Below are 226,115 nucleotides of genomic sequence, written 5' to 3'. Positions count from 1 at the left end.
TAGAAGACCAAGGGAAAAATTGAACTTTTCAACACCAAAGCAGGAGTTTTACAAATATTATGCGTAATATTGCACTTGCTGGTTGACTCTTTACGCAGAGTCATAACAGGTAGTGAGAGTAAAACTGCAAGAAAATTAAACCAAGGAATAAGAACGAACCATAAAGGGAAAACTTATCCGGTAAAAGATCCTAGATTCACTGAGTGATATGAGAAACTTTATTGCTATAATTATAATACTTACAATTTGCTGCTGTAAGACAAATAGCTCCATGGAAGAAGATACAGAAGTTGTATTTTCTCCGGGGTTAGTGGAATATAATCTCTTAAATACGGAGATAGTAGATTCTATTAAGAAGCCTGATAGTACGAATGAAATACCATCAAGTGATTATTTCTTTCTGTCTGCTCTTTTTTCCGACCTAAAGATAGAGGCAACAAATGATGCAAAGCCTCCATTCATTTTTATCAAATTTAATTCTATCCAATATATACTTGGGAAAAACAGAGTGATTGAAACCGAAAATAAAAAATTTATTATATCTGAATTTGATGATTACAAAATAAAATGTATAATACACTTTTACAACTTTATTGACAAAGAAAGTTTAGAACTCCTACCGGAAATAAAACGGTTCGGCATGCCTGCCGATTACCAATTCATCCCATCAGTTCCTCACAAGCCTACCAGGCCGTTTGTGAAGATAGTTCTTCAAGAACAATCGTGTACAACAAATAAAGAATTGCTGCAATAATCTTGAAAAGAAAATGAAAAAAAATACACGTAAATATCTTGTGACATTACCACTATTCATTTTACTTTTATTATGGTTCAATGACCTTTCGTCATATAGCAGAAGAATTGGCAATACTGGTTTCTATCTTGTTGAAACAATGGCCATGTCAAAAGATGGCAAACCGTTAGCGGGTTTGTATTATAAAACTACACCATCAGGATACAAAGGTGTGGAAATGCCGGGATTTCCAAAAGCTATTTTATGGAATGACAAGTATCTCATTTCTAAAAATTATGATGGAAACAATTCTGCTTTTTTCTGCTATGTTATAATCAATCAAGATAGTGTCAATGCATCAGATGGAAATATTGAAAACATCCGTGTTTTTATAACGGAAACCGATTATTACACTTATTTACAACAAATAGGATTATCAGAATCGAATATGAATCAAACAGATAATCATATAGCATGGTGGGAGGTGATCCTTTAAGAATTATAACCGTGTGGACTATAACCTAACCTGTTGTGGAATTAAGGTTACTAAATTTTATTGGCATAGTTTCACATTGGCAATTACGCCTTTGTACATATTTTCATTAAGCTATTGGATGAAAATAAATATATGTCTACACGCCCGACGAAGGGAAATACTTCACTAATTTTAACGGCGAAAAAAATAATAAACGCATATACAAAATGAAGAGAGCAAAGATTATAACAGCAATAGCCATCGGATTGATTCTGGCGGGCTGTATCTCCAGACAACAAGACAGTTCATTGGACGTAATGAATAAAATAGACTCATCTGTCATTAAACCTTCGCTAAAAGAGATTATTTACAAATATATCAAGCACCATCCTGACTATAAGAGTTATACGATAGTTACTGATGTCGCTTTGACAGATCCGCTCTCTGATGAACCATATTGTTATTTTATAATTTCACCAAGTTATCAATATGACGGGGAGTATAAAGAGTTCAACATAAAATGCCCGGCAAGTTATTTCAAATTTGACAACAAGATAGTTTTCATCGCCAGTAAGGCAGATGAACTGACCGCGCACCAAGAACGGTTAAAGACTTATAATAGTTATACCGATAGCATGACAACTGAGAAATATATAAATGCGTGTTGGCTCATTAGAATCCAAAAGAACATTGGCTCTTCGGAAATTGTCAGTACCAATGTTAAAAACTTTATTGGAATAAAGCAATTAAAAAGTGCCAAGTTTAAGGCTCCTATCTCTGACAAGCACAAAAGTTGATGGGCAGAAACAAATGCGAGATATATGATCTGTCCCCATCCGACATAGAACATGAAAGCTAGCCGTATGATGATATTCTAAAACTGCATGCTCTGCTGAAAAAACAAAAGGAGCAGTTATTACAAACACGAAACTACGAACAAAAACGCCATCTGGATATATATGTAAAAAGAGTCCAAAACAAACGCGCTTATTATAAAGCATTGAGAGAAGGAGATATTTTATATCCCCAACGAGGTGTGGAGGACGATCTGTCTTCACAACCGGGGTTGGACAACTTCGTATGTGAAGATGTTGCGGAAGAACTATTGCTAATACCGAGTAAAAAGCCATGAAAATGGAACGTATCAATAAAGTAAAGTTCTGAAGTTTCGCAAGTGAAGGATTACATGCATATACTAATGTAATTTTGGAATAAACCCAACGGAAGATTTCAAACAACACATCATTAAATTCTATGAACATTATAAATAAAAGTTTAGTGCAACAGATGATTATTCTATGTCATTATCATTGTTAATGCTATGCTTGGCTTTTCTTAATTGCACAGGGAAACAATCACAGTCATATTCATGCGACATCACGGTAGAGAAGATAAAAATAAGCGAGTGTGACACTTGTTATTATGTGTACGTGTTAGCAACCATTGGTGAGCCAAATGCTGACAGTGTGTATCTTCCACCTTATGTCGGGGAACATGGGGACAGATTAGATTGTCTGCCTTCATATATAAAAATGAAAATTCATAAGAAGGAAATCAATTTCAACAAGACACTTGGATTCGGTTTTATCCCAAAACAGGACAAAAGGAAAAAGTTACTGCTTCTATGGCAACAGGTAAGCAAAAATTATCTCCCCGTGGATAGCTTCAAAAAGATTTTCCAAAGGCAACTCTCTCTTATGATTTGGAAAAAGACTCTAACAAGTTTTATAAGAATCGAATTCTGTTTTACAGAAAGTATGGTGGCTTTGAAAGAAACGAGCGTGAAGTTATTTCACGTTACCGGCTGCCTGCTGACAGCAGTACTTTCAACTTTGTTGATATCATTCACCTCAAACGCGCTGCAAAATCTCGGAATCTGATAGTCATGATGCGCAATATCGACCCATGGTGGGACTATACATATTCTTGCGCCACGGAAGAAGAGTCAATGCCCTTTTATTAAGAACATAACTGTCACTTTTCCTTTCATGCTGTCATATTTTCTTTCATCTGTAATACCTTGACAATCATCCTCTTGTGGAGAAAATGACAGCATGACAGGAGAAAAACAGAAAAACAAATTTCGTGTATCCTCAACGAATCCTGCAACTGTTTTTGCTAAAGTTGAAAGACAAGGTGAAGTTACCGGACAGCAATCATTTGAATTACCAAGTAGATTTTATACAAACATAGAAGATTTGTATAAAGAGTAGCGGAAGACGGAGGAGTAAAAAGACAACAGCTTATAATGGAATTTGCTGATAGAAGTCCGTCCTTTTCAAGGCGCATTCTATCAGCAAATTCGACTAACACTCGCGATGCAACGCGCATCGCTGCTTCTATCTCCCCAACCAGACTTCGGGATTGAGCTTGGCCGTCTCCTTACGGAGTTGGAATTGCAGGATGTTGTCGCTGCCCACGGTGCCCAATCCTTGGCGGGTGCTCACTTTCTGGCCTCTATGCACACTGACGGATTTCAGGTTGGCATAAACGGAGATGTAGACACCATGGCGCACCATCACCACCCAAGAGCCTCCGAAACCTAACACGGCGCTCACCTCACCGTCGTAGATGGCTCGGGCACTTGCCCCGGCACTGCCGAGAATGTTGATGCCCTTATTGTCGAGTGTGACACCGGGCAGCCCCTCCACCGAATGTTGGCCGAAATGGCTCACTACACGATAGCTTCCCGTGATGGGCATGGGCAACCGGCCACGATTGGCCTCAAAGCCGTTGTTCATCATACGGTCTACCGTGGTCAGCGTGGCAGCCTCATGGGCTTCTTCCCTGGCCTCGGCAATGGCAGCCTCATTACGCTTTTTCTCCGCTTCCGCCTTGCGCTCGGTAGCCACACGGGCAGCTTCGGCTTCGCGGGCGGCCTGTTCGGCTCTTGCCCGCCTTTCGGCAGCACTGCGAGCCGCAGCTTCCGCAGCCTCCCGTTTGCGCGCCTCGGCAGCGGCAGCCTGCGCTTTGCGGGCCTCTTCAGCAGCCTTGGCCGCAGCCTCGGCCTCAGCCTTCAATCGGGCTTCGCGCTCTTTGGCCTCTTGGATGCGACGGGCATTTTCTCTTGCAGCAGCTTCGGCCGCGGCCTTGCGGCGTGCCAACTCTTCGGCACGCTTCTTGGCAGCAGCCTCAGCAGCGGCCTTGCGACGGGCCTCAGCAGCGGCACGCGCACGTGCCTTGGCTACCTCTTCGGCAATGAGCCGGTCGATCTGTGCATTGAGTGCAGCGTCTTTCTGGCGTTGCTGGGCTATGATGCTCTGAATGGTGCGCTGTTGTTTCTGCAAGCCCTGCACCACATTCTGCTGCTCGGCCTTCTTGTTTTCAAGGTTTGACTTCTCTTGTCTACCTTTATATAATAAAGAGTTCTTGGCACCCTTCACCCGTTTCAGTTCTTCGTGCTTGCCAGTCACCTGCGACTGCTTGGCCTTCACCAGTTCGCCTTGTGCCTTCTGATAGCCGGCATACTGGCGAATGAAACGCATCCGGCGATACATCTGGGCGAAATTGTCGGCACTGAACACAAACATCAACCTTTCCTGTACCGAATGGTGGCGCGACATGTAGCGCAGCGAACGGATATATTTGGCCTTGCGATCTTCAAGTTGCTGCTCGAGGGTTTGGAGCTGGCTTTTCAAAATACCGATGTTCCCATTGATGTGTACGATGTCCCGCTGTATGCCCTCAATGCTCTTCTGACTTTGGTCTATCTCAGAATTGATGACAAGCAAGTCCTGCAACCGCTTCTTCACATCCTCTTGATTGGCCCTGAGTGCTTGCTCCTGTTCCTTGATTTTCTTCTGGATGGCAGCCCGTTGCCCTTCCAGTCCACGGATGGAAGAATTGGAATAGCGAGGACGATTGCGGGTGGTGGAGGCCTGCTGCTTGGAGGCGGGAGTCGATTGCCGGTTGCCGGAAGTCTTCGTTCTGGCGGTTGCAGCCCGTTGAGGCTTAGCCTCCGTACCTTTACGCTTACCGGAAGCTGGAGTGGAAGTCTTTTTGCGAACAGGAGTCTGTGTCGTTCGTGCTTTCTCCCTATGCTTGGAATTCTTTTTCTGCGCAAAGGGAGTAAGGACGAATGAGAGAACGAGGAGCGTGGTGAGTAGTCTTTTCATTTACATTTTCATCAATTTACCCAATACGTCTTTCGGAGCCACTTTCTTGTATTTTGCCGACACTTGTGTCTGTGCCTCCCAATTGGCATCGGTCGTCACTTCGTCCATTTCGAGGGTGACGGTGGCCTGTTTGTTTTCCCGGGTGGCCGTGGTGGCCAAGCGGAACTGCTGATAGGCGGGGAACATCTTGACGCCCACGCTCTTGAAGTTGCCATAGTCCCAATCAAGCGTAGACCTGCCATACTGCGAACTGTCATACGTGATATGGGCCTTCTCTATCCGACCGGACACACGGTTGGCCTCCCATCTGTAAAGCATCTTGCCGTTACGGTAGCTCACGGGCAATGTCTGCGCCATGGAAGTCAGATCCACCTCAAACTTTTTCAGGTCTGACTCGGCCACCTTCTGATTACCCGGCAACAGCAGCTGGTTCCAGAAAAGCGCTTGGAGGGAATAGAACGTGATGCCCTGCTGTTGCAGGAAATCCACCTCCGAGTAGCCGGCCTTGATATATTCCTTGTGCAAACGGTCTACCACAAGCACATAGTCGGGCGTGAACTCAAGCCGTCCCACCTCCGTACCCAGTAAAGGGATGAAAAGTTGAATGCGAATCACCTCATCCTTGCGCATGTGAAGGGAGCCCGGCACCGTGACATCCTTGTCACCAGCCTGCAGACTGAACGACATGCTTCCAACAATGTTCTTGGCATAAATCTGGTTGTCGGAAACTTTTTGTACGAAAGACAAAGCGGTGGTAACAGGCTGTTGGGAAATCACGGCCGACGATTGGGACAGGTTACCCCCGTCTTTCACCACAGCCTTTTTGCCGGCACACGAAGCCAGCCCTATCAGCGCACAGAGTGCAACGGTCTTTATGATTGTTCTTTTCATTCTTTGATATATTTCTTTTGTTTGATTTTCTTAGGCAGCACGGCACTTTTACTTCCGGCCTTCAACGCCTTTTCCCAATATTCGAGTGCTTGAGGCATGTCGCCCCGCATGGCACTGATGTCACCTGCATGTTCGTAGTAGACATCGGAGACATCGGTGGAGTCGAGGTTCTGGAAGGCCTGATCGATATAGATTTTCGCCTCCTCATAACGGCCCTCCATGAAGAGAATCCAAGCGTAGGTGTCAAGATAGGTCGCATTTTTAGGTTCGGCCTTGATAGTCTTATAGCTCATCTGCTCGGCTTTCGGGAGTTCCTGATTGCGCACACTCAGATAGTAGGCATAGTTGTTGAGGCAAGCTATGTTGTCGTTCTTCCACTGGAGGCAACTGTCGTAGGCAGCAAAAGCCTCCTCAGTACGTCCCTTTTGATTAAGAATGTCGCCCATCAACGCATAGAAATCAGACACAAACTCCGGATTGCTGTTGCTCTTGATTTGCGAAACACCCCTGCGAAAAGCGTCAAGTGCAGCATCGGTCTGCTCTTTCTGGTAATAGGCCATGCCCATAAAGTAATAGAATGCCATTTCGTCGGGATTGTATTGCTGGGCCGGACGGCACATCGCGATAACCCCATCATAGTTTTTCTTGGCCCAAAGTGCCTGTATCAACTGCAAACGGGCACCGGCATTGTCGGGAGCTATATCAAGCACATGCCGGAAAGCCTGCATAACAGAATCCTCGGGCATCTTCTTAAGTGACATGTAGGCGGCTTTCAGCTCTGCCATGTCGGCATTGGACTGCGGCAAAGCCAAAACGCGGTTGAACACGGCCAGCACCTCGGTGGAATCGCCCCCGGAGGTCTCGTTCTTGTGAATGAGTTGTCGCATGAGCGTGGTCTTAGTGGCCATCTCGGTCTTGGGATTGAGGAGCATACGGTCGAGCAACCGGTCGGCAAGCCCCTCCTGCCCGATGGCATTGTAATAGTCGTAGAGTGACGACTGGGCGTAGGCATTTTCCGGTTCTTCCTTCAACACTCCCATAAAGTATTTATAAGCCTCCTTCTGCCTTTCGTTCTGCATGAGCCAGTTGCCGAGCATCACCTGATAGTTCAAGTCGAGCGGATGATTGTCCACAAGCGACTTGAGTGCACGGTAGGCTGCTTTCTTGTCGCCTGCCATGTCATACACCTGCATCTTGGCCAGCGTGAGCTGTTCGCTCTCCCCCTGAGCCGTTTCCAAGCGGTTGAGCGTCTCTATCACCTTCGCAGGCTGCTTCTGTTGCTGGTAGAGTTGGCTGAGCATCTGCAAGACTTCTGTGTTGTCGTGGTTGTGGGCATAAAGATTTTCGTAGGCCTCTATCGCTTTGGGATAGTTGCCGGACCCAATGTAGTGTTGTGCCACACGCTCCATGTAGGCGGTGTTGTCGGGATTCAACTCGGCGGCCTTGAGCAGATAGGCCAACGCCGTGGAATCGTTTTTCATCGAAGAATAGTACATGGCCAGATAATAATACACTTCCGCAGCCTTCGGATCAATGTTCCGGGCATGCTGAAAGAGATCGAAGGCAGCGTCATGCCGGCCCGCACTCAACTGCCGTGCTGCTTCCAAAAAGAAGTAGTCAAACCGCCTACGAGCATCAACCGACAAACTGTCTTGCTCTGTCTTTACAGGCACAACGCCTCTCTTATGCCGCCCCGAAGAAGGCAATGCCAAGGTCAAAATCGGCACTAACAAGCACAGGATAACGATATATTGCACCTTTATCTTCAACACGATGTTTTTCCTTTCTGTTCCCATTTTTCATTTCATGCCCGTATGCCCGTAGCCTCCGGCTCCGCGCTCGGTCTCATCGAGTCCATCAACAGCGATGAGTTCACCCTGTTCGTGACGAGCTATAACCATTTGGGCAATACGCTCACCGTCGTTAACCACAAATTCGTCAGTGGAGAAATTCACGAGCAGCACCATCACTTCCCCACGATAGTCGGCATCCACCGTGCCCGGCGTGTTGAGCACAGTGACGCCATGCTTCAAGGCCAAGCCGCTGCGCGGACGCACTTGGCCCTCATAACCTGCCGGAAGGGCAATGTACAGCCCCGTCGGGATGAGCCGCCGCTCCATCGGACGAAGCGTTACGGGAGCCGAGAGATTGGCCCTCAAATCCATACCGGCACTCTGCGCCGTGGCATAAGTAGGCAAGGGATGATGGCCTTTATTGACTACCTTTATCTGAATCATGACAGTTGGCTTTCTATTATAAATAATGTGCAAAAATAATCATTTCCAATCACATAAGTGAATATTTCATTGGAAAAAGGGCTGTTTTTAGCCAATTTTAATTACTTTTGCCCTATGAAATGGCAACAACTGATATCCAACATGCGTCTCGGACAGGAGCACCGCCACCCGTTGAGACACGACGACCGCTCTGAATTCAAGCGCGACTACGACCGTCTCATCTTCTCCGCGCCGTTCCGCAGACTCCAAAACAAGACCCAAGTGTTCCCGCTCCCGGGCTCCATCTTCGTACACAACAGGCTCACCCATAGCTTGGAGGTGGCCAGTGTGGGCATGTCGCTCGGTACCGACGTGGCCCGAAAACTCAAGACACTCCATCCCGAACTCACGGGAACGCTCTTCGAAGAGATTGGCACCATCGTGTCGGCGGCTTGTCTGGCCCACGACTTGGGAAATCCACCATTTGGGCACTCCGGCGAAAAGGCCATACAGACATTCTTCACCGAGGGCGAGGGCAACTATCTGCACCAACAGCTGAGTCCGGAGTTCTGGGATGATCTCACCCACTTCGAGGGCAACGCCAACGCATTCCGCCTGCTCACCCACCGCTTTAAGGGCCGTCGTGAGGGTGGATTCGTCATGACCTACTCCATGTTGGCCAGTATCGTGAAATATCCGTTCGCCAGCAGTCTGGCCGGCAGTCACGGAAAATTCGGCTTCTTCGTATCGGAGACAGAGAGCTACCAAAAGATTGCCAACGAACTGGGCATCACCCGTAAATCGGGGAAGGGCGAACCGCTCTGCTATGCCCGCCATCCGCTGGTGTATCTTGTGGAAGCTGCCGACGACATCTGCTACGAAATCATGGACATCGAGGATGCCCACAAGCTCAAAATCCTGTCGTTTGAAGAAACGAAAGAACTGCTTTTGGGATTTTTCGACGACGGGGAGAAGGACGAGATATGCCGGCGCATGGAAGAAGAACATGTGACCGACCTCAACGAGCGGGTGGTCTATATGCGGGCTTGTGCCATTGGCAAACTTGAACATGACTGCGTGGATGTTTTCGTGGCACACGAGCAGGATATCCTCGACGGCACCTTCGAGAAGAGTCTGATAAAGCATCTGCCCCAACGGGAGCTTGATGCATATAAACGCTGCGCGGAAATTTCTCGGCAAAAGATTTATCTCAGCAAACCCGTCCTTGACATCGAACTGTCGGGTTACAAAATCATGGAAACGCTGATGAGTGTCTTTATCGAAGCTGCCGTAAACCCCGAACGATTCCACAGCCAACAGCTCATACGGCGCGTAAGCAGCCAGTACGACATTTCCGGAGACCAACAGGAAACGCGCATTATGGCTGTCATCGACTACATCAGCGGCATGACCGACATCTACGCGCTTGACATCTATCAGAAAATCAACGGCATCAGTCTGCCAATCGTATAAACCACCCTCCCTATCACACTTCGCCGCCCGGCTTGTCTCGCTGAGACAAGCCGGGCGGCGTTTTCATTTTCCAACCTTTATCGGTTGATATGGATCCGCAAACCCATGTTGAGGCTGAAGTTGGCAGGGCGTTCCTTATAGATATTCTCCACACCGCTCCCGTTATTAAAGTGGTAGCTTACGCCGGGTTCTACGTAGGCACCGATCTCTCCACCTATCCTGTATTCCACTCCGACAGCCGCCCTGACAGAAAATTGCGGCCTCCCCTCCTTCACGCTACCAGTGGAGACTCCGGCATCATTATCGCCTTTTGCACTTCTGCCAAGTTCCCCTTTGACCAGCTTTTCCACTTCTCCTCCTGCAACTGCATAGAGATTAAGCCCTTTGGTTTTCAACACACTGTAGCTCACGGCAACGGGCACGCCCACATAGTGCAGCCGCTGTTCGGCCACGCTCGCTTCTGCCTCCTTGACATAGGAAAACTTAGAAGAAAGATAGCTATAAGTCACTCCTGCTTGAACGCCCCACCGCCCATCGATGCTGTATCTTACCGATACTCCAAACTTGACCGGCTGACGATGTTTGGTCTCAGTTCTCACCTCGTCGGAACCCGTAATATTCTTCCGCGTATTGCCCCCAGAAAACTCTCTGTCATAGTCGCCTATCGGTTCTGCCGAGGCCAACAAGATGCCTTGGGCACCATTGGAAGTCCCTACAGAACCACCATAAGCAGTGCTGATACAGAACCTCGAACCTCCGGTTTCTCCTCCAAATCTTCTCCGATTTTCTTCCGGCTCCGCCCATTCGCGGGGCTTTCTCGTATCCGTTCCGGGCTTCGTCGCGCTGTTGGTTTTCGGAGTAGCACTGTCATTTCCCCTTTTTCCGCCTTCAGTTTCCGTCCGTCCATCCGGAGAGATGGCCACCTGTGTTCCCTCACCAGCATTAGGACCCGCGACGGCAACTCTCTTTTCCGACCTTTCCGGTTCACCTTTGCGGGCTACAAACGAGGCAAGAAGCCTGCCCGAAGACACCACTGGGAGTTGCAAAGTGTGGTCTTCCGTCTGCCCACTCTTAAAGGAATGACCGGCAGACTCCGCCCCACCACTTTCACTCGGTTGCCTTGCAAGCTGATGGGTGTCGGGCTGTTGTTGCTCCAACAGCTGCCACAAGCACACTCCACAGACCAGAACGGCAGCCACCGATGCGGCCCGCCGGCCCCACATCGGAATCGTCTTTGCCTTTTGCCGTTGCGCGGACAGGGGGGCAATGCCCCGGCGCTTCATCTCCGCCTTCACATCGTCAAGAAGGCCTTCCGGCGCCTTTGCTCCGCCCCCATCCAGTATCCGGGCGCGCAACTTGTCGAGCCATGGTTCTTTCATCGCCGTTCCTCCCATATTTGTTGTTCTTTTATCATTTTGGCAAGCATGTTTTTAGCCTTGTGAAATTGTGATGCCGAGGTGTCGGCCTTAATATTAAGAAGCTGTGCTATCTCCTTATGGCTTTTCCCTTCAATCGCAAACAGATTGAACACAGCCCTGTAGCCCGATGGCAATCTAAGTATCAGCTCTGTTATCTGCGAGACAGACAAGCTGTCCACTTCAGGCTCCTCCTCATGCAAAGCGGGCGGTTCAACCTCCCAATCCACCCACATTGAGGCCTCATTGTCTCTCAGAAAATGGAGTGCCTCGTTGATGGCGACCCTCGTCACCCACGCTTTCAGCGAACCTTTGCCTCTATACTCAAACGTGGCAATCTTCGTGAAAATCTTGATGAAACACTCCTGCAAGACATCATGCAAATCTTCTTTGTTCTGGACATACCTTGAGCATACTCCTGCCAGATAATCAGCATATTCGCTGTAGAGTTCATCCATTGCACGAGCGTCACCCTTGCCAAAAAGACCGATCAACCGTTGCTCTCTGTTGTCTCCAAACAAATTCATCTATACCGCTGCCCGCTATTCACCGCATCATTTTCGTGTGCGATACTTGAACTTTACACTCTTCTCTCCGCTGAAAGACCGCCATTTCAGGGTCAGGTAGACCTCCTTGCCTCCCGTGTCGGGCAAGTCACTCAAGCGGAAAGCGATAAGGCCATCCTGCACTCTGTTTTTGAAATCGCCCGCAGCATTGTGGTACAGCCTCACCTCGTATGGCTTGTCGGTTTTGACCAGATTGACAATGTGCGTCCTCATGCCACCGAAATAGGTTCTGAAGCGCAGCGTCAGATAGCCGTCTTCCACGACCGTTGTCCAATCTCTCACAATTTCGACAGGATCGGTGCCGTAGGTGGCATCGTTTTTGTCGCCAAGATTCGGAGCCATAGCCTTCGTCCGGATAGAGTCTATCCAGTTGACATAGGCACTCTTGGAGTAATGCCCCGACTGCCCTTCACCTATCTTGAAATTGGCCAGGGCCCTCACCTCCTTATTGCCGTAGGGAGAGGTCTTCATGTTGGTGGGAAGAATGGTCGTGGAGTCGTCCAGCTGCATGAAGAATGTGCCGTCGGTGGGATTGGTCTTCAGTGTGACCAGAGCATTGGGATAGTTGACTGCATTGTCGTCATCGTCGTCCAAACAAGACTGAAAACTCATCGTGGCCAGCATCGTGGCCATCACCATGAAAATCATTTTAACCCGTTTCATACGCTTTGATATTTTAGTTTCTATACATTAAATACAGCAGTTGCCAAAATCTTGCCTGCCGGATGGGACTATTATGCGGACCAAGGCCAAAAAACCGCAAAATGCCCTAAAAGGAGAAGTCCGGTTCCTCGGGCCGTATGGTCGAAAAACCGGACACACCTGCGGCCCAGGAAATCCGCACCCGGACTTCCCTACACAGGGCCGGGATTCAGGGTTATTTCACTGTGACTGTGATGATGCCGGCAGTCTTGTTCTTGTCGATCACGGTGACGGTGGTGCTTCCGGCCTTTACGCCTTTGACAGTCACTTTGGCATCTTTCACACTGACAGTGGCTATCTTGCTGTCTTTCACCGTGGCGGTGTAGGGCGCAGTGCCCGACTTAACCATCACCACCTCCTCTTTGCCGATGCCCACTGTGACAGTCATCTTGTCAAAAGACAAAGGAGCTACGACCGTGAAGGGGATGCTCCCCATCTGCTTGTTCTTGTCGGTCACCATGATGGTGCCCTTGCCGGCCTTCACACCGGTGACGGTCATCATGTTTTTATCGACCTTGACGGTGGCCAGTTTATCGTCGCTCGACTTTGCCGTGAAGGGCTGTGTGCCGGAAGTAATCTTGACGGTAGCAGTTGCTCCCTGAGCCACTTCCACCTTGGCGGCACTGAATCGCAGTCCGGGATTGTTGTCGTCATCCTTACTGCAAGAAGCCAACACTACTGAACCAAGGCAGCAGGCTGCCAACACCATTGATTTAAAAACATTTTTAGTTTCCATTGTCATTGTCTTTTAATTGTTTAAATTATGCTTATTAACTCGAAAATCTATATCAATTTGCATATTAAATACACCAACAACGAAATCTTGCCTACGAAAAGCAGAAAATATGTTAAAGCCGTTTCGTTTCCCGATTGCAACACATCCCGCCTCGCGACAGGCTGTCCGGGGAGTGGTGCAAAGCCACTGCACGGCCCGCGCATGGCTCTCGCACCACTCGTGCATGGGCTCTGCACGGATGGTGCAAGGGCCATGCACCAATTCAACACTACCCAAACGGCCGCCCGGAGGAGTCTCCAAGCGGCCGCAGAACCTTTGAAAAGGCAGGACAGGTCAAGCCAAAGCAGCTTTCATGTCGGCTACGGCGAGCAACGAATGGCCCAAACCGGTGAGCGACGGGGAATACAACCGGCCGAATGTCAAACGGCAAAATTACGCTTACTTATTACTACTACGGCTGTCTCTTTACCGCCTCTTCAATTACCCCTTCAGCCTCTTCAATTACCCCTTCAACCCTTTATCAGTCCTTTACCGCATGATTTTCCTTTAAAAACTTGTGTGATTTAGAAAATATATGTATCTTTGCACCCGTCTTCACATAGACGCCACGCCCAGATGGCGGAATCGGTAGACGCGCTGGTCTCAAACACCAGTGGAGCAATCCATCCCGGTTCGAGCCCGGGTCTGGGTACCACAAATCTCTTGTAAATCGTTGATTTACAAGAGATTTTTCTTTTTTAGTATGTACTAAAAGTGTACTTTCTAACAAAACTATTGGAAAGGTGTACTTTTATAGTATTTCACCTCTTAGATTTATATTTAATTAACGACAGCTCTTCCCTTTTATTCTGTTTATTTCCCTTTCTTGGCTTTTTCTCCAATGAATACCCTATCTTTGTAAACAGTACCCACCATAGAGAATTGCAAAATGGAAAATGACAATCTAAAGATACAGCTTGACAGTATTCAACGAATATTAAGCTATTGCATTACCCAGACCTACAATGTGCTCATTGGAAATATTCTGAGGAAGAAGAGTTGCATCAACAATATACAGTTCCAAGAGATTTTACAAAAAGAATATATCCGAATAACCGAAGAACTATCTTCCATTTATCTGAATTATCCTGCCCTTTCGTGTGTGGAAGAATCTTATAACGAAAATAGTTTCTTATGGGATAGCACTTTCTATGAATCATTGAACAAAGAGCAAAAGGGGAAGTATTCTAACTTTGATTTGGTAACGTTCGATTATAGTAAGTATGTTGAGAATCACACTTTGTACGATGAAGTCCTTCCGATGTTTTCATCGCTCATTGATGCAATTCTTTATGAACGTTATGCAAATTATCTAAAATGTGAGATTGAAAAGATAGAAATAAGCGAAATCAAGAATTCTTTTCAACGCCATTCTACAATTGTCTATGATGACATCGAGCCAAGTCAGCTAAAAGAAAAACCTGTGATTGTTGGCAATGAAATCAATCCTTTCAAATCTGATTTTTCGGAAGAACAGATTGAAATACTAACTGATTGCATCAATGAAGTTAAACTTTTTACGACCAGTGTTTCACCAAAGATTACTAAAAGTTTATTTGATTGTAATCTGAAAGGAGTACTAAAATCAAACAATAACCGACTACTTGCGTATCTCATGCAAAGTCTTAATCTTCGGGGATACGTAACTAATGAATGGCAGTCTACCATTGCACGCAGTAAACTCATATTGGGAAAAACCAAAGACACACCATTAACACGAACTGACCTTTCCACTGCAACAGATCAAATCAACATGAAGCAGCCGAAAGGATGGGAAATCATAGATAAATACATCAAACAACTGAAAAAAGATTGAGCATAGGTTGATACGTCAAACATTGCTCAATGCCAGTTCCTTTTATCGTTTCTAATTTTGCCCTCGTTAACAGCAACGAGGGTGCGCACCCTCTATCGTTTTACCTAACAAATAAAAAATATGGAAAAGACCATAGAGGAACGAGTTTACGAACTCGAACAACTTCTCTTTACAAACAAAAATGTGCTTAGCTTTGATGAAGCAAGCAAGTTTCTCAATCTATCAAAGAGTTATCTTTACAAGCTCACATCGGGCAATCTGATTCCTCATTATAAGCCACAAGGTAAGATGCTTTATTTTGAGAAAGCAGAACTCGAAGCATGGCTGCGTCAAAATCCTATCAAGACTTCTGCGCAAATAGCCCAAGAAGCACAGAGATATATCATGGGTAGCAAACCTTTAATGCAGAAGTAAGGCTATGGAAAACGAGAATTTCATTCGTGTTGGCACAACCTTGTATAAGATTGTAAACCAACCTCGCATTAATGGTGGCTTTGTCAAGAAGCGTATTGTGTGGAACAATGAGACACTACGGCAGGACTATGGAAAAGATTTCATTGCCACAGTCCCAAAGTACGATGGTTTCTGTACTGTTCCTAATCATGTGGATTATCAGCCTGTGATTGATAAATTCCTGAATCTCTATGAACCGATAGGACACCAACCAAAAGAAGGAGAGTTCCCACACATTGAATCCCTGATAAGGCATATATTCGGGGAACAATACGAGTTGGGTATAGACTACTTGCAGTTGCTCTACCTCCAACCCGTGCAGAAACTCCCCATCCTCCTGATGGTGTCAGAAGAACGCAATACAGGCAAGAGCACGTTCCTTAATTTTCTCAAAGCCGTATTCCAGAACAATGTAACTTTCAACACCAATGAGGATTTTCGCAGTCAGTTCAATGCGGATTGGGCAGGTAAGCTGCTTATTGTGGTGGACGAGGTTCTGCTCAATCGCAGGGAAGACAGTGAACGACTGAAAAACCTCAGCACAACACTTTCCTATAAGGTGGAAGCTAAGGGCAAAGACCGAGACGAAATCTCCTTCTTTGCCAAGTTCGTGCTGTGTTCCAATAACGAGTTACTCCCAGTCATCATCGACGTGGGAGAAACCCGATATTGGGTAAGGAAGATAGAACGTCTTAAAAGCGATGATACCGACTTTCTGCAAAAGCTGAAAGCCGAAATTCCTGCCTTTCTCTATTTTCTGCAACACCGAGCTCTGTCCACCCATAAGGAAAGCCGTATGTGGTTTGCGCCCAAACTGACCTTTACACCAGCCTTGCAGCGCATCATCCGCAGTAACCGAAACAAGTTGGAACTTGAAATGTCCGAATTGTGTCTTGACATTATGGAAATGAATAACGTTGAGGAAGTCTCTTTCTGCATCAATGACATGATGCCGCTTTTGAGTAATACGCAATGCAAGTACGACAAAGGGCAGATAAGGAGGATTGTGCAGGACATCTGGAAACTCACACCTGTGTCTAATACGCTGACCTACACCACCTACCAACTCAGTTACAACGCTCCGCAGTATTATTCTCCTATCCGAAGGACCGGCAGGTTCTATACTATTACCAAGGAGCAGCTTAAGGGTCTCTAAACAATTTTATATCCATTATTTTGATGAAATGATGAATAGACCATATAAAGTATTCAGTACAAGTTGTTTACGTTCTAATCTTTTGCTCATCATGGATACTCTGCTGATGAAAAAAGAAAAGGATTGTGTTTTTCTTTTCGGCAGTAACTCCATTTTGTTGAGTAGTACGATGAGGGTGCGATGAGTGCAAAACCATCTGATAACCATATAGATAAAATCAAATTCATCAATTCATCAATTTTTTCATCACTTTAACTTCCTACAATCATGAATATAAAGGAAATCAAACAAATTAAGTTGCAGGACTTTCTTGCAGCAATGGGCTGTAAACCCGTAAAACAATATGGTGTCAACCTCATGTACCTTTCTCCATTAAGGACGGAGAAACACGCATCATTCAAGGTAAATACAGAAATCAATCAATGGTATGATTTCGGTATTGGCAGGGGTGGCAATATCATCGCCCTTGCAGAGTTGCTCTACAATTCCTCTGATGTATCTTATCTCATTCGTCAGATTGAGCGTAATGCACCAAGCAGCGTGTCTTTCAGTCTGCCCACAATCAAGCCAATCACACCGCAGAATTCCTTTGAGCATCTTCAAGTGCTTCCTCTCATTCATCCAGCCCTTATCAAATATCTTGAGGAAAGGTGTATTGATGTTGAGACGGCAAGAACCATGTGTAAGGAGCTACACTTTGACACAAGGGGCAAGCATTACTTTGGTATTGGTTGCCCCAATACTGCAGGTGGTTACGAAATACGTAATCCGTTCTTCAAAGGCTGCATTGCACCAAAAGACATCAGCCATTTCTATGCAGAAGAGCTGAAGAAAGTATGTTTTATTTTCGAGGGCTTCATGGACTTTCTTTCATTTATGACGCTCCGAAGAAAGGAGAATGATGGACTGAAACTGCAAGATTATTTGGTACTCAATTCTGTAACGAATATTCATAAGGCTGCAAAGAGATTATCACGCTATGATAGCGTTCAATGTTTCTTGGACAATGACGAAACAGGAAGAAATGCCTATCTGCAATTATCAAAGGAATTGGGAAAACCTGTTACGGATGCATCAACCTTATATAATGGCTACAAGGACTTGAACGAATATCTGTGTGCTGAATCCAAGCATCCAGAGAAAGCTGAAATAAAGAAATCCAAAGGGATTAAGCTGTGATTACAGGAATAGTTTGGCATAATCTGTTTTTCGGGGAGCAAGTTTATGTTTTGGGCATACCAAAACCACTTGCTCCACCTCCTGACACTCGGTGCAGAGGGCTATCCCGTTGGTCTCCATCAAAACAAATTAAAGAAACCAATATGACTAAATCAGAATACAACAAAGGTGGTCGCCCAACTAAAGGCGCAGCCGAAAAGAAGAAATACCGTATCACGGTGAAACTGAACACGCAGGATTACTATACGCTCAAAGGCAAAGCCAAAAGCGCAGGAGTAACCATGAGTGAGTTTGTAAGAAAAGTTCTTGAGGAAGGAAATGTCATTGAACGACTGACAGTAGAGCAAGCAGGTTTCATTCGCAAGCTGTGTGGAATGGCAAATAATCTCAATCAGTTGGCACATCGTGCCAATGCGGAAGGGTTTCATGTCATTGCTCCTTTCCATAAAACCATCATTGGCAAGATAGATGAAATATTAAATCTGATACGAAGATGATAGCCAAAATTATGAAAGGTTCGGGCTTCAAGGGTGTTATCAATTACATCCTTGACCCGAAGAAAGGAACAGAACTTATAGACAGTTCCGGAGTGAGAACAGACAGTATCAACCATATTGTTCAAAGTTTCATCGACCAAACAGAACTTAATCCACGAGTGGGTAAGGTTGTGGGGCATATCTCCCTAAGTTTCTCTGCACAAGACTCCCCAAGACTCAGCAATGAGTGGATAGTGAAAGTAGCTCGTGAGTACTTGGATAAGATGGGAATAAAAGATACGCAGTACATTATCGGTCGCCATTTCGATAAGGAGCACCCGCATGTGCATATTGCATTCAATCGGATAGACAATAACGGCAAGACGATCTCTGACCGTAACGACAGATTCAAAAGTGAGAAGATTTGCAAAGAACTGACCACCAAATATGGTTTATACTTTGCCGATGGTAAGGAGAAAGTCAAAGAGTATCGCTTGAAAGAACCTGATAAGACCAAGTATGAAATCTATCAGACGTTGAAAACAGAAATTACTCGGTGCAGGGAATGGAAAGACCTTCTTACTCATTTGAAAAAACAAGATATTGATGTCCGCTTCAAGTACAAAAGCAACTCACAGGAGGTGCAGGGTATCATCTTTGAAAAGAACGGTTATCATTTCAATGGCTCTAAAGTGGATAGGAGTTTCAGTTATTCCAAGATAGACTTTGCCCTGCAACAGAATAACAGGGAACACGAACAGCAGACACAAGGAATGATAAACCTCATATCCAATGTTGCAAGTGTTACGAGCGAAATTACCAACAACCTCATAGAAGGAGGATTGGATTTGTTTCAAACTCATGGTACTGTCCCTGCGGAGGTTTATAACACACTCGATAAAAAGAAGAAAAAGAAAAAACGTAAAATACATTTATAAGTATGGCCGATAATAATACATTTGTCCTCTTTGAGGAAATCAAAAATAAACTGGAGACAATTTACAGGGAGCTAAAGGAGTTGAAAGAAAAGGAGAATGGTTCTGTTTCCCTCCCTGTTCAATCTACACCAGCACAAAGTGATGAGCAGAAAGAACAAGAATTGCTCAAACAGTATGAGCAGCGAACAAAAGATGTGCTCAACGAGTACATTGGTGTGCAAGTGCGCATCAAAGACGAGGAAGCTAAGTCCATTGACAAATTGGTGGCAAACGTCCTGACCATGTTGCACGAGTGGCAGGAACAGAAAGAACAGCCAAAGCAACAAGAGCACATCCATAGACACAGTTTTGACATCAAGTCATCGAAAGTCTTTACTACCGTGGTGGCAGTGTCTGTCCTCTGTTTTGTTTCTTTGGTCGGTATTTTTTTCTTATGGCAAAGCAAACAGCAATACAAGGATGATGCCTTGAAATTTCGTATCATTAGAGTATGGCGAGGTTGCAGCCCTAAGGAAATCCTATGGCTTAACGATGTATTTGACATTCATCGCAATGAAAAGACAATCAAGCTAATCAAGGAGAAAGCCGATGGTTACGATATGGATTTGAAGCAAAAGGCAGATAGCTTGATGCAAAAGAAATAGAAATAATCCTATATGAAGCAAGCCCAACCTAAGTTCTCGTTTGGTTGGGCTTGTGCGCTGCATATTAGTCTATGATTTCCCAAAAGCCGCCTTTATTGGGACCGACACGGCGAAGGTATTTATCACGCATAGCTTCTATGTTACGAGATATAGAATTTTCACTGATTCCCACATGTTTGGAAAGTTCCGATTTAGAAATATATGGATTCTCTATTATTAGCTTGATGATAGAAATACGATTTTCTGTTAATTTTTCATTGAGAGCCACCGCTTTTTCTATCACCTTCTCTATCACCTCTTGATGAGTTTTTATCACCTTTTCTGTCACGTTGACATCCTTTTCTATCACCCTTTCTGTCACCTTCGGCACTATAATCTTCAGAATAAAATCATCAAGATGGAAAGATAGATGTGGTGTACCATTAGCTTCCAACTCCCTGCATACACGATCCACACCCTCTCCAAACTCTTTTACATAGTCGTATGCTTTTAAGAATTGAGCAATTTTCGGATTGCGTGAGAAGTGTGTATGTCGAATGTTAGAGGGCTTAACCGTTCCTGGCAATCTGCCCGGTGATTCAAATACCAAGCGATTATCAAACATCTTAATTTGGATTTCCGTACCCTTTATATTATAGGCACGGTGGCAACAAGCATTAACTACCATTTCTTGTATCACAAACTTTGGATAATCTCTATGGGTTACAAACTGCCCATGTTGTCCAAGGAATGTATGTTCCTCTACTTGGGTTTCAAGATAAGCTATCGTGGCTTTCACCTGATCAAGTATAGTTCCTTCAAATGTTACATCCTTAATTACGTTCATCTCTGCACCCACTCTCTCTTCTGTACCTTTATAACGGATAAAGCGAGTACGCCCACGAGGAAAGAACTTTTGAGGATATTTACCAAACAACAGAATACAAGCCACACTAACTTGCTCCTCTCCCTTTGCATTGGTTGTTATGAAGCTATTATTCTCATGTAGATATTGCTTGGCAGACTTGGTATAACCAATCAATTCTGTATATCTTTCGACAGCAGCCATATCAATATCATCAACCGTAGCATCATACACTGCCGTATCTTCGTAATAGCGCTCTCCCTTATCGTACATCAACTGTATGCGCTCTTCAAAAGACAGTTTTCTGCTTTTATCTCCAACACGCATAAAAGCTTCATCTGCCTGATTAGCATGTAATTCAGAACTTGCAGGTATATGCATCAATAAAATATGATTTTCGTTTCCATCTTTATCCGTGCATGGCAACAAGTCACTGGTAATGGGCACAGAAGGATTACAGAAGTCTAAGGGTACACGAAGTAACTCATTCAACCTTTCCGTATGCTGGTCAACTCCTTCTATCTTCCTTGTCTTGTCAGTCACACCGATAGCAATCTCACCACCGTCAGCATTTGCAAATGCAACGATTGGAATAGCCAATGCTTTGGGGTCGATTTGAATGCTCTTGCAATCAAATGTCTGATCTTCTTTATGAGTCCGTATTTCTTGTATCGTCATATATTTTTATTTTTGCTATTATGATAGACAACGAAAATCATACAACTATTAAAGCATAATCCTTATTTGAGAAAATGGGAGATCCTGCTTAAGTCAACATTCATCAATGTATTGACTATTTCACTGTAAGCCATTCCTAATTGAAGGCCAAACTTGCCAATGAAAACTTCTATATCATGTACTGTTTTCCTTCCACTGTTTCTCACCTTAAGTAGGGTAACTGCTGCATCAATCTTGGGTATTTCACCAAAAGTGGAGATACCTATAACATTCAGTACATTGATAGCTCTTACTGAAAGATTTAGATTTTGGACAGGAGTATTAAGTAATTCCGCAACATGGGAGTTGATATCTACAACTTGATTTCTAGTCTCTCTCAAACTTTCATCCTTTACTACGCTTCTTAATCGCTGTATTTCCTCTATATAGAGTTGAGCCTGTGCATGTAGTTGCGCATTGTCCTTACGTAATTGCTCATTCTTATGAACTTCATTTATAAGAATAGACTTAATTTCTTCCAGTATTTTCTTATATAGTTGTCGTATCCTTTCTTGTGTAAGATTATTCTTCTTGGTAACTTCACTTCTAGGAACCCCGTTAACAAGATCTTGTAAGATAGAATAGTTTCTTTGCTCTATTTTTTTTTCGAAGATTCCTATAATCTCAAGGAAAAGAGAAGACAAATACTTGTTTTCAGAAAAAATGTCGCTTTCATCTTTTCCATCTAAATAATCCTTAACATCTTCGTCTTCAGACAAAGGTAAATCATTAAGAGCACAAAATAAAATGGATTTGGATACAGGTTGCTGAACTATACTATCAAAACGAGACAAAAACTTGTCTTCTCTGACACTTGTGTTATCGTAGAGGATTGTTGTACCCAATGGCAACATGATTTCTGGTTCTTTGACACTTTCTATCAATCTGAAATCTGATACATTGTCTATTATATTGGATTCCTTATCTATTTGAATCAATACAATGCCATTGGCTATATGACAAAAACAATAGTCACCAACAGACAAGTTAAGTTCTTCGGAGTAAATTCTAAAATTATCGGTTTCAGGTAGGTATACCAGCTTTGGCATCCTGTTCATAAATGACTTTTCTATAGGAGTTTCAAAAACGATGTCAATATCTTCTTCTCTCGTTAATCGACAAAGAACTGTTAGATCCCAGTAGTCACGTGTACCCTCCAGAATAGCCAACGTGTCGTTTAGGAAGTCGGTAAGCCATTCTCCATTACAATCTGTCAGCAGGAGCGAAACAAGAGCTTTATCGCCTTTTGCCTTACTTCTCCCATATGGGGCACAAAGAATGGTGTCTGTATTTGGAAAGTGATAACTCCTAAAAGATTTTGTGTCAACATAACGGAAGTCTCGAAAGATAGAATTATCTTCCACCTCGCTATCGATATAAACCGTTTTTATAATATCTCCTTCATGGAGCATACAAATATCACCTTCCTTAAAAGGAAAGGTATATGTTCTCAGATTATCGCTTACCTTATTTATATAATAGACAACCATCGATTAAAAAAGCTTGTTTTCGGTGAAACCTTTTTGTACAACTTCAACGTGTGGCATTCGACTCTTAAACTCAGGATCGATGTTATAACATTGTTCCTTTACGATACCACGACGATGTATCGCTGGGTCAAGACAATATATCTTAAATTCTTCCTCATTTACATCTTCGGTACGCTGCCAGTGCGGGAATAGCAGTTTCATATAAGCTGTAGCAATACGCTTCACAGCTTTACTATCTCGCACATCGGCTTTTTCTTCAAATCGGACGAGTTGATCGAACAATAATCCATAGGTATTTTGTGTACGCATTGTATGAAGAATTTCAGAAAAGTATTCCACATTGATAGTCCATCCTTTGAAAATCATGCTTTTGTCTACTCGTGGAAGAATCCACCCTTCAATAAAGCAATGAAAGCGGTCGAGCAAAGCCGACTCACGGAAGTTCTCTGGCAGGTTGGTGAAATAAAAAGGTGACACAGGCATGTGTTGAGCAGATAAAGGAATGTTACCCATAAGCATCAAGCCACACTCTGAAGAAAATTCATTATTATCAATGGTTGTCTTTCCACTTTCCAAATATGATTTTAGAGCAGCTTGAATCTCAGCAGGTTCTTGGAAAACGATAGTCTGTATCTCATCGAATACTGTAAAGTCATGGTTTTTGATAATACCATTCTGCTGTTTCGTTTTGTCAAAAAACAACTTAGCACGTGTTACCTTGCCACCACTTACCAACCAGCCATACTTAGAAAGATTGCCAAATACATAGCTTTTCCCTGTTCCTTTTGGAGCCAATTCTATCACATTTAGACGTGGCTCTATAAAAATGAGTAATCGGGTAAGGAATTCTATTTTTTGGGTTAGTGATGTAAATCCATCAGGGTCATACTCCATAGCAGACAACAATACGTCAATCCATTCTAAAGTAGTGAAATAGTGGCGCGCCTCTGCTAGATAGGAGATGTCCACAGAACTATAAGGCTTGAATGGCTTATAATCTACCATTTGGATATGGTTTTTCTTGCCATCGGCGTCAGGCAGTAGACAAAGTTTGATAATACCCCATTTCTCACCTTCAACAAATTCTCCAGAGTTACGAGAATAGACATATTCTGGAATTAACCCCTCACGTTGCTTAATGCCATAATCAGGAATGGCAAATTGACGCTCATTCTTTACTATGTCAATGTACACTACAAAGCGAGCCAAAAGCATAACTTCTTCTCCACTTTGCAATCTATCTTTAACACTACCTTGTTTTGCTGGAATAACTTTATCTAAGAATTGAGAGAGTGCCATTCTATCAACCTCTCCAGTCTGAATGTTCAGATAGCGCTTCAGCAGGAAGTCCCTAACAAATGCAGGAAGGTTTCGTCCTGCAAAAAGACTACTTGTTGATGCAGGGTCTTTATAAATAGACATTGCCGAGAAATGCTGTCTTATCTTATTACATATTTCTTCTTTCATAAATATTCATTTATTAAAAGTCAAACGGGTCTTCTTCTTGAATGCCTGTTGTTACCTTAATCTTCATTGGACGAACAATTCCTCCGATATGAAGCGTAAAATCTAAAATATTGGCATTTAAGATTATATCATCTGTTTCATATGTATCACCACTCAGATGATGAACATTATATTTTACCCCACTATAAAGTACGTAAGGAACTTCAGCTGACGGCATATTCTTAATTTCAAATTGTATGCGTGGATTTGATCCACTTATTTCACAAGTGAGTAGATTGAATGACCAGTTAGTTGCCATAGGAGTACTTGAAATGATAAAAATGGGTACTAATACCTCTTCAGGCGTACAGCCACCATGGGCACCTTGTCCAGATGGAACTTTGGCACAAAGCGATTCATGCTTTAACGCACATAAAGTTTTATTATCCTCTAAACGGAAATAGCTACTATCCATAGTAGAATCCGCCTTTTCACGAATGGCAATACGTCCGTGATGATCGCTTTCAACACTAGGCATATTTTTACCCTTAAGCAATTGCGATAAATAGGTCAGACCATGATCAGAAATAATCGCAATCTTCTTACCTATATATTTCTGCAAAATTTCTTCAATGCTTCTTCGTATAACATCTATCTCTTTGATAATTGTAAATGGACTTATATTATCAGGGCGATGAGCCAAGGTGTCAAGATCTCCGGATTTCTCCAATTGAACTCCCTGAGGAAGAAGGCGCTGTAAATCTTTCTTATTTATTTCAGTCCTAGTAGGAAGAAGGGAACGGGCTATTCTTATTTCGTTGAGGAAAATCTGCTGGTCTTTTCTCTCTGCAATAATGCTTTTAATTAGAGGAATCCAGTCGATCCCCAATCCATCAATCCAATAAAAAACTTCAATGTCTCCACGGTTTTGTAGTAAGGTATAAGTAGAACAGAAAGAATTGTACCACACATCAAATGAAGACTCTGAGCCATTAAGTTTATTTATAAGTTGTTCGATTTCTGTTGTGTATCGATTAGTAATCTTAGCTTTTTTATATTGCTCAATGTATGGATTCACCCAGTCTGGTACTCCAGTTGCACCCCCAATACCTTCATTCATATAGGTATAAAGATCTGGGAAGAATGTAGCAATGTCCTTAGGCACAATAAAGCCTTGTGCCAACCAACTTACTGCTAGTTCTTTTTCTTTTTGTGTGATTCCCGTAAAATATCTTAAAGTGCCAGAATACCCCATCTTTGCAGGTAAAGTTTGTAAAGATTTTACCATCATATTTTCTGCAGCATCCGACAATTGAATATTCTTTTGGGCAGCATAGGTAAGGCAGTATTTTCGTACTTCCATTTCTGCATCAATTTCCGTTATATCCCCTGCTATTTTCTCTATCAGCTCATTTGTACCATAAGAAGAGGTGGCATTAAGGCATCTGCATAAATAACCTTCACCATTTGCTTTACTAATATAGAAACGTGTTAAAAGCCAACGATTGAATACATAAGGATTGTCAAACCATAGACGAATAAACTCCTTATATGTTTCTATGTTATTTATACTAAAGTATTGTTTAACATATTTGTCAAAATTGAAGCCATTACTAACATCAATACTCTCTGCTAATTTATTCCAATTATCCCCATCACTTTCTAATGGCTCAATAGCACCAAATTCAAGATTTAAACCTACAGTCAAAAATTGATATGCATTACTGCAAGCCTGATAAGAGAAGGCATTGTCTGGTTGTGCAAACCGAGCATTAGCAAATATAGCCTTTGATTTGCAAATTATTTGTGGAGATATTTGTTTCTTACTATCTTTCCATATATTCAACCATTCCCGGATATTGTTTACAATGGTATAATTAGCATTCAGACCACTTACACCGAAGTCTGTGTCTTTTGTAAGAATGAGCTTATATGTTAGGTCTTTAGTCTCTGATATCAATCTCCAAATATTGATTTGGCTGTCATTCTTGAAGGTATCCATTTTACCTTCAAGACCGACAAGTGGAATATAAACACGTTGGTGCTTTTCCTGAGCTTTTGGTGTTGCCTCAATTGCTTTAATAGTTTTTATCAAAGCATCAAAAGACTTTTTATCTTCATTGTCATAAAATCGTGCTAACTCAGAGAAAGGGGCAATCACACAGTCATTAGGACTTTTTCTCTTTATATGTTCAGCTATACGAGAGGCAAGTTCCACATGTGTAATGAGTAAGTCTGGATAATTGGAATCTATCCAATGATCAACACTTTCAACATGTATACCTTGTTCTGTTTGTAGGAAATCCACAAAGTCATAACAGTCTCGAAAATTATCAAATAGTACAAATCGTATTGGATATCTATCAAGCGTAAAAGCATCAATACCTTTCGCCTGTTTATCCTCCTCAATATATGTCTTGAGGGCATCCATTTCTCTGAACGGTTTCTTATACATATTTCAACAATATATCTATAACGAAACTATCTTCTTCGGTAATCATATTTTCAATAGCTTGACGCAGATCTTCACTATTGTTTATACGGTTGATAGCTTTATTACGCTTCTTTTTTAACTCTTCAGAATCAACCGCAGGTGTATCTACAGAAGAGTCATCTATAATAGTAGAAGGATTAGAAGTTGATGCGGGCTGAACTATAGGCGTAACTTTAGATATACGCCAATCTTTCAATTTGTCTTTCACTTCTTCCTCTGTCCATAGTCCAACTTCACTTTCCAAATGCTCGTGGAGATATTTTAGTGCTTCTTCCACTTCCTCGTCCATTACATTTACGTTGTCAATACTCTGCATATATATGACAAAGCCTTTATGGAAGTTGTTTGCAGATGGTATGAGTAAATTACCAAAGTCTGTTTTTAAAGTATCGTATCCGTTGATTGTATTTTCCAGCAAACTTGGATTTTTCATGCTTTCGGGATCACTCACTACACGCATAAGATTGTCTATGAATTCCTTTATTTCAGGAGAACATTCTTCGATATTTTTTAATGACCAAAGTGGATAGCCTTTCTCCTTACAATACACATGAAGTACAGCCCAACGAGCATCTTTCAGACTACTGATGTCAGAATAGCCCTTCAATTTATTCAAATTGAACATTCTAATAAGGCTTTTGCAAACTCGACCAGCTTCCTTACTCTCAAATATGAAATTCAATTTGTTGCTTGTCTTACCATTTTCCCATGCTTTGAATAATTCGACAACATCTTCTACAAGATGCTGAGCAGTACGCTGTTTCCCGTTAGTATCAAAGATTATATTGACATACTTGCGCATGGCGAAGGCTACCATTGCCATTGGTGCATAACTTTGGAAGAGTCCAAAAGGTGCTTCTGTCAAACCTATGAGCTTATCACCAAGGTTAAAGCTTTGATTCTTGCCAGTATGGCGACCACTGAGCCATTCATCCACATAGTCACAGACTTTCTTCAGTGGATGATTGGGCGAGATGGTATCCTTCCATTGTAAGTTATCGTCTACACAGTCTTGCAATAAGAACTCCACATGACGAGCGGGGCCTCCACACTTATCTATAATATCTTGCTTCGTATTATAACTTAACACCGCATCAACCGTGGCTTTCACAGATGCTTTTTTCCAATAAGTTGCACTAAATTTTGTTCGTATGGTTTCTAATGATTCAGGACCACTTGTGAAAATACTCGGCGCAATACTACCATTGATAGTGCTGGTCATTTTACTACCAACAATGGTCATACTGTCACCATTGAGATAGAACGTCACATTGTTGCCACGCATTTTATTAACCCATTGCTGTATCATTTCAGCGGCCTGCTTAGTGTAGGTCTGATACTGTTGCGGTAAGCCATGACTTTGTGCGCATTGTGCATTTGCCTGGTATTCAATAAAACGCTCATATTCTTTATCACCCATAATTGCCTCAATAACGACAAAAGAAATGGTAGTGAAGCGCTCATCCTTGCAATTTTTCTCTGCAATCTCTTTCAAAAGCAAAAGTTCTTGATTGTTGCGAGCTACCATAATAGCGAGAAAAACTTCATAGGGCTGCGTCTGTTTCTTTGCATTTGCGATTTGATTCATTAGGGTATACTCATTACCCTGTATGCCAAAAAAATGAAATGCATATGGGCGTGCCACTTGTGATAAATTTCGTGTAAAAATATTGGAGGCTGTACTACCGAACTTAATTACTTGATCAGTAAACAAGAAACTCGAAGTTTTTAATTCTTGTTTTATCTTTTGTATTTCATCTCCTGGCAGGGCTGTGAATAGAATGGAAAAATTGCCGTTTGGCTGGCGCTGAATAATGCTTTTATCATTAAAAAAATCAAGAATGGTGGGCAGATCGTCTTGTACCTTTGTTCCAGAGAAAAGATTATAGATATTCTCTTCACTAGGTGTAACAGTATCGTTGTTGGCTATATTGTTAAGAGCATTAAGTAATAGGATACCTTTGAAAACCTTCAAATAACAATCACCTTGACTTTCTACAGCTAAGTGGTGACTATTATATCTTTCAGTAACGGCACCAAATTTAGTACTATCGCTTTCAAAGAATTCTTGTACATAGTCCCATAGATAATCAGCTGTAATAGTTTGCTCTGCCTTATAGGCTTCGTCATCATCAAGGAACTCGTGCACGGCATCACTAGCCAGAAATTCAAATACACTTCTACTGCTGGATCCTGCTTCACGAGCATAATAAGTTGCAAGATTTGCTGTTGCTGGATGTAGTGGGAATAAATTTTTTATATTTTCTATCGTCTGTTCTGTATCAGTACTGGTGGTGCTGAACATCTCCAATAATTCTGGATGGATGTTAAAGAAACTATCCTGACGCATCATGTACAAGGTATAATTTACAATCTCAAACTTTTTCGACATAATTTTGAATGCCGAAACTGGTTCCATATTGTAGATTATATAGTGATAGCGTCCTTTGGTCTTTTCGCGTTCTTCTTCTTTAAGCGTATTTAGTGCAGAAGGATGAGATATAAACAAGAAGTAAGAGTCATTCTCTGCATTCATCATAGCCTCTGCAAGTTCCTGAAGTTGTACTAACAAACGGGTTCCTATGCTTGAGGTCATTACTTCAGTAAATTCATCCCAAATAATCAATAAACCATTGTAATCAGTTTTCTCTCGAAGGGCATTTTGCACCTCAAATATCCATTGCTTAAGATTATTGCTCTGTAAACGAATATCATAACCTCCTATACGCAAAGCTTGGCGTACACTTTCAAGCACATCTGTATCAGCGGCTCTCAGACGTTGCTTCAGCTTATTAGTATCAGGGGCTACACTTGCAAGCTGAGCACTCTGTTCAATAAGATTTTCCCAAAATTGTGGTTGATTCTCAACATGTTGAACATACATATCAAAGTCTGTCTGTACTGTGATATCAATCTTTGCTGCTGAAAGTGCACGTTTTATTTCACGTTGCATTTGGAGGGATAGGTCCTCCTCATGAGCAATGTTCTGATAGCCATACATATTTACGGGAAAAAGACGCTTCTTCTCTCGTAGTTGTAGTAGGCTGTTGCGCAAAATATCATACTTTTCTTTCTTATATTCATCCTCCACATATTCACGAATATCTTCTATGGGGTCACACAACAGATGATGAATGACAGCACCGGCATGGCTCTTTCCTGTACCGTATGTTCCAGCAATCCAGATCGACTTATGGTTATCTGCATCGTTGTTGCGTACGGCACTGATTACTTTTTGCAAAACTTCGTTAAACTGATCGTTAGCAATGAAAAATTTCCATTCTCCATTGCTCTCCTCCTTAATATTATAAGCGGGACGCATTTGTCTAAGCGTCACTATTTTACTATATGGCATACGTATATTATTTTAATTCTTTGATTGGTTCTATAAAGTAACTAATGATGGCTTCCTTTATCTCGTTTCTTGCGCCTTCGTCTTGTAAAAGCAGCCACAAATCATCATCTAAACTTGCATACTCTACATTCTCACGAAGGAATTTCGCTGAGGGGGTCTTAGGGTAATGGCTACCTATAAGATAATAGAATTCTTCTCCTTTCAAATAGTAGTAAGGATAAATAGGTGATGTCATAGGCTGTTGGCTATATTTCTTGAAGAAAGCTTTATAAGTATTAACCAGGGGTTCTGTCAATCTAATACGATTACCAATTATACTCCTATCTTTTATTCCGTATAAGATAGATAGCATGAAGATAGGTTTGGCAAGATTAGTCTTACCTTTACGCCTATAGACTATCATAGAACGGAGCAAATTTTTGTAATATTCAGTTTTTAAGTGAGAGACCATATCTACAAAACCAGTTGTTTGAGTATATCCATTGAGCTTAAATCTTCTCTTAGTGTAATGCTATCAAGACCCATATTTAATTCTGCTATAAGTACTCGATTTGAAGCAGAATTTAATTGGCGAAGCAATTTTGTAAACGTAAGCTTGGATATTGCAAATTCTTTCACAGGTCCTGTTTGACAGTCTTCAACATAGAAGTCTGAGATACGTAAAGATCTAATACCTTTAAAAGTAGCATACTTATATATAGAATAAGCAAGTGCCACTTCTGAAAGTCCTTCATGTCGTCCACGAAAATAATTCTTACCATCATGCGATTGTCCTTGGATAAGAAAATCACCAATTGGAGAATATTTAAATATTTGCATGAAGCCCCCTATGGCATAAGTTATAGTACTCTTCGTACCATCAAATTCATTCAAAGCTAACTCATCAAGTAGTGCTTTCGTGAATTGTTGATCTGGATTTATAGTGTTGATAAACCAATTTGTAAGAACAGAACTATATGCAAAATTTATCCAAATGAGTTCCCAAATTAAGTCAAGCTCATTTTCGCGATGCTTTGTACAAAAATCACCAAATGGTGTGAGATTTTTCTTTTGGTCAATCATTTCAGCATCTATCAGCCATGCTTTAAAACTCTGTTCTTGTTTGTTTCCCAAAGAATTGCTTGTCCAAAAACCATCTGGGTCAGAAAGAAATTCTTGTAGCCACTCACTATGGATTCCGAAAGTACCTATTTTCGAGATACCTCCACCTTTTGTATTTGTTGAAGTTGTCATAATTAAAGAATTTGCAACAATGCATCCTTGGTCATGAAATAACAGACATTTATGACAATGAATACATTTCGATTTATCAATTTTAATCTCAGGGTAAACAGAAAGTGCTCCAGTAGGGCATTCTACTTCACACCCTTCGCAGTTTATGCAGAAGGCACTTTTATAAATAATTCTTTTAATAAGTTGCACCAATTTAGGATTTTGCACCTCATGTAAGATGAATGTATAGTCATGTTCTGTGTTATACGTAATGTCAAAACGATAGACAGTCTTATCAAAGCGTAATTCTCCAAACTTTTTATTCCCCTCTCCCATTATATTATATTCACACAAAACAGGAAGCCAATGTTCTATGGTTTTCTGAGCATTGGAAACATTTGCTACAAATGTAGGAAACTGTTTTGGAAAGAGGACTTTTGTTTTTGAACCAATATCATTCCCACTTGCTCGCAACTTCCATTTATGTTCTTTGATGTATTCTTCTAAATTTGGGATATGACGTTGCTTTGATATGTTTACCAAGCGTGATAAGAAAGGTTTTAAATCTTGTTTATATCGTTTATTCACTATCATATCATCCCATGGAGAAGAGAATGGACAGATTAAACATCCCACCCTTGGTTTCCCAAATCGATAAGCCTCATTAAGGGGTAAATCGTGAGCAAAAAGGTAAAGAAAGATTTCTGTAGTATTCCAATTTAAGATCGGACGAGCATTGATTACGGTGTCATGCTTAACCCCTTTCCCTATACGCTCATAGTTACTTCTCATAACACTCTCTTCAGCTCTTACTCCTTCAAAAGCGAGGGCTTTAGCTTGCTTATTTGTCCCCTCTATTTTAAGGGAACGGTACAATGGTGCTGTTTTCATAATTGAACAACACCAACGATGCTTATCGCTTGGTGTTCCAATCTTATCCCAATAGTTCAGCACACTTTCATGGTTACGAGTTAGCGAGAACTTTAAGTCTGGGAAGAGTTTATGGTAATGGTCTTGCACCTGCTGATACAAATCTAACGATGGTGGCAATTCATATCCAGTATCTGAATAAATAACTTCAAACTCTGTGCTTGGTATTGCACGTGTGCAAAGGTCTAACACAACTTGAGAGTCTTTACCTCCAGAGAAAGAAGCAAGAAACTTATCAATCTTCGTAGTATGGAATACTTTTTTACCTTGTTTCTCTGCAGTATCAAGTGGCATAATCTCGAAACTATCACAATCTTCACGCACAATGGCCATCTTTTTTTTAATTTTGGATTCCATACGTTTTGCGAGAGCTTCATAGTCAAGTTGATTAGCAGCAACTTTGGCTACACTTTTCCGTGCCCCTGCATACTGAATGAATGTTTCGCGAATGAACTCTATAGCCTCACTCTCCAGCAAAAACATAAATTCAGCGTTGCGCTTCAACATCTTTTTTACATCAATGGGATTCAACTCAACATTATCCTTTCCTGGCTGGAAGATAATTGTAGCTGCATCGTAAACATTCGCACCTTTAGCCTCAAACATTAATTCACCTTGATACCAATATTGTTTGTTTATTGCCCACAACAGAGGTTCTTCTGTATGAGGATATTTCCATCCTAATTCGTTGAGCTTAAGCAAATCAAGTTCTTCCCAGAATACAGGGCGTGGAGATATGCCAAGTGTTCCATCCACAATGCGTGAATGGAGTAATACACCTCCAGTTTCTTTATCCCAGGTTATCTTATACATCGTTTTCTGTCCTCACTAATTCTGTCAGTTCTACATCTAGTAGTTTCGCTATTTTCAGATATGTCTCCATAGGCGGTTGACAAGCATTGGTACACCACTTAGATACTGTAGTAGGTGCACACCCTAGTTGTTCAGCCAACCATTTATTTGTCCTTTTCTTTTCTGCTAACACTACTTTTATGCGATTAATATCTTTGTCCATAATGGATAATAGCTTTGTTATAAGTACAAAGGTACACAATTTTCTTGAAGAAAATGCAAAATACGGCATTGTTTAGCCAATAATATCACTAAATCGGTGTTTTTCTCATTATATGTGCCTGATGATAATTAGAAAAGACTATGACTTGGAATTAACCATATAAATCAAGTGCCTATATTTTCAATTCTGGCAAACTATTTATCGCCTCCTCCTTCAACTTATCCACAGCACGGGTGTATTTCTCAGTGTGTTTCAATCCACTATGCCCTAAAAGGCTGGCGACGGTCTTGATGTTGGCTCCATTGTTTAGAATGTTCACTGCAAAAGAGTGGCGAGCACAATGCCAACTGATGTGTTTGTTAATGCCAGCACGTTTCACCCATCGCTTTACAGATTTGCAGCAACTCTCATACGAGGGAAGATTGAATATAGAAGAATCCAAATCATCAGGTGCTTCGCCTATCAATGATAGCAATCCGTTGTTCAGAGGAATAACTACACCACTATTTGCAGAATGTCCTTTGGTCTTGTTCTGTTCAAATTTCAAAAGGTGATTGGTGTAGTCAATGTTTTTATAGGTTAGATCTTTTACATCGCAGAAGCGCAAACCGCAATATAGACAGAGGATAAATGCCCGTCTGACATTTGGATTTTCATTATCATAATGGCATTGAATTAGTGATTGGATTTCATCCATAGACAACACATCTTTACGCAAAATCTGCTCATCCACCTTGCACACCACACCCTTGCAAGGGTCTTTCAGCATCACTTCGTGGTCGATTGCATATCGCACAACCTTCTTGAAACGCTGATAGATGCTCTTTGCTCCTTCGCCCACGCTTCGTGATTGCAGATACTCCACAAAGTATTCCATCATGTCCTTGGTTATCAAATCGGGCTTAATACTAAACTCATAGAGTGGATATTGCTCTTTAAGAAAATCCTTAAAACGATTCAAGGCAATCTTTATCATCCGCAAGTCTTTCTTCGTATAACTGTCTATGTACGCCTGATAATAGTCCAAGAAGTTGATATTTCTATCTTTCTTCAACCGATAACCAAGCATACTCTCCTTAAACTGTTGTTCACGCTCCGCACGGATTTTGGCAGCCAATTCAAGAGTTTCCTTGTTCTGTTGCCTTTCCGCAGGAGTACGGGGCTTAGCTATCAAGTACAACTGCAAGTTTTCTTTTCGCCTGTTGTGTTTGATGTGAACTTTGGGCTTACCCACCATTTTACCTGTTTCATACAAAACAGGATTACCATTATCATCCAAAACAGGCGTTTCTTCTCTACCAAGATAATACTCCAGATACAGACTTATTCGACCATCAGAAAGCACATTTTGCTCTAATTTCGGGTTTTCCTTTGCTTTATTTTCTAATTTTGCCATAATTGATAGTTATGTACCTGAATGAGTATAGAACCGAGTAAAATCATTAACTCATTTATTTTCAGATGTTTTCTTATTTTGCAAAGATACTAAAAAGTTCCGAATATCAAAGTGTACTAAAAGTGTACTATCTAACAAAAAAACAGGTGAAAATAGGTAAAATAGACAAATATAAGAAAATTATAAGTTATTGATTATCAGTTTAATATATTCTTTTGATTTCTCTTATTTTCACGGCATTGTACCGGGTCGGGTCTGGGTACGTAAAAAAGGGTTAAGCTGCTAACAAATAAGCACTTAACTCTTTTTCTTTTCAACATACTGACCAAAAGAAAAAAGTAAAAAGGCTCATATTTATAAAATATCTAATTGGGCTGATAAATAAGAACGGTGTATCTTGGTTTACATAATCCAAATAGGAAGGCGGCTACGCCCTGAATGTGGTTTTCCGAGGTGCCAAGACAGTTTTACAAATCGTCACAAAAAAGTTCGGAAAATGCTTGGCCCTTACATAAATTCTTCATATATTTGCAGCAACAGTTAATTGAATCTGACAATCTGATATATGAAGTATGTAGCGCTGCCCGAAGAAAAGGTGCGTCGTCTGTCGTTCTATTTGGCCATGGAAGAATATGTGGCTCGCCATGTGGACGAAGACGACAGTTTCTTTATGTGGCAGGTGGAGCCGAGCGTTATCTTCGGACGCAACCAGTTGATAGAAAACGAAGTGAATCTTGATTATTGTCGCGCAAACCATATAGCCACCTTCCGGAGGAAAAGCGGCGGCGGATGCGTGTATGCCGACATGAAGAACATCATGTTCTCATACATCACAAAGGAGGACAACGTGAGTCTCACTTTCAGCCGCTATATAAATATGGTGGTGGAGGTGCTTCACCGCTTGGGCGTAGACGCACGCGCCAGCGGCCGCAACGATATAATGATCGGCGACCGAAAGGTGAGTGGCTCGGCATTCTATCATCTGCCGGGGCGCAGCATTGTGCATAGCACCATGCTCTATGACACCGACATGCGCAACATGGTGGGGGCCATCACCCCCACCGACGAAAAGCTCATCAGTAAGGGTGTACAAAGCGTGCGCCAGCACATCGCCTTGCTCAAAGACCATCTGTCGCTTTCCATTGATGAATTCAAAGACTTTGTGCGCCATAATCTGTGCGACGGTGAAACGGTACTCACCGAGACCGACGTGACCGGCATCGAAGATATAGAGCGCGAATATCTCTCACAGAAATTCATCTACGGCAATAACCCGAAATACACCGTAGTGAAGAGACACCGGTTGGAAGGGGTAGGCGAGTTTGAGGTAAGGATGGAGCTCCACAACAACATCGTGAAGGACATCAACCTCATGGGCGACTATTTCATTACTGGCGATATGGACGGTCAGCTGCTCCGCCCGCTGCGGGGCCTTCGGCTTGAGCGAGAAGCTTTAGAGCAAGTCTTGCCCGAACGGCTTGATGAAGTGGTGATGAACTTGCGCCGAGACGACTTCATCGGCCTGTTGCTCTGCCCCTAACCTTTGCGGAATCAGCCATGCGATGCCCTTTTGCCTTTTGACAATCGTATTAAGCAATAACGAAAACCGACAAATATGGAAAACAAAAGAACCTGCCTTTACGACCGGCATGTGCAGCTGGGAGCCTTGATAGCTCCTTTCGGCGGCTTTGACATGCCCATACAGTATGCCGGCATTGTGGAAGAACACCAGGCTGTGCGCAACCACTGCGGAGCATTCGATGTGTCTCACATGGGCGAAGTCACCGTGCGTGGCAAGGATGCCGAGCGATACGTGAACCATATCTTCACCAACGACGTGACTGATGCTCCCACGGGCAAAATCTACTACGGCATGATGCTCTATCCTGACGGGGGGACGGTGGACGATCTGTTGGTCTACAAGATGGGGGCCGACGACTTCTTCATTGTCATCAATGCGGCCAACATCGACAAAGATGTGGCATGGATGCGCGAACACGCCGCCGATTTTGACATCGACTTGCAAGACCGCAGCGACTTCTACGGACAGTTGGCCGTGCAAGGGCCTGAGGCCGAACACGTGATGGAAGAAGTGCTGGGACTGCCTTGTAGCGAATTGGCTTTCTACACAGTGAAGACCATCGGAGACGCCATCGTGAGCCGCACGGGCTATACGGGCGAAGATGGCTTCGAAATATATGGTTCGCACGAGTTTATCCAAACACTGTGGGACAAACTCATGGCGGCCGGCATACAGCCTTGCGGACTGGGTTGCCGTGACACGCTGCGCTTCGAGGTGGGTCTGCCGCTCTATGGTGACGAGCTCTCAACAGAGATTTCACCCGTGATGGCTGGCTTGGGTATGTTCTGCAAACTCGACAAACCGGAGTTCATCGGCAAGGAAGCACTACTCCATCAGCGTGCCGAAGGGGTGGTGCGCAAGCTTGTGGGCATCGAACTCGCCGACCGTGCTGTGCCCCGCCACGGCTATGCGGTGATGAAAAACGGACGACAGATAGGTGAGGTGACCACGGGCTATCATACCATTTCTACTGACAAAAGTGTGTGCATGGCACTCGTCGATACCGAATTTGCCAAGCTTGACACGGAGGTGGAAGTGCAAATAAGAAAGAAGACTTATCCCGGACGGGTGGTAAAAAAGAAATTCTACGATAAGCATTATAAGAAGAGTTGACAAGTGAACTAGTAAACGAGTAGACAAGTTGTGTGTGAAATGAGTGGCATAAACCGGAAAACAACCTGTAATTTATGAAAAAAGGCAAGCAACTTGTCTATTAGACGACCTGTTAACTTGTCAACTCTGCTATCAACTTGTTTACTCGTTTACTTGTCTATTTATCAACTCAAACCAACATTAACTTAAACAACATTCTTGATTATGGCTAAATTTATAGAAGGACTCTATTACAGCGAGTCGCACGAATTTGTACGTGTGGAAGGAGATTATGGTTATGTAGGCATCACCGACTATGCCCAACAGGCTTTGGGCAACGTGGTCTATGTGGACATGCCGGATGTAGATGATGAGGTGGAAGCCGGAGACGACTTCGGTGCCGTAGAGAGTGTAAAGGCCGCCAGCGACCTTACTTCGCCCGTGAGCGGTACAGTGGTTGAGGTGAACGAGGCATTGGAAGAGGCTCCGGAACTCATCAATAAAGATGCCTTCGGCAACTGGATCATCAAGTTACAACTTTCCGACAAGACCGAGCTCGACGGGCTGATGGATGCCAAAGCCTACGAGGAGTTCTGTGCCGCTGCGCATTGATGTTGAGAAACCACTAAAGCTATGAGCCTATGAGCTACAAATATTTTCCACACACGGAGGAAGACATCAGGCAAATGGTGGCTAAAGTCGGCGTTGACTCGCTTGACGACCTCTATGCCGAGGTTCCCGAGGAGATTCGCTTCAAAGGAGACTACAACATACCTTCTGAGATGAGCGAGCCGGAAGTGCGCCGGCTGTTCGACACGCTGGGTGCACAAAACCGGCAGCTCACATGTTTTGCCGGTGCCGGTGTCTACGACCATTACATGCCGGCAGTCGTTCCGAGCATTCTGGCGCGGTCGGAATATCTCACAAGCTACACGCCCTATCAGGCCGAAGTGTCGCAGGGTACACTCCACTACATTTTCGAGTATCAGTCGATGATGGCCGAACTCACGGGTATGGAGATTTCCAATGCCTCTATGTACGACGGTTCCACCGCCACGGCTGAAGCCGCTATGATGGCCGTAGCTGCCGGCAAGAAAGCCCGACGCGTGCTCGTCTCGGCCACGGTAGACCCCAAAGTGCTGGCGGTGGTGCGTACTTACGCCCACTTCCACAACTTCGACATTGCCCTGATTGAGGCCGAAAACGGAGCTACAAGCAGAGATGCGCTCGAACGTGGATTGGCCGAAGGCAGCGTGGCAGGAGTCATCGTGCAGCAACCCAACTATTTCGGTATCATAGAAGACTACGACGGCTGGGCCGACCTCTGCCACGACCGGAAGGCCCTTCTCATCATGAACAGCGTGGCAGCCGACCTTGCCGTACTCAAGACACCGGGTGAGTGGGGAGCTGATATCGCCGTGGGTGATGCCCAAAGTTTGGGTATCCCGATGCAGTTTGGCGGGCCTTACGTTGGCTATCTGTGCTGCACGGAGAAGCTGCTGCGCAAGATGCCGGGACGCATCGTTGGCATGACTCGCGACAACCGCGGACAACGGGCATTCGTACTCACTCTGCAAGCCCGCGAACAACACATCCGCAGGCAGAAGGCCACATCCAATATCTGTTCCAATCAGTCACTCATGGCCCTCTTTGTCACAGTCTATCTCTCATTGATGGGCAAACATGGACTGCGCGAAGCGGCTGAACTGTCGTATGCCGGCGCCCACTATCTGTGCGACCGGCTATTGGAGACGGGACATTTCCGGCTCACCTACGAGGGCCGGCCGTTCTTTAATGAGTTCTGTGTGGACTATGACGGCGACATAGACCTGCTCTTGAAAGTGCTGGAAGCCAACGGCATCTTCGGCGGAGTGAAAGTAGGTGAACACACGCTGATGCTGGCTGTGACGGAGAAACGCACCCGTGAAGAAATAGAACAACTCGTAAAACTTGCTGCCCTATGAACAACAAACTCTATGGAAACCTGATATTCGAGCTCTCGCGGAAAGGCCGGTGCGGTTATTCATTGCCCAAAAACCGCTTTGGCGTCTATGAGATTCCACAGCTGATACAGCGCAAAAAGGAGCCCGAATTGCCAGAATGCGACGAACTGACAGTTGTCAGACACTACACCAACCTGAGCGGCAACAACTTCGGAGTGGACAACGGGTTCTATCCACTGGGCAGTTGCACGATGAAATACAATCCCTGCATCGACGAGGAGGTAGCAGCCTTGCCGGCTTTCCAAAACCTGCATCCCCTGCAACCGGCCGACAGTGTGCGAGGGGCGGAAGCCGTATGCACCCTTTTAAAACAATCGCTCTGCGAACTCACGGGCATGAAAGCCTTCACGTTGAGGCCTTTTGCCGGAGCCCACGGCGAACTGGTGGGGCTCATGATCATCCGCGCCTATCACGAAAGCCGCGGAGATGAAAGACGCCTGAAAGTCATCGTGCCCGACTCAGCTCATGGCACCAATCCTGCTTCGGCTGCCGTCTGCGGTCTGGAGGTGGTAGAGGTGAAGAGTCTGGACGACGGCACCATTGACACGACGCACCTACGCACGCTGGTGGAAGAGCAGGGAGAGGAGATTGCGGCCATGATGATGACCAATCCCAATACGCTCGGTCTTTTCGAAAAACGCATTCCCGAGATAGCCGAAATGATACACGGCTGCGGTGGACTGCTCTACTACGACGGAGCCAACTTCAATCCCATGCTCGGCGTTTGCCGTCCGGGAGACATGGGATTCGATGTGATGCACCTCAACCTACACAAGACTTTCTCCACTCCCCACGGTGGTGGAGGGCCGGGAGCCGGCCCGGTGGGTGTGCGCGACGGCCTACAAGAGTTTTTCCCCGAGGTGAGTCCCTATCACGGTAATTTTGCCGTGCTCATGCGGGCCTATGCCTATATTCTCTCGCTGGGGCGCGAGCATGTCAAGGAGGTGGGGCCGTTGGCCACACTCAATGCCAACTATGTCAAGGAGTCTTTAAAAGACCTGTATCGCCTGCCCATTGAGGGACTTTGCAAACATGAGTTCGTCTTCGACGGGCTTGCTGACAAGTCGACGGGTGTCACCACAATGGATGTGGCCAAACGACTGCTTGATTACGGTTATCATGCGCCCACCATCTACTTCCCTTTGCTCTTCCACGAGTCTCTGATGATAGAACCGACAGAGGTGGAGAGCAAGGACACGCTCGACGGTTTCATCGATGTAATGCGGCGCATTGCCCACGAGGCAGTGGAACACCCCAATGATGTAAAGACGGCACCGCACCACACGCCCATCGGAAGGGTGGACGATGTGGAGGCGGCCAAGCATCCTATCGTGACTTTCAAGCAACTGCAATATGACAACAGCTGACCTTATTATTATCGGCAGTGGCCCGGGGGGGTACCGGGCTGCCGAATATGCGGCCCGCAACGGCTTGCAAGTAGTCATCATCGAACAAGGGGAAGTGGGCGGCACATGCCTTAACGTGGGCTGCATCCCCACTAAGACGCTTTGCCATGAGGCTGATGTCGTGCGCACGGTGAGAGCGGTTTGCCCACAAATTGAGAACGGGAGTAATCCTTTTCCTGTCAATTACACTCGTGTGCAAAAGCGGCTTTCCACAGTCGTGGGACAGCTCCGCAGCGGTGTGGAACAGCTTCTCGCCATACCCGGCATTACACTCGTCAAGGGTACGGCACGGTTTGAAGATACCCGGACGGTGACGGTGGGGACGGAACACTATTCCGCCCCCCACATCATCATCGCCACAGGGGCCGGACCCAAGATGCCGCCGGTAAAGCAGCTTGACGCTTCGAAAGTGATGACTTCCACCGAACTGCTGCACATTGACCATGTGCCCAAGCAGCTTGTCATCGTGGGTGCAGGTGTCATTGGTATGGAGTTTGCGAGCATCTTCTGTTCTTTCGGTTCCCGTGTCACGGTCATTGAGTTTCTCAAAGAATGTCTACCATCGCTTGACAGCGATGTGGCCAAGCGACTACGCAAGTCACTCGAAAAGCTAGGTGTAGAGTTCTTGATGCAAACGGCAGTCAAAGCGGTAACGGAAAATGGAGTAACTTTTGAACGAAAAGGGAAAGAAGAGATTCTGGATGCCGATGCTGTGCTAATAGCCACAGGCCGACAACCCAACATGGAAAGATTGCAACTGGAACGTGCCGGCATCGCCTTCGACCGTTCAGGAATCACAGTCGATGAACATCTTCAAACTTCCGTGAAGGGTATCTACGCCATTGGCGATGTCAACGGTAGGCAGATGCTGGCCCACGCCGCCACCATGCAGGGACTCCATGTGGTCAACCGCATCCTTGGAATGTCCGACTCTATCCGACTCGACATTATGCCGGCGGCTATCTTTACCTATCCCGAAGCCGCCTCTGTTGGTCTTTCGGAAGATACTTGTAAGGAGCAGTCGATCTCCTACAAGTGTCATAAGGCCTTTCATCGGGCCAACGGCAAAGCATTGGCGATGGACGAGACCGAAGGTATGCTTAAACTTCTGACCGATCCTTCGGGACTTATCATCGGCTGCCATGCGTTTGGGGCGCACAGCGCTGACCTCATCCAAGAAGTGAGTGTACTGATGTGCAAGCATACTACCATCGACGAGTTGCGTGACATGGTGCATATCCATCCCACACTTTCCGAGGTGGTACAGGCGGCTGCGGAAAGCTGAGTGCATGGGGGGGAGAATAGGAATGTTGTGGAAAGCTGTCGTGACCTTATTTGTCCCACCACCCCTGCCCCTCCTCCCAAGAGGAGGGGAACCAAGGATGGCACATGATATAATGGAGGCTTGCCCACTTAAGAAGCATTTGCCGGCGTTAGCTTTCCCCCTCTTCCTTGGGAGGAGGGGAACCAAGGATGGCACATGATATAATGGGGGCTTGTCCACTTAAGAAGCATTTGCCGGCGTTAACTTTCCCCCTCTTCCTTGGGAGGAGGGGAACCAAGGATGGCACATGGAATAATGGGGGCTTGCCCACTTAAGAAGCATTTGCCGGCGTTAGCTTTCCCCTCCTCCTTGGGAGGAGGGGCAGGGGTGGTGGGACAAATAAGGTCACAACCGTTTCCCCCAACGTATCCTTCTTTCAGCATATCCCGATTGTCACCATTCTCCCCAAACACATCCACACAAACATTCAAACACCCGTTTGCAGAAATTCACAGACCACCAAACTACACACACTTATGTACCGAGACAAATCCAATATAAAGCCTTTGAAGATATACCGAAAAGCGTTGCGGAATCATTCTACTGCAGCCGAAGCAATTCTTTGGCGCTGTTTGAAGCATTCACAAGTGGGCGGTTTGAAATTCCGCAGGCAGCACAGTATCGGAAATTACATCATGGACTTCTATTGTCCTTCACTCAAATTAGCCATTGAATTGGATGGAAATATTCACAACGACAGGGCTGTCCATGAGTACGACGAAGCAAGGACAAGATTTTTAGAGGAAAATGGAATTACTGTCATAAGGTTTGACAACGAACATGTCTATCATTATTCGGGGCATATCATAGAAACCATCTTAACTTTTCAGCAGCATAAAACTGAAAAGCCTTAATTGTTTTGCGCGACAACACAAACATGACATCTCCTTTTCCCCTTATCGGGTAAAGTAGGAAAAACATGAAAAACAACACCACAGACTATTGATTCTCAGAAAGGTGCGGAGCACTCAAACTCCACTCGTTCTCCCGTCTGCGGATGGACAAACGACAGGTATTCGGCATGCAGGTAGAGACGGTCTGCCTTCGTGCCGTATAAGTTGTCGCCTTTGATAGGCCGGCCAAGCCCCTCCCGGTGGGCGCAATGCACACGCAACTGATGGGTGCGCCCCGTATGGGGATAGAGCAAGAGACGGTCGGACGAGACAAACTGATAGTCGGTGACAGCAGGTCTGCCATGTTCGCGGTCAACCTTTTGCCGTGGACGATCCATGAGGTCAGGCGACAGGGGAAGAGAAATGGCGCCCTTGGGAAGCAGGGAGGAATCTGTCTTTGGAGCAGGATGAAATGATGGTCGAGGGCCATTGGCCTCGAGCACGGCCACATAGCGTTTCGTCACCATGCGGTCGGTAAACTGTTGTTGGAGCCCGAAATAGGCTTTAGAGGTTTTGGCTGCGACGAGCAGACCGCTTGTGGCCATGTCCAATCGGTGGACAATGATCGGGCCTTCGGCTTGTGGGCAACATTCGCGTAGGAGCGAATAGACAGACGGAGTATCCGTCTTACCCGGTACGGAGAGCATACCGGCCGGTTTGTTGACCACCACGATCGATGCGTCTTCATAAAGGATGGGAAGCTCGGGGGCAGTCTTTAAGGGTAGTTGGTGTGCAGATGATGCCGGCAAGAAGTCGGACGACGAGTCCGGCAACATCCACTTGAGAATGGGTTTACACTTACCGCTGCAAGCCGGATAGTAGTGTCCATGATGACGAATCTCCTCTTTCGGACTCTCGCCCCACCAAAACATAGCCATTTGAAGTGGTCGAAGCCCGTGGGCGTAGGCGTATTGCAAGAGTTTCGGTTCGCAGCACTCGCCACTCCCCGAGGGCGGAACACCGGCTGTCGTATCGGCAAATATCTCCAACAGATTTTTACTTTCCCCTTCGGCATTCAGCATTCTGAATTGCGCAAACAGCCATTGTTGCAAGTTGTCGGAAAGTCTTTTGCGCAGTTGTTTAAGTTGCCGTATATCGTCTTGCCACGCTTCATACTCCCTTTCGAGAGTTGTTTTCTGATTTACAGCCTTCTTGATGCGGCGCAGTTCAGCTTTCATGAACTGACTCTCCCTGACCATCCGCGCATTCTCTTCGGGCAAGATACCCCCCTGCTGCCGGCGCTCATCCCGTCTCCTTTTGGCCTCGTTCATCTGCTGTTGATAGTCAGCCACCGTCTGCCGACGCTGCACCACCAATTCCTCCACACACTTGCGGGCCTCTTCCATACGCCCGTCTGCTTCCAGTCGGGCTATGGCAGCATTGATGTCCGTTACCTCCGCTTCGTGGGTCTTGAAATATCCGCCGGGCTGCAGATAGTCATACACCGCCGGAACAAAACCCTCCCAGTCGCTCCGGTTGAGTATCTGGCCCGAGTAAGCGGCGAGGAAGTAGGTGGTAGGTGATGGATGGTGGGTGGTAGATGGCAGGGGATAAAGGGTAGATGACGGGGGATAAAGGAGTGCTTCATCGGGGGCTGAGACAAGCAGTATGCCAAACATCTTACCTTTGGCTATCTCCGCTTGCCACTCGTCGGACATCCGGGCAAACGAGTTTTGCAACTGTCGTGCAGCCTCTATGCAGAGCGGATGCGGCTCATAGTCAAACGGATTGTTCATCTGTTCGGGCAAGGGGATGTTGGTGTGGAGGGGATGCAGCAATGTCATAAGCTGTTGGCGTGAGGGGCAAACTCAACGGAGAATGCCATGCCCCTCACTTTTTATGATTAAATCTTCAGTGACAGTGATTCTGTCCACTTATCTTGAACAGAGATTGTAAAGGAACTCTTGATAGACTTCTTCCAACTCCGGTAGTACCGGTTCTTGTCGAAGCCGGATGTCACATCTGCGACAGAAATCGCCGAGCAGACTCTCCGTGCGCTCGGTATTGATCAATATTTCAGAAGGTTTGTAGCCCAACGAAAGGAGGGCATTCCCCAGACCCGTCAGCAGTTTCAGAGTGTCTCCCTGCCGTTCCGACATTTCTACGTGAACAACCATTCCGCTGTCTTCATCAACACACAACAAGACTTCGGGAAAGAAAGGGGCCTCCTCTTCGCCGGAACCTGTCGGAGCAGGAAGGTTGGTGTACAGGCAAGATATGGTGTGCCGATTAGGAAGTTTCCCGATTTGGTGCGACAGCAGGTCGTTCTCGAAAGGTGCCTCGGAATAGGTAGGTCCCTGATAGGCCGGCAGTGGGGTGACGCCGAGAAGGTAAGTGCCGTCAAGCTGCGGTGTGAGCAGTGGTACCATCTTTCCACCCTCTTTGGTGGGATATTCGCCCATGGGGTCAAAACCAAGTTCCGAGAGTGGGGAGGCTTCGGACATTTTTGTCATATAGAGGGCTGCACGCAACGCTTCGGTGATGAGTTGGGCATCTTGCTCGTCCGTAATGTCCCATTGCATACGATAAGGACTGTGGCGGGTGAAGTCGGGCCATCCGTGGGGACGTTGTATTTTCAGTCCCCGGTGGGCGACAAAGGCCCGTATCCGCCTTTTAGTCTTGGCATCCATATCCGCAGCATTCATAAAGTCGCAGTTGATGCAGTCAAACATCATGGCTAACTGCTGGAAGACAAAGGGGGCGACATTATCGAGGTAGAGGCTGTTGAGATAGCTTGTAAATCCCTTTCTGCCGATATAAAGACCGAGAGCGTAGTGTTCACCCCCATGCCCCATGACGCTACAATAGCCGGTCTCGCCCGAACTTAGCTTCACGGCAAAAATGTCGGAGTCGGTCAATTTCTTCCAAGGTGCGGCCCTCCTAAGATCGAAGGCAGCCCAAAGCATTTCATTTGTTAGTATCATCGTTTCTCTTCTATTGATTGGTGGATTATGTTGTTTCTTTTCGGGAAGAGGTAGACAAATATAGTGGAAAAACTGTAGATATCCAACTGTTTTTCCACTTTTTCGTTTTCTAAAAACACTTATGAGGGATTTTACTTGTGACAGGTGGTCAGTTGAACGTGAGACGGAAGGTTGTCAGTCCGGCCTCCCTGTCACTGACAAGCGTGATAGAACCATTGCTCAAGCGCATGATTTGGCGCGAGATGGAAAGGCCTATCCCGCTACCGTTGCTTTTGGTCGAGAAGAAGGGAATGAAGATATGGGACGCCACGTCGTCGGGGATGAGAGGACCGTTGTTGCTGATGTCTATCACCACCGCCTCGTGTTCGTCGCTGTAGGAGCGGATGCTGATATATCCTTGAGGGCTTATGGCCTCGGCGGCATTCTTGAGCAGGTTGGTCACCACACGCGCTATCAGACCCTCATCGGCATAGACGAGAAGGTCTTGCGGCTCCACGCTCAGTTCCAACCGACTTTCCGGCGGCAGCAACGGACCGGCCAAACCGGCCATGCGCACCAAAAACGGTTTCACATAGAAAAGGGCCGGCCGGGGCGTAGGCACATGAGTGAACTTACGGTAGTTCTCCACAAACGTGATGAGTTCCTTGCCGGTGCGGTTGATCACGTTCAATCCGTCGCGCTGCTCGCCCCGGGAGTTTTTCAGGAGTGTGTCACTTAGGGAGATGATGGGTGTCACGGTGTTCATGATTTCATGGGTGAGCACGCGTATGAGTTTTGCCCAACTGTCGAGTTCCTGATTGGCCAGTTCGCCCTTGATGTCGCTGAAGGCGACGATGCGCACGCGTTTGCCCCGGAGCGTGGTGTGGGAAGTGCGGACAGAGAAGGCCGGCAAACGGTCTTTGATGCGCTTGATGTGGGTGATGGCCTCCATGTCGAGCAGGGCGAGGGCGGCCCGGTTGTGGCGCAGCACGAGTCCCCGTTCGTCATCGACCACGAGAATGCCAGTGTCCACGGAGTCGAGAATGAATTCAAAATACTTCTCCCGTTCCATCTGTTCGTCACGGGCATGTTCCAAGATGAGTTTCACCCGATTGAGCGAAGTGTTCAGCAGCCGCTCACTGCCATGCACACTTTCCTCGGGGAAATGGAACGTGTAGTCGCCGCTGTCGAGCGCATCAAACAGGAAGCGCACCCTCCGGATGCTCCTCCGGTGGAGCCGCCAAAGGCGCAGGTAGGCAGCAAGGGAAGCCAAAAGCACTGCTGCCAAGATGATTTCCGCAATGGTCATTGTTTATGATGTGGTGGGTGAAAGACTTTCTGCATCGCACGCTCCGCTTCTCCCGAGAGTGGACGGAAGCGGTCAGATGCCGTATCGCTTGATTTTGTTGTACAGTGTTTGCCGGGAAATGCCGAGCTGTGCGGCCACTTGCGAGAGATTCCCGTCGCACTCGCGGATGGTCTTTTCTATGAGCCGACGCTCCATCTCGTCGAGTGTCTGCACCTCTTCAAGAGGCTTCTGCCGGGCAGCCGGACTGCCGTCTATGTCTTCTTCGCCTATCAGTGTGCCGCTGCTCAGAATGACAGCCTTCTCCACGGCATGTTGCAGTTCCCGGATATTGCCGTACCAGGGCAACGCACTGATTTTCGCTTCTGCCGGTCCGGTGAATGCCATTTTGGGTTTGTTGTAGAGGGCGGCGTATCTCCCGAGAAACAGCCGGGCCAGCGGCAGGATGTCTTCCCGACGCTCGCGCAGAGGCGGAAGATGCAGCCGGATGGTGTTGATGCGGTAGAGCAAGTCTTCGCGAAATTCTCCGTGGGCCACCATTTGTTGCAAGTCGCGATTGGTGGCGCAGATGAGACGCACGTCAACGGGTATCTCTCTGCTGCCACCTACCCGCACGATGCTTCGCCGTTGCAGGGCGGTGAGCAGTTTGGCCTGTAAGGCATAACTCAGGTTGCCTATCTCGTCAAGGAAGAGCGTGCTCCCCTCGGCCTGTTCAAATTTTCCCGGTTTGTCGGCCTTGGCATCCGTGAAGGCCCCTTTCACATGGCCGAACAGTTCGCTCTCAAACAGCGTTTCGGTGATGGCACCCATGTCTACGGGCAGCATTTTGCGCCGGTTGCGGACTGAGAGGCGGTGTATCTCGTTGGCCAGCACCTCCTTGCCGGTACCGTTCTCGCCCGTGATGAGGATGTTGGCATCCGTTGCGGCCACCTTTTCCACCATCAGCCGCAAGTCTTTCATGGCTTGAGAAGATCCCCATTGCATGGCTCCTTCGCCGGCAAGTGATTTCGACGAGACCGCTCCGGAGCTTTTCTGCCTTTTGCGATAGGCCTCGGTGAGCGTCTCCACCAACTTTTCGTTGTCGAAAGGTTTCACCACAAAGTCGACTGCCCCCTCCTTGAGCCCCGTCACGGCCAGTTGTATGTCAGCGTAGGCCGTGAAGAGCACCACTTGCGTTTGGGGATGCAGCCGTTTGATTTCGCGCAACCAGTACAGTCCCTCGTTGCCGTTGTTGATGCCGCTCCGGAAGTTCATGTCAAGCAACACCACGTCGGGCTTGTCTTCGCGTAGCCGGGCCGGGATGTTGTCGGGCGAGGCTATGGTCGTGATGCGTGCGAAGACACCTTCCAGAAGCATCTTGACCGTGGTGAGGATGTTACGGTTGTCATCGACGATGAGAATGGTTCCTTGTTTCATGATAGTGCAAAAATAGTTGTTTTTCGGCAAAACGGCAAGGGCTTGTCCATTTTTTAGACAGGAGATTTGGAAAGGACGGGGAGACAAGAGACCTTGCCCCCTGCCGGGAAGGGGCAGACAAAGGGGAGAGCATGTGGGCTCCCAAGCAGTTGGGGCCGGCATCCCCACATCAGTCTTGCGGGTGTTTAAAAGTTGGACACCGGTGTCCAACTTTTGGACACACGCAGAACCGGCACAACCTCTTAAAGTACTGATAGCCAACGAACTGTGGTTTTGGCACGGCATTGGCATGAATTGACGATATATGAAACGTGAATTAAACATATTGCTATGGAGCCTGTTAGGCTTGTCGGCTGCAGCCCAACAGCCGTGGTCGATGAACCGGTGCGTGGCCTACGCCGTGGAACATGCCACCGATGTGGCACGCCGGCAACTGGAACTTCGGCAGCGGCAGGCCGACAGTCGCACGGCTTGGCTCGACTTCTTGCCGAGCGTTGAGGCACAGGTGAACGGGCAGTACAGCTGGGGACGCAACATCAACCCCGAGACCAACACTTATAATAATGTGACTACCTTCAACAACTACTACCAGATCTCTGCCTCCATGCTCCTCTTCGACGGCGGACGCACCCTCAATGCCTTCCGGCAGGCGAGGTTGGCCAAGACCGGTGCCGCCACAGCCGTGGAACGGGCGCAGGACGAGAGAGCCGTGGAGGTGATGGCGAAATATGTGGATGCGGTGTACACGCAGCGGAGCATCGGACTGGCCGAAGAGAAGTTGCGCGACTCACAGGCACTGTTGAAGAAGACACACAGGCTGTTTGAGTTGGGCGAGAAGAGCCGGCCCGATGTGGTGCAGCTGGAGAGCCAGGTGGCCGAAGACGACTACAATCTGCTGCATCAGCAACATGCGGCTCGTAAGGCATTGCTCGCATTGAAGTCGGCGATGAACTATCCCACGGCCGATACGCTTGTGCTTGATGACGGTCTGGCAGAAGACGGAGGGCAGGAAGTACAACATTTCCATTCCGGGGGTGGAACCGCAGCCGTGAGGATGGCCGAGTATTCGGTCGAAAACGCCCGCCTCGAATGGCATGTCAGGCGAGCCGAACTACTGCCCTCACTACGGCTGGGAGGAGGTTTTTCCACCAATTATTATAAAAATCTGTCGGAGAAGGGTAACTTGGCGCCGTTCGGTGCCCAGTTTCACAACAACATGGGCGAGTATGTCTATCTGACGCTCTCCATCCCCGTATTTTCCCCTTCCACCTGGCGCAAAGCCCGACAGGCCAAAACGGCCTATCGTTTAGCACAATGGGAGGTGGCCGACGAGCGACGGAAACTGGCCGACGCCATTGCCGGGGCTGTGATGGACCGCGACGGCTATGCCCGCGAAGTGGCGCAAATGGGGCGCAAGGTGGCCTCCGACTCGCTGGCGTGGCACCTCTCCCATCGGAAATATGAGGAGGGTATGCTCTCCACCTTCGATTTGCACACAGCCGGCCAGACGCTTCTCGAAAGCCGCATCCGTCTTTTGCAAATGCAGATGATGCTTGTCTTGAAACAGAAATTAGTGGATTATTATACGAAAAATCAACCGTTATGGACATTGAAATAAAACAGAAACAATATCTTCTGCCCAAGAAATACTGGGCGTGGGCAGTTGGAGGAGTGCTCATGGTCGCCGTTTTGGCGTGGCTGGCACTGTCAAATTACAGTTCTACGCTGAAAGTCGAGCGTCGTGGCCTGAGCATCAGCGAGGTGAAACAAGCCAAATTTGACGACTATGTGAACGTGGATGGCAGGGTGGTGCCCATTCAGGTGGTGCAGATTTCGCCCGAGGAGGGTGGCGTAGTGCTCGAAAAGGTGGTCGATGAGGGTGCTCACGTACACAAGGGCGACATCATCGTGAGACTGAGCAACAGCAATCTCGACCTCGAAATACTGAATGCCGAGAGCGAACTGGCCGAGAAACAGAATATGCTACGCAACACTCAGATCTCGATGGAGCAGGATCGGTTGAACAACCGCAACGAGGCCTTGCAACTGGAAATGGATGTGGAGACCAAACTGAGGGCCTACCGCCATCAAGGGGCTTTGCAGAAAGAGCAGCTCAACTCGCGGGAAGAGTATCTCAAGGCCAAGGAAGCGTATGAGTTGGCCGTGAAGAAGAACGGACTGATACAGCAGCGGTTGAAGAAGGACGGGCTGTTGCGCAGGTCGCAGATGGAGCAGATGAGCGACAATCTGGAATCGATGCAGCGCAACGTGTCGCTGGTGAGGGCGCGGAAGGCCAAGCTCGACGTGCGCTCATCCATCGACGGAGAGGTGGGCTTGCTTGATGTGGAGTTGGGGCAAAGCATCTCGCCGGGACAGAAAATCGGTGTCATCAACGACCTGAGCGACTATAAGGTGGAGGCGCAGGTGGATGAGCATTACATCGACCGTGTGCGCGCCGGACTCACGGCCTCTTTCGAACAGAGCGGACGGACTTACCGACTCACCGTGCGCAAAGTCTATCCCGAGGTGCGTGACGGGCGTTTCCGCATCGACTTTGTGTTCAGCGGCCCACGTCCGCAGAACATCCGCACCGGCCAGACCTACTATCTCGACCTGCAACTCGGAGAAGCCAAAAAGGCAATTCTCATTCCCAAAGGCACTTTTTACAGTGTCACGGGCGGCACCTGGATATTCGTACTCGACAAAAACGGGCACAAAGCCTACCGCCGCAACATCCGCATTGGTCGCCAGAATCCCCAATACTATGAGGTATTGGAAGGACTGGAGCCCGGCGAGCAAGTCATCGTAAGTGGCTATGAAAGCTATAAGGACAATGAAATATTGGTGCTCGAGTGATACGGTCCTTCAGATGCTCTTTAGCCGGTTCCCAAAGATTCCCTCGTCTTGCGCGAGAGAAGGCTTTTCCCTCGTTCGACAGATTTCTCCCGGGTGATGTTTAGTGGGTGGAGACCTCAGGATAGAACAGATTGTCAAACTATTTATTCGTTTTCGACCTCTCTGCTTGCGACATTTGCAACGAGCAATCCAATCGGGCGCAAATACGCGATTTTGACGATTTTCTCAAGGCTCTGATAATCAGCCGTTTGAATTTCATTGACACATATTTTGGCCCGAAAACAGGTCTGAAAAAGCCCAAACGGGATTGCAAAAGGGCCGTAGTTGCAATGCAAGATAATTATAAAAATATATCTGTCTGAAAATAAAGAAGTTACCTTGTTTGTACAACTAAACTGGTAACGATTTGGAAACGAGCGAGCTACTTGGCTTCGCTGTTTTCTGCCTAACAAAGAACGCTTGTTATTCTGTTTGCAAAGATAATACTTTGTTACCGAATAGCAAGCGTTTTTGATGAGATATTCTTTATTATGCACTTTTTGTATGCTATGTTTATATTCCCCTTCCACGTTTCTTCTTTCTGTTAGCTTGGTATCTGAGTTTGCGCTGCCATGCAGCTTCGGTTAAGTCATTGCCTTGTGTACTTGGTGTAATTAAATCGCCTAACCCTTCCACCGCTTCATCGGCTGCGCTAACGATGGTGTCTGCCACTGCACCAATGGGATTCTGCACTTGTGAGGTATCATTGTCTCGTGAGATAGAGGAGCGACTTGGAGGTACAAGTTGGTAGCCTGTATCAGATTGTTCTTTCTTTTCTGTCGGCTCTTGTACTGTTAGATGTGGTTTCCTTGATACTTCCTTGTTGGTTGTTTCAAAGTCCTTCTGCAAGGAATGGTAGCCGAACTCCCTGCCGATTTCGGAAGCCTTGAAGGATTGCCCTGCGTATGAGAACTTCAAGCCATATACCTTGCCCTGCTTGTTCTTCATACGCTTTATGGTAATGCCGTTTTTGTTCAATTCATAAAGGAACATGGAATGCCCCGTGACACCTGTTCCTTTGTACTTGTCAAGCAAGGTGTAGCAAATCTTCTGCACCTGCTGCTTTGTTTGCTCTCTTGTAGGGCTGGCTTTTTCCTTTTGGTGTTTCCTTTCTGCCTTGACCTCTTTTGCAATGGTCAAGCCTTTCTCCCTGCTGATTTCCTCTGCCACCCTTGCAGCCCTATTGCTCACAAAGGTGGTATCATAGACTTCTCCATACAGACTGATACGGTTAGCAATTATGTGAATGTGTCTATTATCGGTGTCCTTGTGCGTTACTGCCACCCATTGGTGGTTGTCAAGTCCCATTTGCTTGGCAAACAAATGTGCTATCCACATATATTCGGACACAGACAGCTTTTTCTCGTCCTGCGGTGCGATGCCAATTTCGATACGGAGAAACTTGTTCCTGCAACGGCTGTTGTAGTTACTGACCACTTTCATTTCCTCATAGATAGTCTTTGGATCTCTGCTGCAAAGATTGTGGAATGCAAGCCGACTACCGAGTTTGCCTTCCCTGAAAATATAGTCCAAAGCTGTGCTTCCGTGCGCTATCGCCTTGCATTTACCTATCATTTCTTGTTAGATTTAAGACCTTATATATTTCATCATCCACCCGAAAATGCGGGTCGTAAAACCGCTTAAATGCCTCTTTGGCACATAGCGAAAGGTTCTTGGTGATATGTAGCCAATCCTCGTCCTTGAGCTTGATGAGATTGGAAATCTGCCCATAGAACCTTCCTGTATGTTGGAGAATGGCAATGGCTTCCCTCTCATTGTCTGTCATCTTGGGAACGGCTGTTACTTCTCCGTTAAGGAGTATTTCCCGACAATAATCGGAGAATTTCCGTCCCGTGCTTTCCGCCCTTGATTTGATACGTTTCTTCTCTTCACTGGTACATCTTACCTTGATGAACTCCGTTTTGTTCATCCGCTGTTCTTCTTTATCCTGTTGCTGCCATCGGACAGCTTTTCCTTTATATCTGTTCATATAAGTTTCCTTGAAAGTTTATCATTGTAGATGATTTATTACCTTAATTCCTAAATACTGACCGATGAGAACGGAGTGATTACGGTCTTATCTCCCCGATAGTCTGACGAGGGGAGCAAGGGCAGTTTGTGGGTACAAACTGACGTCTTGCAATATCAGCTAACGAAACGTTTACGCACAAGGCGTTTTGCTGCTTGAAAGTGAATGCTGTGCATTCCGTGTTTAACTGTGTTCGTGGTGTTCTCATCATTCAGTATGTTTGACAAATTTCTGTTGCTATGTTCTCTAAAAAAGGGTTGAGAGTTTTGAGTGGAATAATAGCCCCTTTTCCCAAAAGTCCTCGACCCTTTTCCTGTGATTTATAATCTCCTCCATTTATCTATGTCCTCACCGTACTCTTCCAAATGGAGACGCACGATGTTCTCCACGAAACTTGAAAGGTTGCTGCCCCTGTCGCCTAACCTGCGCACGATGAAGTCGGCATGCTCCTGCGTTTCTCGGCTCAGATAGACCGCCTTTCGGTTGCACAGTTTGGTTGGCACAAGATAGGCTTGCTTGTAGGCTTCGAGTGTTTTCTTCCTCATTTTGGAGCTGATGCGTCTTTGAACAGCCATATTCTCAGTATGCCGTGTATGCTCGGATTTCCCAGAAGTGATATCCGCTTCTCCTTGAGTAACACTGTCCTCATTTATTTCTACGTCCGTTGTTATTTCCTCCACAGGAACGGGTTGTGCTTCCGTCTGTGGGATTACCTCATTGTCCATTTTATCATCTTGGCATTCCAAGAACCATGAAAGGTCTTTGTCATTCATCATTGTTTTCTTTTTCATTTCTCTATCTCATTTTATGTTTGACTTGTTTTGATTTATTGCTTTGATTTTGTTCTGTAACCGACATGTGTGCCAGTATCTGCTCTTTATGATTCTGTCGCTCACGGACACGACTGACATGAAAATCGTTGAGATCCTTGAAGTCTTTGTAATGTATGTTCATGTCCTCAACATGGAAGCCTGCCTTTATGAAATCTTGAACAGCCCTCCGCCCAGCATCGTCATTATCAAGGAAGGTACGAATGGAAGATATTCCCTGCGCATTCATATACCGAATTGCTTTGGCGGTATTGCTCACGGAGTTTAGCACAAGGCAGGCACTTGTTACTTCTTCTTTCATTGAAAGAAAAGAAAGAAAATCCATAAATCCCTCGAACACACAAGTTGGCTGCATTTGGTTTATTATCTTGTCGGTGAATATAGGAGTAATGTCCTTCGGAGCTATCGTTCCCTTGAACGTGCCATTGTCCCGAAGTTCATGCCCTCCTGATTGATTGGCAAAGCCGATGGATTGATAGCGCCTGCCCCTTACCTCATAGCTGATACATTTAAGGAAAGGCTTTGCCTTTTCCAAATCAATGCAGCGTACCTTTGTAAGATACTCCTGCAAATGTGGCGGTAGGGTGTCTGATATACTTATCAGTTTCCTTGTCTCGTTTGCAGCCATCGTTGGTTGGAGATTGTTTTGTGAGAAGTCTTTGTGAGAACTATATACTGTATTATCGGGAGCGTTCTGCCCCAAGTGGTGGATGGCTTCCGATAGCGTGCAGCCCTCCAAACGCATACAGAGGTCGATGATACTTCCGCCCCTGCATTCGGCATAGTCTATCCAAAGGTTCTTCTCTGTGTCCACTTTGAAACTCGGATGTGTTTCTGCACGCAGCGGTGAGCGGTACAACGCATAGACTGATGTTCTGCGTACAGGCTTGATGCCTTTACTTTCAAGATACTCCACGATGGGGTATTGCTTGATGCGTGATAAATCTTCTTCTTTCATTGTGATATGTTTTAATTGAATGGATTGAATAATTTGTGTTTGAATGACAATGGTGTATTTGAATGATATTTGAATGGTAGGTGAATGCTTATTGAAAGAAAATCTTTTTTCAGAAGTTTTTCCCCTCCAAACTTTTTCATCTTTCTTCTTACTACATACTATTTTGACATAAGTAGTTGATTTCCAATATTATTTTTTAGTCCCAAGTTATACTACCAACCTACTACATGTGCCTACTACATCTGATAGTTGCAACTGCCTAATAAAGGACAAGGCAATATCTTCCTTACCTTATATACATAGATGGGACTGCCACCCTCTCGCCTCTTGCTCACTTTCTCAAAGCCTGCCCTTTTCAGGGCTTCGCCCATGTGCTTTAAGGACAAGGGATGATGCGTGTAAAGTCCCAAGTAGGTGATTATCTCTGTGGTAGTCATATAGGTACAGTTGGGACTATCCTCCGTAGGTTTCTCAAAACAGCGCAACAGTAGTTCCATTTCTGCCGTCTGTACTTGGAAATCCTCACTCTCCCTGTATAGTTCCGTTATCTCTTCATCGTCAAACCAATAGCGGAAACCTATGCTCAGCAAGGCTTTCGCTTCCGCATAGACATTATCCATAGAAACAGCCTTTGCTCTCTCAATATCTATGGAAAGCACTTCAAAGGGCAGAAACCGTCTGCTGCCTGTGGGGTCGGTAAGGAAATCGTTACCATTTACCGATGCAACGAAACTCGCCAAGTGTGGGTGTTCCTCCACATACTTGTCGTAAGGCATACGGTACTTGACCATCGGACAGGTGATGAGGTTTTTCAGTTCGTTCTCGTCACGCTTGTTGAGGGCTTTGAGCTGGTCGTCAATGTTTACGATGAGGTTTTGCCCTATATAGGTAAGCGTGTCCTTCTCTTGCGGATATATCTTTCCCGTGTAGCTGTAACCATGCAGGGCAGGTGGGCAGAGCAAGTCAAGGAAAGTTGTCTTGAACTTGCCCTGCTCGCCTGTCAGTACAAGACAGGTATGGTTACGGCATTCACGGTCGTCCATGGCGTTGGCGACCACTGCCACGAGCCATTTGGTAAGGTATGGCAGCCACTTGTCAGAGTTGCGCACAACTACGCAACTTGCCAATTCGGGAATGGCTTTCAGTGAAAGGGAAGAAATATCACAATGGTTATTGTGTTCATTATTACCATTACCACTACTGCCATGACTACAACTATCGCTATTGCCACTATAATTACCTCTGCTATTACCAATATCCACCAAAGGCAATCCATTGAAATACTCCTGTATGGGATTGACACGTGGAGAGAAGCTGCTCTCTATAATGGAATAGAGGTTGTCGGAAGATGTGATAATCCCCACATCGTTGTCAAGTTCCCTGCGGAGCGTGTTGCTTTCATAGCGACCCACTTTTGAGAAGTGAGCATCTTCCTTACTTCGGTATTCGGTTCGCCCCAACACCGTGTTGTACCTAAACTCATAATAAGAGGAGAGATAGGTTTCTATCTCACCATTTTTGGAGGAAGTCTTCCTTTGCTTGGGCGTATTATTTTCGTCCACTGAATTGCCTTTATCTGCATTCCTTTTCATTATATGCTTGGTTTGGTTTCCGAGAGTGAAGTTATGAAGAGAACTGGAAAGTTCCAAGCATTCGGAGAGTGCTTGCATAATGTTGCGTTCATTCGCAATAAAGTTCGCACGGATTTTTGAAGAGACAGGAAAAGAAATAACTGATTTAAGCCCGAATTAAATCAAAACAGGGGATAAAATAGCAAGGAAAGATAGAGGTAGAAGTGTACCCTTTTGCACACGTTTGCGGTATTCTGCACCGATATTGCAAACAATAAGAATCAGCACAGAAATAGGGTAGCTTTTGTCCACACCAAGAGTGCTACAAGGTGCCACTTAAAAGAAGTATGATAGAATAGGACATGCACCGCCCTATCTTTGCGCCAAACAGACGGCGAAAGAAGAAAACAGGGAAAGAATGCGCAAACGGCTGCCGATAAAATGCGTTAGTTTTTCCTTGAAGTTCCCGATATTTCCCTGCTGTTCCCTGCTGCTTTGAAGTGTGACAAACTCATCATACCTTTGCAGGCATAAACGTGCAGTGAAACGTAGAACAGACAAAGGTGTTGTCAATACCAATAAGACAGAATTACAAACAAAATAACAATAAAACTATGGGATATTTTATCATTACGGATTCAAATTGGGCAAGGTTGAGAAACGAGATACTCAGTCTTGCCGAGACCTGCCACAAGGCATTCGGAGAACAGAGCAGACACACCGATTGGCTGCACAACGGCGATGTATGCAGGTTGCTTAATATCAGCAAGCGTACATTGCAGCACTATCGGGATACAGGTGTGCTGCCGTTTACGCAAATAGGGCATAAGTGCTATTACAGGCGTGAGGACGTGGAGCGGCTGTTGCAGACTAAATCGGAGAAGACAAAAACAGACAGATTAAAGAATAACAAATAAGACAAGGGTATTATGGAATCAGTAAAGGACTTGAATATGGAAGCGGATGATATGCAGGTGGTGCTGTCCGCACTTGAAGGAATGAACAGACGGATAAAGGAAGTGGCACAGACACACAAACCGCTGTTTGGCGGTGAGCATTTCCTGACAGGCAAGGAAGTATGCGAACGGCTGTATATCAGCCCTCGTACCTTGCAGGACTATCGGGACAGGAAAGTTATCCCCTACACGCAATTCGCAGGGAAAATACTATACAAGGCTTCGGATTTGGAGAAGTTATTAGAAGAAAATTCCATTGCGTAGATGTTATGAAATATTTAAGGGAAAGATACAGCCTTAATTATAGAAATATTTTGTAACATAATGTTTGGGTCAGGAGGTATTTCTCCTTGACCTTTTCTTTTTTTATAGGAATGAAACACAGTGCCATCAAACGCATTAACAAACTTCTTTCTTCGTAATTCTGTTTATATGTACCTAAAACGCAGTATTTTTCTCAGAAATCATACTAAAAACTTGGAAATGTCACACAAATTCCCTAAATTTACACCGTCTAATTTAGTATAAACCCTTTTAATAAAGAACTTATGAAAAAAGGTATTACTACATTGTTAATTTTATTTGCAACAACAGTTGCTGCTTTCTCACAAAGTGTGGAGAGCATTAGTTATTACGAGAAGAATCCAAGCTTAGGTGGCGATGTGAAGATTCTCAAGTGTACAAAATCAATTACAGAGGCTCAGACTTTCACCACCTTTGAAGTCGAAGCTCCAGTTTCGGGGCTTCATTATGCCAACTTCTGGGTGTTAGGGACGAAGAAAGCAGATGGCACACTATCTGTTTACAAAGTAATGGTAAACAACGAGTTGCAAGATGATGTCTTAGCCCCTGTGTCAAACGACTGGCAGGCGATAGGCTTGAAGAAGTCTTCAAAGGTGTTCCTGAGAAAAGGCAAGAACACCATCTCTATTGTTGGGACTGCTCCTGACGTTCCAGAGGTTGAATTTGTCAGACTTTCTAAGGATTTGGGAAATTCTACCATTTCGTCTCAAAATTACAATGACTATAAGGTAGAACTTAAGACCTTATCTCATGAGAATGCACTCAGTAATGCAGAACCGTCTTTGAATTTCTGTGGCAGAGACACATTGGCTATACCTTTGTTTGCAAAAGCAAGAAGTGTTTCCTACGACTCTCCTTTGTATGATTTTGAATACATTAGAAATTGCAAAATAAAGTACTCTTTTTTCAAGACAGTTTCTTTCCAGAGAGGACAGCAAATATTTATAGCGACAAACGGAATTGACAACTATGACCATGTTCTTGAGTTGTTCAGTGCAAACAATCCTGAGCGATACACATGGAATGCACATTCCAACAATCAATGCCTTGCTTCCTTGAATGTCAACATTCCTGAGACGGGACTTTACTACGTCAGAGTACGTTCATGGCTCAATGCCACAAGCGGACTTGCTAATGTCAATATCAACGGAGAAAATTATTACAGCAATGTCCCTTTGTTTAGTTTGGGAATAGTATGTAATCAAGGAACAGATCAAGTATATAACACTTTTGTATGCTCCAAGGGAGGTGATCCGATGGTTTGGATAGAATCTTACGGAAATCCATCTGGAATTATCGCTTACAATGATGATTATCAAGGGAATGGAGACTTTGATTGGGGAAGATGGGCGCGAATTAACAAAAAGTACTCAGTAGCAGGCAATGCCGTTTTGTTGTCGCAGTACAGCTCTTATCAGCCAGAAGTTCTTTGCAATGTTTACATAAAATGTAAAAAAAGCAGCGTAAATAACGTTACATATGCTGGCTCTTTTCCTTACTTGAAGGAAGACGATGCGATTATGTCCGCTCCCGAGTCTCGAACCTATAACTGTATAAGCTGGTCTGGAGGAATAACATCCTATTGGGAATGGCCTCCTTCGACGCATTCTAACTTCTACGACCCTGACCCGTTGAGGGCTTTTGACAAATTCTATGCGTCAAGAGGACTTACAAGGGTTGGTGCAAATGCTGAAAACGGGACAGTTGCTTTATGGGCTATCGTGCGGAATGGAAAAAGAGAATATACACATGCTTCTGTTCGGGATGGGGCTGATGGCAATTTGCATGGATATGACTGGGAAAGTAAGCCTGGTGCTTTGGCACGAACTTTCCATCCTAGAAACGGAGTGAGAGGTAATTCCTATGGGGAAATCGTAGAATATTACCGTAAAGACACTTCGTTGGGAACAAAACCACAGTTAAGTGCCGATGCAAAAGTAGCACAGGTTTCGTTTACCGATTTGGAGCAAGGTCTCATTGAAAGCAGAATTGCCTTGCTGCCTGCTGGAACAGAAAGCAAGTTCAAGAGTTTAGTTGCACTTTGGGATAAGGATATAAACCAATCTCCTTATAGCAGTTTTGAACAATTAGGAGAATATGACAGTTATCGTCAGCTTAAATCTTATTGCGCATCTGTTCCGTCCAGTCAATTCTTGGTATATAAGGAACTGGGAGAAGGCAACATCTTTATGACTAAACTGTTGGAAGATTTGGTACCACAAATTCCAACAATCAAAAAAGAGACAAAATTTGGGGCTAAGCCTGTGCTGACCGCTCCTGTGGTCATTACGGAAAGCGAGCTGGTTTCTCCTTATGCAAACACGATGCTATATGTGAAAGGATTGCTCAGCGGTATGGATTTAACTCCTGTGGTTCAAGAGGATTCAGCCAATCCTACAAAAAATGGCAGCAGCTTTGGTGTAGAAGTCTCAGGGAACACTCTTAGCATAAGCTACACCCTTGAGAATGATTGTCAATTCTCGATGACTATAACAGATGTTTATGGGCATGTTGTTACCTCTTATAAACAGAATAAGTACAAGGGTTCTTATTCATACAAGGCGACATTGCCTCATAGCGGTACATACGTTATAAGTTATAGTGAAAATAACAAGACAAAACAGCAAAAGATAATCGTTGAATAATTCTTTTTCTCCGCATACCAAGTTAACTTGGTATGCGGAGAATACTATAAACATAATCAATGTATAACGTTTTAGACTATCTCGTAACTGGAGGTGCATTTGTAAAAAACATAACAGTACCTACAGATAAGACTTTATCATCCTTGATGATTTATTCCACATCACTTTGTCAGTCACGGTGTAAACATTGCTCTATTTGGAAAAAGCCAATAGAGCATTTGTCATTATCGGACATCATTCGGATAATGTCGAGCAAGTGCGTAACAAAACGGACAACCGTCGGTCTGGAGGGGGGGGAATTTATTTTACATCCTGAAGCTGATGCAATACTGAACTGGTTTCACAACAACCATACAAACTACACCCTGCTATCAAATTGCCTTGCACCCTCTAAAGTTATCGAAGCTGTAAAGAAATACAAGCCCAAACATCTGTATATTTCCTTAGATGGGAACAAGGAAACATATAAAACTCTAAGAGGGCGTGACGGATATGACAAGGTCATTCAGGTGGTGGAAAGCTGTAAGGACTTTGTTCCCATATCGTTCATGTTCTGCCTTACTCCATGGAACACGTTTGAGGACATGGACTATGTTATTCAGCTTGCCAAACACTATAACATTGATGTCAGAATAGGCATTTACAATACGATGGATTTCTTTGATACCACCGAGGACCTAATGGAGGTCGGAAATGACTACATAAAAAAGATTCCGCAATCTATCCATAAAACACAGGAAAATTTTGACTTTGTGGCTCTGTACGATGAATGGAAAAAAGGAAATCTGCGCCTAAGATGCCACAGTATATACAATGAACTGGTAATCCATTCCAATGGGAATGTTCCCCTGTGCCAAAATCTGGATGTGATTCTCGGCAATGTTCACAACAATACTCTTGACGAAATCTTCAATTCACAAAGGACTGCTAAGATTCAATGTGAGTATTCCCATGACTGCAACAAATGCTGGATTAACTACCATCGTAAATTTGACATAATACTTCTCCGTACAGCCGAGAGGTTTTTCCCTAAAAAACTTATCGAAGCGTTTTACGGGAAATATCAGTGGACTGCTGATGAAAAATGCACGTACCGCAAATATTTCAAAGGATTAATATAGCCTAAATGACAGACATTCAGAAAATCATCAGACTTTACAAGCGCAGAAGGGATAATAAATATCTCTCCGACTGTTATGAGAAGAACTATGCTATAATTGGTTTTGGAAACCACACCATCCACAACCTTTTCCCCGTCATCCAATTTCTACAAGTCAACGTGAAGTATGTGTGCTGTTCTTCCACGAAAAAGGCAGAACTGATAGGGAAAAAATTCAAGGGCATAATAGGGACAACATCTATAAAGGATATTCTCAATGACGAGACAGTCGCAGGAGTGTTTGTGTCAGCCACACCTGCGTCACATTTTGAAATTGCATCAGAAGTTATAAAATCGGGGAAATCTCTTTTTATAGAAAAACCTCCCTGTATGTGTTTAAAGGAACTAAACAGCCTTATTGACAAGCAAAGGTTATTTGGATTTAATACCACAGTTGTCGGAATGCAAAAAAGACATTCTCCGCTTGTTTCCAGATTGAGAAAGGAAATAAAAGGCAGGGAATTAAATAGTTACAGCCTACGTTACCAAACGGGATTGTACCCCGAAGGCAATGAGATATACGATTTGTTTATACACCCTATCGACTTGGTCGTTTTTCTTTTTGGAGGGGCTAAGATACTGGCGATGCATAAAGTCAAAAGTACAAAAAAAGGTGGTGTGACCTACCTGCTGATGCTGGAACATGACAATATTATTGGTACTTTGGAATTATCCACACTTTATTCTTGGAAAGATGCTAGTGAAAATGTCAGAGTGAACACGCAGGACGGAACGTATGAAATAGACCAGATGGAGCGACTGTCATTTGTGCCATCAGTATGTACCATAGGTGGAGTACCAATCGAAAAAGTGCTCCCCACCAAATTATCCAACGAGTGTCTTTTATCAAGAAACAACTTCAATCCCATTTTGGCAAACAACCAGATTTACACACAGGGATATTTTAACGAGATAAAGATGTTCGTGGAAATGACGGAAATGAAAAATGGTACAGCAGAAGAATATACGGATTTCATGACGCTGCGTTCCACATACGCTATATTAGAAGAATTAAACAATATAAGATAAAAAGATGAGACATTTATTTACATCGGAGTCCGTTTCAGAAGGACATCCCGATAAGATTTCAGACCAGATTTCAGATGCGTTGCTTGACTATTTCCTTGCTTATGACAGAAATGCTCACTGTGCAATAGAAACATTCGTAACGACGGGGCAGGTGGTCATTATGGGTGAAGTGCGTTCCAGTACATACATCGACCTTCAGAATGTTGCCCGCGAAACAATAAACAAGGCTGGTTACACAAAAGCTGAATATCAGTTTGACGGTGATTCATGCGGTATCCTCACGGCTATTCACGAGCAGAGCGATGATATAAACAGAGGCGTTTCCAATAAAGATACGGACGAACAGGGTGCAGGAGACCAAGGTATGATGTTCGGCTATGCTACCAATGAAACCGAAAATTATATGCCAGTTTCTCTTGATTTGGCACATCTCATTATGAGAACACTCTCCGACATACGCAAGGAGGGCAAGGAAATGACTTATTTACGCCCCGATGCAAAAAGTCAGGTAACAATAGAATACACCGAGAACAAAAAACCTCTGCGCATTGACACAATAGTGGTAAGTACTCAGCATGACGATTTTGACGTGGACGACAAGAAGATGCTGGACAAGATTAAGAACGATGTGATTAACATTCTTATGCCTCGTGTCATTTCCCAATGTGATTCCAAAATACAAAAGCTGTTCAACAGTAACATAAAGTATCTTGTAAATCCAACAGGAAAATTTGTTATAGGAGGTCCGCATGGGGATACGGGGCTTACTGGGCGAAAAATAATTGTGGATACATATGGGGGACGAGGAGCACATGGCGGAGGTGCTTTCTCTGGAAAGGATCCAAGCAAGGTAGATCGCAGTGCTGCTTATATGGCACGATATATTGCCAAAAATATGGTAGCAGCAGGGGTTGCGGACGAAATTCTTGTGCAGCTGGCTTATGCCATCGGTGTGGCTGCTCCTGTCAGCGTATCGGTTGATACATATGGACACAATAATGTCGGAATGTCGGACGGAGAAATTGCACAGAAGATTTTTGAAATGTTCGACCTGCGCCCTAAAGCCATTGAAAGGCAGCTTAAACTAAACCAGCCGATGTACACGGAAACGGCAGCCTATGGTCACATGGGACGGAAAAATGAAGTTGTGAACAAAACATTTACAAGCAGGTATCATGGAACAAAAAACATTCAGGTGGAATTGTTTACATGGGAGAAATTAGACATGGTGGATACGATAAAAGATAGTTTCCGCATAAAATAATTAGGGACGATGATAAGGACTAAGGGACTCTCTGTCATGTTGCTTATTTTGGAATTGCTTTTGGGACTCGTGGAATTTCTTTGTCTCTCCGGGTGTGGAAACGACAGGGAAGAATATGAGTACATCTATTACCCTGAAGGCACTTCATGGAAAGAAATAGTGACAGACCCTTTCCGTCCTTTTTTCTATCAGATTTATCTATATACTGTCAGGGAAGACACCATCATTAAGGGAGTCGAATACAGGAAAGTTTATGTAAATGGCAAGAAAAATGCCGTTTTCTACCTCCACGAGCAGGGAAAACAAATTTTTTATTACGACAAGTTCATTCCCAAACCCTTACTTGTCTATGATTTTGAATGGAAAATAGGCAAGCCTGTTTCAGCATTTTTGGTTGATGACAGAAGTTTCCATATAATTGATACCATCAGGCAAATCAGCAGAGAAAAGTTGTCGCTTCATCAGGAATACAAATACATAGACACTCCGCTGGGCAGATATGTAAACTCTATAGGATTTGTTGACCAATCTCTCTTTCCGTATTCGATGTCCAAAGCAAGGGAAGGTTTCATTATTAAGACAATATATTTTGAGCGAGGGGAAAATGAGATGTTTAGTAACCATAATTACGACTATTTGTGGCAATAGAATTGTTGCCTTCAAGGAATATGCACGACAGCTAAGAAAAACCTTCTTGTATTTGTCAATCTTATCTACATAGCCATATCCGAAAGTTCACAATCCCCTCTGACCGCATTCCACGGCTAAAAAACATATCCTTTCCGTTCATGGATTGGTAGTATGTAGTCATACCGTAGTTGCACATATAGTCATCTACCAACTACAACGTAATACCTTCTCTTTCACTGTGTTACCTTGTTTTGTAGTAATGTAGTAAGATAACAGTGAAAGAAAAAGGATTGGTACATATTCAGCTATTGACACCCCTGTCATATATGATGATAGGAATGACAGAACTCCTTGGATGCATCAACTCACTGCACACATGCTTTCTGAACAGGTGGGCTTCTACGCTGTCAAGCAAGAAGGAAAGGGCGATAATTGTAGGTAATGGGTAGAGCGGTGCGTAGCCCCTTACCTCCTTATCCGTGACTATTTTCCTTTCGTCTGCGTCCCTTTCTTCTGGATGCAGGACGGATTCTTCGGTTATCGTCCGAAGTCTGCCATTGACTTTTCTCCATGTAACTCCGAAGAACCTTGCAAGCTCGCCCTCGGTCATGGCTACTTCGCCTTTTCCCCTGCGGATAACCTGCATACCATTTCCCCACTCGAAGTAGCTGCGCCCCGTGTCCAGACGGATTGCAGCCTTGGTCTTTATTCCATCTTCCGTATTCATGCCGTTTCCTCCATGCTTTTGTTTCTGCCTGTGTTGGCAATAGCCATTGTACCTATGGTAATAGTTTCCTTTACCGTTACCTTATCATCCTCTTTGTTCTTTTCCTGATGTTTGGCGATGAGTCTGTCCATATCCTCTGATATCTTTTTGTCCGTCACCTGCGCATAAACTTGAGTGCTTGATATGGAGGCATGCCCCATCATCTTGGCTATGCTCTCAATGGGAATACCTGCGCTTAGGCTCATCGTGCCGAATGTATGTCTTGCCATGTGGAAGGAAAGTCTTTGGCAGATACCGCAAGCCTTTCCCACAATACTCAGTTTGGCATCCATGACACTGCGGCTGCAATCACGGTGAAAGACAAGGTGATCCCCTTTTTCTTTCACCAGCAGATATTCTTCACTTCTTTCCTGCTCTTTCTGGCAATGACTGATGATGGCTTCCGCTATGGGATGTAACGGCACGATGAACTCAACCTTGGTCTTCTGACGTTCCTTTCTTATATACATCTGTTCGTCCGCTGTCGTTTGGATATGCTTGTTTTCTAAATTCTCCATGTCTGAGATAGCCAAGCCTGTGAAGCATGAAAAGACAAACATCAGTCTTGCCAGCTCCGCTTCCTTGTCGTTCATCTTCATTGCCATAAGTTTCATCACATCGCTCTTTTGCAGAAAGCGTATCTTCTTTTCCTCTTTCTCATACTTGGTATTCTCAAACGGATTGCAGCGGATAATCCTCTTGCTGACCGCACGGAACATCAGTCGGCTCAGCCAGCAGAGGTTGCTGTTGATGGTGGATGCTTTCAGTCCACGCTTTTTGAGAAAGAAACGGTATTCCTCGAACAAGTCCTCTGTAATTGTTCCGATGGATATGTCTTGTACTCCTTTGTTTTCTACAAATTCACGGAGATTTCTGTCAGAATAAAACAAATTCAGGTAAGTTCCCTCTGCCCTTGATCTGCCAACACTTTCCTTGACTGTTTGGAGTTCCGCCCAGCTCATGGCAAGGAGCGTGGTCGGATTGGTGGCAATACCCTGTAAGCGGTTCTTGATAAGCTCCACACTTACCACTCCATCCTTTACAAGAATGTCCCGATAGGTCTTTTCCACCAAATCCCTGAATTCTTTGATTCTTTGGTTTGTCTTCTTGTTGGTTGTCAAACCCTGCTTGGTGTTCCACTCGACAGGATGGCACTCTTCGCCTGTGGTAATGGCTGTGTTCTTTCCGTCGATGGTGATACGGCAGAGAATGGCGGTATTGCAGTCTGCCTTTGTTTTCTGTCTGTTAATATAGAACAGTATCTTGAATGTACTTCTCATAATGGTCTTGATTGAATTGTTCATGTTTTATTTAACGATAAAACAATGTTGAATGAAAGAAATGGTCAGATAGCCAACTGCATATCTTCAGTGAAAGAAAGGAAACGGTCAAATTCCTCAAAGAGTTTCCGCGGTGTTACCTTTGCATAACGCTCGGTCATGCTCACGTTGGAATGCCCCAGCATCTTGCTTACCGTTTCAATAGGCACACCCTGTTCAAGCGTGATGAGCGTGGCAAATGTGTGCCTTGCTGTATGTGTGGTAAAAGGAAACGAGATGCCAGCACGAAGCCGCAGGGCTTTCAAATAAGATTGGTAAGTGGCATATCCCATGAAAGGGAGCAATGTTTCCCTTTCATCGCTGTGGAGCTTCTCCATCAGCCATATGGCTTCAGGCAGCAGTTTGACACGACAAGGCACACCTGTTTTTTGGCGGTTGAACTTCAGCCAAAGGCTACCCTCGTCATCACGCACAAGATGGGACTTGTCCAGTTCCATCAAATCACAATATGCAGCACCCGTATAACAGGCAAAGAGGAAAATATCCCTTGCCGTTTCCATTTCCTCCTCCAAGTCCTCCAAGTGGAGAGTCTTTAACTTCTCAAATGCCCCTCTGTCAAGTGCTTTGGGGAGTTTCTTGTTACCCTTGCTGATTTTGACTTTGTCGAAAAGCAGGATGTCTGCCAATCCCTCACGGTAAGCCAGCCTGCATACCGTCTTCAAATGGGTGGCGACATTGTAGAATGAGCTTTCCTGAAATCCACACTCCCCTAAGAAGTACTGCTGAAACTCATGGATGAAGTTCTCTGTCAGTTGTGAGAGGGCTAAGTCAGAAACCTTATACTTCTTTTGGATGAACTCCTGCAAGTGGATTCTCGTGGAGTGATAGTTTGCCATTGACTCTTTTCTGATGTCTACACCGACATGACTTTCTTTCTCCTTTATGAGCATATCAAGTCTTTCGATGAGCATGCACCGTGTCTGCACACTTCCTTGAAACTGTTTCTTCACATCGGTTGCGTCAAATGGGCAACCTCTTGCAAGCAAAGACTGATAGGCTGACTGAATGGACAGCAGCAAATTCTCCAACCTGCCATTCACTTCCACCGCCTCACGACTTTTTCCGTCCATTCTGCTCTCACGGGGATTCCACAAGTCAGGATTGCAGGAGAGCTTGCAACTGAACTGTGCGATGGAACGCCCAATGGTTATCCGTCCCATAATCGGAGCCTTGCCCGACTTGTCCAGACCGCTCTTTTTGAGGTAGAGCAACACCTTCATTTTTTCTGTTTTCATACGCTTTGATGTTTTGTGGCAAAATTACCAATTTCAAAGCGTTTCTCTCTTATGCAGAAAACTGCCGACCGCAGCAACAGCCACACGAGTAAAAATAATTCAGTTACCGAATATTACTCCATCGTTACCTATGGCAAAATCGGGTAACGCTCTGGTAACTGAACTTCTGCCTAAATCTGCATATTATAACTCTTTTTGAAAAGAGCACTTCTATGCAAATTATTTCGTTTCCTGCTCATTATCAGTCAGTTTACACCAACTTCGATATTTCTTCATTTTCGTTGATTAGTTGCGATGCAACTACGGCCCTTTCGGCTTTCAAGTGTGGCCCTTTTGCAAGTCCGGAGAGCCGGAATGGAAAAATCGATGCGCTTTTCGGGTAATCAGAAGCTTCCCTCCCGTTCTGGTTGGAGGATTTTGTCGGATGCGTTTTTGTTGATATTATTCACCACCATCCGGTAGTTTGCAGAGATAGCTTTCACCGATTTTCCGTCAGTGTGCGACCGATACATATATCCATTTCCGTCCTGTCAAATACCCACAGTCCCGTAAGGGAAACAAGGAAACAATGTGCCGAAAATCCTCCTCCAACCATCAGGCAAGGAACATGACCAGCACTTGGGCGATGACCACACGGATGAACATACCCAAAGGATAGACCGTGGCATAGCTGATGCTGGCTGTTTCGCCCTCCAAGGTGTCGTTGGCATAACCCAAGGCCATAGGGTTGGCCATGCTTCCACAAAGGATGCCACAAATGGTGCCATAGTCAAACTTCTTGGTTTTCAGTGCTATGATACCTACAAAGAGTATCGGCAGGAACGTGAGCAGGAAGCCCAACCCTACCCACAGAAGCCCTTCAGGACGGAAGATGGTCTCGAAGAACTGGCCGCCGGCATCGAGTCCCAAGCAAGCCAAATAGAGCGAAAGACCGAGTTTGCGCAACATGAGACCGGCACTGCGGGTCATATAGGATATGAAATGTACGCGTGGGCCCAATGCTCCCACCACAATACCCATCACGATGGGACCGCCGGCAATGCCCAGTCTCACGGGAATGGTCATGCCGGGAATATCGATGGGAATGGTGCCGATGGCCAAACCGAGCAGCATACCGAAGAAGATGGCTCCGAGGTTGGGCTCGTTGAGCGTGCGCACGGCATTACCGAGGAAGTTTTCCACATGTTCCACATCGTTGGGTTCGCCCACTACGGTCAGCCGGTCGCCATATTGCAGGCGCAAATCGTCGGTAGCCAAGAGTTTGATGTCGCCGCGAATCACCCGGCTCACGTTCACTCCATAGGTGTTGCGCAACTGAAGTTGTCCGAGATATTTGCCATTGAGCACAGGCTTGGTGAGCACAATGACACGGCTCTCCACCTTCGAGTCGATGGCATTCCAGTCCACCTGGTCGCGGTTCCAGTCTTTTTCCACTTTCTCGCCGAACAGCAGTTCCATGGCATCCACCTCCTCCTTGTTGCACACCACGAGCACATTATCGCCCGTGTTCATGACAGTATCGGCTTCCGGGACAATAACATTGCCGTCGCGCCACACGCGCGACATGATGAACTTGCGGTGGGTCATCATCGAGATGGCGGCTATGGTCTTACCGTCGAGAGCCGGATTGACCACCCGAAACTGTCCCACGTAGGTGTGGTCTTCGGCCCCGTTGCCACGCACCATGAGGTCGGCAGGCTTGACAAAAAACCGCCGCATGAGCATCATAGCCAGAATGACACCCACCACACCCAACGGGTAGGTGACGGCACAAGCCAAGGCCACACTGCCACTCGGAAGACCGAGATGCTCAAGAGCCTGTTGGGCTGCACCGAGGGCAGGCGTGTTGGTGGTGGCTCCACAGAGGATGCCCACCATGTCGGAAAGGCCTACGGAGGTAAGAAGACCTAAAACGACGGTCATTGCCGTGCCCAAGAGAATCACTCCGAGACCCCAAAGATTGAGTTCTATGCCCTCGTGGCGCAGCGATCCGAAGAAGTTGGGGCCCACATAGAGGCCCAGCGTGTAGACAAACACCGTGAGTCCGAAACTCTCGGCAAAAAGGAGCATGTCGCGGTCGATGGTCAGGCCGCAGTGCCCGGCTACAATGCCGATGAAGAAGACAAAGGCAATACCGAGCGAAATGCCTTTGACATGGAGTTTGCCCAAGGCCAGCCCCAGTGCACATATCAGCGACAGCACCACGATGGCCTGCACGGCCGAATGTATGTTAAAAAGGGAATCCCAATACATTGTCAGTTGGTTTGTTCGATGTCAGCCTTCGCTCTGCCACGCCGGAACCGCTCTCTCCGTGCGCAGAGCCAGAGGGTCAGATGATGTTCAGATAGCGTTCGAGCGGTATGCCGACGTTCTTGTCTTCGTTGTCCTTGTTGAGGTCTATCAAGCGATAGACGGCATCCATCGCCTTGCGGGTGCTCTCCATGAGCGGTTCGTCATCAAGCAGATGGCCCACAAGCACAGCCGAAAAGATGTCGCCCGTACCGGGGAAGTGTACCGGAATCTCGTCGTAGGGCAGCAGGAAATAGGTGTCGCTCTCGTGATTGTAGCCCGCCACCGACGGTTGCCCGTCCACGGGAATGCTCGTGACAAGTGCCGAGCGCGACCCGATTTTACACAGATGGTTGAGCAGGCTTTCGGCTTCGGCCCGTGAAACGCCATCGGGCGAATAGCTCCGGCCCGTGAGATAGCAGGCTTCGGTGTAGTTGGGATAGCACAGATGAGCCACGCCGAGCATCTCGCGCATGGAATTGATGGTGGCCGGAGTGACACCGTTGTAGAGTTTGCCCTCATCTCCCATGATGGGATCCACAAAGATGGTGGCTCCCTTTGCTGCCTGTTCACGGCAGTAGCGGGAGATGATGGCAGCCTGACGCTCGGAGGCGATGAAGCCGGTGGCAATGGCATCGAACGAGAAGCCAAGCTGTTTCCATACGGGAAACACCCCTTTGATATAGTCGGTGGTCTCGAGTATGTTGAACTTCCCATAATCGAGCGTGTTGGAAACCAATGCTGTGGGCAGATTGTAGGTGGGATGGCCAAAATAGGAAAGTATCGGCAGCATCGCCGCCGTGGCCACCTTGCCGTAGCCTGCCATATCGTTGATTAGCAGAATTTGTTTCTTACTCATCTTTCATTCACAATTTGGGTACAAAGATACATATTTTTTATTATCTTTGTCACAAAATCTCATAAAATGCATTTCAAACGAACCATGAAACGAAACCTGCTCATCACTGCCGCCATTTTGCTGGCAGCAACCCTTTCCGCCGCCTCCCCCAAAGCGGGGAAAAGCGGTATCGACCGCCGGCTTGTCGTAGGCCGCAACAATCCTCTTGTGCAAATGGTCGACACGATGGCCGCACTCACCGTGGGCAACGGGCACATAGCCCTCACGGTGGATGCCACCGGACTCCAGACTTTCCCCGAGCACTACCGCAACGGAACACCGCTCGGCACCATGAGCGACTGGGGCTGGCACGCTTTTCCCAACACGGAAGGCTACCGACCGGAAGAAACGCTCGCCGACCACAACTTCCATCGGGGCCGGGGGGATGAACTTTATGCCGTACAGTTCCGACAACCGGGCCGGCAGAAGGAGGCTTCCGACTATTTCCGTGCCAATCCCCACCGCCTGCATCTGGGCTGTATGGGATTCTCGTTCGACAGTCCGAAAGAGGTCAAGAACATCAAACAACTATTGGATTTATGGAACGGGGAGATTAAAAGCCACTTCACCCATGAGGGAAAAGCATACGACGTAAAGACATTCTGCCTGCCCCATCGCGACAAGTTTGTGACCAACATCAAGGCCCAAGGGGGATGCACGCTCCGCTTCCGGGTGCCCTACCCCACGGGGGCGCATACCGACGACGGATGCAACTGGGCATCGGGGACGAACATCAGAATGGAGATAGCCAACCACGAGTTGGGAAATCTGACACTTGCCGTGAGCATTGACACCACAACCTACTATGTGCGGTTCACCTGGACGGGCAGGGTGAAGTTGGCCATTCCGCATTTCAACGAACTCTGTCTGACCACCCCGAAGAATGACTTCACGCTGGCATGGGAGTTTCTGCCCGAGAAACCCAAGACGGAACCGGCACCTACGAAAAGCCAAGGACACTGGAAACTGCTGCCTGCAACGACCTCGTTCACGACCTTGGAGCAACAGGCAGCCGCCCACTGGAACCAATTCTGGAGCAAAGGGGGCATCGTAGACTTCTCACGCGTGCCCGACTCAAGGGCCCGTGAATTGGAACGGCGTGTGGTGCTCAGCCAATATCTGTTGGCCGTGAACGACGGGGGCAACACGCCCCCACAGGAATCGGGACTCACCTACAACTCGTGGTTTGGCAAGTTCCACTTGGAAATGACGTGGTGGCACCTCGCGCCGTTTGCCCTCTGGGGACACCCCGAACTGCTCGACCGCTGCCTGTCGTGGTATACCACGGCCGAGCCGATGGCTCGGGAGATAGCCCGCAGACAGGGATTCAAGGGAGTGAGATGGATGAAAATGACCGACCCGTCGGCCACCGAAGCTCCTTCCAACGTCGGCTCCTATCTCATCTGGCAGCAGCCCCACCTTATCTATTTGGCCGAACTGCTCTATCGGGCAGCACCGACAGCAGAAGAGAAGGAGCAGGTGGTGGAGAAATATGGCCGACTGGTGGAGGAGACGGCCGACTTCATGGCCGACTTTGCCGAACCCGACAACCGCCACAGCCGCTACATCCTGCGGGGCTGTATTCCTGCCCAAGAGACGCTCAACGCCGACTCGGTGGTGAATCCGCCTTTCGAACTCAACTACTGGCAGTGGGGGCTGACCACGGCACAGCGATGGCGCGAGCGGCAGAGACGGCAGAGACAGCCATTGTGGGACGACATCATCGCCCGCCTGTCGCCTTTGGCCGACCAAGACGGTGTTTACCTCACGGCCGAGACAGCACCGTTGCCCACGGGAAGAGCCGAACAAACGGACAATCCGAAAGGCATCGACCGGTTTGCCAGCGACCACCCCATGCCACTCGGCGCCTTGGGCATGTTGCCTGCCAGCCGACTGGTGGATAAGGCCAAGATGCACAAGACCTTCCGATGGATAGCGGACAACTGGAACTGGCAGAAGACCTGGGGCTGGGACTACCCCATGACAGCCATGTGTGCCGCCCGTCTCGGACTGAAAGAACAAGCCGTCGATGCCCTGCTCATGAACCGGCAGAAGAACACCTACCTCGCCAACGGACACAACTATCAGGACAACCGTCTCCGAATCTACCTGCCGGGCAACGGCGGACTGCTCACGGCCATAGCCATGATGGCTGCGGGATGGGATGGGGCCAAAGGCCGAAATCCCGGTTTTCCCGACGGCTGGGACGTGCGGTGGGAGGGGTTGCTGCCCATGCCATGAGTGCATCAGAGCACAAAAGGCCGCTTCCCGAGAGGACAAAGAACATCACCCCCATAACCAACAGAAACGGGAGACCGCCTTTGCGGCGGTCTCCCGTTTTTCGTTTTCAGCCTACCAAGCCGTCTCACAAAGGCCCTAAAAGTCTGCGACGGGCTCTTGGTAGAAATCCCTCACCGGGCTTAGGCCCTGCGACCATACTGCTCGTCGAGGTTGAAGATGGCGCTGTCGCCCATGCGCTTCAGGCGGTCTACGATGCCGCTGGCCGTAGCCTCTTCCTCCACCTGCTCGCGGACAAACTGCCAAAGGAAATCTTGGGTGGCCTTGTCGCCCTCGGTGATGGCCTCGTCGAGCAATTTGTCGATGAGGCTGCTGATGTGGCACTCGTGCTTGTAGGCATCCTCAAAGGCATCGAGTGGAGCCGTCCAAGTTTGCTTCACGGCCGGAATCTGGCCCACCACGGCCTCTCCGCCGCGCTTGATGAGATAGTTGGCCATCTGATAGGCATGATCCATCTCTTCGGCCGACTGCTTCTTCATCCACGTGGAAAAGCCGTCGAAGCCTTCTTTCTCGAAATAGAAAGACATGGAAAGATAGAGATTTGCCGAATAAATCTCACTAACGATTTGTTTGTTCAGTGCGTCTTGTAATGAATTGGAAATCATAATGTTTTAACTTTTAAATAATACTTCTTTTGTTCTATGGGCGTGGAAAACTCTCTTACTGTCCCGACCGTCACATGTTGCAAAGATAGACAAAAATAGCATAGCCTGTTCGATAGTCACCTATTTTTTTACAGTATTTTATATAAATTACAATTTCGCATACCTCTTGCTGTCTTGAAATAAGCCCACGAAGATTTGGCCATTAGCGCGGTTAGTGGTATCTTTGCCTGATTTTACAATATTCAACATGAACGACATTTGTTGCATCGGACACATCACCAAAGACAAGATCATCACGCTCGGAAGCAACGGTTCGCTTATCTTCGTCGACGGTGAGTTCCACGAGATTCCGGCCTATCGGCCCGGCGAGATGGTCGACGAGTGTTTAATGCCCCCTAAGTTAGGGGGATGGGGGTCTGAACAAGGGAAAGACTCTATATAGCAGGAACTATTAAAGATTTAGAAAAAGCCTTACACGCCATTTTTCCGCGCCCGTTTGTCATGCCGGTTATATCCCTCCTTTTCGACTCATCCGCCCCATCGATTTCCCCACTCGGCCCGACCGACTTTACAAAAGGGCCACAGGCAGAAGCTCGTTCGGCCCGAATGAAAAGCTAAAAGAGCCCGTTTTGTAAGCCCATTCCGGCCAGAAAAGCCCCATTTAGGGGGTTGTGGGCTGTTAGAGAATTGGAAAATTAAAAAAGGGAAACGCTCTCACGCTTCCCTTGCCAATGCAAAGATACAACTTTTTGGAGTCGAATACAAATAACGAATGAATTTGTTTTACATATCAACAAGGAGATTCTGCCCCGAATCCGTTAATACGGATTCGCCTCATTCGCACCATTCGCCGACCTACTATCTATCAGAAAAATAGCGTGCCCGGCAGGACACAACCCCTTTACCTTTTTACTCTTTTACCTCTTTACATCCGTCCACTCTCAGCTGCCAGAAGGCTACGGCCGACGCTGCCGCCACGTTGAGCGAGTCTACGCCGTGGGCCATGGGAATGCGCACCACATAGTCGGCCTGCTCAATGGTTTCGCGAGGCAGCCCGTCGCCCTCGGTGCCCATGACGATGGCCAGACGCGGTTCGGCGGCCAGGGCCGGATCGTCGAGCGGAACCGAGCGGTCGGTGAGGGCCATGGCCGCCGTGCGGAATCCCAAACGGGAAAGGGAGGCGATGGAATCATCGAGCCAAGTCCAAGGCACAAGAAACACCGACCCCATCGACACGCGCACAGCCCGGCGGTTGAGCGGGTCGCAGGAGTCGCGAGTGAGCAGCACGGCATCAATGCCGAGGGCCGCCGCCGAACGGAAAATGGCTCCGATGTTGGTGGTGTCTACCACCCCGTGGATGACCACCACGCGACGGGCTCCGCGACACACCTCTTTCACATCGGGCAAGAGAGGGCGGCGCATGGCACAGAGTACGCCCCGGGTGAGTGTATAACCCGTGAGTGCGGCCAGCACCGGACGCGGCCCCGTGTAGACGGGCAGATCGCCGCAACGCGCGATAATGGCTGCCGCGTCGCCTGCAATGTGTTTGTGCTCGCAGAGCAATGCCAAGGGTTCACAGCCTTTGTCGAGGGCCACCTGAATCACTTTGGGGCTCTCGGCAATGAACAGGCCGCGCTCCGCATCCACCTGATGGCGCAGTTGCGCTTCGGTGAGCGTGCTGAAAATCTCTACTCCCGGATGTGACAGGGAAGTTATTTCGATGACCGGCATAGGATGGGACAGATTCTGACGGTCAGCGCTCGATGCGCCCGCCGGTGGAAACGATATTGGCAATGATTTCTTCCTCGGAGACCAGATTCTGGTCGCCGGGCACGGTGTTCTTGAGGGCACTGGCCGAGAGACCGAAGTCGAGACAACGCCGGTTGTCACCGGGCCAACGGCCAAGGGCGTGAAGATAGGCTGCCACGAAAGCGTCGCCGACCCCCATCGGGTCGACAATGGGTGCAATGTCGTAGATGCGGGTTGTGTAGAGCCGCCCCTCCTCGGCATCATAGAGCACGCCGGTGAGCGTGTGGTGGCTGGAGGCCAACTGATTGCGCAGAGCCATCAGCATCTTCTTGCAGCGCGGAAAAAGCTTGTGCATCCGGGTAAAATAGTCTTCGTATGCGAGTCGGTTGAGCCGATAGTCGACATCGGAGGCTTCAAAAGGGATATGGGGCACGCCACCGGCTATTTCCCACTCGTTCTGGTCGCCGAAGATGATGTCGCTGTGCTGCATGAGTTGGAAGAGCACATCGTGGGCTTCCAGACCGAAGCCCCAGAGGTTTTTGCGGTAGTTGATGTCGCAGGAGATAGTGAGTCCGAGGCTGTCGGCCAACTTCACGGCATCGAAAGTGGTGTTCATCGCATCGCGGCTGATGGCGCAGGTGATGCCCGAACAGTGAAAGAGACCGGCATCGGCGAGCACCTCCTCCCAGCGGATCATGCCCCGTCGGAGACTGTAGAAGGAGGAGAGTTTGCGGTCGTAGACCACATGGGAGTTGCGCATGGCGGCGGCTTCCTCAAAATAGTAGGTGCCCAGGCGGTCGCCGCCACGCACCACATGGGACACGCCAAGGCCGAACTCGCGAAGGTGCATGAGCGCGGCATCGCCCGCATCGTTTTGCGGAATGCGCGAAACAAATTCCACCTCGTCGCCCAGACAGGCCAGCGACACGGCCACGTTGGCTTCACTACCGCCGTAGTTGCCCTCAAAGGTTTTTCCCTGTGAGATGCGGCGGTAGCCGGGCTTGGACAGCCTCAGCATGATTTCTCCGAATGTAACGATCTTTTTCTCCATGTGTCTTGAAATGAAAAAAGGTGAGGGCCGGCACAGCCCTCACCTTATTATATTAACCATGTTTACTTGGAAACGAGTTCCTTGGTGTCGCGGGCAATGACAATCTCCTCGTCGGTGGGCACCACCACCACCTTCACCCGGCTGTCGGGCGTGGATATGACGGCTTCCTTGCCTCGTATCTTGTCATTCTTCTCCTTGTCAATCTTGATGCCGAGGAAGTCGAGATTCTCGCAGGCATCGAATCGCATACCCGTCTGGTTCTCACCCACACCGGCCGTGAAGACGACGGCATCCACTCCGCCCATGGCGGCAGCGTAGGCACCGATGTACTTCTTGATACGGTAGGAATACATTTTCAAAGCCAAAATGGCACGCTCGTTGCCCTCGTTGGCGGCATTCTCCACATCGCGCATGTCGCTGGAGATGCCCGTGATGCCGAGCACACCACTCTGCTTGTTCAGATAGTCGGCAGTCTCCTGCGGCTTCATGCCGAGCTTGTCCATGATGTAGGTCACGGCCGAAGCGTCAATGTCTCCCGAACGGCTGCCCATCATCAGGCCGGCCAGCGGGGTGAGGCCCATAGAGGTGTCGAGCACCTTGCCGTTGAGTACGGCTGCAACAGAGGCCCCGTTGCCGATGTGACAGGTGATAATCTTCGAGTCGTTGACATCCAAGCCCAGTATCTCGCACACGCGCTTGGAAACGTAGCGGTGGCTGGTGCCGTGGAAACCGTAACGGCGCACGTGGTATTTCTCGTAGAGCTCGTAGGGCACGGCATAGAGATAGGCGTAGTCGGGCATCGTGCTGTGGAAGGCATTGTCGAACACGCACACCTGCGGAGTGCCGGGCATGAGGGCATCCACGGCACGCAAGCCTTTCAAGTGGCCGGCATTGTGGACGGGAGCGAGGTCGCACAGTTCTTCAATACCGTCTTCCACGCTCTTGTCGACGATGACACTCTGGTTGAACTTGTCACCGCCCTGCACCACGCGATGGCCCACAGCGTCGATTTCCTCCAGACTCTTGATGGCCCCGATCTCAGGATCAAGCAAGGTCTTGAAGACAAAGTTCACACCTTCCTTGTGGTCGGGCATGTCGTGCATGATCACTTTTTTCTCGCCACTTGGCAGCGTCACCTTGATAAAAGCGTTGTCGATGCCGATGCGCTCCACGCCTCCCTGGGCCAGCACAGACTCATCGTCCATGTTGTAGAGCTTGTACTTGATAGAACTACTGCCGCAGTTCAGGACTAAAATCTTCATATCGTGTTAGTTTGATTGATTTCAAAGGTTTTCCGTTATTTGGCATCCTGCGCCTGACAAGCGGTGATAGCCACCATATAGTAGATGTCATCGACAGAGCAGCCGCGGGAAAGATCGTTCACCGGACGGGCGATACCTTGAAGGATGGGGCCTACGGCCATGGCACCGCCGAGACGCTGCACGAGCTTGTAGCCGATGTTGCCCACCTCAAGATTGGGCACAACAAGCACATTGGCCTTGCCGGCAATGGGGCTGCCGGGAGCCTTCTTGGCACCGACAGAGGGCACGAGGGCCGCATCGGCCTGCAACTCGCCGTCGACATGCAGGTCTGGATAGCGCTCCTGCGCCAGCTTGGTGGCCTCCACCACTTTGTCCACCACCTCATGGGAGGCACTGCCCCACGTGGAGAAACTCAGCATGGCCACGCGCGGCTCGGCAAAGCCGGCGATGCTCTTGGAGGTCTGGGCGGTGCAATAGGCTATCTGTGCCAACTGGTCGGCATCAGGCACCGGGGTTACGGCCACGTCACCCATCACCACCACACCGTTCTCGCCATACTGCTCCTGCTTGCTGATAATGAGCATGGCCCCACTCACACAAGTGATGCCCGGAGCACACTTGATGATTTGCAGAGCCGGCCGAAGCGTGTCGCCTGTGGTGCTCAAGGCACCCGAAATCTGTCCGTCGGCTCCGTCGGTCTTGATGATCATGCAGCCGAGATAAAGATTGTTCTTGGTCACAAGTTCACGAGCCTTCTCAATAGTCATGCCCTTTTTCTGGCGGAGTTCGGCCAATTTGAGGGCATACTCTTCAGCCTTGGGATTGTTGAGCGGGTCGATGATGGTAGCTTTGTCGATGTTTTTCAGTCCCCATCCGGCTGCCAGTGTCTTGATGTTGGCGGGATTACCGATGAGGATGAGTTCTGCTATGTCGTCGGCTAATACCTTGTCGGCGGCTTTCAAGGTGCGCTCCTCCTCTGCTTCGGGGAGCACAATGCGCTGTTTGTTCGATTTGGCGCGTGCTACGATCTGATCTAATAAGCTCATAGTTTGTTTAATCTTTTTAATATATGTTGATTGAAATTCTATACATTTTGCCACTTACAGATTACAAAAGTACGTTTTTTAATCGATATAAACGTGAGCAAACAGATAAAAAAACATAAATCCGACGATATTGCGAAGATTCTTCCCGTTTGGCAAGTCGGCTGCAAGCGTTCTACGCCATCTCTGCGGTGAGAATGCTCTCGAGCTGCTCCGCTGAAAGGCGCAGGTGAAATTCGCCCTTGATGGCCACGGAGATGCGCCCCGTCTCTTCCGAAACCACCACGGCGATAGCATCGGAATTCTGCGAGATGCCCATGGCAGCGCGGTGGCGGAGCCCCAATTCCTTGGGAATGCCGAGGTTGTGGCTCACGGGCAGAATGCAGCCGGCAGCCTTTATGCGCCGGTTAGAGATGATCATGGCCCCGTCGTGCAGGGGTGAGTTTTTGAAGAAAATGTTTTCGATGAGCCGCTGGTTGATGCGCGCGTCAATGAGGTCTCCCGTGTCCACAATGTCATTAAGGGGAACTCCGCGCTCAATGACAATCAGGGCCCCAACATACTTTTTACTCATGCTCATGCAGGCCATCACTATGGGAATGATGGTCTCGCGATCCACCTCTTTCTCTTTCACCTTATTAGACTTGAAGAAATTCACCAGCCTGCGCATCCCCTTCTGCGTACCGAGTTCGTAGAGAAACTTGCGTATGTCTTCCTGAAAGATGACGATGAGGGCAATGACACCCACGCTGACCAGTTTGTCGAGAATGGAACCGAGCAGCCTCATCTCCAACACCTGACTCACGAATAGCCATATCAGGATGAAAAGCATGATGCCGATGAACACGTTGAGCGAACGGCTCTCCCTCATCAGCCGGTAGATGTAGTACAACATCATCGCCACGGAGATGATGTCTATGATGTCTTTTAGACCAAATTCAAAAGGCATAGGTCATGGTTTAAGCATTCAACATTTCCACTATCTTCACCGCCTCGACGGCCTCTTTCACGTCATGGACACGCAGGATAGAAGCTCCTTTGGCCAGCGAAAGGGCGTGAAGGACGGTCGTTCCGTTGAGCGCACTTGCCGGAGTGCCGCCCAAAAGTTTGAATATCATAGACTTCCGGGACACACCCACAAGCAGCGGAAGCCCCAGTACATGCAGTTTTTCCATCTCCCGCATCAGCCGGTAGTTCTCCTCCAGCGTCTTCCCGAAGCCGAATCCCGGGTCGAGAATAATGTCTTTCACTCCCCGGTCGCGCAGTTGCTGCACCTCGTCGGCAAAAGCGATGAGCATGTCGTGGAGCGAGGACTTCACCGACATGAGGATGTAGGGACATTTGAGTTCCTCCACCACGTCGAACATACGCTCCGTTTCGTGGATGGGCGTGTCCACAATGCCCGTGATGCCGCCCTCCGACACATCATTGATGATGTCTGCCCCCCACTCCGCAATGCACTTCCGGGCCACAGCCGGCCGGTAGGTGTCGACCGAAACGACGGCATCGGGCTGCTCTCGGCGCACGATGCCAAGAGCCCATTGTAGCCGGTGCGCCTCTTCATCCTCACTCACTTCCTGCGCCCCGGGCCGTGTGGAGAAGGCTCCGATGTCAATCATCGTTCCTCCTTGGGCGATTATCTCGTTGGCTCTGTCGGCTATCTCCCGCTCCGTCTGTTTCCTGCTTCCGGAATAGAAACTGTCGGGAGTGACATTGAGGATGCCCATCACCTGCGGCCTGCTCAGGTCGACGAGCTTTCCGCGCACGTTGATGGTGTAATCGATTGGCTGTGTCATATAACTGCAAAAATAGGAATATTATTCGAGATTTCATTCCCATTTCACGAAAATTACAGTAACTTTGCATTAAAATGTTTTAACCATCATGGAACTATCCGAACTTTATAAGCTTTACCAACAGCATCCGCTCATCACCACCGACTCCCGCGACTGTCCCGAGGGCAGCATCTTCTTTGCCCTGAAAGGGGAATCATTCGACGGCAACCGATTTGCCAAGGCGGCCTTGGAGAAAGGATGCGCCTACGCCGTGATCGACGAACGGGAGTTTGCCGAAGAGGGCAACGGGAGACTGATACTCGTCGACAACGTGCTCACCACTTTCAAAGAACTGGCCCGCGAGCACCGCCGCCGGTTCGACATCCCCGTCATCGGCATCACGGGCACCAACGGCAAGACCACCACCAAGGAGCTCATCGCGGCCGTGCTGGGAGAGAAATACAACGTGATGTACACCCGGGGCAATTTCAACAACGATGTGGGAGTGCCCAAAACGCTCTTCTCCCTGCGCCCGGAACACGAGATTGCGGTCGTGGAAATGGGGGCCAGCCACCCGGGAGACATCAAGGCGCTGGTCGACTATGTGGAGCCTACGTGCGGCCTCATCACCAATGTGGGGCGTGCCCACTTGCAAGGATTCGGAAGTTTTGAGGGGGTGAAGCGCACCAAAGGTGAGCTCTACGACTTTCTGGAGAGCCACGACGGACTGCTCTTTCTCAACGAGAGCAATCCTGACCTCATGGAGATGGCAGCCCAACGCAACTTCGGACGCATCATCAGCTACGGCCGGGACGAAGGGGGCAACGTGGAAGGAGAGGTCATCGACTGCTCTCCATTTCTCAACTTCCGATGGCGACAGCATCTCCATGCCGGTCAAATACCTGCCAATGCCTACGAGGTGGAGACGCATCTCATCGGGGCCTACAATCTCGACAATATGCTCGCAGCCATCGCCGTGGGCCTGCACTTCGGTGTTTCGCCCGCGCAAATCAACCACGCGTTGGGCCATTACATCCCAAGCAACAACCGCTCGCAACTCGAAACGACGGAGCACAACCGGCTGATAGTAGACGCCTACAATGCCAATCCGTCGAGCATGGCGGCCGCCATCGACAATTTCAAACTGATGAAAGCCGAGCGGAAAATGGCCATCCTTGGCGACATGCTCGAACTGGGGGCCGTGAGCGACGAAGAACACCAGAAGACTGTCGATGCCCTCGCGGCCGCCGGAATCAAGGAAGTGTGGCTCGTGGGCGAGGAGTTTGGCAAAACCCACACTGCCTTCCGCAAGTTCAAGAACGTGGATGAAGTGAAAGCGGCCATCGCGGCCCATCGCCCCGAGAACTATTACATACTGATAAAAGGCAGCAACGGTATCCACCTCTCGCAGTTGCCCGAACTGCTCTGAAAGCCATATAAAGATCAGTCTGCCAACCGAACAGTTTTAGTCGGGCCCATATAACGAACGGAGGCCGGAATCTCATTGCTGAGTTCCGGCCTCCGTTCTGCTGTGGTACCTCTTGGAGTTGAACCAAGGACACATGGATTTTCAGTCCATTGCTCTACCACCTGAGCTAAGGTACCCTCGTTTGCTTTTGCGGGTGCAAAGATAGGACATTTTAATCATTCCGGCAAATTTTCCACTGCATTTTATTCATCTCCTCCCATTTTTCTCACAAAACTTGCACGTAATTCAGTTTTTTACCGTATCTTTGCACCCGCAAACGGTCTCATGACCGATTTTGCAATCGGGATGTAGCGCAGTTGGTAGCGCACTACGTTCGGGACGTAGGGGTCGGGCGTTCGAGTCGCCTCATCCCGACCATCAATAAAGAGGATGTGTTTCACGACACATCCTCTTTGCATTTATAGCTTAAAGATACTTTTGTAACTACGAAGAATATCAACAAAAACACCTCCACCAAAATTCTCCAATCAGAACGGAAAACCGGTTTTAAATCACCCGGAAAGTTCACCGACATTCTCTTTCGGGCTCTCCGAATTTGCAAAAGAGCCACAGTTGAAAGCCAAAAGGGGCTCAACTGCCGTGCAACGGTGCCCCTTTTGCAAGCCCGTTTGGGCCGTTTCAAGGCCATTTCCGGCCTCCGTCACGCGTCAAGAAAATTCAAACATCTGATTTCCAGCATTTTAAAAGTATCGCCAAAACTCGCGTATTTGCAACGAATGGGGCGTTCGGCACAAATATCGCAAACAGAGAGGCCGAAAACGAACAAATAGTTTTACACCACAGAGGAGCCCTCAGCCTCGCGCCTCCCGACATGGATGGTGAGCGAGGCTCTGTCAAGCACGATGCCCTTGCGCTCCACGTAGCGGCTCAAGGCTCCTGCGGCAGCCAGTTCAGCGGGAGTGCCGATGCTCAAACGGTTGTCGGGTTCCATGAGCCAGAGGCGGTCGGCGAGCTGCAGGGCCAGCTCCAAATCGTGGGTGGAGAGAAACACCGTCTTGTCCATCTCGTGGGCCAAACGGCGCAACAGCTGCATCATCTCCACCTTGCTCGGGAAGTCGAGAAAGGCCGTGGGCTCGTCCAAAAAGATGACAGGGGTCTGCTGGGCCAATGCCTTGGCTATCATCACCTTTTGTCGCTCGCCGTCGGAGAGGGTGTGAATCGTCCTTTCGCCCAACCGGCTGATGCCCACCATTGCCAAAGCGTCGGCCACGACGGCTTCATCGGCGGGCGAGAGGGTGCCCCAGAAACCCGTGTAGGGCGAACGGCCGATGCCCACAAGTTCATGCGCAGTCATGTTTTGCACATCGGGTTTGACGGTGAGCACCACCCCGATAGTCTTGGCCAACTCCTTTTGACTATAACGCGCGAGTGACTTTCCAAACAGTGCCACCTCACCGGCAAGGGGGGGCTGAAAGGCAGAGAGGGTGCGCAACAGCGTGGATTTGCCCACCCCGTTGGCCCCCAAGAGGCACGTCATTTCGCCGCTTTGCAACACAGCCGACAGCCCGCGAGCCACCGTCTTCGTCTCCCGCCGATCGCGATAGCCTATGTCCACGCCGGTGAGCCTGATCGTTTCTTCCATGTCGCGAAGTTACGGCTTTTTCCGGAGAAAGCCATCGGATGCGTGTAAAATTGCAGGTGGAACCATCGCAAAAACATTTTACTGTCCGACAGATTTGTCGTATCTTTACAATGGGAAGGGGAGATGGCGGGGTGACAAGTAGGCGAGCAAACGAGTTACTTGACTTTTGGAGGCTGAACTGTAACGATCTGAGGTCGGGCTACATCAAACTTATCCCCGTTTCAGGTTTATCAGAACCGGAAGCCGTGTGTCACCACACGCTGCTCCACCTCCAAGAATCCCGGGAAGATGATATCATTCTCCACATGGATATGCTCTTTCAAGGCTTCCATAAACTCTTCGAGACGGGCCAAGAGCGTACGATAGTCGGCAGAGGCATCGGCAGGGGCGGTGTAGTGGTTGGTGAGAGCAGCGATGCGCTCGTGGCGGGCAAGTTCGTCGCCATGTTCCATCATCATCACACGGATGGGGTTGCCGATAGTCCCACAGTGCATCTGTTCGATTTTCAGGCCGTCATCGTCAGCCTTGTAGAGTTCGTAGAGAAAAGGGAAGAGCACGTTCTCTTCCTTCATCAGATGGCTTTCGAGAGCTTCAAGCGACCCGGCAAAGAGTTCTCTCACCTCGGGCATCACTTCGTTTTCACCGACCACCTTCTCGACCAAAGCCAATGTTGCAGGCCCTTCGCGGCGGATAGTGCGATGGTGTACCTTCAAAGCGTAGTCAACCAGCAAATCCAACGGCCAATCTTGAAAATTCAATCTTGATGTATCCATGTCTTCATCATGTTTTTATATAATGTGCAATAGGCCTCGCGGCCCTTTCTCCTGTTTCCGTTGCAAAGTTACAAATGACGGGCGCAACGGGCAGGTAACATTTGTGCCCCGCCGGCGGTTAAACTCTGTTAAATCGAGGGAACACGCAAAAGTTATGGTGCAGAGGCGGCCTTATCGGGGATTTTTGGCTAACTTTGCATCATGGAATCACCGATACAGGCACTACAACGACAGCGGACCTTGCTCCAGCTGGAGTATTACACCGAGAAGGAGACCTTCCGCAAGCAGACCGAAAGCATGGGCATGGCGCGGAAAGTGAAGCGTGGCGACGCGTGGTTTCCGCTGCGTGTGGGCAAGAGTTTCTACAACTCGCTCAACCAACTGACGCTCGAAGTGTTCCGCTTGCAGGACCAGGACATCGAACACAACTTTGAGTTCGGCCGTCCGGTGATGTTCTTCCGCTCGGCAAAAGGTGACGACAAGCTGCATTATTTCAACTTCACGGGCACGGTGTCTTACGTGGACGGCGACCGCATGGTGGTCGCCGTGCCCGACTCGGCCCCGCTGGCAGACTTGCAGGCAGTGGGCGAAGAACTCGGGGTGCAGCTCTCTTTCGACGAGACGAGCTACAAGACGATGTTCGACGCGCTCGACCGCGTCATCCATGCCAAGAACAATCGGCTGGCCTATCTGCGCGACCTCTTCTACTCATCGCAGAAGGCCGCCCGTTTCACTTTCGCCCCAACGCGCTTCCCGTGGCTCAATCCCACACAGGAGCAGGCCGTCAACGAGGTGATGCGGGCCAAGGACGTGGCCATTGTACACGGGCCTCCGGGCACGGGAAAGACCACCACGCTCGTGGAGGCCATCAACGAGACGCTGATGCGTGAGAGTCAGGTGATGGTGTGCGCGCAGAGCAACATGGCCGTAGACTGGATTTGCGAAAAGCTCACCGACCGCGGCATCAACGTGCTGCGCATAGGCAATCCGTCGCGTGTGAACGACAAGATGCTCTCTTTCACCTACGAGAGGCGCTTCGAGAGCCATCCCGACTATCCGCAACTGTGGGCCATACGCAAGACCATACGCGAACTCCGCAGCCGACGCCGGCGTGGCTCGGGAGACTACCATCAGAAGTTGGAGCGGTTGAAATCGAGAGCAGCAGAGATCGAAATACGCATCAACAGCGAACTTTTCGGTGAGGCACGCGTCATCGCTTCCACGCTCGTGGGCTCTGCCCATCGCCTGTTGGACGGGCAGAAGTATGCCACACTCTTCATCGACGAGGCGGCCCAGGCGCTCGAAGCGGCCTGTTGGATTCCCATTCGCAAGGCTTCGCGCGTGGTGTTGGCGGGCGATCACTGCCAGTTGCCACCCACGGTGAAGAGTATTGCGGCCCTGCGTGCCGGTTTGGGCAAGACACTCATGGAGCGCATCGTGGAGAACAAGCCCGAGGTGGTGACGCTGCTGAAGGTGCAGTATCGCATGAACGAACAGATCATGCGCTTCTCGAGCGACTGGTTCTATCACGGCGAAGTGGTGAGTGCTCCGCAAATCAGGCATCGGGGAATATTGGATTACGACCATCCGATGGAGTGGAAGACGAACAGCCTCACCCCCTCACCCTCTTCGGGGGAAGAGGGTGAGGCTGCCGGCGAATCCTTCGTTTCCTCCTCCTTCGGCCGCATCAACAAGGGCGAGGCCGAACTCACGCTGGGCACGCTCGAAGAGTATTTCACCAAGATAGGCAAGCAGCGCATACTCGACGAGCGCATCGACGTGGGCATCATCTCGCCCTACAGGGCGCAGGTGCAGTATCTGCGGCAGCTCATCCGCAAGCGGGAGTTTTTCAAACCCTACCGGCAGTGCATCACAGTGAACACCGTCGACGGCTTTCAGGGGCAGGAGCGCGACATCATCCTCATCTCGCTCGTGCGCTCCAATGACGAGGGGCAAATCGGATTTCTGCGCGACCTGCGGCGCATGAACGTGGCCATCACCCGCGCAAGGATGAAGCTCATCATCCTCGGCGATGTCTCCACGCTGGGCCGGCACCCGTTCTACAAGAAACTGTGGGAATATATAGAAAAGATAAAAAACGAATAAACACCATGTTACAAAGAGACTATTTCCTGAGAATCCTTCAGGAGTTTATGGCCGCAGTGGCCCGCTTTCTGGAGAAAAACGAGGGCGAGGAACAGCGCGACAAAGAGATGGAAGACCTCTACCGGCAGTATGTGGGCGACCGCGGAGTGCTGCGCCACCTCTCGTTGGAAGAAACTTTGACTTATGCCGACGACCAATGGAGCCTCGACGAGCGGCTCGACCGGCTCGGCATGTTGGCCGAACTGCTCTACGCCGAGGGCTCCTACAAGCAGAATCCGCTGCGCCAGGTGCTGCTCGACAAGGCCTACGGCCTGTTCGACTACGTGGAAACCCACGGCAGCGAATACTCCCTCGACCGCCGCAGAAAGATGGAAGAGATACGCAAGGAAGCTGCGCTGACAAACATGGCAGGCCCGCTCGGGCGCACCGGGGAGCAGAAATAGCCCCATCGACTGCCTGCCGCGGGCATGGTGCAAAGCTGCCGAACGCCCCGCGCCCGACTGTTGCACCATCGGCGCAAGGCTTCTGCACAGCCGGTGCAAGGCCTTCGCACGACTCTCCCCGCGATTATCCCCCATCTCCGTTCCATCCTCTCCCTCTCCTTTTCTTAACCCTTTTACCTTTTAAAGATGCCCAACACCAACGACATGACCGTGGGTTCGCCCACCCGAGACATATTGAAGTTTTCGCTCCCGCTGATACTCGGCTACATCCTCCAGCAGATGTATCTCATCATCGACGCCGCCATCGTGGGGCGGTGGATAGGCGTGGGAGCACTGGCCGCCGTGGGAGCCAGTTCGTCGATCATGTTCCTCATCATGGGCTTCTGCAACGGTTCGTGCGCCGGCTTTGCCATCCCCGTGGCCCAGGCCTTCGGGGCAAGAGACTATTCCAAGATGCGCACCTACGTGAGCAACGCCATCCGCATAGCCGTGGTCTTCGCCATCGTCATCACGCTGCTCTCCTGCCTGTTCTGCAAACACATTCTCCGGCTTGTCAACACGCCGGCCGACATCTTCCACGATGCCTACGTGTTTCTGTTGCTCCAGTTTCTCGCCATCCCCTTCACCATCGGCTACAACCTGCTCTCAGGACAAATCCGGGCCCTCGGCAACTCCAAGCAGCCGTTCTATTTCCTCATCGCCTCATCGGCGGTCAACATCCTGCTCGACGTGCTCCTCATCCTCATCATGGGCATGGGCGTGGAGGGGGCCGGCATAGCCACCCTACTCTCACAGGCCTTCTCGGTGGTGCTCTGCCACACCTACATCCGCCGGCATCTCGACATCCTCATCCCCAAAGGCTCCGAACGGCGTTACGACAACAAACGCATCAGCATCCTGCTCAACAACGGGGTGCCCATGGGCCTGCAATTTTCCATTACCGGCATCGGCATCATCATGCTCCAGAGTGCCAACAACGCGCTGGGCACCGTCTATGTGGCCGCCTTCACGGCTTCGCTCCGCATCAAGTATCTCTTCACCTGCGTGCTCGAAAACATCGGCGTGGCCATGGCCACCTACTGCGGACAGAACATCGGGGCCCATGCGCTGCCGCGCGTCTCGGTGGGGGTGCGCTCGGCCATGAAAATCATGCTGGTCTACTTCGTGCTCACCGTGCTCATCATCTATCCTTTTGCCGACGAAATGATGATGCTTTTCGTCAAGTCGGGCGAGCAGGAGGTGGTCAGCAATGCGGCCATGTTCATGCGGCTCAACAACTACTTCTATCCCGCCCTCGGCATTCTGGTGATTCTCCGTTACAGCATACAGGGCCTCGGCTACAGCAATCTCTCAATGCTCTCGGGCGTGATGGAGATGATAGCCCGCTGCGGAGTGAGCCTGTGGCTCGTGCCGGCTTTCGGCTTCCTCGGCGTGTGTTTCGGCGACCCGGTGGCCTGGCTCATGGCCGACCTTTTCCTCATCCCCGCCTTCTGGGGCCTCTACCGAAAGCTGAAGAGGGAGAACGGCAATGACAGCAAACCGGCCATGCAGTGACAGCAATCTGCTGTCATTTCCCCGATTTCCTATCATCCGTAAGACACTGATTATCTTTGCATTGCAAGAGAAAATGACAGCATGACAGGAAATTGCGGAAAAATACAAGTTAGTATCTTTGGCTGAATAATTGGCACTGGCGAGAATCGTTTCCAGGACAAAAGTAGATTCGACCGATTTTGAGGAAGAATAGCCTACGGGCACAAAGTGTTTGAATGTAGAATATTAAGATATACCTATGAATCAGTTTCTTGTTACAAGCAACACGCGAAAGTGGATGGGAATCAGCTTGATACTTATTATTGCAGTGACATTCTATTTCCAATTCCTGCAAAACATCCTTTTAAATAAAGGTACTGACCATGTTCTGCTGATGCCTGTTTATCCTTTGCTCAAATCGGCATTATGGCATGACCTGCTCGTCGCCGTTATTTTGATTTCAGAGTGCTACTTCTATCATGAAATCAGGAAGCAGCTACGAAAATTAAGAAGTAGTGCCCAATGGGCATGTGTCGCTATCATCGTGGCAAAGACGATAAGCGTAGTGGAAGGATATCTCATTGAACTGTCTTGGAATAATGTTTCTAAGGGAATCGCATCGACAACAAACCTTTTTTCTCTGAACGATATAAGTGTATTGCTATCAATAGTTTGCAGCACGATTAGTTTTGCAGGAATCGTCTGGCTGTCGGTCCTACTCATCCGAAAACACGAAGGCAGAATAAGAGTAGCAGGCTACGTATTACTGGTCTCCACCATCATAGGTATTTTGAAGCAAAGCGGATTCGTGCTACCACACAGCACAATGGCTGTAAACGCTCTGAGAGCCCTTTCGATGATATGTATGTTGCTACCCTTTGTTTTCTTCTATCGCTCTTTCAAAGCTTCAAGTCAAGGAGCACTGTAAAGGATGTTTTTTATACAAACGCTCGTTTTATTTGTCGAAAAGCGAACATAATTTCATCATCTCGGAAAAAAAGTGTTTCTTTGCAACCGAAATGGTAACAAAGTGCAATCAACCCATACTGACCATCACGGGTTCTGACGGTACAGGAGAATCCGGGGTGCAGGCCGACATCAAGACGATGACGGCTTTGGGCGGACGGGCCGTGTCGGCCATCACCTCCATCACCATACAGAACACGCTCGGCATACAGCAGATATTCGACTTGCCGGCACAGGTGGTGGGCGCACAGATTGAGGCCATCGTCAACGATGTGGAACCGCAGGTGGTGAAGATAGGCATGATCAGAAATGTGGCCGTATTGGGAGCCATTGCCGACGTGCTGGGGAAATATCACCCGCAGTATATGGTCTACGACCCGGTGGTGAGTTCGAGCCGAGGCGACACGCTGATGGATGAGGACGTGATAGCGCAGGTGAAAAACCGGCTGTTGCCACTCTGTTCGGTGGTGGTGGTGAAGAAGCAAGACGCCGCGGCCATCACGCACCGCGAAATATGCAACGCCGACGACGCCCACCTTGCCATAGAGCAACTGAAAGCCTACGGCTGCGAGGAGGTGCTGCTCCTCGACGACGAAAAGTCGCTACTCCACGGACAAAACAACTCGCTGGCATCGGCCATAGCCGTTTTTCTCTGTCAGGGATGCACAAAGGAGGAAGCCATCGACAAGGCCCGCACATTTGTGGGCCAACAGGTGATGAGGGCTGACAATCTTGCCGGACGAAGCAGCGAACTCTACAACGATTTCCTTGACAAGGTGGCCCGCCACTACCACACCAACAGCGATGTGCATTTCTTCGCCGACTGCCTGAACGTGAGTGCCCGCTATCTGGCGCAGGTGACCAAACGCATCAGCGGTCAGACGCCCAAACAGATTATCGACGAATACCTCTCCGAGGAAATAGGCCGGCAGCTCAAGACCACAGACAAGACGGTGCAGGAGATAGCCTACACGCTCGGATTCTCGTCGCAGGCGCATTTGAGCAAGTTTTTCAAGAAGATGAAAGGACGGTCGCCGAGTGAATGGAGGAGGAGTGAGAAGTGAGAAGTGAGAAATCAGGAATTAAAGATAAAAGACAAACAAAATAAGCAACAATGAACAACAGACAAGAACTCAACCGCAACCTGGCCCAGATGCTGAAAGGTGGCGTGATTATGGACGTGACAACCCCCGAGCAGGCCAAGATAGCCGAAGCTGCCGGAGCCTGTGCCGTGATGGCTTTGGAACGCATTCCGGCAGACATCCGTGCGGCAGGTGGCGTGTCGCGCATGAGTGATCCGAAGATGATCAAGGGCATACAGGCTGCCGTGTCTATCCCCGTGATGGCCAAATGCCGCATCGGACACATTGCCGAAGCACAGATCCTGCAAGCCATCGAGATAGACTACATCGACGAAAGCGAGGTGCTTTCACCGGCCGATGACGTCTACCATATCGACAAGACACGTTTCGACGTGCCTTTCGTGTGTGGAGCACGCAATCTGGGTGAGGCCCTGCGCCGCATAGCCGAGGGAGCAACGATGATTCGCACGAAAGGCGAACCCGGAACGGGTGACGTGGTACAGGCTGTGAGCCATATTCGACAGATGCAGAGCGAGATACGCCGCGTGGTGGCTACGGCCGAAGACGAATTGTTCGAGGTAGCCAAGCAGTTGCAGGTGCCCTACGACTTGGTGAAGTTCGTGCATGAAAATGGTAAGTTGCCGGTGGTGAACTTCGCTGCCGGAGGTGTAGCCACACCGGCCGATGCCGCCCTGATGATGCAACTCGGTGCCGAGGGTGTGTTCGTGGGTTCGGGTATCTTCAAGAGCGGAGACCCTGCCAAGCGGGCTGCCGCCATCGTACAGGCTGTAACCAACTATAACGACCCGAAGAAGCTGGCTGAACTGAGTGAGGATCTCGGCGAGGCGATGGTGGGCATCAACGAGCAGGAGATACAGCTGCTCATGGCCGAAAGGGGGAAGTAGGAAAGGAAGAAGGTGATAGGTGATAGGTGATAGGTGTTAGGTGGTGGGTGTTAATGAGAACTTTGTTCTGCTGTAGGGGCAGTACTTTATGCCTGCCCCCCGAAGGGTGTATCATCACAAAAGAAGGAACATACTCATGAACACCCATCCGGAGCCCTTTACCTTTCCATGTTTTCACCCCTCTTTACACCTGCTTTACCTTTTTACATTTTTATCTCTTTACCCTTACAATGATTGTTACAGAACATAAACAGACTTCTCCCGACAACGGCATGACAGAAAACAATGCGCCCCGCATAGCCGTACTGGCTTTGCAGGGTGCATTCATCGAGCATGAGAATATGCTTCGACGACTGGGGGCAGAAGTCTTTGAGATTCGCCAACTGAGCGATTGGGACAAGGCGAAAGACGGTCTCGTCATTCCCGGAGGGGAGTCAACAACCATGCGCAAGCTGCTGCGCGACCTCCGACTGCTTACACCTATCCGGCAGGCCATCACCGAGGGGTTGCCTGTTTTCGGCACTTGTGCCGGCCTGATACTGCTCTCCAAAGAAGTGGAGGGGGAGCAGTCGGAACGCATTGCGACGATGGACGCCCTCGTGTGCCGCAATGCCTACGGTCGGCAGTTGGGCAGTTTCCACATCAAAGCACCCTTTAAGGGCATTGTCGGCGAGATCCCCATGACCTTCATCCGCGCTCCTTATATAAAAAAGGTAGACGACGGGGTTGAAGTGCTTGCCGAAGTAGACGGACATATCGTGGCAGCCCGGCAGGACAGACAACTTGTCACGGCTTTCCACCCCGAACTCAACGATGACACGAGGGTACACGAATACTTTCTCCGTTCAGTCGTCCTCCAGAAACTCTAATTCCAATTCTATCCACTCCGGCCGGCCCGTCGTGTCATCGCCCCCACCCCGGGGATTGGACACCGAAAGGCCGAGGAGACGGATGGGATGCCGGGGGCTGTAGTCTACTTGTCGGAGCAGTTGTTTGGCCAAGGGCAGAATGTCGTCTTTCGACTGAAGGATGCGACCCACAGTGATGCTCCGCGTGATTTGCGTAAAGTCGTTGTATTTCACTTTGAGAGTGAGCGTGTGCCCCTCAAACTGGTCTTTCGCCACCCGCTCAACCAGTTCCAACACCGTGTGGTAAAGTTCGATGATGACCGCCGAGCGTCCCGAGAGATCTTCAAGAAAGGTGTGTTCGCAACCCACCGACTTGCGGATGCGCTCCGTGATGACCGGTCGGTGATCGATGCCACGGGCAAAATCGTAGAACACCGGGCCGGCCTTGCCAAACACCTCGGTGAGATGGTGAAGCGAACAGACCCGCAAATCGGCCCCATGGAAGATGCCCATCCTGTGCATCCGCTCCGCCGTCTTTGGCCCGACGCCCCAAAACTTCTCTATCGGAAGAGCAGCCACGAAGTCCAAGGCCTTATCGGGGTGAATGGTGCAAAGGCCGTCGGGCTTCCTCATGTCGGAAGCTATCTTGGCCAGAAACTTGTTGTAAGACACGCCGGCCGAAGCCGTGAGCTGCAACTCATTGCGAATGCGCCGCTTGATTTCGAGGGCTACATCCACCGCCATGTCCATGCCCCGTTTGTTGACCGTGACGTCAAGAAAAGCCTCATCAATGGAAAGCGGTTCGATGAGGTCGGTATAATCGCGGAAGATGGCATGTATCTGCCCCGACACCTCTTTATATTTCCGATAATTTCCATCCACCACGATAAGCTCCGGACAACGCCGCTTGGCCGTCACCATGGGTTGGGCCGAATGCACGCCAAATCTCCGGGCCTCATAACTGGCCGTAGACACCACACCGCGCGCACCGTCGTGGCCCACGGCAATGGGCTTTCCGCGCAGTTCGGGATGGTCTCTCTGCTCCACCGAAGCAAAGAAGGCATCCATGTCTACATGTATTATCTTGCGTTGGGCATCCATAAATGTTCCTGTAAAGACCGGGCCTGCAAGGATACAGAATATCCGCTTTTCTATTGCCGGGGACAGTCTACCTGATGCAAAGGTAGAAAAAAGATGAGACACCACACCACCGGACGAAAGTTTTTAGTAACTTTGCGGACAGATTAACCAAACTTCAACGAGGATGAAAAGACTACACGCTATGACATTAGCCGCCCTGATGATACTGGGGCTTGTGGCCCAAGCACGACAGGAGAAAGTGATGATCTACGGTGACCACGGCCGCTTAGATGCAGTGATACAGACCCCCGAGACGCAACCCGGGCACAAGATTCCGATGGTGATTATCTGCCATGGCTTCACCGGCAATAAAGACGAACTGCTACTTCGGACACTGGCCGACAGTCTGGAGAGGCAGGGTGTGGGCTCCATCCGCTTCGACTTCAACGGACATGGACGCAGTGACGGACTCTTCGAGCAGATGACCGTGCCCAACGAGATAGTCGACACGAAACACGTTTTAGAATATGTGGAGCACTTGGATTACGTCAACCGCATTGCTTTGGCCGGTCATTCGCAAGGTGGTGTGGTTGCAGCCATGACCGGCGGTGAACTCGGCAACGGGCGCATAGACGCTCTCGTGCTGTTGGCCCCGGCCGGTGTGCTGCGCGACGATGCCCTACGTGGCAACACATTCGGTAAAATCTACGATCCGAAGAATCCGCCGGAGACCATCGAACTGTGGGGAGGACGGAAACTCGGAGGCAACTACATCCGCACCGCAATCGGTCTGCCCATCTACGAGACGGCCATGCACTATACCGGACCTACGCTTGTCATCCACGGTGAAAGCGACCGCACGGTGCCTTATACCTACGGACAGCGTTTCCACTATGTCATCAAAGGAAGTGAATTCCGACTGATGCCCGACATGGACCACGGTTTTTCCAGACACGAGGCAGAGGTGGCCGGTATGGCAGCCCGCTTCCTTGCCGACCGGCTCGGAGCTTCACCAAAGGCCTTTTCTGCCACAAAATCGAAAACCGGAAAAACAACCGATTCTATCGATCCGAGAACCATCAAGGGTGCAGATGCCTCCACTTACGAAACGCTTGGTGGGGGCTACAGCCGTGACAAGAACCACGCCTACTATAATGGCCGCCTCATCAGCGACGCGTGGGGTGGCAACCACTTCGTTTACAAGAGCGGAGGCTACGCCACTGACGGCGTACACACCTATTATAATGGCCGGCCGGTGGAACGCAACTGAGATCCACTTGTGTCAACCCATATACCACTAAAAACATAAAGTGCTGAATATCAGTACTCTTTACACCCACAAACGTGTCAACAGCCAAGGTGGTATTGCATCAAAAAGATAAGTTTCCTACCTTTGCACCATCACCAATCAAGATTACGCTTATGACACGTGGAAAAACTATTTGCAACGTTTTGAAGGCCATCCGCCAGAAGATTGCGGATGCCAACAACATTCCCTACTCCACCCGCGAATGCCACTTCGGGGGCGAATGTCTCGGCACCTGCCCGGCCTGCGAAAACGAACTGGCCTACATTCAACGCCAACTCCAACTCCGCCGCATGGCCGGAAAAGCCGTGATGCTCGTAGGCCTGTCGGCCGGCATGGCAAGTCTGACGGCCTGCGGAAGCGGAAAATCGCAGGCGATAGCGACTGATTCAGATACCATAGAAAAAATGGAATTGGGGAAAGTACGGCCAATCAAAAAGGCAGAAGTGAGGAAAGATGGCTCCTACACGGGAGTTGTATTGTTGAAAGACGGCTATTCCCTCCCCGTGAAGCGTGTAAAGTCATCCACCAAGTTCGCCCCCCCGACACCCCGTTCGACCAAGAAAGACGGCAAGCGAAAGGACAAACAACCGGCAGAGGCCTGCCAACCACTTCAAATCGTAGGAGAGATAGCCGCTCCTCCATTCCCGCTTCCCGACTCTTCGGCGGTTTCCGAAGACGACCGCATCTTCGGGATTGTCGAAGAAATGCCGAGTTTTCCCGGCGGCCCCCAAGCACTTATGGAATATCTGAAAGACCACGTGCAGTACCCACCGACCGAAGCCTGCGTGCAAGGGCGCGTCATCGTGAGTTTTGTAGTGGAGAAAGACGGCAGCATCACCGATGTAAAGACCGTGCGCTCCGTCGACCCTGCCTTTGACCGGGAAGCCGAGCGGGTGGTGAAAGCCATGCCCAAATGGGTGCCGGGCAAGCAAAACGGCATCCTCGTGAGGACAAGATATAACGTTCCCGTCACTTTCCGCCTGCAATGACGACTCCCATTCCCCTCATCGGCATAGAGCGCCACCGGATCGCCACCGACGGCGTGGGCGTGACCACGCTCGTGGCCTTTCACGATTGTCCGCTCCGTTGCAGGTATTGCCTCAATCCGCAATGCCTGCAACCCGACTACTTCTGGCGTGACGTGACGGTGGAGGACCTGCTCGCCGAAGTAGCCGTCGACGATCTCTATTTCCAAGCCACGGGAGGAGGCATCACTTTCGGCGGGGGCGAACCGTTGCTGCGCGGCGACTTCATCGCCGATTTCTGCCGTCGGAAACCGGCTGCATGGCACATCACCCTCGAGACCTCCCTCAATGCGCCCCGCCATCGTCTGGAGACCGTCTTCCCCCACATCGACCAATACTTTGTAGACATCAAGGACACCCATCCCGACATCTACCGCAACTATACGGCCCGCGACAACGCCCCCGTCATGGCCAATCTTGCATGGCTCGCAGCACAGGGAGCGGCAGAGAAAGTCCTCATCCGGCTGCCGCACATCCCCGACTACAACACACAGGCCGATGTAGACCGCAGCCGTCGCCGTCTCGAAGCACTCGGTTTCACCCATTTCGACGAGTTCGACTACATCAAAAAGCAGGGTGCTTTGGAGTCAGGAACGGCAAAATGTGATGGAGAATAGGCGTTTTGTGGATAAAAAAGGCTAACTTTGTCCGCACAAAAGGCAAACAACAACCAATGGCCACCAACAACCGGCAAACTGCCTTGCCACCACAATCCGTCATGTCATGAACAACAAGAGAATAGAGGAGATAGATTTCATCAAGTGCGTCTTGATTCTTCTCATGGTCACTTTCCACTTAGTGTATATCGGAAACACCTACCCACTCGCCAAAAGTTTCGTCTACACGTTCCACATGCCGTGCTTCCTTGTGCTTTCCGGCTACCTTTTCAATCAGCACAAACCGCCCCGTGCCTTCGGCAAATCCATGTTTTGGTTGGCCGTCCCCTATCTCCTCATGGAAAGCGGCTACATCCTGATGGCCTCCTTCCTCCCCATCCGTGAGCACATAGACAACCTCACTCCGGGCACTTTCGCCGACCTGCTCCTTCTGCATCCGATAGGCCCTTATTGGTATCTGCACACGCTGATATTGTGCAGCACGGTCTATTTCGCTCTGTCCCGATGGCCACGCATCGGCCTTACGGCCCTTTTCGTCCTCGCGGGTGTGCTCCTTTATGCGTTGTCCCAATGCCATTTGGTGGTCTTCTCCAACGCCCTGTATTTCCTGTTGGGCGCATTTCTGAGAAAGCGCGAGACCGCTTTCTCCTCCTTTTTTCTTCCTTCCCCCTGGCTTTTTCTTCCATTTGCCATTGCCAGCCTTTCATTCTCCGAAACGGCTGACAAGACTGCCGTCAGCGCCATTGCCGTCTACTGCGCCCTCTGCACGCTCCCCGTTGTCTACAAGTTTCTGGTGAAGTGTGGAAAAGGGCGCATTTCCCGTGGTGCCAACTTCATCGGCCGGCACACGCTTCTGATTTTCCTTTTCTCCCCCATTTTCACCATTTTAGCCAAGAGTTACCAGCCGCAGTTGGTCGGTCTCGACCCGTCAGGGATGCTTTTTCTCCTTGTGTCTCTGGCGTTTGCCGTGACCGGCAGTCTTCTCATCGGCATTCTGCTCGACCGTCTTCGGCTCTCCCGATTCATCTTCGGCAAACGCCAGATGATCGGTTAGGCTCTTCCATCCATGCCTACCGGCTCCCCCTTTTACCTCCGCAAGTAGCAAAATGTGAGAGAGGAAAGGCGTTTTGTGAATTAAAATTGCTAACTTTGCACGCACAATTTCAAATGACAACAATTACCGGTAAGAACAAGCAATGAAGATTGAAAACGCGATAGCAAGTGCCGTCATCGGCGCGGTGAAGGAACTCTACGGACAGGATGTGCCCGAAAAGATGGTGGCCCTGCAAAAGACCAAGAGCAATTTCGAGGGCAACCTGACCCTCGTGGTATTCCCATTCCTCAAAATGTCGAAAAAGAAACCCGAAGACACCGCGCAGGAAATAGGCCGCTACTTGACAGAGCACTGCAAGGCCGTGGCCTCATTCAACGTGGTGGGGGGATTCCTCAACCTCGTCATCGCGCCCGCCGCATGGGTGGAACTGCTCAACGACATTCATGCCGACGACCGGTTTGGCCGGAAAACCGCCACCGAGGACAGCTCGCTGGTGATGATCGAATACTCCTCGCCCAACACCAACAAGCCACTCCACTTGGGCCACGTGCGCAACAACCTGCTCGGATGGTCGCTCGCCCAAATCATGGAGGCCAACGGCAACAAGGTAGTCAAGACCAACATCGTCAACGACCGGGGCATACACATCTGCAAGTCGATGCTGGCATGGCTCAAATGGGGCAACGGCGAGACGCCCGAGTCGAGCGGCAAGAAGGGCGACCATCTCATCGGCGACTACTACGTGGCTTTCGACAAGCACTATCGTGAAGAAGTCAAAGCACTCAAAGCACAATATATCGCCGACGGTCTTGACGAGGAAAAGGCCGAAGAGAAGGCCAAGGCCGAGGCTCCGCTCATCAAGGAAGCCCACGAGATGCTCGTGAAATGGGAGCAGGGCGACCCGGAGGTGCGTGCCCTCTGGGAGAAAATGAACAACTGGGTGTATGCCGGTTTCGACGAGACCTACAAGGCACTGGGCGTGGGATTCGACAAGATCTACTACGAATCTGACACCTATCTTGAAGGCAAGAAGAAGGTGGAAGAGGGATTGGCCAAGGGACTCTTCTTCCGCAAGGACGACAACAGTGTGTGGGCCGACCTCACCGAGGACGGACTCGACCAGAAGCTGCTGCTGCGGGCCGACGGCACGTCGGTCTACATGACGCAGGATATCGGCACGGCCGACATGCGCTTCAAGGATTTCCCCATCGACAAGATGATCTATGTGGTGGGCAACGAACAGAACTACCACTTCCAAGTGCTCTCGCTGTTGCTCGACCGGTTGGGCTTCAAGTGGGGCAAGGAACTGGTGCATTTCTCCTACGGCATGGTGGAACTGCCCAACGGCAAGATGAAAAGCCGTGAGGGAACCGTGGTGGATGCCGACGAGCTGATAGCTGCCATGATAGAGAATGCCCGCCGCACCTCGGACGAACTGGGCAAGTTCACCGACATGACCGAGGACGAGAAGCGCGAGATAGCCCGCATCGTGGGTCTCGGCGCACTCAAATATTTCATCCTGAAAGTGGATGCCCGCAAGAACATGCTTTTCAATCCCGAGGAATCCATCGACTTCAATGGCAACACCGGTCCGTTCATCCAATACACCTACGCCCGCATCCGCTCCATCATGCGCAAGGCGGCTGCCGACGGCATAACCATTCCGTCGGCTCTTCCCGAAGATGCTCCGCTGAATGAAAAGGAAATCAATCTCATCCAGAAGATGAACGATTTCGGGGCTGCCGTGGCGCAGGCAGGCGTGGACTACAGTCCGAGTGGCATAGCCAACTACTGCTACGAACTGGTGAAGGAGTTCAACCAGTTCTACCACGACTACAGCATCCTCAATGCCGAGCACGACGACGAGAAACTCACCCGGTTGGTGCTGGCGCAGAATGTAGCCAAGATTGTCAAGAGTGCTATGGCACTTCTGGGCATCGAAGTGCCGGAGAGGATGTAGGGGCCTCCCCCGACCCCTCCGAAGGAGGGGAGGGCCTCGCGGACTATGGAATGGATAATGGAGGGGATGAAGGTCTTACATGAGTAGGTGTCATGCCCGATTTGTTATTCTGTTACTCTGTCTTTCTAAAAAGAGATACGACTGAGGAGCATGGTTGGAAGCCCTATATGTTATTTTGTTACTCTGTCTTAAAATACACAGGGAGGCACACCGGCCTTCCTGTTATTCTGTCAAACGAAAACCAATGGCTAAGAAAACTACACTCGTCAACCCGCCGTCGTGGCGCCACGACACCGTGCTGCCCCTGCCGCAAGAAGTCACTTCGGCCGCTTGGGCGGTAGACGCAGCCTGCTCGGGCAATCCGGGGCCGATGGAATATCAGGCCATCGACCTGCAAACGGGGACGCAGGTGTTCCATTTCGGCCCTGTGTATGGCACCAATAACATCGGAGAATTTCTCGCCATCGTCCACGCCCTTGCACTCATGGAGAAGCGGGGCATCAAAGACAAGGTGATCTATTCCGACAGCGTGAACGCCTCCTTGTGGGTGGCCAAGAGGCAATGCAAGACCAAACTGGAACACAACGACAAGACCGAACCGCTCTTCCAAATCATCGCCCGTGCCGAACAGTGGCTCTGCACCCATCAGGTGCAGACCCCTATCATCAAATGGGAAACCAAGAAATGGGGGGAAGTGCCCGCCGACTTCGGGCGGAAATAATCTACGAAAGCCATGTCGCACACGAGAGAGTAGCAAAGCCCCCTAAGTTAGGGGGGAGGTTTGAACAAGTGGAAAGCGATAGGTGTTAGATGGTGGGTGTTAATAAAGTGTTCTAAGCTCCCTAAGAGCTCACCACCACCTTCCTCACTTAGGAAGCTTAGGCTGCCTATGCCCCGTGAGGCACTCCCCTCCTTTGAAAGGGTCGGGGGAGGCTCCCTATAGCACGAACTATTAAATCTTTCAAAAAAGCCTTACACGCATTTTCTTCACCCCCATCTTTTCGGGTCTCCCCATTCGCCTTATCACCTTCATCCGCCCCATCGATTTTCCCACCAACCCAACCGACATTGCAAAACGGCCACACTTGAAAGCTCATTCAGCCATAACGAGAAAGCAAAAGAGCCCGTTTCACAATGCCGTTTTGACCGAAAAATCCCTTTTAGGGGGTGGAGGGGCTCTTAAAGACTTTGACAACTAAAAAAAGGGAAACACCCATGTGCTTCCCTTGCTTATGCAAAGATAGCAAATTTTCAGGCAAAAAGCAAATGCAATACGAAATAAGTTGACAGACGGAAAGTGTGTCTCCCACTCCTTAAACAGATGAGGCCGACCGCTCGAAAAGGCTTTTTCCGAAGACAACCGGCTTGCAAACCGGCATTCCTCAAGCTCCCAAAATGAAAAAAATCAGCATACTATCGCCTGATAACACAAAATCGGCTAACTTTGCATCCTGTCAGGAAGACGGATTGGGGGAATAAAAGAATCGTCCCCGAGATTCCGGCAACCACAGATACGGACAAATCCTATAACATCACACAAAAGGCGCAAGAAATCATGGAAATGAACGAATATCAAAAACAGGCCTTGAAAACAGCCATTTATCCACACCCCATCGTATATCCCGTTCTCGGACTGACGGGCGAAGCCGGTGAGGTGGCCGACAAGGTGAAAAAGGTTATCAGAGACCAAGGAAGCGACTTCAGCGACGGCCACACAAAGGAGGAAATCGCCAAGGAGATAGGCGATGTGTTGTGGTATCTGTCCACGCTGGCCAACGACCTCGGCTACACGCTCGACGAAATTGCAGAGATGAATATCCGCAAAATACAATCGCGGCAGCAGTGTGACAAGATACATGGAGCCGGAGACAACAGGTAGAAAGATGAAAAACGGAGGAAAACGAGTTAAAAAGTAACAAAACGCTTAATAAGAAGCTTCTTACCAAATGCTTTGTTACATTCTTTGTAAACATAAAACAATCCAAGATAATAGCGAGAAGGCCAAAGAAAAAAACGAAAAATATCAATAAAAAAGCGTTCTATGTGAAGAAAAAACATTATATTTGCACATCTTAGAAGGAGACGATATTCATATACGGTCATGACAAACAAGATTTTCACCCTGCTGATAGGCACTTTGTCTCTCACAGCCTACGCCCGCCCACATCACGACGACGTATTCATTTCGGCCTGCACCGACAACTACAAATTCACCACGCATGGCAATACGCCTGTAGTGGAAAACTCCACGGAGACGGAATACACGCTCAACAGTGCCGTCAACCAGAAGATACAACCCGGTGTCTACTACGGGGAGTTCATCTCGCTCGACTACGCCAAGTGCGGCAGTTGCAAGGCTGCCTACAAGAGCGTCACCCCCGAAAACGTGTTCTATGACGACACGAAGGTGTGTTTCTTCAACGACGAATTGTGGCGCAAACACCCGAAAGCCACGGCAAAATTCCGCCGCACGTTCAAGGACATACACTACTTCACACGCATCTACCTTTCCGAAGACTATCTGGTGAAAAACAAGACGGTGACCATCACCATCCCAACCAAACTGAAAGGCTACCGGCTGGTGGAGCGCAACTTCAACGGCCACATCTCAACCCACCGCGCCAAGGTGGGCGAGGACTCCGTGTTCACCTACACCGTGACCGACTTGCCGGCCGAAAGAGACGAAGACAACATGCCGCCTTTCGGCACAATCTATCCCCATATAGTCGTCGTGGGGCCGTTTGCCGACTACCACGCACTCTACCGCTGGTCGCGCGACATGGCCGATGTATACTGCACCGTGCCCGACATCAAGACACTTGTAGCCGACATCACGCGCGGTTGCAAGACCGATGAGGAGCGCATCGCCGCCACCTATGCATGGGTGCAGCAAAACATACGCTATGTGGCTTTCGAGGCCGGGGTGGCCGGGCATCGCCCCGACAGACCGGCCGAGGTGATACGCAAACGCTACGGCGACTGCAAGGGCATGGCCCTGCTGCTCCGGACACTGCTCCGGGAACAGGGATTCGACGCCCGGCTCACCGACATAGGCACCACCTCCATCCCCTACCGCATGAGCGATCTGCCCACGCTGGCAGCGGCCAACCACGTGATATGCACGCTCTTGCACGGCGGCAAGACCTACTACCTCGATGCCACCTACAGCTACATTCCCTACGACTACGTTCCCCTGCACATACAGGGCCAACAGGCCATGATAGAAAACGGCGACGACTGTCTGTTGGCGACCGTACCCTCGCTGCCTGCCGAAACCTCGGTGGACAAACTGACCTACCGCTATCGGCTCGTGGCGGGCAACCGGTTGGAAGGCGAAGCGACCTACGAACTGTGCGGCGACATGAAAGAATACTTCCTCACATCCTATCACACTGCCGAACAGGGAGACAAGGAGGCTTTTCTGGCCAACAACCTGAATGCCGACAACCATAGCAACACGGTGACGCAGGTGGCTTGGAAACAAAACTCGCCGTGGGAAAAGTGGGCAGTGCTCACAGGACAGGTGACCAACGCGAATGCCGTGCAAACCATTGACAACGAGTGCTACATCGAACTGAATCCGCACAACAACCTCTTCATCGCCAAGATAGACACCACCGACAGGGTAAACGACTTCTGTCTGCCCCAGCCCTGCAACGTCATCCGGCAGGTGGAACTCACCATTCCGGCGGGTTACCGCATCACCCATCTGCCTGCCGATTTCAAGACGACCGTGCCACAGGGCACGCTCTCGTGCAGTTTCGCCCGGCGGGGAACCAACAAAGTGGTGTTCACCCAACGCATGCAGATAAGCAACAAGCGCATAGCCCGCAACGACATTCCACGGTGGAATGAGGCCGTGAGTCAATGGACGGATGCCTGCAACGACCAACTGATATTGAAGAAATGAGAAAGAGAAGGGCACTCACAGACAAAAAGAACGGAACTTATAAAAAACAACATACCATCACGATGAGAAAACAAATCACAAGACTCTGCATGGCAACCCTCCTGCTGCTATGCGCAACGCAGGGCTCCGCCTTCGACAACGACGACTACAAGGCGTATGCACAAGAGATGAGAAAAGCCGTATGGGCACAAGACAGTCTACCCGAGTTCAAAAACTACAAATGTCCGGCAAAGTACAAGAACGAATCGGCTGTGGTGCTGGCCGCCTACGACGAGATGCTGCTTGACCAGAAATCGAAGCTGCGTATGTCAGGTCTCAACTTCTATACCGTGAAACAGCTCAACTACAATAGGCTCAACCGCCAGCTCATCTACATCAACGACCAGGCTTCGTTGAAGAAGTTCAGCGAATTCGACTACAAGACTTACAGCAAGAAACATTTCGCCGGACTGGGCGACGACATCGTGCGCAATGTGCTGGGAGTGCGCATCATCAAACCCGACGGCACTATAAAAGAAGTGAGCACGGACGATTACGTGACAGCCAACGAGGGCAAGAAAGACAAGGACAAGGGCGAAAAACTCGCCGTGCCGGGCCTGCAAGTGGGCGATGTGATAGACGTGTTCACCTCGGAGATGAAGCAAATACGCGAGGAGAATATCGCCCCGGTTGTCTTCGCCTTCATCAACGACTATCCCACACTCTCCTACCGCATCCATTGCTCCATCGACCCAAAACTCACCACGCAATACCGCCAACTCAACGGGGCCCCAGACTTCAAACAGTCGACGGATGCGGAGGGCAACATCATCCTTGATGCCATGATGACCAACATCGACAAATCGGAACCCGACCTCTGGTATAACACCGCTGCACAGACTCCGCTCACCTTATTATATATACAAGGACGAAAAATCACGGGAGCTTACGTGCCGGAGAGTGTCAAGGACAAAGGACTGCAGGCCAACCCATCGGCAGAGGCCATACAAAAGGACGACTGGCGCTTTTGGGGAAGTCGGCTGCTGTATGGACTCGATTCCAACGAGAAGAAACTGGTCAAAGAGCTTGCCAAACAGTCTATCTCGGATGAGGAAAAAGCCGATATTTTCTATAATTTCTACAATGATATCGACTTGAGTCTGGACGACATCAACTATTCTCCATCCTATTTCATCTCTTCCTTCGGCCAACTCCTCACCAAGGCCAAGATACCTTTCCAACGAGGCATCACCACCGACGACGGCAGCGAACCGCTCGACCAGCTCATCAGCTACCGCAACACCACGTGGGTCATCCGGCTCAACAACGGAAAAATCTACACGCCGCCTTCGGGTATGCACGCTCCCGGATATATCCCCGCCTCCCTGCAAGGGCGACAGGTGAGCTTCAACACCAGCGTGAAGAAACCCTTTGACGGCGGGACCTACGAGAAATCCACGTTGCCCACAAGCACTTCAGCCGACAACACCGACAAGGTGGAACTCAAGGCTTCCGTCGAAGGCACCCTGCTGCACATCAGCCGCACGGAGGCCCGTACCGGCACACTGAAGGAAACACTCTCTGCCTATCTGCCCACCCACAAGCAAATAGCCGACTCCTACGCTGCCGCCCAACCGCTGCTGCGCACGTATGAAGACCTCTATACCAAGAAAGCAAGAAACAAAGCACCGGAAAATGCAGCCAAAGACAAAGAGCTGCAGAAGGAGAGATTCAAAGACGAAGTAGGCGGTTATCAGGGCGAGGACGCCAAATCGGTGGAAAGTTACGACATCGTGAGCATGGGCCATGAGAAAATCAATGCCCCATTCACCTACCGAGTGGACTACACCATGGACGGCTATGTGAAGAAGGCCGGCAACAACCTCATCCTCGCCGTGGGCAAACTCATAGGCGAACAGCTTAAAGTGGAGGGCAACGCCCGCAAGCGCACAGCCGACATCTACCGCTCTGCCCCCACAACGATGGAATGGAATATCACCGTGACACTGCCTGCCGGCTACCATGCCGTCCCCGAAAGTCTTGCCAAACTCAACACGCAAGTGGACAACGAATGCGGTTCGTTCAAAGCGACAGCCACCGGCAAAGGCAATACACTCACGCTCCATGCCACCAAGGTGTATAAACACAAGACCGAACCTGTGGCCAACTGGAACAAGATACTACAAATGCTTGACGCTGCCTCGGATTTCACCTCCAAACAGGTAGTTCTGAAAAAATAGGCGTATAAGATGCAAAAGGTGAAAAATCCAAAGATCCAAAAAATGCAACTCTTTAGCTATCTGCATTGTTTTTTGAATCTTTGGATTTTTCACCTTTTGCATCTTACAATATTTCCGGGTGTTAATCTTCACTAAATAGTTCTCGGAAGAAAAACAATTCTGCCCATTCGTGCTATCTTTGCAGGCATAACGACCATACAAAAAAGTCATGAAAGGACACTTCAGCAAATGGATATTGGCTGCGACTGCAACCATACTGGTGGGCAGTTGCGGCGCACAGCCCACACGCCGGCAAGAAACCGGAAAACCGGCGGCAGCTGCTGTGCAGGCCAACAACATCACATCGCGTTTCCCCACACCGGCAGGCTACACGCGGGTGAAAGTAGCGAAAGGAAGCTATGCCGAATTTCTGCGCAACTTGCCATTGAAACCTGCAAATGCTGATCTGCACTATTACAACGGCAGTGTGAAAGAACATCGATACCGGGGAGCCGTGGTGGACATGGATTTCGGGAACAAGAAGAATGAACAATGCGCCGATGCAGCTATCTTTCTCCGCGCTTCCTATTTATGGAAGACCCGTCAATATGCCAAGATTCATTTCCACTTCACCAACGGGTTTGATGCCCGCTACAGCAAATGGGCCGAAGGCTATCGCGTGAAAAACTACAACTCGTGGGTGAAGTCGGCCAAACGCGACTATTCTTACGCCACATTCAGGAAATATCTCGACCTCGTGTTCCAATATGCCGGTACGGCCTCACTCAGCAAGGAACTCATGCCCGTAGGCATCTGTTGGGCCAAAGACATCCAAGCGGGCGACATTATCATCAAGGGAGGATTCCCCGGACATGCCGAGACGGTAGTCGACGTGGCCGAAAATGCTGCGGGCAAACGCATCGTGCTATTGGCTCAAAGTTTTATGCCGGCACAAGAAATCGAAATATTTCCAGAGTGGATACAGTCGGAAAATGAGCACTATCTCGTCACCCCGACATGGACATTCGACGCCCGGGGCACCAATGCCCGCTATCTGCGGCGGTTCAGGGACGAGCCCTAAACGCACCCATGGAGCTTTCATGCCCGTACCACCTTATTACATTGGCATCATAAATTTGCTGTCCAGTGGGCACTGCGCTGTCGGGCAACGAGGGAGCCGGCGTACCGTCGCCCACCGTGATAGGTGCAGTCTCCACACGCAGTTCATCCCAAAGGTCGGCATCGAGAAACGACTGTAGGGTCTGTGCCCCCCCTTCCACAAGAAGCGATTGTTTTTTCTCTTCATACAGCCGAGCCAATATCCCGGTGACGGAAGCTCCATGCCCCAAAACAATGCGCTCGGGATCGGGCCCCGACCACTCGCGAACATTGAGCCGGGGATGCTCGCGCTCCTCTGTCACCCGTCCCACAAGGATAGCATCGTTCTCGGCACGGAGCTTGTGGGAAAGCATTTTAGTGAAAGGTGAGGAAATGGGCAAAGCCCTACCGTGATCGTCGAGGAAGCCATCAGCCGTCTGCGCCCACTTGAGTGTGATGTAGGGCCGGTCTCGCTCGTTGCAGACGATAAACCGCCGGTTGAGTGTCAGACACTCCTGTTCGAGCACGCCCACGGTGACCTCAATGCCCGCCTTGCGGATGCGCTCCACACCACGACCGCTGACTTCGGCAAACGGATCGATGCAACCACACACCACACGGCGCACCCCTTTCCTGACGATGAGGTCGGCACAAGGAGGGGTCTTGCCGAAGTGGGAGCAGGGCTCGAGCGACACATAGATCGTACTCTCATGCAACAGCGCCTCATCCTCGGGGCACACGGAGGCAAAGGCGTTGACCTCGGCATGTCCCTCACCGCATCGCACATGATAGCCTTCGCCGATGATGCGCCCGTCGGGAGACACGATGACGGCCCCCACCATAGGGTTTGGTTTGGCGTTTTGCCGGCCGTTGCGTGCCAATTGGAGACAACGGCGCATGAATTTCTCGTCTGTCAACAGCTGATTGTTATTCATTTTTTGTACCTTTGCATTGTTACACTCATGACTTATCAAGAATTTTGGCACCGACTGACCCCACTCTATGCTGCCGGCGAAGCGCAAGCTATTGCCCGCATGGCACTTGACATGCGGTTCGGATTGTCGCTGACCGATGTTCTTTGCGGCAAAGTTAATGATTTATCCGCAGAAGACACCCGTTTGCTAGAAGAAATTGTCCGACGGCTGGAAACGGGAGAGCCTGTACAGTATGTACTCGGAGAGGCCCCGTTTTGCGGGCGCAATTTCCATGTAGAGCCGGGCGTGCTCATTCCCCGGCCCGAAACAGAAATGCTCCTTCCGCTTATCTGCAAGGCTGCAAAGGCATCGCCATCGTCGCCTGTCACCATTCTGGACATCGGCACAGGGTCGGGGTGTATTGCTATCACGGCCTCACTCAAACTTCCCGAAGCGCAGGTGACTGCCTGGGACATCTCCGACAAGTCACTCCACATCGCACAGAACAATGCGGAAAGGCTTGGAGCACGGGTGACATTTGAAAAGCAGAATGCCCTAACAGCAGCCGAAGGTTACACAGACAACACCTTCCCCGATAGCCGACAATATGACATCATTGTCTCCAACCCACCCTACATAGCCGAACGCGAGCGCAAGAACATGGACCCCAACGTGCTCGACTACGAACCGACCGTGGCACTCTTTGTGCCCGACGCCACCCCGTTGCTGTTCTATAAAGCCATCAGCCATTATGCCGTAAAGGCTCTGAAACCATCAGGATGCCTGCTCTTTGAAATCAATCCGCTCTTTGCGGAGGAGTTGAAGGAAATGCTACAAGAAGCAGGCTTCAACGATGTGGAACTGATGACCGACCTGTTTGGCAAACAACGGATGGTCCAAGCAAGAAGAAAAAAATAAGCATGAAAACGATAACCGACAAGCCCCTATCCGAACAAAACGCCCTGCAAAAGCTCACCGCACTCTGTGCCAGGGGGGAACACTGCACGCAAGAGATGCTCGACAAAATGCAGCGTTGGGGACTGGACGAGGAAGCCCGGACCCGAAACATGGCCTATCTCACGGAACATAAATATGTGGACGACAAACGTTTCACCCGCTTTTTCATCAATGACAAAATCAAATACAACCACTGGGGCCGCCGCAAGGTGGAACAGGCACTGTGGCTGAAACGAATACCCAAAGATATTTCCGACCCCATCTTTGAAGAGCTCGGTGATGAAAACTTTCTGGAAGCCCTCCGCCCCGTCATCCGTCGGAAGTGGGAAACCACAAAAGCTGCCACAGACTATGAACGGTCGATGAAAGTCATCAAGTATGCCCTGAGTCGCGGTTTTGGCTTTGACCTCATCCGCAAGTGCATCGACGAACTCTCTGATACCGACCTTGACATGACTGAAGACAATTTTTGAGCCCATGTTGCGCCGCCTCTACGATATGCTGTTTCCCCGTGCCTGCGCCATCTGCGGACAACGGCTGGCTCTTGGCGAGCAAGCACTCTGTGCCGTGTGCAATATCAACCTGCCACGCACCCGCTTCACAGAAGATCCGGAAGACAATGCAATGGCCAAGACCATCAGCAGTCAGATGGCTGTAGAACGCGCCACAGCACTCTACCGGCACCTTTCCCACTCGTCATCGGGCGCACTGATCTACAATCTCAAATACGGGGGCCATCCCGAATACGGCGACATGATGGGTGAACTCATGGCCAAGGAAATCCTACCTACAGGTTTCTTCGAAGGCATAGATTTGCTTGTGCCCATCCCACTGACCTGGGATCGCCGGCGGCAGCGGGGGTACAATCAGAGCGAGTTCATTGCCGAAGGAGTGAGCCGCATCACGGGAACACCCATTGAAAAGAAGATTGTGAAGCGCACCGTCTTCCACGGAAGTCAGACCGACAGGGATGCACGGGCACGCCGGGAGAACGTGGAAGGGGTGTTCAAACTGCTGAACCCCGAAGCAGTGCATGGCCGACACGTGCTACTCATTGACGATGTATGTACCACCGGGGCCACTTTGTCGTCGTGTGGCATGGAAATAAAAAAAGCGGGCGATGTGCGCATCAGTGTGCTCACCCTCGGTTTTGCCGGAAGTTAAGCACTTTTAACTCTGACACAACAGACAATCAAAAAAAGAATAGTAACTTTGCACGAATATAACACTTTGTAAAAAACAAATCTTATGGATAAGCTAAAAAAGAATTTCGCTTCCAAGCTATTGAAAATCAAAGCCATCAAGTTGCAGCCCAACAACCCGTTCACTTGGGCAAGCGGCTGGAAGTCACCTTTCTACTGCGATAATAGAAAGACCCTTTCCTATCCCGATCTGCGCAACTATGTGAAGTTCGAAATTGTCCACACCATTCTTGAGGAGTTTCCCGAAGTCGAAGCCATTGCGGGTGTAGCCACCGGAGCCATCCCACAGGGAGCACTTGTCGCCGATGCCCTCCATCTGCCATTCGTTTATGTGCGCTCCAAACCCAAGGACCACGGACTGGAAAATCTCATCGAGGGAGAACTGCGTCCGGGCATGAAGGTGGTGGTGATAGAAGACCTCATCTCCACGGGCGGAAGTTCGCTCAAGGCGGTGGAAGCTATCCGCAAGAACGCCTGCGAAGTCATCGGCATGGTGGCCAGCTATACTTACGGATTCCCCGTGGCCAAGAAAGCTTTCAAGGAAGCCGGTGTAAAGCTTGTCACACTGACAGACTACGAGCACGTGGTGGCTGAAGCACTGGAGACAGGCTACATAGCCGATGACGAAGTGGAACTGTTGCATGAATGGAGGAAAGATCCGGCCAACTGGAACAAGTGACCCGGCCATTCTGCCACAGTCGACAAGAATCATTAACAAAAGAAAACCGAAAGATATATGAGCTCTACATTTGAAAGCTCCGTAAAGCAGATACCGCACAGCCAGACGACAGTCTACAACACGCTGAGCGACCTCAGCAACCTCGAACGCATCAAGGATAAGATTCCCACCAACAAGGTGGAAGACTTCTCGTTTGACAGCGACAGCATCTCCATCAAGGCTCCCATGGTGGGTGACATCAAGATGCGCATCGTGGAACGCGAGGCCCCGAAGACCATCAAGTTTGAAACGGAGAACAGCCCCGTCCCATTCAACTTCTGGATCCAACTGCTGCCCACCGATGAGGCGGCCTGCAAGATGAAACTCACCATCAAGGCCGACCTCAACCCTTTCATCAAGGGAATGGTGAAAAAGCCACTCGAAGAAGGCATCGAGAAAATAGCTGAGGCACTGGCCATGATTCCCTACGAGGACTAACAGAAAAGACTATGGCGAACAAACTTTGGGAAAAAAACTTTGTGGTGAACCGGGAGATAGAGCGTTTCACCGTAGGCCGCGACCGCGAGATGGATCTCTATTTGGCCAAATATGACGTGCTTGGTTCAATGGCCCACATCACCATGCTGGAAAGCATCGGGCTGTTGAAGTGTGACGAACTCCCCCCGCTGCTTGCCGAGCTCAAACGCATCTACGCCATTGCCGAGCGCGGAGAATTCTGCATCGAAGACGGTGTGGAAGACGTTCACTCGCAGGTGGAGCTGATGCTCACCCGCCGATTGGGTGACATGGGCAAGAAGATACACTCCGGCCGCTCACGCAACGACCAAGTGCTGGTAGACCTCAAGCTCTTCACACGCCACGAGCTCAAAGAGATTGCCGATGCCGTAAAGCTGCTTTTCGACGAACTGATACGGAAGAGCGACCATTATAAGAACACGCTCATGCCGGGCTACACCCACTTGCAGATAGCCATGCCATCAAGTTTCGGTCTCTGGTTCGGCGCCTACGCCGAGAGTCTGGCCGATGACATGCTGTTTCTGCAAGCTGCCTACCGCATGACCAACCGCAATCCGCTCGGTTCGGCGGCAGGCTATGGCTCATCGTTTCCGCTCAACAGAGAGTTGACCACCCGCCTGCTGGGCTTTGACTCGATGGACTACAACGTGGTCTATGCCCAAATGGGGCGCGGCAAGATGGAGCGCAATGTGGCTTTTGCCTTAGCTTCCGTGGCCGGCACACTGGCCAAACTGGCTTTCGATGCGTGTCTGTTCAACTCGCAGAACTTCTCCTTTGTGAAGCTGCCCAAGGAGTGTACAACCGGTTCGAGCATCATGCCACACAAGAAAAATCCCGATGTGTTCGAACTGATACGAGCCAAGTCGAACAAGATACAGTCGCTCCCGCAACAGGTGATGCTCATTATGAACAACCTGCCCTGCGGATATTTCCGCGACTTGCAGATCATCAAAGAGGTTTTCCTGCCCGCATTCGGCGAATTGAAAGACTGCTTGCAGATGACGGCCTACATCATCAACAAGATGGAAGTAAACGAACACATCCTCGACAATGAGATGTACGACCCGATTTTCTCCGTAGAAGAAGTCAACCGATTAGCTGCCGACGGTATGCCGTTCCGTGACGCCTACAAACAAGTGGGGTTGGAAATCGAGGCCGGAACCTTCCATGCCGACAAGCACATCCGACACACGCATGAAGGCTCTATTGGCAATCTTTGCAACGACCGCATTCAGGCACTCATGGAACAGACTCTCGCCGGCTTTCACTTTGAGCGCGTGGAACAGGCTGAAAGCAAACTGCTGAAAGACTGACCCACCCTTTAACAAGCGTATGGACAGATGAAAAAGGCAATAAAGAATATCCTGCTGAAGATGCCGGCCATAGTGTCGGCACTGACACTTCTGGCCTCTTGCGGAGCCGAAGCCCCCGTCAGCCGCACCTATCCGTGCCGCTTCTATCTCGACACACGTATCCATCCGGTGAGCAAACTCATCACGGCCGTCACCTCTTACAATTACTATGTGAAGACTACCGTAGACTATCGCTCGGGAGCCTTTCATGTCGTGACCTACAGCCGAGACGGACAGAACAACCCCGAAGACCTCACCTTAACGGCCCAGACTGAAATCTACGCTTTCACGGGCGGCATCTATCTCGGTGCCAACAAATCTATCATCGTGGGGCTGACCAACTTCAATGGGCCGGTGGCCTACGACGGCATGTGCCCCAACTGCATTGAGCAATATGCCTCGGTCGACTTCCCGCTCTCATGGAATACGACGGTGAGCGAAGTGAAATGTAACAAATGCAAACGAACCTACTCCTTGGAGACGGGGACTATCACCGGAGGCAACAACGGCAAGCCGCTCATGCGTTATCTTGTCAACTATATCGGGCCTTACTCAATGCTTCGAATAGGCAACTGACAACCAGCCATCTATGGCTCTTAAAATCTGTTAATCGTTTTGCAGTTCCGACAAATAGCTTTACCTTTGCAACCGCAACAAGCCACTGTGACGGAGAGGATAAGCACGGCCCAAAGTACATCCTGACAACGCACAGAGGTGACTTGCGGAAACAACTCAGTTGATAGAGCACGACCTTTCCCCGGGTCGGAATGCGGATTTGGGTCCAGCCTTCCGCTCTTTCAACCATCGGCGATGCGCCTTTTGTCCATCGCTCATAACAATGCCGCAATGGTGGAATTGGTAGACACGAGGGACTTAAAATCCCTTGGCCAGTAATGGCTGTGCGGGTTCGAGTCCCGCTCGCGGCACTCTCCCTGCTTTTTTACGATATGAAACACATCTCATACCTCTTTTTGATAGCCGTCATCTCATCGCTCGTCTCATGCGGAGCCGGCAAAGGACGCTTTCGATTAAAAGGCAAGATACTCCACATCAATCAGGGCGAACTATATGTTTACAGCCCCGACGGGGTGATGGAAGGTATGGACACCATCAAGATCGAAGCCGGACGCTTCACCTTTGAAACGCCCTGCAAGAATGAAGGCACACTCATGCTGGTCTTCCCAAACTTCTCCGAACACCCCATTTTCGCCGCTTCCGGTAAGACGGCAGAAATCAAGACCGACGCTTCCCACCTCAAAGAAATGGAAGTGACGGGGACGGATGAAAACGAATTGATGACGGAATTCCGCCAACAGACAACTTCCGACTCTCCTCCACAACTCAAGAAACATGCCACCCAATTCATCAAAGATCACCCTGCATCACTCGTGAGTGTCTGTCTCGTGCGGCAATATTTCGTAAAAAGTCAGACTCCCGACTATCGGCAGGCACTCTCACTCATCGACCTCATGCTCCGCGAACAGCCCAAGAACGGCAGTCTCACCCGCATGAAACAGCTCTTGCGGGGCGTAGGGGCCACCACTGTTGGCAGTCGACTGCCAACCTTCACAGCCTATGACACCCGCGGACGACTCGTCTCCAGCACCACTCTTGCCGCTGCTCCCGTAGCCGTGATCAACGTGTGGGCATCGTGGAACTACGACAGTCAGGACATCCAGCGCCGCCTGCAATCGCTTCAACGACGTTCTGGCGGTCGGCTCTCCGTGCTCGGCCTTTCGCTTGATGCAGGCAAGTCCGACTGCAAGGATGCACTGCGCCGCGACTCTATCACCTACGCCAATGTGTGCAGTGGAGAAATGCTCGAAGACAAGACGGTGACTAAACTCGGCCTGACAGCCATTCCCGACAATATCGTGCTCAAAAACGGACGCATCGTGGCCCGTAGTCTGCGTGCCGATGAACTGGAAAAGAAGGTCAAGGAACTGCTCGGACTGAAATAAGTATCGGCCGGGGAGCCCCCGCAACAGCAACACCATATCTCCCAACGCCACCCGGGTGGCACAAAGAAAACACCATCTATGCTGGTAAAAACATACTGCGCCGCGGTCAACGGACTTGAAGTGACCACGGTGATGATAGAAGTCAGTCTCTCGCAGGGAGTGATGTACCATCTCACCGGACTTGGCGACGAAGCCGTGCGCGAGAGTCGTGACCGCATCGCCGCAGCCTTACAATACAACGGCTTCAAGTTTCCCGTGGCCGACATCACCGTTAACATGGCTCCTGCCGATCTCCGCAAAGAGGGTTCATCGTTTGATCTGCCGTTGGCTATCGGTATTTTGGCTGCCAACAGCAATATCATTGCCGACCACTTGGGCGAATACATGATTGTGGGCGAATTGGGACTTGACGGTCGACTACAGCCTGTGAAAGGGGCACTGCCCATCGCCATCAGGGCCCGTGCGGAGCATTTCAAAGGTCTCATTGTGCCCAAGCAGAATGTGCGGGAGGCTGCCGTGGTCAACAAATTGGAAGTCTACGGCATGGAGACCATTCTTGATGTAATCATGTTCCTCAACGATCAAAAGGCTTTCGAGCCCACCGTGGTCGACACGCGCAAGGAGTTTTACGAGCAGCAGAGCCGGTTTGAACAGGATTTTGCCGACGTTCGCGGACAGGAAAACGTGAAGCGGGCCCTCGAAGTGGCTGCCGCCGGAGGGCACAACCTCATCATGGTGGGTCCTCCCGGCTCCGGTAAATCGATGATGGCCAAGCGTTTACCTTCCGTTCTGCCTCCCCTCACGCTGGCCGAGAGCCTCGAAACCACACAAATTCATTCCATCGCCGGCAAACTCGGGCGGGACGTGTCGCTCATTTCCCAACGGCCGTTCCGTGCGCCCCACCACACCATCTCCGAAGTAGCCCTCGTGGGCGGTGGTTCCAATCCCCAACCGGGCGAAATATCACTGGCACACAACGGTGTGCTCTTCTGCGACGAACTGCCGGAATTCAACAAACACACGCTCGAAGTGCTGCGCCAACCACTCGAAGACCGGCAAATCAACATCTCCCGCGCCAAATATAACATCAACTTCCCTTGCTCTTTCATGTTTGTGGCCTCCATGAATCCCTGCCCCTGCGGTTATTATGGAGACCCAACCCACCATTGTGTCTGCACGCCGGGGCAGATACAACGCTACATGAACAAGATTTCGGGCCCACTGCTCGACCGCATAGACATCCAGTGCGAAATCACTCCGGTGCCTTTCAAGGACATATCCAAGGCCTCGCCCGGCGAACCGAGTGCCAACATCCGCGAGCGAGTCATTGCCGCACGGGCTATCCAAACCGAACGATACCGCGACTACAAAGACATACACTGCAATGCGCAGATGTCGGAACGTATGATTCACGAGTTTGCCGAACCCGACGATGCCGGCATCGACCTACTCCGCACGGCCATGGAACGTCTTTCACTCTCGGCACGGGCTTACTCCCGCATCCTCAAGGTGGCCCGTACCATCGCCGACCTTGCAGCCTCACCTTCCGTACAGCCCGAACATCTGGCCGAAGCCATCAGCTACCGCAACCTCGACCGGGGCGACTGGGCCGAACGAGGATTGTAGGCAAGAAGTTGGGCATACATTTTGCAGTCTGCCCTTTTTATCGTAATTTTGCACCATATAACAAGAATAGAACAAAAAGAAAGATATGGAAAAGAAATTCAAGCGCACCACCGTCACGGCGGCACTTCCCTACGCCAACGGTGGCGTACACATCGGACACCTGGCCGGCGTGTATGTGCCTGCCGACATCTACGTGCGCTACTTGCGGCTGAAGAAGCAGGAGGTGGTGTTCATCGGAGGTTCGGACGAGCACGGCGTACCCATCACCATCCGCGCCAAGAAAGAAGGCATCACTCCGCAAGACGTGGTAGACCGCTACCATAAGATGATCAAGGAGTCGTTTGAGGAGTTTGGCATCTCGTTCGACGTGTACAGCCGCACCACCTCCAAGACCCATGCCCGGTTGGCTTCCGACTTCTTCCGCAAACTCTACGACGACGGCAAACTCGTGGAGAAAGAGACCGAACAATACTACGACGAGGAGGCCCACCAGTTTCTGGCCGACCGCTACATCATGGGCGAATGCCCCCACTGCCACAATGAAAACGCCTATGGTGACCAGTGCGAGAAATGCGGTTCCGACCTCAGTCCTATGGAACTAATCAATCCACACTCCACCATCAGCGGCTCCAAGCCCGTGGTGAGGAAAACCAAGAACTGGTATCTGCCACTGAACGATTATCAAGGATGGCTCAAGCAGTGGATTCTTGACGAGCACAAGGAGTGGCGTCCCAACGTGTACGGGCAGTGCAAGAGTTGGCTCGACATGGACTTGCAGCCGCGCGCCATGACCCGCGACCTCGACTGGGGCATCCCCGTACCCGTGGAAGGGGCCGAGGGCAAAGTCCTCTATGTGTGGTTCGACGCCCCCATCGGCTACATCTCTAATACCAAGGAACTGTGCGACCGTGAACCGGAGAAGTGGGGCTCGTGGGAGAAATGGTGGAAAGACGAGGACACCCGGCTCATCCACTTCATCGGTAAGGACAACATCGTGTTCCATTGCATCATCTTCCCGACAATGCTCAAGGCCCACGGCGGCTATATCCTGCCCGACAATGTGCCGGCCAACGAGTTTCTCAACCTTGAGGACGACAAAATTTCCACCTCGCGCAACTGGGCCGTGTGGCTGCACGAATACCTGCGCGAACTGCCGGGCAAGCAGGATGTGCTGCGCTATGTGCTCACGGCCAACGCCCCGGAGACCAAAGACAACAACTTCACTTGGAAGGACTTTCAGGAGCGCAACAACTCCGAACTCGTGGCCATCTATGGAAACTTCGTCAACCGTGCTTTGCAACTCACCAAGAAATACTGGGACGGCGTGGTGCCGGCCTGCGGCGAACTGCTAGAGGTGGACCAACAGACCATCCACGAATTTAAGGATGTACAGGAGAAGGTGGAGGGCTATCTCGACGCATTCAAGTTCCGCGAAGCGCAGAAAGAGGCCATGAATCTCGCCCGCATCGGCAACAAATACATCACCGAGTGTGAACCTTGGAAAGTGTGGAAGACCGATCCCAAGCGCGTAGAGACCATTCTCTACATCAGTCTTCAGCTCGTGGCCAACCTCGCCATCGCTTTCGAACCATTCTTGCCGTTCTCTTCTGAGAAACTGCGCAAGCTTATCAACATGGAAAGTTTCGACTGGAGCCGACTGGGAGCCACCGACCTGCTAAAGCCCGGACACCAGCTTGCCGAACCCGAGCTGCTCTTTGAGAAACTGGAAGACGATGTCATCGAAAAGCAGCTGCAAAAACTCGCCGACACCAAGAAGGCCAACGAGGCTGCTGCCCACAAGGCCGAGCCCGTGAAACCCGAAGTGTCGTTTGAGGATTTTGAGAAACTCGACATCCGCGTGGGGCACATCAAGCATTGCGAGAAAGTGAAAAAGAGCAAGAAACTGCTCCGGTTCACCCTCGACGACGGTTCCGGCACCGACCGCACCATCCTCAGCGGCATCGCTGCCTACTACGAGCCCGAACAGCTTGTGGGCAAGGATGTGCTCTTCGTGGCCAACTTCGCGCCACGCACGATGATGGGCATCGAGAGCCAAGGCATGATTTTGAGTGCCGTCGATGCCGACGGTTCGCTCCGCGTGACCACCACACTCGATGAAGTGAAACCCGGTTCGCAGGTAGGCTGACCGCCCACCCGACCGCATATATATCTCAGGGGCTGCACCGATTATGGTGCAGCCCCTGCTTCTTTTTCAGCCTATCACAATTTCACGCATCTTTTTATTTGTTTTTAGATATTAAAATGGTATTTCCACGACAGCCTTGCAACTTATCTTAGATTTGAAATACAACATGGTATATGCAGCCGAGATAATCGCTCCCATTACAACGACAACAATCGATGCTTCAGGCCCAAACGCACCGCCCGTCAGTATCTCATTACCTGTTATCGAGGGTGTTATAAGGGGAATGCCAATAGGCACTTGTCCCGAGACGAGACAACCAAAAATACAGCCTTCAAGATAGTTCCAAGCCCAATGCATTCCTATCGGAACCCATATCGTACCGTGATAAGTATAAGCTATGGCCAATAGCCACCCGGAGGTGACTGCAATGGCCAATGCAGACCATATCGTGGCACCATCATTAAATATATGCATAATTCCAAAAAGAGCAGAGGACACAATCACACCAACAGAAATGTTCCACCTGTCACATATAAGTCTGTAAATAACGCCTCGGCAGATTATTTCCTCACTGACTGCAACTATTCCGAAGATAGACAATCCCTCAAATTGGGAGTATAGATTAAACTCTATTTTCTCAGGCGTATAACAGTTGACAAAATACAAGACTCCTATCGTTCCAGAAAAAAATGCGGAAATAACTAACCAACCTATTGCTATCTTTTGTATTTGGTTAATAACTAAAGGAATGGTGTTGTCGTCATAATATAGAATCAAAAACCTTTTGTAAAGGTATAGAAGAATACGGGAAAACAACAATGCCAAGAGAATCTTGATGAGAACAGGATAGTCATGTATCAAAATCTCTTGAAAGATTCCTGACAGAATTATAAAAAGCATAACTCCTATAAATAGAAAACATCCCCATTCATAAATATTCCTTTTACACATTACACTCATAACGCTTAAACCACGATAAGGAGCATCGTTATCCACAATGCTCCTTATGCTAATTTACAATAATACTTATCTGTAATTATTTGTATGGCATTACTGACGGATGGAATTTGTTACGCTCCATTCCATTATATTGACTTTGCAATAAATACCCTACAAATTTAGTAAACCAATTTCCACCAGAAATAGAAATCTGTTCCTTTTTTTTCAATTCTCTTATTATTGGCTCTTTCATAATTATAGTATTTTTATATTGTTATCTAGAATGCTTACGCCATTGCCTATTAGCGGCTTCTCTTCCTGCATTAAAATCAGCCCAAGATTGTTTGGGATTGCAAATTATATCACCTGCAAGAGCTTCGAGCACAAATCGTGCAACCCTAACAATCCAAAGTCCTCCAGAAATTTTCTGCATCTCACTAAAAGACAATTCTTTAATCTTTGCTTCCATGATCTGTAATTTTAGTTATTTTTGAAAACCAGAATTCTTATTCGGCGAAACAGTCATTCTGGATATTCAAATTGTTAATAATGTGATTGTTTGTATCAGGCTCCGGAACCATTTACGATTACAAAGATAAAGCCTTTCCGTGCACAAACATTGCATTATGCAAAAAAAATCCTGCAAATACATATTTTTTTTCTTCCTCATCCAAAAATTCCACTTGTAATTCAAGGTGTAACTCAAAATGGTTGGTATAATAAAAAGTGAAATTACTGCGACTGTAGTCGATTTTTGCGCCAAGTAGTCGAAGGTTGTCCAATACATTGTAGAGGTGTCTCTTACTAATACGCAGTTTCTCGGCAAGTTCCTGAGGCGAGCCGGTATTGTGTGTCTTAATGAGTCGATGCAACACTTTCAACCTGTAAATCTCATTTTTCAATTCCATAGTTCTTTAATCTATTACGTTAAATTGCTCACGCCACAAGCGTTGGAACACTCCATTTTGAGCAATCAGCTCACCATGCGTACCACTTTCGGCAACCATTCCCTTGTCTATGACCACTATCATGTCGGCATCCTTGATGGTACTCAGGCGATGGGCTATGACGATGATAGTTTTGCCTTTTGCAGCCAAAGTGTTGAGTGTTTGTTTGACAAAACGCTCGGAGATGGAGTCGAGTGAAGAGGTGGCTTCATCAAAAATCAGGATTTCCGGCTGCTTATACAAGGCACGGGCAATGGATATTCGCTGCCGCTCTCCTCCCGATAGAGTAGTACCCTGTTCGCTGATGATGGTGTCTAATCCTCGTGGCAACCCATCAATAAAGTCCCTTAACCCCAATTGTTCTATAATGTCAAGCACTCGACGCATATCGGGCTGCAGGTCACCGAGACAGATGTTGGATAGCAAAGTACCGGCAAACAATTCCACTTTCTGCGGTACAGTGCCAATGACACGACGCAGGCTGTCGTTGCTCACCATCGCTATGTCATATTTTCCAATGTATATATGCCCGGATTGAATGGGGTAGATACGCTGTAACAAGGAGATGAGCGTAGTCTTGCCCGACCCACTCTCTCCGACAATAGCTGTGGTCCGGCCCTTCGGAATGGTCAGACTGAGAGACTCAAACACCTGTTTTCGTGAACCATACCGAAACGAGACGTTCTCAAAAGTGATATTGTCAATCATTTCCGGTGCTAAGTTTACTTTGTTAGTTTCATCCGAGTCTTCTGTTTCCAAGTCAAGAATCTGAAACAGTCGGTCTGCAGCAATCAGTGCATCTTGTATGGTCTGGTTGGATGTGATCAGTGAACCGATGGGGGAAAGGACATATCCTATCAGCGAGTAGAATATCATAAGACTACCCGGAGTGAGCGTCTGGTCAATGACCAACTTACTTCCCACCCACAACACGGCCACCGTGACTGCCGATGATATCAGGTCAATGCCGTTACCGGCAAATATGGAGCCTCGTGCACTGACGTATGTATTGCGAAGCAGGCGCACGAAGCGTGCCTCTGTCTTGAGATTGGCATGTTCTTCAATGCCGAAACGCTTAATGGTTGTAATGGCGTTAAGCGATTCTACGAGTTGGGCCTCCAAATCGGCAGCCGTTTCCATTATTTCACGTTGATATTTCTTGTTGAGACGGTTAAATAAAAAGAATACCACAAGAAACAATGGAGCAGAAATCAATGTCACCAGTGCCAGTTTCCATGAATAAGCAAACATCACACCGGTGGAAAAAACTAATATCAGCACATTGACCACCAAATCTACCGATACGTTGTTGATAAACATGCGAATCTTTACGGCATCATTTACACGAGAGATGATTTCCCCCACACGCATCGTGTCGAAGAATTGCTGAGGAAGGTGCAATATATGTTTGTAATAACCGAGGATAAGCGTGGCATCAATCATTTGGCTGGTCTTCAGAGCCAGAATGCTTTTTGTCGTCGAGATGAATATGCGAATAAGAATAATCGCCACCATTGCCACTCCCATGAGATTGAGCAGGTTGACATTTTCATCTACCAACACGTAGTCTACTATCTTGCCGACATAGACCGACGTGCTCAATCCCAAGATGCTACAGATGACAGCTCCAAACAGAACCTCGACCATCACACTTTTGTGGGGACGCAACAATTGGAAGAAACGGCGCACAATACTGGTCTTCATATCACCCCGCACAAAGGTCTCTTTAGGTTCCAAGAGTATCAGGACACCAGTCCAAATCCGTTGGAACTCTTCCCACACAACCTGATGCATTCCTCCATCGCCCGGATCCATATACTCAATATACTTGTCAGTCACCTTATAGATGACCACAAAATGATGGAGTATTTCCTTCACAACGACATGGGCGATGGCTGGTAGTGGTATTATCTTCAGAGCCTCGGGCTGCGCCCGTACACCTTTCGCACTCAGCCCCAACTTTCCGGCCGCTTCAACCATCCCCAACACATTGGTTCCTTTCTTGTCGGTAAAAGCATATTGGCGTATGCGGGCGATGGGAAATTTCAAACCATAGTGAGCGCATACAGAGGCCAGCGAGGCTGCTCCACAGTCGGTAATGTCCTGCTGTCTTATTTTGATACCTTTATTATACATGATCGGTTGTTTGTTGATGTGAATGGTGCCCAGCAGATGTGGTTGATTGATATTGTGTGGGATTCATCCAATCATCGAGGCTTTTGTAAAGCAAGTCGAACAAAGAACGGCGTGTGACCACAAAGTGAATCACCCCCGTCATGCCTTTCTTGACAAATCCCTTGCGGTTTTGCTTGCGCAATTCGAGATATTTTTTTAAAAGCATACACTTCACCTTGTAATAAGTGTTGCCGTTACCGTCACTTACATAATCAGACGACACACTCTGCACCTTTCCTTCCAGCGTCCCCCATTCGTTATAGTTAAAAGATTCTATCTGCACTTTTACACGCATCCCTTCTGTAATAAAGGCGATATCCCGTGGCGCAACGTAGGCCTCTATATGCAGAGTAGTATCGGGACTTACCATAGCAATGGTGGTGCCTATCTGCAAATTACTGCCGGGGTAGATGCCTGCAAACTGTTCTAACGTGCCGTTGATAGGACTTCTCACGATATACAGATTTTTATTGCTACGTGTTTCTGTAAGATTGGATGCAGTCTCCGACAGTTGCATCCGCAGATTTGCAAGTTCCGTCTTCCAGGCACTCATCCGATTGGCATTCAGCAAGTTAAGTTCATTTAGTTTGTCCTGATACCGATAGTAATGCTCATTATATTCGCTCTCGCTGATCAGTCCTTTGCCAAAAAGTACTTTATGCCGCTTCCATTCCGTTTCAAGTTGGCGCAGTTCCGTCTGCAAACGATGAGTCTCCGATTGATGTTTGGCATACTCCTGTTGACGGGCAGCCGATGCGAACACATGAGGACACAGACCTCTCGACAACAAGTCAAGATCGGTAATCTGTGCCTGTGTATCTGCTTCACGATCTTGCTGGTACTTGATTCTGCCGTCAGATGAGCTTGTTCTGAATCTCAATATTTCATCACCTTGTCTCAACATATCCCCCTCTTTGGCACAGACGGTCTCCACTATTTCTGTCATAGGAGCTGTGATGCGACTTATCTCACCACTGGGCCTCACAACACCACTGCTCTGCACGGTAATATCAACATAAATAAAAGGCAAAGCAACAATTAACGCCGTAATGAAAAATAATACAGTCCAATAAATTATCTTGTTTTTAGCACGATGATGGTATAAATAGGTTTCTATGCTATCGTTTAGTTGTTCTTTATCAAGAAAATAAGTTTCATTCATTTCTACTGTTCATTTATTTTAAATGCCACTTTTTGCCTCTGATTCCTCCACCTCGTGAAAGATCACTTGAGCAATGTCACTTTCTATATGCTCTGCCGTTTCGCCACAATATACTTTGAGTATGTGTTATTATGAATACAAAATATGCGTCTTCACATGAGCATTCTTAATTCTTATAAGCCAGAAACCTCTGTAAAACCATATTGTTTTTTATTGTATAAAAAGACGCAGGGGTTCTCCCCTGCATCTTCGGATTATAAAGAGATTGACTATTTATTAATATTTAGGACGCCCATTTTCTGTTAATACTTTCCATATATCTTTTGCAATCTTCAAAAGAAATCCTAATGCAGAACCTCCTTCAACCGATTGCATGTCTATTAATGACATTTCTTTCACATAGGCGTTACTTTTAATTGTTCTCTTCATAACTTTCATTAATTTAATTAATAATAAATTTACTACCTTGAGCTTATTTACATAGACTTTGATCGACGCAAATGTAACAAAATCATTCAAAAAAGAAAAAAATACAAAGTGCCCATTAATGATTATTCTAACGAATTAACTTCCATTTACGATACAGCAAACAGTCTACGGTATCAAACTTTGCATGAATGGCAATAAAAGGAGAGCGACCCTTTTTGAGGTTCAACCAAAAAACATTGGGATAGATTTCTTTCTGCCCAAAACACAGATTTTCAGTTGATAAGTGGCATAAAAAGTGTGGATGAAAGTACACATGCCCTAAAAAAGAAACACTCTCTAAGGGGGAATATTTTGTATATCAAGCAGAGAAAATGTGTATTATTGAGGGGCATCAGGATTTTGACACACCCTTATTGTAATTCACAACAATACTTATCTGCAATTATTTGTATGGCATTACTGAAGGATGGACATAATCACATTCCATCCCTTTTCACGCATCAGTGCAATATATAATAAAACGCTTCACCTGCGCTCTTTCCCAATTGGTAGATCATGACACCTGCCAAAAGCATCAAACCAATTTTTAAAGAAGCGTGTCGCTCTGCACTCTTTAAAATATAAGACCACAACTTATAGATTTCTGTATTCATTTCTCTTAACGGATTAAATAATAATTTATGTTGCTTGCTATTCCTCAAAAATAATACAACCGGCTTCTTTTGGATGGTCTAACACCAAACACGCGGAAGGTTCCTTACGTAATTTCCATACTATCAATATGTCACCCGCGGCAGCCGAAACAAACATTATCCCCCAAACGAGGAGTGGTATACTCTTGAAAGGAAAGGCCAATACCAATGGAATAACTCCCAAGACGAACAACGGCATCAAGGCCCCTATGGAATATTGGCGCACGGTCAGTGGCTCGTCGCAATGGCAATATGGAGTAAGGACTTCCCAAATAATGCCATAATGAATACTCCTGAACTTATTCGTGGCAAAACATGCCCATGTGATGCCGTGTATCAGTTCGTGTACTATAGCACCCATTATAAACAGCATCAAGATGAATAGGGCCGCAAGAAATGCATTGTGACCGAGAAAACTGTTTACTCTGAAGTCGTCAAGTGTAGGATACCCCCACATAAAATACCATGTAGAGCAACTTAGGATTGTCACAGCCAAGAAAAGAATGACTCCAAAAACATTGGCCCAAATTAAATTGACGGTGATTTTGCGCTGATTCATAACACTTCTATTGCAAGAAATATAATATTGCCCCAAATGCTCCTGTTGCCACGCCAACCATAAGGCCTTCGATAAAAGTCTTTTTTTTCATTACTTGAAATAATTATATCTGTTCACAAAGATAGGGCTTATTTTTCAAACCACCAAACAAACAAAAAAGTAAACATATAAATTAAACAAGTGAAATATGAATGACTGAATCTGTCAACATTATTCTCTGCGCATTTGCATTCGGGTTATTTATTTTGTATCTTTGCCGTGGCAAGGGAAGCATGAAAGTGCTTCCTTTTTTTAACTTTACCCACTAACAGCCCCCCAATCCCCTAAAAGGGGCTTTTCATCCCTATTATGGAGTTGTTATTCGGCCCAAGTGGCGTTGCAAAAGAGGCCGAATGAGCTTCCAAGTGTGGCCCTTTCAGGATGTCGGTCGGGCCAAACTGAAACGACAAGTAACTTTACTTAACAATTTGAAACGATGAGGCAAGGAGGTAAAAGTAAAGGGCGAAAAGGGGCTGTAAAGCCTTTTCTTATCTTTTAATACTTCGCACTATATCATCGCCAAGGCCCAAGACTGAGGGGACTTGACAATGGGGCAAATGAAAAGCGGAACAGGACACGCCGATAGCCGTATCTCGTTCCGCTCTCCATGAAAAGGGGTCATCTTCTTACGGGCGGGCAGCACCGAGCAGTCGGTAATACTCTGCCGCACCGAGCAGGAAACAGCCCGTGCCGTAGTCCTCAAAATCGGGCACGCTGGTATAGGTCACCGGCTGTCCGGTAGAGGGGTCGGCCCCCGTGCCCTGATTCCATCCGAGGAATCCATCGGCATGCACGCTGCCTGCCATTGCCTTCCATGCACTGTCGCAGGCGGCACGGTATTTCTTGGCATTGAGCACCCCGTGGTTGATGCCCCAACTCATGCCATAGAGGAAAAGGCTCGTGCCCGTGACCTCCGGCCCCTCATAGTTGGTCGACACCAGACTGGCATTCCAGAATCCGTCAGGTCGCTGCACCTTGAGCAGTGTCTCGCTCATCTTTACGAAGTCGGCCTTCAGTTCTTTGTAGTAGCGGTCTTTGGGCGAGAGATTCTGCATCACGCGCACCAGAGCCCCATACACCCAACCGTTGCCCCGGCTCCAATAGCAGTTCTTGCCGTCGGGCTCTTTATAGGGTGCCTTGTAGTTTTTGTCGCGCCACCACAACCCCTCGGTCTTATTGAAAAGTCCGCCGGCCAACGTGTCGCGCGTGCAACGGTAGCTCCTCATGGCAAAATCGATGTAGCGCCGTTCGCCCGTCGCCTTGTAGTATTTGGCATAGATGGGCATAGCCATCTGTATGGCATCGATCCACCACCAGTCATCATACTTTCCCAGCCCCATCTGGTGGTCGAGATTCACCTTCGTGGGAGCCATCCACTCGGCCCGGCCGGCCATCACAGAGCGGTCTATATAGGTCTGCTCGCAACACTGGTCATCGGCATTGGTGGTGTGGATGCTGTTGCGTGCCGTCCACTTGTGGAAGTCGGCCCAGCGGTCGGTGTAGTCCAGATAGCGTTTGTCGGCATCTATCTCATGCAGGGCCATGAGCCCCTCGTAGTAGACGGCACGTGTCCAGAGGTTGCTCGTGCGCATCTTTTTGACGAAAGTGGGCACCGTGGGGTCACTGTATTTCGCCATGAAATAGTTGTTGGTTCTCTGTGCTACGGCGAGCACCTCAGCCGGTTTCTGCGCGTGTGCGGCCATGACGGTCATCAGCACGCCCACTGACAGGATAGCGATTCTTTTCATTTTTCTATGAGTTTTACGGTTGAGTTCAGGCCGCCGGGAAGGGGTTCCCAGCCGGCGTAAGTAGTCTTTTTATAATTGATGTCCACAACATTGATTTCTTTCATCTTCCGCCACACCACTCCCCGGCGATCCATATCGGCAATGCGGTTGGCCGGCAGATTAGTCACTTCGATGCGCAGCGTGTTGCGCCCGCGCTTGAGGGCATTGCGACAGTCGAGCACAAAGGGCACGGCCCAGGCACAACCAAGGTAGCGGCCATTGATGTAGACGCGGGCCGACTCGCGCACGTCGCCCAAGTCGATTTCCCATCGGGCGGAGGCCTGCCGACCGGTGAGCTTGAAGGTGGTTTCATAGACGCCTGTGCCCATCGTCACACGCGCCGAGTCGCTGAGCTGTTCCCACGAGCGCAGCCCGTTCAGGCGGAACGTTTTGCCCACACGCGGGGCTTCCTCCAAGAACGAAAGCCGCCAAGAAGCCGAACTCAAGTCGATGGTGGCGCAGTGCCGGTCGGGAGTACCGGGCTTCGTCGCTTCCTGCTTCTCGGCGATGGAACGGGCCGTGTCGCCCGGCCGGTCGCGCACGATGAGTATGCGGCTCTCGCCGCTTCGCAGTCTTACCGCCACTTCGCCGCCACGCAGGCCGGCCGGCGCAAAGGTGCTGTCCATCGGGTTATACCACACGGCTTCGCCCACCTCCACGGCCAAGGGTACACGGGCGGCAACATCCCTCGGCGTGAGATTGGCCACGAAATAATGATGGCCCGCAGGGTTGCTGCGCCTGATTATCTTCAGTCCGAGCTCACGTTTCATGGCCTCGGGCCGGGCCGTAGTGGCCAAAGCCGGAACATCGATGCCGCAAATCACTTTGCCCTGCTTCTGCAAGGGGGCGATGAGTGCCTGCAAACGACTGTCGACAGTGGTTCCGGGGGGAATAACAAGACCTTTATAGAGGGTTCCGGCAGCCGTCCGGAGCTGTCCGTCGGGTGTCACGGTGACGCCTGCCAGATACTTGTCGCTGATATAGTCGCAGTCGTAACCGAGACTGTCGATGGCCAGAATGGTCTTGATAAACTGCGGAGCCTTCTTGTCCATCGAGTGGATATCGAACATCATGAGCAGCCGGCGGGTGTCTTCACGCCACAGGTCGCGCACGGGCAGATACACCAGAAAGTCGTTGTCGGGCTGTCCCCATTGCAAGTAGGTCTGGCAACGGGTGATATAGGCCATGAGCGAGGGGGCATCGCGCCAAATGGAGTTGGTAGGACTCATGTCCACACTGGCGTAGAATTTCCATCCCGGCCACGGGTCGTCTTTCGGACTGTAAGCCGTTCCGTGGAAGAACATGCGGTTCACCCCGGCGCAGAACATAAGGTCGAGATCGGGCTTCATCTGGCTCAACGACGTGCGGAAGTGCTCGGTGAGCCACGTGAAAGTTTCGCTCGAGGTGTATTTCTTACCCGTGATGTGGGCCGCCGAAGGGGCATATTTCAGCATCGAAAGATCGCTGAAATTGGGGCGTGTGAACCCTTTGTCAGTACGTAGGCCCTTAATGCCGAAATCGGTGAGACCGAAGCCTTCTATCTCGGGGATGTCCACGCCGGCATAACAGTCGATGAGATTGGCCGGCGAACCGTGTGCCTGATTACGGGTGATGGCCCCGTGGCGGTGCGCCCAAGCCGTCCATTGGTTGGTGAAGTTCTTGAGCAGCAGTTCGGCGAGGGTCTCGCGGTAGTCGCTCACCACCTGCGGATCACCATCGACGAGTTTGTCGAGATTGTCCATCAAATTGTATCCGCGCCGCTTCAAGAACTCCTCCGGCAACCGCGGCGTCCAGTTGGCCCCGTAAACCTCGTAGCTGTCGTTGAAGAATGTGTGGGGAAAAGGCGTTCCCGAGGCCGTGAAGGCACTGTCGATATGGGCCAGATAGTGGGCCACGGCAGTGGAGTCGAAGTGGTCTATCACCCATCCTTCGCCGCCGGGAGCCGCCCGCTTCACCTTCTGCCGGGTGCGCCCCACGTGCAGCGTCACCCTGCGCTTGCCGTTAACGACAGTGTCGGCGAAGGTGGCTTTGCAGGCCGCTTCGCTCAAGGGCACCCACGGGCCGCCGAAAGGCCAACCCGTGCCGGTGGCCATGTCTATCTCAATGTTGTTGCGCCGGCCCTCGTCCTCGGTGTAATGGAGCATCTCCATCCACTTCGGAGAGAGGTAAGTAATGTCGTTGCGCTCGTTGCCCTGCACACCGTAGATGGGCGTTATCTCCACCGTTCCCACGCCGGCGCGGGCATACTGCTCCATGTTCCATGCCAGATTGGGCTTGTCCACAGCCGAACCGAGCCACCACCAACGCAGTCCGGGGCGCGCTTCGGGGGTGGGTAAGGGCAGCTGCGCCCGCACGGCATTGAGACTGAGAAGCAGCAACGGGGCCGCTATCAGCGTTTTCTTGTTAACCATAGGTTTCTTCAACACGTTGTTTGCAAATTTCTGAATGATTCCGTTACAAAAGCCATCTTACTTCGTCTTCACTTCCCTGTGGTCTGCAATTTGAGCGAAGCACCCTTCAGTCCGGGGGCCGAGACGATGAGCCGCACTTTCGACGGAGTGTATCCGGCCCGCAGAATGGCGAGGGCCGACCCGCGGAACAAGTGTTGCCGAATGCCTGTGGGCAGGTCATCGCCGATGAGGTCGCCATTGCCAAGTGCCGCAAGAGAGGCATCCCCTTTGAGCGAGAAAGTCAGCAACTGCTGCGCCATCGGACTGCGCCGACCCTTGCTGTCAACGGCATAGACCCGCACATGTTGCAGGTCGGTGCCGTCGGCACGCCACATTTCGTCGTCGGCCTCCAGTCGCAGAGCCACCGGCGAACCTGCCGTCTCTATGCGATGACGGGCCACCACCCTGCCTGCCTTGCGTGCCACAGCCTCAATGGAGCCGGGAACATAGGCCACATTATTCCACTTAAGTTTGTTGCGTGTCTTGGGATCGAGCGTATTTTTCTGCACACCGAGACTCCGCCCGTTGACAAAAAGCTCCGCCTCGTCGGCATTGGTATAGACATAGACGGTGTATCGGTTGCCCTCAGTGCGGTTCCAGTGGTCGGAAGTCTGGTCTCCTCCAAACTTGATGCCGTTCCACTCGGTGTTGTCGGTCTTGTTGTCCACGATGCCGATGTGCACAGTGGGTTCGTCGCTGAACATCGACTTGAGGAAGTAGGCCATCGGTTTGGGCTGCAGGGAGATGTCGAACACGCCGTCCACCCAACCTTTGGCAGGCCACCCCATGCTCTCCCCGAGATAGTCTATCATGCCCCAATAGGCCAGTCCGATGACCTTCTCGCGATCCATTTCGTAGAAGTTGGGACCCATCATGGGCAGGTTGGCCTCGCTCTGGTAGAACTTCATCCACGGAAAACGGCGGCCGTCGCCGGGAAAATACATGTAGCGGTAGTTGTAGGCCTGCACATCAGTGAGCATCGCGAGGTCGCAGGGCAACGAGTCGGTCTCCCAGTTGCGGCCTCGGGGGTGCATGGCCACGGTGACGAGACGGGTGGTGTCGTAGCGGTGAAGCAGCTCGCGCAGCAGTTTGTAGGGCGTTACACCCCAGTCGTTGAAAGGCAGATTGGGGTAGGTTTGCAGTTCGTTGCCCAAGCTCCACAGCACCACCGAGGGATGGTTACGGTCACGCTTCACCCATTCGGGCACGTCTTGCTGCCACAGATTGGTCCATTCCGTGCGCCCACCGGCATACTGCGTGAGCCATTTGTCATAGAGTTCGTCCACCACGAGCAGCCCGTAGCGGTCGCAAAGTCGGTAAAGGTCTTCGCTGTAAGGGTTGTGAGAGCAACGTATGTGATTGAAGCCAAACTGCTTCAGCAGCCGTATGCGCTTCTCGATGGCGCGTGGAAAGGCCGCCGCCCCAAGCACTCCGAGTGTGTGATGGTTGGCAATGCCCTTCAAGAGCACTTTCTTTCCGTTGAGCAACAGCCCACGGTCGGCTGTGATTTCAACCGTGCGCACCCCGAAAGGTTCGCTCACACGGTCGGCCAACCGCCCGTCGGTGCCATAAATGGAGACCTCAGCTGTATATAAATAAGGTGTCTCGCACGACCAGAGTTGAGGCGAAGCCAAGGCTATCGGGTCGAGCCGGTATTCCATCGTGCGCCGACGAGGACTCCAACGCACCTCCGTCTCCCTCGCAGCCACCTCCCGGCCTGCTGCATCAAGGATGCGCACGCCCACCCGACCGGTCGCATCTTTGTTGTAACGGGATATTTCGGCAGTGATATTTATCGTGTGGTTGTCCTTTGTCGTAATCTGCAACGGGTGGCGCACAAAGTATAAATCGGCCGGTGTGAGGATGATTTTAACATCCCGATAGAGTCCGCCACCCGTATACCAACGCGAGTTCTTCGGACCCATCGTGTTGGCTCTCACCTCTATTTGGTTGTCCTCGCCATAGCGCAAGAGCGAAGTCACATCCACCTCGAAGCCCAAGTAGCCATACTCCGTTCCTCCCACACGACGCCCATTGAGCCAGACATCGCCCACGAGCATGATGCCCCCAAAGTCGAGCAGCACCCGACGGCCTTTCCACTCCTGCAGCGCATGGAGCGTTTTGCGGTAGAAGCCCTCGCCCATTTCCTTGAATCCGCGGGCCGAAAGGCGGCTTTTCACATTGGCGGCCTGATCGCTGTTGTCGGCCCGTTCGTCGGCCGATGGAGCCACCCATGGCTGCGAAATCTGGAAGTCGTGGGGCAGATTGACCACCTCGGCCGGCCCCTGCGGAGTGCGACAGAAGAGCCATCCCCGGTTCAGGCTGATGGTATCGCGCTGCGCGACAGCCGGCAAAGTGGCGAGAACAGCCAAGGCCAATGAGAGAAAAGTCTTGTTTGTCATATCAGAAGAGAATTAGTTGCCGTCGGGTTTTGTAAACTCCGTGATCACGGAGGGAGCCCAACGGAAAGTTTGAAAGTCATCAGGATGAGCGGGATCGTAGTCGCGCCAGTCGGGCCGCAAGTGCTCGACAAGAGGCAAGCGGAGAGCCTTCATCCCCATGACCACCATCTTGGCCACCTCGTAGGCCCCATAGGGATTGAAGTGGGTATTGTCGGCCAGCGCGCGGGTCTGTCCGGGAAGTGTCCCCATCGGATAGTGGACGAGTGCCCGCTTGCTGCCCTCGAAACCCAAGGCTTCGAAAAACGTGCGCGTCATGTCGTGCAACTCGATGACCGGCACCTGCTCCCTACGAGCCACACTGCGCATGGCGTCGGGATAATCTCCGTGGGTCTCGATGATGTGGGTGCTGTCCTTGTTCCACGCCCGACGTTGGGTGGGCGTGAGAAAGACCACCGTGGCCCCGGCAGCCCGCACCCGATCGATGAATATCTTGAGATTGTGGGCAAAGTTGTACCACGCTCCCGTGCCGGCTCCCCGCTCCTTCTGGTCATTGTGACCGAACTCGCAGAACACATAGTCGCCCGGTCGGAGCATCGCGAGCACCTTGTCGAGCCGGTTGGAAGCCAGAAAACTACCCGCTGTGAGACCGCTCTCGGCATGGTTGGAGACGGCCACCCGATCGTCGAACCACCGGGGAATCATCTGTCCCCAGCTGGCCCACGGTTCGCAGTGCTGGTCCACCACCGTGGAGTTGCCGCACAAGAAGACGGTCGTTGCCACCGTGTCGGGCTCCACTACTATCTTCCGCACAGCCGGGGCCGGCCCGTTGAACTCGAGCGTGAGACGGTCGTCCCACGTGAAATAGTCCTTCTCGCGGGCCTTGATCTTCACCTGCTCCTTGTCGTTGATGCGGGGAGAACGCTTGTTGACGATGAAAGAACACACTTGGTAGTGGCCCTTACGGGTGACGGCCCGCTCCACCATGAGCCTGCGCGACTCAGCCCTGACCATCGTTTCGGCCGCCCGCCGGTTGCTGCCCAGCGTCACCGTGACGCGGTAGTTGCCGTCGGGCACTCTCACCGAGAAATAAAACGGGGCCACCGAACGGGCCGTGGGCGAGGCCACAACATCGTAGCCATAGCCCGTGGCCTCCGAGTAGCGGGGCTGCGGACGGGTCATGTCAAATGTCTGGGCGGTGGCAACGAGCACACCGACCAAGAGAACGAGGGTTGCTATGAACTGTTTCATTGTCAACAGGCAATAGATGGAAAGCAGCCGAAACGGCGGCCTAATCCAAATGGAACAATTCTTCGATAGGAATGGTGACGGGCGAATTGTCGGGATTCACCTCCATGATGTCGGCCATCATGTCCCACCACTTCTGCGTAATGGGATCCACATGGTCGGTGTCTTGGCTGTTGGCCTCGCCGCTACACTCCTGATAGGCAAAGAGGATGTTGGTCTCCTTGTCCCAAAAGATGCTGTAATTGCCCACTCCGGCCTCCTTGATCATCTGTTTGAGTTCGGGCCAAATGGCCGCGTGCCGCTTGGCATACTCCTGTTCGCATCCCGGTTTGAGATACATTTTAAAGGCAAATCGCTTCATGGTTGCATGTTTTAAAGGGTTTATGACTATTTCAGATAGGCCGCCAGCGGACTGTGGTCGGCTTTGAGTCCCTCGGCAATGCTCCGCGCGTTGAGCCTTGCGCCGAGCAGCGAGGTGTGGGTATGGTCGCGGTTGTAGTATTTCATGGCCTTTTCTTTAGAGCCGCATGTGCGGTCGAGCCGGTCGGCCGTGATGTTGTGCAGGTCGAGCAGTTCCACTCCGGTCTCTGCGGCCACCTGCCGATACCACTCGCCGTAGGTGTCGTTGCGGCGCTCTATCTTGCCGTCTTTCCACTCGTTGCGGGGCGTGAGCGACACGAGGATGGGCGTGGCCCCTTTCTCCCGCACGTCGTCGATGAACTTCTTGAGATACCACCCGAAGCTGTACACCAGTTCGTAGGTGCCCTTGGAGGCCGACCGGTAGACATGACACGTGTCACGGGCCGTGGCTATCACGCCCCGTTCCTTGTCGCGGTCGATGCCCCCGATGTCGTTGTGGCCGAATTGGATGAGCACATAGTCACCGGGCCGGAGGCTGTTGCAGACACGATCCCAACGCCCTTCGTTGAGATAGGTGCGCGTGGAACGGCCGGCCTTGGCGGCATTGTAGCACGTGATCTTGCGCGCATCAAACACCGTATAGGCCTGCGAGCCCCAGCCCCACATGCCGTCTTTGTCCTTGTCGAGATTCTTCACCGTACTGTCGCCCGTGAGCCACACCACGGGTTTGCCGGCCTCGCGCCGCACCGGCTCCACCGGCAGTGCCAGCGGGAGCATCATGTCCTGCAACGGCTTGAGCGCAGGATTGTGGCTTTCGGCAATGCCCTCAGCCGCACACCGGGCATTGAGCATGGCCCCGAAACGGCTCGTGTGGATATGGTCGCCGTGGAAGTGGTAACGCTCCTTCCACCGGCTGAAGCCGTCGAGCCGGCTGCCTGCCCGCTCGTTGAGGTCGACGAAAGGCACGCCTTCCTCAGCCGCCACCTGCATGAGCCATGCCGTGTGGGGCTTGCGCACAATCTTGCCCGTCGCCTCATCGTAGGCATCGCGGGGGGTGAGCGACATGAGGATGGGATGGCCTCCGCGCGCCCGCACATCGCGGATATACCTGCGCATGTATTCGCCATAGGTGTAGACGGTCTCCCGCGCACCGGTCTCCTTGATGGTCACGCACAGCGAATCGCGCCCCACACCGGGAATACTGGCACGGGCACGCCCGCTGTCGTAGGGGCCGTTGTCGTTGTGCCCGATGGAAATAACCACCCAGTCGCCGGGCCGAATGGCATCGCGCACGGGTGCCCACAGCCTATTATAATAGGTGCGGCTGCTCATGCCGCCAAGTGCCTGATTCTCTACCGTGATTTTATTTTCGTCGAAATAGGCGTGGGCGAAAAATCCCCAGCCCCACTGACCGTTGTTGCCGTTGCCGAGGGTGCCGTTGCGCATGGTGCTGTTGCCCACGAGAAAGAGCACGGGATGGTTGCCCCGACGCGTGCTGCCGGGCGCCACACGGGCCGTCTGCGCCTTACTCAGGCTGTCGAACGTGAGGTCTGTCACGTGATTGACATCCTCCAAAGGCCCGGCTACCTGTGCACGACCGGTCCAAGGACACGCCACGACCGCCAACAGCACGGCCCCGAGCATGAAACTTTTCCTATTATTCATTTGTTGATAGTTGCGATTAGGTTTTGTGGCAAAGTTACGGAAATCCCTTGAAACGGGACTTCAGTTTTTGACATTTCGCCCCATACATTTTGACAACGGCCCGTGACCGGGAGCAACGCCTCATGGCCGATGGGGATAAAAGGCTGTTTGCGGGAGGTGGAAACAACCGTGGGGATTGTCACGCTTTTTCGTCTTTGATTTGCATTTTTCTTATTTTCATCGTATCTTTGCATGAGCAAGGGAAGCACGCGGGTGCTTCCCTTTTTTTTAAAAAAGCCCCCACCCCCTAAAGGGGACTTCCCACTGTTAATACCATTCGGCCTAAACTGCTTTGCAAAACGGGCTTTTTCGCCTTCTCGCTCGGCCCGAATGAGCTTCTGACTATGGCCGTTTTGCAATGCCGTTCGGGCCGAGTGAGAAAATTGATGGGACAGATGGGGCGAACAAAACAAACAGAATCGGGATAGCGGACGAGTGCGAAGAAAATGCGTGTAAGGCCTTTTCGAAAGATTTAATACTTTACACTATACTGCAAAAGAGTGAGCCTGACAAAAAAGAGGTTATCGGCGAATGATGCGAATGGTGCGAATGAGGGGTGAAGGATAATTCGTTTAATCCGCTAAATTCGCCGACGAGAAAATACACTCCGCCGTTTCTTTGTCGTTGCCCCGCCGGCCACTCTTGGCCGTAAATTTATATTTCAAAGGACTATTATCAAAAAGTAAAGTCTTATTCCCCACATTACCGTTATTTTTGCGGAAACGATTAAAAACCTCATCTACATGAATCTGAAACTAACAATGATGGCATCATGCCTGTTGGCCGCGACATTTGGAAATGTGCGGACACAGGCACAGGCACGCTACGACATGAGCGTCGTGCAACGGGAACGCCTCAACCGGGGAGTGGTGGCGCTGAAGGCCGGCGACGGATCGGTCTACATCACGTGGCGCATCCTCTCGACCGACAAAAAGGGGGAACCCTTCGACATCTACCGAAACGGCAAGAAACTCAACAACCGGCCACTCACTCACGGGGGCACTTTCTTCACCGACCACCATCCGTTGGCGGGAGAGGCCGTCTATGAGGTAAAGGGCGGTGCCGTTTCCGGCAGCTTCCGATTGAAGCCCGGCGACCCTGCCGGCTATCTCTCCATCCCCCTCAACGCCCCCGAGGGGGGTGTCACCCCCGACGGCGAGGCCTTCACCTACGAACCCAACGACGCGAGCATAGGCGACGTGGACGGCGACGGACAATACGAGATATTCCTGAAATGGTCGCCCACCAACGCCCACGACAATTCGCACGCGGGATTTACGGGCCACACCTTCATCGACTGCTACCGTCTCGAAGGGCCGCGGCTGTGGCGCATCGACCTCGGGCGAAACATCCGTTCGGGGGCGCACTACACGCAATACATGGTCTATGACTTCGATGGCGACGGACGGGCGGAACTGATGATGAAGACAGCTGACGGCACGCGCGACGGACAAGGCGACATCATCGGAGACAGCACAGCCGACTACCGCACGCGGGAGGGACGGGCCATTGGCCGCACGCTGGCCGGACCGGAATACCTGACCGTGTTTGACGGGCTCACGGGACGGGCATTGAAAACTGTGGACTACATCCCCGAACGGGGCAACACAGCCGACTGGGGCGACACCTACGGCAACCGCTGCGACCGCTTTCTGGCAGGCGTGGCCTATCTCGACGGGCGGCACGCCAGTGCCGTCTTCTGCCGGGGCTACTACACCCGCACCGTGATAGCGGCGTGGGACTGGGACGGGCACGAACTGACGAGCCGCTGGGTGTTTGACACGGCAGCATCGCCGACCTTGGCTCCCTATGCCGGACAGGGCAACCACAACCTCCGTATAGCCGATGTCGACGGTGACGGGAAAGACGAAATCACCTACGGGTCGATGGCAGTAGACCACGACGGGAAGCCGCTTTACAGCACGGAGTTCGGCCACGGTGATGCCATCCACCTCGTGGCAGAGCCGAAGACGGGACGGCTGATGATTTGGGACTGCCACGAGAACAAGCGCGACGGTGTGGACTATCGCGACGCAGCAACGGGCAAGGTGGTGTTCAGGCATCCCAGCACGATGGATGTGGGACGCTGCATGGCGGCCGACATCGACCCCGACAACTATGGGACGGAACTCTGGAGCATCGCCGACCGCAACATCTACGACGAGAAGGGCCGACCGATAGCGCAGTTTGCGGGCCGCCGGTGGTCCATCAACTTCGGCATCTGGTGGGACGGCGACTTGCTGCGCGAACTGCTCGACCACGAGTCGGTGTATAAATACAACTCCAAAGAGCACAATCTGGAGACCATACGCCACTTCGACGGCACACGCTTCGTCAACGGCACGAAGTCGAATCCCTGCCTGTCGGCCGACATCTTGGGCGACTGGCGCGAGGAGGTGCTCGTGCGCTCGGCCGACAACAGCGAGCTGCGCCTCTACGTGAGCGACGTGCCCACCGACCACCGCATCAACTGTCTGGAAGAGGATATTCCCTACCGGCTAAGCGTGGCAGCCGAAAACGTGGCCTACAACCAACCGCCCGAACCGGGATTCTACATCGGCCCGGACGACCGCACCTACCTGAAATAACCATTCGGTCGGCAGGACGGAGCAGGAAATCCGGCCCTGCCGAAACCTTTTAAATCCATATAAAAAGAATCAATATGAAAATCAGAAAGACAATCGCAGCAACCCTACTGATGGGTTGCATGGTCTCGGGCACTACAGCCAAGACCTACTACATGGCCCCCAACGGCTCAGATGCCAATCCCGGTACGCCGGCATCGCCCCTCGCCACCATCGCCCGTGCGCAGCAACTGCTTGCCGCGGGCGACACCCTCTTCATCCGCGGAGGTGAATATCTCATCGGGGCCAATGACATCATGAGCACGCAGGAGAGCATCTATGCCTGCATCTTCGACTTCACCAAAAGTGGGAAGGCAGGTAAGCCCATCTGCTATTTCGGCTATCCGGGGGAGCGGCCTGTGTTCAACCTGAGCCGGGTAAAACCGGCCGGCAAGCGCGTGGCAGGCTTCTACATCCATGCCAACTACCTGCACTTCCGCAATTTCGAGGTCACGGGCACCCAAGTAACCATCACCACGCACACGCAGTCGGAGACGTTTACCATACGCCGGGGCAACCACCACAACACGATAGAAAACATCGCCGTGCATGACGGCATGGGTATAGGCTTCGTGATATGGAAAGGGGCCGACAACCTCATACTCAACTGCGATGCCTACAACAACTACGACCCGGTGTCGGAACATGGTTCGGGCGAGAATGTAGACGGCTTCGGCTGCCACGTGTCCGACCCCAAACACACCGGAAACGTGTTCAAAGGCTGCCGGGCATGGCGCAACAGCGACGACGGTTTCGACCTCATCACCAACTATGCGCCTGTGACAATAGACAGCTGCTGGGCATGGGAAAACGGGTATGACGCCAACCTCGTGCGCCGGGCAAACGGCAACGGCATCAAAGCGGGCGGATATGCCCTGCGCCCCATCAACAAGGAGGCACCCTCCAACACCATCAGCAACTGTCTGGCTTGGCGCAATCCGCAAAACGGATTTTATGCCAACCACCATGCGACAGGCAACAAGTGGTATGGCAACACGGCCTACAACAACGGCTACAACTACGACATGCTGAACCAAAAGTCGAAGACCGAGGCTACCGATGTGCCGGGCTACGACCACGTGTTGAAGAACAACCTCTCCTATCACCCGCGCGGGCGGCACTACCGCAATCTCAATGCGGCGGCCTGCACACTCGAAAACAACTCCTTCCTCCCCTCACCGCTCACGCTGACGGCTGACGACTTTGAGTCGCTCGACGCTTCGGAGCTTTCCGCCCCACGCAAAGCTGACGGCAGTTTGCCCGACATACGGTTTATGAAAGTCAAGAAAGGCCGTCCGGCCTACCAAAAGCGCATGGGCTATCAGTTCGACCAAGCCACCCTCACTGCCATCGCGCTACCTGTGACCACTGAAGCCAAGACGGCACAAACGGACAACCGCTATTACAATCTCTCGGGCATGGTGACACCGAAGACTAACGGAAGCATTTCCATTCATCGAGGCAGGAAGGTCGTGCTCAAGTGACAACGAAGCCGACAACAAAAAACGCGGATGGCAATGACGATGCCATCCGCGTTTTCTGTTGATTGTCAAGTGAGGCGTTATTCCCATCCGGGATTCTGCTTTAGAGCACCACCCGACTTGATGATATCACTTTGGGGAATGGGGAACAGATACATCTTGTCGTTCCATTCCCGCTCTTGATAGTCCGGCTTGTAAGTAAAGGTGCCGTCATCATTCTTGATGATCTTCAGGAGTTTCACACGTTTCAGATACTTGTCGGCCTCCTTCCAGCGACGCACATCGTAGAACCGATGGCCCTCGAAGCAGAGTTCGGCAAAGCGTTCTTTCTTGTACTTCTCCCAAAAGAGGTCATTGGAGAGCGTGGCCGGCAGGTTGGGCATCACCACCTTCACCCGGCGGCGCAGCACGTTAACGGCAGCCGTGGCCGTGAGTTTGCAGCCCTCGGGCACCACATTGGCACTGCCGGTGGCCTTGAAAGCGGCCTCGGCATAGTTGAGATAGAACTCGCCCAAGCGGAAAGTCATCCACGAGTGGTAAGAGCCTTTCTTGGTGCCGGTGGAAGAAAGGTCGATGGTTCCGTCGAGAAGTTTCTTCAGGTAGTAGCCCGTGGGAGTGGCTCCCACCTTGGGTTCGCCACTCACGCCGCCATAGTAGGTCTCCAGCGGATCTGCATTGGACATGGGCCACTTGGCTTCGCCATTGACAGCAAAAATGAGACTGAAACGCGGGTCGCGGTTGGCAAACGGATGCTGTGGGTCGAAAGCCGGATCGTCGCTGGCGAAACCGTTATCAGTCAGCGTCACATCGTAGCCTCCCTTCGTCTCGAAGGCCTCTGCCAAGTCCTCACTCGGACAGTTGCCCCCGGCTCCGGCACTGGCGATGCCTACGGGGAAGTTACGCGACTCGGGCTTTCCGAAGTCGTCCACCCGACGGGCATAGATGAGTTCGGCATTGTTGCGTGCTCCCGACATATAGCTCGATGTGCCCCACGTGTTCTCGTAGAAGCCGATGCGGATCTTATGGGCCGCACACGTGTCGATGAGTGCCTGACAGTATTGGGCGGCCTTGAGATAACGCTCTTTGTCGCCTTCGGCCTTACCGCTGAAGAGCGGACTGGCCGCGTAAAGTTGGGCACGGGCCTTGAGGGCCAAGGCAACGAGTCTGCCGAAGCGACCGGTCTCGGGAGGTGTCATGGTAAATTCACCCAGATTGGTGTAGTCTATGGGCAGAGAGTCTACCACTTCATCGCAGGTAGTCATGATGGAGTCGAGAACATCGAGGGCCGGTGTGCGCGGCAATTTGTTTTTCTGATCGGGTGAGAGATAGGCCGTGTAGTAGGGCACGGCACCATACTGGCGCACGAGCAGGAAGTAGAAATAGGCACGCAGCAGCTTCACCTCAAAGGGGAAACGCTTGTACTGGGCAAGATGGAGGGCGTGCTTGTCGGTATAGAGCTCGGCTTCAAACTTCAGTCCCTTGAAGTTTTCGAGAAAGTCGTTGCAGTCGGCAATGGCGGCATAGCTTGCATTCCACTGCCCCGACATCGGAGTCACGGAACTCCACGAACCGTTGTAGAAGGTGTTGACGGAAGCTGTCTTGTTGCAATACACCGCCTCATCGGAAGCCGAGGCCAGCATACCGCCACCGTAGCTCTCACCAAAATCATAGTCGAGCTGGCTGTAAATATTGGACACCAGACCGTCTACACGTTCGTAGGTGGCGGAGATATAGTCTTTTCCGACGTTGTCATACTCATGGTAGTTGAGCTGATCACTGCACGAAACCAAAGCCGTTGACATGCAGGCCACGCCGAGAAGCATTTTATTGATTTTCATTTTTCTTTCTTTTAATGTTACGACATTAGAAATCAAGGCTGAGTCCGGCCACGATGCTGCGGCTGGTCGGATAGAGCGTGTTGGGAGTTTCAGGATCGGCCACCTTCACCTTGTCGAAGCAGAGGAGATCGATGCCACGCACATAGACCTTGGCTTTGCTGATGAACTTGATGCGGTTCAGTACCGACTGGGGCAGATTGTAGTAGGCCTCCACATAGCGCAGCTTGAGGAACGAGCGGTCGACGAGCCAGAAAGAGCTGTTGCGGTTGTTGTTGGAACTGCTCTCGTATGACAGGCGCGGATACCTGGCTGTGGGATTCTCCGGTGTCCAACGGTTGTTGTAATACTCTGTGGAGATGCTGTTGCCCGATGCCGACGGACGCACGAGAGACGAACTCATCATGGCCGAAAAGTTGCCGGTACCTTGGAACAAGGCCGTGAAACCGAAATTCTTGTAGTCGGCTCCTAACTTGAAAGAGTAGTAAATCTCCGGGCAAAGAGTATTGTAACCGATGGAAGTCACATCGTTGGCATCAATCACATTGTCACCGTTCACGTCCTTATACTTGATGTCACCGGGATAGACGGGGCCGAAATTCTGTCGGGGACTGGCTGCGATGTCGGCCTCATCCTTGAAAAGTCCAATGGCCTGTAAGCCTGTAAGCTGTCCGTAGGGCTTGCCCGTCATCACAAGATTCTCAAAGGCGCGGGGCTCTTCGAGCATTTCCTTCACCTTATTTTTATTATAGGTAAAGTTGCCACCCACGTTGACAGTCAGGTCGGAAGTGACGTTCTTGATGTAGTTCAAGCCCAGTTCGAAGCCATGACTGCTGATTTTCTCGGCAGCCTCGTAAGGTGCTTCCACGCCGAGCACGGCAGTGTACTTGCCCGATGCCTCCACCCAGATGTTGTTGCGCTGCTGAGAGAAGAAGTCCATCGTCACATCAAGACCGCCAAAAAGGGTGGCATCCAGACCGATGTTGAACTTATCGGCACGCTCATGGAGGCTTGCCTGACTGGCCAAACGCGACATTTCATAGCGTGCATTGCCCAGACCGAACTCGCTGCCGACGCGATAGCCCACGCCTGAATACTTATACAGTTGTTCCCAATAGTCTTCGTAGGGAATGGCATCTGTGTTCTGCACACCATAGGAAGCCCGCACTTTGAGGAAATCGAGCCATCCCAAGTCTTTTGCCCAAGCCTCATCGGAAGCCACCCAAGCTGCCGAGAATGTCGGGGAGAGTGTCCACTTGTGGCCGGGGGCCAACTTGTTGCTTCCTGCATACACCCAAGAGGTGTCGAAGAAGTAGCGGCTCAGGAAACCGTAGTGGGTGAAAAGCGAAGCCGTCATGCGGTAGTTGGTCGTGTTGAGGCCTTGATAATTCTTGTATTCATACTCCCAACGCCCTTGCGCATAGATGGAGTGCTTGCCGAAAGTCTTGTCGTAGGCCAGTTGGGCGTAGAAGTTGAACAAGCGGTTGTAGCTGGTCAGGTCGGAGTTTTCGGCCATCGACTCGGAGGTTACAGTCTGCTTGTATTTGTTTACAGATGCCACCGTGCCGTCGGTGTTCCATCCAGTGACGGTGTTCATGCCGTAGTTGTAGAGTTTGGAACGGTTCTCGGTGATGAGCGACGTGTTGTCGTAGGCCAACCGGAACGAACCATAGAGGCCATCAAGGAAAGCATCGAGATTCTGCGTCAGCGTGAGGTCGGCATCGAATGTGCGGCGGTGGTTCTTGCTGTAAGCAGCACCGGTGGCCAGCGCCACGGGGTTGAGTGTGCCGGCAAACTGCGAACTTCCGCCCCACAAGCCATCTTCCGTCTTCACAGGCACAGCCCCCGACGGCATACTGTAGATGGCATTCCAAATGTTGGCATTGTCGCCGGGATAGTTCGATTCGGCCAGTGTGCCAAGTAAGTTGACTGCCAATTTGGTTTTGGGCGAAAGGTCAATATCCCAGTTGGAGCGGATATTGGCTTTCATGTACTTCTCCTGCGTGGAGTAACCGTCATTGAGATTGGGCTGCTTGATGTACCCATTGCTGTTGATAAGGTTGAACAGCGTGTAGTAACGGAACTTCATGCCACCTCCGCGGAAAGTGAGATTGAAGTTGTCCGTGGAGCTCACGTCGCGCATAGTCTCCCCCACCCAATCCACATTGGGAAAGTTGTAAGGCAACGTGCCGTTCTTGTAGGCATTGAGCGCATTCTCGTCATAGACGGCTGTGGCCCCCTCGTTGGCACGCGCTTCGTTCACAGCACCGGCGTAAGTGAAGCCATCGACAAACTTCGGACGGCGGGCCTGCCAGTTGAACGAGTGGTCGTAAGAGGCCGAAATCTCCCGCTTGTCGTAGAGACCGCGCTTGGTAGTGATCACCAACACACCGTTGGCCCCCTTATAACCGTAGAGGGCGGCAGCAGCAGCGTCTTTCAATACCGACACGTGATCTACTTCTTCGGGGGTGATGTCGGTGATTTCACGATCTATGCCATCCACAATGATGAGCGGACTGGAGTTGGTGCTCTGCAAACCGCGCACGTAGTTGGTGGTTGACACGCCTGCAAAGCGGGCCGACTGCTGTAGGGTTTGCAGTCCGAGCACTTGTCCGAAGAGCGACTGCCCGATGTCTTTAGTGGAACGATGGTTGAGGTCGCTGCCCCAAGCACCGGCTACACTGGCGGTAGACTCCTTCTCGGTGAGCACCTTGCCCGTGCCGGTGTACACCGGTCTGCTGGCATAATCCATCTTGACAACCACCTTGCCGTCGCCGGCCTCCACCACTTTCTCACTGCGGTTGGGGGCCTGCACCTTCAATGTTTTGCTGCCCGAGATGGTGAATGAACCGTCTTTGCGTGTAGGCACGGCATTGAGCGGGTCGTTGGCATCCATCACGACAGCTCCCGAAATGGGCTTGTTCCACTGATCCACCACCACACCGGTGATGCTGCCTGCCGTCTGGGCCATAGCCTGCAGGGCACAGGTGGCAAACAGAGGAACCAATATCTTTTTCTTATTCATATTCTATTCTTGATAAAATCTTTCTTTGTCTTTATGATATAAGGAGTTAAGGGAGTGGACTCCCCGTTCTCACCATCCCGGATTCTGCACCAGTCCGTAACCCTTGTTAACCTCCGTGAGCGGCCAAGGCTGCAAGTACCACTTCGGATCGTAACCCTGCGTCCACCACACACGGGTGCGCTTCACCACGGCCGTTTCGTATTTGAAGTGCGATGGATAAGGAATGCCCTTGGTCTGGTCATGGCCGAACCACATCTTTTGGTTGACAGTTCCGTCGTCGTTCAGACGATAGGTGAGAAGCTTGTGGAGCGGTTTCTCCAAAATGTCGGCACGCTTGTAACGGATGAGATCGAAATAGCGGGAATCTTCCAATCCGAGTTCGCAAGCCCGCTCCTGCAACAAGCGTTCGAGCAGTGCCTTCTTGTCGGAGGCAAGGTTCTCTGTGGGATAAGCCTTCTTCAAGCCCTTCAGGCCCACACGGGCGCGCACCTTGTCTATCTGTTCGATGGCTCCGGCATTGTCGCCTGTCTGCAACAGGGCCTCGGCGTAGGTGAGATAGATGTCCGACAGGCGCAGGTAGGTCCACTGTATATTGTATCCCTTGCGCAGACCGTCGGCATTGCAATAGTATTTCTGGTTGCCCAGACCGGTGCCCATCTGTGCCGTAGCCTCATTGACCGACTGCTGCGCGAAGGCTGCTTCCTCTCTTGCCCCGAGGGCACCGGCTACACCGGAGGTTCCGCCGCCTACCCACATCTCGCGCATACGGCCGCTCAGGTTGCCCGAAGCCTCGTCCATGGCCGTAGCCTCACCGTTGACGAGCATCGTCTCATAGAGGCGCGGGTCGCGGGTGTAGTGTACATTCGTGGCGTCGCCTCCCCCGGTGGTGAACATCGTGTCTTTCTGCGCATCGGTCATTTTGTCCCAGTCGAAGGGCGTACCGTCGGCCCACCCAAACATGGTCATGTATTCAAAGGTGGGATTGGTGCTGCACCGGCCGATGGCCTGCCACTGGTGCCAAGCGTAGGTAGACGACTTGTAGGCGTCGGAATTGTTCACACGGGTGAAATGGAGTATTTCCGAGCTCCTCGAACTGTAATAAGCCTTGCGGTAGGCATTGCAGTAGTCCTGCGGCCGCTTGTCGCTGTTCTCGTCCACCTGTTCGAGTGCATAGCCTCCGCGGGCGTTGAGTTCGTCGAAGAAAGCCTTGCAGGAGTTCTTCAGCGAATCCCACAATTCGGCCTTGTAGCCACCATACCACACGAGATGCTGCTGCTCAGCCTCGGAGTCGCCACCATGGTATCCTTTCGTGTCGTTGAAGAGCGGAGAGGCCGCAAACTGCCATATCTTGCACTTCAAGGCCATGGCACTTGCCTTGGTCCAGTGGCCGGCGTTCACAGCGGGGTTGTCCACCGTCCACGGGAGCACGGCGATGGCATCGTTGAGCAGACCCACCATGAAGTTGACTGTCTCCTCCACCGTGGCCCGCGGCAGACTGTAGGTGGCGTCGTGTCCGCTGAAGGTGCCCTTGATGATGGGCATGCCGCCATAGAACTTGAACGCATCGAAATACTTGGCCGCTATCAGGCACTTGGCCTCAGCAACGTATTGCCGCTTCTGGTCTTCGCTCATGTCGGGCACGCGGCCGATGTTCTCGATGAGAATCCAACCGTCGCGGATGGCTTCGAAAGTGTTATTGTAGCGGTAGTCGAAGAGCATGCTGCTTTGATAAGAGCTGTTGGAGTTGAGCGTGCCGGTGTAGTAGGCCACGCTGCCGCTCTCGTTGGAGAAGTTGCTCAGATAGCAGTCGGTCATGCAGTCGAACTTCGTGGAGTAGGTGTCATAAGTGAACGGGAAGCTGTTCACGCGGCGGTAAGGCAAGCCATAGTACTGGAGCGAATAGATGCCGGCCAGATACTGCTTGGTGTATTCGGCTTTGCTGAACACCGTGTCAATGGTAACGTCGCCGCCGGGAGACTTCTCCAAGAAGCTGTTGCCGAACTTGAATTCGTCGGTGCAGGAAGAGGCAGAGAGCAACAAGGCCCCGGCCGCTCCGGCCACCAGACTTTTATGGAATAATTTCATGTCACAATCGGTTTATCGGTTAGAAATTGACTTGCAGACCAAGCGAATAGGTCTTCGTCAGCGGATAGGCGGGAGAATCGGTCACAGCCGACTCGGGGTCGCCCCAATGGAAGTCGGAGATGGTGAGAATGTTGTACCCGCTGAAAGTGAGGGCACACCTCTGCACCTTCAGTTTCTTGAGGAACGGGAAACGAAGGTTGTAGGAAATGCTGATCGACTTGAGTCGGAGATAGTCGGCATCCACCTCATAGAGCGTGGAACCGATGTAGTTTTGGTTGGCAGCCCGCTCTCCCGTCACACGGGGGTAGAAGGCATTGGGGTTCTGCTCCGTCCACGAGTTGTCGTACATCCACTTGAGCAGTCCGCCCATGTCGTTGTCGGCATTGCTGTGGAAGGGGCGCATGAATGTGCCGCCCAACATGCGCGACACCTTGAAAGCACCCGTCCAGCGGGTAGACACCGTGAGATCTTTCCACGTGAAGCCGAGGTTGAGACCAAGGATATACTCGGGGTCGTCGGTCTTGGAGCCCAACTCGCGGCTGGTGTCGTGGGAATCGATGATGCCGTCGCCGTTGAGGTCGACATACACGCAGTCGCCGGGGCGCAGCTCGGAGATATACTGTTTGGGGAAGGGTTTGCCGAACTCTTTCTCATAGTCGGCCTCGCAGCCCTCATAATAGAACTTCCAGAACTGATGAAGCCGGCGCGACCCGATGCGGTGGCCCTTGGCATACTCGTAGGCGTAGGTGAGCGGGGCCTCCTTCATCTCGACTATCTCGTTTTGGTTGTGCGACAGGTTCAGGCCCACGTTGTAGCGGAAACCCTTGCCTATCTTATCGTCCCAGCTGAGTGAGAGTTCCCAACCCCAGCTCTTCGCCTCGCCGAGATTGGCGTAGGGCAGTGTGAAACCGATGAGGTTGGGCGCAGTGTCGTCCTTGAGCAAGATATCCTTACGATGCTCCACATAATAGTCGAACGAGGCTCCCAGACGGTCTTTGAAGAAGCGCAGGTCCACACCGTAGTTCTGCTTGTAGGCCTTCTCCCACGTCACGTTCTCGTTGTGGCGCATGGCCTCGAAGGCGGCATTCTGTATGGCGCCGTCGGTACCGAAGTCGTAGGCGCGCCCCTGTCGGTTGAGCAGGGCGCTGTTGTTGATGTAATAGGGGTCGGGGGTGTACATGAAGCGGTCGCCGCCGATCTTGTCGTTACCCACCACGCCGTAGGTGGCGCGCAGCTTGCCGAACGACATCACCCGGGCGGCGGGCTTGAAGAAAGGCTCGTCACTGAACACCCAGCCCACGCTCACGGCGGGGAAAGTGCCGAAGCGGCGGTCTTTGTGGAAGTTCTCCGACCCGTTGTAACCGATGTTGAACTCTGCCATGTAGCGGTTGTTCCAGTCGTAGGCCACGCGCCCCACAAGGCCCACATAGCCCATGGGGATGGCCGAATAGGTGCGGGGATAGAACACCTTGCTCTGGTTGTAGAGCAAGAGGGCACCCACGTGATGAAGCCCGAAGTTGCGGTCGTAATTGAAGCTCGCGTCCATATACCAGTTGCGGCCGCGGCCCGAATCCGTGGAGTAGCTCATCACATCGTTGGCTCCCACCATCTTGTAGCCTATCTGCGATACACCTTGGGCATCGGTGCTCAAAACCACCGGGGTGTAGGTGGCCAGCCGCTGTGTACCATTCTTATAATAGGAGAACGTGCTGTTGTAGGAGCCTTTGAGCTTGAAGGAGAGCCCCTTGGTAATGAAGTTGAGCTTCTGGTTGAGTATCACATCCACGCTGAGCGTGTTGGTTGTGCTCTTGGCGATGCCCGCTCCGTAGTAGCCCATGCCCGTGGCTCCCACGAAAGGCAGCGAGTTTTCTCCTCCGTAGTCGGTGCTGGTGGTGACATATTTGCCATCCACGATGCCGGGACTGGAAAACGGCGTGGTATAGTAGAGCGACTTAAAGAAACCCGTGGCCCCCTGCGACCCCTGCGGATTGGTCTTGTTGGCCACCACGCCGCTGAGGTTGAGCGACAGCAGGGTGGTCTTGGTCACGTCGAGGTCGAGGTTGGCGCGGTAGTTGAAGCGGTTGTAGCTGTAGTTGTTGTCGTAGGGCATGTTGTGGGTCTTGAACATGCCGTCCTGCGTGTAGGCACCGGCCGAGATGAAGTAGCGGGCCGTCTTCGTGCCGCCCGAGATATTCATGTTGTGCTGGCTCTGCAGGGTAGACTTGTCCAGCACGAAGTCTATCCAGTTGAGGTCGGGATAGAGAATGGGGTCGCTGTGCGTCCTGAACTTCTTCAATATCGCGTCGTTGAAGGTGGGTGTAAACTCCTGAGCGGTCGCCGTGGGGGTGAAATCGTAGAGGTCGCGGCGGTTGCGGAAGGTGGCATACTCGTAGGAGTTGGCCAGTTCCAGTGCCTTCGAGGGCTTCACCACACTCCAGTTGGAGGTGAACGAGACCTTGGCCTTGCCCTCCTGTCCGCGCTTGGTGGTGACGAGTATCACGCCGTTGGCACCGCGCACACCATAGACGGCCGTAGCCGAAGCATCCTTGAGTACGGTGATGCTCTCTATCTCGTTGGGATCAAGGTCGTTGAACGAGCGTTCCACACCGTCTACCTGCAGCAGCGGTGACTGTCCGCTCGAAACGAACGTGCCCTTACCGCGGATGTAGATGGCGGCGGCATCGGAACCCGGCTCACCGCTCACCTGCACCGATGACAGTCCTGTCACGGCACCGGCAAGCATGTTGTTGATCGAACCGGTGGGCGTCTCCGCGAGGGCATTGCCCTTCACACTCGACACGGCGCCGGTTACGGTCACCTTCTTCTGCACGCCGTAGCCCACGACCTGCACCTCTTGAATCTGGCTCACATCGGCTCCAAGGGTCATGGTCATGCCGTCACGGGCCGGGGCCGACTTGGCCTTATAGCCCACGTAGGAGACGGTGATGGTCTGCCCGGCGGTGGCCGACACCTTGAACCGCCCGTCGAGGTCGGTCACGGCAATGGCTTTTCCGCCCACGGCGACAGTGGCTCCGATGACAGGATCGCCCTGCTCGTCCACAACTGTTCCCGTGATGACGCCTGCTCTCTGGGCACGGGCCTCGCCGGAGGGTGCAAACAACATGCACAGCACCATGAGCACCGACATCAGGGGAACAAAGTACTTAAACCTACTTCTTGTTCTCATAGATACATTTTTTATAGAATATTTGAATAGTATTACATTCCATCACTTTTGTGCGGTCCTTTCGTCAAGACCGCTTTTGCATTAGGTTTTTATTGAGCATAGATTGTCCGGATACGAATATCCGTAGAATTGAGGACAAAAGTACTTAAAAAAAACAAACAGGACAACACGAAGTGTCAAAAAAGACAAAAATCAAAGTCGATTGTCAAATATCAAAGTTTGGTGATGTTTTTACACTCGTTTTTAACCCACTTTAACCATCAAACGGTTGGCCTGGTGGAATATTTCTTTAATTTTGCAACCGATTCAACACTTAAAAACAGATTTATCTAAATTCATTTATTAACTAAATACCTATTTGACATGATGAAAAAATCTACTCTCCTCATCAGTGCCGCCATGCTGGCATTGTCAACCAACATCAAGGCTCAGACACTCACGGCCGACACCTTGCAGTTGCAGAATCCCTCGTTCGAAGAGTTTGAAGGCGACGATGCCGCCACAGGCAACCACGCCAAAGGCTGGCAGACCGAAGGGGCCACCCCATGGACAGGCAAAAGCCAGAAGAGTATGCCTGCCAACACCAAAGGTGCATGGTATGTGCGTGCCATCCAGACAGCCGGCAGCATCGAGCCTGTGAACCGCATCTACCAGACCGTGGCCGGCAAGGGCGCGGGCGTGTATGTGCTCTCGGCCAGTGTCAACGTGTCGCGCAACGTGCAGCGGGGCGACATCGATGCCGTGGGAAAGGGCAACATGTTCGGTTACCTTTACATCATGGATGAAGACGACATCGACGGAGCGGCCAGCAAGGGCTACCGGAAAATCGGCGAGTGCTTTGCCGAGATGAAGCGCATCAACATCATCTATCCGGCCACGACAGGCAGCAGCATGGAGTTAGGCTTCGGACTGCCGGCGGAGTCGCAAGGGCTGCCCAAGGGCTGGCTGCAGTGCGACGACTTCGTGCTCACTTTCTTCCCGGGTGCCACCGAGGCGCAGGTGGAAGAATATCTGAACACTTCCACGGGCATCAGCAACATGAAGCCGGCCGACAAGACCGCCCGCCATGCCACCTACACTCTCAGCGGCATGCAGGTGAAAAAGGCCCCGGCCAAGGGCGTCTACATCCGCGACGGCAAGAAGTTTGTGGTGAAATAGCCACCCACACCAAGTCTTCGGATGCTCCCGGGACACAACCGGAAGTTTCCGAGACATAGCTGAAGGCTTCCCACACACGGCCTGACGGATGTAAACATCTTTCCGCACACATTTGGAAAACGCCCGAAAAAGCCGTATCTTTGCACTACGGGGAACGCAGGTCTGCGTTCCCCGTTTTCGTTTCCGTCCCCTGCCGGCCAGGCCATTCGGCCCAAACGGTCTCCCTGAGAGGCCCGGACGGGGTTATCAAAGGGGCTTCTTCACTTCCAGACTGTGGCCCTTTTGCAATGCCGCTCGGGCCGAGCGAGAAAATTGATGAGGCTAATTGGACTGATCAGGCGGAGATAGCCGGCGTGACAAATGGCTGTGGAAGAATATCGTGTCAGGCTTTTTCAAAAGATTTAATAGTTTGCACTATATGCGGCAGCAGGCCCCTTGTTCGCCTCCCCACTCCCAAACTTTGTGGCAGGGCTTTTCCGGGAAACTTTCAATGGGGGGAATACTAAAAAAGGGGGGGATGCTTGAAGAGCTGCAGGACGGTCTATTGCCGCATGTTGCGCGGATGGTGCTCCAATATTTCGCGGCGCAAGTCGGAGGTTTCGAGGTGGGTGTAGACCTCGGTGGTGCCTATGCTCTCATGGCCGAGCATGGCCTGAATGGCCCGCAGGTCGGCACCGCCCTTGAGTAGAGCCGTGGCAAAGGAGTGGCGCAGGGTGTGGGGCGAAATGGTTTTCTTGATGCCCGCAGCCACGGCCTGCCGCTTGATCATGATGAGTATCATGGTGCGCGTGAGGTGATGGCCGCGCCGGTTGAGAAACACGTAGTCTTCCTCGCCGGGCTTGATGGTCATCAGATTGCGGTCCATATACCATAGTTCAAGCTGTCGCAGGGCACTCGACGAGATGGGCACAAGCCGCTCCTTGTTGCCCTTGCCGATGACGCGGACAAACTTCTCTTCGGGGAAGAGGTCGCTGAATTTCAGGTTCACCAGTTCCGACACGCGCAATCCGCAAGAGAAGAGCACCTCGATGATGGCCTTGTTGCGCTGCCCCTCCCACTTGCTCAAGTCGATGGAGCCTTCCAGCAAGTCCACCTCTTCGGTAGACAGATATTCCGGCAGGTGCTCTCCCGTCTGCGGCGAGCCGAGCAGTTCGGTGGGGTCGGTCTCCATGTAGCCGTCCAGCCGCAGGAAACGGTAGAACGAGCGCACCCCGCTGAGGATGCGCGACTGCGACCGCGCCGACACATTCTTCTCGTGGAGGGTGGCGGCAAACTCCTCCATGTCGCTCAGTTCGGCATCGACGGCAGCCAACCCGCGTTCTTTCAGAAAAGCCATAAGATAACCCAAGTCGTGGCGGTAGGCCTCCACGGTGTTCTCGGAGTAGTTGCGCTCCAGCTTCAGGTAGCGCAGATAGGCTTTCGCAATATTTGAAGCCAAATCCTTGTCTGTTTGCATTTTTATTTCTAACTTTGTCGTTGCCATCCATTGGCCGACTGCACCAACGGGGCGATTAGCACTTGCTCTCAAATCGCTGAGAGAAGCCTATCTTATGCAAAGATAAGAAAAAATATCGATATGAAAATACAAATCATCAACGGGCCCAACCTGAATCTGCTTGGTGTGCGCGAACCGGGCATCTACGGCAGTAGTTCTTTCGAGAGCTATCTTGACACACTGCGGAAGCGTTATCCCGATGTGGAGATAGCCTATTATCAGAGCAATGTGGAGGGAGAACTCATCGACAAGTTGCAGGAGGTGGGGTTTGAGGCCGACGGCGTGGTGCTCAACGCCGGAGCCTACACCCACACGAGCATTGCCCTGCAAGACTGCATACGCTCGTTGAAGGCTCCGGTGGTGGAGGTGCATATCTCCAACGTACACAAGCGTGAGGAGTTCCGGCACAAGAGCATGATCAGTTGCGCATGTATGGGCGTGATTGCGGGGTTCGGTCTCGACTCCTACCGCCTTGCCATAGAAGCCATTATCGCCGCCCAATGAGCATTGACGAATATATCGCCGCCCACACCGACTGTGAGGGCGACTACCTCTACCGGCTCTATCGTGCCACCAACATCCACACCATCCACGGGCGCATGGCCAGCGGTCATGTGCAGGGACGGTTGTTGAAAATGCTGGTGGAGATGGTCAGGCCGCGCAACATTCTTGAGGTGGGCACCTTCTCGGGCTACAGTGCCATTTGCATGGCCGAAGGACTCGTCGACGGCGGACGGCTCTACACGTTTGAAATCAACGACGAGATGGAGGATTTCACGCGGCCGTGGATAGAAGGTTCGCCCGTGGCAGGGAAGATAGATTTCCGCATCGGGGATGCCATTACCGAGGCTCCGAAACTCGGGGTGACATTCGACATGGTGTTCATCGACGGCGACAAGCGCACCTATGTGGAGACCTATGAGATGGCTTTGTCCGTGTTGCGCCCCGGTGGTTTCATATTGGCCGACAACACGCTGTGGGACGGACATGTGGTGGATGCCAATTACGACCATGACGGGCAGACATTGGGCATCAGAAAATTCAATGACTATGTGGCGGAAGACCCACGCGTGGAGATTGTGATGCTGCCTTTGAGGGATGGACTGACGGTGATGAGGAAAAAGCCTCACCCCCGGCCTCTCTCCGAGGGGAGAGGGGAAGTGATAGACCTGAAGGGTGAAAAGGGCGTGCTTGGGTGATGATAAAGAGAGCGTCTTGCGTTTAAGGAAATGATATGATATGCGGAGACGCTCCGAGGGAAGTTATCGGATGATGACTTTCTTCACCGTACCATCGGGCTCTTTGATGATGTTCAGGCCTTTTGCAGGTGCTTTTTGGCGCATACCGCTGATGGTGTAGCAGGCCTTTGCCGTGCTGTTGGTCTGTCGGGGAGGAGTGATGCCAGTAGCAATTTTGCTCCATTCCAAAGTCGCCATTTCCGTTTCTTGTCCTGTTATTGTTACTTCGGTTATGTCTCCATCGGCATTTTTAGTGTAAGTCATTTCCATATCATCTTCGGAAGACCAAAGGAATTCATCTTTTTTTAATACCTTGTAATGTATGGATTTTACAGGATGTTTGAATACGGTGCCAAAATAGCCGCCAAAGAGTTGTCCCATAGGTTCTACACTCCCTTTGCTGAGTATCATTGTAAGCGGATTAAACACGAGAGCAAGATAAGGATTGTCTATTGTCTTGTCATAGTCCAAATGAATTTCTCCCATCGGTTCGTTTTCCCTGTAGCATGTGATGAGTGTTAAATCACTGTTGGCCCATGTAAGTTTGTAGATGGTGGTGTAAAAGATGGAAGGGACTTCAAGTATCTCTGTCAGTTGTTTATGGTTATTGTAGGTGTAAGTGTATTGATAAGTGTAGGGGGGTAAGCCACCTTTAGCATAAGAACAAGTGAGAGCCTCCGACTTCACTATGCCATTCTCCAATATTGCGATACGCGTGTCTGTATTAGCAGGATTGCCTTCATAAAAGCTCTGGACTATCTTGTCGGCTGTATAAGTAAATGTGCTTACGTGATTTTCTTTGTCCATTACGTCTTGTATAATGGTCTGCATTTTGCTTAGTTTGCCATCTTTGTCGTATTCGAATATTCGGCTGTTTCCGGAATTAGTGCTAAACTTCAGTAATCTTTTCTCATTTTGTGCATCAATCGACAGGGCAAGCAAGGAGAGCAATGCCAATGCCAGGTAGAACTTTTTCATGATCCAATTGTTTTTTATTAAAATGCTTATGCTTGTAGCAAAAGTACAAAAATAAATCGACAAGACAACGTTTTTGTCTTTAATTTAGAATTAACATGGCAGGTTTATGACTATGGCTCATATATTGCTTATAGCTTGAATCGGGCTACGAGCGGCAGATGGTCGCTAAAGCCACGCTGGTATTTGGGCCCGAGATAAGTGCGACGGGGATGTACACCGCCGTATTTCTCGTCTTCTTCCAACAGGAATGGTAGGTCGCCGATGTGGCAGTTTGCCAGTTTTCCGGCTACAGAAAGGCTACAGATAATCTGGTCGAGCGAGCCCCACTCGCCCCGGAAACGGTAGGTACCCCTTGCCCCATTGGCTCCGCGGGCTGTGGCCGAGACGTTGTGCATGTCGTGGATATAGAGACTGTCGAGGGCGGGAGAGTCAGCATAGTCGTTGAAGTCGCCCGCAAGGATGATTTGTGCGTCAGGTTGCAGCAGGCGGATAGAGTCGATGGCGGCTATTAACCGGCGGACCACTTGCAGACGGAAAGGCCGCGAAGCCCGTTCGCCCCCCATGCGGCTGGGGGCATGGACGACAAAAAGGTGGAGCGTGTCGGCTTCGCCGGCGAGCCCCGCCACGTAGAGAATGTCACGCGTGGGGCGCATGTCCGGCAGCAGGGGAATGCGGATAGCATGATGGGAAAGAGGACGGAATGTCACGGGATTGTACATCAGAGCCACATCTATACCCCGCTCGTCGGGCGAGTCGGTCATCAGATATTCGTAACGGGCCTTGCGCAGCAGCGACCGTTTGGTCAGGTCGTACATCACGCTGTCGTTTTCCACCTCGCACATCGCCACCACATCGGGCAGCCGCCAACCAGCGGAATCGTCCCCCAGAGCGATGATTTCCCGCCCGATGTCGTTCAGCTTATGCCAATATCGGGTGCGCGTCCAGTGATGACTGCCCTCGGGCAGAAACTCCGTGTCATTTTTTAGCGAGTCGTGCCGGGTGTCAAAAAGGTTTTCGCAGTTGAGTTCTATCAGTGTGAAAAGGCTTGCAAGCAGTAGGCTTATCATGATGTGAGTGTATTATAGAAAAGGTGTGAAAGGTGCAAATGATACCGCGCCACTAAGTAGGCCGTTAAAACGGGCAGTCAGGTGGGCATTTTCGGCCCGATCGGCGACTCCGCCCAATATCAATAGAAATATGAAAATGTATCTTTTCATCAATTTTCAGACTTTACAAATGCAAATATACGATAAAAAGATAAAATACCTGGTGTACTTCCACGATTTTTACAAGCATCTCAATGCCATACAAATCAGCTTTTAGTGTGTAGGATGGATAAGAATAAATACACTCTCATTGTAGTTGCAGTTTTTAAAGAATCCGAAGCCTTTTCGAATAGAAAAAACAAAAAAAATGCGATAAATTTTGCCGACAAGTAAAAAAGTCATACCTTTACGCCCGCTTTCTCTAAATCTAATTGGATAAAACCTAAACATTATTATTTAAACTAACAACTTAACTGCATTTATTGACATGAAAGCATTTTCTACTTTAGTGGCAATATCACTTTGCCTCTTGGCGAGTCTTGCGGCCCATTCGCAGAACTCGTATGTACCCAAAGCACCTGCAAAAATAGGCAGCCGCATGAACCAACTCATGCGCCAACAGCAGCAGCCTATGAGGTTGCCGTCGAGGATGAAAAGTACCTCCACACAGCAAGTGGTGCATGCCATGATACAGTGCACGGACGGTGAGCGTCTCCACAACACGCTTCGGAGCATGGGCATTGAGTCCACCGCCATCTCTTCTACGCTCGTTACGGCCCATGTGCCGATGAACAGGGTGTGGGAAGTGACCCGTCTGGAAGAGGTGGTCAAGATTGATGCGCCGCGCCGTTTCAAACGGTTCAACCACACTCCCGCGTGGCCTCGGGAGTGGACAAGGCGCAAAGCGGCACCGGACTGGACACACCCTACGACGGTACAGGGGTGGTCATCGGCGTGATCGACCAAGGATTCCAATACACCCACCCTGCTTTCCGCAAGGCCGACGGCTCTTCACGCATAGTCTATCTTTGGAACCATCTGAAGGGAGACAAGACTCCGACAACGGCGAGTGACGACATCCTGCAAGCGGTCAACGATGGCGAAGACACCAACCATGCCACCCATGTGGCCGGCATTGCAGGTGGCTCGAGGTGGACCGGCGTGCAAGACTATGGCATGGCACCGAAGGCAACGCTCATGTTCTTTCCTTCGACCTTCGATGATTCGGAAATTCTGGAAGATGTGAAGCGGGTAAAGGAATATGCCACGCAGAAGAATATGCCTTGGGTGGTCAACATGAGCTTTGGTTCACAGAGCGGTCCGCACGACGGTTCTACCGCCTACGACCACACGCTGTCGGGCTATGTCTCCAATGGAGGCTTCATCGCCGCAGCCATCGGCAACGAGGCAGAGCGCAAGATTCACCTCTCGCACGAGTTCGCTTCCGACAAGGACACGCTCTATGCGCTCATTGATGAAGGGCAGTTGGCTGAGACCACCTATGCCGATATTTGGATAAAGGGCGGTACAGACAAGGATGTCAAGGTGGATGTCTTTGCCTACAACTCTCGCAAGAAGGTGTTCGACTACCGAAACGAGGCTTTCTGGTATGGCGACAAAAACACCACTGACACGCTTGTCCATGCTTGGGGTGATGCTGTGGAAAGCAATGGAAAGTATAATCTGACACTCGGATTCAACTTTGATAAGATTCTGGAGTATGAAGAAAACGGCGATGAGATTTTCAATTCCCGCGACATGCACATCGGTATCCGTGTCGTTGCGCCCAAGGGAGCCCGATTGGATAGTTGGCTGGATGCCCAAACATCGGAGTGGAAGAATATCAAGGATGCCCGATTTGCCACAGGCGACAATCTCTATTGTGTGGGCGAAGGTGCCGCTTCATCGGAAAAAGTGGTGGCTGTAGGGTCATACAACACGACCGACAGTTGGAAGACATATAAGAACAAGACAATTACCAACAAGGATTCCGGTGCGTTGAACGATATTTCTTCCTTCTCCTGCTATGGGCCACAGGTGGACAACAGCTTTCCAAAGCCGGCCGTTGTGGCACCGGGAAGCATGATCGGTTCGGCCTACGGCAATGTGCACGACAGCTTCGATGAATATGATGACGGTAAGTATCTGACGCAAAAGCTCACCTATGGCGGTGAAGAATACTTCTATGGCATGGAGGAAGGCACCTCGATGGCGTCTCCTGCCGTGACCGGTATCATCGCCCTGTGGTTGCAGGCCTATCCCCAACTCTCTTACGAACAGCTGATGGAGGTGTTCCGCACCACCTCCAAGAAAGACCAGTTTACCACGAGCAACGAATGGGACCGGCACGCCGGATATGGCAAGATAGATGCCTATGAAGGCTTGAAGGCCGTGTTGAAACTGCGCGATACGGGCACCGGACTCTTCAGCATCAAAGACACGAGCACACCGCTCACGTTCCGCACCCAAGGCCGTGTGTGGCAGTTGCTTTTCAACAGTAGCGAGACTTATGCCGACATCGCCCTCCACACCACTGCCGGCGTGCAGGTGTATGAGAAACAGGTGAGCAATGTCTCTGCCGGACACGAGGAGACCATCGACCTCCAACGGCTTCCCGCAGGGGTTTATGTCCTGAGTGTCAAGACCGTCAACAGCACCTATTCGCGCAAGGTGGTGGTGAGATAAGGTGGAAGAACCTCCGCTTTTCCACCTTTTCGGAAAAAGAAAAAGCCCCCGCCTGAACCTTTCCTCAAGGATGTGTTCAGGCGGGGGCTTCCATGTTTCAGCGTTTCTTCCCTATCTGTTTCTCCAGTCTCTTGTATTCTTTCTTCGTCAGTCGCATGAACGACCCGTGTTGCGGAGCGGCCACGCCCTGTATGTCGACCGGCTCGGAGAAGTTGCGCAGCCACTTGTCGGCTTTGCAGATGCGGTAGTGGCGCGGCTTGTCGGAGTATTGGATGTAGGCCACCCGCCACTCGTCGCTGCCTATCGGCCGGAAGGCCGAGGCCCCCTCGCACAGTTTTTTGCCTTCAAAATTGATGTGATCCTGCTCCGACGGCTCTTTCCACGGGCCTTTCAGGGCCGGAGCCGTGGTGGCATAGATGCCGGGCCGCCCCCCTTCCTTCTTGATGAGCATGTGGTAGAGTCCGTCGGCATCGTTGTAGTTGATGTCGGCATCAATGGTGGCATAGCCCCAGTCGAAAAGCAGACGGGGCTTGGTGAGCCGGGTGAACGACCGGTCGGCATACGAATAATACATCCGGTCGTAGCCCTCTTCCGGGCGGTTGAGCATGGAGTAGTAGATGAGGTAGCCACCTTTCCGGCCGTCGGGCCATGTGTAGGCATCATCCCAGAATATCTGCGGGGCCCACACGCGGCTGATGGTGGAATAGTCTTTGTAGGGATCGGGCGACTCGGGGTCGCAGAAGATGGAAGGCCCTTTGCGGAAATCGAACGTCACCGACTGCCAGTCGAGCAGATTCTTGCTCCGCAGCAGGTCGATGCCATAGTTGTTCCATTTGCGCGACTTGGCCACGAGCATGTCCGTGGTCACCATGAGATAGCCTTTGGCATCGTGCGTGCGGCAGATATAGGCATCGCGTGTACCACCCTCAATGCGGGCATGCCGGGCGTTGTCGAAGACGGGGCCGCCCTCCCAAAGGTCTTGGAAGTGCAGGCCGTCACGGCTGATGGCGAAAGCCGTCCACTCTCCGGCACCGCTCATGTGGCAGTAGAGGTAGCCGTAGGTACCTTTCTGGGGATTCCGGGCCGGGGCGGAGAGAGCCGCCGCGGCCACGAAAAGGAGGGATAGAATGGTTTTCTTCATGTTCTTATCTGATTTGGATTTTCTTGGCTGTGCGTGCCTTTCCGTGGCTCATCACCACGAGATAGTGCCCTGCGGGCAGACCCATGCCGTGGATATAAGCCTCCACACGCCCCTTGGCGGTGGTGAATCGGGCGATGCCCTTGCCGTCGACGGTGTTGAGCGTGCAGTCCACCGGCTCGTCATCGGTAAGGTTTTCGATGCCCGCAGTGGCGGCCACGACTTTCAGCACGCCCGTAGTGACATTGCTTCCCGAGAGTCCAGACTTGTCCCAAGCCATGCCGGCAGGCAGCGAGGGAAGCGTCACGGTGGGGGCATCGGCCATCACACCGGCTGTCCAGAGCGTGAACTCGTCGCCGACAGCCGGTGTGTAGGCCTCATCGAGCACCACCTTGACCGTGCCTTTCAGCCCGAATGTTCCCTCCACCTTGATGCTGCCGTATTTCTCTTTGCGGTAGATCTTCAGTTCAGCCACCGACCCTTGCTGCATGTCAAGGTTGCCCTTGAAGGCCAATGTACCGTCGGTGATGCGCTTGGCCGCGATGCCCGGAGCAAGCGTTGCACCGGCCATGACCGTCACGTTCGGGTTGCCGCAACAGCCGTAGCCGCTCAGTCGGCCTCCACTCACGGTCATGTCGGCCGTCCCGGTCATCGTCGTCGTACCGTTGTTACGCAACACCAGTTCGCCTCCTTCCACCGTCAGCGTGCCCATCCCGGTCTGCGGCTGCATCAGCGTGAGCGTCCCCGGGCCCGTTTTGATGAGGTTGATGCCGTTGCCGATGGTTCCGCTAAACAGAGTGGCAGTATCTTTCATACCCACCAAGTAGGTGCCCGTGCCGCCGAGCACGCCTGCCCCGCTGAGGCCACCTATCTTCATGTTGCTGACAGCCGTGCCTTTTTCCTCCACCGTGTTCTTGAAGGTGCAACCCGCCATGATGCTCACCACGGCATTGGGCAGGCCCTTGGCATGGTAGAAGTTGAATGAAGACTTGCTGCCTTGGTAGGCATTCAGCGTACCGGCAAAGGCACTCCAGTCACCCTGCAGCGTGTTGCGGACAAACTGCGAGTGTACATCCAGCGTGCCCTCACCCGTGAGTTTGCCGGTATAGACACACCGCCCGTCAAGGTAGATGCTGCCCCTCTTTCCTGCCGGAACCACAAAATGCGTGTTGTCCGAGCTGTAGGAGTAGATGCTATTGCTGAACAGCAGTGTGCCCGTCGTGCCGTTGAAGACGACGGTGTCGCCCACAGCGTGGGCATCGGCCTCGTCAAACACCTTGCCGGCATTGATGTAGAAGCGCTTGATTTTGTTGCCACTGTAGAGAGAAAGCTGTCCTGCCCCCGTCTTGATGAGGTCGCCTGCACCCGTGATGGAAGCCTTGTGCATGGCAGCGGTGGCTCCGGCCGCCACGTTGATGGCACCACTTTTTGCCACAATAGGGTGGCTCATGCCTGTGGTCTTGGCAATGGACAGCGTACCGCCACCGTTGAGCCGGATGGCATTGTCCTTACCTCCCAGTGCTCCCCGTTCCACACCATCGGCATCGGCCAATGCCGACACTTCGAGCGTTCCACCGTTGATGTCCACCTGACCGATGAAGGTGTTGGTGTTGTTGAGCTTCACCTTGCCCGCTCCGCTCTTGCCGAGACTCGTGTTGCCGGCAATGGCCGCACCGCTAAACGTGAAGTGCTTTGTCTCATTCTCAAAGTTCACGCTGCGCGGATACACGTCGGCGGGAAGGTTGATATCTGTCTTCACGGCACTGTCGTCAAACGTCACGGCATCGCCAGAGACAAAGATGTTGTCTTCGCCCGTTGTTGTGGATGTGAAATTCTCGGTCGATGCGAGATCCCAGTTGCCGTTCACAGCACCTTTCCACGTCACGGCCGCCGGACTGCGCGTGTCACTCACCGTGAGCCACAGTTTGCCGTCGGCATAGGAGAGTTCGCCTTTCTGCGTGCCGAATCCCTCAATCACGATGTCGGCCGGGTCGCCCTCAATTCGTTCTATCTCCGCAATGGCATACTTGCCGGCCGGTATTTTCTCCGTTCCGGTGGCATAGTGGGGCACAATCTCCAATACGGGGGTGTTATAGGCAGGTCCGTTTTCCCACACCTTTTTCCCCAGTTTGAGCGTCTTGGCCTTCACGTGGTCGGCGGTTCCGTTGCTGAAGAGGTCGATCACCATGCGTGCCCCGTAGTTCATGATCAGCGAGTCGGTGGCGATGGTGCCAGCCTTGTCCTTACTTCCCGGGCAGAGCCGTGCTCCATAATCCATCTCGATGCCTTTCTTGAATACGCCTCCGTTCGAACAAAGGGAGGCAAAACGGTTAAGCCACAGCCGGCTGTTTTTCAGCGTACCGTCGAAGTCGAGGGTGCCGGCCCACACATCGGTAGGGCCCGTGTAGCGTTGTGTCACTTTCGGCAGCACCAGACGGCCGTCGCCCTGCTTCACGAGGCGCATGGCTCCGGCAAAGGCTCCGCCCGTCAGCCGGTGCGTGTAGGTGGTCGTTGTGATGTTGTCGTTGTCATCGTGTCCCTGCACCCAAGTCGGTGCATTGTCGAAGAAGATGTAAGGTGCGGCCCCGTCTTCCACGCTCACGGTCATGTCTGCCGTCTCGGCCATGAGCACCTGCTTGTCGGCCAGTGCCCCATTGACGGTGCCGCCATTGCCCACCTCGGTACGTCCCGTCATGGTGAGCGGAGGCGGAGCCTGCGTGATGCCCTCGGCCTTACCGAGGAAGTAGCTCGTGTGCGGCGGCTGGTTGTAGCCGCACATCTCCCATACCATGGCATTGCGGTACTGGTGGTCGTGCCACAACGTGTAGTTGCGGTATTCGGTGAGAGCCGTGGTGGTGTAGATGCGCAGTTTGCCATCGGTGGTGCGGAGGATGAGTTCTTCGCGCCAGTCGCCCATGATGTCACTCTGACTGGCCGGCGAACCCTTCGTACCGTTGTTGGTGCGACAGCCCTCGAAACGCTCGATGGGTGTCCAACTGCCATATTTCACCACGCGCGGTGCTCCGGTTTCGTAGTAGCCCTTGGCATTGAACCCCTCGTAGTTGAAAGTCTCCCGGAGCAAGTCGCCGTCCCAGTAGATGGCGAAACTCTGGTCGATGCCGGTCTTGGTGCCGTCGGCAAGCGGCTTGTTGGTCACGGAACTGATCACGTTGTCGTCGTGTGCCGACACGCCCTGCGCTCCGGGATAGCGGTCGGTGAAGTTGGCCATCATGGCCCGTCCGTCATCATTGGGACTCGTCGAGCGGTAGTATATCTTGCTCGTGGTGGCATCCCGGTAGTTGTTATTGGGCAAGTCTTCGTTGCACGCATAGATTTCCTGCCCGTGTATGAAGGGGTTGAAGTCGCTGCAGTGCTGTGCATCTCCGTGACCGAGACCCGTGGAGGAGAGTCCGTGCCCGTTGTCATCGATCACCATGGAGCCGTAGACGATCTCGTCACGACCGTCCCAGTCTACATCGGCGATGCCGTAGTTGTGGTAGCCCTGTCCGAACCAGATGCCCGACGACGGACTGTTCCATGTCCATCGGGTCGTCAGCGTATGCGTGGCCGGATCTACGTCGAAAGCCGCCATCTTGTGTTTGGTGTAGATACCGCGCGCAAGAAAGATGCTGGGTTTCCTGCCATCGAGGAACGGAGCACCGAAGAAGTATTTGCTGGAGCGGTGACCATAGGCGTCGCCCCAGTCGGTAGCCTTTCCGCGGGAGAGCGGATAGTCCATCACTTGGTAGGGCTTGCCCGTCTCGCCGTTGAGATAGAGCAGATATTCGGCCCCCGAGTTGGTGTAGGTCATGTTGGGCGTGTGCGAAATGGTGTTGCGGGTGTTCACCGCCGGGTTGCCGATGGTTTGGGTTGTTCCGTCGGCCATGTGTAGTACCATACCGTCGGCCCCCCGCAACACCACCTCGGCCCGGCCGTCACCGTCCCAGTCGTAGGCCACGATATTCACCTCCACACTCGTTCCGCTCACCATGTTGGGCCCGCAGTCTATCCACCACAGCCTCTTGCCGTTGAGCTTGTAGGCTTCCAGTATGTCGAAGTCGGTGCTTGTGATGGGATAAAGGGCGTTGGCATCGGCGATATTGCGCCGCTTGAGCAGCAGTTCCACCTCTCCGTCACCATCAAGGTCGGCCACACTCACATCGTTGGGCTCGTAGTGCGACGTGATGTCTGCCCCACCCTTGTTGGCATACACTTTCTCCGGTTCTATCTCCATGTAGTTGTGTGCCCAAGGCTTCACCGCCTTGCTTTTTTTCTCCGCCTTGCCCCTCACCACGGCCTCCACAGCATAGCTGCTGCCGGCCGTGCCTGCAGCGTCGGTGAAGTTTGACACCCGCAGTGGCGAGCTGTTGATTTTGGTACCGTCGCGATAGATGTTGTAGGTCACGTCGTAGTATTCCTCCCCGAGGATACGCCAACTGCAAAAAATACCTTTCCCCGTGTTCACGGCCACGAGTCCGCGGTCGAGTTTGTCCATCGCCCTCTGGGCATAACTCCCCATGCCGACAGTGCCTGCCAGCAAGGCTGTGAGTAATAGTTTTCGTTTCATTTGTGCTTCAGGTTTTTAGTCTGTGAGTGTTTTGCGCACAAATTTACGGAATTACCCGATAATCTCACCCCTTAATTTTGATATTGCCCCTTGTTTTTTTGATATGCGGAGATGAATAGTCTGCTTTTCACGGGTGTGCCGAAAACCATAAGCGTGCGCAGCTCCTATATGGGCCAAACTCGAAATCTTGCCGAAATATGCACGAGGTCCCGTAAAGTTCCGTCCATCATGGAGCGCATCAAGAAAATAAGCCGGGCCGCAACGGTGTTGTAGACGCTTTGTATCGGGCAGGCATAAAGTGCTACTCTAACAACCCGACAGTGCCCCTTGTTCAACCCCCCACCCCCCTAACTTAGGCGGCTTAAGCAGCCTTTGCCCCGCGAGGCACTCCCCTCCTTCGGAGGGGTCGGGGGAGGCCTCCCTATAGCACGAACTATTAAATCTTTCGAAAAAGCCTGACACGAGATTCTTCCACAGCCATTTGTCACGCCGGCTATATCCGCCTTGTCAGCCCAATTAGCCACATCGATTTTCTCACTAAGCCCAAACGACATTGCAAAAGGGCCACAGTCAGAAGCTCATTCGGGCCGAGCGAGAAGGCGAAAAAGGCCGTTTTGCAAAGCCTTTCGGCCCGAAAAAGCACCCTTTAGGGGGTTGGGGGGCTGTAGGTGGATTGGTAATCAAAAAAAGGGAAACGCCCTCGCGCTTCCCTTGCCAATGCAAAGATACGATAAAAATGGGGAAAATGCAAATTTGGAACAAAAGATGTTTACAGATAATCCGGCTTGCCGGCGGGAAGAAGGAGCGCGGCACAGGCCTTTCCAATGCGGAGAAACCTGTGCCGGGCGGCGAGTGTGAGGAGAGGCTTGCGCCTCCACGGGCCGGCTTCACCCCATCCGGCGGCCGGGCTGCCCGTCCCCGTCGCTACGCTTCCTGCATATCCTTCTGGCGCGTGTTCATGCGGGCCTCCACCACGTTGACCACATAGTCGCCCAGCTTCTCACACTCTTGAATGATGTCCATGTACATCGTGCCGATGCTGTAGGTGTACTCGTTATTCTCGATGGCATCAATGTTCTGTTTCCGCAGTTGGTTGCGGTAGTTGTTGATTTCGTTCTCGATGGTGAACGAGCGGTCCGGATTGAGCGTCTGCTTGTCGTGAGTGAACATGTAGTTCATCTCCGTCAGGGCCGTGTTGGTGAGCTCCATCATCTGGTGGATGTTCTCATACTGCCGGGAGGTGAAGTTTTCTGTGCCCTTCACCCGGCGGCTGATGGTGCGCGCCATGTTGAAACAGGAGTCGCCGATGCTCTCTATCTCGCTTATCTCGCGCAACATGGCGCGTATCTTGGCTTTGGTGTCATCGCTCAGATGGGCGTTGCTCACTTGGTCGAGATACTTGGCTATCTCTATCTCCATGTTGTCGGAGATGTCCTCATATTTGGCAATGCGCTCGTAGAGTTTGTCAAACTGGTCGCCGTTGTCGAGCCCCAGAAGTTCCTGCACCATGCCGAACATGCGCTGTATGCGCTCACCGAAGGAGGCCATCTCTTTTTGGGCCTCAAACACAGAGAGTTCCGGTGTCTTCATGATGCCGGCCTGAATGAAGCGCAAACGGAAATCTTCGTCTTCCTTCACGGGTTTGGGCTTGATGAGTGCGCACACCACTTTCTCAATGAGCGGGATGCACCAGATGAGTATGCCCGTGTTGGCCACGTTGAAACAGGTGTGGAAGGCTGCCAGCACGATGGGCAGCAGGTGGGCCTTCTCGGCAGTGGAGAGGGCGGTGTCGGTGGGATTGTAGCCCACAAGGCCGCACACAAAGTCGACGAACGGATAGAAAAGTATGAGCACCCACACCACGCCGAACACATTGAACACCAAGTGGGCCAGTGCCGCCCTCCGCGCTTGGGTGTTGGCTCCGAGTGCGGCCAGATTGGCCGTGGCGGTGGTGCCGATGTTCTCGCCCATCACCAGTGCGATGCCGAGATAGATGGGCAGCACACCCGTGGAGCAGAGCAGGATGGTGATGGCCATCACGGCAGCCGACGACTGCACGATGCACGTGATGAGCGTGCCAACGAGCAGGAAGATGATGATGGTGAGGTGGCTCCCTGTGTCGAACGAGGCGAAGAAGTGGATGGCATCGGGATTGTGCTCAAGGTCGAGTGCCTTGCCGGCATCGCTCAGCAGCACGAGCGAGAAAAAGAGGAAGGCGATGCCGAAGAGGAAGTCGCCGACGTAGCGCCGGCTCTTGCTGTAGATGAGGATGATGCCGATGAAGAAGGCCGGGAAGACAACCATCGTGAGGTCTACGTTGTAGCCGAGCGACATGATCCAGGCCGTGAGCGTGGTGCCGATATTGGCACCCATGATGACCGAGATGGCCTGGGCCAGCGTGAGCAGACCGGCATTGACGAAGCTGACCGTCATCACCGTGGTGGCCGACGACGACTGCACGGCACAGGTGATGAACGTGCCGGTGAACATGCCGGTGAAACGGTTGGTGGTCATCGCGCCCAGAATGTGGCGCAACTGCGATCCGGCCATCTTCTGCAACGCTTCGCTCATCACTTTCATGCCATAGATGAGCAAGGCCAGCGAACCGAGAATCTTCAGGAAAATCACGAGATAGTTTCCACTCATAAATCAGGGAATATTGGTGTAATGTATTGTAATGATGCTACAAAGATATAAAAAATCCCTTTCAATGTGTGTTGAAAGGGATTTTTATTTCATGCTTTGAAAGATAATGTATTTATGCCTCGTGCTGCCGGATGCCCATGCGGGCCTCCACCACGTTGACCACATAGTCGCCCAGCTTCTCGCACTCCTGTATGATGTCCATGTACATCGTGCCGATGGCGTAGGTGTATTCGTGATTGTTCACGTCGTTGATGTTTTGCGTCTTCAACTGGTTGCGGTAGTTGTTGATTTCGTTCTCGATGTTGAACGAGTGGTTGACATCCACGTCGCTCTTGTGCCCCACGAGGATGATGTTCATCTGCGAGAGGGAATTGTCGGTGAGTTCGAACATCTGATGGATATGCTCATACTGCTTGGCGGTGAAGTCTTCCTTGCCGTTTATCTTGCGGCTGATGGTGCGGGCGATGTTGTAGCAGGAGTCGCCGATACTCTCTATCTCGCTTATCTCGCGCAGCATGGCGCGTATCTTGGCCTTCGTCTCGTCGCTCAAGTGGGCATCGCTCACTTGGTCGAGATAGTTGGCTATCTCTATCTCCATGTTGTCGGAGATGCCCTCGTATTTCTCGATGCGCGAGAAGAGCTTCACAAACTTGTCGGGATTCTTCTCTCCCAGCAGCTCCCTCACCATGCCGAACATGCGCTGTATGCGCTCGGCAAAGGAGTGTATTTCCTTTTGGGCCTCGAGGACAGAGATTTCCGGCGTCTTCATGATGCCGGTCTGGATGAAGCGCAGGCGGAAGTCATCTTCATCGGCCTTCCTCTTGGGCTTGATGACATAACACACGATTTTCTCTATCTGCGGGATAAACCACACGAGGATGGCCGTATTGGTGAGGTTGAAGCACGTGTGGAAGGCCGCCAGCACAAACGAGAGCTTGGCCACGTTCTCCACAAAGTGGCTGTCGGTCTTTACCATCGTCTCGTCATAGCCCACGAAACCGCACACCATGTTGATGAAAGGCCGGAAAACGATGAGCACCCAAAGCACACCAAAGAGGTTGAAGAACATGTGGGCGAAAGCTGCCCTGCGGGCCTGTGTGTTGGCCGTCATAGCCGCTATGTTGGAGGTCACGGTGGTTCCGATGTTCTCACCCATCACCAGTGCGATGCCCTGATAGATGGGCAGCACGCCCGTGGAGCAGAGTATCATCGTGATGGCCATGATGGCGGCGGAGCTCTGCACGCACATCGTGAGCACCGACCCGATGAGCAGGAATATGATGGTGGTGAGGAAACTGTTGGGGTCGAACGAGGCGAAGAAATCGAGCACGGGCTGGGTGTGGGCCAAGTCCATGTCTATGCCGGTCTGCCGGAGCGTGCCCAAGCCGAGAAACATGAACGACACACCGAAGATGAAGTCGCCCGCAATCTTACGCTTCTTTGAATAAATGAGGATGATGGCAATGAAAAAGGCCGGCCACACGAAGTCGGTGATGTTGAAAGAAAAGCCCGCCGACATGATCCAGGCGGTGAGCGTGGTGCCGATGTTGGCACCCATGATGACGGAGATGGCCTGTGCCAGAGTCAGGAGGCCGGCGTTGACAAAGCTCACGGTCATCACTGTGGTGGCTGTGGACGACTGCACTGCGGCCGTGATGAACGTACCGGTGAGGATGCCCGTGAAGCGGTTGGTGGTCATGGCGCCGAGCACGTGGCGCAGTTGCGGCCCGGCCATCTTCTGCAGGCTGTCGCTCATTGACTTCATGCCGAACATCAGAAGGGCCAGAGAACCGATAAGTTTAAAAAAGATCCAAATCGACATATTTTAATTCAAATAGTGGGCTTAGGTCGATATTTCTTATTAACTTTGACACCGATGTTAAATTCAATGACACAACACAGATGAAACAAGTTATACAAATACGTTGCAAAAATAATAAAAAAACTCAAAAGATTGCTATCGGAAGCACACTTTCTGACGTTTTCCGCGAATTTAATCTGAAAATGGATTACGGCCCCATCAGCGCCAAAGTCAATAATAAGGTGGAGGGCATGCACTACCGGCTCTACCACTCCAAGGACGTGGAGTTTCAGGACATGTACACAGCTTCGGCCTCACGCAACTACACACGCACGCTTTTCTTCGTGCTTTCCAAAGCCGTACACGACATCTACCGTCACTCGGAAGTGGTCATCGACATACCCGTCTCCAACGGTTATTTCGTGAATCTCGACATCGGCCATGCCGTGGGGCTTCAGGATGTGGACAACATACGCCGGCGTATGCAGGAGATCATCGATGCCGGGATACCCATCCGGCGCTTTGAAGTGCCCACGGAGGAGGCCATACGCATGTTCCGCGAGAAGGGGGCAGACAGCAAAGTGAAACTTCTGGAGAGCATAGGTTCGCTCTACACCACCTACTATCAGATAGACGACTACCTCGACTACTACTACGGTTCGTTGCTCACCAACACCTCGCAGCTCTATCTCTTCGGCTTGGAAAAATATTACGACGGTATGCTGCTGCGCATCCCGTCGCTCAAAAATCCCGGTGTGCTGGGCGAAATGACCCGGCAGGACAAGATGTTTGAGATATTCAAGGAGCATCACCGCTGGCAAGACATCATGGGCATACGCACCGTGGGAGACTTCAACGAAGCTGTACACGGCGGCCACGCCACCGACCTCATCAACGTGTCGGAGGCCTTGCAGGAGAAAAAGATAGCGAAGATAGCCGACGAGATAGCCAACCGCAAGGGTGTGAAGCTGGTGTTGCTGGCCGGCCCTTCATCGTCGGGGAAGACCACTACTTGCAAGCGGCTCTCCATCCAACTGCTGGCCAACGGGCTCAAACCGTTGCAGATTTCACTCGATGACTATTTCGTGGATCGGCATCACACGCCCAAAGACGAGTCGGGCGAACTCGACTACGAGAGCATCTACGCCCTCAACCTGCCGCTCATCAACGAACAGTTCAGTGCCCTTTTCCGCGGAGAGGAGGTGGAGTTGCCCAAATACAACTTCCAGACGGGCATGAGCGAGCGCAGCGGAAAGCGACTGAGGATGGACGAAAACAATGTGCTCGTGGTGGAAGGCATACACGCGCTCAATCCCGAACTGACGGCCTTGATTCCCGAACAGCAGAAGTTCCGCGTCTATGCCTCGGCCTTGACGACCATCCTTCTCGACACCCACAACTACATTCCCACCACCGACAACCGGCTGTTGCGCCGCATCATCCGCGACTATAAGTATCGCGGAGTCAACGCCCGCGACACCATCCGCCGCTGGCCCAGCGTGAGGGCGGGCGAGAACAAGTGGATATTCCCCTATCAGGAGAATGCCGATGCGATGTTCAACACAGCCATGCTCTTCGAGTTTGCCGTCATCCGGCCCCAAGCCGAACCGCTGTTGCAGCAGGTGCCCGAGAACTGTGAGGAACATGCCGAGGCCTACCGCCTGCTCAAGTTCCTCCGCTACTTCTCGCCGGTGTCCAATGATGACATTCCCCCGACCAGCCTCCTGCGCGAGTTTCTGGGCGGAAGCTCATTCAAATATTGACCACAACGCTGCCGGTATCCCTCTCGGCAGTATCGGTTCTTTCATGGGGCGGGTGGGCTTCGAGCCTGTCCGCCCCATGCGTTTGGGTGACGATTCCTCCTCCCCGTCAATCCCCTTCCATTCCTCCGGCAGCTAAGGGAGATTCGGAGGCCTACTCATCCTCTTCCATGTTTTTGTATTATTTACAGAAAAAACAAGTGTAAATATTTTGTTTTCTCAATAATAATTCCCACCTTTGCCATCATGAAAACAACACTCTAATACAGGGAACATTATGGCAGAACAAATTGAAGTAAAAGAATTGGACCAGGTAGTCGTGCGCTTCTCGGGCGACTCGGGCGACGGTATGCAGTTGGCGGGCAACATCTTCACCACCGTGTCTGCAACCGTGGGCAATGGCATTTCCACATTTCCTGACTATCCGGCCGACATCCGGGCACCGCAAGGGTCGCTCACGGGGGTAAGCGGCTTTCAGGTACACATCGGAGGTGAGAAGGTGCTCACGCCGGGCGACCAATGCGATGTGCTTGTAGCAATGAACCCGGCTGCGCTCAAGACGCAGCTCAAGTATGCCAAACCGCAGGCCACCATCATCATCGACACCGACGACTTCAACCATTCCAACCTACGGAAGGCCGAGTTTGCAACCGACGACTACCTCGGAGAGCTCGGCATCGACCCCGACTGTGTGGTGGACTGTCCCATCACCACAATGGTGAAAGAGTGCCTCAAGGATTCGGGCATGGACAACAAGTCGATTCTCAAGTGCCGCAACATGTTTGCGCTGGGCATCGTCTGCTGGCTGTTCAACCGCGACCGCAAACTCATCGCCAATTTCTTGGAGAAGAAGTTTGCCAAGAAGCCCCATCTGGCGGTCAACAATATCAAGGTGGTGGAGGCCGGCTACGACTATGCCGGCAACACCCATGCCTCCGTACCGGCCACCTACCGCATCGAGAGTAAGCACAAGACGAAGGGCCGCTATATGGACATCACCGGCAACAAGGCCACGGCCTACGGCTTGATAGCGGCCGCCGAGAAAGCCGGTTTGCAGCTTTTCCTGGGTTCCTATCCCATCACTCCGGCCACAGATATCCTCCACGAACTGGCCAAACACAAGTCGTGCGGCGTGATCACCGTGCAGTGTGAGGATGAGATTTCGGCCTGTGCCAGTGCCGTGGGGGCCTCTTTTGCAGGAGCTCTTGCCGCCACATCGACCTCCGGGCCGGGCATTTGCCTGAAGTCGGAGACCATCAATCTGGCCGTCATCGACGAATTGCCGCTGGTGGTCATCGACGTGCAGCGCGGCGGTCCGTCCACCGGACTGCCCACCAAGGCCGAACAGACCGACCTCTTGCAAGTGCTCTACGGGCGCAACGGCGAGAGTCCCATGCCCGTGATAGCCGCCACGAGCCCTACCAACTGCTTCGAGTCGGCCTACATGGCGGCCAAGATGGCACTGGAACATCTCACGCCGGTGACGCTGCTCACCGACGCTTTCATCGCCAATGGGTCGGGGGCATGGCGCTTGCCCACGATGGACGAACTGCCGGAGATACATCCCCACTACGCTCCCGAGTCGCAGAAGTTCAATTACACGCCCTACCGGCGCGACAAGGAAAGCCGGGTGCGCTATTGGGCCATCCCCGGACAGGAGGGCTATGAGCACATCCTCGGCGGATTGGAGAAAGACGGCGAGACCGGGGCCATATCCACCGAACCTGAGAATCACGACCTGATGGACCGTCTGCGCTTCGAGAAAGTGGCGAAGATTCCCGTGCCCGACCTTGAGGTGGAGGGCGATGCCGACGACGCGGAACTGCTCATCGTGGGCTTCGGGAGCACTTATGGGCATCTCTATTCGGCCATGGAAGAACTCCGTGGCAGGGGGTATAAGGTGGCTTTGGCACAGTTCCAATACATCAATCCGCTGCCTGCCAACACAGCCGAAGTGCTGCTGCGCTACAAGAAGGCGGTGGTGGCGGAGCAAAACCTGGGGCAGTTGGCCGCGCTCCTGCGCATACGCATCAACGGTTTTGCACCCTATCAGTACAATCAGGTGAAAGGGCAGCCTTTCATGGTGAGCGAACTCGTAGGCGGCTTCGAGCGGGTCATCAAGACCGACGAGGCGGCTAATGCAGGCAAGACCTTCAACGAACGAATCATCAAACTTTAAATCTTCCGGTTATGACACAATACACAGCACAAGATTATAAGAAGGGACAGCCGCGCTGGTGTCCCGGTTGTGGTGACCATTTCTTCCTCTCCTATCTCCATAAGGCTATGGCCGAACTGGGTGTGCCGCCCTACGAGACGGCTGTGATTTCGGGTATTGGCTGTTCCAGCCGACTGCCTTACTACGTGAATACCTACGCCATGCAGACCATTCACGGACGGGCCGCGGCTGTGGCCACGGGACTCAAGGTGGTCAACCCGAAACTCACGGTGTGGCAGGTGAGTGGCGATGGCGACGGATTGGCCATCGGTGGCAACCACTTCATCCATGCCATGCGCCGCAATATCGACCTCAACATGATATTGCTCAACAACCGCATCTACGGTCTCACCAAAGGACAGTACTCCCCGACCTCGCCGCGCGGCTTCGTCTCCAAGTCGAGCCCCTACGGCACGGTGGAAGACCCGTTCCGTCCGGCAGAGCTCTGCTTCGGTGCCCGCGGGCGATTCTTTGCCCGTTCGGTGGCCAGCGACGGGGGCGAGACGGTGAACATCCTCAAGGCGGCCTACCGCCACAAGGGGGCGGCCGTGTGTGAAATATTGCAGCATTGCGTCATTTTCAACAACGGCACCTACGAATCCGTCTACACCAAGGAGGGCCGGAAGCGCAACGCCATCTACGTGAGGCAGGGCCAACCGCTGGTGTTTGGCGAAAACAATGAGTATGGACTGATGCAGGAGGGCTTCGGACTGAAAGTGGTGAAAATCGGAGAAAACGGCGTAACTTTAGACGACATCCTCATCCACGATGCCCATTGTGAGGACAATACCTTGCAGCTCAAGCTCGCCATGATGGACAATGAACGGGGCTTCCCCGTGGCTTTGGGTGTGATACGCGACGTGGAGGCCCCCACCTACGACGAGTGTGTGAACAGCCAGATAGAGGAAGTGAGCGAGCAGAAGAAATACCACAACTTCATGGAACTGCTCGAAACCAACGATATTTGGGAAATTTAGGCGAGATGTTAAGAGCCTCCCCAACCTCCTAAAGGGGGCTAAGGCTACTTATACTCTGACGATATCTCTTGTTCAGACCCCCAACCCCCTAACTTAGGGGGCTTAAGCTACCTATGTCCCGACAATATCTCTTGTTCAGACCCCCAACCCCCTAACTTAGGGGGCTTAAGCTACCAATATCCCTTGTTCAGACCCCCAACCCCCTAACTTAGGGGGCTCAAGCTACCTATGTCCCGCGAGGCCCTCCCCTCCTTCGGAGGGGCTGGGGGAGGCCTATAGTCATTTCTATTAAATATTTCGAAAAAGCCTTACACGCCTTTTTGTTGTATTCCCCCGTTTGCCTGTTTTCATCCGCCTTATCAGCCCGATTAGCCCCATCGATTTTCTTACTAAGCTCGAACGACATTGCAAAAGGGCCACAGTTGAAAGCTCATTCAGCCCGAACGAACTTCCAACTGTGGCCCTTTTACACAACCGTTTGGGCCGAATGGCCTCCTAAATCAGGATGGCGAAGCCCCCTTTAGGAGCTTGGGGGACCGTTGGTGGATTGGTAATCAAAAAAAGGGAAACACCCGCGTGCTTCCCTTGCTCATGCAAAGATAACAAGGAAATGATGAGAAACCAAACGCAATAGGAAAAAAGCGAACAAAGATAGAGCCCATACGCACTTGTCGCCAACGTGTGTAGGCAGGATGATTTGTATGGAAGTACGAAAAAATCCCGTTTCTTCTTGCAAAGAAACGGGATTGGAATATATTGGCATCAAGCCTCCGGCATGGAGCCGGAAGACCGATGCTGCATATACAGTTTAGAGCTGCGGACCGGCTGCTACGAGAGCCTTACCGGCTTCGTTGCCTTCATACTTCTTAAAGTTCTTGATGAAGCGGGCAGCCAGATCCTTGGCTTTCTCATCCCACTGGGCGGCATTGGCGTAAGTGTCGCGCGGATCGAGAATCTCGGTAGCCACACCTTCGAGCTTCGTGGGAACCACAAAGTTGAAGTAAGGAATGGTCTTCGTGGGAGCTGCATCGATGGAGTGGTTGAGGATAGCGTCGATGATGCCACGGGTATCGCGGATAGAGATGCGCTTGCCTGTGCCGTTCCAACCGGTATTCACGAGGTAGGCCTTGGCACCGCTCTTTTTCATCTTCTTCACCAGTTCCTCAGCATACTTGGTGGGGTGAAGCTCCAAGAAAGCCTGACCGAAGCAAGCGGAGAATGTGGGAGTGGGCTCGGTGATGCCACGCTCGGTGCCGGCCAACTTGGCGGTGAAGCCGGAGAGGAAGTAGTACTTGGTCTGCTCGGCGTTCAGAATGGACACGGGAGGCAGCACACCGAAAGCATCGGCACTCAGGAAGATAACCTGCTTGGCGGCAGGACCCTGAGAAGCGGGACGCTGGATATTCTTGATGTGGTAGATGGGGTAAGACACGCGAGTGTTCTCGGTGACGCTCTTGTCGGCGAAATCAATCTTGCCGTCCTTGTCAACGGTCACGTTCTCGAGCAGTGCATCGCGGGTGATGGCACCGTAGATGTCGGGTTCGGCCTCCTTGTCAAGGTTGATCACCTTGGCATAGCAGCCACCTTCGTAGTTGAACACACCCGTATCGTCCCATCCATGCTCGTCGTCACCGATGAGCTTACGCTTCGGGTCGGTAGAGAGAGTGGTCTTGCCGGTGCCGGAGAGACCGAAGAAGATGGCGGTGTTTTCACCGTTCATGTCGGTGTTGGCAGAACAGTGCATGGAAGCCATGCCCTTCAGCGGCAGGAAGTAGTTCATCATGGAGAACATACCCTTCTTCATTTCACCGCCATACCAAGTGTTGATGATCACCTGCTCCTTGCTGGTCACGTTGAACACAACGGCTGTCTCCGAGTGCAGACCCAGTTCTTTCCAGTTCTCAACCTTGGCCTTGGAAGCGTTGTAAACGATGAAGTCGGGCTCCTGATCGAAGTCGGCTTCGCTCTGGGGACGGATGAACATGTTGGTCACAAAGTGAGCCTGCCAGGCCACTTCAACGATGAAGCGCACCTTCATGCGGGTGTCCTTGTGTGTGCCGCAGAAACCGTCGACCACAAACAGGCGCTTGTTTGAAAGTTCCTTCTTGGCAATTTCCTTCACGGCAGCCCAAGCTTCCTTGGTGGCGCGGTGGTTGTCGTTCTTGTATTCGTCGGAAGTCCACCACACGGTGTCGTGGGAGTTCTCATCGTCGACGATGAACTTGTCTTTAGGAGAACGGCCGGTGTAGATGCCGGTCATTACGTTGATGGCGCCAAGCTCTGTTTCCTGGCCCTTTTCATAACCTACGAGACCTTCCTTGGTCTCCTCGTTGAACAACACTTCGTAAGAAGGATTGTAGAGAACTTCGGTCGTACCTGTGATGCCGTACTTCTCTAAGACTGACTTGTCAAACTTTGCCATTGTGTTTAATGTATTTAGTTGTGAATAAACTCCGATGCCAAGGGCGGTGGCCCCATGCCTCTTACAGGAGGAGTTTTTACCTTAAAAACCGACCGCAAAGTTAGTGAAAAAGCAGAAAACTGACAACTTTCAGGGCCCAAAATTGGGCATCATGTCATCTTTTTAGGTTAAAGAATTTAAAATTTCAAGCCCTGTCCGGCTATTTGACATTTAGAGTTTGCAATTTATCCATCATCTGCTTTTCATGCGGAAACGATGCCGAAAAACGACAGGCAGATGCCCGCCATCGGCATAGATAAAGGCTTGAAAGTCAGCAGATAGCACACTTACACCCCTTATGTGCAGTTTTCGCAAAAAGAAAGAGGCCGACAAACATAATTATACCGTTGATTATCACAATTCAGAATAAAATTGTACCTTTGCAGTCAAAACTGAAGCAAAGTATGAAAATCATCAACTTGAGTGAGCAGAACTCAATCATCGGCCAGTATATGGCCGAAATGAGAGACGTTGAGTATCAGAAAAACCGATTGTTATTTCGCAACAACATCACCCGCATCGGCGAGTTTGAAGCCTTTGAAATTTCCAAGACACTCGACTATGAGACCGTGGATGTCACCACCCCGCTGGGTGTGGCGCAGGTGAACGTGCCCACCGACAAGATCGTGTTGGCCACCATCTTTCGCGCCGGACTGCCTTTCCACGAGGGCTTCCTCAACATTTTCGACCATGCCGGCAATGCTTTCGTTTCGGCCTATCGCGAATATACCGATGCCGAGCACCACAAGGTGGGCATCCATGTGGAGTATCTCGCTACACCGAGCATCGACGGCAAAAACCTCATCATCGCCGACCCGATGCTGGCCACGGGCGGTTCGATGGAGCTGGGTTACAAGGCATTCCTCACCAAGGGCACCCCGAAGCGCATCCACGTGTGCAGCGTGATAGCCACTCCCGAGGGCATCGAACACATCAAGAATGCCTTCCCTGAAGACAAGACCACCATTTGGTGCGCAGCCATCGACCCGGGCATGAACGAGCACAAATACATCGTGCCGGGCTTCGGCGATGCCGGCGACCTCTGCTACGGCGGCAAACTGTAAACGGCTCCCACATCATCACATACGGCTCTTGGAAACATCCGCATTCCGCTTGTTTCCAAGAGCCGTATTTCCTTTTCTTTTCCAAGCATCTGACCTTCTCGTCCACCCCCCATATAATTAAGGTTATTCCATTCCTTATACTCTTTGTTGGGGCGAAAAAGCATTCAGGTAGCCCCACAAAGAGAGCCGTCATGTTATTTCAACAAGGCTGAAAAGGGAGCAGACCGGAGGAAGATTCGTCTTTTCGGAATGCAAACGTTTACGCAAAATTTAAGCTCTTTTGTTTGCATTTTAGGGCATTTATTAACTCTTTGCTGCTTACTTTTGCAAATATCATTTCTAATAACATTCTGGCATAAGGTGTCCATGAGCACGTTTCGGAGCCTCATTTTCATCCATGAAAAAAAACTTTTCACCTGCCTAAAACCGATAAACAATTACCATAATGAAACAGAAACTCCTATGGTTGGCAGTCCTCCTGTTGAGCGGCATCATCTCAATCGAGGCCGACGGCTATACCGACAATTTCACCGGAGGGCGCACCGACTTCCGTGATGAGACCATCTACTTCATGATGACCACCCGTTTCTACGACGGCGATCCGAGTAACAATGTGCTGTGTTGGGACAACCAGCAGGAACAAATCAAGACCGGCGATCCCTGCTGGCGTGGAGATTTCAAAGGTATCATCAATAAACTCGACTACATCAAGGCCCTCGGCTTCACGGCCATTTGGATTACCCCCGTGGTGCAAAACGCTTCGGGCTACGACTATCACGGCTATCACGCCATGGATTTCTCGAAGGTGGACAGCCGCTATGAGAGCCGGGATGTGAACTTCCAGACGCTCATCGACAAGGCACATGCCAAGGGCATCAAAATCATCCTCGACATCGTGCTCAACCATACAGGCAATTTTGGCGAGAGTTATCTCTGCCCTGAATTTACCCGCAACCCCGACATCCGCAATCAAGCGAGCCTCGAAGCGTGCATGACACCCAACACCGGCCTTCTCGGGGCAGACTATCCATCGCTGGCTCCGAGTGCGCAGTATCAACGACGGTTGGCCATGATGAAGAACACCGACGGCAAAAACCATGACAAGAACAACTATTGGCACCACTTCGGCAACTTCAACTGGGACAACGAAACACGCTGGTGGGCACAGATTGCGGGCGACTGCGTGGACTTGAATACGGAAAATCCAAAGATCTACAACTATCTGGTGAAGTGCTATGGCGAATTCATCAAGATGGGAGTCGACGGCTTCCGCATCGACACCTCCGGCCATATAGCCCGCCTGACATTCAACAGGGCCTTCATTCCCGCCTTTCAGAAACTCGGCGAACAGTATGCCTCCAAACGCCTGAACGGCGCGCCGTTCTATATGTTCGGCGAGGTGTGCGCCCGCTTCGGCAGTGTCGTCTATCGCGACCAGGCCGCCCTGTCACCTTTCTTCTACACGTGGGAAAGTCCGTCGAAGTATGCTTGGAGCGAGGATGAGGGCGAATGGACGGACAAGGAATATCCCGTGTCGGAAGGACTGCACTTCAGCAACACCAACATGGCGGCCTGCGAAGCCGAATATGCCGACTACAACACCGGCAAAACAGATGAGTTCAGCTCCGACAATGCCTTTCTCCGCGGCAACGACTACCACGCGCCCGACTACTCCGGTGCCTCGGGATTCAACGTGATAGACTTTCCCATGCACTACAATTTCAGCAATGCCGGCAGCGCAGTGGGCATCGCCAAGAGCGGTGACAACCTCTACAACGATGCCACTTGGAACGTGGTCTACGTCGATTCCCACGACTACGGTCCGCAGCCCAGTGACCAGATACGCTTCAACGGCGGCACGGCGCAGTGGGCGGAAAACCTCAGTCTGATGTTCACTTTCCGCGGTATTCCTTGCATTTACTACGGGTCGGAGGTGGAATTCCGGGCCGGACAAAAGATAGACAACGGCCCCAACGGACCGCTTAGCGAGACCGGGCGTGCCTATTTCGGAGGCTATCTCACGGGCGATGTAACCGCTTCCGACTTCGGAGAATACGCGGCTTCGGGCAATGTTGCTGCCACACTCAACCAAGACTTGGCCCAACACCTGCGCCGTCTCAATCTCATCCGCAAGGCCGTGCCGGCCCTGCGCAAAGGTCAGTACAGCTGGGAGGGATGCTCCTCCAATGGCGGTTACGCCTTCAAGCGGCGCTACACAGGTGGCAGAGTGGACAGCTACGCCCTCGTGGCCCTCAACGCCGGGGCCACATTCACGGGTGTGCTCAACGGCACCTACACCGATGTCGTGACGGGCAACACCATCCACGTGACGGGCGGCACACTCTCCACGGGCAGCTTCTCCGGCCAGGGCAACATGCGCATCTACGTGCTCAACGGTCCGGGAAAGATCGGTGAAGACGGCCGGTTCCTCTATGGCGGCACGCCGGTGAGCAAAGCCTCGCAGACATCCTACGACGGCAAGCAGGAGGCCGGCACCGACCGGTATATCACGGCCGATGATGTCGTGAAAGCAGCAGCCGTGGTTCTCTCGCCGGCCGGTGGCACTTTCAAGACCGAGACGGCTACCATCACGGCTTCGCTCAACGCTACCGCCACCGGAGGCTGGTATCGGATAGGCACCGGCAGCAAGATGAGCATCTCCTCACCGGGCACTTTCACCATCGGCAGCGACATGGCTTTCGGTGACGAAGTGACCGTGACATGGGGAGCAACGGGGGCCGACGGAGTGGAGCACACAGGCTCGGCCACTTATAAGAAGGTGGATCCCCAAGCGGCTATCACCATCTATGTGAAAGCCAACACGGCCCCTAACCTCTATGCTTGGACAGTGGCAAGCGGCAAAACTACCGAACTCAATGGCGGCTGGCCGGGCAAAACGATGACACAGACGGTCACCATCGCCGGACAGCAGTTCTACACCCACTCGTTCTCCGATGTGGAGAGCCTCAATGTGATCTTCAACAACGGTTCTGCCAAGACGGCCGACATCACCGGCATCACAACCGACACCTACTTTATATACGACGGAGGTACAAGTTGTGAGAAGACCACCAAACCCACAGAGGAAACGCCAACCGACTGCATAAGCATCACCATGCCCGGCGACTACACCACTTATTGCTGCGACAAAGACTTGAAGTTGGGCGGCATTTCAGGTCTGAAAGCCTTTGTAGTGTCGGGTTATAGAAAAATAAACGGCACGCTGCAGATGGTTCTGACAAAGGCGGAGGATGCCACGGCCGGCACCGGCCTCATCTTGAAGGGGACAGCCGGGACTACCTACCGGATTCCTTACGCCACTGCCGAATACACCTATGGCAATTATCTCGTGGGATGTACAAGCCCACAGACCATCTACTCCACAGACGGTATCTGCCACAATTATGTGCTTGTCAAAGCCAATGGGCATTATACTTTTGCCAAAGTGGCAAACAGCCGTGCTCTCCCGGCGGGCAAGGCATACCTCCGGCTCCCGGCAACACTTATTCCGGCAGGAGCCAAATATATCGACTTCGTGGAAGAACAGAACACGACCGGTATCGACGAAATCACTTCGGCAAAGGATGACGGCTATTACTACACGCTCTCCGGAGTGCGTGTGGACAAGCCCGCCAAAGGTGTTTACATCAGGAATGGGAAGAAATATATCTTCAAATAAAATCCTCAGTATTAACCAATTTAAAGTAAAAAGACATGTTTGAAGAAAAGAAAATGTATGTCACTCCCCACGTGAAGATGTTGGGAATGGATGGTGAAGAAATCTTGGCCGGTTCCGGTCTCGTCGGTATGGAAGAAGGGGAGTTAGGCCCCGAGATCCCCGTAGAAGGCGATGACACCGGAAAAGAATTGGCCGCCAAGGAAAATTGCTACGGCGTTTGGGACGATTAACCCACAGGAGGAACATCACGGGAAGCACCCCTTACCCTTTAAATTCTATTTTACAAACCCTATTTTACTAACCAATGACATGAATAAGACGACACTACAACAGGCAAAACACTATGCCATGATGCTCTTCATGGTCTTAGTGTCTTTGCAGTCGGCCCTTGCCGGCAACGGCTATGGGCTGCCCAAGACCATTCAGGAGGGTGTGATATTGCACTGCTTCGACTGGAAGTACACCGACATCACGGCCAATCTGCCGAACATTGCCGCTGCAGGATTCACCGCCGTGCAGACTTCTCCGGCCCAAACCAACTACGACGGCCCGACCAGTTGGAACACGCTCTACCGGCCTCGCGACACCGAAATCGGTCCCAACACGCTCGGAACGAAGGCCGACCTCGCCACCCTTTGTGCCGAAGCGCACAAGCTGGGCATCAAGGTGATTGTGGATGTGGTGGCCAACCACACCGACGGCGTCCTCAAATGGGTGGCCAATTTCTGGCAAAATACCGACCTCTATCACACGCATGGAGGCAATATCAACTGGGGAGACCGCTGGCAGGTGACCCACGGCGAAATTGGCATGAAAGACCTCAAGACCGAGGATCCGCGCGTGCAGCAGAAGTTCAAGGCCTACATACAGGCACTGAAAGCCATCGGCGTGGACGGTTGCCGCTTCGATGCGGCCAAGCACATCGGGCTGCCCTCGGAGGGAGACGGCTTCTGGCCGGCCATCATAGACAAGGACATGTTCAACTACGGCGAAATACTCGAGAACACGGGCGGCGACGACAGCAAACTGCTGCCCGAATACATGCAGTATATGAGCGTCACCGACAGCCGCTACGGCACCGACAACGTTTTGGGAGCTGCCAAAAACGGGCAGGCCACACCGTATGGGGGAGGCAACTACTCTTTCACTTACAGCACCGACAAGCTCATCTACTGGGGCGAGAGCCACGACACCTATTGCAACAAAAAAGGCCATAGTGTCGGCGTAAGCCAGGAAGTGGTGGACCGCGCCTACGCCGTGGCTGCTTCCCACAACAACATTCCGGCCCTCTACTTCTCGCGCCCTGTGGGCACCGACGGGCTCGGTGCGCAGGCCGGAGCGATGGGCAGCACGCACTACACGAGCAAGTCGGTGGCCGAGGTGAACAAGTTTCACAATGCCATGGCAGGCAAGGGGGACTATTACACAGCCGCGGGCAGCGTGGCTTCCATCTCGCGCAAGGACGGCGGGGCCATCGTCGTGAATTTCCAAGGAGGTGGCAGCGTGAGCGTGGCCAACGGCGGAGGCTATGCCACACCGGGCACTTACACCGACCGCGTGTCGGGCAACACGTTCACCATCACCGCGACCACCATCAGCGGCACGACCGACGCATCGGGCATTGCCGTGCTCTACGAGGAGGCCAATCCCTCCCCGACCGTGGTCTTGAGCCAAAAGGGAGGCCCGTTCAAGGCCGAAAGCCTCGACCTCACAGCCACGCTCCGCCATGCCACCGCGGGCTGGTATCAGGTGGGCACTGCCGAAAAGGTGAACTTCACGGGCAATGCCACTTTCACCATCGGAGCCGGCGTGGACTACGGAAAGACCATCACCGTGAAGTGGGGAGCCACCGGAACAGACGGAACAGAGGCCACGGGCAGTGAGACTTTCACCAAGACAGATCCCAACGCCAAAGTGTATGTCTACTACAACAACCCCTACAACTGGGCCAATGTGAACTGCTATCTCTATAAGGATAAGGTGAATAATTCATGGCCGGGCAAACCCATGACCTACGATGCCGCCATCAGCATCAACGGCAAGACGGGGTGGTGGTATTTTGAAGTGCCCGAAACCTACGCCACGGGCCATGTCATGGTGACCGATGGCAAGGCTTCCGGCACCCGGCAATATCCCGGAGCCGGCCAACCGGGCATATCGCTCAACGGAAACTCGCTCTACATCGACGGTGAGACCACCGGCGAGACCACCGTCACGCCCGGCAACCAGCCCACCCCTCCTACACCTGATGATCCCACGACAGGCATCACCATCTATGTGAAGGCCGACAACGCTCCCTATCTCTACGCATGGGACAACGACAAAAACAAGCTGAACGGCCAATGGCCGGGCAAGCTGATGACTGCGCAGACCACCATCAACGGCATCTCTTTCTATTATCAGTCGTTCAACGAGAATCCCATCAACATCATCTTCAATGATAACAATAACCACCAGACAGCCAACATCATGGGTGTCACAAGCACGAGCTACTTTTCATACGATGGGACAACGGGTTACGAAAAGATAGAACCGCCCGTCAAACCGGATGGCGTGGAAATCACACTGAGCGGAGAATACACCTCTTTTGCCAGTTCTGAAAATCTGAACTTCAAAGATGTGGACGGGCTGAAAGCCTACATCGTCTCGGGATATAAAAAGAGTAAGGGCAACCTCACCATCGTTTTGCTCAAAGCAGACTACGTGCCGGCCGGCACGGGCCTTATCCTGAAAGGCACGGCCAACACCACCTACACGGTGGGCAAGATGGAGATGGAAGCCGGTTATCATAACTTTCTGAAAGGCGTGACCACTCCAACGACCATCAGCACCACCGAAGGCGACAACACCAACTATGTGTTCGTCAAGGACAATGGCCGGTATGCTTTTGCCAAAGTGGCAAGCACACGCTCCCTTCCCGCCGGCAAGGCCTATCTCCGGTTGCCCACTTCCGTCTCGGCTACAGCCGGTGCAAAGGCTATCGGCTTCGTCATAGAGGGGGAGACCACAGGTGTCAACGAGGTGGCTCCAGCAACTCCGGCATCCGATGAAGACTACTACACGCTCTCGGGCATCAAGACCCGTAAGCCCACCCGTGGCATCTATATCCATAAGGGCAGGAAAGTGGTGGTGATATAAGACACATTCTACCGGTTGGCTGCGTGCGGGGCATGACAGCCGGCCGGGCAAATATATTGTCAGTATCTTTCAACATGCATTTGCAAAAAGCCACAAAGTTTACTATCTTTGCATGAGCAAGGGAAGCACTTCGGTGTTTCCCTTTTTTGATTACCAATCCACCAACGCCCCCTCCAACCCCCTAAAGAGCGTTTTTTCGGGCCGAATGGCTTTGCAAAACGGCCTTTTTCGCCTTCTCGCTCGGCCCGAATGAACTTCTGACCGTGGCCCTTTTGCAATGTCGTTTGGGTTTAGTGAGAAAATCAATGGGGCTAATTGGGCTGACAAGGCGGATATAGCCGGCGTGGCAAATGACTGTGGAAGAATCTCGTGTCAGTTTTTTTCGAAAGATTTAATAGTTCATACTATATAATCGCCCATCTTAAAAAGGTATAAAAGGGGAGCTATAACGAATAAAATTCGTAACTTTGCGCATTCAAACGAATTGCATTATTGTTCAACATTAGATAGTTATGGCATATTTATTCTCATCTGAATCAGTTTCAGAAGGACATCCCGACAAAGTGGCCGATCAAATCAGTGACGCGCTGCTCGACCAATTTCTGGCCTACGACGAAAACGCACGCTGTGCCATCGAAACCTTTAACACCACCGGACAGGTGGTCATCATGGGCGAAGTGAAGAGCAAGGAATATATCGACTTGCAGACCATCGCCCGCAAAACCATTCTCAACATCGGCTATAACAAGGCCGAATATCAGTTTGACGGCAACTCGTGCGGCATCATGACGGCCATCCACGAGCAGAGCGACGACATCAACCGCGGCGTGGACCGGGCTGATGAAAACGATCAGGGAGCCGGAGACCAAGGCATGATGTTCGGCTACGCCTGCAACGAGACCGACAACCTGATGCCTGTCTCGCTCGACTTGGCCCACCTCATCGTGCGCACACTGGCCGACATTCGCAAGGAGGGCAGGCAGATGACCTACCTGCGCCCCGACTCGAAGAGTCAGGTGACCATTGAATATGGTGACGACAACACGCCCCGCCGCATCGACACCATCGTGGTGTCTACCCAGCACGATGACTTCATCAAGCACTCCGACGGCACTGACAACGACGAGGCGATGCTGGCCAAGATACGCGAAGATGTGGTGAACATCCTCATCCCGCGCGTGAAGGCGCAGTTGGGCGATAAGGTGCTCGGACTGTTCAATGACGACATCAAATATATGGTGAACCCCACAGGCAAGTTTGTCATCGGAGGACCACACGGCGACACCGGACTCACGGGCCGCAAAATCATCGTAGACACCTACGGAGGCAAGGGTGCCCACGGCGGCGGAGCTTTCTCGGGTAAGGACTCGAGTAAGGTGGACCGCTCAGCAGCCTACGCCGCCCGCTACATCGCCAAGAATATGGTGGCGGCAGGCGTGGCCGACGAAATGCTCGTGCAACTGGCCTACGCCATCGGTGTGGCACAGCCCGTGAGCGTGTATGTGAACACCTACGGCCGCAGCCACGTGCAACTGACCGACGGCGAAATAGCCGAACGCATCAAGACGATGTTCGACCTGCGCCCCAAAGCCATTGAGCGCACACTCAAGTTGCGCCAGCCCATGTATCTCGAAACGGCAGCCTACGGGCACATGGGACGCCGGAACGAGGTGGTGAAGAAGACCTTCGAGAGCCGCTACCACGAGAAAAAGGAAATCGATGTGGAGCTCTTCACATGGGAAAAGCTCGACAAGGTGACTGAGATCAAGACCGCATTCGGGTTGTAACGATGACCGCACAGCAGGCAGATACTTCCGCAATAGGCACTGCCGAGGTGCAGTCGGCCGCCGAGACAATGCACTCTGGCGGTCGGCCAACGCCTCGTGAGGTGTTAAGCCGGTTGCCGGCCAACGCCACGCCCGAACAGCAGGACTCCGCCATACAGCAACACTTCAAACCCGGCAAAATCACGTGGAGCACCATGCCCGACACGCTCCACCTGCCCGGACACACCAAAGGCAAGAGCCTGCGCGACGTGAGCCTGCCACAATACTACAAGGAGTCGTTCTTTTCGAACGACTCCCTCTTCCACCCCGAACTCAAAGGCGGGCGGCAAGGTGTGGCGGGCGACCCTGTACCCTACACCGTGGCGGGCGACAACCTTATCACAAGTCTGCTCATAGGCTGTGTACTGCTGTCGATGCTCACCTTCGCCCGTTCGGGCCGGTTCATCGCCACACAGGCCAAAAACTTTTTCTTCCGGTCGAAGTTAGGCCCCACAACCATCATCGAGACTTCAGGAGAGGTGCGCTTCCAGCTCTTCTTTGTGCTCCAGACATGCCTGTTCTTCGCCATCGGCTACTTCTTCTACATCCGCACGTTCGTGAGCGACACGTTCATCATCGAGCAATACCAAATCATTGGGATATTCACCGCCATACTGGCCGCCTATTTCCTCGTGAAGGCCATCGCCTATGCCCTCACCGGATGGGTGTTCTTCGACAAGAAAAAAAACGAACAATGGATGAAGTCCTACCTCTTCCTCGTATCACTCGAAGGACTGGCTCTCTTCCCCATGATCATGCTTCAGGCCTACTTCGGATGGTCCATGCAAAACTCTGTGGTTTATACCATTTGCCTCTTGGTTTTGTTCAAATTGCTTACATTTTATAAGTCCTATATCATCTTTTTCCAAAGAATGGGGGCTTTTCTGCAAATAATTTTGTACTTTTGTGCCCTCGAAATCATCCCCTTATTTGCTTTAAAGGGCATTTTGACGACTATAGGTAATTATTTGAAAATAAATTTTTAGGACACTGATGATAAAGAAGATCCTGGTTTCCCAGCCCAAACCGGCAAGCGAGAAATCTCCATATTATGACATAGAGAAGACCTACGGTGTGGAATGTGTGTTCCGTCCATTCTTCAAGGTGGAAGGTATCACCGCCAAGGAGTTCCGCCAGCAAAAGATCAATCTGCTCGACTACACGGCCGTTGTCTTCACTTCCCGTCATGCCATCGATAATTTCTTCAAACTGGCCAAGGAGCTTCGTGTCACCATTCCCGAAGACATGAAGTATTTCTGCGTCATTGAGACCATCGCACTCTACATCCAAAAGTATGTGCAGTATCGCAAGCGCAAGGTGTTCTTCGGCACTTCCGGCAAGATGACCGATCTTGTGCCGCTGATGACAAAGCACAGGGGCAATAAGTTTCTCGTGCCGATGAGCAGTGTCCACAACGACGACGTGAAGAATCTGCTCGACGAGAAAGGGCTCTGCCACACCGAATGCGTGATGTATCGCACGGTGAGCAACGATTTCACCGACGAGGAGCGGGCCCATTTCGACTACGACATGCTCGTGTTCTTCAGTCCTACGGGCGTGAAAGCACTCAAGAAAAACGTGCCCCACTTCGAGCAGGGCGACATCAAGATAGCCGCCTTCGGGCCGGCCACGGCCAAGACCATTGAGGAAGAAGGCCTGCGGCTCGACCTTCAGGCACCCTCCAAGGAGTTCCCCTCCATGACGGGCGCACTGGAAAATTATCTCAAGACACATCACCAATAACAACATAGACACCTCCTTTACCCCTCCCGCACCATGCCTGCATCCCAATCGTTCACACTGGCCAAGGCAGAGCGGATATGCAGCAAAAAGCTGACAGACCGCCTCTTCAACGGCAGTTCCGGCAGAAGTCTGTCGGCATTTCCATTGCGGATGGTCTATACCGTTGTTTCTCGCGAGGAAGATGCGCCTGCGGCACTCATGCTGGTGAGTGTACCCAAGCGGCATTTCAAGCGCGCCGTGAAGCGCAACCGGGTGAAGCGGCAGGTGAGGGAAGCATTCAGAAAAAACAAGCAGCTACTGCTCCCGGGACTCGAAAGCTGTCCCGACCGGCAAGCAGCCATGGCCTTTATCTGGCAAAGTGACGAATTGTTCGACACCGCGACGGTAGAGAGAAAGGTGCAGTCGCTCTTGCAACGGCTCTCCGAGCGGCTGTCCGAGCGGCTGTCCGCAGCAACGGTCGAGGAGTCGATTGCGCCTGCCAAACAGACCATCGAAGTTCCGGACGAGCCTAAGGAGGACAAGGCATGAACCGGTTTAAGGCGATCCGAAAGGCGATCGTGTGGCTCCTGATACTGCCCATCCGGTTCTATCAGCTGGCCATCTCTCCCCTTACCCCTCCCTCCTGCCGTTTCACACCCACCTGTTCCGAATACGCCCGACAGGCACTCATCAAACACGGGCCGGTGAAGGGGTTGCTGTTGGCGGTGTGGCGCGTCCTCAGATGTAATCCCTGGGGTGGCAGCGGGTACGACCCCGTGCCGTAAGTTTCTTGCCCGGCAAGGCCCCAACACCTTATCATATAAATAAAAAACGATTTCATTCGATGATGAAAAACTTTGTTGAAGAATTAAAATGGCGCGGAATGTTGGCGCAAATCATGCCCGGAACCGAGGAATATCTCAACGAGCATCTGGTGTCGGCCTATCTCGGCACCGACCCTACGGCCGACTCGCTGCACATCGGTCACCTCTGCGGCATCATGATGCTGCGCCACTTGCAGCGCTGCGGACACAAGCCCTATCTGCTGGTAGGTGGAGCCACGGGCATGATCGGTGACCCCTCGGGCAAAAGCCAGGAGCGCAACCTTTTAGATTCCGAGACACTCTACCATAACCAGGAAGCCATCAAAAAGCAGGCAGCCAAGTTCCTCGACTTCGACAGTGACGAGCCCAACAAGGCCGAGATGGTGAACAACTACGACTGGATGAAGGACTTCACGTTTCTCGACTTCGCCCGCGAAGTGGGCAAGCACATCACCGTGAACTATATGATGGCCAAGGACTCTGTGAAAAAACGCCTTAACGGTGAAGCCAGCGACGGTCTTTCGTTCACCGAATTCACCTACCAGCTCCTCCAAGGCTACGACTTCCTCTACCAATATCAACACTACGGGGTGCGCCTGCAACTGGGCGGCAATGACCAGTGGGGCAACATGACCACCGGCACCGAACTCATCCGCCGCACGCTCGGGGCCGATGCCGAAGCCTTCTGCCTCACCTGTCCGCTCATCACCAAGGCCGACGGAAAGAAGTTCGGGAAGACCGAGAGCGGCAATGTGTGGCTCGACCGCAACCGCACCACACCCTACGCCTTCTACCAATTCTGGCTCAACGTGAGCGACGACGATGCCGAGAGATACATCAAGATATTCACCAGTCTGGAGCGTGACGTCATCGAAGCACTCATCGAGGAGCACCGGCAGGATCCCGGTCGCCGCGTGTTGCAGAAGCGGTTGGCCGAGGAAGTGACCACGATGGTTCACTCCCGGGAAGACCTCGACATGGCCATCGCCGCCAGCAACATCCTTTTCGGAAAGGCTACGAAAGACAGTCTGGCCCAACTCGACGAGGCCACGCTCAACGACGTGTTTGCCGACGTGCCACATTACGATCTTGACAAGAGCCTGCTCGGACAAACGGCCGTGGACTTGTTTTGCAGCGAAGACATGGACATCTTCCCCAGCAAGGGCGAAATGCGCAAGCTCGTCAAGGGCGGCGGCGTGAGCCTGAACAAGGAGAAGCTCGCAGCTTTCGACCGTCCGGTAACGGCCGATGACCTCATCGACGGCAAATATCTGCTCGTGCAGCGTGGCAAGAAGAATTACTACCTGCTCACGATGAAGTAAAGAAAATGGCTTGAAAATTTGGTAGTGGACAAAAAATCCACTATCTTTGCATACGTTTTTAGTTTGGGTCATGGTGTAATGGTAACACTACAGGTTTTGGTTCTGTCATTCCCGGTTCGAATCCGAGTGACCCAACAAGCAATGGTTTCCGCAGTTCGTCGAGCAATCGATGGCCTGCGGATTCTTTTTATCCCACCACTACCGACCTTTAGGTTTATTTAATCATGCGTTCCTTATATTGTTCCAACTCCACTTCCAATTATCATTTCACACATGGAAACCTCATCTAAAAAGAGACCGTTTTATATTTTAGTAGCCTCGCTTCTGCTGGTTGTCGGCATCGGAACAGACCTTTACCTATGGTATCGGGCTTCACACAAAGCACTACCGAAGTCGTACGACAAACAATATCAGGCTACACAGCAGACCGAAGCCTCCATCGACACGGCGGCCGATATCAAGATCATCAGGGAGTTTTATGAAGTATCGGGCCAAGCCCCCATTCCCGACACGATAGACTGGATGGCGTTTCGCAAGCGTCATCTCACCCAAACACTGATTGATTATATCGAACTGATAGGAACACATTGCGACTACGACGCGATGACTCGTTCACAAGACACACCGACAAGTTTTCTGAAGACACTGCGCGTGAGGGCCTTAAAGGGAGACTGGTATATGGTGAGCTACTATGCCGACTATGAAAAGGAATGGATGCGGATTCCCGTCAGGATGGTGACCGACCGTGACGGAAAGCGCAAGATAGGATTTGTCACCGATGCGTCGCAGGGCGAGAAGGCCACCGACAGCATTTTCTATCCGCAGGTCTTGAGGATGGGCAAAGTGCATCGCAACGCGCAGAGCTTCCTCCAAGACTTCTACCGCTCCTACATGTCCACCTACCTCACTCCCGACCTGAACGCCCCTGCCTACCGCAAATGGCTGGTCAACCACTATGTGGCGAAAGCACTGCGCACGGATGGAGGGGACGGTGTCCTCTATCTGCTGTGCGAGTTGTTTTCCACAGCCGTCTCCAACAAGCATTGGCAGCCCCACTATCAACTCAAGCCCACGAAGCAGACAGGGTGGTATGAGGCCTCCGACGGGACAGATGCCGACTACGGACGGCACTACGTGAAGGTGGAGAAAGCAGGCAATGACTATCTCATCACCGACATGAAAAGCCTTGAAGAGGACGATGAGCCGGAAGACCGGGAGGAATGTTTTGAAATAGTGGAACAGATGCCCGAGTTCCCCGGCGGCCTACGCAAGCTGCTTGAATATCTCGGGAGCCACACCACTTATCCCGAAAGTGCGCAGAAACAGGGACTTGAAGGTCGTGTGATAATCTCATTCGTCGTGGAAAAAGACGGCAGCATCGCCGATGCGAAGGTCGAAAGATCGGCCGCTCCCGATTTGGATGCCGAAGCCTTGCGCGTTGTCCGGACCATGCCCCTCTGGAAACCGGGCATGCACCACGGCGACCCCGTGCGTGTAAGGTTTCGAGTGCCGATTACTTTCCGACTGTCAGAGTAGCGGTTTTGCACTTTCGGCTCATGCTCCTTTTTGTTTATTTAAGTATTCGTCGGCAAAGAAACGACCCCTAAAGAGCTGACATACAATTAAATTTCGTATCTTTGCAACAGACAAATCAAAAACCTCATGAAAACCAATTACGAGCTTCGCTATGCCACCAATCCGCAGGATGCAAAGGCTTACGACACCGCAAGACTGCGCAAGGAGTTTCTCATCGATAGACTTTTTGCAGCCGATGAAGTCAACCTCGTCTACTCCATGTACGACCGAATGATCGTCGGAGGGGCCATGCCCGTGGACGAAGAACTGCAACTGGAGGCCATCCCGCCGCTGAAAGCCCCCTCTTTCACCCACCGCAGGGAGATGGGCATCTTCAATGTGGGAGAAGGCGACGGCCTCGTCAGGGCGGGCGATGAGGTGTTCCGACTCGGCTACAAGGAAGCCCTCTACATCGGGAGCGGCGACCGCGACGTGTCTTTCGGCTCACAGGAGCCTGACCGTCCGGCCCGGTTCTATTTCAACAGCGCCCCGGCCCACACGTCCCATCCCACCCGCAAGGTGACCAAAGCCGATGCCGTGAGCGTCAATATGGGCTCGTTGGAAACCTCCAATGAGCGCACCATCAACAAGATGCTCGTCAATCAGGTGCTCCCCACCTGCCAGTTGCAGATGGGAATGACCGAGCTGGCCCCGGGAAGCGTGTGGAACACCATGCCCGCCCACGTGCATAGCCGGCGCATGGAGGCCTATTTCTATTTCGAGGTGCCCGACGGTCAGGCCGTCTGCCACCTCATGGGCGAGCCCCAAGAGACGCGCCACCTCTGGATGCAGGGCCATCAGGCCGTGCTCTCGCCCGAATGGAGCATCCATAGTGCGGCTGCCACGCACAACTACACGTTCATCTGGGGCATGGCAGGAGAAAATCTCGACTATGCCGACCAAGACTTTTCCGAAATCACGGAACTGCGCTGAATGCTCCGCCGCCGGCCATTACGCAAACAGGACGGCCCGCACGTATGTTTCTATGACTACAAACTATCATACAAACCCTTAAATAATTAATGACAATGACAAGTTTAAAAGATTTCTCACTCGAAGGCAAAAACGCCTGGATCACAGGTGCTTCCTACGGCATCGGATTCAACATCGCCTCGGCTTTTGCCGCCGCAGGCATCAAAAACATCATCTTCAACGACATCAATCAGGAGCTCGTTGACCGCGGCTTGGCTGCCTATAAGGAAGCCGGCATCGCCAACGTGCACGGCTATGTGTGCGACGTGACGAAAGAAGACCAAGTGGCCGAGCTCGTGAAAACCATCCACGCCGAGGTGGGACAGATTGACATCCTCGTCAACAACGCCGGCATCATCAAGCGCATCCCCATGCACGAGATGAAGCGCGCCGAGTTCCAACAGGTCATCGACATCGACCTCGTGGGCCCGTTCATCGTCTCCAGTGCCGTCATTCCCGAGATGATGGAGCGCAAGGAGGGCAAGATCATCAACATCTGTTCGATGATGAGCGAACTGGGCCGGGAGACCGTGTCGGCCTACGCCGCCGCCAAGGGCGGGCTGAAGATGCTCACCCGCAACATCTGCTCCGAGTATGGCGAGTACAACATCCAGTGCAACGGCATTGGCCCGGGCTACATCGCCACCCCGCAGACCGCTCCGCTGCGTGAGCGCCAGCCCGACGGCAGCCGCCATCCCTTCGACAGCTTCATCTGCGCCAAGACTCCCGCAGGCCGCTGGCTCGACCCCTCCGAGCTCGGTGGGCCTGCCGTGTTCCTGGCCTCCCATGCCTCCGATGCCGTCAACGGCCATGTGCTCTACGTGGACGGCGGCATCCTGGCTTACATCGGCAAGCAGCCTAAGTAAGCGAAAACCCTGCATAGCCCCGTCGCCAACCCGGCGACGGAGGCACACCACCTGCCGGCCATCCCCGGCCAATAGAGGCAGGCGAAAGACGAATCCGGTAAATCGGCACAGCACCGAACGCCCGTCCTCGTCTTCCGCCTGCCTTTTTTGTTGCCTCATCCGGCCTACCCCAACGTGCGCCCCGTTTACAATGAGTTCCGTGCGAAGCCCTTGCACACCCCGTGCAGAGGCTTTGCACCACTTGTGCATGGGCCGTGCGCGGATGGTGCAAGGGCCATGCACCAACACGATACTTACTTGCCCATCCTCTCCACTCAACCAACAAAAAAGGCGCTCCGAAAGGAACGCCTTTTATATCTAATAATCTTTACATTATTTGTTGACTGCATCGCTCAACTCTGCACCGGCCTTGAACTTGGCAACCTTCTTGGCAGCGATCTTAATCTTCTGCTTGGTAGCGGGGTTGATGCCTTCACGGGCGGGGCGCTCGGAAACAGCGAATGTGCCGAAACCTACGAGCTGAATCTTGTCACCGGCCACGAGGGCATCCTTAATAGCGTTTACTGTGGCATCAAGGGCCTTCTTAGCGTCTGCTTTGCTCAGTTCGGCAGTTGCAGCAATCTTCTCGATCAATTCTGACTTGTTCATAATTTTGGTTTATTAAATGATTAATAGTATTCCTCTATCGTTATTTGTGGACAAATATAGGAAACTCCTTTGATAAAACAAACAAAAACTAAAGAAAAATGAACATTTTTACTAAAAAAGCCCCTAAATGGCCTTGCTTTATGCCTTTTCACGGATATTTTTAGTATTTTTGTGTCCGTTATTATCAGCAAAAGGAAAAAGTATGCGCAATATACCCACTATCACCAAAAACCTGCTCATCATCAACATTGCGGCTTTCGTGGCCACGATGCTGTACGGGAAGGATGCCTACGGCGAATATCTGCTCAACGACACGCTCGGACTGCACTTCTTTCTGGCTCCCGACTTCCACATCTACCAACTCTTCACCTACATGTTTATGCACGGTGGTTTCGAGCATATCCTCTTCAACATGTTTGCCCTGTGGATGTTCGGTTGCGTAGTCGAGAATGTGTGGGGACCGAAGAAGTTCCTTTTTTATTACATTTCATGTGGCGTTGGAGCCGGTCTGTTTCAAGAGTTGGCACAATTTGTACAGTTCTACGTGGTGGCCGGTTCCAGCATTCCCGGTTTTTCCCTGTCCGACATCTGGGCCGTGGCCGCCGCTAACGGGGCCTCTCTCAACAGTTGGACCACCGTGGGAGCTTCCGGAGCCATCTATGCCATCCTGCTGGCCTTCGGCATGATATTCCCCGAAGAGCGCATCTTCATCTTCCCTCTGCCCATCCCCATCAAGGCCAAGTGGTTTGTCATGGGCTATGCCGCCATCGAACTGTTCTCGGCCATAGCCACCACAGGCGACGGCGTGGCCCATATCGCCCATCTGGGGGGCATGGTGTTCGGTTTCTTCATGATACGCTATTGGAACAAGCAAAGCCTTTCCGGCTACGGACGGTCACGGGGACAAGACTCGTTTGAGAAAATCAAGAATATCTTTGCAGGTCGCAGACGGACGGGACAACAGGCAAACGGCAATGACACATCGTCGTTTTCCTCCAGCCGGCGGAGCGACTGGGACTATAATGCCCGCAAACAAGCCGAGCAGGAAGAGGTGGACCGCATTCTCGACAAAATCAGGAAAAGCGGCTACGACAGCCTGACCAAAGAGGAGAAGCAACGGCTTTTCGACCAAAGCAACCGCAAATAAAACTTCCGGAAGACATGCTGAAACAGCTGAAATCATTCACCCTCAAAATGATGGGGGGAGCCAACGTGGCCAGCCTGCTCGTGATGCTGCTCATAGGCTGTTCCGACCGCATCAACCCGGCCGACCATCCGGCCTTGGCCAATGCGGGCCTGCTGTTTCCCGTGCTGCTGGCCGTCAATTTGGGCTTCATCGTCTTTTGGGTGCTCTTCAAGCCGCGCGGCGTCATCATCCCACTGGTGGGGTTTCTCGTCTGCTACTCGCCCGTGAGGAAATACTCCCCCGTCAATATGAGCGGTTCCGTGCCCGACAGCACGCTGAAAGTACTATCGTTCAATGTGCAGAACTTCGGATACAGTGTCGATGGTTCGCCCGGCGACGGCCCCAATCCCATCGTCAGCTATCTGGCCCGTAGCAAGGCCGACATCATCTGCCTGCAGGAAGCGAACGGGCAGGTGATAAAGGCGGAACTTGACTCGGTGATGGGCCGTCTGTACTCCCATCACAGTGAAGAGTTGAAAGATTCCAGCGGCGACATGCTACGGCTCTACAGCCGCTTCCCCATCAAGCGTGTGGAGCGCATTCACTACCAGTCGTATGGCAATCTGAGCGTGGCTTACGTGCTTGATGTGAACGGGGAAGACGTGTTGGTGGTCAACAACCACTTGGAGTCGAACCTGCTCAACCCTACCGACAAGGCCGGATTCAAAAATCTTGTGAAGGGGGAGCTTGGCCGGCACGAGGCCCGGCAGGAGTCTACCCACCTCATCGACAAACTCGCAGCAGCCTCGCGGAAACGGGCTCCGCAGGTCGATTCCGTGGCAGCCTACGTGGCCCGGCACATCGGACGGATGCCCGTCATCCTCTGCGGTGACTTCAACGAGAGCCCCATTTCCTACGCCCACTACCGCATGGAAAACCTGCTCACCGACTGCTATGTGTCTGCCGGCAACGGCCCGGGATGGTCTTATCACCGCAGCGGTATGTATGTGCGCATCGACAACATCTTCTGTTCCGACAACTGGAAACCCTACCAATGCCGGGTGGACGACAAAATCAAAGAATCGGACCATTATCCCATCGCCTGCCTATTGAAAAAACAGCTAAAACACTAAAATTTAAATATTTAACGGCTATAAATTTTTCAAAGTGAGAAAAAATAAGTATTTTTGCACGTCTATAATATATAAAATTAGGAAAAACAATAATTAAATAACATAATAAACTTAAAATGCAAAACAAAGGATTAGTAATTGTAGTAGCCGTCTTGCTGACGCTCGCAAGTATCTTCTATTTGTCTTTCTCGGCTGCCACGAGCTATTACGACAGCCAGGCGGCAAAGATAAAGGATCCTATTGCCCAGCAGGATTACAAGGATTCTGTGAAATATCTGGGCGTTTATCCTTACAAGAAGTGCCTGGAGACTCAGATCGGTCTCGGACTTGACCTGAAAGGCGGTATGAACGTTATCCTTGAGATTTCCGTGCCCGATGTTGTCGAGACACTGGCCGATCACAAGACCGACGTGGCTTTCACAAAGTCGATGGCTGAGGCAAGAGCCGAAGAAGAAAAAACTGCCAACAGTGATTTCATCACGCTGTTTGTCAATGCCTATCACAAGAATGCTCCGGGCCACAAGTTGGCTGAGGTGTTCGCCACCCAGCAGTTGCAGGGCAAGGTTTCGCCACAGAGTTCCGACTCGGAAGTGGAGAAAGCACTGCGCGCTGAGGTGAAGGCCGCCATCGACAACTCGTTCAATGTGGTGCGCACTCGTATCGACAAGTTTGGCGTGGTGCAGCCCAACATCCAGAAACTTGAAGGCCAGGAAGGCCGCATCATGGTGGAAATGCCGGGCATCAAGGAACCGGAGCGCATGCGCAAACTCTTGCAGGGAAGTGCCAACCTCGAGTTCTGGGAGACCTATAATGCCGAGGAGGTGGCCCCCTATCTGCAACAACTCGACCAGCGTGTGGCCAACGGCAGCCATGCCGAAGCCGACACTGCCACTGCCGACAGTGCCGTACAGAAGCAGGTGGCTGCCGCCAAGCAGGCCGAACCCAAATTTAAGATAGACAAGAAAGAGACCGACAAGGCCGAAGCTGCCGGCATGGCAGCACAGCAGGCAGAGGCCACCAAGCAGCACCCGTTGCTGGCCCGCTTGCAGCTTACAGGCGGTCAGAGCCTGAGCCTCGTGGGCTATGCCAACGTGCGCGACACGGCTGCCATCAACAAAATCATCTATTCAGCTGTGGCCAAGCAGGTGCTTCCGCAGGATCTTCGCCTGATGTGGGGTGCCAAACCGGCTGACGGACTGAAGGTGAAAAACGTGTACGAGCTCTATGCCTTGAAGGTGACGACAAGCAACGGGCGCGCTCCGCTCGAAGGCGATGTGATAACCAATGCCAAGGATGAGTTTGACCAGTTCAACAATCCGGTGGTGAGCATGAGCATGAACACCGAGGGCGCACGCCAATGGGCCAACATGACAAAGGCTAACATCGGCAAGGCCATCGCCATCGTTCTTGACGGCGTGGTCTACTCAGCTCCCCGCGTGAACGGTGAAATCGACGGTGGAAACTCCCAGATAAGCGGTAACTTCACCATCGAAGACACCAAAGACCTGGCCAACACCTTGAAATCGGGTCGTATGCCGGCCCCTGCCCGCATCGTGCAGGAAGAGGTGGTAGGTCCTACACTCGGTGCGCAGTCTATCCAGCAGGGTATCATCTCCTTCGTCATCGCTTTCGTGCTGCTGATTTTCTACATGGTTGCCATGTACAATTTCATACCGGGCATGATAGCCAACAGTGCACTGGTAGTCAACGTGTTCTTCACGTTGGGCATTCTGACCTCGTTCCAAGCGGCCCTCACGATGAGCGGTATCGCGGGTATGGTGCTCTCACTCGGTACGGCAGTGGATGCCAACGTGCTCATCTATGAGCGCATCAAGGAGGAGCTGCGCTCCGGCAAGGGCATGAAACAGGCCATCGATGCCGGTTACAGCAACGCGTTCTCGGCCATCCTCGACTCCAACGTCACTTCACTGCTCACGGGTATCATCCTTTACATCTTCGGTACGGGCCCCATCCAAGGCTTCGCCACCACGTGGATGATCGGTATCGTATGCTCGTTCTTCAGTGCCGTTTACCTCACCCGCTTGGTTTACGAGTTCAAACTCAAGCACGACAAGTGGCTCAACCTCAAGTTCTGGACCGGCATCTCCAAGAATCTCATGCAGGGCACCAACTACAAATTCATGTCGATGTACAAGAACACCTTCACACTGGCATGTGTAGCCGTGGCTGTCTTCGTCATCAGCTTCTTTGTACGCGGACTTGCCCAGAGCATCGACTTCACAGGTGGCCGCAACTATGTTGTTGCCTTCGAGAAGCCTACCCAGCCCGAACAGGTGCGCGATATTCTGACCACGGCTTTCCCACAGGCCACCAACAGTGCCATTTCGCTGGGTACTGACAACAAGACTATCCGTATCTCTACCAACTACAAGATAGAGAGCAACAGCCCCACGGTGGACGATGAGGCAGAGACCATGCTCTACACGGCATTGAAGAAGGCCGGGCTCGTCAGCCAGAAGAGCGTAGAAGACTTCAAGAACCCCGATATCCGCCAAGGCGGCTCCATCATCAGCAGTTCCAAGGTGGGACCGTCTGTTGCCAAGGATGTGACCCGCGGTGCCTTCATCAGCGTAGCCATCGCCCTGTTGGCCATCTTCGTCTACATCCTCATCCGGTTCCGGAGCAAGGCTTTCTCTATCGGTGCTACGGTGGCGTTGATGCTCGATGCCCTGACAGTCATTGGTCTGTTCTCGCTGCTGCAAGGTCTGCTGCCATTCTCCCTTGAGATAGACCAGACATTTATCGGTGCCGTGCTCACGGTGATCGGTTACTCCATCAACGATAAGGTGGTGGTATTCGACCGCATCCGCGAGAATCTCAAGCTGCACCCCAAGCGTGCCAAGGAAGACATTCAGGGACTCTTCAACGATTCCATCAACCAGACTTTGGCCCGTACCATCAACACCTCCGTGTCTACGCTGATTGTGTTGCTGTGCATCCTCTTCCTCGGTGGAAAGAGCATCCAGCCGTTCGCATTCGCCATGACCCTCGGTGTGATATTCGGCACTCTGTCGTCCATCTTCATCGCTTCGCCCATCGCCTACCTTGTGATGGGTAAGAAGATTGAGAATCGTCTTGAAGTTGAGGCTGCGCCCGTAAAGGCATAAGGATACGAAAGTACAAACGCTATAAACCGAAAAAGGGATGTTCCATGATGGAACATCCCTTTTTATGTATCCCATTGGCATTCTATCGCCCAAGAGGCCCCAATCCACCTAAGGGACCCCCAACCCCCTAAAGGGGGCTTACCTTCCTGCAAACAGGTGGATGGCAAAGCCCCCTTTAGGGGGTTGGGGGTCCCTTAGGGATTTTTGGAGGTCTCGTAGAGGGGCTCTTAGGGAACTTCAAACACTCCATTAACACCTACCACCCATCACCTACCACCTCTCTATCTACTCCTCCACCTCTCCCTGCATCGTCTCTTGAAACTGTATCAAGATTTCGAGCATATCTTGCGGAAGATACTCGAAAGCCTGCTCTGCGAGTGTCTCAGGCACTTCGTAGAAAGCCTCGGCAATGGCCCCGGTGATGTCGGCCTTGGTGTCGGTGTCACCATCGGCCATAACGGCAATGCGAATGGCATCCTCAAAGCTCTCGCTCTCCAAGAAACAACGGATGGCCCACGGCACAGTCTCCTGACAAGTGCCGTCGAAATGCCCCTCGCTGCCTATCTTATAAATGTCGCGCAATGGGGGAATCTCGTAGCCGAAATTGCGCCTTACAGCTGCCTCCACCTCATCTTTCGTGATGCGGCAAGTGCGAAGCCAGTAGATGAGTGTGGCGATGCACTGGGCACCCTTGATGCCTTCTGGATGATTGTGGCTGGGAGCAGCCGATTTCTGCGCCTCTGCCAGCACTTCGTGATAGTCATGGAACAACCACCCAACGGGACTTACCCGCATGGCAGAACCATTGCCAAACGAGCCGTAGGGCTGCGGATCGTCGGAGGCTATCCAGTCGGAAAAGCGCAGACCGTAACCACCCATCGGATTGGGATAGCGGCGGCACCAGTCGAGCAGAGCCTCCCGATAGCCACGACCGTTCATGATGGCATCGGCTATGGCCACCGTACAGATGGTGTCGTCGGTGTAGCTGCAATCGGCATCGTCGGTAAACAACTTGAAATCGGGCTTTGGGGGTGCTGAAAATTCGAAGCGCGACCCAACAATATCTCCAATGATGGCTCCAAGCATAGCGAATAAATTTAAAGAAAATGGTAATAGATGGTATGGAACTTCTCCTTTCATGGTCATCTTTCCGCGGTACTTCCACCGGGAATCGAACCCGGATCAAAGGTTTAGGAAACCTCCGTTCTATCCATTGAACTATGGAAGCAGCCTCGGTGATTGTCGCAGAGCAATGTCATACGATATTGCAAAGGTAAGGGAAATCGGCCGAAATACAAAATAAAAGGACATTTATTTTAAAGCCTCGTCCCCGGCCCTTCTCCGAGAGGAGAGAGGGGTGAAATGCCTAATTGCTTGAGATTGCTGACATTGGCATGGCTGCATGCTCTGCCATATCTGCTATTTTTAGAGAGAAAGAAGATATCTCAGGGACGGTTATTTGATGGGAAAATAAATCTATGTATTGGTTACAGACCAACCAAACCGATGGAAAACGCCCCTGCAAGATGTCGGATGACGGTTAATAATATCAACAAAAACACTTCCACCAAAACTCTCCAAATAGAACGGGAAACCGGCTTGAAACCATCGGAAAAGCCCACCGGTCTTCTCGCCTGGGCTCTCCAAATTTGCAAAAGGGCCACACTTGAAAAGTGAAAGGGCCGCAGTTGGCGTGCAACTGTGGCCCTTTTGTAAACTCGTTTGGGTCTTTTCAGACCTGTTTTCGAACTCAAATCCGTGTCAACAAAATTCAAGCGGCTGGTTGTCAGCGTTTTGGACAAGCTGCCAAATTTGCGCATTTACACCCGAGTGGACAATCTGTTGCGAATATCGCAAGCAGAGAGGCTAAAAACGAACAAATAGTTTGACATTCATTCTACCCGAAGATATCCTCGCCAAACAGCGACTATCCCGACAAGGCTTCTGTCAGGAGTCATGCTTCCCCACCAATGCCCTCACCGGATACCAAACGGCCAACCACCCAACGACTATCACCGTCACAAAGATGACAAACACATCGGTATAATGCACACTGACGGGATAGGCATCGATGATGAAGGCTCCCTGACTCTCGCCGAGGGCCACAAGACCGAATTGCTGCTGAAGCAGACAGAGCAAGAGGCCCAGTGCAATGCCGACAACGGCACCAATGGCCGAAATCATGCGGCCCTCAAAGAGGAATATCTGTGTGATTTGCCGGTCGCTCGCCCCGAGATTGCGTAGGGTCGTCACATCGTCTTTCTTGTCGATGATGAGCATGGAGAGCGAACCTATGATATTGAAACAAGCCACCACAAGGATGAATGTTAGGAAAATATAAGCCATCAACTTCTCAATGGTCATAATCTTAAAGGTGTCTTCCTGCTGTTCGAAACGGTCGAGCACCTTATATTTGTCACCTGCTATCGCCTGCATCTTGGCTTTCACACGATCAAGGTCGCTATCCATCTTCAGTCTGATCTCCAAAGCGGAAAGCATGCCCTGCTGCTCAAACAAATTACGGGCGAAAGCGATCGGCGTGATGATATAATCCTTATCGTATTTAGCCTGTTTCACGGAAAACACCACCCCCGAAGAGAGCAGGGAGTCGACCATAAAGCCTTCCGTCGGGTTGGAAAGGTCGAGCTGTCCATCCTTTCGGGGAGCATAAATGCGCATATAACCCTGCCACCGGGCACCCGTACCCAACTGTTGGGCCAGACGGATGCCGGGAGTGCCGTATTGCAGGTTGGCGGCGCGGAGCTGGAACGTACCGTCGCCATAGAGAATGTCCGTGATGTGCGAGAGCTCGGCAAAATTATCATCTACTCCCTTTATCTTCACCATCGCCTGCTTGTCGCCATAGATGGCCAGAGCTTGGTCTTCCACGGTCTCTGTGGCGACATCCACTTCGGGCAGATTGCGTATCTCGGTGAGTATGGGGTCATCGGACGGTACGGTTTTTCCCTTTACCGGCACAACCTCTATCTGTGGGTCGAAGCTCGTAAAAAGGGTCGCTACAAGATCGTGAAAGCCATTGAACACGCTCAGCACAATGACCAATGCCATTGTTGCCACAGCCACACCAATAACGGAAATGGCACTGATGACGTTGATGGCATGGGTACTCTTTTTGGAAAAGAGGTAGCGGCGGGCGATGTAGAAGGGGAAGAAGAGTCTGGTGATAAGAGAACCGGCAGGCCTACCCTCCGGCAGCCTCCCCCCCGGCCCCTCTCCGAGGGGAGAGGGGAGTGATGTGCTTGGCTGCTGAGAGTTGCCAATGTTTTCTATATGGTTGTTTTTCTTCAATTTCTAATATCCAATATTATCACAGAGACCGCACAACTATTATAAAGGCGACTGTACGTATTATGAGACAACTGTACGATTATGGGCATTCTACTCCCCCTCTCCCCTCGGAGAGGGGCCGGGGGTGAGGCTTCTATTTACCCTTCAACAACTCATCAATATGCTCCAAATAGTCGAGGGAATCGTCGAGGAAGAAGCGCAGTTCGGGAATGATGCGCAACTGTTTGCCCACTCTGCGTCCCAATTCAAAGCGCACGGACTTCTCATTGGCCGTGATATTCTTCAATGTTTCGGCACCTTTCTCTGACGGGAACACACTCAAATAAGCGGTGCAGACACTGAGATCCGGACTCACCTTGGCACGGGTCACACTGACCATCATACCCCGCATTTGGCGGGTTTGCGACTGGAAAATGAGACTGAGCTCCTTCTGCAACAGTCGCGCTATTCTGTTTTGTCTTGTTTCTTGCATATCGTTTTTCTTTTATTCAAAGTCTATATGGCTCACGTGGACATCCTCATGGAGGAACATCCTCGCCGAGTCTTTGAACCTATCGGGATTTTCGGTGGTGAAATATTCACACGTTCCACCGCGGGTACACATCCGTTCCATTGCCGGATGGCGCTCAAAATAAGCTTTCAGACTGTCGGCCACATACTCGCCTTGGGGAATGATTCTTACGCCGGGGGGCACATATTTCAATATCTTCGGCATGAGGAGCGGATAGTGGGTGCAGCCGAGGATGATGGTGTCGATCTCGGGATCCTTGCGCATGAGTTCGTCGACACGTTTCTTCACAAAGTAGTCGGCCCCGGGGCTGTCGGCCTCGTTGTATTCCACCAGCGGCACCCAAAACGGACAGGCCACACCGGTCACCTTGATATCGGGCCACAGCTTGCCTATCTCAAGATTGTAACTACAGCTGCGCACCGTGCCTTCGGTGGCGAAAAGTCCCACATGGTTGTTGCGGGTGAGTTCGCCGATGACCTCTGCGGTAGGGCGGATGACTCCCAATACACGGCGGCCGGGGTCGAGTTCGGGGATGTCGCGGTGCTGAATGCTGCGCAAGGCCTTGGCCGAGGCTGTGTTGCAACCTAATATCACAAGATGGCATCCCATCTCAAACAGTTTGATGACAGCCTGACGGGTGAACTGATACACCACATCAAACGAACGCGTGCCGTAAGGGGCACGGGCATTGTCACCCAAATACACATAGTCGTATTCGGGCAGCAACTGGCGTATTCCGTGGAGAATCGTCAGCCCGCCATAACCGGAATCGAAGATGCCGATGGGGCCGGGAGTGGAGGGTAAAGCCATGGGGCAACTGCTTGTTTAAAGATGGGACACATAGGAAAATGCCGCAGGAAAATGACTGCTTATTGGGCAGCCAAGTGGGCGATGCGCGGCGTGATGTCCTCCCCTGCAGCCGCACTCACAAAGGGGACGGCATTATTGTCGGTATTCAGCACGAAAGCCAGCCCCTGCTCTTCCCCGATGCGCTTCACGATGGCTTGCAAACGGGCCTTCAACGGTGCATAGGCTTCTTCTCGTGCCTGCTTGAGCAAGCGGTTGGCCTCGTCCTTGAAAGCCACGTTTTTCTCCATCAGTTCCTGCAATTCGGCCTGTCTTTTCTTCAAGATTGATGGGGCAAAATCACGCTGCCCGTCGAGAAATTCTTCATACTTGCGGTTGAATTCATCCTCGGCGCGCTTCATCTCGGCATCGTATTTCTGCCGCAGGTCGGCCATACTGCGCTCGGCAATGGCGTAGCCGGGCACAGACTTCAAGGCCGCCTCGTAGCTGAAATAGCCAAACTTCAACTGCTGTGCATCGGCCAGCAAAGGCAAAGCTGCCAGCATCAGGAAAAGAAACAGTTTTTTCATATCTTCACCATGTAATATCATCGGGATGTATAAAGAAATAAAAGGTTGTGCCATCATCTTCAGATATTGGCACAACCTCGACAGGATAATGTTCTGATGTCAGATTCTTGTTTGTTTCAATAGTTCGCAGGCCCCGTTTACTTCAACTTGGCCTGAACGTCAGCAGTCACATCCTTGACGGTTGCACCGGTAAAGATAGCCACTCCGTCTTCGAAGATGTAGGTGTAGCCACCGGCCTTGCCAACCTCTGTGATGGCATTGAGCACCTTGGTGCGGATGGGCTCCATGAGCTCGGCACTCTTCTTCTGCATGGCCTGCTGGTTGTCCTGATAGGTCTGCTGAATCTTCTGGTACATCTGTTGCAGTTCGGTTTCCTTCTGCTGCTTGGCAGTGGCATTCATCGTGCTTGCACTCTTCTCATACTCCCCATTCTTGCGCGTGAGCTCATCCTGCATGGATTTGAGTTCGTTCTCATACTGCTTCTGCAATGCCTGCATCTCGCCGTTGGCCTTGGCCACTTCGGGCATGGCCTGCATGATGGTCTGAGTGTTCACCTTACCAAACTTCTGTGCCATAACGGCCATTGGTGCGCAAAGCATCAACATCAAAATTAGCTTTTTCATTTCAGTTTATTCTTTTAATTATACTTGTTTTCTATGGATGTTCCTTCTTGTCCGTGGCTGCAAATATACTACTATTTATCGAGCCGTGCAAATATCCGCTCAATTATTGGCATAGCCCAACTTTTGCAGCACTTCGTTGCTGATGTCGATTTTCGGAGAACCGAAAATAATGCCGGTATCGGAAGCGCGGTCGAGCACAAGACTGTATCCGCGAAGATCGCATATATCCTTCACGGCATTGTAGATTTCGTCTTGGATGGGCTTCACGAGTGCGGTGCGCTTTTTATAGAGTTCGCCTTCGGGGCCAAAATACTTGCGCTTGAGGTCACTGGCTTCCTTCTCCTTCTGCATGATGGTCTCCTGCTTGGCTTTCTTCTGCTCCTGCGAGAGGAACACCACCTCGTTCTGATAGTTCTTGTACATGGTGCTTGCCTCAGTGTTGAGGGCTTCCACCTCGGCTTGCCATTTCTTGCTGACTTGGTTCAACTGCTCGTTGGCCCGTTCGTAGGCCGGCACATTCTTGAGAATATACTCCATGTCGACAAGGGCAAACTTCTGAGCACCGGCTGTCAATGGCAACAGGGCAAAAAGGCAAAGGGGCAGCAGCACCTTCCATACCTTTCGACTATTCTTTTGCTTTTTATTCTCCATGATTGATTCCTCCATTATTTTAAATATGGCAGGAGAACCGGTCTATCGGTCCGGTTTCCCCCTCGCCTGTTTCATATCTTCTTTCCATTGCGGCAGAAAGGCAACAAACTCTGTACCTTTTTACCTCTTTACTTTTCTACTTTTTAAATTAGAATTCCTGACCGAGAATGAAGTGGAACTGGCTGCCACCCTTCGTGCCAAACACTTTGTCGAAACCATAAGCCCAGTCGATACCCATCAAGCCCACCATCGGAAGGAAGATGCGCACACCCAGACCGGCACTGCGCTTCATGTCGAAAGGATTGAACTTGCTGGCTTCCTGCCAAGCGTTACCGGCCTCAAGGAATCCAAGACCGTAGATGGTGGTGTTACCAAGCAGGAATGGATAGCGAAGCTCAAGGCTGAAACGGTCGTAGGCATAACCTTGTGAACTGGCACTGGGAGTAAGCGCACCGTTCTCGTAGCCACGCAGCCCGATGGTCTCGGTGGCATAGTTGGACGAATAGCCGCTCATGCCATCACCACCCATATAGAAGGTTTCAAACGGCGACTTCTTGTATTTATTGTAGCTGCCCAGCAAACCTAGCTCCACGCGGGTCATCAACACAAAGCACTTGGAACCTCCGGAGAGTGCCGTATAAGTCTTCGACTTGAATTTCCACTTGTGGTATTCCACCCACCTGTACTTCTCCTGCTGCTCTGCATTGTAGGTAGGCGAATACTGGTTGTTGGCCAAGTTGGCATAGTCTTTCTTGTCCCACGAGCTCCAAGGCGGCGTAACGGTGACAGAAGCCGAGAACTCCGAACCGCGACGGGGAAAGAGCGGGTTGTCTGTAGAGGTGCGGTTGAGCGAGAGCGTGAGGTTCAAGTTGTTGGCCGAACCGTTGGACATCAGGAAGTAGCCCCAGTTTTTCATCGTGTAGCGCTGGTAAGCCAACTGCAAACTAAGAGTGAAATAGTCGTCGGGCCAGCGCAGACGCTTACCCCATCCGAGACTCAGACCAAGCAACTTCATGTATTTGTCAGGGTCGACGTAGCTCTCGTAATTGTTATAGTAGTTGCTGCCGTAACCGTAAGTATAATCGTAGTATCTCCTCATCAGTGCCGTGTTGTAATAGTTGCTTGACACATCCGAATATTTCGACCAATAGGCTCCGACACTGAACTGCACCGGACGCTTGCCGCCAAACCAGTTGGTGGAATAACTCACGTTGTAAGACTGATAGTAAGTGTTGGCCTGCACGCCGAGGCTCAGCACCTCACCATCGCCCACGGGCAGCACGCCACGCCGCTCGCTGTTCTTGCGGAACAGGTTGCGCATGGAGAAGTTGTTGAGTTTCAGCCCCACGCGTCCGATGACACCGGTCTGCCCCCAACCCAGAGAGAACTCTATCTGGTCGTTGGACTTCTGCACCAGATTCCAGTTCACATCCACCGTCCCGTCTTCAGGATTCGGTTTCACATCGGGTGCCACATGCTCTGCATCGAAGTGTCCCATCGAACCGAGTTCGCGGGCCGTACGCATGAGAGCCTCTCTGGAGAACAGGTCACCGGGCTTGGTGTGCAGTTCCCGGCGCACGACATTCTCATAGAGGCGGTCGTTACCGTTGATGCGCACATGGCTGAGATAGGCCTGCGGCCCTTCGGTGACGCGCATCTCCACATCGATGGAGTCGCCGTCGATGTTCACCTCCACCGGCTCGATGCGCGAGAACACGTAGCCGTTGTTATAATAGAGATTGGCGGCGGCATCGTCGTCGGTGACCAACCGCTTGTTCATCAGCTTCATGTTGTACACGTCACCCCGCTTCATGCCGAGGATGGCATTGAGGTGATCGGTCGTGTAGACCGTGTTGCCCACCCAAGTAATATTGCGCAGGAAGTATTGCTTGCCTTCATGCACCTTCACATAGACATCCACATGCTTGCTGTCGTAGTTGGTCACGCTGTCACTGAGGATGGATGCATCGAAATAGCCATATTCGTTGTATTTGGAGATGAGGTTGTTCTTGTCATCCTTCCACCGTTCGGGCGTATATTTCTTCGATTTGAAGATGTTGGCCAGCTTGCCGGCTTCATGTATTTTGGCAAAGGCACCCTTCGAGAAGAAGTTGCCCTTGAGTTTCTTGTCACTGATTTTCTCGTTTCCGTCGATAGTGATCTTGTGTACCTTGATTTTCTCTTTTTTGTCAACCATGATGTCAAGAATCACCTGATTCTTGTTGGCCACGTCGTCGCGCTGCACAATTTCTATATCAGCATTCTTGTAACCCTTATCATCGAAATACTTCTTGGCGAGGATCTTCGCACGGTCGAGCGCATTGGGCGTCACCTGCATCCCCTTCAGCAACCCCAGTTTGTTGTCCATGTCTTCACGCTCGCTCTTTTTCAGACCGATGTAATTGATGGTCGACACACGCGGCCGCACGGCAAGATAGATGTGCAGATAAATCTTGTCGCCCACTATCGAGTCGGCCGCGATGGCCACTTTCGAGAAAAGACCATGCTTCCAATAGCGTTTCACGGCATCGGTGATGTCGCTTCCGGGCACCGTGATGCGCTGCCCCACGGCAAGTCCCGAGATGCCCGTGAGCACATAGTCTTCGTAGCCTTCCACTCCCGACACGGCGATGACTCCTACAACCACGTCGCGCCCCGTACCTGCGTAGGAGATATCGGGATTGATAATCTTGTCCTGTGCCTGCACTCCCGTAGCGATGCCGAGCATCAGGAGGAGGGTCACCAACACCTTATTATATATATACATATTTCTGATATAGGATTTCTTCTGTCACTTTTGTTCATTTTCCACCTGCTCTTCGGTTTTTCCGAATCGACGCTGCCTGCACTGATAGTCGGCGATAGCCTCGTGCAACTCCTCCTCGCCGAAGTCGGGCCAGTAGGTGTCGCAGAAATAGAGTTCGGAGTAGGCAATCTGCCAGAGCAGATAGTTGGAGATGCGCAGTTCGCCACCTGTCCGTATGAGCAGATCGGGATCGGGCATGAAGCAAGTGTCGAGATGGCGGCCGATGCACTCTTCCGTCACGAAGTCGTCGATGCCGGCAGCTGACAGACGCCCTTCCCCGGCTTGTCCCAACGCCTCGCCCACGATTTCGCGCAGAGCTTTGGTAATCTCCCACCGCGACGAGTAACTCAATGCCACCACCATAGTCATGGCATTGTTGCGGGCCGTGTGTTCCATCGTCATCTGCAACTTCTGCCATACATCTTGGGGCAGCCTCCCGACATCTCCTATCACCCGAAAGCGCACATTGTGCTTCATGAATATCTCATCTTCAAGCGACGAGAGCACAAGCCCCATGAGTGCGCTCACTTCATCGGCCGGCCGGCTCCAGTTCTCGGTGGAGAAAGTGTAGAGCGTGAGCCATTTCACGCCCAGCCGCGTACACTCCGACGTGATGCGGCGCACGGCCTCCACACCGGCCTGATGACCGTAGCTGCGGGGCTTACCACGCTCGGTTGCCCACCGGCCGTTGCCGTCCATGATGATGGCAATGTGTTCGGGAATATTATTCTTGTCGAGTTCTGTCATGTCTTTATCTTGCGGCCACCGCCCTTCGCCCTGACGGCCGGGAGCGGGAGAAGCCCGTTAATCTTTATTGCACGTGCGGCATTTGGCACTGAAACTGTAGCTGAGCGTCACCAACAGGGCCGAATAGCAGTCGGTGTTCTTGAACAGGCCGCTACTCTCGATGCCGTAGGGATCGGCCACCCCATCGAGTTTGTCGCTCAAAGAGAAGTGCATAGTCCATTCCACGCCCACGTTCACCCGCTCGGCCACCTTGTATTTCAGTCCGATGCCGATGGGAATATTGGCCGTGAAGGCCGTCTGTCCGCCCCCGGAGACATGGGTAGCCCCGATGCCGCCGAAGAGGAAAGGCGTAAGCCGCTTGGCTCCCCGATAGTCGCGGCCGGTGCCGTAGGGCCAGAAGTTGTATTCGTAGGTGACGCTCACATCCACCAACCCGTTGTCGAACGCATACTGCCGGCGCTGCATGGCGTTGCCCGCCCCCAAGTCGGGATAATAGGTCTCCACATCGCCGGAATTGCCTTTGAGTTTGCCGTAGCCCGCCATAACGCGCAAAGCCGATGAAGGATTGAAATTGTAACGCCACAACAAGCCCCCCATAGGCTGCATGTTGCCGAAGAGGTTGCCGTTGAAGTCGCCCTCATAGTTCACCCCACCGGCCGCCGCCCCAATCTCCATACGATACTCCGGGTCGTCCTGCGCCCCGGCAGGGGCGGCGGCCAGAAGTGTCAGCAGTATCGGGAAAAGCATCTTGCGCATGGGAATGGCTTTTGAAGATGTCTACTCGGTGAAATTGTTCTGTTCCTTGCGCCATCCTTGGCTGTTGTGACGGCCTTTCCACACACGGCCCGTAGCGGCATCCACTATCCACAGCCAGTTGTCGCTGTCTTTGGCCAGTGCAAACACACCGGTCAACCGGGCCGGCACAAGTGTAGTGGTATCGGTCTTCCACGTGAGTCCGCCGTCGATGGAACGGTGGAAGCGGTTGTCGCTGCCGAGGGCTTCGAGCCTTCCCGCATAGTTCACCACCCCCATCTGTGACAGATAGGGAACCTGCAGGGTGTCGGCAGCCGTACTGGCCAAGTAGCTCCACGGCTGGTTCTCGGAGTAGCGGCCATATTCCACATACTTCGTCCACACCACGCCATGCTTGGTGCTCACGGCGGCATTGTTTCCCACGAGCGTGGCCCGGTCGGTGCTGTCGTTGGTGAGCGATGGCATCGTCACGAAGCTGATGTTTTCCGCCGGCAGGCACGAGGCATCAGTGTCAAGCGCATCGGCTGTCCACGTAAGTCCGTTGTCGGCCGACACGGCCATACCCGTAGCCGTGTAGGCATAGAGGCGCGTGGTGGTGGCCCCGAGCAGACGGGTGATGGCAGGCGTGCTTACAGCTGTCCACGTGTCGCCGTCGATACCGGTATAGAGGGTGCCGTTGTCAAACAGATAGAGCACACCGCCTTTGGCTGCCACATTAAGATAGGCCGTGGCAGAAAGGCTGATATTGGGCGTGGCAGCCGTCCAACTCTTGCCGTCGGTGAGAGCAGAGCGGTAGATACCGGAGGGCGTGAACACAAACAGGCGATCGCCGCAGGCCACGGCCTTCAGCCCTGCCTGTCCTTGGAAAGCGGCCTGCACGCCGTGGTCTTGCCACACCAGTTCGTCGGCGCGCTGCCTGTGTACGTTCACTTTGACGGTGTAACTGCGGTAGGCCGAGTAGTCGGTATTGAACACCCGTATCTCCCGCGGCTGCGAGAAGTCGATGGAGTCGGTGCTGCGATAATATTTCAGCGAGTCGTTGTTCACATTCTTGACAGCTATCACACCCCCGTTTTTGGCCACGATAGTGGCCGTGACCTTGGAGGCGTTCACTCCGTAAGGCAGCGAGTCGGGATTGTAGATGAGCCCTTTGGCCTGATCAATGCTGAAGGCGTAAGAACTGCCGGCATGCACAGTGTCCTTGGCCACGGTTTTCCCATTGGCCAATGTCGTCACCCGGTGGTATTTGAGCGTGCCCAGCGTGAAAGCCGTGACCGCCGTGTCGTGATAATACGTGGTCTCCTTGTCATCGTCGTTCAGGCACGAAGACAACGCGAGGAGGGATGCAAGCATGAGGGTGAAAGATGCTAACTTTCTTTTCATTACACTCTAATTATAGTTTTCAGCTGCACAAGATGAAAGCATGGCGGGAGCGGACAAAACGACACCAACCCACCGCCAGACGGCATCAATCGGCAATTTTTTGGCTACAAATTTACGCAGAATTATCCGAAAACCATGTTTTTCGAGTGCTTTATTATACAAATTATGGTTTAAAAGCGTGTTTTTTAAGTTTGTTTAGTGATTTAATCAATCTTGGTATTCACCAAGGCCACAACGCTCAAAAGTGTAGCCACGGCCACCCACGCAAGCATGATGATAGTCTCCTGATCCATGTTCCGATTATCTTTTCACTTGATGATAGGGCGCAAAGGTAGGCATTGCCCCACAAACGGGCAAATTCCGGACGTGGATTCGGACAAAGAACAGCCGTTTCTTGATTTATGTCAAGAGGACGCAGCTATGTCTAAACGGGAAATAACAAGAAAGGGCAGGAGACCAATCCCCTGCCCTTACACCTTAGTTTCCTTTACCTTTAATTCGATAACTTGTTTTTATTCTCCGATATTCGGATTCTTTACCTAAGAGTTTTCCATCTGCATACATTTCACAAGTCACGGTTGCAAGGGGGTCGTCTTGGCATTCTATTTCAACACCGACAAAATAGTTCTTTGTGACAAAAGTCGTTTCCCAACTCCCTATAATAACTTCTGGTGTACGCTTTGTACCGCCACCCCACACATATACATGTGCAATTGGGTTGTTACACGTCACTTTATAATAGATTTCAACCTCTCTATTTTGCTCTGCTATGTAATCCTCATCCTTATCACATGCCGACAATGTCAACACTAAAAGGGTGATTGAGAGCATTCTGTACATTTTCCCAAACATAATTATTGCATCATTTTTAGTTATAGATATGTACGCAAATGTACAAATCCCCATTAAACAAAATATATCTGTATAAGATTTTCTGCGATAAGCAGCCGTATTCTTGATCCATATCAAGCCAAAACCGAACATTTTCGGTTTTTACAGACTTGTCATAGCTCGGATGCCATGAGTTATAATCGAAGGATTAAGACTTTTTTCTTCCAACCCTTACTTTTTGTCAATGTCCACTTTCACACTATTCTCTTGTAGCAATTTGTCATCTTGTTTGATGCTCTTTAAGATTCCGTCTTCAAACAGCAGCGTGGTTGTGACATCGTATGGGGTAACTCCTACACGAAGATTCTCCTTATAATATAACACATCTATATGTTTCTCACCTTCCATATAAGTATCCGTGCGGAAAGGAGTACCCATTTTAGCAACGACTTCCGATTTGGTCATACCAAGTTTGACGGGCTCCCTTGCAAACCTCGACACCGTAGGATAAATTGCACAAGAGCTCCCTGCAAACTAAAAAGACCCCCAACCCCCTAAAGGGGGCTTTGCCATCTATCTGTTCGCAGGAAGGTAAGCCCCCTTTAGGGGGTTGGGGGTCTCTTAGAGGGCTCTTTTGGGGTCTCTTTGAGGGCTCTTGAGGGCCAAGGCCATATATAGCACAAACTATTAAATCTTTCGAAAAAGCCTTACACGAGATTTTTCCACAGCCATTTCCCACACCGGCTATACTCGTCTTATCAGCCCTATTAGCCCCATCGATTTTCTCACTCGGCCCAAACGACCTTGCAAAAGAGCCACACTCAGAAGCTCATTCGGGCCGAACGACAACCTCGAAAAGCCCGTTTAGCAAAGCCACTTGGCCCGGAAAAGCCCCCTTCAGGGGGTTGGGGGGCCGTTGGTGGATTGGTAATCAAAAAAAGGGAAACACTTGCGTGCTTCCCTTGCTCATGCAAAGATAGCAAGAAAATGACGAAAAACCAAATGTAACAGGAAAAAAGCGGACAAAGGACACCCTGTCCGCCATGAAGCAGGCAGCCACAGGCCCTATTGCCCGAAAGCGAAAAGGCTTCTCGCTACTCCCCTGCCAACTCTTTCACCAGCTCCCTCATGCCCTCGCTCGCACCCTTGGCGATGTGTACAATGTCGCGATAACCGCCCGAACCCACGGGGTTGGGATCGATGAGGCGGATGGGGACACCGGGCTTGACATAGCGTACAAGGCCGGCGGCGGGATAGACATTGAGCGACGTGCCGATGATGACAAAGAAGTCGGCCTGCCGGGTGGCTTCGATGGCAGGCTCCATCATGGGCACACTCTCGCCGAAAAAGACGATAAACGGGCGCAGCAACGAGCCGTCGCCGGCCTTGGTACCGGGCTCCACCTCGCAGTGGTCTTCGGGCAGTTCGATGACATACCGGCTGTCGTAAGGGTCGCGGCTGGAGCACACCTTCGCGAGTTCGCCGTGAAGATGAATCACATGCGAACTGCCGGCCTTCTCGTGCAGGTTGTCCACATTCTGCGTGACAACCGTCACCTCGAAGTCTTTCTCCAACCCGCTGATAAGCCGGTGCCCCTCGTTGGGTGACGCGGCATAGAGTTTCTTGCGCAACATGTTGTAGAAATTAGTCACCAATGTGGGGTCAGCCTCCCACCCCTCGTGCGTGGCCACCTGCTCCACAGGATAGTTCTCCCACAACCCGTCGTTGCCGCGGAAGGTCTTGAAACCGCTCTCCACCGACATTCCGGCACCCGTCAAAAATACGATTTTCTTCATAATCCTTGTTTTTATCCGTTCACACCTTGATGAGGATGGGAAGCGCGGGAACAGGCTGAATAAAGGCCATGCGGAAAAGGGCAACCGTTCATTTCGCTTCATAAAAGCCTCGAAGGATCAACGCCGTTGTCCCGACTCCCTCGACTCCCTTTCACTCCCCAACTCCTCTCAATTCCCCGAAACGCCCCCCATTTTCCACAAAAATAGTGTTTTTTTTCGTTATAAAGGTTGCTACAACTAATAAAAATGCTATCTTTGCATTTGTTTTAAAACATACATTATTATAATAGACAACAATTCAATGGACAAAGTAAGCTACGCTTTGGGCATCGGCATCGGCCGACAGCTCGCGCAAATGGGCGCAACAGATATAAACACCGACGACTTCGGGCAGGCCATCAAGGACGCCATATCCGGCCGGCTGCAGCTCGACGAGCAGGAAGCACAGATGATTGTGCAGGACTTCTTTCAGAGAAAATCCGAGGAACAGGCCAAGAATGCCAAGGCCGAGGGCGAGAACTTCCTTGCCGAGAACGGCAAGAAGGAGGGCGTGGTGGTGCTCCCTTCCGGGCTGCAATACCAAGTGCTGCGCGAGGGCAACGGCAACAAGCCGTCGGCCACCGACCAAGTGGAATGCCACTACGAGGGCACGCTCATCAACGGACAGGTGTTCGACAGTTCCTACAAGCGCGGACAGACGGCCACGTTTGGTCTCAATCAGGTGATCAAGGGCTGGACCGAGGGTCTGCAACTCATGCAGGAGGGGGCCAAATACCGCTTCTTCATCCCCTACCATCTGGCCTACGGCGCACAGGGGGCAGGGCAGAACATCCCGCCCTACGCCACACTCATCTTCGACGTGGAACTCGTCAAGGTGAAGTAGCACAGCCGTTTCCCGCCTTTCCCCCACCGGGGAGAGCGGGGCCTATAACTCAAAGTTCGAAGCAAGGAAAAACGCAGAACAACTCAGGGAAATAAAATGGAAATCCAAAAACAAATAAATTTATAGCAATGAAAAAACTGTTTTTCGTAGCCGCAATGGCTATCTCCGCCGCCACTTTCGTGGGTTGCGGCAACTCAACACCGAAGGCCGATCTCAAGACCGATGTAGACACGCTGAGCTATGCCATGGGTCTGTCGCAGACACAGGGCCTCAAGGAATTCATGGTGGAACGCATGGGCGTGGACACGGCTTACATCGACGACTTCATCAAGGGTCTGAACGACGGTGCCAACGCAGGCGACGACAAGAAGAAAGCCGCCTACTATGCAGGCATACAGATAGGCCAGCAAATCTCCAACCAGATGGTGAAGGGCATCAACCACGAAGTGTTCGGTGACGACTCTACCAAGACCATCTCGCTGAAAAACTTCATGGCAGGTTTCGTGACCGGCACAACGGGCAAGAAAGGTCTCATGACCGTGGAAGACGCACAGCGCGTGGCACAGGAGAAGATGCAGCTCATCAAGTCGAAGAACATGGAGAAGCAGTATGGTGCCAACAAGGAGGCAGGTGTGAAGTGGCTTGCTGCCAACGCCAAGAAACCGGGTGTGAAGACACTGCCTTCAGGCGTTCAGTATAAAGTGATCAAAGAGGGCAACGGCCCCATCCCCACAGACACTTCCAATGTGAAGGTGAACTATGAGGGCAGACTCATCGACGGCAAGGTGTTCGACAGCTCCTACAAGCGCGGCCAACCCGTTGAGTTGCGCGCCAATCAGGTGATCAAGGGCTGGACCGACGCACTGGTACACATGCCCGCAGGCTCCGTGTGGGAGGTTTACATTCCCCAAGAACTGGCCTACGGCGAACGCGAGCAGGGCGACATCAAGCCTTTCTCGGCACTGATTTTCAAGATTGAACTCATTTCGGCCGGCAAGTAAACGCCACTCTCTCCCACCTTCGCATGGAGAGTGGGAGAAGCTGAAAGAAACCAGTATAAGACAACGCATGAAGAAAATCATGATTTTGGCACTCGTCATCTTGGCGAGTGCTTCTTTTTCTGTAGCCTCGGCACAGAAGAAAGACAAGAAAAGCAAGAAGGCCGAACAGGCCGTGAAGGGTCTCATGACGCACGACGACTCCCTGAGCTATGCCGCAGGCATCAACGCCACAGAGGGTCTCATAGGCTATCTGCAACAGAGTTTCAAGGTGGACACCGCCTACATGGCCGACTTTGTACGCGGGTTTGAGGATGCCCTCAAGATGGGACAAACTCCGCAAGGCACTGCCTACATGGCCGGCACCAACATTGCCAAGATGGTGACTGAACGCATCTTCCCCGGCATGGAGCAGATGTTGGGCAGCGTGGGCAAACTGAAGAGCGACCGCTTCAACGAAGGATTTGAGGCCGCCTTGAAGAAAGACCGCAGCATTTTCACCGAAACCGCTGCCAAAGCCTATCAAGAGGATCTGCTCATGGGGCCGGGCAACCGCTGGCTGGAGGCCAACGCCAAGAAGCCGGGAGTGAAGGTGCTGCCGAGCGGCTTGCAGTATAAGGTGCTCAAAGAGGGCAAAGGGGCCAAGCCACAGGCCTCCGACGAGGTGGAAGTCGTCTATGAGGGACGGCTCACCGACGGCACCGTGTTCGATGCTACGGCCAACCATCAGGGCGCAAAGAGCGACAAGTTCCGCGCCGACCAAGTGATTAAAGGCTGGACGGAGGCTCTCACCATGATGCCCGTGGGCAGCAAGTGGGAAATCTACGTGCCGCAAGATCTCGCCTACGGCAGTCGGCCTTCGGGCAAGATACCGCCCTACGCCACACTCGTGTTCACCATCGAACTGCTTGGCATCTCAGGCAAATGATGTTCCCGACGCCTTTCCTGCAAAACGGGAGAGATGTTAAAAAGATAACAGAATGCGCGAAAATCAAAAAGATTTTCGCGCATTTTGTTGTCCGAGTCGATATAATTGACTACTTTTGCTATCAAAATGCTAATTCAACCAATACTCAACCATACAACTTTTCAATAAGACATGGACAAAATAGACAACCTTGACAAAAAGATACTGAGCATCCTTTCCAAGAACGCCCGTATTCCCTTCAAAGATGTAGCGGCAGAGTGCGGCGTGTCAAGGGCCGCCATCCATCAGCGTGTGCAGCACCTGATGTCCAACGGCATCATCACCGGAAGCGGCTTCGATGTCAACCCCAAGAGTCTCGGATATTCCACCTGCACCTACGTGGGGCTCAACCTTGAACGCGGCAGTATGTATAAAGAGGTGGTGGAGCGGTTGGCCAACATCCCCGAGGTGGTGGAATGCCACTTCACCACAGGTCCCTACACCATGCTCGTGAAACTCTATGCCCGCGACAACGAGCAGCTGATGGACTTGCTCAACAACCAACTGCAGGGCATACCCGGCGTAGTGAGCACCGAAACACTGATTTCGCTTGAACAGAGTATCAAGCGGGAAATACCGGTAGCAACAGAACTGAAATGAACCATTTTGACTTCCGGTCGCACGTAGACCAAGTATATGCGACCTTTCCCGAGGCCCACCACCGCCCCCTCATCGGTCTCACCGCCAACCACAGCGACCTCGACGCGACGCTCCGCGACCGCTATTACAAGCAGATAGTGGCAGCCGGAGGCACGCCGGTCATCATTCCACCGGTGGCCGACAAGGAGGTCATCGTCAACACCCTCGAACAGCTCGACGGCCTCATCCTCACGGGAGGGGCCGACTACAACCCGCTCTGGATGGGCGAGGAGCCTTCCACACACCTGCACGGCATCAACCGGGAGCGCGACTTGGCCGAACTGCTCACCGCCCGATTGGCCTTCAACCGGCAGACACCGACACTCGGCATCTGCCGGGGCATCCAGACACTGGCCATTGCGCTGGGAGGCAAGGTGGCGCAAGACATTCAAGAGGCGGCCTCGCCGGGCACCGTTATCATCAAACACGCTCAGGACGCCGACCGCTCGGAGCCTACCCACAGCGTGCGGATAGCCGATGGCAGCATCTTGAGCGGCATCTATGAGGGCGAGACCATCCATGTGAACAGCTTCCATCATCAGGCCGTGGCCCAACCGGGGCCGCACTTCCGCATCACAGCCACAGCCCCCGACGGCACGGTGGAGGCCATCGAGTCGACGGAGCATAAAGCGGTGATGGGCGTGCAGTGGCATCCCGAGTGGCTGGAGGAAGAGGGCCGGCGACTCTTCAAGTGGCTTGTCGACTGCGCCGGAAACTTCCACGTGGCCAAAGAGTTGCACAAGCGCGTGCTTACCCTCGACACCCATTGCGACACGCCCATGTTCTTCCCGCAGGGAGTGCTGTTTGACAGGCGCGACCCGCGCATCCTCGTAGACCTCCACAAGATGACCGAAGGCCGGCAGGATGCCGTCACCATGGTGGCCTATCTGCCCCAACCGAAGATCGGAGAGACCTTCTCGTCGAAGATAGACCTTAAAGGCATCAGAGACCACAACCCCGAATTGCTTGCACGCTACCCCGGTCTGGGGGAGGAAACGCCCCGGATAAACCCCACACAGTATGCCGACCTCATCTTCGACAAGATAGAATCCATCGTCCAGAAGAACAGCCGGTATCTCAGCATCGCCCGTACGCCGGCCGACTTATACAACGACAAGCGCAACGGCAGGAAAAGCATCATGCTCGGCATTGAGAACGGGCTGGCCATCGAGCGCGAACTTGCCAACCTGAAACACTTCGCCCAGCGCGGCGTGGTGTACATCACGCTCTGCCACAACGGTGACAACGACATCTGCGACTCTGCCCGCGGATGCAACACCCACGACGGTGTGAGCAGCTTCGGGGAGAAGGTGATACGCGAGATGAACGACCTCGGCATCATGGTAGACCTCAGCCACGGAGGCGAAAAGAGTTTCTACGATGCCTTGGACATCAGCCGTGTGCCCATCGTGTGCAGCCACAGCAACTGCAAGGCACTCTGCGATGTGCCCCGCAATCTCACCGACGACCAGCTGCGGGCACTTGCCGCCAAGGGCGGTGTGGCCCACACCACGCTCTACGGTGGTTTCCTGCGCAAAGACGGTGAGGCTTCCGTGCTCGATGCCGTCGACCATCTGGAGCACGCCATCCGCATCATGGGCATCGACCACGTGGGCATCGGTACCGACTTCGACGGTGACGGGGGAGTCAGAGGTATGGCCGACTCGTCGGAACTCATCAACTTCACCATCCGGCTGTTGCGCCGCAAATACAGCGAGCGCGACATCGAGAAGATTTGGGGAGGCAACTGGCTGCGGGTGATGGCACAAGTGCAAAACAATCGGAAAGCCTGACCGCCCGCGCCCGAAGAGAAAAGCAAAAGCTCCCCACGGGACAAACTAAACGCCCGGAGAGAATGAATGTAAAACCGAACAGCAAATGAAGAAGATTATAATAATAGGTATCATGATCGTTGCAGCAGTGTTGTTGGCCCTCCATGTAGGAGGGCTGTTCCCCTCTATGGGCTCCCCCGACAGTCAGGAGGCGGAAGAAGCGGAAAAGGTGAAGCCCGTGGGACCGGCCTTCAATGCCGACTCGGCCTACGCCTTCTGTGCCGCCCAGTGCAACTTCGGCCCACGGGTGATGAACTCCCCGGCCCACGACCGCTGCGGCGAATGGATTGTCGGCAAGTTCAAGGAGTATGGCTGCACGGTCACCACCCAACGGGCCAACCTCAAAGGCTACGACGGCACGGTGCTCAAAAGCACCAACATCATGGCATCCTACAACCCCAAGGCCACCACGCGCATCTTGCTCTGTGCCCACTGGGACAGCCGGCCGTGGGCCGACAACGACCCCGATTCGGCCAACCACCGCAAGCCCGTGATGGCCGCCAACGACGGGGCGAGCGGCGTGGCCGTGATGTTGGAGATAGCGCGCCTGCTCGCTTCATCGCCGGACAATGGCAGGCCGGCCTCCACAATAGGGATCGACTTCGTATGCTTCGATGGCGAAGACTGGGGTGCTCCCTATTGGGGAGAAGACCCCACGGGAGACTCTTGGGCCCTCGGTGCACAATACTGGAGCCGCAATCTGCCGCAAGGCTACGAGGCCCGCTACGGCATTCTGCTCGACATGGTGGGCGGACAAGGGGCTCGGTTTTACCGTGAGGGCATGTCCATGCAGTATGCCGAGGGCATCGTGAAGAAAGTCTGGCGCGCCGCCCGGCAGGCAGGCTACGGCAGCTACTTCCCCAAGAGCGACGGCGGATTCATCACCGACGACCACGTGCCCGTGAACCAAAATGCACACATCCCCACCATTGATATCATCCCCTACTATCCCGACTGTGCCCAAAGCAGTTTCGGGCCCACTTGGCACACCGTCATCGACAACATGACCCACATTGACAAGCACACGCTCAAGGCCGTAGGCCAAACCCTTGTGCAAGTGCTGTGGACGGAATAGAACCTCCGCGGCGACACCCCTCCCCCACTATCGAAAGTCGGGAAGCATCCAACAAGGGCGGTGCAAGGCTGTTGCACCATCCGCGCTTGGCTGTCGCACGCGTTGTGCAAAGCCTCTGCACGGATGGTGCAGCAGCCTTGCACCGCCCCCGTTTTTTCACGATGAGTAAACAACCGGGCTGATGCGAAATTGTCCGGAAAGCATATTAACAAAGCCATAAGCCTATTATGGGCGAAATCTAAAACTTACAGCACACTTGTAAAAAAGTGATATTTTGGGTGTTTTGTTTAGCTTTTACGGTCTCTGGACTGCATTAGTTGTATATGAAACAACGGATAATTGCACACAAAGCCGTATAAAGAGCAACGGGCACAATAAAAGAAAACGGACAGCTGTCACCCGCCTTACAGCTGTCCGCTCTCCACCTGCCGCACCACACGTTCCGTGATGCGGTCCACACCATTGGGGTCGTAGCCTTTCTTCAGACTGGCACCGAAGACCCAGGCGAAAGCCTGATAGAAGCCGGCACGCACGGGGCCGAGGAAAGCCTGAATGAGTTCGTAGGACGAACTGTTGCACTCGCGGTAGATGAGTTTGATAAGCAGTTTGCCCTGCGCGTAGGTGAGCTTCTTCATTCGGGGCGTATATTCCTTCTTGATGCTCGCCTCCACGAGTTTCATGTGGGCATCCTTGGCCCGCTTGTTGGGCAGCGTCTGGAGATATTCGTAGGTCTCCAGAATGATGGCATTCACCTCTTTGGCTATCGGCAGCACTTTCTTAACGTTCATCACCAGCCGGTTGTAGGCCTGTCGCTGGCTCTCGCTCGTGAACACCGGCTGCGGATAGACATACACTTTGTTGAGTTCCACATACTGAATGCTGTCACCGCCCTGCAACACCCTGCCCACACGGAGCATCGGCTCAAACGTGGGATTGTCCATGTCCACCTCCCGGTCTTCGGGATTGACATGGCCGGGACGGTCGGTCTGCGCCATCGCAGGCAACAGCCCCAACGAGGCAAAGAGCAGGGACAATATGAAACGGTGTCTCAACATGGAGACAAAAGTAACCATAAATTCTCATTTAAAACAAATAATTCACCTTTTTTATCTGTCATTTAAGATAAATCCACTACCTTTGCAAGTCTGAAAGAGAACTTTCACTCTACATGAAAAGCGACACGGCAACCTATGAGAAAACTACTGTTCGGTCTACTTTCCTTGACGCTGAGTGCCTATATGTATGCACAGCAACCCGCTTCCTCCACGCGAAATGCCCAACCGTGGGAACGCTATCTCAACGAGTTGAGTGATGTGGAAGACTTTGAGAACGTCACGTGGGAAGACTACTACGATCTGCTCAACGACTATGCAGAACATCCCATCAACCTCAACACGGCCACACGCGAAGACTTGGAGCGTCTGCCGTTTCTCTCCGCACAGCAGATAGAGGACCTACTGGCCTACATCTATCAATACGGAGGCATGAAATCAAGGGGCGAACTGGCCATGATAGAGAGTCTGGACTGGTATCAACGCAAGCTGCTGGAGTATTTCACCTACCTCGGAGACACGGAGGAAAAACGCTTCCCACGATTTGGAAACATCCTCAAATATGGCAGGCATGAGCTTATCGCCACAGCCCGCGTGCCCTTCTACGAGCGCAAGGGCGACCGCAACGGCTATCTGGGATACAAATACAAGCACTGGCTGAAATACACGTTCCGTTATGGCGACTATGTGAAGATAGGGCTGGTGGGGTCGCAAGATGCCGGCGAACCTTTCTTCGCGGGCCGCAACAGCGCAGGCTATGACTTCTATTCGTTCTATGCGCAGATACGGAAACTCGGTCCGTTGAAGAATCTCACGCTCGGTCGCTATCGACTGCGCTTCGGCATGGGGCTCGTGATGAACACCGACTTCGGACTCGGTAAGGTGGCCACACTGATGACGCTTGGCCGCACGGGCAACAGCATCCGCGGACATGGCGGCCGGTCGGCAGCCAACTGTCTGCAAGGGGCGGCCGCCACAGTGAACCTGTGGAAAGGGCTCGACCTCTCCGCTTTTGTCTCCTACCGCTACATAGACGCCACGCTCAATAAAGACACCAACACCATTGCCACCATCCTCAAGACCGGCTACCATCGCACCCGGAGCGAAATGGAGCGGAAAAACAATGCCTCGGAGTTTCTTGTCGGCACACATCTCAACTACTTCCGCAACGGTTTCCACATCGGTGCAACGGCTCTCTACAACGCTTTCGACCGGTCGCTGCAACCAAAAGTTTCACAGAGCTACCGTCGTTGGTATGCTGCCGGAAGCAACTTCTACAACATGAGCGTGGACTACGGCTATGTGAGCCGACGCCTCACCGTGAGCGGTGAGACTGCCACGGGCGACAGCAAGGCTCTTGCCACCATCAACACCGTGAGCTATCTGCTCACCGACGAACTCTCCCTCATTGCCCTCCAGCGCTTCTACTCCTACCGCTACACGGCACTCCATGCCGAGAGTTTCAGCGAGGGAGGGACCGTGCAAAACGAAAACGGCGTCTATCTCGGCTTCTCGTGGAATCCCTCACGCCGACTTTCGCTCATGGGTTACACCGATTATGCCTACTTCATCTGGCCGAAATATCAGGCCGATGCCTCCACCTACGCATGGGACAACATGCTCTCGGCCACTTACAAACCCGGGCGGTTCACCTTCTTGGCGCGCTATCGGATAAAGATGAGGCAGAAAAACAATGCCGACAAGTCGGCCATCATCAGCGACATCAACCATCGCGGGCGGTTGTCGGTGGGCTACGACGGCGACCTATGGAGCACCAAGACGCAGGGAGACATCGCCTATGACCAATACAAAAACAACAGTTTCGGATGGATGTTGAGCCAAAATCTGCTCTGCCGTTGGCGGTTTCTGCGCGCCAACGCCTCTCTCGGTTATTTTCACACCAAGGACTACAGCAGCCGTGTCTACACCTACGAACCGGGGACGCTCTACAATCTCAACTTCCCCTGCTTCTACGGGCACGGTCTACGCTACGCCCTCACCCTCCGGGCCGACTTCAACAGTCATCTTATGGCTATCATGAAGTTAGGCACCACCGACTATTTCGACCGCAACCACATCTCCTCCGGCTATCAACGGATAGACCGAAGCAGCCAAACCGACCTTGACTTGCAACTGCGCTGGAAGTTTTAGAGGAGAAAGAGACAAGTCGGCAAACAAACAAGTTGACAAGTCGGGGAGTTACTTGATGCTCACGCTGATGGTCTGTAGGTCAGCATCGCGGCTTGAAGAACCTACCATGAGCAGGTGGTTGCCGGGCTTGACACGCATGGTGTTGGTCGTTGCATCCCATCCCTCGAAACGTTCGCGGGGCATGGCAATCTCCACACGGCGGCGCTCGCCGGCTTTCAGGTCAATGCGGGCAAAGCCGCGGAGGGTTTTCACGGGGCCGTCGGCATCGGCCGGATTCTTCACATAGACCTGCACCACTTCGGCCCCATCGCGCTTGCCGGTGTTCGTGACCTCCACATAGAGCTTTCCATTTTCATACCGGGGTGTTCCGAAAACGAATGAAGTGTAGCTCAGGCCGAAACCGAAGGGAAAAAGCGGAGTGCCACGGAAGTAGCGATAGGTGCGGCCCGTCATGCGGTAGTCAAGGAAATCGGGCAGGTCGGCATCGCTCTTGTAGAATGTCACGGGAAGTTTGCCCGAAGGATTATAGTCACCGAAAAGCACATCAGCCACAGCCTGTCCGCCGGCTTCACCGGCATACCAAGCCTGCAACACGGCATCGCAGGCTTCCGCCTCGGGCACCAACGCCACTGCACCACCCGAACAGTTGACGAAGACCACAAGCTTGCCGGCCTGCCGGAGCAATCTGATCACTTCGCGCTGCGCCTCGGGCAACTCGATACTTGTACGATCACCACCATTGAAACCGGGGGCATCGACTTTCATTTCCTCTCCTTCGAGACGCGGAGAGATGCCCCCCACAAAGACCACTACATCGGCATCGCCGGCTTGTGCGGCGATCTCGGAAGCCGTGATGGGCGACTTGCGGGCTATGTCGAACTGGCAGACGGCCATCGCCTTGTTCTGCACATATTCCACCCGCACACGGTAGGCCCGCCCGGCTGTAAACCGATAGCTTTTCTCCGCAAAGGTGACACGCTCGCGGGCACTCCAACTGTTGATGAACGTGTCGCCGTCGATGATGACACGTGCCTTGTCGTCGCTGGCCAGACTCACAATGAGTTCGCCGGATGTGGAGGGTGTGAATGTTCCTTCATAAACGGCCGAGAAGTCCTCAAGATTCACACCGGGAGCGAAAACCGTATTACCACCGTTGCTTTGACTGATGGGTTCGCGCAGCAGGCGGGTGGCAGCAGGCGTTCCCTCCATAAGTTGATTGTTCCAATAAGTGGCCATCATGCCCCGTCGGCCATCAGGAGCGGTAAATTCATTGAAATGACTTTGCCGTATCTCGTTGCGGATATAGCCGCATCCCTCGACAAACCGTGCAGCGGGCACCTTGCTTCTGATGCCTTTAAGAATGGTTGTCGTGCTGATGGGATAGCCGGTGTAGTTGCCCCAAAGCATCACGGAGTCATTGGCATTGGGGCCCATGACGGCTATTCGCAGCCCATTCTTGGATAACGGGAGCAGCCGGTTGCGGTTTTGCAAGAGCGTCATCGACTCACGCGCCATATCAAGTGCCAACCGACGATGGGTCTCCGAAGCTATTACTTCCGGACCGGTCAGCTTCCACGGCACAAGTTTTTCCGAATCGAAGTCGCCCACTTCAAAACGGGCTTTCAGCAGTCGCACGACACTCGTGTCGATAGCTTCACGGGAGATGAGTCCCTGCTCCACGGCACGAGGCAGCGTCGCATAAACCGCACCGCACTCCACATCCGTACCGGCACGCACACCCATGGCCGATGCTTCGGCCGGTGTCTCCACCACATGATGGTGTCCCTCACGATAGAAGTCGCTGATGGCACCGCAGTCGCTCACCACCAAGCCGTTGTACCCCCACTCTCCGCGAAGTATCTGATGCAGATAACGGGTGTTGCCACAGCAAGGGGAACCGTCAATGCGCTGGTAGGCACACATCACTTCGCGCACGTTGCCCTCCTGCACGAGGCTCTTGAAGGCCGGCAGGTAGGTTTCCCAAAGGTCGCGCTCGGGCAGCCGCTCCACGTCAAACACATGCCGGTTCCATTCCGGACCGCTATGCACGGCATAGTGTTTGGCACAAGCCAGTGTCTTGTAGTAGCGCGGACGCTCGGTGAATGGACGCATATCTCGCCGGAACGGTTGCCCTTGCAATCCGTTGACCACAGCCAGTCCCATGCGCGAAGTGAGATAGGGGTCTTCACCGTAGGTCTCCTGCCCGCGCCCCCAACGCGGATCACGGAAGATATTGATGTTAGGTGTCCATATCGACACCCCCTGATAGCGTTTGATGTCACCCGACTTGCGGGCCAGATTGTTCTTGGCCACAGCCTCATCAGAGGCGGCACAGAACACGCGGTAGAGCAATTCGTCGTCCCACGAGGCGGCCATAGCCGTCGTTTGCGGGAAAACAGTGGCGAAACCGTTGCGGGCAATGCCGTGCAAGGCCTCGCTCCACCATTCAAACTGGGGTATGCCCAACCTCGGAATGGCCGGTGAACTGTTGCGCATCAGCTTCGTTTTCTCTTCCAAAGTGAGCCGTGAGCAAAGGTCTTCAGCACGCTCTTGCGAGGAGAGCTGCAGATTCTGATAGGGGTACTGCTGTGCTCCGGCAACGCAGGAGAATGCAAGCAGCAACATGGCAAATAGTTTTCTTTTGTTCATTTAGTAG

Annotated in this window: 177 protein-coding genes, 6 tRNA genes and 2 pseudogenes; 96 read left to right on the top strand and 89 right to left on the bottom strand. The window is 51.4% G+C overall.

Going from position 1 to position 226,115, the window contains the following annotated elements:
* Window positions 1-271: 271 nt before the first annotated feature.
* The 5 genes from HMPREF6485_RS04380 (at window position 272) to HMPREF6485_RS13950 (ending at window position 3,421) form a co-directional block, all read left to right on the top strand.
* On the top strand, window positions 272-754 hold the full coding sequence (locus HMPREF6485_RS04380) for a hypothetical protein (RefSeq protein WP_004344952.1): 483 nt from the start codon (window positions 272-274) through the stop codon (window positions 752-754).
* A gap of 13 nt (window positions 755-767) precedes the next feature.
* Window positions 768-1,229, top strand: a complete 462-nt coding sequence (locus tag HMPREF6485_RS04375; protein WP_004344950.1) for a hypothetical protein — start codon at window positions 768-770, stop codon at window positions 1,227-1,229.
* A gap of 206 nt (window positions 1,230-1,435) precedes the next feature.
* Entirely contained in the window at window positions 1,436-2,005 is a 570-nt protein-coding gene (locus HMPREF6485_RS04370) for a hypothetical protein (RefSeq protein ID WP_004344949.1), read from the top strand.
* A 735-nt stretch (window positions 2,006-2,740) separates the two neighbouring features.
* The gene (locus HMPREF6485_RS14220) at window positions 2,741-3,088 is read left to right on the top strand and encodes a hypothetical protein (RefSeq protein WP_004344947.1); all 348 of its coding nucleotides are present in this window, start codon (window positions 2,741-2,743) and stop codon (window positions 3,086-3,088) included.
* A gap of 174 nt (window positions 3,089-3,262) precedes the next feature.
* Window positions 3,263-3,421 (top strand): hypothetical protein, encoded by a 159-nt coding sequence (locus HMPREF6485_RS13950; RefSeq protein WP_004344946.1) that lies wholly within the window; start codon window positions 3,263-3,265, stop codon window positions 3,419-3,421.
* A gap of 126 nt (window positions 3,422-3,547) precedes the next feature.
* Here HMPREF6485_RS13950 and HMPREF6485_RS04360 read toward each other — a convergent pair whose 3' ends face one another.
* From HMPREF6485_RS04360 to dut, 4 genes are all read right to left on the bottom strand, one after another.
* A complete protein-coding gene (locus tag HMPREF6485_RS04360) occupies window positions 3,548-5,323 on the bottom strand; it encodes a murein hydrolase activator EnvC family protein (RefSeq protein ID WP_004344944.1) in 1,776 nt (591 codons plus the stop codon).
* Entirely contained in the window at window positions 5,324-6,214 is an 891-nt protein-coding gene (locus tag HMPREF6485_RS04355; RefSeq protein ID WP_004344943.1) for a DUF4292 domain-containing protein, read from the bottom strand.
* Window positions 6,211-7,887: a tetratricopeptide repeat protein gene (locus HMPREF6485_RS04350; protein WP_152692569.1), complete on the bottom strand. Its 1,677-nt coding sequence runs from the start codon at window positions 7,885-7,887 to the stop codon at window positions 6,211-6,213. The genes HMPREF6485_RS04355 and HMPREF6485_RS04350 overlap by 4 nt, the downstream gene beginning before the upstream one ends.
* Before the next feature lie 126 nt (window positions 7,888-8,013).
* Window positions 8,014-8,451, bottom strand: a complete 438-nt coding sequence (gene dut / locus HMPREF6485_RS04345; protein ID WP_004342673.1) for a dUTP diphosphatase — start codon at window positions 8,449-8,451, stop codon at window positions 8,014-8,016.
* Window positions 8,452-8,565: 114 nt separating this feature from the next.
* Between dut and dgt the strand changes: the two genes are divergently transcribed.
* Entirely contained in the window at window positions 8,566-9,903 is a 1,338-nt protein-coding gene (gene dgt / locus HMPREF6485_RS04340; protein ID WP_004344941.1) for a dGTP triphosphohydrolase, read from the top strand.
* Between the two features lie 77 nt (window positions 9,904-9,980).
* Here dgt and HMPREF6485_RS04335 read toward each other — a convergent pair whose 3' ends face one another.
* The 4 genes from HMPREF6485_RS04335 to HMPREF6485_RS04320 all read right to left on the bottom strand — a co-directional run bounded on the left by HMPREF6485_RS04335 (window position 9,981) and on the right by HMPREF6485_RS04320 (window position 13,328).
* Window positions 9,981-11,282 carry a porin family protein gene (locus HMPREF6485_RS04335; RefSeq protein ID WP_004344940.1) on the bottom strand — a complete coding sequence of 434 codons (1,302 nt, stop codon included), beginning with the start codon at window positions 11,280-11,282 and terminating at the stop codon, window positions 9,981-9,983.
* Window positions 11,279-11,845, bottom strand: a complete 567-nt coding sequence (locus HMPREF6485_RS04330; protein ID WP_004344939.1) for an RNA polymerase sigma factor — start codon at window positions 11,843-11,845, stop codon at window positions 11,279-11,281. The genes HMPREF6485_RS04335 and HMPREF6485_RS04330 overlap by 4 nt, the downstream gene beginning before the upstream one ends.
* A gap of 27 nt (window positions 11,846-11,872) precedes the next feature.
* Entirely contained in the window at window positions 11,873-12,547 is a 675-nt protein-coding gene (locus HMPREF6485_RS04325; RefSeq protein WP_004344938.1) for a NigD1/NigD2 family lipoprotein, read from the bottom strand.
* Between the two features lie 214 nt (window positions 12,548-12,761).
* The gene (locus tag HMPREF6485_RS04320; protein ID WP_004344937.1) at window positions 12,762-13,328 is read right to left on the bottom strand and encodes an Ig-like domain-containing protein; all 567 of its coding nucleotides are present in this window, start codon (window positions 13,326-13,328) and stop codon (window positions 12,762-12,764) included.
* Between the two features lie 603 nt (window positions 13,329-13,931).
* Between HMPREF6485_RS04320 and HMPREF6485_RS04310 the strand changes: the two genes are divergently transcribed.
* The 8 genes from HMPREF6485_RS04310 to HMPREF6485_RS04275 all read left to right on the top strand — a co-directional run bounded on the left by HMPREF6485_RS04310 (window position 13,932) and on the right by HMPREF6485_RS04275 (window position 20,023).
* Window positions 13,932-14,016: transfer RNA gene (locus HMPREF6485_RS04310), tRNA-Leu, on the top strand.
* 234 nt (window positions 14,017-14,250) lie between these two features.
* Window positions 14,251-15,177, top strand: a complete 927-nt coding sequence (locus tag HMPREF6485_RS04305) for a hypothetical protein (protein ID WP_004344935.1) — start codon at window positions 14,251-14,253, stop codon at window positions 15,175-15,177.
* Window positions 15,178-15,297: 120 nt separating this feature from the next.
* The gene (locus HMPREF6485_RS04300) at window positions 15,298-15,591 is read left to right on the top strand and encodes a helix-turn-helix domain-containing protein (RefSeq protein ID WP_004344933.1); all 294 of its coding nucleotides are present in this window, start codon (window positions 15,298-15,300) and stop codon (window positions 15,589-15,591) included.
* A 4-nt stretch (window positions 15,592-15,595) separates the two neighbouring features.
* The gene (locus HMPREF6485_RS04295; protein WP_004344929.1) at window positions 15,596-16,786 is read left to right on the top strand and encodes a primase-helicase family protein; all 1,191 of its coding nucleotides are present in this window, start codon (window positions 15,596-15,598) and stop codon (window positions 16,784-16,786) included.
* 267 nt (window positions 16,787-17,053) lie between these two features.
* The gene (locus HMPREF6485_RS04290) at window positions 17,054-17,965 is read left to right on the top strand and encodes a toprim domain-containing protein (protein WP_004344927.1); all 912 of its coding nucleotides are present in this window, start codon (window positions 17,054-17,056) and stop codon (window positions 17,963-17,965) included.
* 143 nt (window positions 17,966-18,108) lie between these two features.
* Window positions 18,109-18,462, top strand: coding sequence for a plasmid mobilization protein (locus HMPREF6485_RS04285; RefSeq protein ID WP_004344923.1), 354 nt, complete (start codon window positions 18,109-18,111; stop codon window positions 18,460-18,462).
* Window positions 18,459-19,379 (top strand): relaxase/mobilization nuclease domain-containing protein, encoded by a 921-nt coding sequence (locus HMPREF6485_RS04280; RefSeq protein ID WP_004344921.1) that lies wholly within the window; start codon window positions 18,459-18,461, stop codon window positions 19,377-19,379. The genes HMPREF6485_RS04285 and HMPREF6485_RS04280 overlap by 4 nt, the downstream gene beginning before the upstream one ends.
* A gap of 2 nt (window positions 19,380-19,381) precedes the next feature.
* Window positions 19,382-20,023, top strand: a complete 642-nt coding sequence (locus HMPREF6485_RS04275) for a hypothetical protein (RefSeq protein WP_004344919.1) — start codon at window positions 19,382-19,384, stop codon at window positions 20,021-20,023.
* 64 nt (window positions 20,024-20,087) lie between these two features.
* Here HMPREF6485_RS04275 and HMPREF6485_RS04270 read toward each other — a convergent pair whose 3' ends face one another.
* The 9 genes from HMPREF6485_RS04270 to HMPREF6485_RS04230 all read right to left on the bottom strand — a co-directional run bounded on the left by HMPREF6485_RS04270 (window position 20,088) and on the right by HMPREF6485_RS04230 (window position 34,922).
* Window positions 20,088-21,545 (bottom strand): ATP-binding protein, encoded by a 1,458-nt coding sequence (locus HMPREF6485_RS04270; RefSeq protein WP_004344918.1) that lies wholly within the window; start codon window positions 21,543-21,545, stop codon window positions 20,088-20,090.
* Window positions 21,546-21,607: 62 nt separating this feature from the next.
* Window positions 21,608-23,074, bottom strand: coding sequence for a DNA-directed RNA polymerase subunit alpha C-terminal domain-containing protein (locus HMPREF6485_RS04265; RefSeq protein WP_004344917.1), 1,467 nt, complete (start codon window positions 23,072-23,074; stop codon window positions 21,608-21,610).
* 3 nt (window positions 23,075-23,077) lie between these two features.
* Complete coding sequence (gene brxL, locus HMPREF6485_RS04260; RefSeq protein WP_004344916.1) at window positions 23,078-24,541, bottom strand: BREX system Lon protease-like protein BrxL; 1,464 nt, start codon at window positions 24,539-24,541, stop codon at window positions 23,078-23,080.
* A 13-nt stretch (window positions 24,542-24,554) separates the two neighbouring features.
* Window positions 24,555-26,975, bottom strand: a complete 2,421-nt coding sequence (pglZ, locus tag HMPREF6485_RS04255; RefSeq protein WP_004344915.1) for a BREX-4 system phosphatase PglZ — start codon at window positions 26,973-26,975, stop codon at window positions 24,555-24,557.
* Window positions 26,968-30,369 carry a hypothetical protein gene (locus HMPREF6485_RS04250; RefSeq protein WP_004344914.1) on the bottom strand — a complete coding sequence of 1,134 codons (3,402 nt, stop codon included), beginning with the start codon at window positions 30,367-30,369 and terminating at the stop codon, window positions 26,968-26,970. Before HMPREF6485_RS04250 ends, pglZ begins: the two co-directional genes overlap by 8 nt.
* A 7-nt stretch (window positions 30,370-30,376) precedes the next feature.
* A complete protein-coding gene (locus HMPREF6485_RS04245) occupies window positions 30,377-30,772 on the bottom strand; it encodes a hypothetical protein (protein ID WP_155814388.1) in 396 nt (131 codons plus the stop codon).
* A gap of 50 nt (window positions 30,773-30,822) precedes the next feature.
* The gene (locus tag HMPREF6485_RS04240) at window positions 30,823-33,324 is read right to left on the bottom strand and encodes a phosphoadenosine phosphosulfate reductase domain-containing protein (protein ID WP_004344911.1); all 2,502 of its coding nucleotides are present in this window, start codon (window positions 33,322-33,324) and stop codon (window positions 30,823-30,825) included.
* Window positions 33,317-33,526: a helix-turn-helix transcriptional regulator gene (locus HMPREF6485_RS04235; protein WP_004344910.1), complete on the bottom strand. Its 210-nt coding sequence runs from the start codon at window positions 33,524-33,526 to the stop codon at window positions 33,317-33,319. Before HMPREF6485_RS04235 ends, HMPREF6485_RS04240 begins: the two co-directional genes overlap by 8 nt.
* A 172-nt stretch (window positions 33,527-33,698) precedes the next feature.
* Window positions 33,699-34,922, bottom strand: coding sequence for a site-specific integrase (locus HMPREF6485_RS04230; protein ID WP_004344908.1), 1,224 nt, complete (start codon window positions 34,920-34,922; stop codon window positions 33,699-33,701).
* A 565-nt stretch (window positions 34,923-35,487) separates the two neighbouring features.
* On the opposite strand from HMPREF6485_RS04230, the gene HMPREF6485_RS04225 reads away from it, so the two are divergent.
* The 7 genes from HMPREF6485_RS04225 (at window position 35,488) to HMPREF6485_RS04190 (ending at window position 43,183) form a co-directional block, all read left to right on the top strand.
* Window positions 35,488-36,462, top strand: coding sequence for a lipoate--protein ligase (locus HMPREF6485_RS04225; RefSeq protein ID WP_004344906.1), 975 nt, complete (start codon window positions 35,488-35,490; stop codon window positions 36,460-36,462).
* A 75-nt stretch (window positions 36,463-36,537) separates the two neighbouring features.
* Complete coding sequence (gene gcvT, locus HMPREF6485_RS04220; RefSeq protein WP_004344905.1) at window positions 36,538-37,617, top strand: glycine cleavage system aminomethyltransferase GcvT; 1,080 nt, start codon at window positions 36,538-36,540, stop codon at window positions 37,615-37,617.
* Window positions 37,618-37,821: 204 nt separating this feature from the next.
* The gene (gene gcvH / locus HMPREF6485_RS04215) at window positions 37,822-38,208 is read left to right on the top strand and encodes a glycine cleavage system protein GcvH (protein WP_004342645.1); all 387 of its coding nucleotides are present in this window, start codon (window positions 37,822-37,824) and stop codon (window positions 38,206-38,208) included.
* A 29-nt stretch (window positions 38,209-38,237) separates the two neighbouring features.
* Entirely contained in the window at window positions 38,238-39,560 is a 1,323-nt protein-coding gene (gene gcvPA / locus HMPREF6485_RS04210) for an aminomethyl-transferring glycine dehydrogenase subunit GcvPA (protein ID WP_004344903.1), read from the top strand.
* Window positions 39,557-40,966 (top strand): aminomethyl-transferring glycine dehydrogenase subunit GcvPB, encoded by a 1,410-nt coding sequence (gene gcvPB / locus HMPREF6485_RS04205; protein ID WP_004344901.1) that lies wholly within the window; start codon window positions 39,557-39,559, stop codon window positions 40,964-40,966. Before gcvPA ends, gcvPB begins: the two co-directional genes overlap by 4 nt.
* A complete protein-coding gene (gene lpdA / locus HMPREF6485_RS04200; protein WP_004344900.1) occupies window positions 40,953-42,290 on the top strand; it encodes a dihydrolipoyl dehydrogenase in 1,338 nt (445 codons plus the stop codon). Before gcvPB ends, lpdA begins: the two co-directional genes overlap by 14 nt.
* 545 nt (window positions 42,291-42,835) lie before the next feature.
* On the top strand, window positions 42,836-43,183 hold the full coding sequence (locus tag HMPREF6485_RS04190; protein ID WP_248622228.1) for an endonuclease domain-containing protein: 348 nt from the start codon (window positions 42,836-42,838) through the stop codon (window positions 43,181-43,183).
* A gap of 95 nt (window positions 43,184-43,278) precedes the next feature.
* Here HMPREF6485_RS04190 and HMPREF6485_RS04185 read toward each other — a convergent pair whose 3' ends face one another.
* The 4 genes from HMPREF6485_RS04185 to HMPREF6485_RS04170 form a co-directional block, all read right to left on the bottom strand.
* The gene (locus HMPREF6485_RS04185) at window positions 43,279-45,006 is read right to left on the bottom strand and encodes an RluA family pseudouridine synthase (protein ID WP_004344897.1); all 1,728 of its coding nucleotides are present in this window, start codon (window positions 45,004-45,006) and stop codon (window positions 43,279-43,281) included.
* 90 nt (window positions 45,007-45,096) lie between these two features.
* Window positions 45,097-46,146: a DUF7309 domain-containing protein gene (locus HMPREF6485_RS04180; RefSeq protein WP_004344896.1), complete on the bottom strand. Its 1,050-nt coding sequence runs from the start codon at window positions 46,144-46,146 to the stop codon at window positions 45,097-45,099.
* A gap of 148 nt (window positions 46,147-46,294) precedes the next feature.
* Window positions 46,295-47,434 carry a sensor histidine kinase gene (locus HMPREF6485_RS04175; RefSeq protein ID WP_004344894.1) on the bottom strand — a complete coding sequence of 380 codons (1,140 nt, stop codon included), beginning with the start codon at window positions 47,432-47,434 and terminating at the stop codon, window positions 46,295-46,297.
* Window positions 47,435-47,506: 72 nt separating this feature from the next.
* Complete coding sequence (locus HMPREF6485_RS04170) at window positions 47,507-48,847, bottom strand: sigma-54-dependent transcriptional regulator (RefSeq protein ID WP_044125803.1); 1,341 nt, start codon at window positions 48,845-48,847, stop codon at window positions 47,507-47,509.
* Between the two features lie 304 nt (window positions 48,848-49,151).
* Here HMPREF6485_RS04170 and HMPREF6485_RS04165 point away from each other — a divergent pair, with 304 nt between their 5' ends.
* Together HMPREF6485_RS04165 and HMPREF6485_RS04160 are read left to right on the top strand one after the other, a co-directional pair.
* Window positions 49,152-50,465: a TolC family protein gene (locus HMPREF6485_RS04165; RefSeq protein ID WP_004344892.1), complete on the top strand. Its 1,314-nt coding sequence runs from the start codon at window positions 49,152-49,154 to the stop codon at window positions 50,463-50,465.
* The gene (locus tag HMPREF6485_RS04160) at window positions 50,450-51,703 is read left to right on the top strand and encodes an efflux RND transporter periplasmic adaptor subunit (protein WP_004344891.1); all 1,254 of its coding nucleotides are present in this window, start codon (window positions 50,450-50,452) and stop codon (window positions 51,701-51,703) included. The genes HMPREF6485_RS04165 and HMPREF6485_RS04160 overlap by 16 nt, the downstream gene beginning before the upstream one ends.
* Before the next feature lie 552 nt (window positions 51,704-52,255).
* Here the strand turns inward: HMPREF6485_RS04160 and HMPREF6485_RS04150 are convergent.
* The 5 genes from HMPREF6485_RS04150 to HMPREF6485_RS04130 form a co-directional block, all read right to left on the bottom strand.
* Window positions 52,256-53,317 carry a relaxase/mobilization nuclease domain-containing protein gene (locus HMPREF6485_RS04150; RefSeq protein ID WP_004344887.1) on the bottom strand — a complete coding sequence of 354 codons (1,062 nt, stop codon included), beginning with the start codon at window positions 53,315-53,317 and terminating at the stop codon, window positions 52,256-52,258.
* Window positions 53,307-53,732, bottom strand: coding sequence for a plasmid mobilization protein (locus HMPREF6485_RS04145; protein WP_004344886.1), 426 nt, complete (start codon window positions 53,730-53,732; stop codon window positions 53,307-53,309). The genes HMPREF6485_RS04150 and HMPREF6485_RS04145 overlap by 11 nt, the downstream gene beginning before the upstream one ends.
* Before the next feature lie 359 nt (window positions 53,733-54,091).
* Window positions 54,092-54,562 (bottom strand): DUF3408 domain-containing protein, encoded by a 471-nt coding sequence (locus HMPREF6485_RS04140; RefSeq protein ID WP_004344884.1) that lies wholly within the window; start codon window positions 54,560-54,562, stop codon window positions 54,092-54,094.
* A gap of 4 nt (window positions 54,563-54,566) precedes the next feature.
* Window positions 54,567-55,559 carry a toprim domain-containing protein gene (locus HMPREF6485_RS04135; RefSeq protein ID WP_004344883.1) on the bottom strand — a complete coding sequence of 331 codons (993 nt, stop codon included), beginning with the start codon at window positions 55,557-55,559 and terminating at the stop codon, window positions 54,567-54,569.
* Between the two features lie 236 nt (window positions 55,560-55,795).
* Window positions 55,796-57,229 carry a VapE domain-containing protein gene (locus HMPREF6485_RS04130; protein ID WP_004344881.1) on the bottom strand — a complete coding sequence of 478 codons (1,434 nt, stop codon included), beginning with the start codon at window positions 57,227-57,229 and terminating at the stop codon, window positions 55,796-55,798.
* A gap of 515 nt (window positions 57,230-57,744) precedes the next feature.
* Here HMPREF6485_RS04130 and HMPREF6485_RS04125 point away from each other — a divergent pair.
* From HMPREF6485_RS04125 to HMPREF6485_RS04095, 7 genes are all read left to right on the top strand, one after another.
* Complete coding sequence (locus HMPREF6485_RS04125; RefSeq protein WP_009752272.1) at window positions 57,745-58,047, top strand: helix-turn-helix domain-containing protein; 303 nt, start codon at window positions 57,745-57,747, stop codon at window positions 58,045-58,047.
* Window positions 58,048-58,059: 12 nt separating this feature from the next.
* Window positions 58,060-58,350, top strand: coding sequence for a helix-turn-helix domain-containing protein (locus HMPREF6485_RS04120; protein WP_004344878.1), 291 nt, complete (start codon window positions 58,060-58,062; stop codon window positions 58,348-58,350).
* 284 nt (window positions 58,351-58,634) lie between these two features.
* Complete coding sequence (locus HMPREF6485_RS04115) at window positions 58,635-61,034, top strand: T9SS type A sorting domain-containing protein (protein WP_004344877.1); 2,400 nt, start codon at window positions 58,635-58,637, stop codon at window positions 61,032-61,034.
* Between the two features lie 59 nt (window positions 61,035-61,093).
* Entirely contained in the window at window positions 61,094-62,155 is a 1,062-nt protein-coding gene (locus HMPREF6485_RS04110) for a radical SAM protein (RefSeq protein ID WP_021583969.1), read from the top strand.
* A 5-nt stretch (window positions 62,156-62,160) separates the two neighbouring features.
* A complete protein-coding gene (locus HMPREF6485_RS04105; protein ID WP_004344873.1) occupies window positions 62,161-63,222 on the top strand; it encodes a Gfo/Idh/MocA family protein in 1,062 nt (353 codons plus the stop codon).
* A gap of 4 nt (window positions 63,223-63,226) precedes the next feature.
* The gene (metK, locus tag HMPREF6485_RS04100) at window positions 63,227-64,486 is read left to right on the top strand and encodes a methionine adenosyltransferase (RefSeq protein WP_004344871.1); all 1,260 of its coding nucleotides are present in this window, start codon (window positions 63,227-63,229) and stop codon (window positions 64,484-64,486) included.
* A 9-nt stretch (window positions 64,487-64,495) separates the two neighbouring features.
* A complete protein-coding gene (locus HMPREF6485_RS04095) occupies window positions 64,496-65,134 on the top strand; it encodes a hypothetical protein (RefSeq protein WP_004344870.1) in 639 nt (212 codons plus the stop codon).
* 283 nt (window positions 65,135-65,417) lie between these two features.
* On the opposite strand, the gene HMPREF6485_RS04090 is transcribed toward HMPREF6485_RS04095, so the two are convergent.
* The 5 genes from HMPREF6485_RS04090 to HMPREF6485_RS04070 form a co-directional block, all read right to left on the bottom strand.
* Window positions 65,418-65,843, bottom strand: a complete 426-nt coding sequence (locus HMPREF6485_RS04090; RefSeq protein ID WP_004344869.1) for a hypothetical protein — start codon at window positions 65,841-65,843, stop codon at window positions 65,418-65,420.
* Entirely contained in the window at window positions 65,840-67,162 is a 1,323-nt protein-coding gene (locus HMPREF6485_RS04085; RefSeq protein ID WP_198144638.1) for a site-specific integrase, read from the bottom strand. The genes HMPREF6485_RS04090 and HMPREF6485_RS04085 overlap by 4 nt, the downstream gene beginning before the upstream one ends.
* Window positions 67,163-67,227: 65 nt before the next feature.
* Window positions 67,228-68,457 carry a site-specific integrase gene (locus tag HMPREF6485_RS04080; RefSeq protein WP_004344866.1) on the bottom strand — a complete coding sequence of 410 codons (1,230 nt, stop codon included), beginning with the start codon at window positions 68,455-68,457 and terminating at the stop codon, window positions 67,228-67,230.
* A 594-nt stretch (window positions 68,458-69,051) separates the two neighbouring features.
* Window positions 69,052-70,710 (bottom strand): putative transporter, encoded by a 1,659-nt coding sequence (locus tag HMPREF6485_RS04075; protein ID WP_004344862.1) that lies wholly within the window; start codon window positions 70,708-70,710, stop codon window positions 69,052-69,054.
* A gap of 76 nt (window positions 70,711-70,786) precedes the next feature.
* A complete protein-coding gene (locus HMPREF6485_RS04070; RefSeq protein WP_004343678.1) occupies window positions 70,787-71,605 on the bottom strand; it encodes a pyridoxamine kinase in 819 nt (272 codons plus the stop codon).
* Between the two features lie 84 nt (window positions 71,606-71,689).
* On the opposite strand from HMPREF6485_RS04070, the gene HMPREF6485_RS04065 reads away from it, so the two are divergent.
* Window positions 71,690-73,885 (top strand): hypothetical protein, encoded by a 2,196-nt coding sequence (locus HMPREF6485_RS04065; protein WP_044126249.1) that lies wholly within the window; start codon window positions 71,690-71,692, stop codon window positions 73,883-73,885.
* A 179-nt stretch (window positions 73,886-74,064) separates the two neighbouring features.
* Here the strand turns inward: HMPREF6485_RS04065 and HMPREF6485_RS04060 are convergent, their stop codons facing one another.
* Complete coding sequence (locus tag HMPREF6485_RS04060) at window positions 74,065-74,547, bottom strand: ferritin (RefSeq protein ID WP_004344860.1); 483 nt, start codon at window positions 74,545-74,547, stop codon at window positions 74,065-74,067.
* 280 nt (window positions 74,548-74,827) lie between these two features.
* Here HMPREF6485_RS04060 and HMPREF6485_RS14335 point away from each other — a divergent pair.
* Window positions 74,828-74,926, top strand: a pseudogene (locus HMPREF6485_RS14335) (ribokinase); the annotation flags it as partial.
* Window positions 74,927-75,456: 530 nt separating this feature from the next.
* Here HMPREF6485_RS14335 and HMPREF6485_RS04050 read toward each other — a convergent pair.
* The 6 genes from HMPREF6485_RS04050 to folP all read right to left on the bottom strand — a co-directional run bounded on the left by HMPREF6485_RS04050 (window position 75,457) and on the right by folP (window position 81,448).
* Window positions 75,457-76,278, bottom strand: coding sequence for a TrmH family RNA methyltransferase (locus HMPREF6485_RS04050; protein ID WP_004344858.1), 822 nt, complete (start codon window positions 76,276-76,278; stop codon window positions 75,457-75,459).
* Between the two features lie 22 nt (window positions 76,279-76,300).
* Window positions 76,301-77,347 (bottom strand): sugar kinase, encoded by a 1,047-nt coding sequence (locus tag HMPREF6485_RS04045; RefSeq protein WP_004344857.1) that lies wholly within the window; start codon window positions 77,345-77,347, stop codon window positions 76,301-76,303.
* Window positions 77,348-77,409: 62 nt separating this feature from the next.
* A complete protein-coding gene (locus HMPREF6485_RS04040; protein WP_004344855.1) occupies window positions 77,410-78,609 on the bottom strand; it encodes an acetate kinase in 1,200 nt (399 codons plus the stop codon).
* Window positions 78,610-78,644: 35 nt separating this feature from the next.
* Window positions 78,645-79,655, bottom strand: a complete 1,011-nt coding sequence (pta, locus tag HMPREF6485_RS04035; protein WP_004342942.1) for a phosphate acetyltransferase — start codon at window positions 79,653-79,655, stop codon at window positions 78,645-78,647.
* 172 nt (window positions 79,656-79,827) lie between these two features.
* A complete protein-coding gene (cdaA, locus tag HMPREF6485_RS04030; protein WP_004342943.1) occupies window positions 79,828-80,601 on the bottom strand; it encodes a diadenylate cyclase CdaA in 774 nt (257 codons plus the stop codon).
* Window positions 80,602-80,611: 10 nt separating this feature from the next.
* Window positions 80,612-81,448, bottom strand: coding sequence for a dihydropteroate synthase (folP, locus tag HMPREF6485_RS04025; protein WP_004344854.1), 837 nt, complete (start codon window positions 81,446-81,448; stop codon window positions 80,612-80,614).
* Between the two features lie 88 nt (window positions 81,449-81,536).
* On the opposite strand from folP, the gene HMPREF6485_RS04020 reads away from it, so the two are divergent.
* A complete protein-coding gene (locus tag HMPREF6485_RS04020) occupies window positions 81,537-82,856 on the top strand; it encodes a UDP-N-acetylmuramoyl-tripeptide--D-alanyl-D-alanine ligase (protein ID WP_004344853.1) in 1,320 nt (439 codons plus the stop codon).
* Between the two features lie 103 nt (window positions 82,857-82,959).
* Here HMPREF6485_RS04020 and HMPREF6485_RS04015 read toward each other — a convergent pair.
* Window positions 82,960-83,032 (bottom strand) — tRNA-Phe (locus tag HMPREF6485_RS04015).
* Window positions 83,033-83,197: 165 nt separating this feature from the next.
* Here HMPREF6485_RS04015 and HMPREF6485_RS04010 point away from each other — a divergent pair.
* Window positions 83,198-83,273 (top strand) — tRNA-Pro (locus tag HMPREF6485_RS04010).
* Between the two features lie 472 nt (window positions 83,274-83,745).
* Here the strand turns inward: HMPREF6485_RS04010 and HMPREF6485_RS04005 are convergent.
* Both HMPREF6485_RS04005 and HMPREF6485_RS04000 read right to left on the bottom strand, forming a co-directional pair.
* Window positions 83,746-84,498, bottom strand: a pseudogene (locus HMPREF6485_RS04005) (ABC transporter ATP-binding protein); the annotation flags it as partial.
* A 230-nt stretch (window positions 84,499-84,728) separates the two neighbouring features.
* Window positions 84,729-85,271, bottom strand: a complete 543-nt coding sequence (locus HMPREF6485_RS04000; RefSeq protein ID WP_004344847.1) for a hemerythrin domain-containing protein — start codon at window positions 85,269-85,271, stop codon at window positions 84,729-84,731.
* A gap of 201 nt (window positions 85,272-85,472) precedes the next feature.
* Between HMPREF6485_RS04000 and HMPREF6485_RS03995 the strand changes: the two genes are divergently transcribed.
* The 7 genes from HMPREF6485_RS03995 (at window position 85,473) to pdxT (ending at window position 93,175) form a co-directional block, all read left to right on the top strand.
* On the top strand, window positions 85,473-87,377 hold the full coding sequence (locus HMPREF6485_RS03995) for an AAA domain-containing protein (protein ID WP_004344846.1): 1,905 nt from the start codon (window positions 85,473-85,475) through the stop codon (window positions 87,375-87,377).
* 5 nt (window positions 87,378-87,382) lie between these two features.
* A complete protein-coding gene (locus HMPREF6485_RS03990; protein ID WP_004344842.1) occupies window positions 87,383-87,820 on the top strand; it encodes a hypothetical protein in 438 nt (145 codons plus the stop codon).
* 186 nt (window positions 87,821-88,006) lie between these two features.
* On the top strand, window positions 88,007-89,374 hold the full coding sequence (locus HMPREF6485_RS03985; RefSeq protein WP_004344841.1) for an MATE family efflux transporter: 1,368 nt from the start codon (window positions 88,007-88,009) through the stop codon (window positions 89,372-89,374).
* Between the two features lie 238 nt (window positions 89,375-89,612).
* Window positions 89,613-90,281, top strand: coding sequence for a hypothetical protein (locus HMPREF6485_RS03980; protein WP_004342958.1), 669 nt, complete (start codon window positions 89,613-89,615; stop codon window positions 90,279-90,281).
* 91 nt (window positions 90,282-90,372) lie between these two features.
* On the top strand, window positions 90,373-91,383 hold the full coding sequence (locus tag HMPREF6485_RS03975) for a bifunctional hydroxymethylpyrimidine kinase/phosphomethylpyrimidine kinase (protein WP_004342959.1): 1,011 nt from the start codon (window positions 90,373-90,375) through the stop codon (window positions 91,381-91,383).
* Between the two features lie 50 nt (window positions 91,384-91,433).
* On the top strand, window positions 91,434-92,306 hold the full coding sequence (gene pdxS / locus HMPREF6485_RS03970) for a pyridoxal 5'-phosphate synthase lyase subunit PdxS (protein WP_004344836.1): 873 nt from the start codon (window positions 91,434-91,436) through the stop codon (window positions 92,304-92,306).
* 272 nt (window positions 92,307-92,578) lie between these two features.
* Window positions 92,579-93,175: a pyridoxal 5'-phosphate synthase glutaminase subunit PdxT gene (gene pdxT / locus HMPREF6485_RS03965; RefSeq protein ID WP_044126246.1), complete on the top strand. Its 597-nt coding sequence runs from the start codon at window positions 92,579-92,581 to the stop codon at window positions 93,173-93,175.
* Here the strand turns inward: pdxT and dinB are convergent.
* Window positions 93,152-94,255, bottom strand: coding sequence for a DNA polymerase IV (dinB, locus tag HMPREF6485_RS03960; protein ID WP_004344832.1), 1,104 nt, complete (start codon window positions 94,253-94,255; stop codon window positions 93,152-93,154). The genes pdxT and dinB overlap by 24 nt on opposite strands.
* Window positions 94,256-94,418: 163 nt before the next feature.
* Between dinB and HMPREF6485_RS03955 the strand changes: the two genes are divergently transcribed.
* The 10 genes from HMPREF6485_RS03955 (at window position 94,419) to HMPREF6485_RS03905 (ending at window position 107,388) form a co-directional block, all read left to right on the top strand.
* Window positions 94,419-95,504, top strand: coding sequence for an alpha/beta fold hydrolase (locus tag HMPREF6485_RS03955; RefSeq protein ID WP_004344830.1), 1,086 nt, complete (start codon window positions 94,419-94,421; stop codon window positions 95,502-95,504).
* Between the two features lie 152 nt (window positions 95,505-95,656).
* Window positions 95,657-96,532, top strand: a complete 876-nt coding sequence (locus tag HMPREF6485_RS03950; RefSeq protein WP_004344829.1) for an energy transducer TonB — start codon at window positions 95,657-95,659, stop codon at window positions 96,530-96,532.
* Entirely contained in the window at window positions 96,529-97,185 is a 657-nt protein-coding gene (locus HMPREF6485_RS03945; RefSeq protein ID WP_004344828.1) for a radical SAM protein, read from the top strand. The genes HMPREF6485_RS03950 and HMPREF6485_RS03945 overlap by 4 nt, the downstream gene beginning before the upstream one ends.
* 106 nt (window positions 97,186-97,291) lie before the next feature.
* Window positions 97,292-98,239, top strand: coding sequence for an acyltransferase family protein (locus tag HMPREF6485_RS03940; RefSeq protein WP_004344827.1), 948 nt, complete (start codon window positions 97,292-97,294; stop codon window positions 98,237-98,239).
* 142 nt (window positions 98,240-98,381) lie between these two features.
* Window positions 98,382-100,199, top strand: a complete 1,818-nt coding sequence (gene argS, locus HMPREF6485_RS03935; RefSeq protein WP_004344826.1) for an arginine--tRNA ligase — start codon at window positions 98,382-98,384, stop codon at window positions 100,197-100,199.
* 244 nt (window positions 100,200-100,443) lie between these two features.
* Window positions 100,444-100,920: an RNase H family protein gene (locus HMPREF6485_RS03930; RefSeq protein ID WP_004344825.1), complete on the top strand. Its 477-nt coding sequence runs from the start codon at window positions 100,444-100,446 to the stop codon at window positions 100,918-100,920.
* An 834-nt stretch (window positions 100,921-101,754) separates the two neighbouring features.
* The gene (locus HMPREF6485_RS03920) at window positions 101,755-102,078 is read left to right on the top strand and encodes a nucleoside triphosphate pyrophosphohydrolase family protein (protein WP_044126242.1); all 324 of its coding nucleotides are present in this window, start codon (window positions 101,755-101,757) and stop codon (window positions 102,076-102,078) included.
* Between the two features lie 222 nt (window positions 102,079-102,300).
* A complete protein-coding gene (locus HMPREF6485_RS03915; RefSeq protein WP_004344818.1) occupies window positions 102,301-104,109 on the top strand; it encodes a transglutaminase-like domain-containing protein in 1,809 nt (602 codons plus the stop codon).
* 62 nt (window positions 104,110-104,171) lie between these two features.
* Window positions 104,172-106,328: a DUF3857 domain-containing protein gene (locus tag HMPREF6485_RS03910; protein WP_248622226.1), complete on the top strand. Its 2,157-nt coding sequence runs from the start codon at window positions 104,172-104,174 to the stop codon at window positions 106,326-106,328.
* A 208-nt stretch (window positions 106,329-106,536) separates the two neighbouring features.
* The gene (locus tag HMPREF6485_RS03905) at window positions 106,537-107,388 is read left to right on the top strand and encodes a DUF4846 domain-containing protein (protein ID WP_004344815.1); all 852 of its coding nucleotides are present in this window, start codon (window positions 106,537-106,539) and stop codon (window positions 107,386-107,388) included.
* Here the strand turns inward: HMPREF6485_RS03905 and ribD are convergent.
* Window positions 107,372-108,340 (bottom strand): bifunctional diaminohydroxyphosphoribosylaminopyrimidine deaminase/5-amino-6-(5-phosphoribosylamino)uracil reductase RibD, encoded by a 969-nt coding sequence (gene ribD / locus HMPREF6485_RS03900; RefSeq protein ID WP_004344814.1) that lies wholly within the window; start codon window positions 108,338-108,340, stop codon window positions 107,372-107,374. The two genes, HMPREF6485_RS03905 and ribD, sit on opposite strands and share 17 nt — an antisense overlap.
* Window positions 108,341-108,367: 27 nt before the next feature.
* Between ribD and prmC the strand changes: the two genes are divergently transcribed.
* The 11 genes from prmC to metG all read left to right on the top strand — a co-directional run bounded on the left by prmC (window position 108,368) and on the right by metG (window position 118,758).
* Window positions 108,368-109,237, top strand: a complete 870-nt coding sequence (gene prmC, locus HMPREF6485_RS03895) for a peptide chain release factor N(5)-glutamine methyltransferase (RefSeq protein WP_044125799.1) — start codon at window positions 108,368-108,370, stop codon at window positions 109,235-109,237.
* A gap of 2 nt (window positions 109,238-109,239) precedes the next feature.
* Window positions 109,240-109,749: a regulatory protein RecX gene (locus HMPREF6485_RS03890; RefSeq protein WP_004344813.1), complete on the top strand. Its 510-nt coding sequence runs from the start codon at window positions 109,240-109,242 to the stop codon at window positions 109,747-109,749.
* Window positions 109,750-109,753: 4 nt separating this feature from the next.
* On the top strand, window positions 109,754-110,440 hold the full coding sequence (locus HMPREF6485_RS03885; RefSeq protein ID WP_004344811.1) for a ComF family protein: 687 nt from the start codon (window positions 109,754-109,756) through the stop codon (window positions 110,438-110,440).
* Window positions 110,441-110,524: 84 nt separating this feature from the next.
* Entirely contained in the window at window positions 110,525-111,157 is a 633-nt protein-coding gene (gene pyrE / locus HMPREF6485_RS03880; RefSeq protein ID WP_004343326.1) for an orotate phosphoribosyltransferase, read from the top strand.
* Between the two features lie 57 nt (window positions 111,158-111,214).
* A complete protein-coding gene (locus HMPREF6485_RS03875; protein ID WP_004344810.1) occupies window positions 111,215-111,634 on the top strand; it encodes an SRPBCC family protein in 420 nt (139 codons plus the stop codon).
* A gap of 11 nt (window positions 111,635-111,645) precedes the next feature.
* The gene (gene argH, locus HMPREF6485_RS03870; protein WP_004344809.1) at window positions 111,646-112,986 is read left to right on the top strand and encodes an argininosuccinate lyase; all 1,341 of its coding nucleotides are present in this window, start codon (window positions 111,646-111,648) and stop codon (window positions 112,984-112,986) included.
* Between the two features lie 27 nt (window positions 112,987-113,013).
* Entirely contained in the window at window positions 113,014-113,601 is a 588-nt protein-coding gene (locus HMPREF6485_RS03865; RefSeq protein WP_004344807.1) for a hypothetical protein, read from the top strand.
* 264 nt (window positions 113,602-113,865) lie between these two features.
* Window positions 113,866-113,951 (top strand) — tRNA-Leu (locus HMPREF6485_RS03860).
* A 21-nt stretch (window positions 113,952-113,972) separates the two neighbouring features.
* Complete coding sequence (locus HMPREF6485_RS03855) at window positions 113,973-114,986, top strand: DUF4369 domain-containing protein (protein WP_004344805.1); 1,014 nt, start codon at window positions 113,973-113,975, stop codon at window positions 114,984-114,986.
* Between the two features lie 78 nt (window positions 114,987-115,064).
* Window positions 115,065-116,612, top strand: coding sequence for a YifB family Mg chelatase-like AAA ATPase (locus tag HMPREF6485_RS03850; protein WP_004343331.1), 1,548 nt, complete (start codon window positions 115,065-115,067; stop codon window positions 116,610-116,612).
* 85 nt (window positions 116,613-116,697) lie between these two features.
* Window positions 116,698-118,758 (top strand): methionine--tRNA ligase, encoded by a 2,061-nt coding sequence (gene metG, locus HMPREF6485_RS03845; RefSeq protein ID WP_004344804.1) that lies wholly within the window; start codon window positions 116,698-116,700, stop codon window positions 118,756-118,758.
* 111 nt (window positions 118,759-118,869) lie between these two features.
* Here the strand turns inward: metG and HMPREF6485_RS03840 are convergent, their stop codons facing one another.
* The 16 genes from HMPREF6485_RS03840 to HMPREF6485_RS03775 all read right to left on the bottom strand — a co-directional run bounded on the left by HMPREF6485_RS03840 (window position 118,870) and on the right by HMPREF6485_RS03775 (window position 136,007).
* Window positions 118,870-119,754 (bottom strand): CPBP family intramembrane glutamic endopeptidase, encoded by an 885-nt coding sequence (locus HMPREF6485_RS03840; protein ID WP_211205715.1) that lies wholly within the window; start codon window positions 119,752-119,754, stop codon window positions 118,870-118,872.
* 40 nt (window positions 119,755-119,794) lie between these two features.
* The gene (locus tag HMPREF6485_RS14120) at window positions 119,795-119,950 is read right to left on the bottom strand and encodes a hypothetical protein (protein WP_004344801.1); all 156 of its coding nucleotides are present in this window, start codon (window positions 119,948-119,950) and stop codon (window positions 119,795-119,797) included.
* A gap of 21 nt (window positions 119,951-119,971) precedes the next feature.
* Window positions 119,972-120,166 carry a bacteriocin gene (locus HMPREF6485_RS03835; protein WP_004344798.1) on the bottom strand — a complete coding sequence of 65 codons (195 nt, stop codon included), beginning with the start codon at window positions 120,164-120,166 and terminating at the stop codon, window positions 119,972-119,974.
* A 118-nt stretch (window positions 120,167-120,284) separates the two neighbouring features.
* Window positions 120,285-120,605: a helix-turn-helix domain-containing protein gene (locus HMPREF6485_RS03830; protein ID WP_004343336.1), complete on the bottom strand. Its 321-nt coding sequence runs from the start codon at window positions 120,603-120,605 to the stop codon at window positions 120,285-120,287.
* A 6-nt stretch (window positions 120,606-120,611) separates the two neighbouring features.
* Window positions 120,612-122,780: a peptidase domain-containing ABC transporter gene (locus tag HMPREF6485_RS03825; RefSeq protein WP_004344797.1), complete on the bottom strand. Its 2,169-nt coding sequence runs from the start codon at window positions 122,778-122,780 to the stop codon at window positions 120,612-120,614.
* Window positions 122,773-123,981: an HlyD family secretion protein gene (locus HMPREF6485_RS03820; RefSeq protein WP_004344796.1), complete on the bottom strand. Its 1,209-nt coding sequence runs from the start codon at window positions 123,979-123,981 to the stop codon at window positions 122,773-122,775. Before HMPREF6485_RS03820 ends, HMPREF6485_RS03825 begins: the two co-directional genes overlap by 8 nt.
* A 276-nt stretch (window positions 123,982-124,257) precedes the next feature.
* Window positions 124,258-124,410: a hypothetical protein gene (locus tag HMPREF6485_RS13945; protein ID WP_155814387.1), complete on the bottom strand. Its 153-nt coding sequence runs from the start codon at window positions 124,408-124,410 to the stop codon at window positions 124,258-124,260.
* 500 nt (window positions 124,411-124,910) lie between these two features.
* Window positions 124,911-125,063 (bottom strand): hypothetical protein, encoded by a 153-nt coding sequence (locus HMPREF6485_RS14115; RefSeq protein WP_004344794.1) that lies wholly within the window; start codon window positions 125,061-125,063, stop codon window positions 124,911-124,913.
* 37 nt (window positions 125,064-125,100) lie between these two features.
* Window positions 125,101-125,661: a DUF3267 domain-containing protein gene (locus HMPREF6485_RS03810; RefSeq protein ID WP_004344792.1), complete on the bottom strand. Its 561-nt coding sequence runs from the start codon at window positions 125,659-125,661 to the stop codon at window positions 125,101-125,103.
* A gap of 665 nt (window positions 125,662-126,326) precedes the next feature.
* A complete protein-coding gene (locus tag HMPREF6485_RS03805; protein ID WP_004344791.1) occupies window positions 126,327-127,448 on the bottom strand; it encodes a glycoside hydrolase family 88/105 protein in 1,122 nt (373 codons plus the stop codon).
* Entirely contained in the window at window positions 127,445-129,898 is a 2,454-nt protein-coding gene (locus HMPREF6485_RS03800) for a glycosyl hydrolase (protein WP_004344789.1), read from the bottom strand. Before HMPREF6485_RS03800 ends, HMPREF6485_RS03805 begins: the two co-directional genes overlap by 4 nt.
* Before the next feature lie 68 nt (window positions 129,899-129,966).
* The gene (locus HMPREF6485_RS03795; RefSeq protein WP_004344787.1) at window positions 129,967-132,339 is read right to left on the bottom strand and encodes a glycoside hydrolase family 2 TIM barrel-domain containing protein; all 2,373 of its coding nucleotides are present in this window, start codon (window positions 132,337-132,339) and stop codon (window positions 129,967-129,969) included.
* Window positions 132,340-132,351: 12 nt separating this feature from the next.
* Entirely contained in the window at window positions 132,352-133,587 is a 1,236-nt protein-coding gene (locus tag HMPREF6485_RS03790) for a rhamnogalacturonan acetylesterase (RefSeq protein WP_004344783.1), read from the bottom strand.
* 40 nt (window positions 133,588-133,627) lie between these two features.
* Entirely contained in the window at window positions 133,628-133,945 is a 318-nt protein-coding gene (gene rhaM / locus HMPREF6485_RS03785) for an L-rhamnose mutarotase (protein WP_004343735.1), read from the bottom strand.
* 26 nt (window positions 133,946-133,971) lie between these two features.
* The gene (locus tag HMPREF6485_RS03780; RefSeq protein ID WP_004344780.1) at window positions 133,972-135,609 is read right to left on the bottom strand and encodes a GDSL-type esterase/lipase family protein; all 1,638 of its coding nucleotides are present in this window, start codon (window positions 135,607-135,609) and stop codon (window positions 133,972-133,974) included.
* The gene (locus HMPREF6485_RS03775) at window positions 135,606-136,007 is read right to left on the bottom strand and encodes a hypothetical protein (protein ID WP_004344779.1); all 402 of its coding nucleotides are present in this window, start codon (window positions 136,005-136,007) and stop codon (window positions 135,606-135,608) included. The genes HMPREF6485_RS03780 and HMPREF6485_RS03775 overlap by 4 nt, the downstream gene beginning before the upstream one ends.
* A gap of 384 nt (window positions 136,008-136,391) precedes the next feature.
* On the opposite strand from HMPREF6485_RS03775, the gene HMPREF6485_RS03770 reads away from it, so the two are divergent.
* Both HMPREF6485_RS03770 and HMPREF6485_RS03765 read left to right on the top strand, forming a co-directional pair.
* On the top strand, window positions 136,392-138,236 hold the full coding sequence (locus HMPREF6485_RS03770) for a rhamnogalacturonan lyase (RefSeq protein WP_004344776.1): 1,845 nt from the start codon (window positions 136,392-136,394) through the stop codon (window positions 138,234-138,236).
* Between the two features lie 74 nt (window positions 138,237-138,310).
* Window positions 138,311-139,756, top strand: coding sequence for a right-handed parallel beta-helix repeat-containing protein (locus HMPREF6485_RS03765; protein ID WP_004344774.1), 1,446 nt, complete (start codon window positions 138,311-138,313; stop codon window positions 139,754-139,756).
* A 77-nt stretch (window positions 139,757-139,833) separates the two neighbouring features.
* On the opposite strand, the gene HMPREF6485_RS03760 is transcribed toward HMPREF6485_RS03765, so the two are convergent.
* The 4 genes from HMPREF6485_RS03760 to HMPREF6485_RS03745 all read right to left on the bottom strand — a co-directional run bounded on the left by HMPREF6485_RS03760 (window position 139,834) and on the right by HMPREF6485_RS03745 (window position 149,885).
* Window positions 139,834-141,591, bottom strand: coding sequence for a RagB/SusD family nutrient uptake outer membrane protein (locus HMPREF6485_RS03760; protein WP_036926422.1), 1,758 nt, complete (start codon window positions 141,589-141,591; stop codon window positions 139,834-139,836).
* Between the two features lie 25 nt (window positions 141,592-141,616).
* A complete protein-coding gene (locus tag HMPREF6485_RS03755; protein WP_004344770.1) occupies window positions 141,617-144,613 on the bottom strand; it encodes a SusC/RagA family TonB-linked outer membrane protein in 2,997 nt (998 codons plus the stop codon).
* Between the two features lie 69 nt (window positions 144,614-144,682).
* On the bottom strand, window positions 144,683-146,698 hold the full coding sequence (locus HMPREF6485_RS03750) for a RagB/SusD family nutrient uptake outer membrane protein (protein ID WP_004344768.1): 2,016 nt from the start codon (window positions 146,696-146,698) through the stop codon (window positions 144,683-144,685).
* A 19-nt stretch (window positions 146,699-146,717) separates the two neighbouring features.
* Complete coding sequence (locus HMPREF6485_RS03745; protein ID WP_004344766.1) at window positions 146,718-149,885, bottom strand: SusC/RagA family TonB-linked outer membrane protein; 3,168 nt, start codon at window positions 149,883-149,885, stop codon at window positions 146,718-146,720.
* Window positions 149,886-150,248: 363 nt separating this feature from the next.
* Between HMPREF6485_RS03745 and HMPREF6485_RS03740 the strand changes: the two genes are divergently transcribed.
* Window positions 150,249-151,043 carry a hypothetical protein gene (locus tag HMPREF6485_RS03740; protein WP_004344762.1) on the top strand — a complete coding sequence of 265 codons (795 nt, stop codon included), beginning with the start codon at window positions 150,249-150,251 and terminating at the stop codon, window positions 151,041-151,043.
* A 541-nt stretch (window positions 151,044-151,584) separates the two neighbouring features.
* Here HMPREF6485_RS03740 and xerA read toward each other — a convergent pair.
* Window positions 151,585-152,499 carry a site-specific tyrosine recombinase/integron integrase gene (gene xerA, locus HMPREF6485_RS03735; protein ID WP_004342929.1) on the bottom strand — a complete coding sequence of 305 codons (915 nt, stop codon included), beginning with the start codon at window positions 152,497-152,499 and terminating at the stop codon, window positions 151,585-151,587.
* A 120-nt stretch (window positions 152,500-152,619) separates the two neighbouring features.
* Between xerA and aroQ the strand changes: the two genes are divergently transcribed.
* Window positions 152,620-153,042 carry a type II 3-dehydroquinate dehydratase gene (gene aroQ, locus HMPREF6485_RS03730; RefSeq protein WP_004342928.1) on the top strand — a complete coding sequence of 141 codons (423 nt, stop codon included), beginning with the start codon at window positions 152,620-152,622 and terminating at the stop codon, window positions 153,040-153,042.
* Window positions 153,039-153,737 (top strand): O-methyltransferase, encoded by a 699-nt coding sequence (locus tag HMPREF6485_RS03725; protein WP_004344760.1) that lies wholly within the window; start codon window positions 153,039-153,041, stop codon window positions 153,735-153,737. The genes aroQ and HMPREF6485_RS03725 overlap by 4 nt, the downstream gene beginning before the upstream one ends.
* 63 nt (window positions 153,738-153,800) lie before the next feature.
* On the opposite strand, the gene HMPREF6485_RS03720 is transcribed toward HMPREF6485_RS03725, so the two are convergent.
* Both HMPREF6485_RS03720 and HMPREF6485_RS03715 read right to left on the bottom strand, forming a co-directional pair.
* Window positions 153,801-154,754, bottom strand: a complete 954-nt coding sequence (locus HMPREF6485_RS03720) for a DUF4595 domain-containing protein (protein ID WP_004344758.1) — start codon at window positions 154,752-154,754, stop codon at window positions 153,801-153,803.
* A 128-nt stretch (window positions 154,755-154,882) separates the two neighbouring features.
* On the bottom strand, window positions 154,883-155,821 hold the full coding sequence (locus HMPREF6485_RS03715) for an endonuclease/exonuclease/phosphatase family protein (RefSeq protein WP_004344757.1): 939 nt from the start codon (window positions 155,819-155,821) through the stop codon (window positions 154,883-154,885).
* Between the two features lie 466 nt (window positions 155,822-156,287).
* On the opposite strand from HMPREF6485_RS03715, the gene HMPREF6485_RS13935 reads away from it, so the two are divergent.
* On the top strand, window positions 156,288-156,758 hold the full coding sequence (locus HMPREF6485_RS13935) for a hypothetical protein (RefSeq protein ID WP_155814384.1): 471 nt from the start codon (window positions 156,288-156,290) through the stop codon (window positions 156,756-156,758).
* Window positions 156,689-158,485: a S8 family peptidase gene (locus HMPREF6485_RS03700; RefSeq protein WP_155814383.1), complete on the top strand. Its 1,797-nt coding sequence runs from the start codon at window positions 156,689-156,691 to the stop codon at window positions 158,483-158,485. The genes HMPREF6485_RS13935 and HMPREF6485_RS03700 overlap by 70 nt, the downstream gene beginning before the upstream one ends.
* Window positions 158,486-158,582: 97 nt before the next feature.
* Here the strand turns inward: HMPREF6485_RS03700 and HMPREF6485_RS03695 are convergent, their stop codons facing one another.
* From HMPREF6485_RS03695 to HMPREF6485_RS03680, 4 genes are all read right to left on the bottom strand, one after another.
* Window positions 158,583-159,626: a glycoside hydrolase family 43 protein gene (locus HMPREF6485_RS03695; protein ID WP_004344750.1), complete on the bottom strand. Its 1,044-nt coding sequence runs from the start codon at window positions 159,624-159,626 to the stop codon at window positions 158,583-158,585.
* A gap of 4 nt (window positions 159,627-159,630) precedes the next feature.
* Window positions 159,631-164,190 carry a rhamnogalacturonan lyase family protein gene (locus tag HMPREF6485_RS03690; protein WP_004344749.1) on the bottom strand — a complete coding sequence of 1,520 codons (4,560 nt, stop codon included), beginning with the start codon at window positions 164,188-164,190 and terminating at the stop codon, window positions 159,631-159,633.
* A 924-nt stretch (window positions 164,191-165,114) separates the two neighbouring features.
* A complete protein-coding gene (locus HMPREF6485_RS03685) occupies window positions 165,115-166,836 on the bottom strand; it encodes a Na/Pi cotransporter family protein (protein WP_004344747.1) in 1,722 nt (573 codons plus the stop codon).
* Window positions 166,837-166,948: 112 nt separating this feature from the next.
* Window positions 166,949-168,658 (bottom strand): Na/Pi cotransporter family protein, encoded by a 1,710-nt coding sequence (locus HMPREF6485_RS03680; RefSeq protein ID WP_004344746.1) that lies wholly within the window; start codon window positions 168,656-168,658, stop codon window positions 166,949-166,951.
* 80 nt (window positions 168,659-168,738) lie between these two features.
* On the opposite strand from HMPREF6485_RS03680, the gene HMPREF6485_RS03675 reads away from it, so the two are divergent.
* From HMPREF6485_RS03675 to HMPREF6485_RS03665, 3 genes are all read left to right on the top strand, one after another.
* Window positions 168,739-170,400 carry a nucleoside kinase gene (locus HMPREF6485_RS03675; protein ID WP_004343259.1) on the top strand — a complete coding sequence of 554 codons (1,662 nt, stop codon included), beginning with the start codon at window positions 168,739-168,741 and terminating at the stop codon, window positions 170,398-170,400.
* 274 nt (window positions 170,401-170,674) lie between these two features.
* Window positions 170,675-172,576, top strand: coding sequence for a 2-oxoacid:acceptor oxidoreductase subunit alpha (locus HMPREF6485_RS03670; protein ID WP_004343261.1), 1,902 nt, complete (start codon window positions 170,675-170,677; stop codon window positions 172,574-172,576).
* A gap of 11 nt (window positions 172,577-172,587) precedes the next feature.
* Window positions 172,588-173,592: a 2-oxoacid:ferredoxin oxidoreductase subunit beta gene (locus HMPREF6485_RS03665; RefSeq protein WP_004343262.1), complete on the top strand. Its 1,005-nt coding sequence runs from the start codon at window positions 172,588-172,590 to the stop codon at window positions 173,590-173,592.
* Window positions 173,593-174,400: 808 nt separating this feature from the next.
* Here HMPREF6485_RS03665 and pckA read toward each other — a convergent pair.
* On the bottom strand, window positions 174,401-176,014 hold the full coding sequence (gene pckA / locus HMPREF6485_RS03655) for a phosphoenolpyruvate carboxykinase (ATP) (RefSeq protein ID WP_004343265.1): 1,614 nt from the start codon (window positions 176,012-176,014) through the stop codon (window positions 174,401-174,403).
* A gap of 443 nt (window positions 176,015-176,457) precedes the next feature.
* Between pckA and upp the strand changes: the two genes are divergently transcribed.
* From upp to HMPREF6485_RS03580, 14 genes are all read left to right on the top strand, one after another.
* Entirely contained in the window at window positions 176,458-177,117 is a 660-nt protein-coding gene (gene upp, locus HMPREF6485_RS03650; protein ID WP_004343267.1) for a uracil phosphoribosyltransferase, read from the top strand.
* Window positions 177,118-177,562: 445 nt separating this feature from the next.
* Entirely contained in the window at window positions 177,563-180,796 is a 3,234-nt protein-coding gene (locus tag HMPREF6485_RS03640; protein WP_004344740.1) for an alpha-amylase family glycosyl hydrolase, read from the top strand.
* A gap of 35 nt (window positions 180,797-180,831) precedes the next feature.
* Entirely contained in the window at window positions 180,832-181,026 is a 195-nt protein-coding gene (locus HMPREF6485_RS03635; RefSeq protein WP_004344739.1) for a hypothetical protein, read from the top strand.
* A 79-nt stretch (window positions 181,027-181,105) separates the two neighbouring features.
* A complete protein-coding gene (locus tag HMPREF6485_RS03630; protein WP_004344738.1) occupies window positions 181,106-183,934 on the top strand; it encodes a starch-binding protein in 2,829 nt (942 codons plus the stop codon).
* A 512-nt stretch (window positions 183,935-184,446) separates the two neighbouring features.
* Window positions 184,447-185,721 carry a methionine adenosyltransferase gene (gene metK, locus HMPREF6485_RS03625; protein ID WP_004344737.1) on the top strand — a complete coding sequence of 425 codons (1,275 nt, stop codon included), beginning with the start codon at window positions 184,447-184,449 and terminating at the stop codon, window positions 185,719-185,721.
* 2 nt (window positions 185,722-185,723) lie between these two features.
* A complete protein-coding gene (locus HMPREF6485_RS03620) occupies window positions 185,724-186,746 on the top strand; it encodes a DUF4271 domain-containing protein (RefSeq protein ID WP_004344736.1) in 1,023 nt (340 codons plus the stop codon).
* A gap of 7 nt (window positions 186,747-186,753) precedes the next feature.
* Window positions 186,754-187,503, top strand: coding sequence for a uroporphyrinogen-III synthase (locus tag HMPREF6485_RS03615; RefSeq protein WP_004344735.1), 750 nt, complete (start codon window positions 186,754-186,756; stop codon window positions 187,501-187,503).
* 33 nt (window positions 187,504-187,536) lie between these two features.
* The gene (locus tag HMPREF6485_RS03610) at window positions 187,537-188,031 is read left to right on the top strand and encodes a ribonuclease P protein component (RefSeq protein ID WP_004344734.1); all 495 of its coding nucleotides are present in this window, start codon (window positions 187,537-187,539) and stop codon (window positions 188,029-188,031) included.
* Window positions 188,028-188,267: a membrane protein insertion efficiency factor YidD gene (gene yidD, locus HMPREF6485_RS03605; protein WP_004344733.1), complete on the top strand. Its 240-nt coding sequence runs from the start codon at window positions 188,028-188,030 to the stop codon at window positions 188,265-188,267. Before HMPREF6485_RS03610 ends, yidD begins: the two co-directional genes overlap by 4 nt.
* A gap of 62 nt (window positions 188,268-188,329) precedes the next feature.
* Window positions 188,330-189,628 carry a tyrosine--tRNA ligase gene (gene tyrS, locus HMPREF6485_RS03600; protein ID WP_044126236.1) on the top strand — a complete coding sequence of 433 codons (1,299 nt, stop codon included), beginning with the start codon at window positions 188,330-188,332 and terminating at the stop codon, window positions 189,626-189,628.
* A gap of 64 nt (window positions 189,629-189,692) precedes the next feature.
* Window positions 189,693-189,763, top strand: a tRNA-Gln gene (locus HMPREF6485_RS03595).
* A 138-nt stretch (window positions 189,764-189,901) separates the two neighbouring features.
* The gene (locus tag HMPREF6485_RS03590; RefSeq protein ID WP_004344730.1) at window positions 189,902-191,164 is read left to right on the top strand and encodes an energy transducer TonB; all 1,263 of its coding nucleotides are present in this window, start codon (window positions 189,902-189,904) and stop codon (window positions 191,162-191,164) included.
* A gap of 126 nt (window positions 191,165-191,290) precedes the next feature.
* Window positions 191,291-192,136 (top strand): 5-dehydro-4-deoxy-D-glucuronate isomerase, encoded by an 846-nt coding sequence (gene kduI, locus HMPREF6485_RS03585; protein WP_004344728.1) that lies wholly within the window; start codon window positions 191,291-191,293, stop codon window positions 192,134-192,136.
* Window positions 192,137-192,231: 95 nt separating this feature from the next.
* Window positions 192,232-193,041 (top strand): gluconate 5-dehydrogenase, encoded by an 810-nt coding sequence (locus tag HMPREF6485_RS03580; protein ID WP_004343380.1) that lies wholly within the window; start codon window positions 192,232-192,234, stop codon window positions 193,039-193,041.
* Between the two features lie 372 nt (window positions 193,042-193,413).
* Here HMPREF6485_RS03580 and HMPREF6485_RS03575 read toward each other — a convergent pair whose 3' ends face one another.
* Window positions 193,414-193,689 carry an HU family DNA-binding protein gene (locus HMPREF6485_RS03575; RefSeq protein WP_004343381.1) on the bottom strand — a complete coding sequence of 92 codons (276 nt, stop codon included), beginning with the start codon at window positions 193,687-193,689 and terminating at the stop codon, window positions 193,414-193,416.
* Window positions 193,690-193,891: 202 nt separating this feature from the next.
* On the opposite strand from HMPREF6485_RS03575, the gene HMPREF6485_RS03570 reads away from it, so the two are divergent.
* The 3 genes from HMPREF6485_RS03570 (at window position 193,892) to secDF (ending at window position 199,076) form a co-directional block, all read left to right on the top strand.
* Window positions 193,892-194,836: a rhomboid family intramembrane serine protease gene (locus HMPREF6485_RS03570; protein ID WP_036926435.1), complete on the top strand. Its 945-nt coding sequence runs from the start codon at window positions 193,892-193,894 to the stop codon at window positions 194,834-194,836.
* 14 nt (window positions 194,837-194,850) lie between these two features.
* Window positions 194,851-195,948, top strand: coding sequence for an endonuclease/exonuclease/phosphatase family protein (locus tag HMPREF6485_RS03565; RefSeq protein WP_004344724.1), 1,098 nt, complete (start codon window positions 194,851-194,853; stop codon window positions 195,946-195,948).
* A 116-nt stretch (window positions 195,949-196,064) separates the two neighbouring features.
* A complete protein-coding gene (secDF, locus tag HMPREF6485_RS03560; RefSeq protein ID WP_004344723.1) occupies window positions 196,065-199,076 on the top strand; it encodes a protein translocase subunit SecDF in 3,012 nt (1,003 codons plus the stop codon).
* A gap of 285 nt (window positions 199,077-199,361) precedes the next feature.
* On the opposite strand, the gene HMPREF6485_RS03555 is transcribed toward secDF, so the two are convergent.
* The 15 genes from HMPREF6485_RS03555 to HMPREF6485_RS03480 all read right to left on the bottom strand — a co-directional run bounded on the left by HMPREF6485_RS03555 (window position 199,362) and on the right by HMPREF6485_RS03480 (window position 213,862).
* Entirely contained in the window at window positions 199,362-200,162 is an 801-nt protein-coding gene (locus HMPREF6485_RS03555; RefSeq protein WP_044125790.1) for an ADP-ribosylglycohydrolase family protein, read from the bottom strand.
* Window positions 200,163-200,232: 70 nt separating this feature from the next.
* A tRNA-Arg gene (locus HMPREF6485_RS03550) sits at window positions 200,233-200,304 on the bottom strand.
* Window positions 200,305-201,023: 719 nt separating this feature from the next.
* Window positions 201,024-202,385 (bottom strand): FtsX-like permease family protein, encoded by a 1,362-nt coding sequence (locus tag HMPREF6485_RS03540; protein WP_004344719.1) that lies wholly within the window; start codon window positions 202,383-202,385, stop codon window positions 201,024-201,026.
* 133 nt (window positions 202,386-202,518) lie between these two features.
* Complete coding sequence (rbfA, locus tag HMPREF6485_RS03535) at window positions 202,519-202,857, bottom strand: 30S ribosome-binding factor RbfA (protein ID WP_004343389.1); 339 nt, start codon at window positions 202,855-202,857, stop codon at window positions 202,519-202,521.
* Between the two features lie 12 nt (window positions 202,858-202,869).
* Complete coding sequence (gene murI, locus HMPREF6485_RS03530; protein WP_004344718.1) at window positions 202,870-203,706, bottom strand: glutamate racemase; 837 nt, start codon at window positions 203,704-203,706, stop codon at window positions 202,870-202,872.
* A gap of 59 nt (window positions 203,707-203,765) precedes the next feature.
* Complete coding sequence (locus HMPREF6485_RS03525; RefSeq protein ID WP_036926439.1) at window positions 203,766-204,272, bottom strand: OmpH family outer membrane protein; 507 nt, start codon at window positions 204,270-204,272, stop codon at window positions 203,766-203,768.
* 137 nt (window positions 204,273-204,409) lie between these two features.
* Window positions 204,410-204,895, bottom strand: coding sequence for an OmpH family outer membrane protein (locus tag HMPREF6485_RS03520; RefSeq protein ID WP_004343392.1), 486 nt, complete (start codon window positions 204,893-204,895; stop codon window positions 204,410-204,412).
* Between the two features lie 99 nt (window positions 204,896-204,994).
* Window positions 204,995-205,546, bottom strand: coding sequence for an OmpH family outer membrane protein (locus HMPREF6485_RS03515; RefSeq protein ID WP_007410544.1), 552 nt, complete (start codon window positions 205,544-205,546; stop codon window positions 204,995-204,997).
* Between the two features lie 148 nt (window positions 205,547-205,694).
* Window positions 205,695-208,313, bottom strand: coding sequence for a BamA/OMP85 family outer membrane protein (locus tag HMPREF6485_RS03510; RefSeq protein ID WP_004344715.1), 2,619 nt, complete (start codon window positions 208,311-208,313; stop codon window positions 205,695-205,697).
* A 24-nt stretch (window positions 208,314-208,337) separates the two neighbouring features.
* Entirely contained in the window at window positions 208,338-209,099 is a 762-nt protein-coding gene (locus HMPREF6485_RS03505; protein ID WP_004344714.1) for an isoprenyl transferase, read from the bottom strand.
* 57 nt (window positions 209,100-209,156) lie between these two features.
* Window positions 209,157-209,855: a type IX secretion system protein PorG gene (porG, locus tag HMPREF6485_RS03500; protein WP_004343396.1), complete on the bottom strand. Its 699-nt coding sequence runs from the start codon at window positions 209,853-209,855 to the stop codon at window positions 209,157-209,159.
* Window positions 209,856-209,876: 21 nt separating this feature from the next.
* Complete coding sequence (locus tag HMPREF6485_RS03495) at window positions 209,877-211,235, bottom strand: DUF6242 domain-containing protein (RefSeq protein WP_004344713.1); 1,359 nt, start codon at window positions 211,233-211,235, stop codon at window positions 209,877-209,879.
* A 477-nt stretch (window positions 211,236-211,712) separates the two neighbouring features.
* Window positions 211,713-212,219 carry a hypothetical protein gene (locus HMPREF6485_RS03490; RefSeq protein ID WP_004344712.1) on the bottom strand — a complete coding sequence of 169 codons (507 nt, stop codon included), beginning with the start codon at window positions 212,217-212,219 and terminating at the stop codon, window positions 211,713-211,715.
* Between the two features lie 78 nt (window positions 212,220-212,297).
* On the bottom strand, window positions 212,298-212,567 hold the full coding sequence (locus tag HMPREF6485_RS03485; protein WP_258575508.1) for a DUF3192 domain-containing protein: 270 nt from the start codon (window positions 212,565-212,567) through the stop codon (window positions 212,298-212,300).
* Between the two features lie 593 nt (window positions 212,568-213,160).
* Window positions 213,161-213,862, bottom strand: a complete 702-nt coding sequence (locus HMPREF6485_RS03480) for an SIR2 family NAD-dependent protein deacylase (protein ID WP_004344709.1) — start codon at window positions 213,860-213,862, stop codon at window positions 213,161-213,163.
* A 301-nt stretch (window positions 213,863-214,163) separates the two neighbouring features.
* Between HMPREF6485_RS03480 and HMPREF6485_RS03475 the strand changes: the two genes are divergently transcribed.
* From HMPREF6485_RS03475 to HMPREF6485_RS03450, 6 genes are all read left to right on the top strand, one after another.
* Complete coding sequence (locus HMPREF6485_RS03475) at window positions 214,164-214,745, top strand: FKBP-type peptidyl-prolyl cis-trans isomerase (protein WP_004343619.1); 582 nt, start codon at window positions 214,164-214,166, stop codon at window positions 214,743-214,745.
* 128 nt (window positions 214,746-214,873) lie between these two features.
* Entirely contained in the window at window positions 214,874-215,746 is an 873-nt protein-coding gene (locus HMPREF6485_RS03470) for an FKBP-type peptidyl-prolyl cis-trans isomerase (RefSeq protein ID WP_004344707.1), read from the top strand.
* Window positions 215,747-215,813: 67 nt separating this feature from the next.
* The gene (locus tag HMPREF6485_RS03465; RefSeq protein WP_004344706.1) at window positions 215,814-216,671 is read left to right on the top strand and encodes an FKBP-type peptidyl-prolyl cis-trans isomerase; all 858 of its coding nucleotides are present in this window, start codon (window positions 215,814-215,816) and stop codon (window positions 216,669-216,671) included.
* Between the two features lie 171 nt (window positions 216,672-216,842).
* Window positions 216,843-217,310, top strand: coding sequence for an Lrp/AsnC family transcriptional regulator (locus HMPREF6485_RS03460; RefSeq protein ID WP_004343614.1), 468 nt, complete (start codon window positions 216,843-216,845; stop codon window positions 217,308-217,310).
* The gene (locus HMPREF6485_RS03455; RefSeq protein WP_004344704.1) at window positions 217,307-219,142 is read left to right on the top strand and encodes a fused gamma-glutamyl-gamma-aminobutyrate hydrolase/peptidase; all 1,836 of its coding nucleotides are present in this window, start codon (window positions 217,307-217,309) and stop codon (window positions 219,140-219,142) included. The genes HMPREF6485_RS03460 and HMPREF6485_RS03455 overlap by 4 nt, the downstream gene beginning before the upstream one ends.
* Window positions 219,143-219,227: 85 nt before the next feature.
* Window positions 219,228-220,256, top strand: a complete 1,029-nt coding sequence (locus HMPREF6485_RS03450; RefSeq protein ID WP_004344703.1) for a M28 family peptidase — start codon at window positions 219,228-219,230, stop codon at window positions 220,254-220,256.
* Between the two features lie 404 nt (window positions 220,257-220,660).
* Here HMPREF6485_RS03450 and HMPREF6485_RS03445 read toward each other — a convergent pair whose 3' ends face one another.
* A complete protein-coding gene (locus HMPREF6485_RS03445; RefSeq protein ID WP_407636080.1) occupies window positions 220,661-221,311 on the bottom strand; it encodes a DUF4294 domain-containing protein in 651 nt (216 codons plus the stop codon).
* A 135-nt stretch (window positions 221,312-221,446) separates the two neighbouring features.
* Here HMPREF6485_RS03445 and HMPREF6485_RS03440 point away from each other — a divergent pair, with 135 nt between their 5' ends.
* Window positions 221,447-223,459, top strand: a complete 2,013-nt coding sequence (locus tag HMPREF6485_RS03440; RefSeq protein ID WP_004344701.1) for a helix-hairpin-helix domain-containing protein — start codon at window positions 221,447-221,449, stop codon at window positions 223,457-223,459.
* A 48-nt stretch (window positions 223,460-223,507) separates the two neighbouring features.
* Here the strand turns inward: HMPREF6485_RS03440 and xyl3A are convergent, their stop codons facing one another.
* Complete coding sequence (xyl3A, locus tag HMPREF6485_RS03435) at window positions 223,508-226,108, bottom strand: xylan 1,4-beta-xylosidase (protein ID WP_004344700.1); 2,601 nt, start codon at window positions 226,106-226,108, stop codon at window positions 223,508-223,510.
* Window positions 226,109-226,115: the final 7 nt, after the last annotated feature.

It is taken from the genome of Segatella buccae ATCC 33574, from assembly GCF_000184945.1.
GTDB lineage: Bacteria > Bacteroidota > Bacteroidia > Bacteroidales > Bacteroidaceae > Prevotella > Prevotella buccae.
Note: the sequence above shows the minus strand (reverse complement) of the source record. Positions and strands in the feature narration are given on the sequence as shown.

Excerpts from the sequence above, each read along its gene's own strand:
- HMPREF6485_RS03520 (WP_004343392.1), bottom strand. The coding sequence starts at position 204,895 with ATGAAAAAGCTAATTTTGATGTTGATGCTTTGCGCACCAATGGCCGTT.
- HMPREF6485_RS04275 (WP_004344919.1), top strand. The coding sequence starts at position 19,382 with ATGGCCGATAATAATACATTTGTCCTCTTTGAGGAAATCAAAAATAAA.
- HMPREF6485_RS13945 (WP_155814387.1), bottom strand. The coding sequence starts at position 124,410 with ATGAAGAGAACAATTAAAAGTAACGCCTATGTGAAAGAAATGTCATTA.
- HMPREF6485_RS04225 (WP_004344906.1), top strand. The coding sequence starts at position 35,488 with ATGAAGTATGTAGCGCTGCCCGAAGAAAAGGTGCGTCGTCTGTCGTTC.
- HMPREF6485_RS04185 (WP_004344897.1), bottom strand. The coding sequence starts at position 45,006 with ATGACATTGCTGCATCCCCTCCACACCAACATCCCCTTGCCCGAACAG.
- HMPREF6485_RS03885 (WP_004344811.1), top strand. The coding sequence starts at position 109,754 with ATGTTGCGCCGCCTCTACGATATGCTGTTTCCCCGTGCCTGCGCCATC.
- HMPREF6485_RS03875 (WP_004344810.1), top strand. The coding sequence starts at position 111,215 with ATGAGCTCTACATTTGAAAGCTCCGTAAAGCAGATACCGCACAGCCAG.
- pta (WP_004342942.1), bottom strand. The coding sequence starts at position 79,655 with ATGAGCTTATTAGATCAGATCGTAGCACGCGCCAAATCGAACAAACAG.
- HMPREF6485_RS14120 (WP_004344801.1), bottom strand. The coding sequence starts at position 119,950 with ATGAAAGAGCCAATAATAAGAGAATTGAAAAAAAAGGAACAGATTTCT.
- HMPREF6485_RS03985 (WP_004344841.1), top strand. The coding sequence starts at position 88,007 with ATGCCCAACACCAACGACATGACCGTGGGTTCGCCCACCCGAGACATA.
- HMPREF6485_RS03890 (WP_004344813.1), top strand. The coding sequence starts at position 109,240 with ATGAAAACGATAACCGACAAGCCCCTATCCGAACAAAACGCCCTGCAA.
- yidD (WP_004344733.1), top strand. The coding sequence starts at position 188,028 with ATGAACCGGTTTAAGGCGATCCGAAAGGCGATCGTGTGGCTCCTGATA.
- HMPREF6485_RS03690 (WP_004344749.1), bottom strand. The coding sequence starts at position 164,190 with ATGAAACGAAAACTATTACTCACAGCCTTGCTGGCAGGCACTGTCGGC.
- HMPREF6485_RS04105 (WP_004344873.1), top strand. The coding sequence starts at position 62,161 with ATGACAGACATTCAGAAAATCATCAGACTTTACAAGCGCAGAAGGGAT.
- HMPREF6485_RS03575 (WP_004343381.1), bottom strand. The coding sequence starts at position 193,689 with ATGAACAAGTCAGAATTGATCGAGAAGATTGCTGCAACTGCCGAACTG.
- HMPREF6485_RS03865 (WP_004344807.1), top strand. The coding sequence starts at position 113,014 with ATGAAAAAGGCAATAAAGAATATCCTGCTGAAGATGCCGGCCATAGTG.
- HMPREF6485_RS03850 (WP_004343331.1), top strand. The coding sequence starts at position 115,065 with ATGCTGGTAAAAACATACTGCGCCGCGGTCAACGGACTTGAAGTGACC.
- HMPREF6485_RS04150 (WP_004344887.1), bottom strand. The coding sequence starts at position 53,317 with ATGATAGGTAAATGCAAGGCGATAGCGCACGGAAGCACAGCTTTGGAC.
- HMPREF6485_RS03760 (WP_036926422.1), bottom strand. The coding sequence starts at position 141,591 with ATGAAAATCAATAAAATGCTTCTCGGCGTGGCCTGCATGTCAACGGCT.
- HMPREF6485_RS03630 (WP_004344738.1), top strand. The coding sequence starts at position 181,106 with ATGAATAAGACGACACTACAACAGGCAAAACACTATGCCATGATGCTC.
- HMPREF6485_RS03620 (WP_004344736.1), top strand. The coding sequence starts at position 185,724 with ATGACCGCACAGCAGGCAGATACTTCCGCAATAGGCACTGCCGAGGTG.
- HMPREF6485_RS03740 (WP_004344762.1), top strand. The coding sequence starts at position 150,249 with ATGATGAAAAAATCTACTCTCCTCATCAGTGCCGCCATGCTGGCATTG.
- HMPREF6485_RS03980 (WP_004342958.1), top strand. The coding sequence starts at position 89,613 with ATGAATCAGTTTCTTGTTACAAGCAACACGCGAAAGTGGATGGGAATC.
- HMPREF6485_RS04020 (WP_004344853.1), top strand. The coding sequence starts at position 81,537 with ATGGAACTATCCGAACTTTATAAGCTTTACCAACAGCATCCGCTCATC.
- HMPREF6485_RS03955 (WP_004344830.1), top strand. The coding sequence starts at position 94,419 with ATGAAAAGACTACACGCTATGACATTAGCCGCCCTGATGATACTGGGG.
- HMPREF6485_RS04120 (WP_004344878.1), top strand. The coding sequence starts at position 58,060 with ATGGAATCAGTAAAGGACTTGAATATGGAAGCGGATGATATGCAGGTG.
- HMPREF6485_RS03615 (WP_004344735.1), top strand. The coding sequence starts at position 186,754 with ATGATAAAGAAGATCCTGGTTTCCCAGCCCAAACCGGCAAGCGAGAAA.
- gcvT (WP_004344905.1), top strand. The coding sequence starts at position 36,538 with ATGGAAAACAAAAGAACCTGCCTTTACGACCGGCATGTGCAGCTGGGA.
- HMPREF6485_RS03720 (WP_004344758.1), bottom strand. The coding sequence starts at position 154,754 with ATGAAAAAGTTCTACCTGGCATTGGCATTGCTCTCCTTGCTTGCCCTG.
- pdxT (WP_044126246.1), top strand. The coding sequence starts at position 92,579 with ATGACAGAAAACAATGCGCCCCGCATAGCCGTACTGGCTTTGCAGGGT.
- HMPREF6485_RS04355 (WP_004344943.1), bottom strand. The coding sequence starts at position 6,214 with ATGAAAAGAACAATCATAAAGACCGTTGCACTCTGTGCGCTGATAGGG.
- tyrS (WP_044126236.1), top strand. The coding sequence starts at position 188,330 with ATGAAAAACTTTGTTGAAGAATTAAAATGGCGCGGAATGTTGGCGCAA.
- HMPREF6485_RS03825 (WP_004344797.1), bottom strand. The coding sequence starts at position 122,780 with ATGTATAATAAAGGTATCAAAATAAGACAGCAGGACATTACCGACTGT.
- HMPREF6485_RS03855 (WP_004344805.1), top strand. The coding sequence starts at position 113,973 with ATGAAACACATCTCATACCTCTTTTTGATAGCCGTCATCTCATCGCTC.
- HMPREF6485_RS03915 (WP_004344818.1), top strand. The coding sequence starts at position 102,301 with ATGACAAACAAGATTTTCACCCTGCTGATAGGCACTTTGTCTCTCACA.
- HMPREF6485_RS04230 (WP_004344908.1), bottom strand. The coding sequence starts at position 34,922 with ATGGCAAAATTAGAAAATAAAGCAAAGGAAAACCCGAAATTAGAGCAA.
- HMPREF6485_RS04125 (WP_009752272.1), top strand. The coding sequence starts at position 57,745 with ATGGGATATTTTATCATTACGGATTCAAATTGGGCAAGGTTGAGAAAC.
- HMPREF6485_RS04130 (WP_004344881.1), bottom strand. The coding sequence starts at position 57,229 with ATGCAAGCACTCTCCGAATGCTTGGAACTTTCCAGTTCTCTTCATAAC.
- HMPREF6485_RS03790 (WP_004344783.1), bottom strand. The coding sequence starts at position 133,587 with ATGAAACAGTTCATAGCAACCCTCGTTCTCTTGGTCGGTGTGCTCGTT.
- HMPREF6485_RS14115 (WP_004344794.1), bottom strand. The coding sequence starts at position 125,063 with ATGAATACAGAAATCTATAAGTTGTGGTCTTATATTTTAAAGAGTGCA.
- HMPREF6485_RS03770 (WP_004344776.1), top strand. The coding sequence starts at position 136,392 with ATGAATCTGAAACTAACAATGATGGCATCATGCCTGTTGGCCGCGACA.
- HMPREF6485_RS04270 (WP_004344918.1), bottom strand. The coding sequence starts at position 21,545 with ATGACGATACAAGAAATACGGACTCATAAAGAAGATCAGACATTTGAT.
- HMPREF6485_RS03810 (WP_004344792.1), bottom strand. The coding sequence starts at position 125,661 with ATGAATCAGCGCAAAATCACCGTCAATTTAATTTGGGCCAATGTTTTT.
- HMPREF6485_RS04080 (WP_004344866.1), bottom strand. The coding sequence starts at position 68,457 with ATGAAAACAGAAAAAATGAAGGTGTTGCTCTACCTCAAAAAGAGCGGT.
- HMPREF6485_RS04320 (WP_004344937.1), bottom strand. The coding sequence starts at position 13,328 with ATGACAATGGAAACTAAAAATGTTTTTAAATCAATGGTGTTGGCAGCC.
- HMPREF6485_RS03940 (WP_004344827.1), top strand. The coding sequence starts at position 97,292 with ATGAACAACAAGAGAATAGAGGAGATAGATTTCATCAAGTGCGTCTTG.
- HMPREF6485_RS03715 (WP_004344757.1), bottom strand. The coding sequence starts at position 155,821 with ATGATAAGCCTACTGCTTGCAAGCCTTTTCACACTGATAGAACTCAAC.
- HMPREF6485_RS03635 (WP_004344739.1), top strand. The coding sequence starts at position 180,832 with ATGTTTGAAGAAAAGAAAATGTATGTCACTCCCCACGTGAAGATGTTG.
- HMPREF6485_RS04135 (WP_004344883.1), bottom strand. The coding sequence starts at position 55,559 with ATGAAAGAAGAAGATTTATCACGCATCAAGCAATACCCCATCGTGGAG.
- HMPREF6485_RS03460 (WP_004343614.1), top strand. The coding sequence starts at position 216,843 with ATGGACAAAATAGACAACCTTGACAAAAAGATACTGAGCATCCTTTCC.
- HMPREF6485_RS04045 (WP_004344857.1), bottom strand. The coding sequence starts at position 77,347 with ATGGAGAAAAAGATCGTTACATTCGGAGAAATCATGCTGAGGCTGTCC.
- HMPREF6485_RS03695 (WP_004344750.1), bottom strand. The coding sequence starts at position 159,626 with ATGAAGAAAACCATTCTATCCCTCCTTTTCGTGGCCGCGGCGGCTCTC.
- HMPREF6485_RS04110 (WP_021583969.1), top strand. The coding sequence starts at position 61,094 with ATGTATAACGTTTTAGACTATCTCGTAACTGGAGGTGCATTTGTAAAA.
- HMPREF6485_RS14220 (WP_004344947.1), top strand. The coding sequence starts at position 2,741 with ATGAAAATTCATAAGAAGGAAATCAATTTCAACAAGACACTTGGATTC.
- HMPREF6485_RS03945 (WP_004344828.1), top strand. The coding sequence starts at position 96,529 with ATGACGACTCCCATTCCCCTCATCGGCATAGAGCGCCACCGGATCGCC.
- HMPREF6485_RS04070 (WP_004343678.1), bottom strand. The coding sequence starts at position 71,605 with ATGAGTAAGAAACAAATTCTGCTAATCAACGATATGGCAGGCTACGGC.
- xerA (WP_004342929.1), bottom strand. The coding sequence starts at position 152,499 with ATGCAAACAGACAAGGATTTGGCTTCAAATATTGCGAAAGCCTATCTG.
- HMPREF6485_RS03975 (WP_004342959.1), top strand. The coding sequence starts at position 90,373 with ATGGTAACAAAGTGCAATCAACCCATACTGACCATCACGGGTTCTGAC.
- HMPREF6485_RS03905 (WP_004344815.1), top strand. The coding sequence starts at position 106,537 with ATGAAAGGACACTTCAGCAAATGGATATTGGCTGCGACTGCAACCATA.
- HMPREF6485_RS04180 (WP_004344896.1), bottom strand. The coding sequence starts at position 46,146 with ATGATACTAACAAATGAAATGCTTTGGGCTGCCTTCGATCTTAGGAGG.
- HMPREF6485_RS03640 (WP_004344740.1), top strand. The coding sequence starts at position 177,563 with ATGAAACAGAAACTCCTATGGTTGGCAGTCCTCCTGTTGAGCGGCATC.
- pyrE (WP_004343326.1), top strand. The coding sequence starts at position 110,525 with ATGGATAAGCTAAAAAAGAATTTCGCTTCCAAGCTATTGAAAATCAAA.
- pdxS (WP_004344836.1), top strand. The coding sequence starts at position 91,434 with ATGAACAACAGACAAGAACTCAACCGCAACCTGGCCCAGATGCTGAAA.
- HMPREF6485_RS03920 (WP_044126242.1), top strand. The coding sequence starts at position 101,755 with ATGGAAATGAACGAATATCAAAAACAGGCCTTGAAAACAGCCATTTAT.
- gcvPB (WP_004344901.1), top strand. The coding sequence starts at position 39,557 with ATGAACAACAAACTCTATGGAAACCTGATATTCGAGCTCTCGCGGAAA.
- HMPREF6485_RS04250 (WP_004344914.1), bottom strand. The coding sequence starts at position 30,369 with ATGCCATATAGTAAAATAGTGACGCTTAGACAAATGCGTCCCGCTTAT.
- HMPREF6485_RS04160 (WP_004344891.1), top strand. The coding sequence starts at position 50,450 with ATGGACATTGAAATAAAACAGAAACAATATCTTCTGCCCAAGAAATAC.
- gcvPA (WP_004344903.1), top strand. The coding sequence starts at position 38,238 with ATGAGCTACAAATATTTTCCACACACGGAGGAAGACATCAGGCAAATG.
- prmC (WP_044125799.1), top strand. The coding sequence starts at position 108,368 with ATGACTTATCAAGAATTTTGGCACCGACTGACCCCACTCTATGCTGCC.
- HMPREF6485_RS03665 (WP_004343262.1), top strand. The coding sequence starts at position 172,588 with ATGACACAATACACAGCACAAGATTATAAGAAGGGACAGCCGCGCTGG.
- HMPREF6485_RS04065 (WP_044126249.1), top strand. The coding sequence starts at position 71,690 with ATGAAACGAAACCTGCTCATCACTGCCGCCATTTTGCTGGCAGCAACC.
- HMPREF6485_RS04360 (WP_004344944.1), bottom strand. The coding sequence starts at position 5,323 with ATGAAAAGACTACTCACCACGCTCCTCGTTCTCTCATTCGTCCTTACT.
- HMPREF6485_RS03555 (WP_044125790.1), bottom strand. The coding sequence starts at position 200,162 with ATGCTTGGAGCCATCATTGGAGATATTGTTGGGTCGCGCTTCGAATTT.
- HMPREF6485_RS03475 (WP_004343619.1), top strand. The coding sequence starts at position 214,164 with ATGGACAAAGTAAGCTACGCTTTGGGCATCGGCATCGGCCGACAGCTC.
- HMPREF6485_RS03480 (WP_004344709.1), bottom strand. The coding sequence starts at position 213,862 with ATGAAGAAAATCGTATTTTTGACGGGTGCCGGAATGTCGGTGGAGAGC.
- HMPREF6485_RS04090 (WP_004344869.1), bottom strand. The coding sequence starts at position 65,843 with ATGAATACGGAAGATGGAATAAAGACCAAGGCTGCAATCCGTCTGGAC.
- argS (WP_004344826.1), top strand. The coding sequence starts at position 98,382 with ATGAAGATTGAAAACGCGATAGCAAGTGCCGTCATCGGCGCGGTGAAG.
- metG (WP_004344804.1), top strand. The coding sequence starts at position 116,698 with ATGGAAAAGAAATTCAAGCGCACCACCGTCACGGCGGCACTTCCCTAC.
- HMPREF6485_RS03510 (WP_004344715.1), bottom strand. The coding sequence starts at position 208,313 with ATGTATATATATAATAAGGTGTTGGTGACCCTCCTCCTGATGCTCGGC.
- HMPREF6485_RS03755 (WP_004344770.1), bottom strand. The coding sequence starts at position 144,613 with ATGAATAAGAAAAAGATATTGGTTCCTCTGTTTGCCACCTGTGCCCTG.
- brxL (WP_004344916.1), bottom strand. The coding sequence starts at position 24,541 with ATGAAAGAAGAAATATGTAATAAGATAAGACAGCATTTCTCGGCAATG.
- murI (WP_004344718.1), bottom strand. The coding sequence starts at position 203,706 with ATGGCTTTACCCTCCACTCCCGGCCCCATCGGCATCTTCGATTCCGGT.
- dut (WP_004342673.1), bottom strand. The coding sequence starts at position 8,451 with ATGATTCAGATAAAGGTAGTCAATAAAGGCCATCATCCCTTGCCTACT.
- HMPREF6485_RS03910 (WP_248622226.1), top strand. The coding sequence starts at position 104,172 with ATGAGAAAACAAATCACAAGACTCTGCATGGCAACCCTCCTGCTGCTA.
- HMPREF6485_RS04375 (WP_004344950.1), top strand. The coding sequence starts at position 768 with ATGAAAAAAAATACACGTAAATATCTTGTGACATTACCACTATTCATT.
- HMPREF6485_RS03565 (WP_004344724.1), top strand. The coding sequence starts at position 194,851 with ATGCTGAAACAGCTGAAATCATTCACCCTCAAAATGATGGGGGGAGCC.
- HMPREF6485_RS03995 (WP_004344846.1), top strand. The coding sequence starts at position 85,473 with ATGGAATCACCGATACAGGCACTACAACGACAGCGGACCTTGCTCCAG.
- HMPREF6485_RS04235 (WP_004344910.1), bottom strand. The coding sequence starts at position 33,526 with ATGGACAAAGATATTAATCGCATAAAAGTAGTGTTAGCAGAAAAGAAA.
- HMPREF6485_RS04075 (WP_004344862.1), bottom strand. The coding sequence starts at position 70,710 with ATGTATTGGGATTCCCTTTTTAACATACATTCGGCCGTGCAGGCCATC.
- HMPREF6485_RS03830 (WP_004343336.1), bottom strand. The coding sequence starts at position 120,605 with ATGGAATTGAAAAATGAGATTTACAGGTTGAAAGTGTTGCATCGACTC.
- HMPREF6485_RS04290 (WP_004344927.1), top strand. The coding sequence starts at position 17,054 with ATGAATATAAAGGAAATCAAACAAATTAAGTTGCAGGACTTTCTTGCA.
- HMPREF6485_RS03950 (WP_004344829.1), top strand. The coding sequence starts at position 95,657 with ATGACACGTGGAAAAACTATTTGCAACGTTTTGAAGGCCATCCGCCAG.
- HMPREF6485_RS03525 (WP_036926439.1), bottom strand. The coding sequence starts at position 204,272 with ATGAAAAAACTGTTTCTTTTCCTGATGCTGGCAGCTTTGCCTTTGCTG.
- HMPREF6485_RS03765 (WP_004344774.1), top strand. The coding sequence starts at position 138,311 with ATGAAAATCAGAAAGACAATCGCAGCAACCCTACTGATGGGTTGCATG.
- HMPREF6485_RS03455 (WP_004344704.1), top strand. The coding sequence starts at position 217,307 with ATGAACCATTTTGACTTCCGGTCGCACGTAGACCAAGTATATGCGACC.
- HMPREF6485_RS03675 (WP_004343259.1), top strand. The coding sequence starts at position 168,739 with ATGAAACAAGTTATACAAATACGTTGCAAAAATAATAAAAAAACTCAA.
- HMPREF6485_RS04140 (WP_004344884.1), bottom strand. The coding sequence starts at position 54,562 with ATGAAAAAGAAAACAATGATGAATGACAAAGACCTTTCATGGTTCTTG.
- gcvH (WP_004342645.1), top strand. The coding sequence starts at position 37,822 with ATGGCTAAATTTATAGAAGGACTCTATTACAGCGAGTCGCACGAATTT.
- HMPREF6485_RS03490 (WP_004344712.1), bottom strand. The coding sequence starts at position 212,219 with ATGTTCGGTTTTGGCTTGATATGGATCAAGAATACGGCTGCTTATCGC.
- cdaA (WP_004342943.1), bottom strand. The coding sequence starts at position 80,601 with ATGCCTTTTGAATTTGGTCTAAAAGACATCATAGACATCATCTCCGTG.
- lpdA (WP_004344900.1), top strand. The coding sequence starts at position 40,953 with ATGACAACAGCTGACCTTATTATTATCGGCAGTGGCCCGGGGGGGTAC.
- HMPREF6485_RS03610 (WP_004344734.1), top strand. The coding sequence starts at position 187,537 with ATGCCTGCATCCCAATCGTTCACACTGGCCAAGGCAGAGCGGATATGC.
- HMPREF6485_RS04370 (WP_004344949.1), top strand. The coding sequence starts at position 1,436 with ATGAAGAGAGCAAAGATTATAACAGCAATAGCCATCGGATTGATTCTG.
- HMPREF6485_RS03590 (WP_004344730.1), top strand. The coding sequence starts at position 189,902 with ATGGAAACCTCATCTAAAAAGAGACCGTTTTATATTTTAGTAGCCTCG.
- HMPREF6485_RS03780 (WP_004344780.1), bottom strand. The coding sequence starts at position 135,609 with ATGAATAATAGGAAAAGTTTCATGCTCGGGGCCGTGCTGTTGGCGGTC.
- HMPREF6485_RS04280 (WP_004344921.1), top strand. The coding sequence starts at position 18,459 with ATGATAGCCAAAATTATGAAAGGTTCGGGCTTCAAGGGTGTTATCAAT.
- dinB (WP_004344832.1), bottom strand. The coding sequence starts at position 94,255 with ATGGATGCCCAACGCAAGATAATACATGTAGACATGGATGCCTTCTTT.
- HMPREF6485_RS03570 (WP_036926435.1), top strand. The coding sequence starts at position 193,892 with ATGCGCAATATACCCACTATCACCAAAAACCTGCTCATCATCAACATT.
- pckA (WP_004343265.1), bottom strand. The coding sequence starts at position 176,014 with ATGGCAAAGTTTGACAAGTCAGTCTTAGAGAAGTACGGCATCACAGGT.
- HMPREF6485_RS04285 (WP_004344923.1), top strand. The coding sequence starts at position 18,109 with ATGACTAAATCAGAATACAACAAAGGTGGTCGCCCAACTAAAGGCGCA.
- HMPREF6485_RS04240 (WP_004344911.1), bottom strand. The coding sequence starts at position 33,324 with ATGTATAAGATAACCTGGGATAAAGAAACTGGAGGTGTATTACTCCAT.
- HMPREF6485_RS04325 (WP_004344938.1), bottom strand. The coding sequence starts at position 12,547 with ATGAAACGGGTTAAAATGATTTTCATGGTGATGGCCACGATGCTGGCC.
- HMPREF6485_RS03470 (WP_004344707.1), top strand. The coding sequence starts at position 214,874 with ATGAAAAAACTGTTTTTCGTAGCCGCAATGGCTATCTCCGCCGCCACT.
- metK (WP_004344871.1), top strand. The coding sequence starts at position 63,227 with ATGAGACATTTATTTACATCGGAGTCCGTTTCAGAAGGACATCCCGAT.
- dgt (WP_004344941.1), top strand. The coding sequence starts at position 8,566 with ATGAAATGGCAACAACTGATATCCAACATGCGTCTCGGACAGGAGCAC.
- HMPREF6485_RS04335 (WP_004344940.1), bottom strand. The coding sequence starts at position 11,282 with ATGAAAGAACCATGGCTCGACAAGTTGCGCGCCCGGATACTGGATGGG.
- HMPREF6485_RS04000 (WP_004344847.1), bottom strand. The coding sequence starts at position 85,271 with ATGGATACATCAAGATTGAATTTTCAAGATTGGCCGTTGGATTTGCTG.
- HMPREF6485_RS03795 (WP_004344787.1), bottom strand. The coding sequence starts at position 132,339 with ATGACAAACAAGACTTTTCTCTCATTGGCCTTGGCTGTTCTCGCCACT.
- HMPREF6485_RS03670 (WP_004343261.1), top strand. The coding sequence starts at position 170,675 with ATGGCAGAACAAATTGAAGTAAAAGAATTGGACCAGGTAGTCGTGCGC.
- HMPREF6485_RS03685 (WP_004344747.1), bottom strand. The coding sequence starts at position 166,836 with ATGAGTGGAAACTATCTCGTGATTTTCCTGAAGATTCTCGGTTCGCTG.
- upp (WP_004343267.1), top strand. The coding sequence starts at position 176,458 with ATGAAAATCATCAACTTGAGTGAGCAGAACTCAATCATCGGCCAGTAT.
- HMPREF6485_RS03465 (WP_004344706.1), top strand. The coding sequence starts at position 215,814 with ATGAAGAAAATCATGATTTTGGCACTCGTCATCTTGGCGAGTGCTTCT.
- HMPREF6485_RS03805 (WP_004344791.1), bottom strand. The coding sequence starts at position 127,448 with ATGAAAAGAATCGCTATCCTGTCAGTGGGCGTGCTGATGACCGTCATG.
- ribD (WP_004344814.1), bottom strand. The coding sequence starts at position 108,340 with ATGAATAACAATCAGCTGTTGACAGACGAGAAATTCATGCGCCGTTGT.
- xyl3A (WP_004344700.1), bottom strand. The coding sequence starts at position 226,108 with ATGAACAAAAGAAAACTATTTGCCATGTTGCTGCTTGCATTCTCCTGC.
- HMPREF6485_RS04300 (WP_004344933.1), top strand. The coding sequence starts at position 15,298 with ATGGAAAAGACCATAGAGGAACGAGTTTACGAACTCGAACAACTTCTC.
- HMPREF6485_RS03440 (WP_004344701.1), top strand. The coding sequence starts at position 221,447 with ATGAGAAAACTACTGTTCGGTCTACTTTCCTTGACGCTGAGTGCCTAT.
- HMPREF6485_RS04060 (WP_004344860.1), bottom strand. The coding sequence starts at position 74,547 with ATGATTTCCAATTCATTACAAGACGCACTGAACAAACAAATCGTTAGT.
- HMPREF6485_RS04175 (WP_004344894.1), bottom strand. The coding sequence starts at position 47,434 with ATGACCATTGCGGAAATCATCTTGGCAGCAGTGCTTTTGGCTTCCCTT.
- aroQ (WP_004342928.1), top strand. The coding sequence starts at position 152,620 with ATGAAAATACAAATCATCAACGGGCCCAACCTGAATCTGCTTGGTGTG.
- HMPREF6485_RS04040 (WP_004344855.1), bottom strand. The coding sequence starts at position 78,609 with ATGAAGATTTTAGTCCTGAACTGCGGCAGTAGTTCTATCAAGTACAAG.
- HMPREF6485_RS04295 (WP_004344929.1), top strand. The coding sequence starts at position 15,596 with ATGGAAAACGAGAATTTCATTCGTGTTGGCACAACCTTGTATAAGATT.
- HMPREF6485_RS04085 (WP_198144638.1), bottom strand. The coding sequence starts at position 67,162 with ATGAGAAGTACATTCAAGATACTGTTCTATATTAACAGACAGAAAACA.
- HMPREF6485_RS03990 (WP_004344842.1), top strand. The coding sequence starts at position 87,383 with ATGTTACAAAGAGACTATTTCCTGAGAATCCTTCAGGAGTTTATGGCC.
- HMPREF6485_RS04245 (WP_155814388.1), bottom strand. The coding sequence starts at position 30,772 with ATGATAGTCTATAGGCGTAAAGGTAAGACTAATCTTGCCAAACCTATC.
- HMPREF6485_RS04165 (WP_004344892.1), top strand. The coding sequence starts at position 49,152 with ATGAAACGTGAATTAAACATATTGCTATGGAGCCTGTTAGGCTTGTCG.
- HMPREF6485_RS03680 (WP_004344746.1), bottom strand. The coding sequence starts at position 168,658 with ATGTCGATTTGGATCTTTTTTAAACTTATCGGTTCTCTGGCCCTTCTG.
- folP (WP_004344854.1), bottom strand. The coding sequence starts at position 81,448 with ATGACACAGCCAATCGATTACACCATCAACGTGCGCGGAAAGCTCGTC.
- HMPREF6485_RS04095 (WP_004344870.1), top strand. The coding sequence starts at position 64,496 with ATGATAAGGACTAAGGGACTCTCTGTCATGTTGCTTATTTTGGAATTG.
- HMPREF6485_RS04380 (WP_004344952.1), top strand. The coding sequence starts at position 272 with ATGGAAGAAGATACAGAAGTTGTATTTTCTCCGGGGTTAGTGGAATAT.
- pglZ (WP_004344915.1), bottom strand. The coding sequence starts at position 26,975 with ATGTATAAGAAACCGTTCAGAGAAATGGATGCCCTCAAGACATATATT.
- metK (WP_004344737.1), top strand. The coding sequence starts at position 184,447 with ATGGCATATTTATTCTCATCTGAATCAGTTTCAGAAGGACATCCCGAC.
- HMPREF6485_RS04115 (WP_004344877.1), top strand. The coding sequence starts at position 58,635 with ATGAAAAAAGGTATTACTACATTGTTAATTTTATTTGCAACAACAGTT.
- HMPREF6485_RS03725 (WP_004344760.1), top strand. The coding sequence starts at position 153,039 with ATGAGCATTGACGAATATATCGCCGCCCACACCGACTGTGAGGGCGAC.
- HMPREF6485_RS03930 (WP_004344825.1), top strand. The coding sequence starts at position 100,444 with ATGGCTAAGAAAACTACACTCGTCAACCCGCCGTCGTGGCGCCACGAC.
- HMPREF6485_RS04170 (WP_044125803.1), bottom strand. The coding sequence starts at position 48,847 with ATGAAACAAGGAACCATTCTCATCGTCGATGACAACCGTAACATCCTC.
- porG (WP_004343396.1), bottom strand. The coding sequence starts at position 209,855 with ATGCGCAAGATGCTTTTCCCGATACTGCTGACACTTCTGGCCGCCGCC.
- HMPREF6485_RS04145 (WP_004344886.1), bottom strand. The coding sequence starts at position 53,732 with ATGAACAGATATAAAGGAAAAGCTGTCCGATGGCAGCAACAGGATAAA.
- HMPREF6485_RS04305 (WP_004344935.1), top strand. The coding sequence starts at position 14,251 with ATGGAAAATGACAATCTAAAGATACAGCTTGACAGTATTCAACGAATA.
- argH (WP_004344809.1), top strand. The coding sequence starts at position 111,646 with ATGGCGAACAAACTTTGGGAAAAAAACTTTGTGGTGAACCGGGAGATA.
- HMPREF6485_RS13950 (WP_004344946.1), top strand. The coding sequence starts at position 3,263 with ATGACAGGAGAAAAACAGAAAAACAAATTTCGTGTATCCTCAACGAAT.
- HMPREF6485_RS04050 (WP_004344858.1), bottom strand. The coding sequence starts at position 76,278 with ATGCCGGTCATCGAAATAACTTCCCTGTCACATCCGGGAGTAGAGATT.
- rhaM (WP_004343735.1), bottom strand. The coding sequence starts at position 133,945 with ATGAAGCGATTTGCCTTTAAAATGTATCTCAAACCGGGATGCGAACAG.
- HMPREF6485_RS13935 (WP_155814384.1), top strand. The coding sequence starts at position 156,288 with ATGAAAGCATTTTCTACTTTAGTGGCAATATCACTTTGCCTCTTGGCG.
- secDF (WP_004344723.1), top strand. The coding sequence starts at position 196,065 with ATGCAAAACAAAGGATTAGTAATTGTAGTAGCCGTCTTGCTGACGCTC.
- HMPREF6485_RS03580 (WP_004343380.1), top strand. The coding sequence starts at position 192,232 with ATGACAAGTTTAAAAGATTTCTCACTCGAAGGCAAAAACGCCTGGATC.
- HMPREF6485_RS03800 (WP_004344789.1), bottom strand. The coding sequence starts at position 129,898 with ATGGTTAACAAGAAAACGCTGATAGCGGCCCCGTTGCTGCTTCTCAGT.
- HMPREF6485_RS03515 (WP_007410544.1), bottom strand. The coding sequence starts at position 205,546 with ATGGAGAATAAAAAGCAAAAGAATAGTCGAAAGGTATGGAAGGTGCTG.
- HMPREF6485_RS03750 (WP_004344768.1), bottom strand. The coding sequence starts at position 146,698 with ATGAAATTATTCCATAAAAGTCTGGTGGCCGGAGCGGCCGGGGCCTTG.
- HMPREF6485_RS04330 (WP_004344939.1), bottom strand. The coding sequence starts at position 11,845 with ATGAATTTGTTTGGAGACAACAGAGAGCAACGGTTGATCGGTCTTTTT.
- rbfA (WP_004343389.1), bottom strand. The coding sequence starts at position 202,857 with ATGCAAGAAACAAGACAAAACAGAATAGCGCGACTGTTGCAGAAGGAG.
- HMPREF6485_RS03820 (WP_004344796.1), bottom strand. The coding sequence starts at position 123,981 with ATGAATGAAACTTATTTTCTTGATAAAGAACAACTAAACGATAGCATA.
- HMPREF6485_RS04265 (WP_004344917.1), bottom strand. The coding sequence starts at position 23,074 with ATGGTTGTCTATTATATAAATAAGGTAAGCGATAATCTGAGAACATAT.
- HMPREF6485_RS03495 (WP_004344713.1), bottom strand. The coding sequence starts at position 211,235 with ATGAAAAGAAAGTTAGCATCTTTCACCCTCATGCTTGCATCCCTCCTC.
- HMPREF6485_RS03450 (WP_004344703.1), top strand. The coding sequence starts at position 219,228 with ATGAAGAAGATTATAATAATAGGTATCATGATCGTTGCAGCAGTGTTG.
- HMPREF6485_RS03745 (WP_004344766.1), bottom strand. The coding sequence starts at position 149,885 with ATGAGAACAAGAAGTAGGTTTAAGTACTTTGTTCCCCTGATGTCGGTG.
- HMPREF6485_RS03835 (WP_004344798.1), bottom strand. The coding sequence starts at position 120,166 with ATGGAAGCAAAGATTAAAGAATTGTCTTTTAGTGAGATGCAGAAAATT.
- kduI (WP_004344728.1), top strand. The coding sequence starts at position 191,291 with ATGAAAACCAATTACGAGCTTCGCTATGCCACCAATCCGCAGGATGCA.
- HMPREF6485_RS03445 (WP_407636080.1), bottom strand. The coding sequence starts at position 221,311 with ATGTTGAGACACCGTTTCATATTGTCCCTGCTCTTTGCCTCGTTGGGG.
- HMPREF6485_RS03505 (WP_004344714.1), bottom strand. The coding sequence starts at position 209,099 with ATGACAGAACTCGACAAGAATAATATTCCCGAACACATTGCCATCATC.